Raw genomic sequence first — 230686 nt, forward strand, 5'->3', positions numbered from 1 at the left:
ATTACCTGCCCTCGGTACAGGGCAGCAACTTTTTGCAGGCCAATGCTACCGTATCGGGGGTAGAGGGTTTGCCGGTATACTCCATTTTCTCCTACCGCTGGGCGGGCCTTGATGGGGCCAAGGGCGAACCGATGGGCTTTTTAAACGGCCAGCCCAGCAAGGCCTACAGCAGTATCATCAGTGGTACCAAACTTACCGATCTGGTATTTCACGGCCCGGCGCTGCCCCGTTATTTCGGCAACATGGTAAACGATTTTGGATGTAAAGGTTTTACCCTTTCGGTAGCGCTCAGCTTTAAGTTCGGTTATTATTTCAGGCGCAAGGGGATTGATTATACCAATCTTTTTGCCAACGGCAGCGGCCATGCCGATTTTGGCAACCGCTGGAAAAACCCGGGCGATGAACAATTTACCCAGGTACCTTCCATACCCTATCCCTTATCAAGCAGCAGGGAATCTTTTTACAGCTTTTCAGAAGAACTGATTGATAAGGGCGACCATATCCGCATACAGTACATCAACCTTGATTATGCGGTCGGGAAAAAACTCGCAAAAAAGACCGGCTTAAAAACATTGAATGTATTTGCCAACCTGGCCAATGTGGGCATTATTTACCGGGCAAACAAACACCACCTTGACCCTGAGTATGTAACCAGTAGCTTTAACTTACCTCCAGGCCAAACCCTGGCTTTCGGCTTAAGGGCGGGCCTTTAAAATTGATGAACATGAAAAAGACAAACCACTTTGGATATTGGCTTCTGCTGGCTCTTTTTGCTGCAGGAATTTTAGGTTGCCAAAAACTGTTGGATGAAAAACCAGATCAGCGGCTGGTGATCCCCTCCACACTGGCCGATTTTCAGGCCCTGATGGATAATTTCGGGGTGCTTACCGCTAAAGATCTGGTGTCGGCAGAAATCTCGGCCGATGATTATTACCTTACCGATGCCGACCTTGCGGCCCTACCGGGAGAATATGAGCGGAGGATGTACAGCTGGCAAAAGGATAACCTTTTTGAGCCGGGCAGCAATGATTGGGCATACCTGTACAAAGCCGTTTATTCCTGCAATGCCGTACTGGAAGGGCTGGAAGCTTCAACCATTGAGCGTGATACCAGGTTTAATAATGTAAAAGGGCAGGCACTGGTATACCGGGCCAAATGCTTTTTGCAGGGGCTGGGCCTTTGGGCAAAGGCTTATCAGGTTTCTTCAGCAACAGACCTCGGTATCCCGCTGCGCCCAAATGCCGATTTTAATATGCCTTCTAACCGCGCTACCGTACAGGAAGGTTACCAAAAGGTGCTGGCCGATCTTAAAGCTGCGGTACCACTTTTGCCCGTAAAAGCCCTGAGTGCCACCAGGCCATCAAAGGCAGCGGCCTACGGGCTTTTGGCACGTACCTTTTTATACATGGGCAATTACCAGGCGGCCGAAAATTATGCCGATTCCTGCCTGCGCATCAATGCTGCGCTTTTGGATTATAATCAACTCAATGCAACAGCCTCTTATCCGGTGGCACTTTTTAACCCTGAAGTGCTTTTCAGCACGTTTTCGCCACCGCCAACCATATTAACCAATACCAGGGCGAAGATGGTGCCTGAGCTTTTACAGGCCTACCAGGCTAATGATTTAAGAAAGCAGGTATTTTATTTGCAGAGCGGTGGCGCTTCTTATTTTAAAGGCACCTATTTCCAGCCTGCACTTTTCTTTGGCCTGGCTACTGATGAAATGTACCTTACCCTTGCCGAGTGCCAGGTGAGGAACGGAAAAACAGACCTGGGTATGCAAACGCTGAACAAACTTTTGGTGGCCAGGTTTAAAACCGGAACATTTGTGCCATTGGTGGCCAGCGACAAAGCTACCGCACTGAACATGGTGCTAAGCGAAAGGAGAAAGGAGCTGGTAATGCGGGGGATGAGGTGGATGGATGTTAAACGTTTAAATGCCGAAGGTGGTAATATTGTGCTGAAGCGAACCATAGGTGGGATTGATTATACCTTAACACCAAATGATAAACGATATGCGCTGCCGTTGCCTGAAGATATTATTGCCCTAACTGGTATGCCCCAGAACGAGCGGTAAAACAAAGGGCCCGGTTAATTTAACCAGGCCCCTATTTACTTAAAGTGCGCGTTGGGCAGGAGCATTATCCCTTACATCGGCCGCATTGCTGCCGTAGGTATCTTCGATGTACTGGGTCAGCTTGTCCTGTGTATCAACCGATTCCGGCGTAATCAGGTAACAAGGTGCTGCAGTACCAGAGTTACAGCTGGTAGGCGGGCTCATGGTGGTAGAGTATTTATGGCCATCTGTGGCGTCAGATAGCTGTGTGCCAACAAAATTCCACTGGATATCTGCTTTGGCTGATTTAAATGCACTGGTGGTGATGGTTAGGCCGAACCCCAATACGAGGGCTACAAGGCCAAGGTTTAATTTGTTTAACATGGTATTTAGTTTTTAAATGATCTCCGTTTAGGAGGATAAATGAAATTGATCTGTTTCGGTGGTCTGGCGATCGGTTGATTGTTGCTGTATTGGATATGACCGGTATCCGGTTGTGCTGCTTACTCTTTGTCACGAACCTCCCGCTTTAGGTGAATAATTAGGGTAATGAGCGTTATTGCGGTAAACACCAGGTTAAATACCAGGTGTGCTTTCCAGCCGAGCCATTTTAAAACACCGCCGCAACTACAGGGCACCTTGTTGAAATAGCCTGCCAGCACCATGGCGATGTATAGGGTAAAAGCCGTAATTAGCAGGAGTGAAGCAATAAGGCCGTATAACCTGGTTTTGCTAAAGGCCAAAAGGGTGGCCGCAATCATTTCTGAAGCGGGTACGGCAATAAGTAACCAGGCAGTAAAGCGTTCAGAAAAAACCTGTTTGGCCAGTTCGGTTTTGAATTGGTTTAGATTACCAAGTTTGCTGGCCGCAGTAGTAGCCCATAAAATAATGAGTAAGAGGCAGCCGAGCTGATAAACACTTTTACTTAGATTTAATTGCATGGCCTAATCATTTTAATCGGTTTACCTTATACAGTTTAAATTACTGGTATAAAGTTCGGTGCAGAACAGGCCAGGTGGAGGCTATTTAAGTTGCCAAAAGGCTTACAAACAATGAAATGCAGGTAGCGGATGTTACTTTTTTACCGCTTTTGACCTCAGCCGGCTTAAAACTTTGGGATGGATGCCCAGATAACTGGCAATGGTTTTGAGGTCGCAGAGGTTAAACAGTTCCGGCCTGGTGTGCATCAATTGGTTGAAACGGGCATTGGCATTTAGCCGGGAAAGCGCTGTGGTATGCAGCAGTAATGCTGCAAGCTGGTGCTGGTAAAGTTTGTTCATCAGTACGCGGTATTCGGGAAATAGTTTATAAAGGTTGGCGGTGTGTTTATCACTGTAACCGGTCAGGGTAGCATCGTCAAGGAATTCGATAAACAGCTTGCCTTCGGTGTAATTGCCCAAAGTGGCCATGGGGACAATAAACTGGTGCTGATGCCAGAACAGGAGGGTTGTTTCTTCTTCTGCATCAATGGTATATAACCTTAACGTACCGCTGCTGATAAAAAGTAATACCGCACAATATTCATCAGCAAGCTTTAGGGTTTCTTTCTTTTTGAATGTACGTTCTTTGAGCAGGAGGTTTAAATAACAGCTTAACCCAAAAGATGGGCTAATGTAATTCCGGATGGTTTTTAAATAGCTGTTTTCTTCCATGATCTTTTTTTTACCTAAAGAAAAAAGCTTTTTGGTCTCCTGTCAAGTTGCCGGGCTGGCAACCCCGGGCAACCCGGCCGATGTTTGGGTACATATCTATATCTTATCCCATGGCCCGGTATTTTAACCGATCGTTTTTAAGTTTTGGGTATATCATCAACCGTAGGTACCTACGTGAAGAGTATCTTTCAAATTGATAAGAGTGATTTCTTACCACGGAGGGGTAGATCAGGAACTTGAGTGGCGTAATATCTGCGAAAAAAATGCCTGTTTTGCCTGCCGGGTGAGCCTGATTTGAAAATTTTTTTACGTATTTAGCATGCCATGAGAGGTCATTTTGAAGCACATACATAGGGTTCAGCTAAATTGTTTTATCTGCCTGAACAGGCGGTTTTGTTGGCGGTGCGAAAGTTTTTTACCTTGCTTTGCTGAAGCGATTTGCCGCTTCTGGTTACGGTAGCACATCCTGATTGATATACGATTTGAGATAAGTTGTCGTTATACAGGGTATAATATGTAACCATAATACTAATTTATTTACTGATTAAGTTTACAGAAAATGGAAAAACCTTACCTGTTTGCTTTTTCATCCCTAATCATTTTTGTATTTGACCCGCTGCATGGAACGCTCGCACATGCACGGAAAAGCCACCCTAAAAGGCTGGCCTGTAGCCTGTTTAACCCAAGGCTGGTGTGCCCCAGCCGTGGCGACCCATTGCTTTGGCCATTGTGTGCCCTGTACATTCATGATCATCTACATACCGATTAATTAACCTCCATATTATTGGGAATGTTGAACAGCTTTTGGCGCTGTTTGACGCTAAAATTTTAAGATATACCCAAATTTTCTAACCAATTTTAGTCGCTCCGGCACCATCGGTTAGCCGCCCTGATAACGGCACAGGAACATTTTCCAGATATGGTTGCAGCATGCCCCATCAGCATGCTGCAATATGTTTTTGTTTTTAAACTCTACGCCCTATGAATAACCTTGATGCACTGGTACAGACCTTGTACAACATATACCTCGTACTGAACAAAGAACAGTTAAAATTTACCTTTATCGATCTCTTCGGCGACCCTGAAACGCAGCTCACCCGGCAGCAGGTAAAAGATTACCTCAACATCAGCGAAAGTACCTACAAACGTAAAGTGAAAGATGGTACCTTAAAGCCCATCAAACTGCCCGGCGGCGATCGTTTTTACCTGAAAGACCTGCTGGCTGCCTACCTGGAGAGCCAGCGCAAAGGCCGTATCTGATTTTTATTGTATCAGTAAGAAAACATTACATGGTAAACCCAATACAGTAAAAACAAATTCGATAGTAAACACAAATCAGTAATAAGACTTTTTACTGTAAATTAATTCCAGTATCGGACAATTACCCCTTTATTACCTGTTGTTTACCCTTTGCTGGTACCAGGCTTACCCCTGGCTTACCCTTTGCTTACCTGTTGGTTACCTTTTGCTTACCTATTGGTTACCTTTTGCTTACCTATTGGTTACCTTTTGCTTACCTAAAAGGTAAACAATGGGTTTTTCCGGGGTAAACATTTACGGGGGTTATAGCCATGCTGCCCGGGGGCAGGCCGGTTGTTTACGGTTGTTCCTTTGCCTGGATGGCCGGCATTAGCATGGCTCATTTTAGCTCATTATGGCCCATAATCAGCTCAATTTAGCTCATTTGAGTCCAAAATGAGGTGCCATTACTTCAAAGCGGCTAGGTTTGATCATGGATTTGAACATACCGGTAGAGCAGAAATCCGATGAATTAAACATTTTTTTCACTTAAAAAACAAAAATTATGGCAACGTATTCAAAAGGCGCCAATGGCGCATTCTCGGGCAAGGTAGGCAGTGTAATCGGCAGCAGCTGGCGCAGTGTAGATTACCTGAGGGGACTCCCTAAAAAAAGCAGTAAAGCCAGTACCGAACCTCAATTGGCGCAGCGAACCAGGTTTGCCCTTGCGGCCCAGTACCTGAGCCCCATCAAGGATATTTTAAATATCGGCTTTAAGGATAAACAGCTGAACAAGATTACCGGTTACAATGCCGCGGTAAAAATTTTCTTAAACCAGGCCGTTACAGGCGACTACCCTGATTTTGAGATCGATTTTTCGAAGGTGGTGCTGAGCAAGGGTTCGCTTTCGGTAATGCACGGCCTGAACGGAAGCCTGCAGGGGTCAGATCTGCTGTTGAACTGGCAGAGCATTATAAACCGCTATAATGCCTTTGCGGATGATGTGCTGACGGTTGTGCTGTTTAATGCCACCAAAAACATGTATATGGTGTACGAGGAAGCCCAGCGCGCTGCGCTGACCTACACGGCGGTAATCGGTACAAACTTTAGCGGCGATGTTTTTCACGCCTGGGCCTTTGCGGTAAACCGCGATGCCACTGCGGTTGCAAACAGCCAATACCTGGGTACCTATACCATTCCCTAACTAATATGAACCAGCCCAAACCCAGCCATGCCAGGTTTGGGCTATTAAACCAAAAAGATATGAAAACATTAAAACCGGCTTTAACGGCGCTGTTGCCGAAAAAGCAGATCCTCGAAAAACTGATGCTGGCCGTAATACTGGTGCTGGGCTGGCATACCCTCCCAAAAGTGTTAAGAACCATTGAGCCCACCGCGGCCCTGCTTGATGCAGGCATATGGCAGCTGATCTTGCTGGCCCTGCTATGTTATGCTGCCCTGTTGCAGCTATCGTGGTGGCTGTTGCAACGCTTTTGGCAAAGCCTGGGCCTGTATAAATTAACAGATATGGTTTCACTATTTAAACAGTTAACCTCATGGCAACAGTTAAGTTTCTTATGGGCATCGTTTGCCTTGCTCTTGCTGGCAGCGATAGCCTGCCTGGCGGCGATAGTGTAAACCTGCGGCACGACCCCTCGCTTGCCGATAGGAAAAGGCTGTTGCAGGTGGCCGAAAAGGAACTGGGCGTGCGCGAACGTTCGGGCAAAAACGATGGCCCGCGGGTTGCCGGATACCTCAGTTATGTAAAGGTACCGGAGGGCAATGCCTGGTGTGCAGCTTTTGTGAGCTGGGTTTTTGGCCAGGCCGGTTACCCGGTACCGCGCACCGCCTGGAGCCCCGCCTTATTCCCGCTATGCAAGCGCACCAAAGAGATCAGGCCGGCCGTAGTATTTGGCATTTACTTTAGCCACTTAAAACGCATTGCCCATTGTGGCCTGGTTGAACGGCAGGCCGGTGACTGGATGGTTACCATTGAGGGCAATACCAACCCGGCAGGAAACAGGGAGGGAGATGGGGTGTACCGTAAACGCAGGCATTTAAAAGCCGTTAAATACTTTGCCGACTGGGCGAAAAGGAAAGGAGCGGATAATGAAAACTGAATTGATCAAATGCCTGGCGGCCTGTACGCTCTTGCTTTCGGCATGTGCAACACCAAAAAGCAAAAAAATGTTGCATGAACAGGACCTTGAGGTAAAACATGACAGCCGGGAAAGCAACAGTGAGCAAAGCTGGGCAAAAAGCAATACCCTTTTGCTTGATACCAGCAACAGCGAATATGTGGTGCAAATTACCCCATTGGGGAAATTTTTCTACAGTGCGGAAAAAGGTTTTGAAGGGATGGCCGAGAAGGTGGTGTTTAGAGGAAAGGCCAACCACAGGCGCATATTGCAGGGGCAACAGCAAAAAGGACGTCAGCTGGCACAACAAAAAACCAGGGTGAAAAGTACGGCATTAAAAACGAAGGTACAGTATACCGAAAAAACAAGAAAAAGCCTGTCACTATTTTTTTGGACCGGACTGGGAGTGGTATTTTGCCTGGCATTAGGCTGCCGGCTAATGAAAAAACGATGATTGACCTGAATATTAAAATGCTCCCTTTAAGCTATAAGGGAGCATTTACTGTATACTATTGCTGATATAAAAATTGAACTGTGTAAGGTAATTTAGTCGACAACAATCAATTTTGAAAAATATAGGCCAAACCAACCTTCAAATTTAAGTTTCCCCGATCCTGTTGATCCCAATTCCAGAATTGCTCACTCAAAGGAGAAACTCCTTTAATAGTATATTGATAATTATGAGAACGGATATAACTCAATTGAGTGTTTACAATAAAACTTTTGTAAGTCCAATCAAATTTACCTGAAAAAGACAGGTCTATCCATTTTCTTCTATTATCAGTAGCGATTGCGAAATAATATAAATCGTTATTATTTACAAGTCTTTCTAACTGAAGGCCTATCCTTTTTAATCCTTTCACCCAGCTTAGCTCTAACGATTGCAGGTTACTGCCCGGACCGATTCCGGCACCAAGAACCTGCCCCATATTGGTATAGCCGTCTTTTACCTGATGATGTACATACCAGGTTGGTTGTGCCCTGGCTTCTCCTGTTCTGGCCCCTTCCAACTGGGTAAATTCTACACCTACCTGAATAAATGCATCATCTGCTTTCAGCGGAATCAGTTTCCGGAAACCGGCAATATAGGCCCGGGAATGTTCCGGCTCTTGTAAGGCATCGCGTAGGTTATAAGGATGATCATTTCTCCCGTATTGCAAATAAACTTCTGCATGGCTCTCGGGCATTACCCATCTGGCAAAAACTGATGCATACTGATCACGTTTTCTATTGTCTTCATTATTTTCGCCATTGATCACACTTGCTTTTTCTACAGGTGAAAAAAGCGGAAAATAATCACCAAAAGAGCTGCCCATATCTTTTCTATACACAATAAAGCTGCGATCGAAGCCCAGAAATAAATTGGGAACCCATTTGGGCTGATACGTAAAGGCTATTCCGGAAAGGTATCGCCAGTCATCGGGTTTGGCAACAAAAAGCGCATTATCCGGAATTATTTTTGAACTTTCTAATCTACCGGCAATAATTTGTGTTTCAAATGAACCGATGGGGGTATTTACAGGCCGTGTGGTATTCAAACTGATATGTTTAAATCCACTTGCATTATTGCTCATCAAAAGTGAATTTCTTACGCCCGGCCCCCACCATAAATTTTCGTTTGACAAACCTATTGAAACCGGATCAAAGGTTAACCGGACATTACTCTGCCCCCATGAAACTTTGGAATAAGATCCTGTGCCAAAACGGTCTGGATTATCAATCATATTCGCCATCTGGGCGTATTTTTTTAAAAATGCCGGCTCATTATCTGCCTGATAGAGTTCGGTAAAGGCTTTATTCTGCGCATAAACATACTCGGGTTTAAGCTGAACACTTAAGGGACCAAGCTTTGCAAAAAAACCCGCAGAGATTTGGGTCTGGTAACCCCTGGCTGGAATCATTGATCCATCATTCCAACCATATGGATGATCGGTATTGACCTGTTGCTGCCAGGTGATGGGTAAAACATATAAAGAGAAAATGTTATTTGGAGTGGAAAGTACTTTTTTCCTGAATTTATCCAATTCAATACCATCGGTCGCATCAAGCAGAACGTTATTCCTTGCTGAAATGGTCAGCGGCCTGATCATGAATGAACTTCCGGAAGTATCGTTGCCCAATAGCTGCTGTCTCCGAAGATTATCTTCCAGGTGGTCTAACAAACCAACAGGTACAGTTTGGGCAACAGTTTGTGTGCCAACAGCCATTACTGCAGCACATAAAAAGAGGAAAAATTTATTCATATATGTATACGACTTTGCCAGCAAATATACATAGCGAACAGGTAGTTAAGGTGTTTTTTAGTCAATTTAATCAAAAACTATGGAATATAGTCAACAATGGCCCATAAAAATCAACCTATTTTGGTTTTTGACTTTAAAAATAGCCGTTAATTTTTTACCTGCATTAATTTTGCTTTTCCTTCAAAAGAAAAGCGTAGCAATAAAAAGGCAATTCCCAATGCAAGTACAAAAATCAAACTAAGTAATACTGATTGTCCAATCCAGAATATTACACAGCAATTAATCAGAAACTGGGAGATAAAATATGCAGTTGATACACCGATGTGTGACCATTGCCTGTCATTCGCCAGGTATTGATAGAAATGGGATCTGTGCGCTTCGAAAATATTTTCTTTTCTAATCTTTCTGAAGAATATGGTAAACACCGCATCTAAACCATATACCAGTAATAACAATATATAAACTGCATTACCTGTTTTTAAAATCAATTGTCCTATTAAGAAAACGATAATAAAGGCAATGCTTACACTACCTACATCTCCGGCAAAACATTTAGCTTTTTTACGAAAATTGAAAAAATTAAATACTAAAAGCGATAAGCCTACAATAATCAGGAAGCCGGGTTCGGTAAATGAAACGACGTACTGATTAATATAAAATAAAGTTAAAATCGCTAATAAACTATAGCTTCCTGTAATACCGTTTATGCCATCCATAAAGTTGTAGGCGTTAATGGTTCCTATGATAAAAATAACAGCAATTACAACCCAATACCAGGATAGTGCAAACAAATCCCATTGATATAACAGTAGCGAAACTGAAATTAACTGAACGAATAACCTCATCTTGTTGTTAAGCGTAAAAATATCATCTAAAAAGCTGATTGTAGCAATGGCCGTTAAACCCAGCATAAAGAATGGATATTGCTGACCATAAAAAAAGAAAAACAACAAACAGGCAAGGCAGAAAATAATACCACCGCCTCTTAACGTTATGGTTTGATGAGAGCTTCTTGCGTTTGGCTTATCAATGATATTGAAGTGATCGGCTATTTTAAAATAGAATAGCTCAATCAGAAAAAGTGCAAGAAATATAAGTAGTGCAGACAAAAATGACATCATGGTTTAATTAACAACAAAGATAGAAAATTGGAGGCGAGAGAACAGCAAAGCGATAAAACTTATTGCGAAAGCTTCATGAGTTCAAAACATCAAGTAAAATACTTTTCTGCACAATCGAAGTAGCTGAATCTAATCGTTATTTATTTAAGCCTGAACCCTTCTAATACGCTTTTTGGGTTCCAATTTAACTGTTCTCTGGCATAACGGTCGTCAAAAGTTAAATCTGCACGAATTTTAACCAGCTTCCTGGTATTAATTGGTGATTTGTTACCTAAAATATCACCTAAGCCAGCCAAAACTTTTGCCAGCCATAAAGGAAGGTTAACCGGGTGTCCTTTGCTTAGTTGTTTAGCAATACTCATTGATAGTTCCTCGAAAGATGGGTGATACCCGTCAGTAAGGTTATAAATCCCACCTATTTTAGCAGCAACAGGTATAATCTTTGCAACATCAGCGGCCATCACCATGCTCTTTCTGGCTTTGCCTCCGGCAATATTAAAGTAATAGCCCTTTTTAAGCCCTTTGATCATTGCACCCAGGTTTCCGGGAGGATTTTCTCCCACTAAAAGCGGCAATCGTAATATGGTGCAAACTACATTTTTTTCGGCGCACCACTTTGATATTAATCTTTCTGCCTGAATTTTACTTTCACCGTATGGGTCCTTCGCTTCCAGAGAGGTGTTTTCATTGATCAGTATTCCGGATTCTTTTCCATAAACCGCTACAGTACTGATAAATACGAAAAACCTTGGAATAGCTGCAGACTGCTCCAGACCTTTTAAGAGATTAAGCGTGCCAACTTTATTTACATCAAAAAAGGCTTGCTTTTCTGCTGCTGTTTTGGGAACCGAGTGTGCTTTACCAGCAACATGTATGACCAGATCTGCCGGTTCCAAAACAGGAATCACTTTTGCCAAATCCAAATTATGGCTGGCACCGGATCTCGAAATGGTAATGACATCATGCGCTTTGCATAATTCATTGTAGATGTATTTACCCAAAAAACCAGATGCCCCAGTTAAAATTACCCGCATCATATTTACCTTAATTTTTGTAGTGTATCACGGTTAATTGCTGTTCTTTTTTTATCAAAAAGCCAACCCCATTTATTGAAATAATAAATAGCAGACTGCATTCCAATCTTTGTTAAGCGCCAGGATTTATGTGAGCCTTTTTCAAAATGATGATAGATGTGAACCTTCGGATAGAAAATGGTTTTATACCCCCCATCAATCAATCTCCTGCACAGGTCTGTTTCCTCTCCATACATAAAAATGCCCTCATCAAACAAACCAATCTTTTTTAGTGCACTTAACCTTAAAAACATAAAACATCCGGATAGGTAAGGCACCTCCATGATCTCGTTGTAGCCGGTAAACCTTAGCTCAAAAATATGGTTTTGTTTTTCCACCATTTTTTTGAGCGGATTAAAACGGCGGCCGATCCAATCATATGGTTTGGGCAATAACTTACAGAGGTATTGAATATCGCCATTTGGATAAAGTACTTTAGGCATGATATTGCCTACGCCTGGATTCTTCTCCATATAATCAACCAACTCTTCCAAAACCCCCTTCCCGTAGTACACGTCGGGGTTTAAAACCAAGTGGTAAACAGATCCTTCTTTTATAGCCAAATTTATAGCGATATTATGGGCTGCACCAAAACCAGGATTGGAAGGATTGTGCATATAGGTGATCCTGGGATCATTTTTAATGTCTGCCAGATCACTTGTTGGTGAATTATCAATCAGATATAACTTAATCGGAGACTGGTCAAAGTTAAGTAAGCTGTCAATAGCGTTTAACAGTACGTCTCTATCATTCCTGAATAAAACAATACTTGCAGTTATGAGTATCAAAATTTAAGAATTAATTACTTATTGGAGGTAAAATTATGACTTTTTATCGCATTTATTGCATTGGGATTTTTCACATGGGCACGGTTATCCCCCATCGGGATAGTCCATCTGCACCGGCCGTTGTCGCTTAGAACACTCGAATCATATTTAAAAACAGATCCGTCTTCCTGTACCAGGGCAATTTCATATCCCAGTTTAAGAACAATGCCTGATAGCTTAATTTCTGCATTTCTGATCAGGAGTCTTTTATCAGTAATGCCCTTGCCGGGAAAGCTTCCGTTAATGTCAACGATCTCCTGTAAAATAGCCCTGGTTGTTAACAAAAAGAAACTTTGTGCATGAGGCTTAAAATTATTACGAATAATACTCTGGTACATTTTGGTGGCATATGATATACCCAAAACACCAACTGTATCGTTAGCTTCCATATAATCGATATAGGAATCTAAAAATTCAGTTTGCATTTGATGAACCGAGGTATTTGTCAAGATGACATAATGATTCGGTTTCTCCCTGATCGTTTCAAAAAATTCCGCGTAGCCCGAAAAATCCATGCCCTCATTTCCCACTTCCAAAACATTACAGGTTACAAGCGCTTCCTTTTTTCGCCAGGCTTCGGATAAGGTTAGACAGATATCCACCTGCCTGTTGCCAGCATAATTTTTAAATCTTTCCAGTTGAAATTTAAGCCCGCAGGTAAATTCTTCAGCTACCTTTAATTTCTTTTGCCTAACAGCATGATATCCTCCCCATTCATGAATACAGACCGAAATTTTGTTATCATCGGCACTAAGCCGCTGCCTCAATGCAGGGCTTTTAGGGCACTTGCCAAAATTCCATTTCCAGTAGTTATTTAAATATAGAAACGGGCTTAAAACTAGTTCCCCTAATAAAATCAAATAAAACCTAACCTTATGCATCTAGTTAATCCGTTTGATATCAATACCCGTTTTAGACAGATTTTGTCCAACAGAAAAATTTCTGATGTTTTTGCTCAGTCCAAAATTTGTGATATTGGTTTTGCCAATACTTAATTTTTCTGTACCTGTACCTGCATCATCAATGTAAAAGTTAACTTCTTCATTTTTGTAAGTACCATTTACTGCTGCTATCTCAACCTTGTTTATACCATGAAAATTAGCCTTATTACCCACTAAATTAAGATGCGCTATGTTAATAGAGGATTTGTTGCCCGTATCCAGGATGCCAAAAGCAATGCCAGCGTTCTTATAATTACCCTGAACAGTGACGTTTCCAAGTTTAATATTATTTTCCCCTGCCAATGAACCTCGAATGCCTTTATTGAGTACGGTTTTCTTTCCTCCCTTTATCGTTAAAGTATCAATGATAACGGATGAATTGTTGCCGAAGATATGAAGAGCAGAACTGTCAAAATCAAGATCTCTAGGTCCACGGTCATCAATGGACAAACTGGCCGATATCACACGTACTTTTTTACAGGCTTCAAACCAAAGCGCAGCAGATGAATTATTAGAGTAGGTTTGATTGGATGAATTATTGATATTGACAAGATCGGCTTCAAAATACTCATTCCTGTCAGCCGTTAAGCCTGTAGAACCATAATTGTTCACCTTGATATGGTATGCATAATAAGTACCAAAACTAACGATAAAATTAAAACTCTCCTGGGGCATGTATAAACCAGCAGAGGTGAGGTATGATTTCCCGTTGACCAGGATTACTTTTGGCAATATTCCAACATCTACAGCTGTTGCATTTTTAAGATGTGTTGATCCTCCCACCGTTTTTCCGTCATCCAGCGTATGATATACATGAATAGTCTTATTACTGATGTTTCTGAAGGAAACATTTGACAGTTCTACATCACCAAGCGTAATGACGGTGATGCATGAACGCGCATGGATATTAATGGCCTCCACATGAGCGATATTGATTTTAGCATCTTTTCTTGTTGCATTAATGAGGATAACATCTGCATTTGAGGGCATGATGCTGTTGATATGATGCTCTTTCCCAAACACTTTCCAGTTTTCTACTGATTGCCCACGGGAACCAATTATTTTTAGCTGATCTATTGAAACGTTATTGCAATTTATATTTAAGGCCAGTTGAGCATTACTGCCGAAAATCTTTACCGTCAAACCTTTAAGCACCATCTTTTTGAGTGCTAAGTTTTGTTGCCCTGTAATTACATAGGTTAAGTTTTCGCCGGATAATACCACATCCATATCCTGTGCTGCTTTTAAAGCTTTTAAAAATGCTTTGGTATCATTGGTTTTTCCATCCCCTTTTGCACCAAAATACCGTAAAGTAAGTACCTTATTGCTTGCTCCACAATTACAATTGCAAAGAAGCACCAAAATCAATGGTACAATTAAATGGAAGACTCCCTTCTTCGCAGAAGTTGGATTGATTACGCTCACATTTTTCTTATTAAAGTATATAAAATTTTATAATAGTAATAGCTAAAGGGCCCAATCCCTTTTATCGCTTTCAGGAACTGGATTTGTTTGTTTTGGTTCTCAAGGGTAGTTTTTAACCCTAAAACCTTATTGATAAAATATTGAAGATTTACATTTCTAGCCCCAACTACATTTGACAAATGCTGTCTGTAATAAATCAATGGGTCGTCAATTCCAAAAACAATACCCTTGTTTTGTAAAACTTTAATCGTGATCCACCAATCGTGCATTGGTGCCATGGAATGATAGGGCAGGCTACAATTTCTGGCAGCTTTATTAAATACCATGGTACAACCCGTTACACAATTAAATACCTGAATAATGTTTTTTTCAGCCAGAAATTTTGGCTTTATACCAGATGATTTCCAAAAAGACTGATTCACCACATTCAGTTCATGATCTACGACGTATAAGTCAGAATGAACGATAATCGGGACCTGCTGATGTTGACGCTCTAATTTTTTCATCTCAAGCATAGATCTTTCCACTTTTTCAGGCAGCCAAAAATCATCGTGATCGCAAAAAAAGAAATAATCAGCTTCGATGTTCTCCAGCAAAAGCATAAAACTCCGGGCAGCACCCATATTTGATTGACGATCGTTGATCAGCGTAATTCTTTCATCTTTATTTACAAAATCCTGTATAATTTCAAGCGTGTTGTCCTGAGATCCATCGTCCCGAATATAAAGCTTCCAATCACGAAAAGACTGTTCAACAATCGATTGAAGCTGTGGCCTTAGAAATTGCTGGCTATTGTAGGTCGCCATCAATATCACAATATTATCCTTAGACATTAGATTGGAATAAATTTTTAAAAAAAATGCGCATTATTTCCAGCTTTCTTGTTTGTAAAGTTAATTTCAAAGTGCGGATACAAATAATTCTATAGAAATAGAAACGATCCAACCAATGATGTGTTTCAAAATTGTTCACATCTTTCAAAAATAATTTATATCTGGTTATTATTTTATCCGGGTCCTCTTCGAACATTGAAAAATCCTGATGCAAGGTGAGGTCAAGTATATAAAATTGTTGATGCTTTTTCTGAAACCTGCTGATAAACTGGAAGTCGGCACCATCAATTTTAACTTTTTCATTATAGCCCCCCACATCAAAATAGCTTTCCAGATGGATACATAGTCCGCTGTTTACCGGAACATGGACCGCTAGGTTGTCAACTCTCGGAACGATGTGATCTATTAATTTACCCCACTTATAGATGTATCTGCAGGGTGACATAATCTGTCCGTTCTGAATCCTCATGATGGGGGCAAACAGCTTAATATCAGGATGTGAATTAATTCCTTCTAAATAAACCGCTAAAGAATTTTCAGGAAACAGCGTGTCCTGATCTAATAGCATTAAATATTTTTTGTTATTATTTTTAGCGTACTGCGCAGCTGTGTTATAAGCGATACTTAAGCCTCCATTTGCTAAATCACTTTGATAGCAGATATCCCAAACGTTACTTTCGGGTGTGGGTTGCTGTATATAGGGGCTGTTATCATACACGTATAAGCTGTGTTTGGCAACTTGCGAATCCGGTTGTTTCGCTAATGCAGCACTGAGCGAGACAAAGCTTATGGACTCTTCGAGCTTACACTTGTATAAGACGATAACAAACTGTATGTCAAAAGATAAAATCATTCAAATATAAGTAAGGTTTTAGACCGGAAGTGAAAGAACAATAAAACAGCGGCAAATACGACAATGATAATCCTGGGTATAAGCCTCAATTTTGGAGGGAATGTATAAATGATAAGCGGTAAAGTGAACATTTCTACCACCACAAAAAATTCATTAAATCTTAAAGCTACCGCAGCTGTACGTGACATGACGATAAGCACTGCTAAAGAGATAATATAGATTTTGGTAAGAACGATAGCATATTTATTTTCTACCTGGATTTTATCTATGTATTTTAACAGATAAAAGATCACCACAAGTCTTAACAGCACCAATGTACTGATTACATTAACCTTCTCATCGCCGGATTCTTGTAGCAGAATATAGGTATTTATTTTTGCCTGTATAGACTCAATTGGTATTAATTTATATAAATCAATAGGAGATAAGCCTATAAAAAGCGCGATATAACTTAGCGGAATAATGATAAACCAAACTTTCTTATTGATTTTATCTGTATCCAAAAACCATATAAGAAACAGTACCAATGAGGTAAGATGAAAAAGTACGGCTGTAAAAGCAATTAAAAAAAACTTGTAATTCTTTTTCGCCTGCAACGGGACAATGCTTAAAAGCAATAACCCGGAGGCTACTCCGGCCCTGATCTGTGTGAGTTCATTAAGGATATAAATATTGCTGAAGTAGATTAGCAAACTAACAAACAGAAAATCGGATAGTTTGGAAATAGCATATGATTTAATCGTAACCGCAAGTATAGCAAACAGGAGGAACAGCAACACAGCTGTGCCCGAAAAAAAATTGACCACCTTTGTGATGATAATAAAACCGGGCTCTACGTAATAGGTGCTGTTTTCAGTTAAGTTTAAGAAAATCTCTTTATAATTTGCGTAATCCCTATCCATGCCTTCACCTCTAAACCCAGCAAACAAGATCAGCAGTAAACTACAAAACATGAAAACCAGAATTTCTGTATTCTTGTCTTTGATTTCAAACAATGCCAGAAAAGACAGAAAAAGAAATAAAGTAAATATTAATAATACCATCTTATGCTCTCACTATTTATTATGCAACCTCTCATCAAACTTATATGATGATCAGCTTGTTGCCGGACATATAATACCAAGGCTTTCCATACCATTTTTTAGATCAGAAGAGATAATATCTATTGTTAGTTTAGATTTGTATTTTCTTATATTCTCTACCATTAAAACATACTTTTCTTCATGATAACGCTGCTGTGTGAGCAATTGATTGATCAGTATAGCCATTTCCTCTAAATTTTCGCACAAATAGCCTATTTCTCCCTCGCGTTTAAATACATCTTCAAAAAAGGTATTTTTTAACACAATAAGCGGTTTTTCATAAAAAATAGCATCAAAAAAAGCAGCACTACTCCTCAATATAAAATCGTCTTTACCATAGAAAAAGATGGCATAATGTAAATCGGAGATTTTTTCGTTATACTTTTCCCTGGATAAAGGTTTATCGATAGTTTGATTCACAAAATCGATAATAAGTGGGCTTAAAAATGGCTCAATACTAGTCTCTAACACACCAACATTACTGAGCTGGAGCGTCCCACCCTCAATTTCTACTTTCAGCTTTACGGCCAGTTCATAAAATAGATGAACATTTTTTCTCACACCAGCCGAGCCAACATGCCCTATCTTTAAAACATCGCGCGGTAAAGTAAGGCTATCCTTAAACGAATGATCATTCGGAAACGGAGGAAGTTCAATAGCAAGTGTTTCTGCGTGAGTGGTTTTTTTTGTTTCCAGTAGAATCTGTTTTGAAATTGGAGTTAAAAAGATATAATAGAACTGCTTTGCCTTAATTTTAAACATTAGCTTATGGAAAAACCCAACTATTTTTTGTTGTTTGGTTTTTGGATAATAAACGTACTCCACATCTCCATGAATAACGGACAGTGTTGTTACTAAGGGGTATTTTTTTTTGATCAGCTTAAGCAATACCAAACAAGGGAAGTAGATATGCGTAACTACCACAATGTCGCCCGGCTTACACTTTTTAAAAACCTTGTTAAGTAACGAAATATCTCTTTGTATCCGCAACAAAATAAGATAAACCCGATTAAATATATTAGTGGTGGCTACATTCAGATTAGGAACACTTTCAAAGGAGATTAAAGGGTCTGCTGATTTGAAACATTCCTTAACCTGCTCATTATGCTTTTTAGGCGAGGTAAAAACAATGGGTTTATCTGTATAAATATTTCTAAATATTTTTATAATATTAACATTGGCCAATACATGCAAATAATCCTCTACAAATGCTTCTATTATATATATCATTTTATGTATAAAATGGGGGTTGATAATTTATGGTATAACTTAAATTCGATTTCCTGTCGCCAATTTGTTTTGCAGGAATCCCGCCGGCGATTGCAAGTGATTTAACATCTTTTGTTACGATTGCGCCACAGGCTATTACACAGCCTCTTCCCAATGTAACATTGGGCAGTATGGTTACCCTGGAAGCTACCCAAACATGATCTTCAATAATCACATTGCCTGTTTTTACCTCATGGTTATCAGAATGCGGATCATGTTGTGCGGTATAAATATAAACGTCTCTTGAGATATCCACATTGTTGCCAATAATAATTTTATCAATTCGCCCGTCCAGCAAAACCCCAGGATTTATGATACAATTGTCGCCGATGCAAATCTGGCTTTTGCTTAACTGCAAATTAAGCAATTTCACATTCATGGATACAAATGAATTTTTACCGACCGTAATATATCTTCTAACGAAGAACATTCTTAAAAAATTAAAAGGGATTTTCGTAAAAAAAGCATTAAACAGGTATAATCGAAAATGGACCAGAAATGTCATTAAATGTTTCATTATTATTAAATACTAATATGGCTAAGCCTTAAAAATAGCCACCATTTGTTTAAGATAATTTTTATTTCCCTTCATTAAAAAAAGAAGAAAACTTTGGAACATAAATATCAATGTCACAAAAGTTGCAGACCATGCCCCGCTGGTTTTTTTAAAATATAACTTTCTGCTTTTTGCAAAAACACTTGTTTTGAAAAAATTGAAGGTTTCCATTCCTTGCGAGCCACCTTCCAGATGAACTATTTCAGCTTGGGGAACAAGCACCGACTTAAATCCCGCCTGCTTTATTCTGTAAGAAAGCTCCGTTTCTTCAAAATATAAAAAGAAATCCTCGTCAAAAGCGCCGATCTGATCTAGCAATGTTCTTCGGATAAACATATCAGCCCCACATATAAAGTCTACTTCCTTAATGGTTTGGTCTGGATTAATGGCCCCCGCTGAAATATGCTTATTATAATAATTCTTATAGAAACGGTAAAATCCTATTTGGGAAATTGCATCTAAAACAGACGGAAAATTCCCAAATGAAGCTTGCTTTCCCCCCCGGGCATCAAACAGGTCTCCACCACAGCATCCTACCCTATTATGCTGAGGATTTTCCATATAATCAAATAAGATCTTAATTGCATTATTCAGCAGATAGGTATCTGTATTTAAAAGAAACAGATATTTACCTTTCGCCACTGAAATTGCTTTATTATTTGCTTTACCGAAACCCAAGTTTGCGTTATTTTGAAGTGCTATTACATTTGGAAACTCTTCATGAAGCATTTCCAATGAACCATCCTTTGAGTCATTATCACTCACAATTACTTCAAAAGTAACCATTAAAGTCTTTTCAAAAATAGAAAGAAGACATTGTCTTAATAAATCTTTTGTATTATAGTTGACAAGAATAACTGAAACATCCATATTATTTGGCTAATTTATTGAAAACGATACCCCTTAATTTCTCTTCTATTTGCAGAAACAACACGTTTTTTATAAAATATTTCTGTATCAGGACAAAATAAATACAAGAAACTATCCAAACTGAAATTACAATAACAAAGCTGCTAATAAATACTGCCTGTGCAAGCAAACAAAATGCAATGTAAGGTACAGCAAACAATAAATTGGTGATAAAACTTTTGTAGGGGATGGTAAAATTAATTTCTTTTTTTACAAAGTAGTCTGCCGAAATCACAACCGCAAGTTCTGATACAAGCAATACAATTGCCGAACCAACACTATGTAATTTACCAATTAATAGAAGATTTAGTATCACCCCTATAGCCGCTCCAATTAAAGAGTTTATAAATACAGATCTGTCGCTATTAAATGGCATTAAAATTTGAACCACCAAAATTTGAGCTACACCGATGATTAACAAAAGTGGCATGATAATCTGCATGGGCAGAACGGCCCCTTCAAAGCCCTTTCCGGCAATTAATTCAATAATTTGTGGTGCTAAGAAACCACAAACAACAAGCAAGGGTATACTAATGCAAAAAAGTATTTCGTATGACTTATTGATCAGTACCCGTGTTTCTTCAAACTTTTTCTCCTCAACCAAAAGGCTGATACGAGGAAGCATTACACTGGTAAAAGCGGTAAAAACGGAGAGCAGAATGGTATATATTTTAGTTGCGGTAGTGTAGTAGCCAACTTCCTTATCTCCTGATATAAATCCTAAATAAATTACGTTAAAACTGGTATACATGTAGGTTAACAACCCATACATTCCCATAATTAACATGGGCCGTATATATTTCTGAACTGCTAAACCTTTGAAACTAAATTTGACAAATTTTCTGGCATGGAAAATATTAAATAGGGCATTAATGATTGTCGAAACAGCGGTTAACAGAAAGTAAAGTTTATAATCCTGGCTGTCTGAAATAAGTAAAAACACCAGTGCAATATAGATCAGCTTAATAAGGATACTTCTTGTGGTAATAAATTTAAAATTTTCAATACCAATAAAAAACCATTCTATGAGAAATAGCGTAGAAATAATTTTTGCCAGCCCAATATAAAGTAACTCCTTATAGGCGGCCAATTTGGATACGTAAACCATGCCGATGACATAAACAATGCAGACAATAACTGTTGAGATTAAGTTAAAGATCAGCAAACTTGAAAAGACCCTGCTTTTAGCTTTCGAATCATCATTTGTCTTCGCAATTTCCCTTACTCCAATGGTGCCTATACCTAGAGAGGCGAATAAAAGGAAATAATTAACTATTCCATCTACAAAACTACATTTACCCAAATTCTCCACGCCCAGGGTCCTTGAAACATAGGTAAAGGTTAAGAATGGAAAGATATAATTTGACGCAGACAAAATACCATTATACAGGAAATTCTTCTTTATGCTCATTATTTTTATCGTCTTTCTAAAACGGAGTTTAGATCATTTTAATTTAAATATTCATGACATCAGGGGAACTAAATATGAAATGTCTGAAAATGGGGATTTGTACAGCCGAATCTCTCAAAATCAAGGATCGGGTATTTTATTGCCCTATAAGTCAACTAGCCATTACTTTTTTGAGGATCAATTTTCCTAGCAGAAAGAAAACAGTTAAAAACCCGAATAATATCCCACCTATCAATGCACCTTTAATCTTACCTAACTTATCAACGGTTAACGGGTAGATGGGTTCATCCACAACTTGAATTAGAGGCGTTTCCTTTAATAGAGACACTTTAGCCATCTCCAGATTTTTCACCATTTCAGCCAGGATAGCTTTATTGGTCTCTGCAGAAAACTGGGCTTTTTGCGCCGGGGCCACCCGCTGTACCTGTTTAGTAGGATTGAGGTTTGGAGTGGCGTCAGCTACAATGGCTGCGCTGTAAATTGCACCATTCATCACTTTCCTAACCGAATCGCTTTTATGTTGTAGAATCTTTACATTCTGCAAGGTTTTTTTAGTTTTGGTGTTAATGTAAAATTGATTAACATTCCTAACCAACTCGTTATTGAAAGATTTAGCAAAAAATTCATCTTTTGATTTGACATCAACCTGTATCGTACTTAATTTCTTGTCAGGTTTAGCCACCGTTAAATAGTTTTTATTAATATCCGTTACAATTACACCTAAAATACTGTCGCGTAACCGATTTGGATTTAATGCGAAACGACCATCCCGCAAACTGTCAGCATTAAATTTCAGTTTTAAAAGTTCTGGTTTTTTCTCCCATTTTTTCCGAAGTTTATTAAAATCAATATACCGTTCTACCAATAATTGCTTTTTACCCGAAATATTGACAGGGGTGAGCAGCGTTTGCTCAAGCATTGTTCGAGACTTATATAATCCAAGAATGTTATCTCCCTGAAAAATACTACCCCCACTTCCTGTTAAATCTACTCCAGCCATCATCGCAATGCCAGATAGGCTACCCAAGCCGCCACCGTCTTTTTCTTCCTCCAATACAAAGGTAGTGGTTGCAATATAAACGGGCTTTTTAATATACGCATAGGTAAAACCTAAAATGCCTCCTATTACACTAAAAAGTAAGATGATTAACCATTTAGACAAAAGATACTTCCACCATTCATATAGCTTAAATATAATCCCTTTTAATGAAACTTCATTTTCTTGTATAGGTTGACTTTTGTCCATGGATTTCAGAATCTTGTTGCTGTTTTAGATTTGCATAATCATAACTTACCTCAATACACTAACGATAATTGCCCCCAAAGAAGCAATTGCTGTTCCAATTCCAATCCAGCTTTGTGCACTTAAGCGTTCCCTTTCTGCTCTTTTTGGCACCAGGATCTCTGCACCTGGTTTAACAACAGGATAATTATTGAAAAACAAAAATTTGCTTACTGCCGCTGCAGAACCGTTGGCATATTTGATATAGGTTCCACTTTTTCTTGCGTTTGAAGTAAAACCACCCGCACCATTAATGTACTGCCTTAGACTTTTTCCCGGAAGATAAACGATACTATTGGGATTGAGCACTTCTCCTGTAATCTTAACGGTTTGTAAAGTACGCGGAACACGGATCACATCCCCGTCTTCAACAATCAAATCATATTTGCCTAGTGGTTTTTCAATGATGCGTTCCAGATTAATACCAACCAAATCACTTTGAATGAGTCTCTGCTCGATCTCAGCCGATATAGTATCTTTTGTGCCCGCTTCCTGAGCACGTTTTAAGTTAAGGTATTTTTTGTCTTCCTCTTCTTTGTTGTTGATTGCATTCTTATCGGTTGGATTTACCTTTTCTGCTCCAGGACGCTTTAAACTGGCCCCTTCAGCGTAGGCATAAGAAGTGAGTCCGCCGGCTCTTTTGATCACATCAGAAATACGCTCATTTTTATTGGTAATGGTATATACTCCCGGATACAGAACCTCTCCTTCAAGTTTGACCTGTTTCTGCACGGAATAACCTTCAGCATTTCTTACCGATACAATATCAAAAGGCTGTAAAACAAAAGTCGGTCCCTCAATTTTCAGATTCCGGTCAACGGAAAGGGTAAATATTTCTGCTGTACGGGAAGTTTTACCTACAGTATCAGCACTTTTAACCCTTCTGGAGATTTCAATCCGGCTGGGCGTAGCACCTTCTTTAAATCCGCCCGCCATTTGGATTAAATCCTGAACACTGGTATTATCTGCATAATTGAATGTGCCAGGCTGCCTTACCTCTCCCTGGATACTGAGCTTATATTCGTCTCTCAGGTCAAACAAAGACGATATTGTTACCTTATCCTCTCGCTGAAGCGGGATGTCGGCTTGTGCACCAGACATAATCTTCGCCACATCAAAAGAAATCAAACTGGCGGTATTGTCGAAATTTAAACGGTTAATATAACCTCTGTTTAAAAAGGCATCTTCTTTCAAACCTTCGGCTTTCGTAATCAGGCTTTTTAAAGTAGCACCATCTTCCAGAGCATACATCCCGGGACGAAAAACAGCCCCGTTGATTTCCACCTTATTGGCAAAACGGTCTAAAATGGCATCTACAATAAATTTATCTCCATTTTGAGGCGTATAGCTACTAAATTGTGTGTTCGGAACATCAACAATTTTGCGTTCTCTGCTGGTAGTTTGCAATACTTTGATATTGGCGCTATAAGCTTCGGTTGAAAAGCCCCCGGCAAAACGCAGCACATCAGCCAGGCTTTCACCTGATACGACCTCAAACAAGGCTGGTCTTTTCACTTCACCAGACATTTCAACGCGTTTTTCGTAAACAGGGATATTAATTACATCCTGATCCTGCAAACGGATATTCCCTTTCTGGACACCATTGAGCAAGAAGTCGTACACATCAATAGTGGTTACCACTTTATTACCCCTGATGACCTGAATTTTACGAAAGGATCCGTTTTCATTTGGCCCACCTGAAGCATTTAAAGCGTTAAATACGGTTGACAGGGAAGAAAGGGAATACGAGCCAGGCTTTACCACTTCACCAACCAGGGTAATTCTGATTGTCCGGATATTGCCCAGATTTACCGCCACACTTGTCCTGCCCGTTTTTAATGCGGGGTAGGTCGGGCCGAGACTGCTTCGTATTTTGCTGATCGCCTGTTCAATAGTAAGGCCACCAACAGAAATATTTCCGACATACTGTACACGTATAATTCCATCAGGACTAACCTTCAGTTTATAACTGGCTTCGTTATCGCCACTTAAATCGATCAAAAGTTCATCATCCGGACCAATGACATAACCTTTAGGAGTGGCTATTCTAAGATTGGGCTCGAATGTAAGACCACTGCTGGAGAAAAGTTCTTTTCCGAAAATTTTAGGTTTTAAACCCTCGAAGATATTGAGGTCAGTTGTGTTTTTATTATTTGTGTTGTTCGCCTTTGTAATATTCGCTGAATCACGATTGATCCTGACCGCTGTTCTTGACCGGTCATCGCCCTCCTCTGTACCGCTATTCGAAGTGTTATTACCCTTTGTAGTACCACTGGTTGTTCCATCCTGCTTTCGGATTTTCTCTACCCTTATCCGCAGTTTTTGGATTTCCTCACCTTTCATCCCTTGTGCAGCGGCCATCTGCTCCAACTGTGCATCATTATAACCGATAGATTCGGCACGCTGGATCAATTGTCTGATCTGCGTATCATTCAGGTCGTCGACTTTTACATTTGCATAATTGGTCTGAGCCATTGACTGCTGGAAAACAGTCAGCATGATCAGAAATAGTAAGGTTGTAAATATGTTTTTCAACTTTATCAGGTATAGGAAGTACTATTAATTATTGATTATTCGAAATAGTTCAGCGTGTTGAACCCGCCCTCTTTTAAATACTGGTCTTTTTTCATGACCTGCAAATCTGAATGCACCATTTCTTTCACCAGTGCAGGCAGATCGTATTTAGGCTCCCAACCTAACTGGGTTTTTGATTTTGTAGGATCGCCAAGCAGCAAATCAACTTCCGTTGGCCTGAAGTATTTGGCATCAACCTGGATCACCGTTTGGCCTGGTTTTAAAGTATCTGCATTTAATCCCAAACCGGCCATCTTTTCTTCATCAACACCGATTACAACTCCTTTTTCATACTCATCTTTTCCACTGAATTCTACCTCTATTCCCAGTTCGGCAAAACTCATTCGTACAAAATCCCTAACCGTTGTGGTCACCCCGGTTGCAATTACATAATCTTCAGGTTTTTCCTGCTGTAAGATCAGCCACATGGCTTCAATATAATCTTTTGCGTGTCCCCAATCCCGCTGGGCAGAGAGGTTACCCAAAAATAAACATTGCTGTAAACCAAGGGCAATTTTAGCCGTAGCCCGGGTGATTTTACGGGTTACAAAAGTTTCTCCCCTTAAGGGGCTTTCGTGGTTAAAGAGAATGCCGTTGCAGGCGTACATGCCATAAGCTTCACGGTAATTTACCGTAATCCAATAAGCATACATTTTCGCCACAGCATAGGGTGATCGCGGATAAAAAGGCGTGGTTTCGCTTTGCGGCACCGCCTGTACCAGTCCATATAATTCTGAAGTAGAGGCCTGATAGATCCTGGTTTTGGTTAGTCCGAGTATCCTGATGGCTTCCAAAAGCCTAAGCGTACCTATTCCATCTGCATTAGCGGTATATTCAGGCATCTCAAAGCTCACGTGCACATGGCTCATCGCTGCCAGATTATAAATTTCGTCCGGCTGTGTCTCCTGGATAATTCTGATCAGGTTTGTGGAATCCGTAAGGTCGCCAAAATGAAGTTTGAAATTAACATTGCTTTCATGCTGATCTTGATACAGGTGATCGATCCGATCGGTATTAAATAACGACGACCGCCTCTTCAAACCATGAACCTTGTATCCTTTTTTGAGCAGAAATTCTGCAAGATAAGCCCCATCCTGGCCTGTAACACCTGTTATTAGCGCAACTTTCATATACTTTATTTGATAACCTTTTAAGCGAGCAAACATACGTATTTTTTTTAGCTAAATGACAGACAAGCTCAGTTCAATTAATAAGAATGTAAAAAAATGATTTTCTATTCCCGCGCCTCTAAGCTGTTGGCATTTAAAATATAAATGCTTATCAATAATCTACTTCTGATAAATATCTTTACTTTTGATGTTGATATCCCTAACTTAAATGAAAAAAATTGTACTCCTTTTAATCCTTCTTGCACAATCATCACTCATTTTTTCTCAAACCAGTGCAGACTATAATTACTCCATCGGTTTAAGAGCCTACAGCATCATGCAACTGCCCAAAATACTCAACCAGACCAACTACCAGGATTTTAACCATACCTATGCCAATGCACTATTGATGAAGTTCAATGATAACCAGATCAGCTACCGGGTTGGGGGGAATTTTTACAGAAAAGACATCACCTTTAACAATACCTGCGCAAACTGTGAAACTGCTGTTGGTACAGTGACCGATTTTGCCTTCAAAGTGGGCTTTGAAAAGAACTTTACCTATTCCCGGATTCAACCCTATTTTGGAATAGACCTGGGCTACCGCTCCAATCGGTTTAGCGGAAATACTTATCCAGGCACTACCATGTTTGCGGCGACGGCAAGGTATGCGGAGTCATCAAAAAACGGACTGGTTGTGTCGCCTGTAATTGGTGTGAAGCTCAATTTACTCCCTTACATGAATTTATTTGCAGAAAGTAGTCTTGATTATTTTTATTCGTATGAACGCCAGGATTTAACAGATGCAAACGGAACTTCGAGGACGGTAAATACCTATCAAAAATCAGAGTTTCTGCTCAACCTTTTCTCTGCCGGGATCCAGTTTAACATCAGCAGACGAAATTAGCTTTAAATGGAAGAAGGATTAGACAATGTTTGAGTATTAAATGTTTTTTTCGAAATAAATGCCTTTTAGGAGCTGGAAAGATGCTGACCACGAAGTAGCTTCAAGGCCATAGAACAAACTACTTTCCTCTTGTAAAATAAATTCAGCATGACGACCACGACCGCCTTAATGTGTGAAAAACAAATATAGAATTAACAAAAGATTTGTCTATACGATGGCTTTGGTGCCGGAACATACACTTAGGCTTTAAATTTAAATATTGTCTAATATCACTGGATTTATTTCCTGATTGCCTTTTCCCATACCGCTGATTGCTTTCCTTTAAAAAACCGTAAAGTACCTGCCACTACCGCATAATTCATCATACAGAAATAATAGGGAATGAATAAAATCTTAAGTCTGATTTTCCGCTTTTCCAGCCAGAAACCGCAAAGTGCCATCAGGTAAAACAGCGTTTGCAATAAAAACAGGGTATAATATATATTGCCGCCGTACTGTGCTATAATAAGCACATTAGTGAGGTAGGCAGCAATGAGCGCCAGCGGCGTCAGTGTCCACCTCAGCACACGGTGGCTGATGTACTGAAAGGTAAGTATGGGATCCCTGAAAGGGTTCATCAGCGATTTTAACCAGATAACCGACTGGATGCCTCCGGCTCCAATCCTGACCTTACGTTTGAGTTCCTCACTGATATTTGCAGAGGAAGTTTCCTGAGCGAAAGCATCCGGCTCATATTTGATGCGGTAACCCTTTTCTGCAATCCGCATCGAGATCATAAAGTCATCAAGGATACTATTTTTCGGCACGGGCTGATAAAGTGACCTCCTGATGCTATATAATTCGCCTGCCGCACCTACAACAGTATGCAGTTCTGAATCCCATTCCTTCAGTTTCGATTCATACTTCCAGTAGATCCCTTCTCCGGCAGTTGCATCGGCGTGCTTGTCAGCATATACTTTTTTCTCGCCTGCAACCCCGCCCACGCGTTCATCTGCATAATGTTTACAAAGATGGAACAGGGCATCTGCATTAAGAAAGGTGTTTGCATCAGTAAAAACAACAAGATCGGTATCAACACTTTCCATGGCGCGGTGCACCGCTGCGATTTTCCCTTTACGATCTGCAGAATGCATGAGGTGAATCTGCTGATAACGCGAAACAATTTCCGGCGTACGGTCTGTTGAGCCATCTGTAACAAAAATGAGCTGAAGCTTCCCCGCAGGATAATTAAGGGCCAGCGTATTATTAATCTTCTCTTCAATAAAATCCTGCTCATTGAAAGCTGCAACAATAAGTGTACAGGTTGGCAGCTCCTGATCACCAAAAACTTTAGGAACGGCCGGAGCAAATACACGTTTAACCAAAATCAAGATATATAGTAAAATCCCATAGCCGATATAGGTATAAAACACCAGCAGAATAGCGATAATGAAGAAAACTTGCATAAAATAATATATTGGTATATGTTTTTGGGGTTAAAATGAGTGGGTATTGTGGCTAAGATTCCAATAGACCGCTTTGAACAAGGCATTAATATGTTTAAGCTTACCTCTGATCAGGAATTTCAGGAAGTTTCTCGGAAATACAATCAGGCCAAAATAAAGGCAGAACAGCGCCCGTTTATAAAAAGCGTAATGCTTTCTCACCAGCAATATCCGGTTCCTGTTCATGTAATAAACTTTAAGCGGACTATCTGCCCCGACCGAAACGGATTCTTTATGGTAAATCTGGGCAAACGTATTCACCCGGATCTTAAACCCTGCTTTTCGGATGTTCAGGCTCCAATCCATCTCTTCATAATAGAGGAAGAAATTCTCTGCCATTAATCCTGCCTGCCCGCAAACTTCGCGCGAAATCATCATTGCTGCACCATGCGCGAAAGCGGTAATAAAGACTTTGTTGTCGTACTGCCCCTGATCATCTTCAAACTGACCCAAACAGTGGTTTCTGGCTGTAATCGAGGTAAGTTCTGTAAAACCAACGTACTGGATCTTCCCCGGATGCTCAAAATACCTGATTTTTGGGCAGACTACCCCGGTATCAGGAAAATCCTGAAAAGTTGCACTAAGCGTTTCCAACAGGCCGGGAGTAAATTCGGTATCATTATTTACCAGAAAAAGGTAATCGCCATCTGCTGCTGCGATCCCCAGGTTATTTCCTCCTGCAAACCCGAGGTTCAGCTCCGATTGAATAAATTTAACCTGAGGATACCGCTCCTTCCAAACAGGAATAAAATGCTCCTTGCTGCCGTTATCCACAATAATGATCTCGATGTTGGGATAAGTGTTTGTTGTAAAAATGGAGTCGAGTAATTGTTGGGTTACCGCTGGCTGATTATAATTTACACTGATAACTGAAATTTTTTTGCCCTGCAGATTTTCAGTCAGATTCATCATCGGTTGCTTACGGATTTAAAAAATTGTGGGTCCATTTTAATGCTTTTCATCTGCAGCTTTTGGGTAGCAGCTAACCGTTTACCCAGTTTCGGCCCGGTTCCAGCTACTGCTATGCGTGATCAAATTTATAATAATAACACTAAATAAGGCTTAAAATTTAAGGAAAAGCTGATCAGATTAAGCAAATGCATCTGATCTATATTCCTTTTATCTATAAAATCGGATTTATGAACACCGCTTTACAACTGAGTATTCTAAAGAAAAGGAATGATTATTTAATAAAAAATTGCATTTATGAGGGTTCTATTTATATCTTAGATGTTTCGAAATTCAGACCTGCATGCTCTTTAATTCCCTCAGTTTCTTTCTGTTTTTTTCTACGGTTCTCTTACTTTATTATTTTTTGCCAAAAAAATATGTGTGGATGATGTTGCTGGCTGCCAGCCTGTTCTTTTACATGTGCTGGAAGTGGGAATACATCTTTCTGCTCTTCTTCCCTGCAACCATAGATTTTTTCGTAGCCAGGCGGATAGAGAAAACGGCAGCGCAACGGCGAAAAAAAATGCTCCTTTGCATCAGTATCATCACCAACCTCGGGCTTCTCTTCTACTTTAAGTATTTTAACTTTTTTCTCGACAGTATCAATACCACATCTGCATGGCTTGGATCACCACTCTTATTGCATAGTGCAAAAATTCTTCTTCCTGTCGGGATTTCTTTCTATACCTTTCAGAGCATAAGCTATACCGTAGAGGTTTACCGTGGAAATATGATTGCTGAAAAGAATTTTGGCAGATTTGCGCTTTTTGTGTCGTTTTTCCCACAACTGGTAGCAGGCCCCATCAACCGCCCGCAGGTACTTCTTCCACAGGTTAATAACTTAAAGCCGCTTGAGGCTGACAACCTGATTATCGGCGCCAGGCGAATATTATGGGGGCTGTTTAAAAAAGTAGTGGTGGCAGACCGGCTGGCATTTTTTGTGAACCTGGTTTACAACAATCCCGAATCATACCATGGCTTATCTGTTCTTTGTGCCACCATATTTTTTGCATTTCAGATTTACTGCGATTTTTCAGGCTATTCTGATATCGCCATAGGCGTAGCTAAAATGATGGGAGTTGACCTGATGAGAAATTTCAACAAGCCTTACTTCTCATCATCAATACGCGAATTCTGGAGCAAATGGCACATTTCCCTGTCTACCTGGTTCAGAGATTATCTTTATATTCCGCTTGGAGGAAACAAGGTGGGAATGGGCCGCTGGATATTTAACTTATTCATTACTTTCCTGGTATCAGGGGTATGGCACGGCGCAAGCGTAAATTTTATTATCTGGGGAGCGCTTCACGGTTTGTTGATCTCACTTGAATCGTTAAATCAGCGAAAAAAGTTTTTCAATTTTAAACTCCCGCGATGGCTGGGTACATTCTGGACATTCTCAGCGGTATGTTTTGCATGGATTTTTTTCAGGGCTAATAACCTCCATGATTCTTTTACGATTATCAAAAACCTTTTTGATTATGGTCATTCCTTTATTGCTGAGATCAGGCAATCTACAGGGGCTGATCTTTACAACTTCGCCGTAGGCTTTCCACTGATTTTGTTATTGCTCATCTTTGAAGGTTTTTGGGGGAATCAAAGGGTGCAATATTATTTCTATGCCTATCAATCGGTACGTTTTTTAAGCTACCTCACCTTAATCCTACTTATTGCCTTATTCGGAGTACTGGTATCACAAAGCAGTTTCATTTATTTTCAATTCTAGCCATGAAGAATTTTTTTATTCAGCTATTTAAACTACTTCTGATCTGTTATCTCCTGTTCTGGTTGCTGGATGAAGGTTTTACCTATGTATTTCAGAAAGGAAATTATACCAAAATCCAGTGGCTGGACAAGGTAAATAACCAGAAGTTTGATTTTGCCGTTCATGGAAATTCAAGGGCATATACATCGCTGGACCTAAAAATGATCGAGCAGCAGACAAAAAAGAAAGGGATCAACATCTCTGTAGATGGAAGTTCGATTACCGATCAGTACCTGATGCTGAAGCTGTTTATATTGAAAAACAATAAAATCAAAAAATTATACCTGCAGATTGATCCCTTCTCCTCTAATACAGAAGAAATTTTTGATTTTGCCGTGCCTAAATTTTTTCCATACCTTAAAGAGCCTGTCGTATTTGATCACTTCAAACAATTTGGATATGAGTGGTATGCATACAGGTATATACCTTTTTACCGGTATGCCAAATACAACACCCTATGGGGAATACACGAGGTAATTAATGATGGATTTAATATACTGCCCCAGGATTTCGACAGTTATGGTGATTTCTTTTATCCTGATGTGGCCTATAAAGGGCCTGCAAAACTGAGAGACCTGACTTTTGATTTGAAAGGCAAATATAAATTCCTGAATGACATCATTTCGCTTTGTAAAGCCAATAAAATCGAACTTATTTTATTTACCGCACCAGTGGCCGACATTAAAATTGATGAGCAGTATAAACAGAATATAGCTGAATTTACCCTGCAGATGAAAAGGGATAAAGGGGTTGAATATTTAAATTTTGGCGATATTTATCAGCACGACCCAACCTTTTTTTATAACGAAATCCATATCAACCAAAAGGGTGCAGAAGATTTCACCAGGCGTATGATGCCGGTTTTTGCAAGGTAATCATCCTTGTTAGCTTTCGGCTCCATCCATTAACCTTTTAATTTGAGTTCAATAAATAATGTGGCTTTTAAAGCTATTCGCCAGATATAGGCGGGGAGAAATCTTTTAAACCAGATCTCAAGAACTCAGTTTAAAGATCTCTCCATTTCGCTTCGCTACAGTCGAGATGACGATTTTTTTTGAGGAGTCTGTCGATGTTAGCTTGTTTCAGCATTTTTTTTCATGATGATCAAACTCAGATTTCAGGGAAATTATCCCCCAAGTACCCGCTTTATCCTTTTTACAGAGCCCTTTATTAATCCGCCGTCAAGCTGTATTCTTCTGTCGGTGGTCCAGGTCAGCGCGCTGATGGCGGTAACCAGGTGGAGTTTTCCAAAGCCCTTATTGCGCAATTTTAGCGCGAGCCAGCCATCTTCATTGGTTCCCGGTGGATGGTTAAAACCATCTACGGCGATTCCCTGCTCGCGCCTGAAGCCTGAATTGAATCCATATACATTTACCGCCTCCTCCTTAAAAACCTTATTCATCCACCGCGAAAGCCTTGCCAGATGTTCGTAAAAAAAATAGGTTGCGCGACCTGTTTCTGCAATAGGCAAAAAAGCGAATCTACCATAAGTAAGGGCAATGCCGGGGTTCTCCAGCGGCACAGTCATCTGTTCGATCCAGTCTGCAGGATAAATGGTATCAGCATCCGCATTTAATATGTATTTACCGCGGGCAACCGCAAGGCCGGCGTTACGGGCAAAAGTAATTCCCTGCCTGCTTTCCAGGATACATGGTACACCAGTACTTTTAACAAGGGCTTCAGTATGATCGGTAGAATTGTTGTTTACCACAATAATTTCTACCACCCTTTTTGTTTTATTGGCAGCCAAAGAGGCGAGGGTAGGTATGATATTATCCTGCTCGTTGAATGCCGGCATCACTACAGATACTTCCGGAACACCATTAGAGATCGTTTTATAGGAGGCCCTGGCCTTAGCGCCCAACTCTTCGGAGGTGAACCGTTTATCGATAAACTGTTTAATATGTTCAGGAACTTTGATTGGCCACATGACTGATGTTTTAAAACACAATATTAAATAAATACTTCAATAATTTTAAGGTTTGCAATATATTTGAATGGGTAAGCGGGTCAAAACTTCAAATTTAGATCGATAAGGTTTAAAAAGATGAATAATAATTTTAATTCCCTAAATTTGTATGTTCTACCGAAACAAAAAGCCTCTATTTCAAACGAATGTCCAAACAAAGAGAAACTATCCATATTGTTATCGCAACGGATAACCACTATGCCATTTTACTGGCCCCCCTGATCAAATCGGTACAGGCCAATCATAAAACCGGTGAGCAGATTGCCTTCGCGATTATTGATAATGGAATTTCCAAACTGAACATTCAGAAGTTACGATCAATGGTTGATGGTAATGATTATACCCTCAGCTTTCATGAGATGGAATCGGTTCTGCCCAGGGATATGCACCTCCCCATTGACGGTACCGGGATGCCACAGATTACCTATATGCGAATGTTCGCGCCTTATATTGTAGGTAATACCGCAAAACGGGTCATTTATCTGGATGTAGATATGATTGTGAACAGGGATATATCGGAGTTATGGTCGGTGGAACTGGACGGTAGAACCGTGGGTTGCGTACAGGACCATTCGGCAACGGTAAGTTGCGAATGGGCAGGCATACCTAATTACCGTGAACTTGGGCTTGATCCGGAGACAAAATATTTCAATGCGGGTTTACTGGTAATTGATATTGAAAAATGGAAAAACGAAAATATACCTCAAAAAATACTGACCTGCGTAGAGGAGAATAAAGATTCGCTGCTTTTAGCAGATCAATATGCCCTTAACGTAGTTTTTGCCAATAGCTGGAAAGAACTCGACCACCGTTGGAACTGCAAGGCCGGGGTAGACGTAAAGGATCCCTTTATTATGCATTTTATTGATATTAAACCGATCTATTCATCGTATAATGGCAGCCAGTTTTACAAAAACGAGTTTTTCCGGTATCTGAAAATGACCCCCTGGGCAGACTTCAAAATTGTACCCAATTATGTAAGGGTTTTCAGAAAAGGGTTTTACAAAGTAAAAAAAACAGTCAAAAAAATTTTTGCTTTGAAATAAAATAATAAATTTATACATGTTCAGATCCGCTTCTGTAAGCTGTAGCCCCAAAAGGTTAAGACCAGCAGTGGAAATCTTTTCCAGCTAACAATTTATCAATACATGCAGTCAAAAGCGTTCAATTTTCCAGAGGTAACCTTGCTGGTTACCCATTTTAACAGGCCTGCCTCCCTTGCCAGATTACTTTCCTCTTTCGCGTCGCTGGGTTGCAAATTTGGTGAAATTGTTGTGTCTGATGATTGCAGTACAGCCGAAAACCTGGTGCTGGTTAAAAAACTCCAGCCTGAATTTGGTTTTAAGCTTATTACTACGCCAAAAAATGCCGGACTAGGAAATAATATTAATAAAGGACAGCGGAACGCAACACTTCCCCTTACGCTTTATGTACAGGAAGATTTTGTTCCACTCGAACTGTTTCCGGAGAAACTCTCTGCATCAATCGGTTTTATGCAGAATGACCCCGCCCTGGATATCGTTCGGTTTTATGCCTATCAGCGTTTTCCTTTTCTGAAACCATTTGCTGAAGGTTTCTCTGAAATGCATTTTAATCCTAAAGATATTCTGAGTACCTATAATAAATTCTACCTGTACAGTGACCATCCACACCTGAGGAGAAGTGACTTTTTAACCAAGTTTGGCGATTATAAGGAAGGTGTTAATGTAGAAAAGGCAGAATACAGCATGATGATGTCGTTTCTTAAACGTAAGGGTAAAGGATTGTTCTATGAAGACTTTCAGGGTCTTTTTGAGCAAAAAAACTCGAGTGAAGAACCCAGTACTTTTAAACGGAACTGGAAGCGGCATCCCACCAATATGATGATCAGGGTGGCCAGGCACCTTTACAGGCACATAAAATTTAACCTGAACTATTATTTTTAAAGTTGCGCAGCGCTTATCTTTTACTTAACGCAACTTTACGACTAAATTACCACAAAACCCCTGGCTGGCATCAGCATAAAAAATGAAAATAGCTACAAAATAACCTGTGACATGCTAAGGAAATTAATTGTTAAAATTTTAGGCTTATATACAAAAATCAGGCATTATAACGTTCCTGCGAATTACCGCTATTTTTTCAGGGACACCTATCTATGCCAGGTCATCCAGTGGAAATACCTGATCAGCGATTATGTAATTAAAAAACCCTATAAAAAAATATCATTTAGCGGGGAGTTTACACCTGATCTGGCCTTTGCACTGCCATTTGCCTACTGGCATTTCAAAAACGGTACCCTATTGCAAACCGAAGGAGCAAAATATACCTCCGAGCTGTATTTTTTTTCGCCTGAACACCTTGAAACATTTGATTCGAGAACTACGCCGGGAAACTATAATTTTGAAACACCCCGGATTCTTTACAGCCAAAACTACAACATGCGCAAGTGGGCACAAGTTCCATTAAAAGAGGTGTATGGCAATGACATTTATCGTTATAACAAACCTATCCTGATTATTGCCAACCGCTATAATATGGAATGGGACGGTCCGCCGATCAGTTTTTTAAGCATTGCACTTTTAGATGAACTGATCAACAGCTATAAAGCTGAATACCAGATTATTTACAACAGACCCAGACCTGAAAATATTACGAATGACAACAGCGATATTTACGATTTAAATGAATACGACTGGATTGAGCAGCAGCACCCTGAAGTGCTGTTAATGGAAAACATGTTTAAACAGAATCTGGGCAAAGCGAGAAACTTTAACCATTTCCAGCTGATGGTATATGCCAATGCGGAACATTTTATATCCACACACGGCGGAACAGGTGCATTGGCCAGCTATTTTGGCGGCGTAAATATCCTTTTATCTAAAAAAGGCCCGGAACATTATTTTGGTTGTTTTACAAAACTCTACCCTAAATTCTCAAATGCAGCGGTATACCATGCCAAAAGTGATCAGGACGTACTGGAACTGGCAGCAACACATCTGAAAAGAAAACCATTATCCCCAAATCAGGCTTAAATGAGCGGAACAAAAAATAACTATTGGATTAAATCCGGGATTATCAATATCCTGCAGAACTTTTCCGGCACACTGATCAACCTTGCGATATTCTTCGTACTGGTAAGACTTCTTACAAAAAATGATTATGGTGTGTGGGGAATATTTTTGCAAACGGTAACGATCCTTGAAATTATCCGTAACGGACTTATTCAGAGCGCATTGATCAAATTTATGTCGGGATCTGAAAAAAAAGAACATTCAGATATCTTTTCTGCAACCCTTACCATTAGTGGAAGCCTTACGGTTCTTTGCATTTTATTGAACCTGATTTTCGCAGGTTATCTTTCCAGATTGCTCAAAGCACCGGAACTTGAACCCATGTTTCACCTGTATAATATTGTATTTATTTTTTCCGGAATCCTAACCCAGTTTAATTGCATTGAGCAGGCCAACTTCAAGTATACAGGCGTGCTTTTCAGCGGTTTGGCAAGACAGTCTGTGTTATGCTTATTCTTGTTCGTATGCCTTTTTTTTGGCATCAAGACCAACCTAATGACACTGGTATATGTACAGATTTTAGCTGTACTGGTCAGCATCGCCATCTCCTGGGCCTATGTAAAAAACTTTATCAGCTTCTCTTACCGGTTTAGTAAAAACTGGATCAGCCGGATATTCCATTATGGCAAATATGCATTTGCTACCTCGGTTAGTTCCATTCTTTCTGGTACGATAGATCAGTGGATGCTTGCAGGCATCATATCACCGGCTGCCTCCGGCTCATTTAATATTGCAGTGAGAATTGGCAATCTGATCGATATCCCTACCAATGCTGTAGCCACTATTGTGTTTCCGCAAAGTTCTAAACGCATAGAAACAGAAGGAAAGGAAGCCATTAAATACCTGTATGAGAAGTCGGTTGGCACCATCCTGGCCATGGTAATCCCCGCAATCATTTTCATCTATCTGTTTGACGGGCTGATTATTAAGCTTTTGGCGGGAGATAAGTATGCCGATACTGTTCCTATACTCAACATCACTTTACTTTATTGCATATTCGGTCCGTTTGGGCGACAATTTGGGGTAATTATCGATTCCATCGGAAAAACAAGGGTTACTTTTATCATTGTAATTGTTAATACCTGCGTAATTCTGACGCTGAATTATTTCCTCATCCACCGGTACGGGGTAATCGGTGCGGCATATGCTACCCTTATTGCCAACATTTTCGGTTTTAGCATATCACAGGTTATTTTGTGGAGAGAACTCAAGGTAAATGCACTCAATGCATTTGTATATGCCTATCGCTTTTACCCTGAATTCATCAATAAATATATTTTAAAAAAGGCAGATTTATGATCGGAGTTAAATTTATCGGGAGGCTTGGAAACCAGATTTTCCAGTACGCTTTCTTTGAGTATTTAAAAGCAAACAACAAGGGAAAATCGTTTTTTTTTGTAAATCCGCATCATGCCTACCTGACCAAATATTTTGACCTGGGGACATTCGATAACCTGACCTTATCTTCAAAGCTCTATTCGGTATATACCCGCATGTTGCCCAAAGTATTGAAATTTAACGAGATTTACATTGAAAGTATCCAGGTTCCGCGGCCGGTAGAAGTGAAAGAACGCACCATCTACAAGGGCTTCTTCCAAACCGATTTTTATGTCAGGAATATTCCAGGAGGATTCAACATCAAGCTTAAAAAGCAATTCACCGATCTTTTTGAAGCGGAATTCGGACCTGTTTTCCGGACAAATAAAACGATTGTTGTCCATATCCGGCGAACGGATTACCTGAACTATGGCAAAAGAGACATCTCCCTGCCGATGTCTTATTTCAAAACCAGACTGGATGCCCTTGGCGATACTAAAGACTGTATCGTTTATTTTGTGAGTGATGATATTGAGTATGTAAAGACCTACTTTGGTGAACAGCCAAACTATATATTCTCATCAAATAATGAGATCACTGATTTTCAGATTATCAAAAATGCTGACATCGCCATTATTTCCAACAGTAGTTTTGCGTGGTGGGCCGCTTATCTCTCAGATAAAAACAATACGGTATACGCACCAAAAAACTGGTTAGGTTTCCGCATTGGGAAGGAGCATCCAAAAAGGGTGATGACAGATAAATTTATATGGTGCGACGTTTTTGATCAGCCATAATTTTAACCATAACGGATGAGGATACTTCATATTACAGCTTATATTACCGGTGGGGCAGGAATTGCTGTTATGCGTCTTCACCAGGCGCTTTTGGAACAGGGCATCGAATCTGAAGTGCTTTGTATGCATGCCCTCAATGAAAATCTTTTAACTGGTGTATACAAGACCGATCAAAAAAGGCCGTTTACCAACCGGGTAACCAGGAAACTGGGCATAGACAAAAACACAAGAATTACGGAAGGACAAACAGGAAAGTATGAAATCTTTAGCTTTCCTTTTTCGCATTACCGATTGGAACAGGATGACAGGGTAAAACGTGCTGACCTTATCCACCTCCACTGGATATCGGACTTTGTAGATGTCCCGACCTTTTTTAAAGCCATAAAAAAACCGATGGTTTGGACCGCTCACGACCTGAACCCGATATTAGGTGGTTTCCATTATGAACAGGACGTGTTGCGTAATCCCAATTTCAAAAATGCAGAAGATTTGCTTCAGCGAACAAAACATGAAAGCATTCGTTCTTCCGGCATCAGGTTTATTGCGAGCAGTACGCTTACACTGCAAAAAATCAAACAATATCTTCCTGGCGTAAAATGCGATCAGATTCCCTGTGTGCTTGATATTGCCGGTTTCAGACGAATTGACAAGACTATTTCCAGGGAAGCCCTTAATATCCCTGCAGACTCGCTGATACTTGGAACGGGTGCTGATGATCTTGAAAATTACAGAAAAGGTTATTGGCTTTTGCTTGAGGCCATTGGGGGTTTAGAAGCCGATGAGAAAAAGTTTATTACCATTTTAACTTTTGGGGCAATCAGGGCAAAAGTTACCACGAACAATGAGCGCGCCATCAATATCATCCGCTTTGAACCTGTGCACGATAAAAGATTTCACTCACTGATTTACAGTGCAATGGATTTTTTCATTAATCCCTCGCTGGAGGAAACGTTTGGGCTTACCGGCACCGAAGCTATACTATGTGGCACACCGCTGATTGCATCAGCAACAGGGGGAATGATTGATTATATTGAGCCTGGCGTAAGTGGCTATTTATTTGATCCGGGTGATGTAGCTGAACTGCGGAAACTGATCAGACAGGCAATTATTTCAAAAAAAGAAAAAGCGGCAACTTTAAACAGCTGCAGAGCGCGCCTTCTTGAGTGGTACAAGCGCAATGATCCCATCAGTAAACATATCAATCTATACAAGGAAATGTTGTCTTAAAAAAACGTCAATTACGGATCTAAGAGATTACTTGTGGTACTAAAAACTGTATTTTTATATTACTTGAGCATTCTTTCTGTCCTGGCCGGACGGGCTTCTTTCTTTTTGACGTCAAAAAGAAACAAAAAACGCCGGCTGAAAATTTTTCTATTAAAGGCAGGGAGTGGGCTTTGACTTTGCTTCCCGAAAAATTTGTTAGGCTGGTGATGCCGAGAACGAAGATTTTGTACTTTGGCTTAGCCAAACGTCCACGCCTATCGGCAAAATTAAGCCCCATAATTCACGTTAAAAAAGTTAATTTTTACCTTTTTTTTCGGGATAAAACTCAGCGATCAGACTGCCCAGTTCTGACATACGCCTTGCCCATGTATTATCAGCAGCAATTGACAACCTGAATGCTTTAGCTTCCTCGTTATCATTTTCAAGATAAAAAGAAATGGCTGAAGAAAACTCATCAGCATTGTGGCAATAGCGCACAGAATCAAAGGTAAACTCCAGAAGATCCATATTAAAATCTGTAGACACCACTGGTTTACCGGTTCCCAGGTACTCAAATAATTTAAGCGGAAAGATGGTTGCACTCACTTCATCCTTTTTAAACGGAACCATTGCAATATCGAATCCTTTTACCACTGCCGGCATCTCATCATAGCGTATACTTTCGCGAAAATAAACGTTATGCATTTCTTCAAACTCCTGAGGAACAAATTCCCGGGCGGTAGGCCCAACCAGTACAAAGCTTTTATCCGGGTTCATCGTGGCAACCTTTATCAACAGATCAAAATCGATACGGCGTTCGATTGCACCTAAATAACCGATAACCGGTTTGGGGATATCAGATACGGAAGGGTGGATGAGCAGGTTAGGATCCAGCGCCAGTGAGGAAACCGTCAAATCGGCTGCATTGGGAATAAAAAAGGTCTGCTTTTTCTTTTTAATTTTGTCGCGATAAAGTGCTTTGCTTGTGCAGATCACAAGATCGCTGTTTTCGATGAGCAAATCTTCGGATACAAATCCATGACGCTCATCATAACCCGTAATAATAGGGTCTACACAATGATAAATCTTCAGTATTGCCCCGGAAAGCATTTTAGAAACACCGGGATAGTGGAAATTAAACGAATTGATAAAAATAAATTCACCAACGCCTCTCTCTGCCATAACCCGGTTAATCCTGGCCGAAATCATGCGTTCGTTCCACCGCAATAACCAACGATAAATACGCCCTTCGGGCAAAAAGTTAAGAGAAAGTAACAATGGCAAGATTAAAATCTTTAAACCGGGAAATCCTGTATCAAGAATTCCTTTTGCGCCTTTCTTAAAATGTGGAATTCTTAAAGCAATGTCTGATTGTTGATTTCTTTTGAAGTAATCTTTAAGCGTATAGGGAAAATCAACATAATATACGTCGTTGTTTTCTGCCAGAAATTTGGCGGTATGATAACTGGTGGATTCGAATTTCCAATCAAACCTGGTAGCACCCAATATTACAATTACCTTGTCCTTTAGTTCCATAGTATGTATTCTTCGCAAAAGTTATTGCCTTTTCCAGATAGATGAGACCCGTTGCGCAACCCTGGAAGGCCAGTCTTTATCCATAAAAGGCTTTTCGAAACATAGAAAAAATACCGCACTTAAGGCGAGCACAACCGGAAGAAACAGGGCCAGCTGCAAGAGCAGATTAATGGTATAATCACGCGTGAAGGTTACATATTTGCTCAACCGGATAAAAAACTCGGCAAAGGGAAGATGAATAAGGTATATGGTATAACACATTCCACCAATGGCCATCACCCACCTGTTGGTAATCAACCGGTTAATCAGGTTTCCTTTAAATGCAGCAATAAAAAAAACAAAAAGACAAATTACTACCGCCAGTCTGTTAATGAACTCAAAACCCCAGCTCCATAAACCAATAAGCCCTGCAAGAGCGAGTACAGCTACAATATCATAAAATTTGCTTTTTTTAATTGAAGCCCAATCACAGATATAAAGATCAGCCAGCATAAAGCCGATTAGAAAATAGTGAAGATGACCTAAAATTGAAAGGCTAAACGGTGGCAGGTACCACTTAAAATACTGCTGGAGCAACATCAGCACCAGGATAAAGCCAATGTTCAGACCACGTCTGATACCTTTTTTAGGTATTTTAAAGAATAAATAGGAAAGAAATGGCGCAAGAATATAAAACTGGATTTCAATTTCGAGGGTCCAGGTTGGAGGATTAAAGGGAGACCAGACACCATAAAAAATAGCATGGGTATAGGTAATATTGGCAAAATAATGCGGAAGATATTCGAAAAAAGAAACATGGCGCTGAAATACATAAACCAGAAAGAAAATACTGATCCAGAAAATATAAGGTGGTTCAAGCCGGGTAAGCCTTCTCCAGAAATATTGCCTGATACCTATTTTCTTTCCGCTGGCCAGGTGGTATGAAGCAAATGGGAGCGCCAGGATAAACCCGCTGATTACAAAAAAAATGTAAACACCTAAGAACCCCCTGTAAGCCAGAAAATAGGCAAATGTATCTGCTTTGGGATGGATAAAATCGATCGTGGTATTCCGCTCAAAACGCTCGTTCAAATGCTGTATAAGCACCGGAAGGATCGCAAAAAATCTAAGTCCATCAATCTCGCTGATGAGCTTCCTTCCAGAGGTGACCCTGGCCAGTTTATCGGGTATGGATTGCAGAAATTTATACATTATTCTTACTTTTCTTATATCCTTTGATAAAACCAAATACAAAAAATACAGCTGCAGGTATGACCAAGAGTCCTAGTGGCATATTGAAATTAGTTATTTTTTGAGATTGCTACATTTTTTACATCCAGGTTATTGGCCATTAGTACAAATGACCACGACATGTATAGAATGATTACTGATGGAAAACCATTCATTACTTCATTGCCATAACTACAAAAAAACAGACCGGCGGTACCGGATGTTAGCGCAATGCATTTTACTTTGAGTCCCTTATCCTGAATGTTCCACACCGTTCCGCAACACTTTCCGAGCATATACATAATCAGTGAAAACCATATCACGAGCCCCACAGGTCCGTACATTACCCAAATCTTAACCCAATAACTATCTGGCGGAATATTTGATAAATATTTTTCTGAATTAAATTTAATCCCGTTCAATCCGATACTTCCCACCCCTGCACCGAAGGGTTTGTTCTTCATCAATTCTTTCAGCGTGGCCTGATTGATCAGCCTGGCATTAAAGGAATCGTTTTCAGGGTCAACAGCGGTACGTAGCCGAACAATCTGGTAATTCCCACTTCCGATAGTGGTGTATTTGAGAAAGCCAAACATGGCAACAACGAAGAAAAGCCCCGCAAAGAGCACCTTAAAATTTTTACTCAGTGACATGGCAAAGATGCTGGCCACCACAAATGCAAAAAATGCTCCCCTGGTGCCGGAAATTAGCATTCCGTAAAAGAGTATTAATCCGGAAATCCATAATAAGATCTTCTTCCATCTTTTAAAAGGGCCTAAGGCCATCACTATTGTGATTGCCGACATTGCGGCCTGAGAAGCACCAAACTGGCCTGCATCGGTATAAAATGAAAATACCCGGAGCCTGCCATCAATAATATGGGTGGTTGCCCCTCCTTCATCAAGCCAGCGTTGCTCGCCGGCAGAAACCCCTATATAATATTGTTTGATTCCATAAAGCGTACCTAAAACCGACAGGGATATGATCATGATAAAAAAAACATCAAGGTCGCGTTTACTCTTAAACAATAAGAAGCCAATAGGGGCGATTAGCAACCAGTTGAAAGCTGTAAAACGTACTTCATTTAGCCAACCCAGCAAACTGGCCCCTTCAGGATTAACCAATTCCAGAATGTTAATTGAAAACCAGATGAGCGCGATGATAATATGATCATTATGGATCTCTTTCCAGTCGATTTTCTTATAATTAACCAGCAGCGAAAGCCAGGTAGCGCCGAGCAGAACTTCCATTAGGGGGCCAAAAGGCAATCCCGTATTTTTCAGCAGGCCCGCAATAAAGAAACAGTATACGAGATAAACGAGAAAACCAACTTTTGGATTGGAAAATAATGCAATCGTAAATACAATGCCTCCTGCAAAAAGCAGTGCCAGGAAAACGGCATAATATTCGAGCTTAACGGTGAGTAAAGCTGAACCGACAGCAAATGATAGCATAGCAATAAGAATTACCAGCTTTTTTTTCATCTCATATGATAGGTTGGACCACATCATCTGCTGTTATTTTTGAGGCTGTGCCTGGTTGCCACATTTGGCTTGCTAGAGAAGACAGATTTGGCTAAGGATACAAATTGATAAAATATAAATTTAGGAATAAAAACCAGCGCCCTGCGAATTTTTTTATCGGTTGTTTTGCTTAAAACCGGAATCAAAAAGCTAATTACATAAATAACCAGGGAAAAGAAAATTACCAGTGCCAATAGCTGGGTGGTAAACAGGCTAATAACCATTAACAAAACAGCCAGTGATAAGAATATAAACAGTGGCGGCCTTAGCAGCACTGTACCAAAGATAAGCTGATTAAGATTAGCGCCTGCCACACCTTGATAAAGAATTCCAAACCCAAATTTGAAGTACTTAAACCAGGTAGCGATCCAACGCGACCGTTGGCTGACCAACTGCTTCGGAGCGGAGGTTTTCTGATCATAAACAATGGCGTCCTGGGCAAAAGCAATTCTTTCGCCACCAGCAATCAAACGGGCCTGAAGCACTTTATCAAATCCGGCGCCCTTGATATCAATATCTTTTAGCATTCGTATATAGAGCTGCGAATCAAACGCCATACCTGAGCCCGCAAGCGTTGCAGATGATCCAAGTTCAAAGATCACTTTCCCGTCATAAAAATGGTAATAAATATCCCTTGCCGCGTCCAGGCAGGCAATTGTAGTCTCCAGGTTTTTAGCTGATCTGAGTCCCTGTACAGCATGGAACCCCAGCCCGAAATACTTGTTCAACTCATTAATCAATTGCGGATGAGCGAGGTTATCGCTATCCATGATCAATATTGTTTGATGTTGACGCCTGAAATGCTCAATGGCATAAAAGTGAGAGGCCGTATTGCTGGCTAAAACATTTTCGGGAAACAAAACGTCAACACGATCATCGGTAAAAATAAGCGCTTCAGATGGTTTACAGTTATCCGCAACCACATAAATATGAAAATTTAAATAGTCCATATCCAGAAGGGATTTGACCGCATCGGCTACAAAATCTACCTGCTCATAAGCCGTTAAAATAATTCCATAATCCCTGTTGGTTGTACCCGTATTTAAAGATCTTACTGGTTTGGCGGAAAACTTCCAGCATAAAAACAGTACCATCGGAAAAAGAAGATGGAAGCAAATAATGATTCCCAGAATGTATAATATCCAATGCCCGATCACAAACGCGTCCATTATCCTTTTGTTTTAAAAAACTCCAGTTCACCCGAACCCGTTTCGGCCATATTAAGTATCCATCCCCTAAAAATCCCGGTTTCTTTAAGCATAGCAAGATATGCCTTTTTATCTTCATTGATTGATTCTCCTGATTTGAACACCGCTACGGCGTTATGGGTAAAGGAAAGCCATTCTCTCACGAGGCTGCTATCATTGATCGCGGCAACATCGATAATAATCAGGTCGTATATTGTTTTTGCCCTATCCAGCTGTTGATTGATCTGCTGAGCACTGGAAAGTTCCAAAAGAGATCCTTCTTTGCCACGGTTGCTTAACACCGAAATCATTTCTATCGGTTCCTGCTGCCCAATTTGTTCTCTTCCCTGTAAAAAATCCTCCACATATTGTCCAGCCCTGGCCTGACCTAGCGAGGGATGTGTAAAATTCCCATCTATCAACAATACCTTTCTATTTGTTTTTTCCCATGACCTTGCAAGGCACCTGGCAAAAAAGCTTTTCCCTTCAGAAGGCCCAAAGCTGGAAATCACGATCACCTTATCCTGCATGGCCGACTCCAGCTCATATCGGATGGAACGTATGCTGGCCCAAAAATCATGCTGGGCCGGATCCTCCCATGAGCTATTCAGCGATTCAAGCGGAGCCGGGAGTTTTGGTATCGTACCGAGTACAGGCACCGAAGTTTTCGCGGCCAGTGTTTTCGCATCAAGTATTCGGTTATCGGTAATGAAAATGATAAATAATGCCAAAAGACAGAAAACAAGACTCACAAAACCACTGAGCACCATCAGCGGAAGTTTTTTCGAAGGCTGTGCCAGTCCGCCAACCCCCATCTGGACAATATTCATCTTAGATTCAACCCCGGATTCGAGGTTACTCTGATTATATTTGTTCAGGATATCCAGATACTCCTTGCTGGCGATATCCACACTCATTTCCAGGGTCTGTACCTCTGCTTCCTGTGGAACTAAATTCTCAAAATCCCTGGTCAGTGAATTAATTTTATTTTCAAGAGAATTTATTCCGTACCGGGATATATCCATCTGTATTTCCAGATTGATTTTTTGACTGACCAGTTCCTGTTTAGCACTCAGGGGATTGTTGATGTACTGATCAGAAGATTTGTTAATCTGTTCAGTCAGCTTATTTCTAAGGGAATCATAACTGTTTTTATACCTTTCGTCAAGGTCGTTTTTAAGGTATAGGTCGTAAAGACTGCTTAGTTCTGCCTTAGTTTCCACCAATCCCTGGTTTACTTTAGAGAGCCTGGATTCGATATAGCTCCGTTCTTTGGGATTGAACTTTGCATCAATCTCATTAAGCGCACCGGCGTATGCAGCAGTCTTCTCAATGGCTTCCTGCTTTTTGGTATCATAATCCAGGATTAAAGAATACAACTGCTTAGACTGTTCGGTGAGATTTAAGACCTTGTTTTTGATTTTATAATTCTTCAGTCTGGCCATTCGTGCGGCAAGGGTATCCGTTTTTTCCCTGAGCATACTTCTCAAAAAATTGTTTGCCTTACCCTGCGAAGCTTTGGTGAGCGAAGTATAACCTTTAATGAATTCTGAAGACAGGGTATTTACAATATACGCCGCCAGCTCCGGGCTTTCAGCTTCAGATTGTACGGTAATGAAATCGCTTTCTCCGGAACGGAATACAGATATTTTGCTTTTAAGGGCATCGGCATCGTAATTCATTGATTTGAGCACCCTTGTAAGTCCCTCCTCATCAGGAACATTGAGATCAAGTTCCTCATTATTTTCGTATTTTTTACGATATACCTCAATGGCATGGGCAACAGCGTCTTTATTCAGCGTTTCAACCAGGTCACTTTTGGGTTTAAAAGGTTTATTGGTGGTTAGATCGTGTATCATTAACAAGTAGGATACCTGATTGAGTACCCTTTTCATACGGATCATCTCAATGAGATTGCTAAACTGCTGACGTACCTGTTCACCCTGGACCGCCTCAATAATTACTGACTGTTGCTGTGTTTCATCCACAATCCCGGTTGAAATCTGGGCCTGGGATATATACGAACTCTTTAGGTTGCGCACTAAAAATGTAGTGATGATAATGGTAATCAAAGGGACCAATATCAATGCCAGACGGTAGCGTTTGACAAGTTTCAAAAATTTATATCCTTCAGCCATTATTTTATTTCTTCCAACTTTTTAACCGTTAATTCTTCGAGTGAAATTTTTGCATTGAGGTAGCTGGCTTCCATCTGCAGTTTGGCCTGCAGGGCATTGCTCAAGGAATTCGACGCACTGTTGTATTCTGCAAAGGTTATCTCGGCCTTTTGATACTTGATTTTCATGTTTTCAAAATTACTCTGTGCCGTGAGATACATATCGTTAACCGGTGCAAGCGATTTTTGAAACTGAAGAAGTGTAACATATCTGGATTTTACCTGTGCCTCCAGCTCAAGAAAATATTCTGCCTGGTTAGACTGGGCAATTCTTAACTGCTCTTTTGCTTTTTTAATCTGGCTCGGCTTGGTTAACAGAGAGCCGGGGTTGATGGAAATACCAAACTGATATCCTGTAAGCAGATCAGCAGTCTGCAGATCTACCACGGTATTGGCTGTTGCCTGGTTTGAGCGGGCAACGTACTGAAAGGACAAAGGCTCCAGCCACGAAAGTCGCGCCCCGGAAAGGTCGCTTTTGGCTATATTGATCTGGTTATTAAGAGCACCCACCCTCGGATAGTTGGCTTTAGCCGCCGCAACAAGTTTCTCCATATATAAATAAGAAGCTTCGCTTAAAATACTTTCTTGAGCGAGAACGCTGTTTAACTTAAGCAGGGTGCAGATAAAAAACACCATTAACGGCTTGAGTTGGTTTCTAATCATAAAACGATTGCAGTAAAGATCAAATATATGGTTATGATTTAAATTATGCTAATATTGTAAAGATAACCATAATTAAGATCTGTAATGAAATCACTCTTAAAAGTAGTAAAGGGTAATGAAAAGCTAAAAAAAATTGTGCACTGGATGATGATTCCTACCGGTGAGGCCCGACCAAGAATATGGGTAAGCCTTTTTTTAAATCCTTTCTTTCATAAAAAAGGCAAAAATAGCCGCATCAGGTCTAGAACAAGGCTGGATGTTTTACCCTTTAACCCTTTTGAAATGGGCGATGACTCCATAATAGAGGATTTTTGTACAATCAACAACGGGGTTGGCGCGGTCTACATTGGAAACAGGACGCTGATTGGAATGAGTAACGTCATTATCGGACCGGTACATGTTGGTGATGATGTCATTATCGCCCAAAATGTAGTGATCAGCGGCCTTAATCATTCCTACCAGGACATTGATCTGCCCATCTCTAAACAACCCGTAGTTACATCGTCAGTTAAAATTGGTAATGGCAGCTGGATTGCAGCCAATGCGGTTATAACAGCCGGAGTGACCATAGGCGCACATGTGGTAATTGCGGCAGGTGCAGTGGTGACCAAAGATGTTCCGGATTTTTGTGTGGCAGCAGGTAATCCGGCAAAAGTGATCAAGAAATACCATCCCGAAACTGGGTTATGGTCCAGAATAAGTTAAGCTATCAGCGCTATTGTGATGGCGCTAAATCCTGGCTGACCGAAATCAGCAGGTTGCCGGTATTATTAATTTGAGAATTATCAATAATTTGAGCTAAATATATAATAGTTTGGAAATTAGCCTTTAACTTTGCAAGTTAGAAATCAACAAACTATTAATCCAAGTTTATGATAAAAATGTTACGTTTTCAGATAATCGTTGTGTTATCTCTATGTATCTTTAAAAATGCCTTTGCCCAGTTCCCTTATGTAGAAAGTTTCCGTAACTCCACCTCAAAAGGAATAATTTTTGGCGGTGCCCCATCTGCTTTTTTAACGGCTGCGGGTAGTGCTTACGATATGGCTACCTTAAGCCATACAGGTACCCCTCTGGATACAAATGGAGATGGATACTTAAGGCTGACAAGCAATGTCCAAAACCAGAAAGGCTATGTCATCAATACCACTAACTTCCCTTCGGGTAATGGTCTTAAAGTCAGCTTTGAATATTATATATATGGTGGCACAGGCGCCGATGGAATCAGTTTCTTTCTTTTCGATGCAAATGCAAATCCCTTTGTTATCGGTGGATTTGGCGGCTCTCTTGGATATGCACAAATTACGACAACCACCCCGATTTCTCCGGGAGTGAGTAATGGATACCTGGCCATCGGCCTTGACGAATATGGAAATTTTTCCAATCCGACGGAAGGCAGGCAGGGTGGCATAGGATTTAGGCCTGGCTCGATAACCCTTAGGGGCAGGGGAAATGGTGCTGCATTGACCTCAGGTAATTACAGCTATCTGACCAGTGCCGAAATGAGTCAATTCGGGTTCCCTCTTGTGGGAGACGGCGGACAACGCCAGCCTGACTCAACCAATGCGGGTTATAGGAGGGTTTATATGGATCTTGCTCCGCAACCTGCAGGAGGCTTTAATATAACGGTAAGGGTTACACGAGGTGGAGCGAAGCCAGTTACCACCACAGTTATTGATAACTTTTATTATGCTGAGGCTGCTCCGGATAACCTGCGTTACGGCTTTGCTTCTTCAACTGGCGACCTCACCAACTTTCACGAGATCAGACAAGTAAGTATCGATGCACATAACCAGACGGGCTTAATAAATCCGGTGGCCAAAAATGATGCCTTAAAGCTATGTCAGGGCAATCAGGCCTTAATAGATGTAACTGCTAATGATACAACCGCTAACCCTAGTGCTATATTAAATAAATCAACAATCGACCTTGATCCTAACCAGAATGGGATACAAAACAGCTATACTGTTTCCGGAAAAGGAACTTTTTCGGTAAATTCTCAGGGTAGTATCCAGTTCATACCTGAACCAAATCTTTTTGGTACGGTATCCGGCTCTTATACGGTGCAGGATTCGTATGGAAAAACATCTAATCCGGCCACCATTTCATTAACCTATGTTGCTGCACCAAGTCAGCCAGATGCCGGAGTTGACCAGCTGCTTAATATTTCTACTCCTACCACAACATATGTACTGCAGGGTAATAGTAGCGGTATCAACAGTGGTTTATGGACGCAGTCTTCAGGACCAGCAGGGGCATCGCTGGTAAATGCACAACAGCCAAATGCAATTATCAACAACTTAACCGGTGGCATTTACACATTCAAATGGACCTTTACTTCACCCGGAGGATGTCAACGTTCAGATGAAGTTCAGCTGATTGTTAACCGTATACCTGTAGCCGTTAATGATACGGTAACCACAAGTAAAGATACGAATATACCGATAAGCATACTTAGCAATGACACTGATGCCGATGGCAATTACACGATCAATGCCTCATCCATCAGCATTAAAAGCCAGCCTTTACATGGAACACTTGTTGTTGATCCGGTGAGCGGCATTGTAAACTACAGGCCTGCGGCAAATTATAGCGGCTATGATTCATTTGTATATACTGTAAAAGATAATTATGGTGCCGAATCCAATACCGCAATCGTAACTATAGCAGTAAATATCAAACCCGTTGGTACGGCAGATATTGCTAATACCACAACTGATTTGCCTGTAGTTATACATGTAATGGATAATGACCCAAGTAAAGCAGGATCAATTGTCATCAAAAAAACTGATCCCCTGAAAGGCACTGTGGTACTCAATACTGATGGAACTTTCACTTATTCACCTAATGCCGGCTTTAGTGGAAAAGACAGCTTTACTTACATCTTACAGAATAAAGACGGGTTACAGTCTGATCCGATCACGGTAACGGTAAATGTGAAACCCATAGGTAATCCTGATGCGGCCTCTACTGTTACAGGAACTCCCATCACTATAGCGGTTAAGGAAAATGATCCCTCTAAAACGGGTACCACAACGCCTATACAGACTCCGCCAACAAATGGCAGTATCAGTTTTGATGCCTCAGGGAACCCGATTTACACCCCAAATCCGGGCTTTTCGGGAAAAGACAACTTCACCTATACGCTTAAAACTGTTGACGGACTCTCGTCAGATCCCATCAGTGTAACGGTTTCTGTAAAACCTTTAGGTTCCGCAGATGCCTATACCACACCTTTTAACCGCTCAGTTGAAATGCCGGTAAAGGATAATGATCCCAGCAAAAGCGGCACCAGCGTGGTATGGGTAACAGCCCCTAAAAATGGCAATGTAAGCGTAAGCACCACCACCGGACTACCTATTTACACGCCTAATGCAGGCTTTAGCGGCCAGGATGTTTTTACTTATATCTTAAGAACTGTTGACGGCATTGATTCAGACCCAATTGCTGTAACTGTAACCGTGAACCCGCCGATTGTGATCAATGCGCCAAATATCAGCGTAGAAACCCCGGTAAATGGACCGAAATTAATCAATGTTCCAATTGCTTCCGGAGGAAAGGTTACGATAACTGATCCGCCTAAACATGGTACAATAACTTTTGATCCCACTACTGGTCAGCCGATTTACACACCCAACCCGGGCTATTCAGGACCTGATGAGTTTACCTATATCATTGTAGATAAAGATGGTACCCCTTCTACTCCGGGTAAGGTTACGATTACGGTACTTATTCCTGGTAAAATCGGATTGGCAAAACGATTAAAATCAACACCGGTTCGAAATCAGGACGGAAGTTATACGGTTAGCTATTCATTTGTACTGACCAACTTTGGCCAAATAGCGATAAGAGATATTACTGTAACTGACGATCTGTTTGCAACTTTTAGAGGAAACACTTTTGAAGTATTAAAAATCAGCGCAACAGGTGGTCTTTCCGCAAATAACGGTTTCAATGGTTTAGCTGACAAAAACATGCTTACAGGGAGCAATACATTAGCTAAATCTGCTTCCGGCACGATTGATATCGAAGTTAAGGTATCTTTAGATAAGTATGACGGTAGTTTTAGCAACTCGGCTACTGCTGAAGGCGTTTCGGTAAGTGACAACAGCAAAACGACAGATGTTTCTACGGATGGGACTAAACCAGACCCGATCACCGCAGGAGACGTCAGTCCATCGCAACCAACCGTAGTTAACCTGATCAAGGAAGATCTTTTCATCCCGGGAGGTTTTTCTCCAAACAATGATGGCATTAACGATTATTTTGTAGTTGGCAATACCAACGGAAAAAAGATCAACTTAAGCATTTTTAACCGCTGGGGAAATCTGATTTACCAATCGAAAAGTTATCAGAACGACTGGAATGGAAAAACGACTGAAGGTGTCCATGTGGGAGAAGAAGTTCCGGCAGGAACCTATTATTATATTTTGACCATTGATGGAACGGACAGACGTGTGGGCTATATTACAATTAACAGATAAGATGAAAAGATATATTATAATTTTAACCATGTGCCTGCTTTTTACTAAAAGCTGGGGCCAGCAGGACGCTATGTATACGCAATACATGTTCAATACGCTTGCCATAAATCCTGCGTATGCCGGAAGCAGGAATCTGGTGTCGGCAACTGCACTTTACCGTAACCAGTGGACAGGAATAGAAGGAGCACCCAGAACAGGAACATTCACTATCGATGCTCCTGTCTTAAATAAAAGATTTGGTGTAGGCCTGCAGGTTTTTAGCGATAAACTAGGTGTTACCCAAACCACAGGTGGTTCTGCAAGCGCAGCCTATCGGATAAGAATGGAAAAAGGAAGCCTGAGCTTTGGTCTGCAAGGTTCGATTAGCCATTACACTGCACGACTTAGCAGTGTTTCATTAAGTTCAAATCCGGGCTATGATCCTGCATTTATGAATGATGCGAGTAAAACGCTGTTTAACTTCGGAACAGGAGTATATTACAATTCGGATAAATTCTACCTTGGCCTGGCTGTGCAAGATTTACTGGGCAATAGCCTTAACAGCAACGCTAACGGAAACAACTTACAAGCCAGGCAGGTGCCGCATCTTTTCGTTACCGCAGGTTATGTCTTTCCTCTCGCTGAAGACTTCAAGCTGAAACCCTCATTTTTGGTTAAAGGCGTAAAAGGTGCCCCTGTGGAAGCTGATTTTAATGCGTCACTATGGATTAAAAATACACTGGCCATCGGGGCCGGTTACCGGACAAATGCAGACATCAGTGCGCTGCTCGAAGTGCAGGTTAGTCCTCAGATACGTATTGGTTATAGCTATGACAGAAGCACCACTGAACTGCAAAACTTTAATTCAGGCAGTCATGAGATTATGTTGAGGTACGAATTTGGGTTTGAAAAAAACAAAATATTATCACCAAGATTTTTCTAAGTTATGAAATTTGATTTTAAAGTAACGTTGTTAATATACCTAGGCCTTACTCTCGCCCTCTGTACCTCCACATATGCGCAAAACAATCCAAACATCCAGAATGATTTAAATGCGGCACGCAAGAGTTTTAATGGGCTTGAATATGTATCTACAATCACTAAGGTTAAAAGGGTACTGGCAAAAGATTCAACCAATTTAGAGGCGCTGGACATGCTGGCCTATAGCTACAAAATGATTAAAAATTACCCCGGAGCGTTGAAAGCATACCGGAAGTTGACCTCACAACCGGCTATGAAGAATGAGTGGGCGTTATATTATGCCGAAAGCTTAGCCAACAACCAACAGTATGAAGAATCAGAACGGTGGTATAGAAAATACCTCTCATTAGTACCTGCAGATAAAAGAGCAGCGGCTTTTGCATCTACAAACCTGGCCAAGATCAATAAAAATTCAAATCACTGGAAGATAGGTTTTTTAAATATAAATACGCAGGCTTCCGAATATGCTCCGACTTTCTACAAAGAAGGTCTTATGTTTACCAGTAACCGGCAATCGGAAAATTTTTCGAAACATATCTTTAAATGGGATAATACGCCTTTTAGCAAGCTCTATTATGTTAATAAACTTTCAGACTTAAAGGTAATTAACCAGGACAGTTTAATTAATTCGCAAAGTTCTGCAGCTAAACAGAAAATCAGGTATAATGATGATGATACACCAGAAACCAGTAATGATAACAACGTTTTGTCTGCCTATACCAGTGCGATAGAAAGAGATACCTTAAACCTGATTTATGGTCAGCATAAAATGGTCAAAAAACTAGGTGGAGTATTTAACAACAAATATCACACTGCGGCAGCAGCTGTGTTTCCTGACGGTTCCATCATTTTTACCGGTAATAACTATTTAAACGGAAAAACCTCCAAGAGCAGTGATGGAACCATCAAACTGAAGCTTTACACAGCTTATGGACCTAATCTTAGTGCAACCAAAGAATTTCCTTATAATAGCAATGAGTATTCTACCGGCCACCCGGCATTAACCCCTGACGGAAATATTCTTGTTTTTGCTTCTGACCGTCCCGGCGGCTTTGGGGGTACAGATTTATATTACTGTGTAAAATCTGGCCGTGGCGAATGGACCAGCCCCATTAACATGGGTAAGCTGATCAATACGGAAGGGAATGAAATGTTCCCAAGTTTTGATCATGACGGGAATTTGATTTTCTCATCAACCGGACTTGCGGGTTTTGGAGGAATGGACCTATTCCAGGTACCGCTTAAAGAAATGAAACCGACAACCGCACCCGTTAACATGGGTGCTCCTATAAACTCATCTAAAGATGACTTTGCGCTTATTTTAACTCCAGACGGCAAGAAAGGCTATTTCAGCTCTAACCGGGAAGGAAACGACAATATTTACGAGTTTAGAAGATCTACTTACAAAATTATTTTGCAAGGAACCCTCACAGATGCAAGAACCCGGATTCCCCTGGCCGGAGGCCGGATCCTTATGCACCACCTTGATGGCACTGATACCATCAAAACAGATAACCAGGGACGGTTTAAAAGAGAGTTACCTGCAGAGACAGACTATGAGGTTACAGCTCAAAAACTTGGCTATATCAACAATATCCAGTTTACCACGTCAGTAGGGATACAAAAGGATTCTGTAATCAATCTCGACATCAGATTGAACAGAGCAGAAAGCGCTCAACAGTATGTGCTAAACCATTGCGATTCATTGAAAAAAGTTTTCTCCGTAAAAAATATATATTATGATTTAGATAGATCAGAAATAAGGCCTGATGCTAAGGGCGCGTTGAACGAACTGGTAGAACTGATGAGAAAATACCCTGAAATTACGATCATAACTTCCAGCCATTGCGATAGCAGGGCATCAGAAGAATACAACAGAAACCTGTCATTGAGACGTGGTGAAGCGGCCAAACAATACCTGGTTGCGCGTGGTATCCAATCGGATCGGATCAAGGTGGAATACTATGGAAAAACCCGGTTAGTTAATCGCTGTTACGATGGCGTTAACTGTTCTGAGGAAGACCAGCAACTTAACAGACGGACAGAATTTGATGTGATTCTAAATGGCGTTAATATCACCAGGGAGAACTGTTCGGACAGATAGAAATGAGGCAGGTTGCTTACCTGTAAATATTAAATTAGTTAAAAAAGCATATCAGAAATGGTATGCTTTTTTAGTTTAAAAACAATTGCGAACGGCTTGGAAGGCCTACACATTTTCCTTTTGCTTCATCGCAGCGAATGTTGCAATAAGGATAGCCAGATCTAGTCTTAAAGAATATTTTCTGGCATAAAAATTATCTAGTTTTTTACGCTCCCGTTCAGACATTTCTCCTTTTCCCCTTCTGCTCACCTGCCATAAACCCGTAAGCCCTGCCGGCGCCAGGAAACGTAAAGCCCATTCATCGGATGTCAGCGACTTTGCTTCGTAAAGCGGCAAAGGCCTGTTTCCTACAAGAGACATATCTCCTTTGATTACATTGAAAAGCTGGGGTAACTCATCTAAACTGTATCTGCGTAAGAAGGCCCCAACCTTTGTAACCCTCGGATCATTCTTTATCTTAATAAAAGTAGGCGAAGTACCCTCAGCAGGTACGTACTGGTTAAGTGCTGAAAGGTTGGCCAAATCGTTACTACTTTCGTGACGCATAGAGCGGAATTTAAAAAAATCGAATATTTTATAACCCGCCCCCACGCGTTTACTCCTGTATATGATCGGTCCTTTGGATTCTATGCGGATTAGAAGCGCGATTAAGCTAAATACAGGAATCAGCAATAGAAAAACAAAGCATGATATACACAGGTCGAAAATCCGTTTTTTTACTGGGAATTGCGCTGTTACTCTGATTGCAGCTGAATCGCTTACCCGGGGCTGAAAAGCACGCAACCTGATCAGGAATTTAATCCTGTTGCAAAGATCATTAACCGGAATTGGCGCAATATAGAGATCACCAACATTAAGCCTCAAAGCAATCTGCGATAACTTTGGACTGGCTGAGGCCGATAAAAATATAATCACGATCTCCCTAAGCAAGGTATTTAGCTTTAGTTTCTCTACAAACCTAAAACATTCACCGTCCTCATCCACTTCTATCAATATCGCATCCGGAAGACTCAGCAGGGTCTGCTTTGAAATATACTCTCCAAGAGTCGCAATATCTTTATGCGTTTCCACTTTAAAATGGCGTTGCAATTCTGGAAGGAGTTGGGTGAGAAATTCCTTCCCAGCATAAATAATGCGCGTGTAATCATTAACAACTATCCCATTTCCTTTATCATCAGTTGACTGCATGGCTTGCTAGTATATTACTCATAGCCATTTCCAGATCGAGCGGATTGAAGGGCTTGGAAAAGTATGCATCAACTTTAAAAGGTATGGCGCTTATTTGCGTCGAAAGATCTTTGATTCCGGAAAGAACGATAATCGGTATATGCCTGTAGAGCCCACTGATCTTAAGATTACTGATGAGTTCGGACCCGCTCATATACGGCATATTGATTTCTGAGATAATGATATCTGGCATATTTCCCTTATGCAACCATTGCATGGCTTCAACAGGTCCCGACTGCATCGAAAGATCATAACGACCTTTTAAAATCACCCCTAAAAGGTTTAGCATGTGAATTTCTGTATCAATCACCAAAATTTTCTTTAGTTCCATGTTGTTAGTCTAGATTAAAACAAATCTAACCAGAACCTGTAGAAGAAAAAATACATTTTTCGTGATTTTTCACATTTTTTGACATAGATCAAAAAGAATATCCGATTCCTGAATGAAAATTTGAAATGGACGTTAATTTATTAATTCGTTAACATATTCAGTCATCAAATTAATCGAAAAATATGGGGATACTTCTGCTTTGATAAGTAAATTTGATTACCTTTTGACGAGAATATTGCTATTTTATACGGCAATAATCCAATCAAATACAAATTATAATCTGCCATCAACCAAATCGCGACTGATAAACGATTTGGTATCGAAAATAATTGATCCTTTTGCCTTTAAAGCAGCATAATCAATCTGCAGGAATTGTTGGTGCGCCACAGCTAAAATAATTGCATCATAGTGACTGAAATCATCAGATTGAATCAGCTGGATATTATACTCAGTCTTCACTTCAGCTACATTGGCCCATGGATCATATACATCTACCTCCATACTAAAAGATCTGAGTTCTTTATAAATGTCAATTACCCTTGTATTTCTGGTATCCGGGCAATTCTCTTTAAAAGCGAAACCTAATATGAGGGCTTTGGCTGCGTTAATTACTTTATTTCTTGCCACTAACATTTTAATCACTTTGTTGGCAACAAACATGCCCATATTGTCGTTTACTCTGCGTCCGGACAGAATTACTTCTGGTTTATACCCCAACGCTTCTGACTTATGCACCAGATAATAGGGATCAACACCAATACAATGACCGCCTACTAAACCTGGTTTATAGTTAAGAAAATTCCATTTGGTAGCAGCAGCAGCCAATACATCAGCCGTATCAATCTCCATGCGGTCGAAAATCAAGGCCAGTTCATTGACAAATGAAATATTGACATCACGTTGTGCATTTTCTATGGCTTTTGAAGCTTCTGCAACCTTAATGCTAGGCGCAAGATGCGTACCGGCAGTAATGATAGAAGTGTAAAGCTGATCAATTTCAGCAGCAATTGCCGGGGTAGAACCTGAGGTAACTTTTTTTATCTTCGTAAGGGTATTGACTTTATCACCGGGATTTATCCGCTCTGGCGAATAACCACAGAAAAAATTAATATTAAATTTTAATCCTGATTGCTCTTCTAAAACCGGTACGCAGTCTTCTTCGGTGCAGCCTGGGTAAACGGTAGACTCATAAATTACAATATCACCTTCTTTGAGAATTTTACCCAACATTTTACTGGCCCCAAGTAATGGCTGTAGATCCGGCCGTTTGAGGTGATCTATAGGTGTTGGTACAGTGACGATAAAAACAGTACAAGCTGTCAAATCTTCCAGGCATGCACTTAATGTTAAGCCAAATTCTGATGAGGAAAGTACAGCTTTCAGATCATCTAAATTTGCTTCGTGAGTGTGGTCTTTCAGTTGCTTTAGATCTTCAACACGACTTTCATTAATATCAAAACCAACTACTTTATATTTCTTTGCAAATTCGATAGCCAGCGGGAGCCCAACATAACCTAAACCTATAATCGCAATTCGCTTTTTTATATTCATTTTTTCTTTGGTGACCGGGACAAAGATAAGATAAATCGCGAAAGCTTTAATTGCGGCTTAATTAATGCTGAAAATCGGGCACCAATAAAAACATCGGGAAGAAAGCGCCATTTATAGTAGCTCGGGATACATTATTTCTGATCTGATAAAAATTCAGGATAATATGGGAGTAAAAATAAAATCGCTGATGAATGCTTTCCAATTCATCAGCGATCAATTATAATAATAAGATAATAAACTACTTAATCTGTTTAAGCAAATAGCTTCCGTAACCGCTTTTTACCAGTGGGGTAGCAATGGTTCTAAGCTGTTCTGCATCGATGAAACCCATACGATAAGCAATTTCTTCGATACACCCGATTTTTAAGCCCTGGCGTTCTTCGATAATTTGTACAAATTGCCCTGCCTGCATTAATGAAGTAAAGGTTCCGGTATCTAACCAGGCCGTTCCGCGGCTCAATACGCCAACTTTTAATTTGCCTCGCTCCAGGTAAACTTTGTTCACATCGGTAATTTCATATTCACCACGCGGAGAAGGCTTAACATTCTTTGCAATTTGCACTACCTCATTATCATAAAAATACAAGCCAGGTACGGCATAATCAGATTTAGGTTGAGTAGGTTTTTCTTCAATAGATATGGCCTTTTTATTTGCATCAAACTCTACTACGCCATAGCGTTCGGGGTCTGATACCTGATAAGCAAACACCACTCCTCCATCCGGATCAGAACTGGCCTGTAATAATTTGGCCATCCCATCACCATGGAAAATATTGTCACCTAAAACCAAAGCTACTTTATCTGTACCAATAAATTCTTCGCCAATTACAAAAGCCTGAGCTAAACCATTTGGTTCTGCCTGCACAGCATAACTAAATTTACAGCCTAAATTTGCGCCATCACCTAATAATTTCTCAAAATTTGGGAGATCATGCGGTGTAGAAATGATTAAGATTTCTTTTATCCCTGCTAACATCAGTGTAGATAAAGGATAATAAATCATCGGTTTATCATAAACCGGCATCATTTGTTTACTACAAGCCAAAGTTAAGGGATGCAAACGCGTTCCGCTACCACCAGCTAAGATTATACCTTTCATTAGTATTCGATTTGAGATTTAAGAATTTAGATTGAGATGAAAGCACCGATCTCAATATCCGTATTACTTTATTTATTAATTTGTTTTATACACGCTACCAAACTATCTCTCCAATAAGGAATCTCTATATTAAAAGTTTCTTTAATTTTAGTTTTATCCATAACTGAAAATGCCGGTCGCAAAGCTTTGGTCGGATAAGCGGAACCAGAAATAGGATTTACTTTGACCTGGGTTTGGCTAACATCAAAAATAGCCTTTGCAAAGTCGAACCATGAAGTTACACCTTCATTACTGTAATGGTAAATGCCATAGCTGGTTTCTCCGGATTCGATGATATCATATATTGCATTGGCCAGATCGATAGCATAGGTCGGCGTACCCACCTGATCGGCAATGATATTCAGTTCATCACGTTCTGCACCAAGTTTAAGCATGGTTTTCACAAAGTTATTTGCATATTCAGAATATAACCAGCTGGTACGAATGATGAAATGGGCCGGTAATATTGAGGCCACCGCTTTTTCACCATCTAATTTAGTTACACCATAAACATTGATCGGTTTCGCCTCATCGTCTTCCTTTAGCAACTTAACATCATTACCTTCAAAAACAAAATCTGTAGAAACATGGATTAATGTGGCACCATTTGCTAAGCAGCTTGAAGCTAAATAAGCAGCACCCGTTTCATTGATTGATTTGGAAAGATCAGCTTCATCTTCTGCTTTATCAACAGCAGTATAAGCTGCACAATTAACTACAAAGCCTGGTTTTTCCTTAGCTAAAAGGTCATTTAAACCACTTTCATTTAAGATATTTGCATCTTGCTCTGCCGGAAAAACAATTTCTGTAATCCCTCTGCGCTCCGCAACTACCTTTAAACACTGGCCCAACTGTCCACCCGCGCCAATTACTAATATCTTGCTCATATATGTTGAAGTTCAGCAAATGGTTTTAAAAGTAAGTCTTTATCAGAAACAGCCTGATGTTCCTCAGGAATTAACCAATCGATATTCAGGACAGAATCGTTATAAATAACGCCGGTTTCTGAAGCCTTATTAAAAAAGTTATCGCATTTATATAAAAATTCAGCGGTTTCGCTCAACACTGAAAAACCATGTACAAATCCTCTCGGAATGTACAACTGTAATTTGTTTTCTGCGCTTAAACGCACAGCAACATGCTTACCGTAGGTTGGCGAACCTGGACGCACATCTACAGCAACATCCAATACTTCACCCTTGGTTACACGCACTAATTTAGCTTGCGCAAATTCACCGGTTTGTGCATGTAAACCACGTATAACGCCATAAGAAGAATAGGATTGATTATCCTGAACAAATCTTCCTGACAAACCAGTTTTTTCTTCAAAGGTATTTTGATTAAAGCTTTCGAAGAAATAACCTCTGGCATCTTCAAATACCCTTGGTTTTATTATCAGACAGTCTTTTAAGCCTGTTTGTTCAATTTCCATTATTTACCGCTGTACTGTTGTTCGTAATAAGATTGATAGTTACCAGACGTAACATTGTTTAACCACTCTTCATTTTGAAGATACCAGTCTACTGTTTTTGCCAGGCCTTCTTCAAATTGTAAACTCGGCACCCAATCCAATTCCTTTTGCAGTTTGGTAGAATCAATAGCATAACGTAAATCGTGGCCAGCGCGATCAGTTACATAAGTAATCAATTTAGCTGATTCACCGGCTTCGCGACCTAATTTTTGATCCATAATTGTACAAAGCAAGTTGATCAGATCAATATTTTTCCACTCGTTATGTCCACCAATATTATACGTATCGCCCGTTTTAGCGTTGTGGAAAATTACATCGATTGCCCGTGCATGATCTTCTACCCATAACCAATCGCGCACATTTTCACCCTTACCATAAACCGGCACAGGTTTGTTATTTTTAATATTATTAATGGCTAATGGAATTAGCTTTTCAGGAAAATGATGAGATCCATAGTTGTTTGAGCAGTTAGAAATTACACAATCGATGCCATAAGTATCGTGATAAGCCCTTACAAAATGATCGGAGCTAGCCTTTGATGCCGAATATGGACTATGCGGATCGTAAGCTGTAGTTTCAGTAAACATGCCTTCTTCGCCTAAAGCACCATAAACTTCATCCGTACTTACATGGTAAAAACGTTTTTTATCGTAATCACCTTTCCAATATTCGCGGGCAGCATTTAATAAATTTACCGTACCGATTACATTGGTAATTACAAAGGCCGTTGGATCTGAAATAGAACGGTCTACGTGACTTTCAGCTGCAAGATGAATTACTGCATCAAAGTTTTCCGCTTTAAATAGATCAAACATTGCATTGGCATCAGCAATATCTTCCTTTACAAATCTATAATTCGGTTTATTTTCAATATCAGTTAAATTAGCCAGATTACCTGCGTAAGTAAGCTTATCTAAATTGACAATTTCGTATTGAGGATAGTTATTAACAAAACGACGAACTACATGGGAACCAATGAAGCCCGCACCACCAGTAATTAAGATTTTCTTCACGTTATAAATTGATTTTCGGTCGTGCTAAATTAAATGTTTTTTAAACAACAAACAACTTAATTTGACATTATTAGCACCTGAATTGCTAAAAATCAACTTCTATTTAACGAATTGCCAAAGAAAACACTAATTAGCTCACTTAAAACACAATTCGAAGCTAATTTTATTAAATATTTACTATATTAGCACTTTTTCACCACATTATTCCACACCAATTATTGATAAAATTAATTTTCAGCTCATAAGAATATTAATTTTTTAACAATTACTTAATACCAAAAGGTGGAATTTTAGCTGAATATTCAACTTGCTGACTAGAAAAAGGTTTCAAATCTTTATAAAAAGCAACCTTAACCCAATATTACTAAGATACAGCTATAGTTGACCACTATAAGGCTGCCACAGAACTCTCCAATTCTTTGTACCACTGCTCTCCATACTTTCGGATTAGCGGTCCCTTTAGAAAACTGTATACCGGCACTTTGAGTTCGCGGCCAAAAGTACAGGCATCATGGCAGATATGCCAACGATCATAGTTTAACACTTCAAATTCCGGATATTTGGTAATCCGGATAGGATACAAGTGGCAGGAAATCGGCTTCTGCCACTCAACGATACCTTGCTCATAGGCTTTTTCTATCGCACATTTGGTAATACCGCCTTCAAACAAGACATAGGCGCATTCTTTATTTTTATCGACACAAGGGGTAGTTAAATCGCCATCTTCATCCACTACATAAACGCCTTGTTCTTCAATCGCTTTAATACCCTTTTCGTTTAACAGGTGTTTTATTTTCGGGTAAATTTCTTCCAAAACGGCTTTTTCGTCATGATCTAGAGGCGCTCCGGAATCGCCTTCAACACAGCAGATTCCTTTGCATTTGCTTAAATTACAAACAAAGTTTTCTTTCAATACATCTTCGTGCACCAGCACCTGTTCAACTTCTATCATCATTATTCTTTTGCTAAAGCATATTTCAGCCCATCGGCTGATTTTAATTCCATTGTAACTGCACCAACCAATATCTCAACCTGCGCCTTTACCGGCACCCGGTTCCCATCATCGGTTACCCAAAGGTATAACCGGCTATCTTTTTTAAATATACGACCAGGCTTAATAGAAGGACTGAATTTCAAACAGCGGATATTGCCTAACTTACTCTTTACCGTTTCTTTACCGATATACTCTACCTCCAATGCTGAAATTTCATCGCCCAAGAAATAGTTCAACTTAAACTTATCTCCAACTTTGATTTTGCTCATATCCAGGCTTCGTGCAAAATAATATGCTGAAACGAGATCAAATGTTTGATTGGTTGGTGTGGTAAAAGTACCCCTGTTGGAAACAACTTTCTTTCCATCCTGATTGAAACGTGCCTTATCCTGTCGTCTATAACTGGCCTCACGGATATTCTCCTGATAGAAATAAGGTAAAAGATCAGTTTTATCAATATATGAATCGTAATGATCCCTGATCTTATAAAAGATATCAAATGTACCTGAAGTCTGTGCATCAACCGTGAGTTTGTATGTAGGTTTGTTATCAAACTTCAAATCAGAATTGGTTACTTTAATCGTGGCTTCCGCCGCAGTAATAAATCCATACCTCAGTTTATATTGTAATACTTCGCCCTCCTGAAATACAGCCTCTTTCTTTAAAGGGAGTTGTTGTGCTACCGAGAGTAAACTACACAGGCCGGCTGTAACTGTTATCAATATTTTTTTCATTGCTTTTGTACTCATTTGTGTGTGTTACGAGAAAAAAACCATGTTAAATAGTATGGTGAAATTTTCCCTCTATGAAGATATACAAAAAGCCAACCAAAACTTAATCTTTCTTATATTCATGCTTAACTACGGAGCACAGATCGATTAATACTATCCCTTTCGAACCGTAATTCAGGTATTTAATTCAAGGTAACCCAACCACGAAAATCAGGATCAGGGTCTATTTTCAAAATATGCTGACTAGGTATTAGCTACAAGCCAATTGAAAATACAATTTCTACTTGTAAAATAAATCAGATAGCTATCGGATTCAGCATGACGATTGCTTAAGGCAAGGAGGCTTAAATTTAATCTTTCCTTTTATAAACAGGTACGGTAGAGCAAGGCTCGCCAAACATAATGCTTTTCACTACCGGAGTAAGCAAATTGGTAACTTCTACATACGCTGCAACCGGCACCTCGATATCGCCACACCCCTTTACCACCACACGTTCATTTGCATAATCACCAGGATTGATTTTAGCCAATGCTTTGGTAAATAAAACGGCTTCTAAAGTATTTAAATCGCCGAATACCACTTCGTTTGCATAGGGCTTTAGCTTATTGGCCAGCAGCATATAGGCCCAGGTTGGCACAATGGCATCTGCAGAACAGGTAATGGCTACATTTTTATCCTGATATTGCGCCCAATCGTGATCCTTTATAAATGCCCGAAAATCCTTTTCCCTAAGCATTAAGCCGTGAAACAGATTATCTGCAATATCATACACAACCCTTTCGCCCTTATGATAAAAATCTTCAAGGTTTAAAGTAATTAAACCACTATTGGCAACTTTATTTATAATGTTTTCCTGAATTTCCATGGCCTTAAATAAAAAAACCGTTCCGACTAATCATCGGAACGGTTACAAAATTACATATTTTCTAATTAATAGAATTTCACGCGATTGTCTTTTATCTTGGCATTATCCTGCAAGGCCTGGAAAGCTGATCCTAATGAACGCTGACCTAAACTTAACAACATGCTTTCTTTTTGTTTAAACATATTTGCAATTGGAGCAGGATTTGTAAATCCATCAACGGTAAATACATACACACCACGCTCACCCTGAACAGGAGCAGACAATTTGCCCGGCTGTGAACCAAATACACTTCCCACCAATGCATTTTCCTGGGCAACACCTGGAACTACCGGATTGGCAAATACTACATTCTGTACTGGATTAACCGGACGGGCAACTTTAGCAGCTACCTGATCGATACTTCCCTTACCTGCATTAGCTAATTTCTCTTTCAATTGTTTTGCTTTAACTGCATTGAGTACCATCGGCTCGATTTCTTTTTTCACATCAGCTAATGATAAAATGCCTTTAGGACTAATGTTGGTTAAGTGTGCTACTACATAAGCATTGCTCATGGTATAAATTTCTGGTAAAACATCACCTTTATCTGCAGCGTAAGCATCCTGGATCAGTTTACGTGGATTATCTAAACCTGCCGCAAACCCTTGTGTTGCTGTAACTCTATCTGCCACACCTACTTTTAGGCCCTTTTGAGCTGCAAATTTACTGAAATCGTTACCTTTTACATCAGTTAAGAAACTGCTCGCGGCTTTATAAGCGGCAGCCTGGGTTTTGCTGCTCGCGGCCAGTGCTTTTTCTACATACGCTAATTTAGCTACTTTAGAAGAACCGATTTGCTTTTCAATTTTAATCACATGGTAACCAAACTGCGATTTTACCACTTTAATATCACCGGTTTTGCCATCAAAAGCAGCGTTTTCAAATTCAGGAACCATTGCACCACGTGCGAAAGTACCCAATTCGCCACCTTTATCTTTAGAACCATCTACACTGTAGTTTTTGGCCAGTTCAGCAAAATTGCCGCCTTTCAAAACTAATCCTTTTAATGAATCAGCTAATTTAAGTGCTTTATCTTCGCCGCCAACTTTAGCCGGGTCGATTAAGATATGGCTTGCTTTTACCGAATCAGGAGATATACGGGTAGCCACTACTTTTACAATTTTGTAGGAGTTGCCGCTTAATTTCGGGCCGTAGAAACTGCCCGCAGGTAAAGCAAATACTGCTGAATCAACTGCAGGATCCAATTTACCTTTTGTAATATAGGTAAAAGGAACTTTTACGTCAGAATTGATCGCTGCAAAAAGTGAATCATTTTTAGCCACCTGGAAATCAGCAGCAATTTTATCTACCTGAGCTTTGATGGCCATTGAATCGGCTTTATTAGGACTGATACTGAAAGTAACATACTCAAAAGCACGTGTTTCCTGCGGATTGTTGAAACGCGCTTTATTCTGATCATAGTATTCCGAATAATCAGCATCCGTTAATTTAACCGATTTATCAGGAACTGAAGCATAATCTAAACTTACATATTTGAAATTAGCCAGTTTGTTACGGTTGTTATATTCATCTGTAGCTTCTAATGAAGTTACATAAACCGAATTACGGATTAAGTTGGAATATTTGGTTTGTAATGCCTGGTTTTTAATTTCCTCCTGTAACACATTAGATTGTTGCAAAGCCTGAGGATCTTTTGATTTCAAAAAGTTCATCAAGGTAGCACGGTCCAACTGTCCGGTTTGTGGATTGGAAAAATATTGTTTGATCAACGGACTAGGGTTTTGACCTTGTAACAGATCCAACAACTCGTCTTCTGATATGGTTAAACCTAAGCGATCATACTCTTTAGTTAACAAAACTTTAGCTAACTCTGCATTCCAGGCCTGATCAACAGCCATAGCCGTCATCTGAGCATTGGCACTACCACCGTATTGCTGTTTCATCTGGTTTACCCCCTGATCAACCTTTGGCCCGAACTCATCGATATTGATGTCGTTACCATCAATAGTTCCTACCACTTTTTGATTTGCGGACCAAAAAGGTTTACCCACGTTAATTGCATCACCTACTAAAAATGCAACAATTGCAAAACCGATTGCAAAGACCAGAATATAGCCTGCACGGTTGCGCAAAAATGTCATTAATCCCATATTGTATTTATAATTTATTTAGTTCTTTTTTAAGAGGGCGCAAGATACAAATTTGCCTTAAAAAAGAAAATACAAAATTTTATTTATCAAGCACCTAATTATTAGGGGGATGGAAGAGGTAAGAATGGAGGACGGGAGATGTAAAAATGGAGGATGGAAGAAAAGAAATTTGGCTTTGAATCTATAAATATTTTGAAGGTTTCCGATTACCTCACCCATCTCAAATCTCATATCTCATATCTCATATCTTACATCTCACATTTTACATTGCTTAGGGTGCTACGCCTTCTTTCATATTCAATTCGCCATTTCCGCTATCCATTTCGTAGGTACTAAAATCCTGTGGTGCCTTGAAATTTATTCCTTCACCCACGCTTCCATCAATTCCCTTTACGTATACCCGCTGGTTGGAGTAGAAAATTTTCTTCGATTCATCCCAGATTAATTCCTGAGAGGAGAAGGTATCACCCTTACTGCTTTTCACTACTACATTTTTCCTGAATTCCGTTTTGAGCTCATTATCTCTTCTAATGGCATAATCGCACACCAGGTTTCCATCAATGGTGCCGTTCGGGTTATAAAAGTCGATATTGACTCCTTTAATCATCTCCTGATAAGTGCTCCCATTAGCAGGCGTAACCTTATCAAGGATGGGGGCAACACCTTTTGCCTTGATCCTGGCAGAATCGCTGTAAATAATATCTACACCTAAAGTTCGGTCGCGGGAGAGGATGGTCTTATTTATCGAAACAGCATCTGCTTTTTTTAGATCGTCGTCTCCACAGGAAGCCAGAAAAAAAGGCAATACCAGAAACAGACCATATAAAAATGCTTTTAATTTCATTAATCTACGCGGTACTTACGAAACCAGGTATCGTTCAGGGTAAAACCCAGATGGAAATTAATATACTGCTCTTTAACCAGATTATTGTTCAATGTTCCTCTTTGTCCGAGTTCTGTTGTAAAATTGATTTTATAAAATGCAGTACCACCATTTGCAGTAGGTAACGGGAACCCAAAACCTAAAGATGCACCCATTTGCTTAATATCCTGATTACCGATTTTAATATAAGTCTTATTGTAATTAAAACCGATACGATAATCTATACGCTTCAGGTAGCTATTGTAAGAAAATGCATCTGGTGTCCATTGTCCACCTAAAGAAGCTCCCCAGCTATCCTGCAACCCCTGGTTTACATCATTGATACTGGTTTTAGACCATTTACCCATTCTAAAATCGGCGCCAATTAACCATTTATCATTCTGTTGGATGGCGATCCCAAAATTATGGGTTAAGGGTAAAGTAAGATTTGATTTTCCGTTATTTACCGTATTTAAAGTATCTGCAGCAGTACTCTCATTCCCATCCTGATCTCTTGTATACAAAGTAGCATATGAAGTAAGGGTAGAGTTAACCTTTCCGGAAGTGCTTCCCGAGTAACCCAGGGTAACGATTGTTTTTTTACCTAATGTAAAATCGTACTGAATACCATAAGAATAGCTTAAGCCGGCAACACTATTTTTGGTCTGAAGTTTCGCATTGTAAGAACCTGCACTATTAAACTCCGTAGCACGGGTGTTCTGAAGGTTACCGAAAATGTATTCCAGGTTACCGCCAATTCTTAAATGGTCGCCAAAACGGTAACCATAGCCTAAATAAGCTTTTGATAAACCGCCTTCTCCTTCATAAAGCTGATTTAAGGTTGTAGTATCAACTTTCACGGTATTCCTGTAGTTATAACCCAGATCGGAATAAGGTAAAATGCCAAAACTCAATGCAGATCTTCTGGTAACAGGAGCGGCAAAGGCCAGGTGACTGAAAGTAGAGTTAAAACTTGATTCGCTTAAATTGTTGCGCGTAAGGTTGGTTACACTTGCACTCATACCAATATCAATAGTGGTTAGCGAAATACCAGCATATGATGCGGGATTCTGCATATTAATATTATTGAAGCCGGTGACTTTGCTTACAGCAGTAGAAATTCCACCCATTGCCCTAAACTGAGGCAATAAAGATCCTTTTATATTTCCGAGCCCATATCTTGAATATGGTGATGAAGTGGTAACCTGTGCCTGAGCATTTAAACCACAAACAAGAACGAGTATGGTTGCAATATAATTTATTCTTTTGTACATTTTAATCTGCAATAGCTTCATTTAATCCTTTTAATACTAAGTAAGGATCTTTTATAATTTGAGGCGCAAAGATGCTGTTTTGTAATTGTTTATACAAAAAATTAGCATCTCCCCCTGTTATAATTACCTTCAGAGCACTTTCTTTTTTATTATTTATGGCAATAAAGCCTTCAATTTCATTTATTATCCCTTGTAAAACACCGTTTTTAATGGCCGATAAAGTGTCGGTTCCTTCCGGTACCTCATCATGTTCGTTCCAGTCTACCAATGGCAAGCGCCCCGTAAATTCGTGCACTGCCTTAAAGCGCATTCTTATACCCGGACTTATACTGCCTCCGAAATATTCTCTGGAGCTGCTTAAAACATCATAGGTGATGCAGGTACCCGCATCAACCACTAAACTGGCATTTGCCGGATGTAAACCGTTGGCACCCAGAATAGCAGCCCACCTATCTAAACCCAGTGTAACCGGCGTTTTATATCTGTTCTGCACACCGTTTGTTAACAGGGCTGAAAAACGGATATACGCTGTATGCTTTTTCAAAAATACCTCTAACGGCCCGATTTCCTGGTTAACACTGCTAATGATAGATTTTGTTGGCGAAAACTTCTCAATCAATTGAGCCAGATCGAGTATCCCGATCTTATTAAAACGCTGATGGTGAACAATTTCTTTATTTGCAAAAACACCAACTTTAACAGCAGAATTTCCAATATCGATGCTTAAACTACGCATTTAAAATCTCCCGTTGCAAATAATATGTTCTTAGAAATTCCAATGTCCCCATTTTTTTATCCATCTTAATTAAAACTAAAAAGCTTCAATTATAAAATCGTTCACAAAGCTATCAATCTTTGTTAAGTTTCATTCTAGTTATTTGTTAAAAAAGGTTAAACAAAAAGAAAATACTGTATGGAAAGCACAAATAAAACGAATAATGTCTCGTAAAACCAACGCTTTTTGGCATTGCTGAAATAGTAGGCCAGCAGTACCGATCCGGGTGGCACGCAAAGCAAAAAATGCCAGGTCCTGAAATTAGGTTTAAGGTAAAAACTGGCTGCAGAAATAATAAACATGAAAAACAACAGCTGAAAACTTTTCCTTGTACTGATGAAACTTCTGAAAAAATTTTCGCGTAGCTGTAGCGATGCCAGTATCATAATTACCGTTACCGGAATCAGCACCAGATAATCGTTATAGTTGATTTTAAAAACAGAAGGAAACTTATTCCCCAAGGGCCTCCAGATCTGATAAAACGAGCTTAAATTATCATTCCAGTAATAAAACACTGCCAGAAAAAAGAAAACAGTAATAAAGCCGATTAAGCCAGCCACCCATTCACGCCAGTTAAAAGATCTAAAAAGCAACAACGCTAAAAAGATCATCAGCAACATGGCCATAAACGGAAAATAGATTAAGGTTCCAACTCCAATAATCATCCCGATATCGAAAATGGTAGTGATGGAATTTGCACTTTTGCCCAGTTTTAAAAATTTATCAATAATCCAGATCAACAGAAAGTTACATAATAATGCCGGACTCAGGATCATAAAAGGCATAAACAGGCTTGTTCCCGTAATAAACATCAGCCCTGGCAGAAAATTGGGTTTGGCTAATAAATTATGATTATTCACCACACGGTTGAAAATCAATGCCTGTACATACACTAGAAGTGCCGCAATAAAAATATTGGTATAAGGAGTAAAAGCATGATCTAAGTCAATATTGATCAGTAAACGTGCAAAAGGCTCCAAAAAATCAAAGTTCAGTTGATCATGCGTTTCCTGAAAAATGGCAATACGCAAAAAGAACGTGTACGCCAGCAAGAATACGAGGTTAACTGGATTTAGTTTTCTAAACTGATTAATCATGCCTTTAAAAGAGTAGGCAAAGTAAAGAAAATAATTTTAGAGTAGGGGAAGAAAGATTAAAGCGGAAAGAAGATGAGAGCGGAAAGAACAAAGCTTAAAACCAGGAATTATAGAATGGTTAGTCTGAGCGGAGTCGGAGACAGTGGAGTAAGAAAAAAAGTATATACTGAAGAGCGAATGTGTTATTTTTTTTGGAAAGTAGGTTTCTGTTCTTTTAAGTTAAGGTAGCCCTGCCATACGCTTTATACCGATGAAAAATCGGGATGCCCGCTCCTGTCCTTTAGGTTTAGATTACTTCATACATTGCGACTGAACCTAAGCAGAAAAGCCAAAACATAGAGATGCACATAATTTTCCATTGGAATTAAACATTGTAATAAGAGATTGCTTCGTCAGCTGAAAAAGCCTCCTTATAATGACATTTTAATTTGACCTGCTGGCTATCTACTTTGGACTACAGACTCAGGACTCCAGACTAAGGACTTAGGTCTATAACCTAAACCCTCGCGTATTTCTTCACCATATCATCAATAATCCGGGCGGTTTCATCCGGAAAATCGAACTTATGTTGCTGAGGATTTTCTACCCAGTTTTTAATAATTGGCAGCCAGTTACGGGTACTTCCCCAGATAACAGGCAAACCAAACTGTTTTAAGGCATAGGCATTACATTGCTGTTCAAACTGGAAACGCATGGGTGCAACCAGTAGCTTTTTCTTTAAATAAAGTGCTTCTGCAGGGCCCTCAAAACCTCCGCCCGTAAATAAACCTTCGCAGGTAGCCAGGCTTTTGTTAAATTTTTCGTTGTTAACCGGCTCTACAAAAACATTCCCTTCGCGATAAGCAATTTTGCTGTGTTTGGAGAAAACCTGCCAGGTGACTTCAGGGAGTTGTTTAAAAAGCTTAACCAGGCGTTTATCGTCAATGGCCGGGAGATAGACCGTATAATGCCCTAAATTTTCATTTTTCAGGTTTCGGATCTCTGCCCTGATTACAGGAGTATGGATAAAGCTATCGTAACGGTCGAAGTGGAAGCCAATGTGGTGTTTGGTAGGTGCATAGCGGCTCAAAATAAGCTTACCCCAATCTAGAGTTCTGGGGCGGGGTACTTTTTTCGATTTAAATGCTGCCTGATGACTTAATGATACACATTCTATACCCTGCAATTTACAGGCCCATGCACTTACGGGTTCGAAATCGTTAACGATTAAATTGTATTCTTTGAGCGGTAGCTGTTTCATATCTTTCCTAAAACGGAAAAGATTCATATTCAACCACGTTTTATAATGATCTACCCCGCCTTTTTTACCAAAGATGAAACTGAAACCATGTAATTGGTACTTTACAGGCTGACTCAGTTTTACATCGGCCTGCGTACCACTTACCAAAATATCCAGTTCGCCATATTTTTGAAGCAAAGGAATAATCTCCCGTGCCCTGCTGATATGACCGTTACCTGTTCCCTGTATTGCGTAAAGTATCTTCATTTATGCCCGAATATCTAAAATTATTGGGCAATTTCATATTTTATATTCTGCAAAAGAATATTGATGTCCAGTTTACTTTTTAAATCTTCTGCATCTGAGAGCATCCCTTCCTCCAGTTGATCTTTCGTAAAATGCTGGTGTTCATACTTAAACACCGTCCATTTTTTATCCTCGTATTCTAAAGCCGTTAAACTTTCTACCCAATCACCGCTGTTCAGATACGTTACTTTTCCGGCAGCAGTTGATATTTCGCGTTGCTCAGCCTGGTGAATATGGCCACACACCACATACTCGTAACCCTTTTCAATAGCCAGTTCTGCTGCCGTTTGTTCAAAACTGTTGATGAACTTAACGGCATCTTTAAACTTGGCTTTGATTTTTTTTGAAAAGCTCATTTTTTCCTTTCCAAAGGCCGTTAATACCCAATTTACAAAACTGTTGATCAGGATCAGCGTATCGTAACCAACAGCTCCCAATTTAGCCAGCCACTTGGAATGCTGCATAGTCACATCAAAAACATCACCATGGAAAAACCAGGCCTTCTTCCCGTCCAGTTCTAAAATCAACTTATTCTGTAAATGAAAAGTACCCATTTCCATGCCGTCGAATTTGCGAAGCATCTCATCATGGTTTCCGGTAAGATAGTGAACCTGCACCCCTTCTGAAACGAATTTCATCAGCTTACGGATGACCTTCATATGCGATTCGGGCCAGTAACTTTTGCTAAACTGCCAGATATCGATAATATCTCCATTTAAGATTAATGTTTTGGGTTTAATACTTTTAAGATACTTTAAAAGTTCTTTAGCATGGCAGCCATAAGTACCCAGGTGTACATCAGAGATTACGACTACATCGAGATTTCTTTTATCCATAAAAAGGAAAGTTCAGGGGAAAGGATATTAATACCGCCCGGTTTAAGCAGTTTAGAGTTAAATTAAACGTGTTACCACTCTTCTTCCTCATCGAGTTTTACCTCAAACGGGCTAAAGAAATAAATTACAACAATTAATAAGCATACGGCAAAGAATGACTCTAACATATTACCTGATTTTCATTACAAAGATAAGACGCTGGATATCAAACAAATGTTACGACACTGTTAAATTATTATGCCATTTGATAAAGATTGTTAAAATGAGTAAGGGTGCTTAATTGATTAAACGCTTTCGGTTTATCATTTACCTAGGAAATATTGGAATTCGGATTGTTAGAAATAAGTGGTTTGTAGGTCAAACTAAAGGTAATTGCAGGTTAGATTTCGAAAATGAGCGGTTCATCGTTCTTTGCAATTACAGTCCCGCTATCGCTTATAGTCCTCGCTGCGCTCCGGGCTATTCCGCTCTATCGGGTTTAGAAACAAAGGTTTGGTGCATCTGCAACCCTGAAGATGGAATGCTTTTCTTGCTCAATCGCCCCTGCAAGTTGCAGGTGGCGAGCCAATGCAAGAATTTAGCCAAAGATAAAACCTCATTCATTGATTTTCATGCTATAAATTATCAGGCAGGATGACAAAACGAGGAAATACTCCGTACTTCTGCGTTTTCGTGGCTGGATATCATTGAAAAAAGTTGCGAAAGAAAAAACCCCGTAAGATCAAATCCTACGGGGTTATAAATTATCTAAAAAGAATTTAAGCTTTAGCCGCTTTCTTTTTCTTCTTTTCTTCTGAATAAAAGCCAAAACCTAACCCGGCCAATAACAAGATTGATCCTGCCAAAGAGATTTTCTCTCCCGTGTAATATGATGTTGGATGGAAAATAAACTCAAGCTTATGGTTACCGGCCTCTAATTGTGCTGCACGTAAAACGTAATCGGCCCTGAAGTATGGCTTTTCTACTCCATCTACATACATTTTCCAGCCCTTATCGTAATAGATCTCTGAAAACACTGCAATTGCATCTTTAGCCGTTGAGTATTCGTAAGTTAAATGATCAGGATTGTAACTGGTCAATTTGATAAACCCTTCCTGACCAGTGCCTAAACGCTTGGTATCAATCAGGTTTTTATATCTTTCATCAACAATAGCCTCTTTTTTTGCATCGAAACTGCTAATTGCCTTCATTTCTTCGTCGGCGTTTTTAGCAAACTGTACACTTTGTACAAACCAGGCATTACCCGCAGCTGTTGGGTTACGCTGCATTTTATACGATCCGTTTTGCTGATCTTGTGTAATGATGTACTTGGCATTTAACATATCCAGCACATCCTGATTAATGCTTTTGGTCATTTGGTTATCTACCAGTTCCTGGAAACGTTTTAACCTTGCCGAGTGAAAACCACCAACTGTTTTATGGAAATATGAGGTTTCTGCGCTTTTGAAAGGATCACCCAAAGACATGTCGAAAACCCTGAAGTTTGGATCTTTATCGGCGGAGATAAAATTATCTACATCTCTGGGCTGATAGTGATTCTCCAGTTCAGATTTGCTTACAAAGTTCTGGTTATTTAAATATCTACGGTCTACCTGCCATAAATCGATCAGCACAAATAAAGCCAATAAACCAAAGGCCAATTGCATATTCATCTTTTTGGTGATGAAAGCCCAGGTAATACCAAAACCAACGGCGATAAACAATAAAGAACGTAAAGCATCGGTACGTGCCAAAGATACACGATCAGCAACAACGCCATTTAAAATCTCCATAGCCGCAGCACGGTTATTTTGTAAGGTTTGTGTTAAAGCTTCCAAAACCTGTGGTTGGTTAGTCTGTGTGAAGCTGAAAAATGCAGTCGGGATTACGGCAATAATTAAGGCGAAACCACCGGTTATACCTGCAGACCATGTTAAACGCTGTACTAAATATTTTTGATCGTATTTACCGTCCTGTGCTTCCTTAATTGCCAGTATTGCCAATAAAGGAACCAGCAAGCCAACAACAGCCAAAATAGATTCAACTGCCCTGAATTTGTTGTAACCTGGCAGGTAATCAAAAAAGAGATCAGAGATAAATGGAAGGTTTTGTCCGAATGACAGGAACAATAGCAAAACACTGGTTCCCAGGATCCACCATTTCCAGCGGTGTTTTACAATAAACAAGCCAAAAACGAACAAGAAACAGATAATTGCTCCAAAATAATATGGACCAGACGTACCTGGCTTATTGCCCCAATACTGGTTAGTGCCCAAATTTTGTGCAACATAGCCAATGGCCTGACGTGGATCTACGCCCTGAAGGCTTTTCTCTACCGCTTTATAGGTATTACTTTCAGGTTTGATCATTTCATCAATACTGCTGGCACCACCATAAATATTCGGAATCAGGAATGAGAAACTCTCGCCAACACCCTGGCTCCATTGGTAGGCATATGCTTTATCCAGACCATTTGCAGGTTCGGCTTTATCGGTTGTTAAGTTAGATTTACCACGGATAGTTTCTTTACCATACTCGTAGGTGGTCCATAAAGTACCTGCATTTACTAACACTGACAGGAAAATACCAGCAACAATATAAGCGATTGATTTACCAAAAGTTTGAAGCTGCTTTGCTTTGATGGCATGATAGAGCTCGATACAACCTAAAATAAACAAGGCTATAAATAAATAATAGGTCATTTGGATGTGGTTCGAACGAATCTCCAAAGCCATAAACAATGCCAATAAACTTGCACCAACCAGGTATCTTCCCCTTAGGGTGAGAATGATGGCCGCTAAAATAGGGGCAAAGAAACCAATAGCCAAAGCTTTATTACTATGCCCTGCAGCTATAATGATAAAATTATAAGAGGTAAAAGCAAAAGCGATTGCGCCTGCAGCTGCAAGCCATGGATTTATCTTCAATACACAGAACAATAAATACGCGCCTAAAAGGTACAATAAAACCGTTCCAACCGGGTCAGGAAATATCCCTTTAATTACATCGATACCATAGGTAGTAATGTTAAGCGGATACTGTACCCAGATCTGATAAGCGGGCATACCACCAAACATCTGGTTGGTCCAAAGTGGTCCTTTACCATCTTTTGCCTTAATATCCATAATTTCTTTCTGCATGGCTTTAGCCTGCAAAACATCGCCTTGCTGTGGCGCCTTGCCTTGTAAAACAGGACTGAAGTAGGCAAAAGTAATGACTACAAAAAATGCAATAATGGCCAAGTGAATGCCATTTTTATTAAACCAGTTATTCATTAAGGTTTGTTTAAGTTTTAAACGAACGTCAAAAATAAAAAATTGGCCGGTATAAAAAAGCAATAAATGAAATGCATGCTGAATAAAAAATTAGATTTGTGATCAAGAATAAAAATTCAACCTATTTATTATGAGAAAGTTTGTTGTTACGATTGCGCTCGCCGCCTTAACTTTTTCTTCGTTTGCTCAGCTAGTAAGTTTAAATAACGACGAAATCAAAAAGCTAAAAGCGCAGATCAAAAATGACGGGCAAACTAAAAAATTATACCAGGGCTTTGAAAAAGCGGTATTAAACTATCTCAATGAAACACCGAACCCAATTGATACCGTCCGAACGGAAGGATTATTAAAGGGCAATCCAAAAAAAGAGAAAACCAGATCAGCCCTGGCAGATATGAACAAAATGTTTGCACTGGCCTTGCAATACCGGATTACTGATGACCGGAAATATTTAAACAAATGTGCAGAATTTCTTGTTGCATGGGCGAAAACCAATAAACCAGGTGGCGATCCTATTGACGATACCAATCTGGATAAAGCCATTGACGCTTTCGATCTGATCAGAAAAGACCTAGCCGGTAAAGATAAACAACAGATTGAACAATGGCTAATGGAAACAGCATGGGCAGAAATAAACAGCAAACGAATGAAAGCGGGAAGAGCCACCGCCATTAACAACTGGAACGCGCACCGGTTAAAGGAAGTTGGTGAAATTGGTTATGTTTTAAATAATCAGGAGTTTATTAAATGGACAATCGAAAATTTAAAAAGCCACATTAACATCAATTTATTTCCCGATGGAACAAGTTTGGATTTTAAAGAACGTGATGCCATGCATTACCACATTTATGACCTGGAACCGATGCTAAAATTAGCCATTATGATCGACAGGGCAAAGGGGCCAGACTTCTACACTTATCAGTCGCCAAAAGGATCTTCCATCAAAAAATCTGTAGAGTGGCTGATTCCATATATCAATGGCGAAAAACAACATGAAGAATATGTACACACGACTGTGAAATTTGATCGAGACCGGGCCAAAAACAATGAGCCCGGATTTGCGCCTGGTACAATGTTCAAACCGGATTTAGCTTTACCGGTACTAAAACTAGCCGTGTATTTTGATGGGAGCCAGGCTGATCTGTTAAAAAAGCTCATTAACAATCGTAACGACTGGCAAACCATACCGGACGAAATTAAGCGCGAAAGCAAACTTACAAAATAAATAAACTTTCAATAATTTTTGAAAGTTAAAAAACAATATTTATATTTGTTTATGGAATTGGTAGCAGCGAAATTAAAATTTATAGAAGCCTGGGGAAAACTGGGCTCCGAATGGGGAATTAACCGCACCATGGCCCAGGTACATGCCTTATTGTTAATTTCTCCTGAAGCACTTACGACGGAAGAAATTATGGATGCACTCAGCATTTCAAGGGGAAATGCAAACATGACCCTCCGCGATTTAATTGGATGGGGCTTAATTGAAAAACAACATAAAGCGGGAGAACGTAAGGAATATTTTTTTGCGGATAAGGATGTTTGGAACATTGCACGCCAGGTAGCCAAGGAACGCAAAAAAAGAGAACTGGAACCTGTTTTAAAAGTTTTAAATGAACTATCAACTGTGGTGGGCGACGAAAAAGATCCGGAGTATAAAACGTTTAAAAAATCAGTAAACGATATTAACAAACTTGCGGTAAACGTTGACAAAACTTTAGAAACGATGCTTAAAGCCGAAGAAAGTTGGTTTTGGGGCTCGATATTGAAAGTGTTTAAATAAATTGGGGGGGGGATGTAGGAATTTGGTATCAAGATTAAAGTATCAAGTATCAAGATGAGAGCAGCAAGACAAGTTTACTTGAAACCTTAACCTTACGCCTTAAACCATCCACCCTAAACCTTACACCCTAAACCTCACCCAAAAGGCCTGACCAATTGTTCGGCTTTATTTTTTAATTCAAACTTTCATTTTTTACTGAAAATACCAAAATTTAAATAAATGAAAACGCTTAAAAACCATGTGATATTATTTGACAATGAGTGCCCAATGTGTTATGCTTATACTAAGGCTTTTGTCAAAACAGGAATGTTAGCGCAAGATGGCAGGGAGGCTTACCAGGAAATGCCATCAGATATTTGCCCACTGGTAGACCATCAAAGGGCGGCTAATGAAATTGCCCTGGTGAATACCGAAACCGGCGAAGTTACTTACGGCATCCAAAGTTTATTCAAAATTATTGCCTATGCTATGCCCTTCTTTAGTCCTTTATTTGCATTTGGTCCATTTGTTCATCTAATGCGTAAGCTCTATGCATTTATTTCTTACAACCGCAAAGTGATTATTCCGGTAGCAGTTAAAGAAAATACCTTACAACCCAGTTTTAACCGGCGCTATCGTATTGCATATTTATTTTTAACCTGGGCCATTACCGCCTATATTTTGACAGACTATGCACATCTTTTGACAGATTTTGTCCCATTAGGCAGTAAATACCGCGAATATTTAATCTGCGGTGGACAGCTATTTTTTCAGGGTATTATTATCAGCTTTTATAGAAAGGAAAAACTTTGGGATTACTTAGGGAACATGATGACCATTTCTTTCGCGGGTTCTCTTCTGCTTTTACCCATTATCATACTAGCAGAATATTTCGACTTTCAGCCATCGTTTTTCCTATTTTACTTTTTAATGGTTGCTGGATTAATGTTTTTAGAGCATATCCGTAGAAGTAAATTATTAAAGCTGGGCTGGGTGATGAGCATTACCTGGGCATTGTATCGTTTAATTGTTTTGGGTTTAATCTTCATTTTATAAAGATCATGAAATACGGAAAAATTATACTGGCTGGCGGAAATGGTTATCTGGGTGGCGTATTGACGAAATATTTTAGCGGCATGGCCGATGAAGTAATCATTCTGGCGAGAAAGCCACAAGCTGAACAAGGCAACATTAAAACACTGGTTTGGAATGGCAAAACCATGGGTGATTGGGTATACAGTTTGCAAGGGGCAGATCTCATGGTTAACCTTTGTGGTAAAAATGTAAACTGCAGGTACACGGAGAAAAACAAAAAAGAAATTTTTGATTCCCGGTTGATCCCCACTCATTTACTCGGTAAAGCCATTGAAGAAATAAAAAATCCACCAAAACTTTGGATCAACATTACTTCTGCAACCATTTACCGCCATGCAGAAGACCGACCACAGGATGAACTTACAGGCGAAATTGGCAAAGGCTTCTCTGTTGAGGTATGTAAAGCCTGGGAAAAATGCTTTTTTGAAACCAACACCCCCAACACCCGAAAAATAGCACTTAGAATGGGCATTGTTTTAGGTCTGAAAGATGGGGCATTCCCACGCTTACTTAACCTGGTGAAATTGGGAATGGGCGGCAAACAGGGCAATGGCGAACAATACATGAGCTGGGTCCACGAAGAGGACGCTGTACGCAGTATCAAATGGTTACTAAATCGTCCCGAAATCGAAGGAGTTGTAAATTGCACGGCACCAGATGTGATTAAAAATCATGTTTTCATGCGCAGCATCAGAAAGGCTTTTGGTCGCAGTTTCGGTTTACCAGCCCCGGCCTGGCTGCTGACCATTGGGGCAAAAATTATCGGTACGGAAACGGAACTGATTTTGAAAAGCAGGTGGGTTAAACCAACAATATTGCTTAATGATGGATTTGATTTCAGATACAGAAAGATTGATGATGCAATGGCCGAGCTAAGCAGGCAGCACCAAAAGTAGAGGTAATTAAAAACGGAAAGTATGCCAACCATTATCTTAAAAACAGTGATTAATGCACCCATCGCGCGCTGTTTCGACCTGGCCAGAAGTATTGACCTTCATGTACAGTCGATGCAAAGTTCTGGTGAGAAAGCCATTGCTGGAAAGAAAAGTGGATTGATCAGTATAAATGAATCTGTAACCTGGCAAGCAAAACACTTTGGCATTTTGTTTAAAATGACCAACAGGATTAGCACTTTGGAGTACCCAACGTTCTTTATAGACGAGATGATTATGGGGCCTTTTAAAAAACTCCATCACCAACACCTGTTTAAAACAATAGATTCTCAAACAGAGATGACTGATATTTTTGAATTTGAAGCCCCTTTTGGAATAGCAGGATGGTTGGCAGAAAAAGTATTTCTTAAAAAATATTTGCTGAAACTAATTGAGAAGAGAAACGAGGTAATCAAATTTCAAGCTGAATTGTGATATGCGATGATAAACTTTTGATAAGACCCTGAAATAAATCTGATGGCTCCGGATCAGGGTGACGATGACGCAGGGAGAACTAACAATGGAACGACATTAACAAAAAACCCCGAAACAGGTTCGGGGTTTAGTTTATTTTACTTCTTCGTAGTCTACGAAATCGCCAAGTTTATCTGTTTTACTTTGATCGGGTTTTGGCGGCATATAGTCGATAGAAATAGAACCTTCAGGTTTCTGTCGCCGCTGTTGCTGCTGTCCTGTAGCCTGACTTTGCATTTTGCTGGCCAGGTTATTAAACAGCATAGGTAAAATTAGCCTGATCAACATTCTGATCAGCCAAAGTACCAATATTGTAATAAAAATGAATTTTACTAATGCCATGCTTTAAATTACTGTTGTTACAAATATAGACGACCTAACTTTTATTTTGTTACTTTTTAGGCCTTTAATTGCAATTTGATTACATATATAATACGCAAACAAAGCTATAAAGGTTTTATAGAGACCTGTAAAAACCGCTCTTTCCCCGAGGCATTAATCTTTTTAATTACTTCTACATTTTCTACAAGATTACTGGAGAGGTAAATATCATTATTGCTGGAGAGTTTTTTATCTTCAATAAAAATAGGCAGACTCCAGTATTTCTTTTTGATTTTATAGATTTTAAACAGATCCATAAAACATAATATTTTAATGTCATTTTTTAAGCCAACTTCGATCACACCATTTTTTGCGCTTTCTCCATATATCTTTGCCCCTCTTCGGCCTTTAAGATTTTAAAAGAAGTGATGCTTGAAGGGCTTAAAAACTCAATCACATAACCATTCTCAATTACAATTTTATTAATAACGTATAATGGTGCATTTGCAATTATCCCACCCTTTGGTGGTGAAATGTGCCAAGGTATTAGCCCCGTCTTTCTTTTGCCATCAATAGGCTTTCTTTTGAACAATTCAGATAATTTTACCGATGTGCAACCAGCAAGTAGAATACATAATAAGATAAAGTAAAGCTTTTTCATCAATCTTCAACAATTTCAGCTACACGGCCAACCTGACCATCTTCGAGCCTAACCTTTATTCCTCTGGAGTGAAATGCTGAGGAAGTAAGCAGATCTTTCACCACGCCATAGGTGATGTTTCCTGATCGCTGATCTTTCTTCAATATAATGCCAACTTCCAAACCCGGATAAATGTCTTTTCTATTTTGCCCGTCCATATGTGCTGTAATAAAATGATGATGAAGATTTCAAAATTCCATAATTATTTTGAATGTTAAGGTAATTTACTAAAATCTATTTCTGGTTTTTTGCCTTTTGATACTCTGGTGAATATTTTTCCTGCTGTGGTATAATCGTTAAAAAAGCCACCGTTCTTTAAATAAAGTGCACCTTTCTCAACTCCACCCTGATAGTCCATCCGATAGCCTTTTGCTCCGGTATTATCGGTAGTGAAGCGCGCAACCTTTAATTCAGTCCATGTTCCTTTATCATCGCAGATCCATTGGTTATCAAACAAAACTTTTCGTGATAAATCTCCCTGCACTGGTGAGAAGTTTTCTAAAAAGGAATGGAAGTGTTTTAAATAAGTATTAGTCTTCGGCCTGGAAAAGCTGGCTATCAATTGCCATTTATTGGTTTCAGGAATAAAGAAATAAGCAGTGTATGTGGTTAAGCTATCTTTTCCGGGCGCCCCATGCAGCAAAAACTTATAGGTGTTTCCTGCTTTCCATATATAATTCAGGTAGCTCTGGCCCCCGGCGCCTTCGTTCCCAAATTCTCCTGTGTATACACCTTCGCCTTTCTTTAGCATTTTGATCTTATGCGCTTCGGGAATGCTTTTAGGATCATCTGTATGGAAAGGACTCCATACCGAAAATAAGATATGTCTTTCCGTCGGGCTGTTCACCTGCATACCAAAATAACCTTCACCAAAACCACAAGCCATAAAATAGGAACCTAACTTATCTTCTCCTTTTGGCACAGTTACTTCGTTATAGTACCATTCTGCATTTATATTTTCAGGCTGTTGATAATTTAAATGAACCGATGGTCCGCGCCGGCCCCAGTAAAAGAAATTGCCTTCATTGTTTTTTACGTAAGCAGTTTTTCCCTCTACTGCCGTTCCGCTAATGCTTAACGTTTGGATGAAAGGAAATTGAGTGCCGCTTTTGTTTATCCCTTTTATGGTGATGGCAACGTAACCGGTATCTTTGATTATCCAGTCGCCAATTTTACCATCAAAAGTTTTGGCTTCATCAAAACTTACTTTTTTGGATTGATTGTTAATAGAAAATTCTAATGTAGATTGCCCTTCAACCACAAGTTTATCTTTAATAGAAATGAACAGCGTACCTGGCTTTGAAACCCTTAGATAGGCTGTAAAATATTCACCTGGGTTAGACCAGTTAACAATTCCACGGTCAGACAAGCTTTTTTCAGCATCTTCATGTAAAGAACTGTAAGCATTGCCTCCAAGAGGAAGATAAATTGCCGCAGCATTTTGGGCGTGACTTTTAAGCCCCGGAACGCCCATTAAGATTAGCAACACCCACTTTAGAAATCTCATTTGATGATTTTTAGATAATTTTATTGAAAGCAATTCTAACTCAAATTATCTAAAAATCAATCTTTAAAACCAAATCGTTACTTGCTGAATTTTTCGTTAAACATCTTTTCCAGCGCAAACATTTCATCGCGTAGCTTCGCAGCTTGTAAAAAGTCCATATCTTTTGCTGCCTTCTGCATATCCTTACGGGTGTTATCAATTGCCCTCTGGAGTTCGGCCTTACCCATATACTGTACAATTGGATCTGCCGCAATACTGATTTCAGCATTTTCCACATAGGCTTTTGCTTTATTATCGCTTGCTTTTTGCGAGAAATCGAGTACAGAGGTCTGTTCTAAAATTGCTTCTCTCGATTTGCCGACCGTTTTGGGTACAATGCCATTTTCAAGATTATAGGCAATCTGTATGTCCCTGCGCCTGTTCGTTTCTGAAATGGTTTTTTCCATACTTTCCGTAATGCCATCTGCATACATTATTACCCGGCCACGATCATTACGGGCAGCACGGCCAATGGTTTGAATAAGCGATTTTTCTGATCTTAAAAACCCTTCTTTATCCGCATCTAAAATCGCTACCAGGGTAACTTCTGGTAAATCTAAACCTTCCCTTAACAGGTTAATACCCACCAAAACATCAAATTCGCCCAGGCGTAAACCACGCAGAATCTCTACCCTTTCCAAAGTTTTAATTTCGGAATGGATATACCTGGTTTTGATATTTAAGCGATCAAGATATTTCGTTAACTCTTCAGCCATACGTTTGGTTAGCGTAGTAACCAGCACACGGCCGCCATCTTTTATCGTAAGGTCTATTTCATCCAAAAGATCATCAACCTGGTTAATGGCAGGCCTGACCTCTATAACAGGATCTAGTAATCCGGTAGGTCTGATGACCTGCTCTACTACCACCCCTTCTGATTTTTCCAGCTCGTATTCGGCAGGGGTAGCACTCACATAAATGGTTTGTGGCGCAAGGGCTTCGAATTCGTTGAAATTTAAAGGCCGGTTATCCAATGCGGCCGGCAAACGGAACCCATATTCAACCAAAGATAATTTTCTTGAGCGGTCTCCGCCGTACATGGCCCTGATCTGCGGAACAGTTACGTGGCTTTCATCAATGACCATTAAATAATCATCAGGAAAATAATCCAGCAAACAGAAAGGGCGCATCCCCGGCTGTCTTCCATCAAAGAACCGGGAATAATTTTCAATACCAGAGCAATAACCCAGTTCTTTCATCATTTCGATATCGAAATTGGTCCGTTCCTCTAATCTCTTTGCTTCCAGTAGATGCCGATCGGCAATCAATTGGTTTTTTCGGATCTCCAATTCTTCCTGTATGCCCCAAATGGATTGATTGAACCGGTCTTTTGGCGTAACGAAAAGGTTGGCCGGATAGATGGCCATATCTTCCAGTTTTTCGAGGGTTTTACCTGAAACGGGATCAATTGCTGAAAGTTCTTCGATATCATCGCCGAAAAAAGAAATGCGGTAAGCATGATCCAGATATGCCGGATAAACATCAACAGTATCCCCTTTAACCCTAAATGTTCCGCGTTTAAAGTCTGTAGTTGTCCTGGAATATAAAATTTCTACCAAACTATGCAAAAATGCATTTCGCGAAATCCGAAGCCCTACACCAAAGCGAAAAACCATCCGGGAAAAATCTTCGGGATTCCCCATACCATAAATACAGGATATGGATGATACTACGATAATATCGCGGCGGCCACTCATTAATGATGAGGTGGTACGTAAGCGCAGTTTCTCAATCTCCTCATTAATGCTCAGGTCTTTTTCGATATAGGTATTGCTTGAAGCGATAAAGGCTTCCGGCTGATAATAATCATAATAGGAAACAAAGTAATTCACCGAATTTTCCGGAAAGAAATTCTTGAACTCCCCATATAGTTGTGCAGCCAGGGTTTTATTATGACTTAAAATTAAAGTAGGCTTTTGAGTCTGTTCAATTACATTGGCTATCGTAAACGTTTTTCCTGATCCGGTTACACCCAATAGGGTTTGGTAGTGTTCATTTGCATTTACACCATCTACCAGCTGTTTTATCGCATTTGGCTGATCTCCGGTAGGTTTATATTCTGAAGTGATTTTAAATTTCATGAGTATATCAAACTTAATAAAAATTGATGTTAAAATCATTATTGTGTTCTTTCCTCCGTTTATTTAAAAAAAAATCGCGGGAATTATAAGACTTAACATTAAAGGATAACAGACGAAAGTCAGGAAAGTTGAAAATTGATATTTGAGGGAACCTCAAAATTCAATATGCCATTCATAGTATCTAAACTTATTCCAACCTAGTAAATCAAAAGTTTAATTTTCGATTTACTAGGTTGAAAATAAAAACTCCCCGTTGAATTTTGTTCAACGAGGAGTTTCAAAAGAGTTTCTTCATCCTAAAGCTTTAAGATTCCCAATCAAGTTGGGAATGACGATCGGAGAAATAATGATACATTATTTCCCAGCAGCAGCCTGCATTGGATTTTTGCCAACTGACTGGCCTCTTACAGCTCCACCAGCTTTTGCTTTATATACTTTAAACTTACTTTCTTTTGCTTTACCGCCCCACGTATTGTTAGATGTATCAATATCAGCGGTTTCGCGTAAAGGATCAATTAAAATTGAAGCCACTTCTTTGTTTTTCACATAGAATTTAGAAGTTTTAAGTTCATTGTGTCTCCAGATCTGCGCAGGGATACGGTCTATTTCTTTTGTTCCATCTTTATAGGTAAACTCTACAATAATAGGCATTACCAAACCACCTTTATTGCTAAAACTCAGTTCGTATAAAAACTGGTTGGCATATTTACTTTGATCAGCTTCTGCAACCGCTTCTATAGGCGGTGTCATATCCATTTTCATGGCAACAGTTGTATCAACAGTAACCAATCCTCTATCGTATTTATAATAAAAATCCTGAGCCGCTGTGTTTTTATCTACGTAGAAGCTGATTTTTTTGTCTTCGCGGTTTCTGATTTTAGAAATATCCTCAAAAGCATTTACGGCAGGCCTGTCAATTTTAACCATTCTCGATCTGGCAGCAGGAACTTCTTTAGGAAAATCGGCTTTTGCAAATTTCACGCTGTCTAAAGATATATCACATGGATCGGTTCCGTAAAACCATCCCCTCCAAAACCAATCTAAATCTTCGCCACTGGCATCTTCCATGGTACGGAAAAGATCAGCAGGCTGAGGATGTTTAAATGCCCATCTTCTCGAGTATTCCTTAAATGCATAATCAAAAAGTTCTCTGCCCATAATGGTTTCGCGCAGAATATTTAATCCTGTAGCTGGTTTTGAATAGGCATTTGGACCAAAACGTGCAATATTTTCGGAATTGGTCATAATGGGCTCCAGCTCATCCTTAGGCAGTTTCATATAATCAACAATGGTATAGGCCGGTCCTTTTTTACTTGGAAATTTATTATCCCAAAGTTCTTCGGTTAAATACTCCACAAAAGAATTCAAACCTTCATCCATCCAGGTCCATTGGCGCTCGTCGCTATTTACAATCATTGGGAAAAAGTTATGCCCAACTTCATGAATAATAACCCCTAACATGCCATTTTTAGTGCTTTCGCTATATGTTCCGTCTGCATCGGTGCGGCCATAATTAAAACAGATCATCGGATATTCCATTCCATTTGCAGCTTCGATACTTTGGGCCACCGGATAAGGGTATGGAATGGTGAAATCTGAATAGGTTTTAATGGTGTGCGCTACTGCACGTGTAGAAAATTTACTGTATAGGTTATAAGCTTCTTTTCCATAAAAACTCATGCACATTACGGTATTGTTGTTGGCCTGAATTTTTTGAGGCATGGCATCCCAGATAAATTTGCGGGAAGATGTCCATGCAAAATCACGGACATTATTAGCGTTAAAAACCCAGGTTTTTTTTGCCGTAGATTTTTTGGTTTCTGCCAGTTTAGCTTCGGCCAGGGTCTGGATTTCAACAGGCGCGGCAGCCGTTTTTGCTGCATTATATCGGCTCAACTGTGTTGGGCTTAAAACGGCACTGTAATTAATACACTCTCCTGTTGAACCCACCAGGTGATCTGCCGGAACAGTCATTTGTACTTTAAAATCGCCAAAGGTTAAAGCAAACTCGCCCCTACCAGTAAACTGGTGGTTTTGCCATCCCTGAAAATCGCTGTACACACATAAACGTGGGTACCACTGGGTCATGGTAAACAGGTAGTTTCCATCTCCCGGAAAAAATTCATAACCACCACGTCCACCAACACTCATCCGGTCGGAAATTTTATAATTCCAGTTGATGTTGAAGATAAATTTCTGCCCGGTTCTCAATGCTACCGGCAAATCAACCCTCATCATCGTTTTGTTAACGGTGTAAGGTAAGTTTTTACCGGCCACATCGGTTAATTTCGTAATATTGATACCATAGCCATTGTTACCGGTTGTACTTAACTGGTCTAACATTTTAGTGGTGCCTATTGCAGGCATCTTTGTCGCATCCTGATAGTTTGCATTTCTATCTGTGCTATGCTCATTTTCATCAAGCTGCAGCCAGATATAAGTTAAAGGGTCAGGAGAATTGTTGGTGTAGGTGATGGTTTCAGTTCCTGTTAACAGCAGGTTTTTCTCGTCCAGCTCACATTTGATATTATAATCGGCACGCTGCTGCCAATATTTAACACCGGGTGCCCCGCTGGCTGTACGCTGTTCGTTAGGGGTAGGTAAAATAGTACCCAACTGCTCAAACTTATTCCCATGGTTGCTGCCAGGATTATTCTGAATATTTTGCGCCATAGCCAAACCTCCGGAGAAGATAAGCAGGCCGGTTAAAGTAAATAGTTTATTCATTGTTATAGTTCATTAAAAAGGAATTCGCTCTAAAGCCATTTTTAAAGCCAGGCTAAATACGGCTGCTGATATAAATAAAACCCAACTCATTCGTTTTATGCGGGTATAATTAAAAATTAAAAAGGTAATTAAAAGAATAATAATCACCATAAAAACCTGACCGGACTCCAAACCTAAGTTAAAACCAAACAGGCCCCAGCCAATTTGCTGATCTTTGGCCAGCATGATTCGGATGGAATTTGCAAAACCCATTCCATGGATAAGCCCGAAACCCAATGCCAAAAAGTAATTGATCTTGATTGATTTCAAAGAGAAATTTTTCCTGAACAGGTTGCTGATGGCCGTAATGACGATGGTACAGGGAATCAGGAATTCTACCCATTTACTATCAAACCTGATGACATCCAAAACGCTTAAAAGTAAGGTGAATGAATGGCCGATGGTAAAGGCCGTAACCAATATCAGCACCTGTTTTAAATTAACATAACTATAAATAGCCGCCAGGGCTAAAATAAATAGCTGGTGATCTAAAGCATCGGCACTGATAATGTGCGCCCAACCCAATTTAAAATAAAAAATAAAATCTTGTAAGGGCATGAATAATAAGCTAACTATTGGAACTAAAATAGTTTACAACAGTTAAAATTAGATTTTTTAATGATAAAACCCCAAATATCCGTCAAACAAAAGCATAAATACTAAATTTGTTACTGTCTTAGCTATTTAAATCTATTATCTTCCTTAATTTTAAGTCCTAACTTTGTACTTCTTAAAAAAAACCGATGCATAAATTAAAATATATCCTGCTGTTTTTGTGCTGTGCTTTTTTTTCTGTTAAAGCGGGAACGAAACATCCCTTGCACGTAAGCACAACTGAAGTTAACTTTAATGCAAAGGATAAGACCTTAGAAGTAAGCTGCAGAATCTTTTCTGACGATTTCGAGGCCATTCTAGCCAGATTATACAAACAAAAAACCGATCTGAGTAATCCGAATATGAAAAGTGCCATGGACGTGCTGGTAAAAAAATACCTGCTTGCTCATTTACAGCTCAAGGCCAATGGCAAGGCCGTTGCCATGAATTATATCGGATTTGAGATCGATCATGAAGCCACCAATATTTACCTGGAAGTTGAAAAAGTGCCTACGTTAAAATCTGTTGAAGTTAATGACAGTATTTTATACGATATGTTCGATGATCAGATGAGTATAGTTCATATAGTAAAGGGTAATAACCGTAAAAGCACCAAAATCCTTTATCCTGAAAAGAAATTCACGGCAAACTTTTAACTGTAATTTTTGTATTAGATAGTGTTCCGGTGTTAAATTACCGTTAATTTTTAATGGTCAATATTTTTAGGTTAATATTAGGCTAAGATATATTTCTTGTAATCTTTTTTTAAATACCGCGTTGTTAAAATAAAGTTATGCATCTGATCATCTTTTCCGACATATTAACGCCCAGAATTAAATATATCTTCAATTTCATTTTTAAAGATGTTCTTAAAGCAGAAATAGAATTTACAGGCAACAGCCAATATTTTTTGCAAAGTACTCACATCAAAATCAGTTATGGCGATGAGCCTTTGGGTGAAGAACTTTTCTTTAAAAGCACACCTTTGCTTTTCTCCAACAAATTAGAGGATATTAAACCTAAAACCTTATCATTTGGTGAATATCAGGTACCGTTTCCTGTCGATCAGTCTGCCTTACCATTCGATGTTTTTGCTGCTTCCTTTTTCATAATCAGCCGGTACGAAGAATACCTTCATCATCGAAATACGGAAGATGCCTTTAAGGCATCAAAAAGTTACCAGCACAAATGGCGGGTGTTGGATAAGCCGATTATCGATGAGTGGGCATTAATGATTAAAAGTATCATCAGGAAAAAGCATCCGGACTTTAAATTTCAGGAAAAGAAATTTGAACACTGGCCCACCATCCATTTTAGTATGTTAACCCATTTGCCTGAAGGCTTCTTGAACAGGACCAAATTTATTTTCAGTGCGCTTTTTAAAAAAGAAAATAATTACCTGAATGCTAAATTTGACAGGTTAACAGGAATCGGAATCAACAACGAACAAGTACTTGAGCAGGTAAACGAAATGTTTGCTTCAAAAAAAAGTAGTCCCCTTTATTTCGTCGATTTCCCTGATGTTCCAATCGATTACATCAGAACAAATGATATTTCTAAAACCTTGAATAACCAATCGCTTGGTTTGTTGAGGCCCTGCGCCAGCAACAAGCAGAAAATGACTGAAATTAAAGAAGGTTTGGTGAAGCTAAAAAAGATAAATCCAAACCTCATCAAGCTAACCAGCCAGCAGCTGGATGCGTTAAAATTCCCAATATGCTATTTAAATCTCCTTAACTCCGGCATCACTTCTGATTATTCCATGGGTTACGGTCATGTGATGGGGTTTAGGGCAGGAACATGTACACCATTTAACTGGTATGACCTTCAGTTGGAGAAAGTAACTCCACTGGTAGTCAATTCATACTGCTTAACTGATCATATCCTGCAATTTCTAACCCAACCGGCAGCAGTAAAAGAAATGCACCAATATATTGATGCGGTTAAGGTGGTAAATGGAACTTTTTACAGTAGCTGGAACTTGAAAAGCTTGTCGGATCATCCCAAATACAGGAAGTTGAAGTCGCTTTTCGAAGAAATGCTTCATTATGCGGGGAATTGACTTTAATGAAACATTATTTAGCCGGGAATTGCTACATTTAGTGATTAAACAATTTGCCGCAAATCTATAATATTTACGTAACACCATGATTTTCGATATCAGCAAGACAAAATCTATTGCCAATACTTTCATTGCAGAACTTCGTGACGAGCACATCCAGAAAGATTCGATGCGTTTTCGCAAAAACATGGAGCGGCTTGGCGAATTTTTCGCCTATGAGATTAGCAAATCATTGAAATATACCGACCAGGATATCGTAACTCCCTTAGGTGTATCAACTTGTGGTGTTTTGGCCGAACAGCCCGTCCTGGCTACTATACTCAGGGCCGGACTTCCGCTTCAGCAGGGACTGCTCAACATCTTCGACAAAGCCGAATGCTGTTTTATCTCTGCTTATCGTAAAATGGATCAAGGAGAAGATTTTATCATTCAAATGGATTATATTTCTACTCCGGATCTGGATGGAAAAGTATTGATTATGGCTGATCCGATGCTGGCAACGGGACAAAGCATGGTGATGTGCTGTAAAGAGCTGATTAACCGCTATAAAATTGCCGAGCTTCATATTGTTGCTGCAATAGCGAGCGCCGAAGGTGTTGCCCACGTACGTGCCAACCTGCCTAAAGCAAAACTTTGGCTTGGAGCAATAGACCAGGAGATGACCAGTAAATCTTACATTGTGCCAGGCCTTGGCGACGCGGGCGATTTAGCTTATGGAGAGAAGGTTTAGGTTAGTCCTCAGTCTAGAGTCTTTAGTCCGGAGTCTGTAACGTTCAATATAAATGAATATCCTCTTTGTTTGCAGCAGAAACAAATGGCGTAGTGCAACTGCCGAAACCATGTATAAAAATCACCCCGAGCATCAGGTAAGATCAGCCGGAACGGAACCATCAGCCAGAATTAAAATCAATGCAAAACTGATTATCTGGGCTGATCTGATTTTTGTGATGGAGAAAAAACACAAACAAAGAATTACGGAACGTTTCCCTGAGGAAGTTTATGAAAAAGAAATAATCACTTTGGATATTCCAGATGATTATCAGTACATGGATGAGGCGCTTATAGAAGAAATTGATTCAAAAGTTGCCCATTATTTAGCCGAACGTGGATGATCATACCATCGGTTGGTGTCGAACCGGTCGAAATAGGTTTGGAAATGAGCATGCAGTAATCCTTGGCGGTGGATAGCCCCGCTTTTTGCTTTACTCCGTTTCACTTCGTGTTCGCTTCAATCCGGGTTTAGCAACAAAGGCTGCTGCACCCAAAACCCCGAAAATGAAATGCAGATGTAGCCATCTAGCCCCGGTTGCAGCGGGCCCCTGCAGCAACGAGGCACGAGGCAGCGAAACGTACAAGCGGAAGACGGGAGGAAATTTAATGTGAAATACTGGCTCTGCGCTCCTTTCAATAAGAATATTTTACTATGAGCTGGTGCCGCACCGACCGAAATAGGCTTTGGAAATGAGCATGCAGTAATCCTTGGCGGTGGATAGCCCCGCTTTTCGCTTTACTCCGTTTCACTTCGTGTTCGCTGCAATCGGGTTTAGCCACAAAGGCTGCTGCACCCAAAACCCCGAAAATGAAATGCAGGTGTAGCCATCTAGCCCCGGTTGCAGCGGTACCCTGCAGCAACGAGGTACGAGGCAGCGAAGCGTACAAGCGGAAGACGGGAGGAAACTCAGTGTTTTGTACTAAACCTGCGCTCCTTTCAGTAAGAATATTATACTATGAGCTGGTCTCTCACCGAACCGAAATAGGATTTGGAAATAAGCATGCAGTAATCCCTGGCGGTGGATAGCCCCGCTTTTCGCTTTACTACATTGCACTTCGTGTTCGCTTCAATCGGGTTTGGCAACAAAGGCTGCTGCATCCCAGTAATAAAAAAATGAAAAACGGCAATAAATAATCAAACTTAGGTTTATCTGTAAATCAGAGATCATTAAGTTACCTTTGTAAAAACATCATAAATGAAAAAACACATCTTCTTCGACCTCGACCATACCATTTGGGACTTTGACCGCAATGCAGAAGAAACACTAAATGAACTTTATCATACTTATCAGTTAGACACACTTGGACTTAAATCCTGTGCCGATTTCATCAGTACTTACACCCAAAACAACCATCAGTTGTGGGCTGATTATCATCTCGGTAAAATCACCAAGGATTTTTTAAGGTCAGAACGCTTTAGCAAAACTTTTATTCAACTGGGTATCCATCCTGACGCAGTGCCGCATCAGTTTGAAGATGATTACGTCAGTATTTCACCTACCAAAACCAATTTATTTGAAGGTGCAGAAAATGTTTTAAGTTATCTACAGCAAAAATATACCCTTCATATTATTTCAAATGGTTTTAAGGAAACAACCTTAACCAAAATGAACCTTTCAAACCTTAATCCATATTTCGAAAATGTGATTATTTCGGAAGATGTAGGTGTAAACAAACCGAATCCCATCATTTTTGAATATGCCTTAGATAAAGCGCAAGCGATCAAGGCAGAAAGCATCATGATAGGTGATAGCCTTGAAGCCGATATTTACGGTGCGCTCAACTTTGGTATGGAAGCCATCTTTTTTAATCCTTTGCAAAAAGAAAAACCTGAAGATGTAAAACAGCAAATTGTTCATTTGGAAGAGTTATTAACACTTTTTTGAATCCCGCTCTTTTTTGTTTTGGTTTTGGCATTTTTTTCGCATTAATTCAAAACACACACAAATGAAACCTCAATTAAAATGAAAAAAACCATCTTTTTAGGAGTGGCAATGCTTTTTGCTACCCTAAGTTTCGCTCAAAACAACCGCAGATCAGCCGAAGTTTTCCTGGAAATCGTTAATCCGGGCAGGTACACCGTATATCTGGACGAAGAAATCGTTTCGTCTGCTACCGGCAGGTTCCGTTTTTACGATGTCTATAATTCTGCACCCATACTATCTATTATTCAGGGCGATACGGTAATCTTAAAACAGCAGATCAGCGTGACCCCGGAACAAAGACTTGTTTTAAGCTTGGATAATAGAAGTTTAATTACGCTGAAACAGCTGAATATCTTTCGAAACAGGCAATACGCACTTGATGATTTTGATGGTTACACCGGAGCTTTTAATACAGGCATTGTTCCGGCAATGCCGCCACAACCTGATCCATACTACCGTTTATTATCTCCGGAGGCTTTTCAGGAATTTTATACCAGTTATAAAAAATCCAATTTTGACAGCGAAAGGGTAAGATTGATCAATGCGATAAGTAAAAATGCTTCGTTTTCCAGCAGTCAGAGCAAACTTATTCTTAAAACATTCACATTTGATGAAGAACGGTTAAAAATTGCTAAAAGCCTCTATCAAACCGTTGTAGATCCGCAAAATTATTTTACGATTGCCGAGATATTTGAATTTCCTTATTATAAAGATGAATTTTTAAAGTATTTGGAGAAACCGTAATTCGGCTTACCTTTATTAAATGACGGCTGCAAAAGTTAAGGTATCGATCCATCGGGTGGTTGATGCCTATAAATCGAAATTATCGCATTACCCTGAAAATATTTTCCAGACTATTCCACCAATTTCCGGCTGGAGTTATAGCGAAGTATATTCACATATCTTTGATTCAAGCCTGCTTTCGCTAATCGCCCTGGAAAATGCGGCAAACGGCAAAGGAGAAAGCAAACCCACTCATTTTATAGTAAAGCTGATATTATTATTGGGTGCATTACCTCCGGCACAAAAGTATAAAGTGCCTAAACGGCTGGAAGAGCGCGTAAAAAAAATCAGTAAAACAGAAGCACTCGATTTTATTTTAGAATTTGAAAAAGCTTTGGACGATAATTACCATTTGCTTGCACATTCAAAATCCACCAGCAAAACAAAACACCCAAGATTAGGGTATTTAAACGCTAAACAATGGCTTAGGTTTATAGAAATACATTTAAAGCATCATTTAAAACAGTTAGAAAGAATAGAAAAGAGCTTTCAGACTTAAATTAATACCTGGTTAATCCTAAAATCTGTGACCATAAATACGCTTTTTACCCTCCAATGCCTGCTATACTTTTTGCCTGTAATGGTAGCAACAAAAAGAAGTGGTTAGGTTGTTATTCCTACGACTGATACCAAAAACTACTGAGACCAAGGCGCTGGAAGCAAAAGAGGCGATAGTTCTACAGACCATAAAATATTTTGAATTTTCAGCACCTTACTTAACTCACATTTTTTTACATCTTTGCGTTAATGAAATTACCCATCATAAAAGGTTTTGACGAAGAAGCATTTAACAAGTATTTAAAGAATACCGGGTGGGTGATGTTTGGCAAAATACTAAGCATGATTGTCGGCTTTGTTGTTGCCAGGTTCCTGGGGCCAATTTCTTTTGGCGATTTAAGCTTCGCTGATGCATTTACTGCAATTGCTGCAGCTATTGGTGCCTTAGGTCTCGATACATTTATCATTCGAGAAATTTTAAACGACCCGGCTAAAAAAGACGAAATATTAGGAACTTCTTTATTGCTGAGATTAGGCGTTAACCTATTATTGATTCCCGTTTCAATCGGCTTATATCTTGTTTTTCATAAATTATCAGATAATCCAGGCGAACCCTTAACCTATGTTGTGGCTCTGCTATCATTCGCCGCATTTTTTAAATCATTTAATGTAATTGATTCCTACTTTCAATCACAGGTACAATCTAAGTATGTAGTACATATTCAAAATATCTGTGTAATTATTTCAGCTCTGGTAAAAATTTTACTAGTCTTTTTACATCTGCCAGTAATCTGGTTTGCCTGGGCACTGGTTTTTGATGGTTTTATCTTAGCCCTGGGTCTCGTTTTACTTTATCAAAACAAAGGATTAAATCTATTTAACTGGCATTTTAAGAAAACTCGGGCAAAATCACTTTTAAAGCAATCGGCTCCTTTAATACTATCGGCTGTTATGGTATCTATTTACATGAAAATAGACCAGGTAATGTTAAAAACAGAAGGAAGTAGTGCTGTTGGAATTTATAGTGCCGTAGCAAGGATTAGTGAGGCTTGGTATTTTATTCCTGTTGCTATTGTTACTTCTGTTTTTCCTGCACTGATAAATGCCCGCAAAACCGATTATGCCCGCTACATTAAACGCCTGCAAAACCTGTATAATTTATTAGTCGCAATAAGTTTGCCTGTTGCAATAGTTATTACCTTTGCCTCAACCTTTATTATTCGTATTATTTACGATAAACGTTTTGAAGGTGCAGAAAACATGTTACCCATTCACATCTGGTCTGGTGTATTTGTCTTTTTGGGAAGTGCCAGTTCTCAGTATCTATTGGCCGAAGGATATACAAAGATTTCCTTTTACCGTACCGCTTTTGGAGCGGTCATAAACATTTTGTTAAATTTTTGGCTAATACCTCGTTATGCCGGCATTGGTGCATCAATTGCAACCTTAATAGCCTGTGCCTGTTCGACATTTTATATCTTATTAATTCCAAAAACTCGGCAACAAGGTATAATGATGTTAAAATCACTATTTTTGGTCACCGCATTTCAAAAAATATTTAAACGTTGAGTACTCTTAAAGCATTAAGCACATTAATTGCAAAGCCAAGCAGGCTTAAGGCACTATTATCATACGGACACAAGGGCTACCTGAACAGCATTGGCTGGTTTACGGCCTTTGATAAAAAACAAGCTGTAGACGGAAAAGGGAAGGCTTTGCCTTGGGTAACCTATTCTTTTATCGATTTTATTAAAGAACGGATAAACAAATCACAGCATATTTTCGAATATGGCTCTGGCAGTTCAACCATTTTTTATGCTGAAAGAGCAGGCTCTGTAACTTCGGTTGAGCACGATAAAGGTTGGTTTGATAAAGTTAAAAACACAAGTCCGGGAAATGCTGAAATGATATTCTGCCAGCTGGAGAAAGATGGAGAATACGCGAAAAAAGCAACGCTGATTGGCAAAAAATTCGATATTATTATTGTTGATGGACGCGACCGTGTAAACTGTTGCAAATATAGCGTTGATGCCCTCTCAGCAAATGGTGTACTCGTTCTGGATGATAGTGAGCGTGAGGTTTATCAGCCAGCCCGCACCTTATTAAAAGCCAAAGGTTTTAAAGAGATCAGCTTTAGCGGCATTTCGCCAGGACTTTTCTATGAAAAAGCGACCTCTGTTTTTTATAAACAGGATAATTGCCTAGGTATTTAACCCATCAGGACCATGTTAAGCGAAGAAGTAAAAACAGCCTACGATAATTTTTATACCAATAGCGATGTAGCATGGAGAATGCTCGGCGCAAAATATAAAGCCCAAAACATTGTCGACGTATGCAAAGGACTAAAACCTAAAAAAGTACTGGAGGTTGGTGCCGGAGACGGCAGCATTTTACATTTTTTAAATGAATGGCATTTCGCGCCAGAACTTTATGCCTTAGAAATTGCCCAAAGCGGTGTTGACATTATAAAAAGCCGTAAACTTTCCAGTTTAAAAGAAGCCCAAACTTTTGACGGTTACGAAATTCCTTATCAAGACAATACATTTGACCTGGTTATTCTTGCGCACGTTCTGGAGCATGTAGAACACGAAAGGCTACTCATCAGGGAATTAAAACGCGTAGCGAAATACATTGTAGTAGAAGTACCCAAAGACTACCGTTTTGACGTAGACAAACGCATGAAACACTTTCTGGATTATGGGCACATTAACATGTACACTCCAACTTCGCTCAGGTTTTTACTGCGAAGCGAAGGGCTGGAAATTTTAGCAGATAAGGTATCGATGACAGCTACTGAAACCGTAAAGTTCAATGAATTTGTGAATAGAAAAGCACCTAAAACGTTTACTAAAACGCTAAAAATAGAACTCGAATACCGGATAAAGAAAACCTTAGGTAATTTGTTAGGGAGGAAAAAGCAGGAACAGTTTGCCAATGCTTATACCGTTTTAACTCAAAAATCAGATCAAGATCTGCATATATTTTAGTAGTTAAAGTGCATAATAGAGTAAGATTGTTCAAACTTATATTACCTTAAACTTATATAGTAAAAGCCTTAACTGAATATAGCGTTTATCTAATCGGTCTTTTATCCTAGCCATATAAGAAATAGAAGAAAATAAAGTTTAATCGCTGCAACCAAACTTTAATTTGATATATTGCAATAGCAATTAAAATCTTTTAAAACGTCCCTAGTTAATTATTTAATAAATTATTAATAAAGGAATGTCATTAACCAGAAGTTATTTAAAGGACTTAGTTTACAAGGTAAACGGAGCAGCCATTGAGGTCCATAGAGCATTAGGCCCAGGCCTTTTAGAAAGCACTTATCATAAATGTATGATTCACGAGCTTGAACTCAGAAATATTAATTTCAGATCAGAGTTAACTATTCCAATAGATTATAAAGGGTTAATAATTCATTCAGAACTAAGATGTGATTTATTAATTGCGGACTCCCTGGTTGTCGAACTTAAAGCTGTTGAAAACATTGCACCAATCCATGTTGCTCAACTGTTAACTTATATGAAATTATTAAAATTACCCCTTGGATTAATGATAAACTTCAATTGTTTGCATATTTTTTCTAAAGGCCAAAAAACATATGTAAACGAAATATATGAATCAATTTATTAGTATATTTTTGTCTAAACTTATATGGGCCTTAAATTTCTCATATGGTTAAAGATGTGGTCAACTTATCATTATAGTTAACCCTATAAATCTTATCTTGTAAAACAACATGCAAAACCTTGCTCCGATCGCACTTTTCGTATACAACCGTCCGCAACATACTGAGCGAACGTTACAATTTCTGCAGCAAAATGAGCTGGCAGCAGAAAGCCATTTGTATATTTTCTCTGATGGTGCCAAAACCGATAACGATAAAGAAAAAGTTGCCGAAGTAAGAAAAATCATTAAAAAAGCTGATGGCTTTAAATCTGTTAAAGTAATTGAGAGTAAGACTAATGCAGGCTTAGCCAATGCCGTAATTACAGGAGTTACCCAATTAATTGAAGAGTACGATCAGATAATCGTATTTGAAGATGATCTCATTACTTCTGCACATACCCTGGCCTATTTTAATAATGCCTTAAACCATTACCGGGAAGAGGAAAAAGTGATGCATATTGGCGCTTATATGTACCCTTTAAATGCAGATGATCTTCCTCAGTCCTTTTTCTACAGGGCTGCAACAAGTTGGGGTTGGGCAACCTGGGGAAGGGCATGGAAAAATTTTGAACCGAATATTGATGTTCTTCTTAAACAGTTTGATAAAAAGAAGAGCGCTGCATTTTCTATTGATCATAAAATGAATTTCTGGAAACAGATGCAGGAATTTAAAAAGGGAAAAAACAATAGCTGGGCCATAAGATGGTATGCCTCGATCTTTTTAAAAGGCGGTATAACACTTAACCCGTCGCAATCACTCGTGAACAACATTGGCCACGATGGCACGGGCGTGCATTCCGGAATCAATGATATTTATAACGTCATTATCAATCCTAAACAAATTGTTGAATTCCCAACCACAATAGCTGAAGACCCAATTGCATATCAAGCCATCAAACGCTTCTTAACTAAGCGAAAAGGCAATATGGTTACACGGGTGAGACGCTTTGTTAAGGAAAAGCTTACACAATATTTCTCCAAAAAATAATAACAGTTCAACTGTTACTCTTTTAGTTAAAATCGTTCACTGTTGTAAGCAATTAAAAAAATGACAAACCTTTTTTAATTGCTCATGTTGATTTTATAACATCGAAACTATAAAAAATAAAGACATGAAAACGACAACAGAAACAGCGGAGGTATTGAACGATCTGATCCAGATTAATAACGATCGTATTGAAGGTTATGAAAAAGCACGTCAGGAATTAAAAGATGAAGATGCCGATTTGAAGACATTATTTTTAAATATGATAGGCGAAAGCCAAAAATATAAAATGGCGCTGGCAACAGAAGTATCGGCTCTGGGTGAAGATATTGAAACAGGAACCACCAATTCCGGTAAAATTTACAGGGCCTGGATGGACGTTAAAGCACTATTTACCGGCCATGACCGCAAAACAGTTTTAAACAATTGCGAGTTTGGTGAGGATGCAGCACAAAATGCATATAAAATGGCTTTAGAGGCAGACGATATCCCATCAAATATCAGAGAATTAATTTCAGACCAGAAAGCAGCTTTAAGAGTGTCGCACGATGAAATCAAAAGATTACGTGATGCTCAGGCTTAAGTAATTTAAATATGAAAAACTCCTTCGAACATATCGAAGGAGTTTTTTTATTACAGCGTCATTCCCGCGCAGGTAGGAATCTATAAGCTTTGAGTTGGGAATGACGATCACTGACAGAATAAATCAGTCAATAAACTACGATTCCAATTCCCGGTCTAAATGCTCTGTAACACGCTGAATCGTATTATCAATCGTATTACTTAAAATGGTTAGATAAGAACCTTTTTTAGCCGCATCAATGGCCATCTGTAAACATGCGGTACTTTTATGGTTTATAATAATTTCCTTATCAGGATCAACTTCTTTGATGCCTTTGATTAACAAATCAACCAGTTCCTGCTGCTGTCTGCCGCGGAGATATTTTTCCTGGCAAATATAAATCTTATCAAACATCTGTGCGGAAATACGGGCGGTTTCCATAATATCCTCATCTCTTCTATCTCCTGTTGCCGAAATAATCCCAACCTGCTCCGTCGCCTCAACACCTTGAAGGAAAGCTTTTACACCATTAAATCCATCAGGATTATGCGCAAAATCAACCAGTACATTGAAATCTTTGAATCTGAAAATATTCATCCTGCCTGGCGTATGTGCTGCCGAAGGGATAAAGGTTTCTAAAGACAAACGGATATCCTCTGGTTTATAACCCCATAAATAGGTTGCTAAGGTGGCAGCAAGTACATTTTGGATCATAAAATTTACGGCACCACCGAAAGTTAAAGGAATGTGTGTCACTTTATCTACCCTTAATTTCCAATCACCGGTTCTAATGGTGATGTACCCATTTTCATAGATGGCAGCAATTCCACCTTTTTTACAATGTTCTTTCACAATAGGATTATTTTCATCCATACTAAAATAAGCAACATTGCAACGGGCATCTTTAGCAATACGGACACAATAACCGTTATCGGCATTTAATACGGCCCAGCCTTTGCGGCGTACTGCCCCAATCACAACGGCCTTTACCCTTGTTAAATCGTCAAGATTGTGGATATCAGAAAGCCCCAGGTGATCTTCCTGTATGTTGGTAACCACACCGATATCGCAGGCATTGAATCCTAAACCTGCCCGTAAAATTCCGCCACGAGCAGTTTCTAATACGGCAAATTCTACTGTCGGATCTTTTAAAATAAACTCCGCGCTCACTGGTCCTGTGGTATCACCTTTCATCAGCATGGTATTGTGTACATAGACCCCATCACTGGTGGTAAACCCTACACGTTTGCCATTACTGCGGATAATATGCGCGATTAAACGGGTGGTGGTGGTTTTTCCATTGGTTCCGGTTACGGCAATGATCGGAATCTGCGACAATTTACCCTGCGGATAAAGCATATCAATTACCGGTGCCGCAACGTTACGCGGCAAGCCTTCGCTTGGCGCCAGGTGCATTCTAAAACCAGGAGCTGCATTAACTTCCAATACCACACCGCCATTTTCGGTTAATGGTTGAGTAAGGTTCTGTGCCATGATATCAATACCGCAGATATCCAATCCGATTACCCTCGAAATCCGCTCACAGATAAAAATATTCTGTGGGTGAACAATGTCTGTAACATCAATAGATGTTCCTCCTGTACTTAAATTAGCGGTCGATTTTAAATAAACCACCTCTCCTTTTTCCGGAACGGTTTCTAAAGTATATTCTTTTTTAGCCAATAAATCCAACGTATCACGATCAACAGCTATTTCGGTTAACACATTCTCATGGCCATAACCACGGCGCGGATCTTCATTTTCCTTGTCAATTAATTCCTGAATGGTATGGATCCCGTTTCCTTTTACATGTGCCGGATCACGTTGAGCCGCAGCAACCACTTTATGATCGATAACCAGCACACGGAAGTCAAATCCGGTAATGTATTTTTCAATAATAACTCTTCTGGAATACGTTTTGGCATATTCAAAAGCCGCCACCGCATCTTCCATTGTTTTAACATTAATGGTTGCACCTTTACCATGGTTACCATCAAGTGGTTTGAAAACAAGAGGAAAGCCAACTTTTTTTACAGAAGCTTCCAGATCGTCAGGATTCGAAATCGTTACTCCTGAGGCTACCGGGATGGCAGCTTCTGTAAGCAACCGTTTCGTTTCTTCCTTATTACTGGCAATATCCACGGCAATACTGCTGGTTTTCTCTGTCATGGTAGCCCTAAAGCGCACCTGATTTTTACCATAGCCCAACTGTACCAGAGAACTTTTGTTCAATCGTATCCATGGAATGCTTCTTTTTACTGCTTCTTCTACAATCGAACCTGTACTTGGGCCTAAAGCTTCAAGTTCACGTATTTCCTTCATCCTTCGGATATCGTGTTCCAGATCATACTCTTCATCGTTGATCAAAGCTTCGGCAATCCTTACTGCTGCTTCGGCCGAGTAAACCCCTACCTTTTCTTCCAGATAACTAAAAACCACATTATAAATGCCTTCAGTTTTGGTCATACGTGTTCTGCCAAAGCCAGTTTCCATACCGGCAAGTGTCTGAATTTCGAGCGCAATGTGTTCTATCACATGTCCCATCCAGGTTCCTTCCTTTACACGGGTAAAAAAGCCGCCTTCAACACCTTTTGAACAACGGTGGGTAAACATGCTTGGCAGCAGTTTCTCCATCCTTTCGCTAAACCCTTCAATTACGTTGGTTGGTTTTTGCTCTAAATCTTCCAGGTCCAGTCGCATCTGGATCAATTTCTTCCTGTTAATGGACCATATGTTTGGTCCTCTTAATACTTGTATATTTAATATCTTCATGTAATGTTTTGTTCGTTTTTTTTGGCAAAGAGGAATTTTAAGAATCGCTCTTTATACTCCATATCAAGAATGAAATTGATGACTGTAAATTATGCATTTATTTTGAAAACAGACGTTTCATTTAGCTAAATCAATTTTAAGGCGTATTTGTTTTATTTTCAAGGGCAATCCTGTTAATTTTAGATTAAAATATTTCAACTTTTGTTAATAAATTGAATATTCTTTACAAAAAAAGTCGTGTTTTTTATCTTAAGCCTATATATTTGGGTTTTTCGACACAATTATAATACACAAAGAATGGTTCCGAAAGGTAAACTCATCATCATTGGTGGCGCAATAAATACAGGTAGTTTTGCAGAGACTCAGTTTGGGTTACCTGAAAATATGAATTTCTTCGAGCGTGGAATTTTAAAACGGATTACTACAGAATCATTAAGAGATATTCAATCCCGTTTCGAGATTATTACCACAGCATCATTAATGCCAGAAAAAGTTGGTGAGGAATATATAAAAGCTTACGCACAACTAGAGGTTCATAATGTTGGCGTTCTTAATATTACCAACCGCGAAGAAGCCAATTCTGATGAAAATTACGAGCGTATCAAAGCTGCAGACGTAATTATTTTTACCGGTGGCGATCAGCTCCGTCTTTCTTCCATCTTTGGCGGAACCAAAACCCATCAGATTCTATTGGAAAAATATAGAAACGAACCTGTAGTTATTGCAGGAACTTCGGCCGGAGCTGCTGCAAGCTCCAAAAATATGATTTATCAGGGCAGCAGTAAAGACGCCTTACTAAAAGGAGAGGTTAAAATTACCGGAGGATTAGGCTTTATTGACGATGTAATTGTAGACACACATTTTGTTCAACGCGGCAGAATTGGCCGTTTGTTGTATGCTGCCGCTAGTAATCCTGGCATTTTAGGGATCGGACTCGGTGAAGACACCGGGCTTTTCATTTCTGATGGCCATAAAATGGAAGCCATTGGATCTGGAATGGTAATTTTAGTAGATGGCCGCACCATGGCCGATACCAATTTAACCGATGTAGAAATGGGGCAACCTGTTTCCATTAAAAACATGGTAGTCCATGTCATGTGTGATGGAGATGTATACGATTTAACAGACCATAGCCTGTTGATCCATCATCCAAAGGTTGTGCCTGTAGCCTAGAGAGGTTAAGGTGGAGGGCTTAGGGTGTATGGTTTAGCGTTCAAGATCTTACTTACCCTGCAAAATTCATTGAGGTTAGCTTAAGGTCTCATCTCTATTCTCTCATATCTTTATCACACATCGCAATACTCAAATCTAACTCATGAAACTAATTATACATGGCGGTTTCTTCAGCGAATCGTCTACCAATCAGGAAACGAAAAAAGCTAAACAAGATGCTTTAGCATCAATTGTTACGCTCGGACATGAATATCTAAAAACACATACAGCTTTAGAAACCGTTGTTTATACGGTTGCGCTGTTAGAAGATAACGAACTGTTTAACGCAGGTATAGGTTCACAGATCCAAAGTGATGGAAAAGTAAGGCTAAGTGCGGCACTGATGGATGGTAAAACGGAGAAATTTAGTGGTGTAATTAATGTTGAAGAGATTAAAAACCCTATACAGGTTGCACAAAAATTACTCGCGTATGATGACCGGGTATTGAGTGGCGACGGTGGCCGGCAGTTTGCCAGAACAAATGGATTTGAATACTTCAATCCAATTACCCCGCAGCGCCAGTTAGAATACGAAGCTAAATTAAACCAAAAGAACAACAAAGGAACAGTGGGTTGCGTAGCACTTGATGCAGACGGAAACTTAGCCGCAGCAACCTCAACCGGGGGAAAAGGATTTGAAATTCCTTGCCGGGTGAGCGATTCAGCAACCGTAGCTGGCAACTATGCCAATCAGCACGCGGGTATTTCCTGTACCGGAGTAGGAGAAGATATTGTAAGTGGCGCTTTGGCTGCAAAAATTGTAACCCGCATTACCGATGGTTTTTCTTTAAAAGAAGCATCTGATAAATCTTTTGCAGAGCTTAAGGCTTTTGATGGCTTTGCGGGTATTGTAGGTATCTCTGCAGCAGGAGAAGTTTACCACTGCGACTCACACCCTTACATGGTTTGGGCATCTTTTGATGTTAATTTACAGGTATTTAGCTAAAATTAGATTTAAAGTATTATTTTTGTTGCATGACCAAAATTGTATTGGCTTTATTTGGCCTTTTTGCATCATTACAACTACAAGCTCAAAATCTAGATAAATCTGAGATCCAGGAACCTAATGGTAGTGCGATCAGAATAGCAGTTTCTAAATTTGAGCTGGAGGATGGGAATTCCTTTTTCGAGGAAGCCGAAGATTTTGAGCGAAAAGGCGACTACAATGAAGCGCTCACCTTATTTGGCAAAGCAGCTTTTGAATATAATTCCGTAAAAAACTTCAACAGGTATGGGCTGGCCGTTATCAAGATGAGCAATATGCACTATCAACTTGGCCGTTTTGCCGATGCAGAGCAAATTCTCTTGAACGTGGCGCTAAAAAATTATTCCAAAACCGGGAACAGGGCAGGAATAATGAACACCTATAACCTTTTAGGCAAAGTTTACCTGGCCAATACAAAATATACACAATCGATGTGGTTCTATACCCAGCAAGGTATCCTGGCAAAACAGTTAAAAAGCAACAATGCCTATATCGAATCTATTTTAGGCATTGTTCAGGTAAAAATTAAAAAGAAAGACTTTACACTCGCGCTGAGAGATCTAAAATCGGCCGAATGGCTGGCTAATTCCATCAAAACCACCCAATATAAAGCACAGATTAAAGATGCAAGGGAAATGATTGCCAATAAAACCGGCAAAAAGGTAAATCCAAGCTAATAAGCAACATATTCCGTTAATTCTCCTCCATTTGTTTTAAGATAGCTATAAGCGGCTGTAATCAAATAAATTTTGTATTCGGGTTAAAACAAAAAATAATAGTCAACGTTCTACATAAGAAATTGTTAAATAAAGAGCTTTTAGTTAGATTTGATAAAATTTTAACAAGAGACGGTAATAATGCTGTCTCTTTTTTGTTTTTTTGCTAAAATGGTATCATATTGGCTATATAGAATTGGAAATGGATTTTAAATCATTTAAAGAAATGTTAAAGAGGATATTTTTTGTAATTTTTACTGCGGCAGTACTTGCTTGTCATGCTGCCCCTAAATCTCAGCCAATGGTTGAGGGGGTTACCAACGTGAAACCTGATGAGCAGCAGCAACTTGTTATTAAAGAGGTTGTAAATTTGATTGAAAGCTACAATTATAAAAAAGTTAAGATCAACGATTCTATTTCCTCGATTGTTTTAGATAAGTATATCAAATCTTTAGATCCGGGTAAAAATTATTTCCTGGCCTCGGATATCAAGGATTTTGAGAAATACAGATATACCTTAGATGATGATTTTAAAAACGGCGACTTAAGTGGTCCATTTTTTATTTATAACGTTTACGCTAAGCGGCTTAATGAATATTTTAATTATTCACTGGCACAGATTAAAACCAAATTTGATTTTAACCAAAACGACACTTATGTTTACGACAGGGAGAAACAGCCATGGGCAACTTCCTCCACAGCATTAAATGATAACTGGAAAAAACGGGTAAAATACGAATTGATTAATTTGAATCTGGCCGGTACTGCTGAAGCAAAGAATGTAGAGACATTAACCAAACGTTATAAAAATTTACAATCACAAACTTCAAAAACCAATAATCAGGACGTTTTTCAAATTTTGATGGATGCTTTTACCGAATCCATTGATCCACATACCAATTATTTTAACCCAACCAATGCCGCAGCATTTAACGAAGACATGTCACGCTCTTTTGAAGGTATTGGCGCCCGCTTACAATTGGAAAATGAGGTAGTTAAAATTTCTGAAATTATTGCTGGCGGACCTGCATTTAAAGGCAAACAGCTAAGTGCAGGCGACCGTATTATTGCGGTGGCGCAGGGCGATGGTGAGTTTGTGGATGTTGTGGGATGGAGATTAGATAATACTGTTTCGAAAATCAAAGGTCCGAAAGGCACAAAAGTGCGGTTAAAAGTGATACCGGTAGGTAAAGAAATGTCATCCAAACCGGTAATTATTGAATTGGTTCGTGATCGAATCGTGTTGGAAGAAACATCTGCCAAAAAGAAAGTCAAAACCATCAACAGTAACGGTAAAGAATATAAAATCGGGATTATTACCTTACCTGCATTTTACGCAGATTTTAAAGCTGCAAATGCAGGCGATAAAAATTACAAAAGCACTACCCGTGATGTTAAAAAATTAATCGACTCATTAAAGACCTTCGATAAGGTAAATGCAATCGTAATGGACTTACGTGGAAACGGTGGGGGTTCATTGGTTGAAGCTATTTCGTTAACGGGATTATTTATCGATCGGGGTCCTGTTGTACAGGTAAAAGATTTACGTGGCAAAATCGAGGTAGATGAAGATGAAAATAGTGGTGTGGCCTGGGATGGTCCCTTTGGCGTAATGGTTGACCGTTTAAGTGCATCGGCATCAGAAATTTTTGCAGGGGCTATACAAGATTATGGGCGTGGAATTATTATGGGCAGCCAAACCTATGGTAAAGGTACCGTGCAATCTTCAATCGATTTAAATAAACTGGTTAACCCTGGCATGCTGCAGAGATTAGCAGGATTAATTGCCAAAGATAAAACCATTGGAACTTCTCCTAACAGTACCAACCCTGCAGATATTAATTTAGGTCAGATTAATTTAACCATGGCGAAATTTTATCGTGTGGCCGGTAGCAGTACACAGCACAAGGGTGTAACTCCTGATGTTGTTTTCCCTTCTGTTTATCCAATGGATAAAATCGGAGAGGATACTGAATCATCCGCTTTGCCATGGGATGTTATTCCTAGTTCGAACTTCAAAGCAGTTGCCAATTTGAGTGCTGTTAAAGCGCAATTGATCAAAAACAGCGAGCAGCGTATTGCAAACTCATTGGATTTTAAATACCTGAAACAAGATGTTGCAGACCTTAAAAAACGCGATAGCGAAGTTTCTGTGACGTTGAACGAGGCCAAACTTAAAGCAGAGCGCGATGCACAGGAAGCTAAAACCCTTGCCAGACAAAATGAATTAAGGGCATTAAGAGGATTGCCAGCGCTTAAAAAGGGCGCTAAAGTCACCAAGCAGGATGCATTCGATTTCATTGAAGATGAATCGCTAAAAGTAATGGGCGATTTCATGCAGCAATCAGGGAATTATGTGATGAATCTGGGTATAACACCGTCGAAACTTTAATAAACAGGATTTATACAGAGCGAGCTATCTCATTGAGGTAGCTCGCTTTTTTTTATCATTTCAATTAAATGATTGTCTGAATGCTGAAGGGGTAAGGTTTGTTTTCGATCTGAACAGTTTTGTAAAAGATTGTAAATGTTCGAAACCGAGTGCATAAGCAATTTCACTAACCGAAAGATCTGTTGTAGAAAGCTTTTCTTTTGCTAAATCAATCACTTTCTGATGTAAATATTGTTGGGTATTTTGTCCAACAAGCGTTTTCAACATTCCAGATAGATATCCCGGCGAAACATTGAGCCTTTGGGCAATGTAAGTTACTGTTGGTAATCCCCTGTTACCATAATGATCGTCTGCAAAATAGCCTTTAACAACATGTTCCAGTCGATCAAGCAGCTGGTGATTAACCGCTTTACGCGTTATAAACTGTCGGCCATAAAAGCGTTGTGCGTAGTTAAGAAGAAGCTCTATTTGTGCTATTATAACATTTTGAGTAAAATGATCGATATTGTTATTGGTTTCATTTTCCACCAATTTGGCGATCGAATTAAGTAATGCTTCTTCATTTTCAGAAACATGTAAAGCCTCAGACAGCGAGTAGCTAAAGAAATCATAATTCTTAATTGCTTTGGCTAAATGAGTGTGCCAAAGTAAATCCGAATGAAAAAGTATCATCCAGCCCGTCGGGCGATGGGTTTTATTCTGATCAGTTTCGACCGTAAACACCTGCCCCGGAGCCATGAAAAATAAAACACCGTTGTCAAAATCACTGATTTTTTGTCCATATTTAATTTTCGCATTAGGAACTCGTTTAAGCGCTATGGAGTAGAAATCAAAAATTATCGTTTTTAATCGGCCAGCAGATGGCATATTAACCTCTTCCATATTAACAACACTAACTAACGGATGACCAGGTTGAGGCAACCCTGCAAGTTTATGATAAGCTGATATTGTTTTAAAATGGTAACGGTTCGAAATTTCCATGATACAATTTACTTAAAATAAATGCCACGTTCCAAATCTTCAAGCAAACCGGAACATTGAGGTTCCCAATTTAAAAGTTCGCTGGTTAAACGCCCGGAAGCCGGCCCATCTACCGCTGCAAAATGCTCAAACCAACCAAAATGTGCGGCTGCCTCGTTTTTAGGTATAGAAACAACCGGTAAACCTAGCTGTTCACCAATGGCCTCTGCTATTGCTTTAAGGGGGATTGATTCTTCAGCTACCCCGTGAAAACGTGTTCCTGGCGTAGCTTGTTCTAACGCCAACCTATAAAGTTTCGCGGCATCAAGCCGGTGGATACCTGTCCACCTATTTTCTCCGTCACCAATATAAGCTGATAAACCCGTTTTTCGGGCGATATCGATCAGCATGGGTAGGAAGCCATGATGATCACCTTCACCATGCACAGATGGCGATAAACGAACAACCGATACACGAATATCTTTCGCCGCAAGTGTATCAACAGCCTTCTCAGAAGCTAGCCTGGGATTTCGACCATTATAATCAGGTATCATATCTTCCGTGGCCAATATGCCGGGATTAACCAAAAGCGTTCCGGAAGTTACAATAAAGGGTTTATTGGTTCCTGCAAGCGAGCTTCCAATAGCTTCTATGGCAAGTCTATCGATTTCGCAAACCGCTTCGAATCGTGAAAAATCATGTATAAAGCCAGTGTGAATAACACCGTCAGCCAATTTTGCACCCTCCTGTAAACGCTGTAAATCTTCCAAATCCCCTTTGTGTACTTCGGCTCCGGCAAGTACAAGCGCCTTTTCAGCTACCTCATTCCTCGCTAAACCTAAAACCTCATAACCTGCACTAATTAACTCTTTTACTACTGCAGAACCGACAAATCCGGTTGCACCTGTGACAAAAACTTTCATCGTGATTAATTTAATTTTTAAATAGTGTACAATAATTACGTTCCGATTGATATCAATCGCATTTCATGATCACTCAAAATTCAATTAATTTAATGGTAACAATTTAGGCTAATCAATTCTTCATTTAGCCAAAACGAATAATTAAGGCAAAAAAAAAGACTGTTACGCTTTGCAACAGTCTTTCTGTAAAAAAAAATACGCTAACCCTTCGTCGGAGGATTCTGCCCCAGCTGCATGGCCATCATTTCTTTCATGGTTTTATTCATGCCCTCGGTACTGCCATCTAAGAAAATGATATTACCATCGCCATATTCTGCAAATTGTTTAATGGCCTCTGTCCACATCGTAAATAAGATTACCGAAGTATCCAGATTTGCCTGTTGCATTTCGTGCGCAGCATTTGTCATACCTTTTGCCACTTCTTCCCTAAACAATGCGATACCCTGACCGCGTAATTGTGCAGCTTCGCGCTCTGCCGTGGCAGCAATTTTAATAGCGTTACCATCAGCCTCTGCAGCTTTGGTTTTGGTAATCAATAAAGCCTGTCCTTCGTTTTCGGCAGCAGCCTTTAAGTTGTTTGATGCTACCACCCGGCTCATGGAGCGCATAATCTCCTCATCAAAAGTGATATCGTTCAACTGAAGATCCTGAAGGTGGTAACCCCACCCATCTAAAACCTGATCAATCTGCTCTTTAACATGCAGCACAATTTCATTTCGCTGGGCCAACACATTTGCCTGCTTTTGCGTAGCTACATATGCCCTTATCGAACCTTCAATCGTTCTGATCAATGCCTGCATCAGATTAGTGGCGTCGACAAATTTAAAGGCCACATTTTTGATGGTTTCTTCATCCTGGTTAATTACTGAGTAAAGCAGCATGGCTTTAAAGTAAACATTGGCCTGGTCTTGCGTAACCGCCTGGAAAGAAAGTTCAACCGAGCGGTTTTGGATCGATATCCGTGAATAAATCTGTTCTATTAAAGGAATTTTAAAATTTAAACCTGGTCTTAAAAGCCTTTGGTACTTACCAAAAACGGTAACAACCGCAATAGTGCCTTGTTTAACGGTGACGAATGAACTTAGCAGTATTATGACTCCTATTACTACTAAAATATAAACGGTGTATTGCATAATTAGATTTTTTCATGAAGGTATAAAAATTCATACAAACTACACCAGGCATTTCGTAGCTTTAAGTTTTTTCAAACTAACTTATATCAATCGAAAACATCAGGATTTTTCAAACCCTGCAGTGGTATGAATAAATATGATAACTTAAAGAACAAAATTTATACAGATGAAAATTAAATTATTTCTTCCAGCGGCAGGCATTTTGCTATGTGCGGCATGTCAGAATAAAAGCCATCAGGAAACAGATATGGCAAATATACGTACCGTTTTTTTTGATAAGGCTGGCATGGACACCACTGTAAAACCAGGTGATAACTTTTTCCTTTATGCCAATGGAAAATGGATGAAAAACACGGAAATACCTAAAACCGAAACAGGGTGGGGTTCTTTTTACACCTTATATAATGATAACCTGAAGAACCTGAAAAACATTCTTGAAAATGCGTCCAAAGCGGAGGCAGCCAAAGGAAGTACCGAACAGAAAGTTGGCGATTTTTACACCAGCGGCATGGACACGCTTACTATTGAAAAATTGGGTATCGAACCTATAAAGCCGCTTTTAAGTAAAATAGATAGAATTAAAAATGATCAGGATTTAATTAATTTCATTGCCGAAGGCTATAAAAATGGTGAAGGTGATTTATTAGGCTTTGGTGTTGAACCAGATGACAAATTAAGCATTAAAAATGCACTGTCATTTACCCAGGCTGGCATTACCTTACCAGATCGCAGTTATTATCTCGAACAGGATGATAAGGCAAAAAAAATCAGATCAGAGTACATCAAATACATCACAAAAATCTTTACCCTTTCAGGCGATTCGGCAAACGCAGCTAAATATGCTGCTGATATCTTAAAACTGGAAACAGCTATTGCCCAGTCTCATTCAACACCTGTTGAACTGCGCGATCCACAGAAAAACTATCACAAAATGACGGTTGCTGATTTTCAAAAACTGACCCCAAATATGGAGTGGAAATCTGTTCTAAACAAACTAGGTGCAAGTACGGATACCGTTATTGTCAGGCAGCCGAAATATTATCAGACACTATCGGCTCTTTTGAAAAGTCAGCCTATAGAAATCTGGAAAGAAAAGTTAAAATTTGATGCACTGAACGAATCGGCAAATGCTTTTACCAAAAAATTCAGAGATGCCAGGTTTGACTTTTTCTCTAAAACACTGTTTGGTCAGCAAGCACCTACAGAAAGATGGAAAGCAATTGTGAATGCTACCGATCGCAATTTAGGCGAACTTTTAGGCCAGTTATATGCCGAGAAGTATTTCAAGCCAGAAGCTAAAGAGCGTATGCTAACCCTGGTGAATAATTTACAGAAAGTATATGCAGAAAGAATCCAGAAGGTAGACTGGATGACACCAGATACCAAAAAGAAAGCTTTGGAAAAACTAAATGCTTTCATTAAAAAAATCGGTTATCCTGATAAATGGAAAAAATACGATGACGTAGAGATTTCTAAAAACACCTATTATGCCAATCTTCAGTCGGCAAGCAAACATGCTTATAAAGAAATGATGGATAAACTGGGTAAAAATGTAGATAAAACAGAATGGGGCATGACGCCACCTACTGTTAATGCCTATTACAATCCATCCTTCAACGAAATTGTTTTCCCCGCCGGAATTTTACAGTTTCCTTTCTTTGATTTCAGCGCAGATGATGCCATTAATTATGGTGCAATCGGTGCAGTAATTGGTCACGAAATGACACATGGTTTCGACGATCAGGGCCGCCAGTATGATGCAATGGGTAATTTAAAAGAATGGTGGACAAAAGCCGATGCTGATCAATTTAAAGCGAAGGCCGGTAAAGTAGAAAAATTTTACGACAACTTCTCGCTATTAGACAATCAGCACGTAAACGGTTCATTAACATTGGGCGAAAACCTGGCCGATATTGGTGGGTTGAACATTGCATATGATGCTTTTAAATTAACAGAACAAGGAAAAGGTGATAAAAAGATTGATGGTTTTACGCCTGATCAGCGTTTCTTTTTAAGTTTTGCCCAGGTATGGCGAATCAAAACCCGCGATGAAAGTATGCGCGTAAGGTTGAAAACAGATCCGCATAGCCCGGAAATGTTCCGTGTGAATGGCCCCGTATATAACATGGAAGCTTTTTATAAAGCATTTAACATTCCTGCTACCGCAAAAATGTATATCGCGCCCACAGACAGGTTAGGTGTTTGGTAAATGAAATGATTAGAACACTTATTAAAGAAGCCCATTTCGTCATTCGGAATGGGCTTCTTTATTGGTTTAAAACAAAAGGGAAAATATTTTGTCTTACTCTTATTAAAATTATAACCGTATGAACGTAAAACGCACTTTTGGGACTGTATTAACCATTCTTGGAATAATCGGTTTAATTTACGCAGGCTATGGATTTGTAAACCACAGTGAAAATACAAGGGGGTTGATGGTATACGGTATCATCGGCCTGATATTTTTTGTATCTGGAATTGGTCTGGTAAAAAACACAAAGGATGAAAGCTAACCAGGCTTTCATCCTGAATGATGGCCTATCAAAATTTTTAATTTCAGCTGTTCAGCATCCAATCTCAGTAACATTACTGCTTCTTTTTCTGTTTGATGATCTGGTACTGGCTAAAAGCAACCAAGCAACCGGCCAGGATAATAATCCCTGCAGATAACAGATTTTTCGGATTTTGGTTGATGTAGTAAGCGGCTGCCAATACTAAAATTGCAGCTGCAATACCTATAATATAATGAAGTATTAACCCTGTTTTCATACGACAAATATTCTGAAATAATTTGAAATTGATGTCGCAGAAGATTAATCTTTTAAACTGATCCTGTTATCAGCAAATTTCAGTTGATGACCAATAAAATCAACATCCGTCAGTTCTTTAATGCGTTTAAATGCCTTATGGTCATCATCCAGGGTTAAACGGTTAATTTTATCCTGTTTAACCGATACCACATCGGCATAGAGAAATTCGCCTTTCGCATTTATTTTTAGCTGAAGCAGGGGTGCAATGCCGTTATTGCCTTTTAAGCTGAACATCCCGTAGGTACAAAAATTTCCTAAACTGTAGGCTATGAATTTATTTTTATACACTTCAACAGCCCGGGTTACATGCGGACCGTGTCCCAGCACCACATCTGCACCAGCATCGATCACTGCATGTGCAAAGGCATAAACATTTCCCCTGTTCTCTTTATAAAATATTTCATTCTTACGGGGAACGTGTTCAAACCTAGCACCTTCACCTCCTCCGTGAAAAGAAACGATTACGATATCAGCCATTTGCTTTAATCGGGCCACAAGTGCTTTCGCGCTATCAATTTTATTGATCGATACTGTATTTTCATTGGGGGCAAAGGCACAGAATGCATACTTTACGCTATCCTTTTCAAAAACTTCAAAAGGTTTGTTTAGCTGTCCGGCGTAATGGATCTGAAGGGAATCTAAAATCCTGGCGGTGTTTTTCCTTCCCTTCGTATCAAAATCACCAACATGGTTATTGGCAATACTTAACACATTAAATCCTGCACTCTTATATATCCCGGCATAGCGCTCCGGCATTCTAAAGGCGTAACAGTTATTTGGATTAATGCCATTACATTTGTTCGAATGGCCTGAGTTCAGAAAGCAGCCTTCTAAGTTGCCAAAAACAATATCTCCTTTCAATAAACCATCAACTGCCTGGAAACTATTTACCGCATCATCAGGAGGGAGGTTAGTTTTATTGGGAAAAGCAGAGCCCAGCATGATGTCGCCAACAGCGGTAATGGATATGGTATCTTTAATTTTCCTGATTAAGGTATCCTGCCTGGTTACCGGTATTGTAACCTGTGCATTATTGTTCGTGCAACTGATCAGGATTATAACAACGAATGGTAAGGTTAAGAGGGTGTTGATGAGCTTCATAAGGTATGTCTTGGAGGCTATTTTATTGATCGCTTTTATCGCAAGAAGATCCTGAAATAAATTCAGGATGACGATACTTAAAGGAAATGAATGGTTTTTAAAACGAAGATTAAACAAAAAATCCTCCAAAATTTCTTTAGGAGGATTGTATTCTTTATTTAGGCAACCGTGAACTGTTAACTGCCAACTGAACTATTCTACTGTAAATTCTTTCTTAAAAGATTCTAAAACGCGGCCGCCCTTGTAAAAGTAACGGCTGTAATAAGGCTCGTTAAGGTTGCTGATGACTACACCGCGAGAACTTGACGCATGTGCAAAGCGGTTATCGCCCAGGTAAATACCTACATGTGAAATACTTCTGCTTTTAATTTTGAAGAAAACCAGATCGCCTTCTTTTAAATCTTCTTTTGATAATGGATCTACCATGCTGAAAATATCGCGAGAATTTCTTCTAATTGTCGTGTTGAAAACTTTATCGTAAATGGCTTTAGTGAATGCCGAACAATCGATGCCTCTTTTTGTGTTTCCACCGTAACTATATGGCGTTCCGATCCATTCGTAAATAAACTTGTACAGTTTTAAATTTGATGTTGCATCTACCGCCACACCCATTACCTGCGAAAAATATTGCGACGCGAGGTTGTCGGGATCATTTAATTCTTTACCAGATTCTTTTGTTTTTGTCTGCGCAAATGCGGCTGAGAGCGAACAGATAGCAATTAGAGTAGAAAACAAAAATTTTTTAATCATGTTATACAGTTATGTTTGGGTATTCACTTACACATTAACGTACACCACATGGGCTTATTGTCGGTTGCCAAAAGTATTAATTATACAAATGTTATCCAAATGTAATCTTAGAAAAAGTGAAAGTTATCAACATTTCTGCTTTTTATCCACCTTTTTTGATCCAGATTCCCATAAAAAAACGGCCGTCTTCCAAAAAAAGTTTTCTCTTAATTACGCACTAGTCAATGAAAATACTTTATTTTTAAATTATGGATATAAGCAGATTCACAGAATTAAATTTCAGAATAAATTGATTCCATATTACGATAAAGGGAATTGATTTACTTATAAAAAATCAATGTCAACGCAATATTGAAAATAGAGGTTTACATTTAATTGTAAAACAACTGTTAAATCTGATTATAACCCTAATACTATGATGTTTTTACACTAAAAAGTGTCAAAAATTACAATAAAAAAATTAGATTTGCTGTCGCAAAAAAACAAATACCCTAAAATGAGTGCAGTAGAAATAAATAAAGATACCTGGTTAAAGTGGTTCGAGTCGATGTTGCTTATGCGCAAATTCGAAGAAAAAACTGGCCAGTTATACGGACAACAAAAAATACGTGGCTTTTGTCATTTATACATTGGACAAGAAGCTGTAGTTGCAGGTGCAATATCTGCGATGCAAAAAGGTGATTCAATGATTACAACATATCGTGATCATGCTCACGCCTTAGCTTTAGGAGTTAGTGCTGATAGTATTATGGCAGAAATGTACGGTAAAGCTACAGGTTGCTCTAAAGGTAAAGGTGGTTCAATGCACATGTTCAGTAAAGAGCATAACTTCTACGGTGGCCATGCAATTGTTGGTGGTCAGATTCCACTAGGCGCCGGTGTTGCTTTTGCAGAAAAATACAAAGGAACTGACAACGTAAACATTTGTTATATGGGCGATGGTGCAGTGCGCCAGGGTGCATTAAACGAAACTTTTAACATGGCTATGCTTTGGAAATTGCCTGTTGTTTTTGTTTGCGAAAATAATGGTTATGCAATGGGTACTTCAGTACAACGTACCACTAACATGACTGATATCTATAAAATAGGTTTAGGTTTCGACATGCCATGTGCACCAGTTGATGGTATGGATCCTGTTGCGGTACATAATGCTATGGACGAGGCCATCCAGCGCGCACGTAAAGGAGAAGGACCTACTTTCTTAGAAATGAGAACATACCGCTACCGTGGTCACTCGATGTCAGATCCGGCAAAATACCGTACTAAAGAAGAATTAGAAGATTATAAAGCAAAAGATCCTGTTGAATTGGCCAGAGAAACTATTTTGAAAGAAAAATATGCAGATCAGGCCTGGATTGAAGAAGTAGAAGCTAAAGTAAAAGGAATTGTAGATCAGGCAGTAAAATTTGCTGAAGAATCTCCTTGGCCTGATGCATCTGAGTTATACAAAGATGTATATATGCAAGAGGACTATCCTTACGTAATGGACTAATATTAATAAGATTTCAATTAATTAGATATAATGGCTGATGTAATTAAAATGCCCAAAATGAGCGACACCATGACCGAAGGGGTTTTGGCGAAGTGGCATAAAAAGGTGGGCGATAAAGTGAAAAGCGGCGATGTTTTGGCAGAAGTAGAAACTGACAAGGCAACAATGGATATGGAATCTTATTGGGATGGTACCCTTTTATACGTTGGCGTAGAAGAAGGTCAGGCTGTTCCTGTTGATGCCATCATGGCCGTGATTGGTAAAGAAGGCGAAGATTATAAAGCGGCTTTAGAAGCAGAAAAGTCAGGAAGCCAGGATTCGGCAAGTCCGAAAGCTGAAAGCAAAGACGATGCTCCGAAAGCAGAAGATAAAAAAGAAGAAGCTGCCGCTACCCAAGGCGGAGGCTTAAGTGAAGAAGAATTGGCTGCTAAAGGTGTTACGGTAATCCGCATGCCTTTATTGAGCGATACCATGACCGAAGGCGTAATTGCCGAGTGGCATAAAAAAGTGGGTGATAAAGTTAAGGATGACGATGTACTTGCTGATGTAGAAACCGATAAGGCTACAATGGAAGTAATGGGTTATGCAACCGGAACTTTATTGCACATCGGTGTAGAAAAAGGCCAGGCTGCCAAAGTAAATGGAATTATCGCTATCGTTGGTCCTGAAGGTACTGATGTAAGCGGAATTTTGGCAGGTGGTTCAGCTCCAGCGCCCAAAGCTGAAAGCGAAGCACCAAAAGAAGAAAAACAAGCTGCAACTGCTGATTCAAGTTCATCTGCTCCTGTTGCCGAAAGTTCTTCAGATAGCCGCGTTAAAGCATCTCCTTTAGCTAAGAAAATTGCTAAAGATAAAGGAATCGATTTAGCTCAGGTTGCAGGGAGTGCAGAAGGTGGCCGTATCATTAAAAAAGATATCGAAAACTTTAAACCAGCTGCAGCGCCAGCAAAAACAGAATCTGCATCAGCTCCGGCTGCTGAGAAATCTGCTGCACCAGCACCAGTTATTCCACAATTTGTAGGTGAAGTCAAATTTACTGAACAACCAGTTTCGCAAATGCGTAAAGTAATTGCAAAACGTTTGGCAGAAAGTTTATTTACAGCACCACATTTCTATTTAACCATCAGTATTGATATGGACAACGCAATGGCTGCACGTACAGCTATTAACGCAGTTGCTCCCGTTAAAGTTTCTTTCAATGATATCGTAATTAAAGCCGTTGCGGTTGCATTGAAAAAACATCCGGCTGTTAACTCATCATGGGGTGGCGATAAAATCAGATTTAACGAACATACTAACATTGGTGTAGCCATGGCCGTTGAAGATGGTTTATTGGTACCTGTTGTGCGGTTCGCAGATGGAAAATCTTTATCACACATTTCTGCGGAGGTAAAAGATTTTGGTGCTAAAGCAAAAGCTAAAAAATTACAGCCAGCAGATTGGGAAGGTTCTACCTTTACTGTTTCTAACTTAGGTATGTTTGGTATAGATGAGTTTACTTCCATTATCAACTCGCCTGATGGTGCAATTTTATCAGTAGGTGCGATTCAACAAGTACCTGTGGTTAAAAATGGCGCTGTTGTTCCTGGCAATGTAATGAAACTAACTTTAGGCTGCGATCACCGTGTAGTGGATGGTGCAACCGGAGCAGCTTTCTTGCAAACCTTAAAAGGTTTATTGGAAGAACCGATCAGGTTATTAGCGTAAGCAATTTACAGTTTTCAGTTTATACTGACTACATATTAAAAGCCATCCTTTGGGATGGCTTTTTTGCGTTTAAGTTTTGAATAAAAAATTCCCGCAGATTTCGCAAATAACGCAGATATTTAATTATTTCATTTCTAAGCAATCAGCGAGAAACATTTATCAAAGTCCATTCACTTTTCGCCATTCTTTATAGTCCCCGTTTGTAACCTATCGTATGGACACATTTCCATTAGCTGCATTTGTTTTTTATAGCACATATTCCTAAGGCGATCTTCATGCTGAATTTATTTCAGCATCTTTCCCGCCATTAACTGGTACCCATTCCTAAAGAAGCAATAGTTTTGAGGATAAATGTTGATTTTTTCCGCTCTTTGCCGCGGGGCATGGTACTTTGGAGCGCCAAAGTACCCAAAGCGCCTTGTCAATCCAGCAATGTGGCTACACACCGCCCACGCTCATCAAAAAACAGTGGCACTTTGTTTTGTGTTCAATTTATGTTAAATTTTAAATTCAATCTAATAATGAACACAAAACCACTGCGTTTCAGGTTTGGCAATGCAATTTGAGCCATTGTGCACCCGTTTTTTGATTCTCCCGCCACTTGGGATTGACGGCGTCCTTCGGTAAAGACTGAGGGTTATTAAAGCCAGCTAACAGGATGCCCAACCATTCTTAATAAAGATGTGTCCACATGATAGGTATTAACGGGGATGAACGAGATCAGCGATTGTATCGCCCATCAACTCCTGTGCGAGCTTTTGGAGAAGCAGTCTTTATAGTAAAACTCACTGGCACGGCAGATCTCTCCATTTCGCATTGCTTCAGTAGAGACGACGACTGTATGCATATAACCTGCAGGGTAATTAAAAGCTATTCATCAAATCCCGAAACCCTTTTCCAATTACATTGTTAACTATTGAAACATCCTAAAATTATGGACAAAGAAAAACTGATACAAGAAGCTTATCTGGTTGCACATAAAATTGAAGAAAATGGCAATTTCCCCAACAATCCCAATTTGCCATTGATGATATACAAAGGTACATTCAGGTTGCATCCTGATGATACTGCAGAGGTAATAAAAAGGGTTTTTGCGCAAAACGGTTATACCAACTCCTGGGTAGATGGCATCTTCGATTATCATCACTACCATAGCAATACACACGAAGTAATGGGGGTATTTTGCGGTAAAGCAGATGTACAATTTGGCGGCGAACACGGTGTTTGCATCGAATTGGATAAAGGTGATGTCGTGATTATTCCAGCAGGTGTAGCCCATAAAAAGCTGAACTCAAGTGATGACTTTACGGTTGTTGGCGCATATCCGAATGGCTCAGATTATGATATTAAATATGGGCAGGCAGAGGAGCGTCCTGAAGCTGATAAAACCATTTCTATGGTAAAAAATCCAGATAGCGACCCGGTTTACGGAAGCAAAGGACATTTATTTGAGTGCTGGTATGGCAAAAATTGCGAAAATGTGTAAAACTCTTTTGTTGCAACCGTCTAAAATTCTTTAATTTTCGGGTTTTAAATACACTATCCCCAGTATAAATGAATTTTCGATATATATGTTCAGCATTAGCCCTCTCTGCAACTTTACTAACTGCCTGCTCAGGTAAAAAATCTGAAGAAAAAAAGGAAGCTGATAAAAAAATCCGTACCAAAGAAGATGATAAGGCAGATAGCCTCTTGCTGGTTTACAACCCGCAAAAAGGCGACAAGTGGATCGCTGACTTTGTAGATAACCTGCATAAAAAATATGGCTTCAACGGAAATATGCTGGTGGCAAAAGATGGAAAAATTCTTTATGAAAAAGCGATCGGCTGGGCCGATTATCTGCATCGTGATAGCTTAAACATCAATTCGGAGTTCGAACTGGCCTCTATTACCAAAACATTTACTGGCACAGCCATTATGCAGCTGGTAGAAGCCGGAAAACTTTCGTTAAATGATGATGTAAAAAAATTCTACCCTAATTTCCCTTATGATGGCATTACGGTAAAGCTGTTACTTTCGCACCGCAGTGGCATGATGAACTACGTTTATTTTATTGATGATATCTGGCGTAAAGAAAAACGCAACATGAAAAAAGGCGTTACCAACCAGGAAGTAATGAACGTTATTGCCGAGCGCAAACCTAATCCATATACCAAACCAGATAACCGATTCCATTATAACAATTCAAATTTTATGGTATTGGGGGCCATTATAGAGAAGGTAACCGGCCAGCGTTATTCGCAATATATGATGGAACATGTATTTAAACCAGCCGGATTAAAACATACGCACGTATATAGTACAACCGAATATGAAAAAATCCCGGTTGATGTAGTAGGTCACGACCGTACCTGGCGCTATTCCGTAGCACAGAACTTTTTGGACGGCCCAGTTGGAGATAAGGGCATTTATAGTACCGTACATGATTTGGTATTATTTGATAAATATTTAAAGAATGGTAGATTACTAACTAAAAAGAGCCTCGATTCTGCTTATTTGGGTCGTAACAAGCCTGTAAATGGCCACTTTAATTATGGTTATGGCTGGAGAATGTTTGACGGCGAGAATATGGACAAAGTAGTATACCACACGGGATGGTGGCACGGTTTCCGCCATATTTATGTAAGAGATTTAAGCAAAAATATTCTGGTTATATTTTTAGGTAACTTAACAAACGGTAGTTTAATGCATTTGGATGACCTTTACAAACATTTAGATATGCCCATTATACGTAAAGGAGCATACCACGGCAACGGCAGTTTACCTGGATCAGACGAAGACTAAAATTATGGCGAAAACAAAATGGATAATCGGACCGGATACATTAACCATCTATCCTAAAAGAAATTTAAGGATTATTGGCATTATTTTTTTTGTACTTTTTGCGGCGTTCATTTTCTTTTTGTTCAGATCAATGCCGGGTTATTCTACGGGTTTTACCTTGGGATATTATGCCATCTTTTTGTTGATTCCTCTGATGTTGATTTTTGCTGCCGAAACAAAAGTAATTTTTGACGGAAGCAGCAGGGTTTTATATAAAAAGATTGCTTTTTTGCCCATCGGATCAATCCCTTTCGATGATATTGCTTCTGTTGAACCATACGAAATATTAGGAAGTGGCTTTAATTACAAACTATTCAGAAAAAGTAACCGGCACGGCAGGGGCTTACTGGTTTCTGCCGGATATAGCAAAACCTCAGATCTCAATCTGATCGCGTTTCAGCAGGAGGTATTGCCGAAAATTGACGAGCTTGTGTTCGCTAACGCACCAGTAATCCCTAAACAGACTATTTACGACTTTAGGTTTTTTAAAGAAGAGGGTGGTGTTTATCTCCTGCGCGATAATAAGACAGGAAGTTTTATTTTTGGATTGATTTTCATCGGTGCTACCGTTGCCATATTGTTTAGTCCTGATTTTCTTTCAGGAGAAGGATCCTTTCAAAAAATACTGTTGACATATTTCCCAGCGATAATTGGCTTTGCTTTACTTTTCGCGGCAACCTCCAATATCCGCTTTGATAAAAACCAGAAGAAGATTATCCGCTCAACCTTTGCCGGTCGTTTTAATAAAGAATATTCCTTTGATGAACTAATCCGCTTTCAGGTGATCCGTAAAAATACTAATTTTATTTATTCTGGCACCGAAGTTAGGGCAGAGATTTTTTTGCCTGCTAAAAACAAAACAACCGTCTTAAACCTTAAAAGCTTTATAGGCACTAAAAAGATTGAGCGCTTCCTCGATGAGGCCAATACCATTTTAGGCCGGATTTAGTTTTATTATAAAAGAAAACGATTATGTTCGATAAATTATTTGCGGCACAACAAAAAGCCGAAGAAATTAAAAAACGCCTGGATACCATATCCGTGTACGGCGAAGTTGAAAATGGTGCCATCAGAATTACTGCAACGGCAAACAAGGCCATCACTGCGGTTGCCATTGATGAAGAATTTTTAAAAGGTGCTGATAAAGAAGAATTGGAAGAACTGTTGCTAACCGCTATTAACAAAGCAATGGCAAGTGCAGAACAAGTAAGCGCAGCCGAAATGCAGGCATCAGCACAAGATATGCTGGGTGGCTTAGGTGGCATGTTTGGCCAATAATATATCATCAAATTAATCTTGATACTCAAATCAACCTACTTGATACGAAACTATGAAATATACTTATTACGGCCAATCTTGTTTCCTGTTGGAAACAGCTGGTAAAAAATTATTATTCGATCCGTTTATATCGCACAACCCGTTAGCGAAAAACGTAGATACTAAGGCGATTGAGGCTGATTATATTTTGGTAAGCCATGGTCATGCCGACCACGTAGCAGACTTGGTTGAGCTGGCTAAACAAACTCAGGCTACGGTTATTGCAATGCCGGAGATTATCGATTGGGTTTCTAAACAGGGCATAGAGAAAGTACACGGAATGAATTTTGGCAAATTCACCTTCGATTGGGGAACCGTACGCATGGTACCTGCCACACATTCATCTAGCCTACCTGACGGAAGTTATGGCGGAAATCCTGCTGGTTTTGTGCTTGAGGTTGACGGTAAACAAATTTATTTTGCAGGCGATACCGGTTTAACCATCGAGATGAAAGTTTTAGCGGATATTTATAACCTGGATTATGCCATCTTACCGATTGGTGGAAATTATACCATGGATGTTGATGATGCTTTGATTGCAACAAAATATTTCGATTGCGATAAAGTAATTGGCGTTCACTATAATACTTTTCCGGTGATCGAAATTGATACCCAGACCGCGTTAGATAAATTTGCACGCGAGCAGAAAACCTTATTACTACCAGAAATTGGTGAAACCATAAGTTTATAGTTTCGCCGAACCGTCATTTCGACTGAAGTGCAATCCCGAATGTTCGGGAGAGAAATCTATCTCAAGGTAGATTTCTCCGCTACACTGCGTTCCGGTCGGGATGACGATTTTTTTCAGGGTGACGCCACTAAGATTAAATTATCTTAAACAAAAAAAGGCCTCCAGTTTTCATTGGAGACCTTTCAAATTATAAACCTGAACCTAATTTTTTTTAGCGGCAGCTTTATTTGCTTTGTAACGCATATCTGCTGTACCGTCTTTTTTAGTTGGGCCGGCAACTTTGGTTACTGCTTTGGCTTTATTTTCTTTAAAACGCATATCTGGTGTACCGTCTGCTTTTACTTTAGCAGCCGTAGTAGTCGTTTTAGTCTCTACTTTTTTAGCTTCCTGTTTTGCTCCTGCTTTAACTGGTGCTGTTGTTGTTTTAACTTCTTTTTTTACAACGGTTTTAGCTTTAGCTGGAGTGGCTGTTGCTGGTGTTTGAGCAAATGCTGTTGTTAAACCAAATGCTGCGATTGCGATTAAACTCAATAACTTTTTCATAATTTTTAGATTTTTTTTAATTGTTATGAAGCTTCTTCGTTTCACTCCGAGGTTTCATAATTTCTGATTTTTTATTTTACTCGTTTATTTTGTTGATATAAAATTCTAAAATCGATATGAAGTTTTAATGAAGATAATAAACATTTTGATTTAAGGTAGGTCTACACCAATTCCATTATGAATTTAATGCGCCTCAAGCCAATTATTGCCCTCACCAATTTCTACCACAATGGGTACGGTTAATTTAATGGCATTGGCCATCTTATCCTGGATAATTGCCTTCATTGCCTCTTTTTCCGATCTAAGCACATCAAAAACCAACTCGTCATGTACCTGCATGGTCATGGTTGATTGCAGATTCTGTGCTTTCATCTCTTTATGGATATTAATCATGGCAATCTTGATCATATCGGCCGCGGAGCCCTGTATAGGTGCATTGATGGCATTTCGTTCAGCAAAACCCCTTACGGTCTGGTTAGCCGAATTAATATCTCTCAAATAACGTCTTCTACCCATTATGGTTTCTACATAGCCATTCTCCCGTGCAAAATTCATGGTATCGCTCATGTAACGTTTAATACCAGGATACTGGGCAAAATACTGCTCAATAATCTCAGCCGCTTCTTTACGCGGAATACCTAAGTTCTGCGATAAACCAAAGGCAGATTGGCCATAAATGATCCCAAAATTAACCGCCTTGGCATTTCTGCGTTGCGTTCCATCCACTTCTTCAATACTAACGCCATATACTTTGGCTGCTGTTGCCGTGTGGATATCAATCCCTTTGCTAAAAGCATCAAGCATGTTTTCTTCCTTGCTTATCTCTGCAATAATGCGCAACTCTATCTGCGAATAATCGGCTGATAACAAAATGTGGTTTTCATCTCTTGCAATAAAAGCTTTACGCACTTCTCTTCCCCGCTCGGTACGGATCGGGATATTCTGTAAATTGGGATTATTGGAACTCAATCTTCCGGTTGCAGCAACCGCTTGATTATAAGAAGTATGCACCCTCCCGGTTTTAGGATTAACCATAAGTGGCAATGCATCCACGTAGGTTGATTTAAGTTTTTGTAACTGACGGAAATCTAAAATATCCTGTACAATATCACTTTTACTGGCTAAGGCCATTAAAATATCTTCTCCGGTTTGGTACTGACCGGTTTTTGTTTTTTTGGCCTTCGGATCGAGCTGAAGTTTATCAAATAAAACCTCTCCCAATTGCTTTGGTGATGCGAGGTTAAATTTAATTCCGGCTTTGTCGTACACATTCTGTTCGAATTTGATAATTTCAGTCTCCAGCTCTTTGGAATAAGCCTGTAAGGTTTCAATATCAATCCGAACACCTTCTTTCTCTATATCTGCCAATACATAAACCAAAGGGTTTTCAATTTCTTCGGCAAGTTTGGCTGCATTTAGTTCTTTTAATTTGGGTTCGAAGATGTGTGCCAGCCGCAAAGTTACATCGGCATCTTCAGCGGCATAATCTACTACATCTGCCACAGGAACATCACGCATCGTAAGCTGGTTTTTACCTTTTGCCCCGATCAGTTTGGTAATCGAGATTGGTGAGTAACCAAGATAGTTTTCCGATAGAACGTCCATTCCATGGCGTGTATCTGGATCAATCAGGTAATGCGCCAGCATGGTATCAAAAACTTTTCCTTTTACTTCTACGCCATACCATTTTAATACCAGGATATCGTATTTGGTATTCTGACCGATTTTCTCGATAGCTTCATTTTCCAATACGGCTCTAAATTCATCAATAATTGACTGTGCCGCTGCTCTTTCGGCAGGAACCGGAATATAATAACCTGTTCCAGGTTTAATGGAAAACGATAGCCCCACCAAATCGGCCATGTTTGCATCGGTACCTGTAGTCTCAGTATCGAATGATATACGCTTTTCGGCAAGCAACAATTTAATCAGGTCAGCACGCTGTTCGGCAGAATCAACCAATTGGTAATCATGTTCCGTGTTTTCAATGGTTTTAGCTGGTAATTTTTCTGCTGGTTCTTCCTCCAGCGTATTGGTATATTGGATGGTTTCTCCAGATTGATTGCCAAACAAATCGGTTTGAGTACCTTCCTGGAAGCGGGCTGTGGTTACCGAGAATTCATCACCAAATACCCTGCGCCCTAAAGTCCTGAATTCCAATTCGGTGAATAATGGCTCCAACAAATCGCGGCTTGGATCGCAAAGTTCTAAACTGGCTTCGTCAAGTTCAACCGGAACATCTAACAGAATGGTGGCTAGTTTTTTAGATATTAATCCCTGTTCTGCAAAATTTTCTACGTTCTCACGTTGTTTTCCTTTTAGTTCATGTGAATGGGCAATAATGTTCTCCATAGAACCGTATTGCTTGATCAGGGCTTTTGCGGTTTTCTCCCCAATCCCCGGAATACCCGGAATATTATCTACAGCATCGCCCCATAATCCCAGGATATCAATAACCTGTAATACATTTTCGACTTCCCACTTAGCCAATACTTCTTTTACACCCAATATTTCCATATCGTTGCCCATGCGGGCTGGTTTATAAATAAAGATATTTTCAGAAACCAACTGGGCAAAATCCTTGTCAGGTGTCATACAATAAACCTGATAACCTTTTTGTTCCGCTTTTTTAGCCATTGTACCTATAATATCATCAGCTTCGTAGCCATCAGAAGTAATTACCGGAATATTAAAACCTGTAATTAATTTAAGTACATAAGGCATTGCTGCAGCCAGGTCTTCAGGCATGGCCTGGCGGTGTGCTTTATAGGCTTCGAAAGAAGTATGTCTTTCGGTTGGTGCGTCCGTATCGAAAACTACGGCAATATGTGTCGGTTTTTCTTTCTTCAAAACATCCAGCAAGGTATTGGTAAAGCCCATTACTGCAGATGTATTGATGCCTGTTGAGGTAAAACGCGGATTTTTACTGAGCGCAAAATGCGCCCTGTACATAAGCGCCATACCATCGAGGAGAAAGAGTTTTTTATTCATGTGATTACACTGATTTAATGATTACACCGATAAATGAATTTACCGGATGATAAAAGTAACCAAAGTTAAAGGTTTAGAAAAGATATAGTTTCAATTTAACTGAAAAAGAACTCTAGTAATATCATTATAAAATTAAAGATGCTGTGTAGTAAGATGGAGTAGATTAAACCATATTTAATGCGCATATAGCCCATAGATAGTCCGGAAAAGAATTGCGAAATTATAAATATAATGAAGACCGGATCGCTAAGCGTTAAGTCTTTAATGTTGGTTAAATGGATTAAACCAAATATGATGGCTGAATAATAAAAGAGGTATCCAAACGATTGCCGCTGAAAAACCACCTTTTTACGGATATCCATTCTTTTAAAATATCCGCGTATAATGAGGGATATGAAAAAGAAAAAAGTATAAATTGGCCATTTTAGAAAGGGGCTGTTTATAAAATAATCGGCTATTAAGGCTAAAGTAAAACAAACAAAATATATAGATAGGTATTTACTTCTTAAATGCCACCTAAACAATGATTCTTCTAATAAAGGAGCTAAAATACAGGCAATAAGTAGCGCTACCGTTAAACCGAGTTTTTTCAGAATATCGAATTTTTCAACATATTCATCTATAATTTCGAAATGTAGCAGCGTATAATAAATGCCCATTATTATGCCGGCAAATAATAAATCGAGTATAATCAACCATACTAGATCTCTCCAAAGAGATTTATTATCTTTACTGAGTTTTAGAAGTTTGGCTTTTTTAAGAAATCCCAAAATGCTGAGAGCGTTTCAATCATTACTGTTTTTGGATATTATTTTTAAATAATCTACGTTGTATCCGATATTGCTAACTTATGAAGATTTTTAACCTTTTTATTTTATTTTTTTCAATAACGTTTACCACTTATGCACAAGATTTTATTGTTAAAAACAATGATGAAGTCATCCGTGGAACGATAAAAGGCACGGATTATTTTTCTGTTTTCATCAGCGCCAACGATGAAGCGGATATGATTTTGCCGGCAAAGGATGTAAAAAACTTCTTCTGGAATGGGGATAGCTTTGTAAGCAAAGGATTTGCCAATGGCCGCAATTTCGAATATCGTTTTGTAAAGGTCATTGAAATGGGAACGGTTAATCTTTACTCTTTTGGCGGAGGTACACTCGTGCCACAGGTGAAAGAGAAAAAGGTAAAATTCAGGCCATCAATTGGGATTGGAACAGGAACCGGTGGTTTTGGAGGCATGGGTATGGGTGGCGGTATCAGTATTGGCGGCGGACGAAACTCAGCTCCCGAAAGACCTGCAGGAGCACCTGCTGTTCGCTATTTTATCGAGAAACCCGGCGCGGGGCCTTTAAAGGAAGTACCGATGAAAGCAATAACTGAGGAGGCTAAAAAGTTAGAGGTTAAAAATATCCTGCTGCAGAAAATAGGGGATCAGCCGGAATTAAAAGCCAAAGTTGAAGCGGGAATAGATTTTAATAGCAGGGATGTTATTGAATGGGTTAAGGAATATAATGCGGCAAAAAAATAAAGCCAGAATTAATAATAGATTTTTAGGATTATAGGATCGTTTTGCATAAAAATCATCTTGCACAACAATTTAATAAATGATCGTTCACCATTCCGGTTGCCTGCATAAATGCATAACAGATGGTGGTGCCGAAAAACTTGAAGCCACGTTTTTTCATGTCTTTACTGATTTGGTCGGACAGTTCCGTTCTAGGCGGAACATCGCTCATCTTCTCAATATGGTTTATGATGGGCTTGCTTTCCGGAACAAAACTCCATATATATTTAGAAAAGCTACCAAATTCTTTCTGGATTTCCATAAACAATTTGGCATTGGTAATGGCACCAGTCACTTTTAAACGGTTACGGATAATGCCTTCATCGTTCATCAGTCTCTCTACATCTTTTTCGGTAAAAGCAGCTACCTTCTTTACATCAAAATCTGCAAAGGCCTTACGGTAGTTTTCGCGTCTTCTGAGGATGGTAATCCAGTTCAAACCAGCTTGTGCGCCTTCGAGTATCAAAAATTCGAATAAAATCTGATCATCGTAAACAGGTTTTCCCCACTCTTCATCATGGTACTTAATATAAAGCGGATCGGAACCGGCCCAGGAGCAGCATGTTACTGAGTCCTTAGTCTTGAGTCCGGAGTCGTGAGTCATACTAAGCGAATTTTGAAGGATGGCTGATCATGAAATTTAATAATTTGCTTATCTCTTCACATTGAGCGTCCAAATAATTGAATTTTTCTTCAGTGATATAATTACAGGCTAGCGCTACATCTAACCAAACTTGCGTTTCACCATTTTCCATATCTGCATCTGAAAGTTTACTTACAAAGTGATTTGGGTATCTTCTCTTTTTGTATGCTTCACCGATACTGCTACAAACAGACCTTGAAGATCTACGGATCTGATCTACTAAACTGTATTGCTCTGACTTTGGGAAATCTTTCGTCAAATTAAAGATGTCCATCAAAAGAGCGAATCCTTTTTTATAAGCGATTAATTCTCTAAACTTTCCCATATTTTTTTAACCAATATAATCATTTGGGAAGAGAAAAAGACTATAGACTTAGGACTTAAGACTCCGGACTAGAACTCAACTCATCCCAATACTCTACAGCTCTCCGGTAATGCGGTATTACAATGCTACCACCTACCAGATTGGCGATCATGAAAATTTCGTTCATTTCATCATGGTTTACACCGGCATCGAAACATTTGCCCAGGTGGTATTTAATACAATCATCGCAACGCAAAACCATTGAGGCCACCAGACCCAACATCTCTTTCGTTTTAACGTCTAAAGCTCCATCGGCATAAGTGGTTGTATCAAGTGCAAAAAAACGTTTGATATTTGTATTTGCCGTTTCCATAATCCTATCGTTCATTTTTTCACGATAGCCGTTAAACTCTTCTACAAGCTTTCCCATAAATAATTAATTATTGAATGAATGATTTTTTGAGTGAGCGCATGACGTTAATTTTATTCAATCAAAGTTGATTTCTTCCAGCGGATTCCAGAATACTTTTTTAAAGTTTACCACCTTATCGTTCTTCACTTCAATGCCTTCTTGTTTCAACAATTCTTCCATTAGTTCCGGTGGCTTAAAATGGAACTTTCCGGTAAGCAATCCACTGCTGTTTACTACCCGATGTGCAGGCACCTGGGGATGGACGGCACCGGCATAAAGCATGGCATGCCCTACCATTCTTGATGATTTTGCCGCACCTAAACTTTTCGCGATGGCTCCATAAGAAGTTACCCTTCCTTTCGGAATTAACCGGGCAATCTCATAAACCTGTTCATAAAAATTGGTATTCATTATTCAAAAGAAAACTGAATATAATTAATATTTTTATCGTGTAGTAAGTATTTCTTCTCATAATAGGTTTTGATAGACAGTACCTCATCAACCAGATCTGAAGTATACAAATGATCGGTATTTTTATGTACAGGCAGGTTTAATTCTGCAACCTTTTCGCAAGTGTAAGCATATAACTGATCATTATCTGTTTTCAGATTAACATATCCACCTGGTTTTAACACCAATTTATAACGGTCCAAAAATGCCGGAAAAGTTAAACGTTTTTTCTCACGGCTATCCTGAGGCTGTGGATCCGGAAAGGTGATCCAGATTTCGTCGATTTCTCCTTCATTAAAATAATCCAGTATGTTTTCAATCTGTATCCTTAAAAAAGCAACATTATCTATTCCATCTTCAATAGCCGTTTTGGCTCCGCGCCAGATGCGGTTGCCCTTGTAATCCACCCCAATAAAGTTCTTCTCCGGAAAAAGCCTCGCCAGATTTACCGAGTATTCACCCTTTCCACAGGCCAGTTCCAGTACAATAGGGTTTGCATTTTTAAAATGCGCTGAAGCCCAATTGCCCTTTAAAGCTTTTCCTTGTTCTAATTGATATACGTTTGCAAATGTTTCTATTTCTGCAAAACGCCTAAGTTTATCTTTACCCAAAAGTTTTTTTTCTGCAAAAATACAATTAAATCAATAATCGGGGTTTCTTTTGCCGCAAAGATTGGTGCCAATTTTATTTAGGAATCGTATTTTTGTGCCTTATAAAAATTACCGTGGAAAAAAACGCAAAAATATATGTTGCAGGCCATCGTGGTATGGTAGGCTCGGCCATTTACCGCAAACTGCAAAAAGAGGGTTACGAAAACATCATTACCAGAACTTCATCAGAGCTTGATCTGCGCAGCCAACAGGCGGTTACTGATTTCTTTACTGAAGAAAAACCGGATTATGTCTTTCTTGCAGCAGCAAAAGTTGGTGGTATCGTAGCCAACAACACTTACAGAGCCGATTTTCTTTATGAAAATTTAGCCATCCAGAATAATGTTATCCATAACGCGTACTTAAATAACGTTAAGAAACTGATGTTTTTGGGTTCGAGCTGTATTTACCCAAAAATGGCTCCGCAACCTCTCAAAGAAGATTACCTTTTAACAGGCACTTTAGAACACACCAACGAGCCTTATGCCATTGCCAAAATTGCAGGGATTAAAATGTGCGATGCCTATCGCGATCAGTACGGCTGTAATTTCATATCCGTAATGCCCACAAATTTATATGGCTTTAATGATAACTATCATCCTCAAAACTCACATGTTTTGCCCGCTTTGATCCGTAAGGTGCATGAGGCAAAAGTTAACAATGAAAAAGAAGTTGTGGTTTGGGGTTCGGGTTCACCCATGCGCGAATTTTTATTTGCAGATGATTTAGCTGATGCCTGCTATTTCTTAATGCAAAACTATAACGAGCCACACTTGATCAACATTGGTACCGGACAGGATCTAACCATCAAAGACCTGGCTTTGCTAATCAAAGATGTTCTGGGATTTGATGGGGAACTGGTATTCGATGCCACAAAACCAGATGGCACCCCACGCAAATTAATGGATGTTAGTAAACTTCATCGTTTAGGCTGGAAACATACAACCGAGCTTAAAGAAGGTATTGCCCTGGCTTATCAGGATTTCGAAAGCCGATATTAAATAAATTTACAAGGGCGTTTAACATACCGTTGCGCCCTTGTGATTTGCACTTTATTTTGGGGAAGCAGGATTATAAATGGCTACTGCTACCCGGCTATCTGCACAGCCATAATATAAAAACCACTTCTTTTTGAAATAGACCAACCCCTCCATAAAAACCGTACCGGAAGGGTATTGCCCACTTTTTTCGAAAGGGGCTGTAGGCACAAAAAAAGGTTGATCGAGCCGCGCAATCAATTTTGAAGGATTTTTAAGATCGAATAACACCTGCCCGGCCGAATAGGTATTGGCTACATAATTGGTATCCCTTCTGGCATCGCCCCTATTTTTGCCATTATAAAGTACCAATATGCCCTGGTCGGTAACAATCGCCGGCGGACCACATTCTGTTAAATCGCTATCGAAATAGTGTTCCCTGGGCTTCACAATCATATCCAGTTCATTCTTTGCGTTTAATGCAGGCTCCCAGTTAACAAGGTCAGTTGAGGTTGCAATATTCATAAAACGTTCGCCCCAGTACATCATGTATTTGCCGTTTATTTTGGCAATTACCTGTTTACCGTTTCCTAACTTCGTAACAATTGAACCAGATTTACATTTAAGGTCTTTAAATTTACCATTATAGGCTTTACCAAACGCCGGACCGTGTTTGGTCCAGTGTTTTAAATCTTTGGAAGTGGCCACGGCGAGGCGGAATATATTGCGGTTCCATTGTGTATATAACATTACATATATACCCTCTGCAGTAACCGCAATACGTGGATCTTCGCAACCACCCGGCCATTCGTTTGCTTTCTGCTCATCTTCACCGGGATAGAACACCGGCTCCGGACTACGTTTCATTTTAATGCCGTCACTGCTTTCTGCCATTCCTATCCTGGAAGTACGCATACCTATTCCATTGCCAGAACGATCTTCACTACGGTATAATACATAGATCTTATTTTTATGTACAGCGGCAGCGGGATTAAAGACATCGCCGGCCTCCCAGGCTATTTTTTGCCTGAGTATGGGATCCATAAAAAAACTTTCTGCACTTGGCCAAATAATGGGATTTACGTTTTCTGGCCTTAGAAACGGCCCTAGTGCCCAATCTGGGAGTTTATCCTGGGCATTTACCGCGAAGGCTAGCGGAAGAAAAACAACAAAAAGGAATAAACGCAAAATGGTCCTGTTCATCATACTAAAATACTAATTAATCTGCTAAGCTGATAATAGTATAATTACCTGAAATTAATCAGATCAAAATCGCTCTTCAACTTTTGTTTACAGAATCATATAATTCGATTATTTTGGTTGAAATCATGCTACAAAATGCCAATCATTTTTAATTATAGTTAAAATTGATATATTTGAAATGATCAATCAATTTTGCCTATATGACTTTAGTTCAGCTCGAATATATTGTTGCCGTAGATACTTATAGAAGTTTCGTAACTGCAGCCGAAAAGTGTTTTGTAACCCAGCCTACCTTAAGTATGCAGGTACAAAAATTGGAGGAATTAATCAGTGTTAAAATTTTCGACAGGAGCAAACAGCCTGTAAGTCCGACAGAAATTGGTGCGCAGATTATTGCCCAGGCAAGAATTATCTTACAGGAAAGCGGAAAAATTAAAGAGTTGATCAGCAGTCAGCAGCAAGATGTAATGGGCGAGCTGAAAATCGGAGTGATCCCAACTATTGCCCCATATTTATTGCCAGAGGTGATTTCGGCCATGCTGGATAAATACCCTGAATTAAAGCTTTTAATCTGGGAATATACCACCGAAGACATCATTCATCACTTAAAAACCGGTGTGCTGGATTGCGGTATTTTAGCTACGCCGCTCACCGATCCAAACATTACAGAAACTCCCCTGTACTATGAAAATTTTGTAAGTTACATCAGTAAAAACAGCAAGCTGTACAAAAAGAAATCACTTGATGCCGAAGACCTGAACGACGAAAATATCTGGCTCTTAAATGAAGGTCATTGTATGCGAAACCAGGTATTGAACATTTGCCGTTCTACAAAAAACAACAGGCTACAGGGACTCGAATACAATACAGGTAGTGTAGAAACCCTCGTGCGTATGGTTGATTTAAATGGGGGTGCAACACTATTACCCGAATTGGCCATCGCACAACTGGATGCGAAGCAAACCAACAAGGTACGCCATTTTAAATCACCAGAGCCTGTACGAGAGATTAGTTTGGTGACCCATAAAAACTTTATTAAGAAACGGATGCTTAACGCGTTAAAAGATGAGATTTTAGTCATTATCCCAAAAGCGATGAAGCAAAAAAAGAAAAAAGATATTGTTGGGATTTAATTCCTTGCTTGCTTCGCTACCGTCATGCTGAATTTATTTCAGCGTCTTTCTTGATGTAAAGACCCTGAAATAAATCCGATAGCAATCGGATCAGGGTGACGACACTCCAGTAAGTGCCTACATCAAATAAAACAGATCTTTTAAATTTAGTGAATTAACTTTTGATCCTTATCTAAATGCCACGCCAGTTTACAACCTGTTGCCGCAGGATTTTTATCTTCTAAAAAGCTCAGATAATTAAAAAAATTACTGATTTTGTTTTTCTACCGGAGGAGCAGATAGCAATCCTTTGATATCACTCTCCACTTCTTCCTCTTCGCCTTTTTTCTTTTTCTTGTTTTTTGATTTTAAACCTTTACCACTTAAACGCTCCTCAATAATTTTATCATATTCAGTTTGTTGCTCTGGCCTTAAAACGTTGCGGATATTTTTCGAGGTTTCGTTCTGAAGCTTATAAAATTTATCTACATCCTCCTCGCGTGAGTTACCGGCCTGTTGTCTTTTAATTAAATCAGCTTGTTCTTTTGCCTGGTTATAAGTATAACTATAAATGACACTTTTTTGCGTACCATTTAGTTTTAATCGTTTTTCCAGATCATCTACATTCTTTTGAGCAATTTCTGCCGGGGTAGGCATTTTATTCTGTTGTGCACGTACCAGCACATTTACGCCAACAATAATTAAAAATAAAACTACAAGCCTTTTCATTTTGAATATTTTATATGCGAAGTTACTTAAATATCTCAAAACAAGAAAGTCCCGATCTACACCGGGACTTCTCTTCAATTTTATAAAACGTTTCGCTTACAAAGCTTTTTTGTAAAGTTCAGCAACTGCATCCCAGTTGATTACATTCCAGATTGCTGCTAAATAATCAGGGCGTTTGTTTTGATATTTTAAATAATAAGCGTGCTCCCAAACATCAATACCCAAAATTGGCGTTCCTTTTACTTCGGCAATATCCATTAAAGGATTATCCTGGTTAGGTGTAGAAGAAACCTGAAGTTTTTTATCTGCACTTACTGATAACCAGGCCCAGCCTGAACCAAAACGTGTAGCACCAGCCTCCTGTAATTTAGTTTTAAGCTCAGCAAACGAGCCAAAAGTTTCATTAATCGCTTTAGCTAAATCGCCGGTTGGCTCACCGCCTTTGTTCGGACCTAAAATGTTCCAGAATAAAGAGTGGTTATAGTGTCCACCGCCATTGTTTCTAACAGCTGCAGGGTATTTTGAAATGTTTTTAACAATTTCCTCGATGCTTGAATTTGCCTCTGGCTTACCTTCTAACGCTTTGTTTAGGTTGGTAACATATGCCTGGTGGTGTTTATCATGGTGGATTTCCATGGTAGTTTTATCAATATGCGGTTCTAATGCATCGGTTGCGTAATGTAACGCAGGTAATTCAAAAGCCATAGTTTTATGTTTAAAGATTAAAAAAATATTTCTGTAGCAAATATAACATTACAACGTTAAGATTTGTTCATGTTATTATCATCAAATCACTTTCTGGGTTAATGTTGTAATGTTGAAGGCTTTAATGCTGGAAGGTTTTTTGTAAAATCAGCATCGTCCTCCTTTACAACGAAGGATGCTCACTATCGGCGATTGAATTGCTATACCAGCGCTTAACGCATTACAAATACGCACCTCAATAATCCCCATTAAAAACGAGGACAATTAGACTAACTACCTCTTCTTCGCAAAGAAATCCTTCATCAGCATACCGCATTCTTCAGCCATTACGCCGCCTTTTAAAAGCGTTTTAGGATGCAGCAGTTGAGCATTCCTGGAGATAAAGCCTCTTTTTTCTTCCCTTGCGCCATAAACAATGCGACCGATCTGTGTCCAATAACTTGCTCCGGCACACATCACACAGGGCTCAACGGTTACATATAAAGTGCAATCCCTTAAATATTTACCTCCAATGGTTTGTGCGGCAGAGGTAAAAGCCTGCATTTCAGCATGTGCGGTCACATCGTTAAAACGTTCGGTTAAATTGTAGCCACGGCCTATAACCCTGTTTTTACTGACTACGATTGCCCCGATCGGAATTTCATCTTCGGCAAGAGCCTTTTTTGCCTCTTCCAAAGCCAGTTTCATATAGTGAATATCTTCTTCTTCGGGATCGGTATTTTCGAAATTGTAAAAACTCATGAGGCAAATATAGGGTAATAATGACCAAAAAGGCTTCCGGAGGCTCCAAAGGCAAAGGGCCGGCAAAACTGCTGAAGTCTGAGTTGAAAATTGGTTAGGTTTTGGAGCGCAGTATCAGCGCTTATCGGCTGCTTCAGTCCTGCTTTACGCTCCAAGTCCTCTCCCGGTGAAAAGCCGGGATTGCGGGCTTTCCGCTGCAATCAGGGCTAATTGGCCGCAGCAATTACGTGTAAACTCCGGAAGCTAACTATTAAACCAATTTACTTCCGTTCGGCACTTTACGTTCCACCGTAGTTAATACAATATCTCCGTTTTCATCAGCGAAACCGGTTACTAAAAATTCTGACATAAATTTCCCGATTTGTTTTTTAGGGAAATTGATCACCCCGACAATCTGTTTTCCAGGTAATTCTTCCAATGTATAATGTTTGGTAATCTGCGCGCTGCTCATTTTGATACCATATTCGCCGAAATCTACCTTTAATTTATATGCTGGTCTTCGGGCTTCAGGAAATTCGAAAGCCTCAAGAATAGTACCTACCCGTAATTCAACCTTTTCGAAGTCGCCCCATGTAATTTGTTCCATATGATTAATGTATATGACGCAAAAATATAAAATATTAAAGCATTAGACACAGCTTCAAATGATTCGAAGTATTTAACCGTTTGGCATTAAACACAACAGGAATTTACAAAAAATTTGCGTTTTATATTTTTACCACTATCTTTATGCAACCGTTTGCATAACCAAATATTAAATTAAGATGAAAGCATGTATTTATTAGGAATTGATTTAGGTACCTCATCCATTAAAGTTGCAGTTGTTGATGCAGCTACACAAAAAAATATAGCCACCGCTCAATATCCGGAACAAGAAACAGCCATCAAATCTTTACAATCAGGCTGGGCAGAACAGTCGCCTGATGAGTGGTGGGAAAATGTTCAGCAGGCCATCCTCAAATTAAATTCAACCGGTCTTTTTGATCCGAAAGAGATCAAGGCCATTGGCATTGCCTATCAAATGCACGGACTTGTTGTGGTAGATCAAAATCAGCAGGTACTCCGTGATAGTATTATCTGGTGCGACAGCAGGGCTGTTGAACTGGGCAATAGCGCTTTTGACGCTATCGGTCACGAAAAATCGTTAAAACACCTATTAAACTCACCTGGAAATTTTACGGCATCGAAACTGGCCTGGGTAAAAGCAAACGAACCCGATATCTATAACTGCATCGATAAAATCATGCTTCCCGGCGATTTTATTGCGATGAAATTAACCGGAGAAATCACTACAAGTATTTCGGCCCTATCCGAAGGTATTTTCTGGGATTTTGAAAACCACGAAATCTCTAAAGATGTAATGGATTATTACGGCATCTCCAGCAACCTGATCCCAACCGTAAAACCTTTATTTTCGGAACATGGTTATTTAAAAACGGATATTGCACATGCATTAAATTTAACTGCCGGCATCCCGGTAGCTTATAAATCTGGCGACCAACCGAATAATGCACTTTCCTTAAACGTGTTAAAACCTGGAGAGGTTGCCGCTACAGCCGGAACATCGGGGGTAATTTATGGTGTAAGCGATGAACTTACTTATGATAAGCAATCAAGAGTCAATACCTTTGCGCACGTAACCTATTCAGGAGAAAAAAAGCACACTGGAGTTTTGCTATGTATTAATGGTACCGGAAGCATGTACCGTTGGGCAAAACATAATTTCGCGCCACTGTCTAGCTATGCTGAACTCAATATACAGGCCTCGAAAGCACCAATAGGCAGCAATGGTTTAAAAGTACTTCCTTTCGGCAACGGTGCAGAACGGATGTTAAATAATCAATATACAGGTGCAGAGTTATTGGGCATCGACCTAAACCTCCACAATCAATCAGACATCTTCCGGGCTATACAAGAGGGGATTGCTTTTGCTTTCCGTTATGGATTGGATATTATGCGGGAAAATGGCATGCAGCCTAAAGTTATCCGTGCCGGAAAGGCCAATCTGTTTTTAAGTGAGGTATTTGCACAAACGTTTGTAGATGTTACGGGCATTCCGGTTGAACTTTATGAAAACGATGGCAGTGTGGGCGCAGCCTTGGGTGCTGGTATAGGTGCCAGCATTTTCAAAAGCGCAGAAGAGGCTTTTAGCAATCACAAAGTCATCAAAACTTTAATGCCTCAACATTCAGCTGAGTATGAGCCGGTCTATCAGGATTGGAAAGAAATATTAGAAAAACAATTAGCAACTGGTTAACGGTTGATCGCTTTATCGTGAGTTTTTATCACGAACTATTGACCAACAAACCATCAATCAAAAAACAAAAAAACATGACAAAAGTAGTAACCGGAGCAACGGAATTTTTCAAAGGCATTGAGCAGATCAAATTTGAAGGCCTGGAAAGTGATAATCCATTAGCATTTAGATGGTATGACGCCAACAAAGTAGTCGCTGGCAAAACCATGAGTGAGCATTTTAAATTTGCTTGTGCTTACTGGCATTCATTTAATGGTAATGGAGCAGATCCGTTTGGAGGTGCAACACACGTTTTCCCTTGGGATGAAAAAAAAGATGCAGTAGAAAGGGCTAAAGATAAAATGGATGCAGCCTTTGAATTTATCACGAAAATGCAGATTCCTTATTATTGTTTCCATGATGTGGATGTGGTAGATTATAGCGATGACGTTGCCGAAAACGAGCGCAGATTACAGGCCCTTGTTGAATATGCAAAACAAAAACAAGCAGATAGCGGCGTAAAACTGCTATGGGGAACAGCGAATTTATTTAGCCACAAGCGTTATATGAATGGTGCATCTACCAATCCTGATTTTCATGTACTGGCCCATGGCGCTGCCCAGGTTAAAGCTGCTTTAGACGCCACCATTGCCCTTGGTGGTGAAAATTATGTTTTCTGGGGTGGAAGAGAAGGCTATATGAGCTTATTAAACACCAATATGAAACGTGAGCAGGAGCATCTGGCAAAATTCTTACATACGGCTAAAGATTATGCACGCAAACAAGGTTTTAAAGGAACATTTTTTATTGAACCGAAACCATGTGAGCCTTCTAAACACCAATACGATTACGACGCGGCAACAGTAAAAGGCTTTTTACAGGAATACGATCTGTTGTCAGACTTTAAACTAAACCTGGAGGTAAACCATGCTACACTTGCCGGCCATACTTTCCAGCATGAGCTACAAGTTGCGGTAGATAATGGCTTGTTAGGCTCTATCGATGCAAACCGTGGCGATTATCAAAATGGATGGGACACCGATCAGTTCCCAAATGATATTAATGAATTAACCGAAGCCATGTTAATCATTTTAGAAGGTGGTGGTTTGCAAGGTGGTGGTGTAAACTTCGATGCGAAAATCCGCCGTAACTCTACTGATCAGAAAGACTTGTTTTATGCACATGTAGGCGGAATGGATATCTTTGCAAGGGCATTGGTTACTGCAGATGCCATTCTTCAGAAATCTGAATACAAAAAGGTAAGGGCCGACCGCTATGCCTCATTTGATAGCGGAAAGGGAGCCGAATTTGAACAAGGAAAATTAAGTTTAGAAGACTTAAGGAATTACGCTGCAGAAAACGGCGAACCAGAGGTACGCAGCGGAAAGCAGGAATATCTTGAGAACCTTATTAACCGGTATATTTAATTATCCCAATAAATATATTATCCGCGGTCTGTGTATGCACAGACTGCGGTAGTACCCAAACCAAGCAAACTTAAATTTCTCTTCCACTGAAGGGTGCATTCTATTGCGAATGACAATCAAATAACCCATCTTAGCCGAATAATCTTTAATTGGAGGAAGACCAAAATTAATAAACGTCATTTTAACATTTTTTAATTCAAAAAAAGCGGAGATTAATTTATGATTTTGCTACATTTAGATTTCTAAACCAAATAACTTAAATGAAAGTCACAGATTACATTATTTTTTTAGCCTACTTTGCCATTGTGGCAGTTTATGGCTTTTGGATTTACCATCGTAAAAAGCAGAAGCAGATGAGCAGCAAGGATTATTTTCTTGCAGAAGGTTCACTCACCTGGTGGGCCATTGGTACCTCTTTAATTGCCTCGAATATTAGTGCCGAGCAATTCGTAGCCATGAGCGGCGATGGATTTAAAATGGGATTAGCCATTTCTACTTACGAATGGATGGCAGCTGCAACATTAGTAATTGTAGCCACATTTTTTATTCCCGTATATCTTAAAAATAAGATCTACACCATGCCACAATTCTTGAGTCAGCGTTATAATGGCACGGTAGCCATGATTATGGCTGTGTTTTGGTTGTTATTGTATGTTGTGGTAAACTTAACCTCTATCTTGTACCTTGGTGCACTCGCCGTAAGCAGTATTTCGGGTATTGGCTTTTGGTATTGTATGATCGGCCTCGCCATTTTTTCTGTAATCATAGCGTTGGGTGGCATGAAAGTAATTGGTTACACGGATGTAATTCAGGTGGCGTTTTTAATTTTTGGCGGTTTAGCAACTACTTATCTGGCACTTAACTTGGTGAGCGACCATTTTGGTGGCCATGGCGTGTTAGATGGTCTATCGTTCTTAAGGGAAAAAGCACCCGATCATTTCCACATGATTTTCAAAAAAGATAGTGCCAATTATGCCTCATTACCAGGTATGACGGTATTGCTTGGCGGTATGTGGATCGTGAACCTAAACTATTGGGGCTGTAACCAGTACATCACTCAACGTGCTTTAGGTGCTGATCTGAAAACGGCTAGGGCAGGTATCTTATTTGCCGCATTTTTAAAGCTTTTAATGCCATTAATTGTGGTATTACCAGGTATTGCAGTATATATGTTATATACAGAAAAAACAGGTATTGATGTAAATTCAATGATGCCGGGTGGAGAACTTCGTCCGGACAGGGCTTACCCTACTTTATTGAATATTCTGCCTACAGGCCTTAAAGGTTTATCTTTCGCGGCGTTAACCGCAGCAATTGTTGCTTCACTGGCGGGTAAAATCAATAGTATCTCTACTATTTTTACCCTTGATATTTTTAAGAAACACATTAATACGGCAGCCTCTGAAAAGAAACTGGTAGGTACCGGACGCGTAGTTGTTATTGTTGCAATGGCTATCGCAATTGCCATTTCTCCTTTCTTAGGTATTGATAAAAAAGGTGGTTTCGAATTTATTCAGGAATATACAGGTTTTGTAAGTCCTGGTATTTTTGCGATGTTTATCTTAGGCTTCTTCTGGAAAAAAACTACTTCTAATGCAGCTTTATTTGCCACTATAGGTGGTTTTGGTTTATCGGTATTACTAAAATTCTTACCAGGAATGATGGATTTATCTTTCCTTCACAATTTTGGATTTTCGGTAGCCAATGCAGATGGAGTTTATGAAATACCTTTCCTGGATAGAATGGGAATTGTATTTGTAGTTTGTATAATCGTGATGTTTGCCATCAGTATGTTCGAGAACAGCAAAGGCGATAAATCTAATGGTTTAGAAGTAGATTCAAGCATGTTCAAAGTTCATCCTTCGTTTGCCGTTGGATCACTGATTGTATTTGGAATTTTAGTAGCGCTTTACTCTACTTTCTGGTAAAATTAAAATCAATAGTATACAAAAGGCTCGCGATGAAAATTGCGGGCCTTTTTTGTTTTTCTAAATAATATTATAATAACGCTCAATTTTTCACCTACCCGTAGAGACGCTGCGCTTAACTCTACGGACAGGCAGGAAAGGCGATTAATAGCAGCCCAGACGCCAGCCAAAATAGCGCTGATCCGATAACCATAGGATGAAATGGAAGCCCGCAAGCTAAGCATGAGCGCGGACTTATAACGGAAAGCAGGACTGCAATTACCAGTCAGTATTGCAATTGTGCTTTAAAAAACAGAATAAGACTATTTAATTAACCAAACCCGGCTTACCCGGACTTAATCGAAAAATTGAACTCTGTTTAACTGAAATATTGAGTTTGAAAACCCAACTCTGTTTATTAATCCGTAGAGAGCTGCGCTTAACTCTATGGATAGAAAATTATTGTGCGCAAGGTCCGTCTGGAATTTCTTTGCTTATTTTGATCACTTTAGTAACCACCAGGGTAGAATCGAAATCGGCCGCAACGGTAGCGGTGTCGGTTTTGGTAAAATAACCTTCTAGTTCTACATATACAGGCTCATAAGGCTTTTCGAAGCCTAAATTACTGTACGATAACTCTAATTTTTTCACGCTGTCTGTAACCCAAAATTCGCGGGTATCCTCACATAGCGTAATTGATTTCATTTCAGGGCCAAATGTATACAAACCCTTTACAATTTTAAGATTGTTCTTTTCTCCCTCGGCTTTATCATTCCTGTTACAAGCTGTAGCGGCTACGCCAAGGAGCACAACAAGTACAATTGCTTGCTTAAATAACTTCATTTTATATCGTTTGATTAATTTGATCTATCTTTTTAACGCTTAAATTGGATGACAAAGCGGATGCCAAAAATGAGAAGATACCTACCGTAATAAAAACTAATACAAAATCTTTCCATTTTAATGCAATCGGATAAGAACTTACCAATGTTTTATTTACTTCATCGCCCATTTTAATCAATCCATAGGTATGTTGAAAATAATAAAATATAATTCCTATGATTAGCCCCAATACACAGCCAGACATGGTAATCATCATGCCCTCAAATAAAAATATACGTTTGATTAATTTCTTTCCTGCGCCTAAACTGCTTAGAATGGCAACATCCTTTACCTTATCGATTACTAACATGGTTAACGACCCTATGATATTAAATATAGCAATAATCAGGATAAAAGTAAGGATAATATACACGGCCCATTTCTCGGTATTTAAAATATGGTAGAGTGACTTATTTTGTTCGGCCTGATTTCTGACTTCATAATCTTTACCGGCCTTTTCGATTATTTCATCTTTAAAATCATCTACATCAACACCTGGTTGCAGATTAATTTCGATAGCAGATACATTTTTATCTTCCCCAAGCAGCTCACGTGCAAAATCGAGTGGAACAATAATCCCATTGTCGAAATCTTGTTGCACTTCGAAAACACCGCTAACCCGGATATTTTTGACCACAAAATCATCAGCTGGATTGATCGTATTTACAGCGATATCCTTTTTTGGCGAATAAATTTCCAGCTCGGTAAAAGGATCAACTGTATTAACAGCCAAATAACTTTGTAATGCAGAACCGATTACCGCATTATCACCGCTTTTGTTATGCAATATAAAACGGCCTTCCTTAATGGTACTGTCTAGTTTTGTGTTCTTTAAGTAATCTAAACTTACCCCTTTTACCATTCCCACAGCCTGCTTATTGTTGTATTTCAACAATGCATTTTCCTGCAGCACTTCGGTAAAAGCCGCCACATCTTTATTTTTTCTAAGCTGATTAAAATAACCTGTATTCGGATCAAAAGTCTTCCCCTTAGCTGGTGTAATCGCAATTTGCGGCGTAATGGTATCAAACATATTCAGCACCACGGTTTCTAACCCGTTAAAAACCGACAAGATAATAATCAAAGCTGCGCTGCCAACCATTACGCCTACCATTGATATGCCCGAAATCAGATTAATGGCATTGGTTGACTTTTTGGCAAAAAGATACCTTTTGGCAATGTAAAACGATGTATTCACAGCAGTAAATATAGTTAAAATGTAAGATGCAATGATGTAAGATGGAATATACGAGCGGGTTATTACATCATCCCCCATCCATTACACATTTCACCTTAAAAAAACGGGTTATGTTGTTTTTCAAAACCAATGCTCGTTGCTGGTCCGTGGCCAGGATAAACTTTGGTTTCATCAGGTAAGACAAAAAGTTTATCAGAAATGTTTTGAATTAATTGCTGATGGTTGCCGCCTGGCAAATCAGTACGCCCGATACTGCCATAAAAAAGCACATCGCCGCCTATTAACATATGATCAGCCGCACTGTAAAAACAAAGGTGTGCCGGCGAATGTCCTGGAGCAAAAATCAGTTCCAGTTTGCTATTACCAAAAGAAATCGTCCCTGTTTCAGGCAAAAAGGTATCTGGCAAAGGAGACACTTCATAACGGGTAAAGCCCATTGATGGTGCATAGCCCGGAACGGCATTTAAAACCGGCAATTCACCTTCATGAAACTGTGGTTTTAAACCATAGGTTTCAGCCACAAATTTATTGCCGAAAACATGATCAAGATGGCAATGTGTATTAAGCAACAAAACAGGATTCAATTCTTCCTGTTTAATGAAAGCGGCCAATTCATTTTGCTCAAAACCTTCGTACATACCTGGATCAATAATGGCGCATTCCTTTGTTTCATCATAAAGCACATAGGTATTTTCGCTGTAAGCGTTAAAAGTGAAGGTTTTTACTGTAATCATAAGTATTTAGAAAAAATCTGTTCAAAGGAACAGAAATAATAAACTAATTTTTCCACCTGAAAGTAGAAATCAAGGTATCGATATCTTTTTTAATAAATTTAACAACGGGTTCAATAGAATCGTATTGTGGGCGTTCATTAAAGTATAAAGCTCCTCTAAAGTAATGTTTAGCACTATCTGTTAAAAAAAACTGAACGGAAGATGCCGTATTCCCTTCAATGGCATAGTAAATGCCATAAACGTTATGGTCAGGGTAATTAATCATTTTTTGATCTATCGCACTTGCTTTTATGGTGTGTTTAAAGGCAAGCTTCCTGGCATCTTCCACCATTTCATCATACTCACTTTTACCTGAAACATCATAATAAGTTAAATGCAGAAAGCCGTTAAATTGTTTAAAGTGCAAATTGTACCAGTTTTTTTGAGCATCGCGGCTTTGATCTTGCTCTACCGTAGCATAACTCGGGTATTTAAACGTAAAGGGAACTGCTTTGGTAAATGTGGTATAATCTTTCTTAGGGAATACAATCCTGAAATAGGCTTTTGGTTTCGGGCTGTAATCGCGGTTTTGACAAGCTGTTACGCATAAAAGCAGTGCAAAGAGTAAAAAAATCAACTGGTTTACTTTCATTCCTCAAAAAATCTGCTTACTGGTTAACAGGATAAAGATAAGCTAAATTATTTATTCCAGATGGCCCAGGCTTTTTCAGCTTGCTGATGCAACATTTCAAGTCCGTTTTTTGTTCTTGCACCGCCAGCAGCAGCCTTAACCAGAAATGCAGTTTCGAGTGGGTTATAAACCAGGTCGTAAGCCAGGTGTTCAGGCCCGATTAAACTGTAATCAATATCCGGAAAGGTATCTACATTTGGCGACATGCCCAACGGCGTGGTATTGATTAATAATTTATGCGAATCCAAAATTTCTGGTGTAATCTCCGAATATAATATGTTTCCTGCAGTTGCCTTACGCACCACTGTCTGGTATTCGATATTCAACTTTTCCAAAACATACTTTACCGCTTTTGCTGCGCCACCATCGCCAAAAACAAGCGCTTTGTTATGTTGCGGTCCTAACAGTGGTTTTAGCGATTCTTCAAAGCCATAAGCATCGGTATTATAACCTTTTAAATAGCTTTCACCTTCAAAGCTTCTGATTGAAATACAATTTACAGCACCAATTTTTTCTGCAGCTTCATCTACTTCATTTAAATAACACAGCACATTAACCTTATGCGGAATGGTTACATTAAGGCCAAAAAGTGATGGATTTTCACTCAGCAGGTCAGGCAACGATTTTATATCTGCGATCGGGAAAAGCTCATATTGATGATCGGTAATGCCTTCATTTTGAAATTTTTCCGTGAAATATTTTTTTGAGAACGAGTGAGAAAGTGGGTAACCGATTAAACCGTATGTTTTCATATTGATATAACAAGCAAACCTTACAGGCTTTTGAAACCTGTAAGATTTATTTAACTATGCGCCTCGCAATGACGAATTTTGTCTTTATTTTACCTTATTCAGGAAATAATCGAAAGTATCACCACGTAATCCTAAACGAATGGTTTCCAGCGGAATTACTTCTGCCGGGGCAATATTACCCAGGTTTACATTACTGCCAATCAACTTAATGAACCAAACCTGTTGTTCTTTTTGAGGAGCTTCCCAGATAATGGTTTCTTCCGGAATCTGCGTTAAAATTTCATCAACCAATCCTTCGCGTACTTCACCGCTTCCACGGTAAATACCAACGTTACCACCTTCGCGGGCCTCTGCAATTACTTTCCATGAGCCTGCCTCAATTTCGGCCTGCATTAATTTGATCCACTTGTAAGGGGCAAATATTTTAGCGGCATCTTTACTGCCTACTTCAGAAATAACGGTAACCTGTTTAGCCAGTTCGCTAATGAATCCACATTTTTTGTCGTGCTCAATTTCGATAGACCCATCAGATACTTCTGCATATTCCATTCCGTATTGATCTAAAACACGCTGGTAATCTGAAAACTGGTTACGGATAATAAAAGCTTCAAATAATGTTCCACCAAAATAGGTAGGAATGCCTGCGCTTTTATATAAAGCCAGTTTTTCTTTAAGGTTTGGCGTAACATGCGATGTTGCCCAACCTAATTTTACAATATCTGTATGTATGCCGGCAACTTCAATAAAATCTTCAACCTGGCGTAGGCTCAATCCCTTATCCATAACCATTGTTAAGCCCTTTTGGCGCGGTTTAGTCGGACGTTCGGGAACGTTTAATAAAGGATAATTCATATGCGTACAAAAGTGAAAAAAATTTTCAGATTTATTTGTTAAATTTTTCTCACAAGGTCGTTACCTTATATATCTGTTTATAACACTCAAAATGGCACTATTATCCTGTAATTGCGGTAGGTATTCAAACAAAATATAATGTTTATCTGGGTCGGTTGTTAAAGCGGTTTCCAAGTAACCCAATGCATCAGCATAGTTTCCTATGGCGAAAAGATAGGCTACCATCCTATAATACAGTTCTGCAGCTTCAGGGTTATTTTTAATTGCCTCCGCCATTGTTTCCGCTGCTTCACGCAATTTTCCCTGTTCATAGAGCACAGTACTAAAATCCAGCCAGGCTTCAACATCCAAAGGATTAAACTCCAGTACTTTTTCATATGCTTCGATCGACTCATCAATCTGGCCCAGCTTATAATAAGCATCGGCCATGGCGAACCAGAAATCTGCATTCTCCGCTTCCAGGTCTATCGCTTTTTTATAAAAGTGTAATGATTCGAAATAACGTTCCTCAAAATTAAGTGTAACCCCGATCCCAAACCAGGCATCAGCCATTTTAGGATCCATTTTTACCGATTTTTTATAGTAAGAACGGGCCTCATCCATTTTCTCCAGTTTCTCGTAACATTCGCCAATGGCACAATAAGTATCGGCATTGGGCTGTTCGTACTCAAAAGTCTGTTTATAAACTTCTATCGCCTCATCATATTTATCAAGCTGCACCAGCGCATTTCCTTTGTTAAAATAGGCTGAACTGAAATCTTCTTTAATCAAGATGGCATAGTCATAAGCATCAATCGCTTTTTCGAAAAGATTTAACTTATGGAAACTATTGCCCAGATTGTACCAGGCCGCATAAGAATATGGATCAGTATCAATATATTGCTGATAAAATTTGATACTTTCTTCTTGTTTGTCTAACACATCATAACAGAAAGCAAGCTCATACAAACCATCCTGGTTTTCCATATTCTGCTCTAAGCTAAGCTTGATATAGGTAATGGCACTTTCATAATCGCCCATACTCTGGTAAACATAAGCCATCTGCAATAATATCTCATCCGTACTTTCGGCCAGTCCCAAAGCTTTTTCATAATTTTCCAAAGCCTCGTCAAAACGTTCGGTATTCTGAAAAATATTACCGCGGAGCAGATAAATATCTGGTTCTGATGGTTCTAAAAGCTCAGCTTTTTGCAAAGCGATAAAAGCCTTTTCGCTATTGTTCGTTAAGATGTAAAGGTGAGCCTGTTTAATTAAAAAAATTGTGGCATAAGGGTGTTGACTGATTGCAAAATCAACTACCTGCAAAGCTTTGACCGGATCATTTTTCTCAATGTAAAAATCTACAATGTATTCGAATGCCCCTGCATCGAAAAAATACTGATCCTGGTTCCGCAGCATTTCTTCGTAACGTTCTACTGAACGTTGTGCATCTTCGTTGGATTCAAAAAAGAATTCTTCTTCCATATATTATACTATTAAAGAACCGTGCCAATAAGCAGAAAAACACATTATAATTTTAGCAATTTTAATTATCCGTTTTTAAAATAATTATTAACATCAATAGCCGCAAAAGCGCTAAACAGCTGAATATAAAGCCTGTTAACTATAGTTAAGATGTGTGGATAATCGATAGATTTGTTGCAACATCGCGGTTCCTTTTCCCTTCTTCCACAAAAATACTATAAATTTATGGCATATACTAATGAAGAGGGATGAAAGGATTAACCGTGTTTGCCCTGTTTTTGTCTGCTTTATTATAAGGGGATTTGCTCAAAGCGATGAAGAAACCAGGACTGGCAAACCGTTTACGTTATTGATACGGGGGAAAAATAGGCTGTAAATAGATCTTGTATAATCCTAGGAGTTACTGCATATCAATAAAAAAAGTCGTCATCTCGACTGAAACGCAGTGGAATGGAGAGATCTATCAAACACAGATTTCTCCACTTCGTTGCACTCCGGTCGAAATGACGACCTGCTGGAGGAATAAGAATTACTCCCTTCCTAAATCGGCAGCTCCTTTTTTAAATAACTCCGCCTGCTTATTCAATTTGACTTTTTCTTCTCCGCTTGCAGCATTTGCCTGTTTAGTTTTGCCTTGGGCAGTAGCATTATAAGCACCAGCAAGTTGTTTGTTTAAATAAGGCTGCAATTTTAATCTTTCAATAGCATTACCAATATTCGTTATACCTTGCTCGGTAACTGCAGGGTTGGTATTTGCTCTTAAATACTGAAAATACTGACCAATTACACCAAATATCTTATCCCTATCACCTGTAAGCATAATATTATCATAAAATGCCTGATAGTCATCTTTTGGATCGCTGACGTATAAGGTAGCGATTGACGGTGCGATATGCGCCCTCGTCTCTTCATCTAACGCTGCTATGGCCGACGTCGTTTCCTTCGGTGCCAGTTTAGCCAAACCATCAACGCCCGCAGCAATTACCCTGTAAGATCTGTCTTTTAAACTTTCTGACATTAAAGCTTTATAGGCCTGGTCTCCGGTTTCTGCTAACTTCACAATTGCAGCTGCTCTGGCATCTGTATTTTTATCTGTTTTGGCAATCTGAAGCAAAACAGGTAACGCTGCTGCTTTAATCTGGGCATCTTCTAAATTAATGCCGGCAATACTTAATGCGCGTAAATCTGCCGATTTATCTTTCAAACCCTCTAATAGCACCATTTGACCGCTGTTGGCTTTGCTCTGCATAATAAACTGTATAGCCTCAATCCTATTGGCATAACTTGGCGCATTTTTGTATTGAAAATAATAGTTTTCGGCCGTTTTATTGTCATTGGTTTCGCCAACTAAAATTTTATCTACATCAAAATCGATTAAATCTGGTTTGGCACTTACCTCAAAACTAAAATCCTGCTCACGGCTATTGATCAGAATTTCTTTCCTGATTTTTTTACCTCCTGCATAAATATCAAGTTTAACCGGCAACGTAAAGGTTTGTACGCTGGTATCTTGTGTTTGTTTAACTTTAATGGTTGCTTTTCCATTTTCATAACCATAATCGATACTTAAAATCGGGTGACCACCATTGTAATACCATTGATTGAAATAAGGGCTCCAGTCTTTTCCGGTAACATCTTCCATTGCCAGACGCAACTGGTGCGTTTCGCCATTTTTAAAGGCATTGGTAGTGAGGTAGCGGTTAAGCGATTTGTAGAAAGCTTCATCGCCCATTTGGTTTTTTAGGGCATACAGAATGACCGAGCCTTTGGCATAACTAATATTATCGAACATGTCTTCCTTATCATTGTAATAGAAGCGGGCCAAAACCGGGCTTTCGCCTTTTTTAGTTGAACCGAGATAAGACTGTAATTTTTCGTAACGCGATTTATCTTCCGCATCCTTGCCGGCATCACGCCCATGCCAGATGATCTCGCCAAAAGTGGCGAAAGATTCATTCATGGTTAAATTAGACCACGATTCAGCGGTGACATAATCTCCAAACCATTGGTGAAAAAGCTCATGTGCAATGGTACCTTCTTCGTTTCCATCCAACAGCTCGCGGTCTGTTTTTTGTACCTGTTCGCCATGTAAAGTGGCTGTAGTATTTTCCATCGCCCCTGAAACATAATCTCTGGCTACCACCTGCGCATATTTATTCCATGGATAATCTACGCCCAATAAATTGCTATAAAACTGGATCATATCAGGCGTCTTACCAAAAATCTGTTTCGCGTATGGTGCGTACTTCGGCTCCAGGTAATAACTAACTTCTTTGCCTTTATAATTGTCTTTGGTGATTTTAAAATCGCCTATAGCCATCATAAATAAGTATGGCGAGTGGGGTAAATCCATTTTCCAGGTATCGGTTCTTGTACCATCGGCATTATTTTTTTGGCTTACCAGTTTCCCGTTCGACAGGGTAGTGTATTTCGATTTTACCGTCATCGAAATTTCCTGGGTTGTTTTCTGATCGGGTTTGTCAATTGTTGGAAACCAGGCCGATGAAGATTCTGTTTCGCCCTGCGTCCAGATCTGGGTAGGCTTGTTTTTATCGGTACCATCAGGGTTGATAAAATATAAACCTTTGGCATCGGTTATGGCCGCACTTCCCTTTACTTTTAATTCGTCAGGTTTAGCTGTATAAGCGATGTATATTGTATATTTTTCGTTATTGGCATACTTTTTATTTAAATTGATATACAACTTATTATCGTTATACGTGTACTTAAGGGGGGTATTTGCTTTGGCTCCAACCAGCGCAACGGTTTTAATGTCCATCCCCTGCGCATCTAGTGTGAGTGAATCGGTGGTGTAAAAATGAGGCTTTAAAGTTATCCAGGCTTTACCATACAGGTAGCGCTTGGCGTAATCAAATGAAACATCGAGTTTGGTATGCACCAGATCATTGATTTTGGTTGGGGTTACCCGATAAACGCCCAGGTTTGATTTTTCTATGGCTTTTTCCTGCGCCAAAAGCGGATTACTTGCAAAAACCGCTGCCAATAGTATGCCACAGGCAATAATTTTTTTATTCATTTTTATGATTTTAATAAGTCAGGATCTTGAAGGCAAGATATTAAGAATTGTGGTAATTACCATTTACTTTTATTTGGTTGCTATCGGTTTTAAGGTATAACCTTTAGCCTGCAGTCCCTTTATCAAGCCCTCGTCACCCACTAAGTGACCGGCGCCAACGGCAATAAACAACGATTCCTTTTCCATCAGGGCAGGGAGCTGGTCCAGCCAGCGTTGATTTCGGTTTTTAAGCATCTCGGTCATAAACTCTTTAGTTTCTTCATCCTGTGCTTTAAAGAACTGGGTTAATTTATCGATATCCTGCGCCAGGTAATAACCCGTTAGTTCCTGCAATTTAATCTTATTCTTATCCGATTCCCTGACTGATTTAAGCAGGGCTTTTTTCTGTTTTTGCAGATCGTCATCAAATAACAATGCGCCCTGATATTCGGCCGTTTCTAAGCCGTGTATAGATTTAGCGTTGGCTTTTGCATATTTTTGAAAGCTTTCGTCTATGCCATTCATTAGACTTCTCATTTCAGGGTTGTCAAGAAGCATAATCAGCACACCAACCATTGCTGGCTTAAATCGGTTTAATTGCTTTAAGTTTACAGCGGGATTTCTGGCTTTAATATAATCGTCTACCTCTTTGTATTCGGCTGGGGTAAATACACTGTCAAGTGTATTGTTTTTCATTACTAAAAATGGGGCCATCCGGCCCTGTAAGGTTCCATCCATTACAATTTCGCCCACCACACCATTAACCGATTTTAATTTCTCCTGTAAAACCTGCATCGTATCTGCAAACTCTTTGTTTGTAAAATGATGTGTTCCAAATAAGTAAGAAGGTTTCTTTAATCCATTTCCTGATACTTCCCAAAGCAGGGTATTGGTATCCTTTTTAGGCTGCGCATTAAGGTTGAGTCCGAAGCATAAAAGCGCAACCAATAATAGTTTAATGTTTTTCATTTAATACTGATGATGAGTAAAACTAGGGTAAGATATAAGAATTGTGATAAAGTTAAGGGCAAAATGTAGACTGCATTCCCTTATTTTTTTGTTTTTTTGTATAAACCGTTAGAAATATGGCTACAGATATTCAATCTATTTTAAACAGATTAGGCATAAAAGCAGAAAATGCAGCCTACAGCACAGGAAGTAACTGGGGCGGGGCTGCAAACGCGAAAACATTGGAGAGTTATTCTCCTGTGGATGGCAAACTGATTGCTTCGGCTAAAGTTGCCAGCGCAGCCGATTATGATACTGTTGTAACCAAAGCACAGGAGGCATTTACGGCCTGGCGTTCGGTTCCAGCCCCTAAAAGGGGAGAAATGGTACGCCAGTTTGGCGATGCACTTCGTGAAAATAAAGATGCCCTGGGTACATTAGTTTCTTACGAAATGGGAAAGAGTTTACAGGAAGGCTTAGGCGAAGTGCAGGAAATGATCGATATCTGTGATTTCGCCGTAGGTTTATCCAGGCAGCTGTATGGTTTAACCATGCACAGCGAACGCCCCAACCACCGGATGTACGAACAATGGCATCCACTGGGAATTGTTGGCATTATCTCGGCCTTTAATTTCCCGGTAGCGGTTTGGAGCTGGAACGCAGCCCTGGCTTTGGTTTGCGGCAATGTATGCATCTGGAAACCATCAGAAAAAACACCCTTAACCGCTATAGCCTGCCAACATATTATAGCAAAAGTTTTTAATGATAATGATATAGCTGAAGGCGTATGCAGCCTGGTTTTAGGCGATCGGGAAATTGGCGAACTCATGACCAATGATGGAAGGATTCCTTTAATTTCTGCTACCGGATCAACACGCATGGGCAAGGCGGTAGGAGCTGCTGTGGGTGCAAGACTAGGGAAAAGCCTGTTGGAACTCGGCGGTAATAATGCCATTATTATTTCAGAACATGCCGATTTGGATATGAGTTTAATCGGTGCGGTATTTGGCGCGGTTGGTACTGCAGGCCAGCGGTGTACTTCAACCAGAAGGTTAATTATCCACGAAAGTGTATATGATGCTTTTACCGCAAAGCTGGTTAAAGCTTACGCACAGTTACGCATTGGCAACCCATTAGATCAACACAACCATGTAGGTCCGCTGATTGATACCGATGCGGTTGCAGCCTACTTAGATTCGATAGCTAAATGTAAGGCTGAAGGCGGCCATTTTGTGGTAGAAGGTGGTGTTTTAGTGGGCGATGGATATGCGAGCGGATGCTACGTGAAGCCATGCATTGCCGAGGTTCAGAATGATTATAAAATTGTTCAGCACGAAACCTTTGCACCCATTTTATATCTGATTAAATACAAAACGTTAGAGGAGGCTATTGCCTTACAAAACGCTGTCCCGCAAGGGTTATCATCAGCCATTATGACGCTAAATTTAAGAGAAGCAGAACAGTTCTTATCAGCTAAGGGATCTGACTGTGGTATAGCCAACGTAAATATCGGTACTTCGGGCGCTGAAATAGGCGGGGCTTTTGGTGGGGAGAAAGAAACTGGCGGTGGCCGTGAAAGTGGATCGGATGCCTGGAGGGCTTATATGCGCCGGCAAACCAACACCATCAATTATTCGAATACCTTGCCATTGGCGCAGGGCATTAAATTTGATCTCTAATCAGAAATATCCGGGATTTGAAATTTTAAATCGTCTTCGTTTGTAACGGGGATGAATGAGAAACGCGCTTCCGGCGCAAACCTTTTTTCTATTGGTCAGGATTTGAATCCTGGCCAACTAGATATCTTATCTGCATTAAAAATGCAGCACTCACCGATCCTCGTTTTAAAAGAGGACCACATACAAGTATGAAATTCAATCTGTAATTAAATGTTGTCGGGATTTAAATTATAAAAATCGTCCTTGTTTGTAACGAGGACCATACAAGTATAAAATTCGATCTGTAATTATATGCTGGCAGGGATTTGAAATGGTAAAATCGCCCTCGTTTGTAACGAGGATGAATAAGAAACGCGCTTCCAACGCAAAATTTTTCTATTGATCATGATTTGAAATCCTAACAAACTAGATTTCTTATCCGCATTAAAAATGCAGCACTCAACGATCCTCGTTTTAAACGAGGACCATACAAGTCTGAAATTCAGTCTGTAATTAAATGTTGTCGGGATTTAAATTATAAAAATCGCCCTTGTTTGTAACGAGGACCATACAAGTATAAAATTCGATCTGTAATTATATGCTGGCAGGATTTGAAATGGTAAAATCGTCCTCGTTTATAACGAGGATGAATGAGAAACGCGCTTCCAGCGCAAACTTTTTCTATTGATCAGGATTTGAAATCCTAACAAACCAGATTTCTTATCCGCATTAAAAATGCAGCACTCAACGATCCTCGTTTTAAACGAGGACCATACAAGTAATTTTATCCAGGTTTTTAAAGAAGATAGCTCTTTAAACACTGCCATGAAGCATATTTTTTTGTTAAAAAAAGTTAAACTATTACAAATAACTAATGCATTAGTTTATATTCGGTAAACAAAACCAAATCCTATCTATGAAACGTCTACTGCTCTCGCTATGCTTTTTTATTTTTATCACCATTTATTCCAAAGCGCAGGGTCTTCACAGCATTAAAGGCCGAACAATTGACACCGCATCTACAGCGCTTTTGTCAGGAGCATCAATAGCCATTTTAAATGCAAAAGATTCTACTTTGGTAAAATTTACCCGGGCAGCAGAGAATGGCACATTCGAACTTACCGGAATTAAAAACGGAAAATTTATTTTACTGGTTTCCTATCCGAAGTATGCCGATTTTGTAGACCATTTCACACTCGATTCTACCACCCATGTAAAAGATTTTGGTAACATTAACCTTACGGGAATGGCGAAAATACTTGCTGATGTAATTATAAAGGGAGAAAAAGCAGCCATTAAAATTAAGGGCGACACTACAGAATTCAATGCTTCAAGCTATAATATCCAGCCGAATGATAAGGTAGAAGATTTACTAAAAAAGCTGCCCGGTATACAGGTAGATAAAGATGGAAAGATAACCGCACAGGGTAAAACCGTACCGAAAGTATTGGTTGATGGCGAAGAGTTTTTTGGCGATGATCCAACACTGGTCACTAAAAACTTACGGGCGGATATGGTAGATAAGGTACAACTCTACGAAAAATCAAGCGACCAGGCGGCATTTACCGGGGTTGATGACGGGCAGAAAACACAGACAATCAATATTAAACTAAAAGAAGATAAAAAAAGCGGTTATTTCGGAAAAGTTGATGCGGGTTACGGTACGCATGATTTTTATAAGGGCCAGGTATTGTTCAATCGCTTTAAAGCAAAACAGAAGTTTTCTGTTTATGGCACAGCTGGCAATAATGGTACAACGGGACTAAGCTGGCAGGACAACAACAAACTGGGTGCAGGAAACGATAATATGCAAATGGGTGATGATGGAAGTATCTGGTTTAGCTATGGTGGCGGAGATGAACTAGAAAGTGGTAATTATTATGGAGAGGGTATACCAAGGGCAATAACCGGGGGTGCACATTATGATAATAAATGGAACAATGATAAGGAAACGATTAATACCAATTATAAACTGGGTGCTTTAGGGATTAAAACCACTAAAAATACCATAAGCCAAAATAATTTACCAGATGGGATCATCAATACCAATACCAACGAAACTTCTGACCGGAATGTATTTAGGCAAAAACTGGATGCCACTTATACCGTGAAGTTGGATACTACAAGTAATTTAAAGGTATCCGTTGATGGGATGCTTAAAAACAGCGACAATACCTCTAATTCAAAAAGTGAGGGTTTAAGAGGCGACAACTCTAAGTTAAATAGTAATGACCAGAATAACAGCAATGATGGTAAAGAGCAAAATTTTAACATCTCTGCACTTTATACCAAGAAGCTTAAAAAACCGGGCCGTAATTATTCGGTTAATATCAGTCAAAAGGTTAGCCAGATCACCAGTGAAGGTTTTTTATATTCGGATGTAAAATATTTTGACGAGGCTGGTGTAAAAAAGGGCGGTGCAGTAACCGATCAGTTTAAAACGAACACCACCCGTAATGCTGTCCTTAGTACCAATTTAACCTATAACGAGCCACTGAGCAAGTCGCTAGCTTTAGTTTTGAATTATGGATTTGGCCTTAATGACAGCCGTTCTGACCGCAAATCCTTTAATCAATCGACACCAGGAAATTATAATGTATTGGATAAAGAGTTTAGTAACGATTTTAAAGCCACACAATATATCAATCAGGGTGGAGCAGTTTTTAATTATAAAACCACCAAAACAACCATTAGTTTAGGAAGTAAGTTAAGTGCTGTAAATTTCGATCAGCTGGAGCAGCTTTCCGGCCAGCGTTATAAAAGGAGTTTTGTTAACTGGTTGCCACAAGCCAGCTATCAGTATAAATTCTCTGCACAAAAATCTTTCCGCATCGGCTATAACGGAAACACCAACCAACCAACCAACGGTAGACCAGTTGCAGCCTGTAAAAGTAAATGATAACCCACTGTATCAACCTTTAGGCAATCCTAACCTGGCCCCATCATTTAACAGCCGCTTTAATGCAAGTTATAATTCTTATAAAGTTTTAAGCCAACAATCAATATACATAAGCGGCGGTTTCGGGTTTGTAAATAAAGCCATTGTTAGCAATACGCAAACTGATAGCACTGGAAAAACAATTGCCCAGTCAGTTAATCTCTACGGAAAAACACCCATCAATTACAATATCTACAGCAGCATCAACAGAAAGCTGAAATTTTTATTTGATTCCGAGATAGGCTTAAGTTTAAACGCAGGTGGTAGTACCAGTTACAGTTATGTAAAAAGTCAGTTCAGCGATGAGGTAGAATTAAACCAGATAGTGAACACCAATTTTAGTCCTTCATTAAATATTAACCGATACAAAGATAAAAGTGAAATTTATTTAAGTTTTGGCCCAAGCTATAATGCACAGGTTGCTTCGTTACAAAAAGAACGGTCTAATAAAGGATGGGGCTTACAGGGTTGGGGAGGCATGAGCTTTACTTTACCAAAGAAAATCAAACTCCAGGCCGATGGCGAATATACCTATACCCCAAAATCGCCGGCATTTAACACTAGTTTTGAGCAAATCATCATTAATGCTTCGATTACAAAATCCTTCTTCAAAAAGGAAGATTTGAAATTCACCATCCGTGGAAATGACTTATTCAACCAAAACCGTGGATTTAGACGGTATGCCTATTCGAACATGATTACACAAACCAATTACAATAATATCAGCCGATATTTTATGTTCTCTTTAGTTTGGGATTTTAATAAAATGGGTGGAGGAACACCTCAAAAATAATTGCATCAGCTATAACGAAACCGTATAAACAGACATTTTAAAGCATTATAAATGAAACTAAAACACGCTATACTCACGCTAATCTGCACGATAAATTATGCAATGGCGCAAAATGCCAGATTTGTACACCAGGGTATTATTGAGTTTGAAAAGAAAATAAACATATATGCATTGCTAAAGGATCAGGCAAAACGTTACCCGGATAATTTTTGGAGTGCCCAGGCCCTGGAACAGTACCAAAAAAATAACCCGCAGTTTAAAACTTTAAAAAGTGAGCTTATTTTTAAAAACGACCTGACGCTGTTTAATCCAATGGCTGATGAAAGCACTAATAACAGTTGGGCTAACAATTTCGCTTCTGCTAAACAGAACAATATTATATTAACAAATTTAAAGTCAGGTACGGGCATCAATCAAAAATCAGTTTACGAAGAAACCTACCTCGTTAAAGATTCTATCCGCAAGATTAACTGGAAAATAACAGACGAATTCAGAACCATTGCTGGTTACGATTGTCGTAGGGCAAACGCCCTGATAATGGATTCAATCTATGTGGTCGCTTTTTATGCAGAAAGCATTCCGATATCAGGAGGACCGGAAACCTTTAGCGGTTTGCCGGGCATGATATTAGGTGTGGCATTGCCGCGTGAACATATTACCTGGTTCGCCACCGGAGTAAAGGATGTAGAAATAGCTGACGACAAGCTTAAGGCACCCACTAAAGGAAAGCCTGTTAGTAAAAAACAGCTGAGCGATATTTTAAAAGGCGCATTAAAAGACTGGGGCAATTATGCAAGCGACATTTTAAAAGCCGCAGATATGTAAGCGGTGAAGATTTACAGTATTCTGCTCTGATTTAAATTATCCTCAATCTAGTGAAGCCGAATCCTGATAGTTATCGTTATTTTCGCACAGTTAATGATCAATCATGGGTAGCGCGCTTCATCAGCATATTAATAAATTTGTAAACCTGAATAAAGATGAGCAGAAAATTCTGGCGTCTTTTCTTCAATTTATTTCTGTTAAAAAGAAAGGTTTTTTACTAGAGCAAGGGCAAACCTGCAGGGCAAAATATTTTGTAGTAAAAGGCTGCCTAAGGCTATATTTTATAGATCTGAAAGGTACTGAACAGACTACTCAATTTGCGATAGAAAACTGGTGGATTACCGATCTAACCAGCTTTCTTTTTCAGGAACAATCTGAGTTTTATATACAGGCAGCAGAACCAACTGAAGTAATCGCCATTGAAAACCACCATTATGATGAAATGTTCCATAAATTGCCCAAGCTGGAACGGTATTTCAGATTAATCCTTCAAAAAAACCATCAGGCTTCTCAACGCAGGATAAAATTCCTCTATAGCCAAACAGCGGAAGAAAGATACCGCAATTTCAATCGTTTATTTCCTGAATTTGTACAACGTGTGCCACAATATATGCTGGCTTCTTACCTGGGTTTTACCCCTGAATTTTTAAGTAAAATCAGGGCAAAGAAATAATCGTTGTAAACCGCAAAGTTCGCAGAGAAAGAAACGCGAAGCACGCAGGGCTGGGCTTACTGATTTTAATCATTTCGACCGGAGCAAAGCGGAATAGAGAAACCTGCAAGTTCTATATCAATAAATTACCTATAGATTTGTGCACTGAGATCGAAAGGAATCGCATCAATTTTCCCAGTAACATTTAAATGGCGAACTAAGAAGACTTTTAGCCCTACTTTGCGCACTTTGCGAAAGCCTTATTGCCCTTTGCGGTTAAATAATTCATTTCTTAAACTACATTAAGTTTTTTCGATAACGGAATCAGGAACTTTACAATGTAATCAAAAAACAAATAAAATGGAAAGTAGAATTGATATCGCAAAAGCAGAACCCGCAGCTTACCAGGCCATGTATGGTTTGGAGAAATATTTATCAACCAGCAAACTGGATCCCATTCTTCTGGAATTGATTAAAATGCGTGCATCTCAAATTAACGGCTGCGCATTTTGCTTAAATATGCACGCAACAGATGCCCGTAAAATAGGCGAGATTGAACAACGCTTGTATTTATTAAATGCCTGGCGGGAAACGACCTTGTTTACCCCGAAAGAGGAGGCTGTTTTAGCTTTAACAGAAGAAGTGACCTTAATCAGTCATCATGTTTCCGATGCGACTTATCAAAAAGCGTCCGGCTTTTTTAACGAACAGGAATTGGCGCAGATTATTATGGCTATAGTGACCATTAATGCCTGGAACAGGTTGGCCATTACCGCTAAAGTGATGGTTGGATAATCTGTTATTGATTTCAATTTACTACTAAGACACCTAATGCCCGTTATATTCAAAGTAACTTCAGGCTACTTGTCTTAGTAGTTAAAATAGTTTGCATGACTTAAAGCACCCTTAACAACAATCCTTTCAAATATTCTCCTTCAGGAAAGGAAATCCGTACGGGATGATCTTCTGGTTGGCAGAATTGTTTGATAATCTGCACTTCTTTGCCTGCATCAAGCGCTGCCCAGGCAATAATCTGTTTAAAGGTTTCGATATCAACGGCACCAGAGCAGGAGAAAGTTGCCAAAAGACCACCTTTTTCCAGCATTAGCATGCCTAAACGGTTTAAATCTTTATAAGCCCTCGCTGCACGATCTAACGCTGAACGCGATGGCGCATATTTAGGGGGATCAAGCACAACCACATCAAACAACTTACCCGCTTCTTTAAAAGCCCGGAGTTGTTTATTCACATCCGATTGGATAGCCGTTACTGTTTTGCCATCAAATTGGTTGAGGGCAACGTTTTGCTTTAGCGTTTCAATGGCTAGGCCCGAGCTATCAACACTGGTAACACCTGCAGCGCCATTTGCCAGGCTGTTCAGGCTGAAACCACCACTATAGCTAAAACAGTCTAAAACTTTCTTCCCTTTTGTATAACTTGCTAAAATGTGTCTGTTATCACGTTGATCGCAGTAAAAACCTGATTTTTGCCCTTCGGCTATATTAATATGGTAAATAATCCCGTTTTCTTTTACCGCCAAAAACTCTGGTGGATTTTCTCCCCAAAGTAATCCATTCTCAACAGGCAAGCCCTCATGGTTACGGGCAGTTGCATCACTTTTATCGAATATTCCTTTTGGATTTAATTCAGTTTTTAAAATTTCTACGATTTCTGCTTTTACTTTCTCTATTCCGGAACTTAAAATCTGCAACGAGAGGAAATCGGCATACTGATCAACGATTAAACCCGGCAGAAAATCAGCCTCACTAAAAACCAAACGGCAAGTATCGGTTTGTTCGTTTAAAATGAATTGACGTGAGGCAATGGCCTGTTTTAAGCGGTTTTGATACCAGCTGTGATCAATCGTTTGCGTTTCATCCCATTCTAACAAACGAACGGCAACACGCGAATTGCTGTTGAAGTATCCATAGGCGAGAAATTCATGATCGAAAGCAAAAACTTTTACCACATCACCGTCTTCGGGTTTTCCCTTAACTTTTTCTAATGCTCCGGAAAATACCCATGGATGCCTTTGTAGTGCTGCTTTTTCTTTACCCTTTTTTAATATGATTTCTACCATACTGCAAAGGTAATAATTAGTTTGGAGTTGAGGGTTGGGAGTTTAGAGCAAAGCATTTGGGGGCTTAGCGATAAGCGTTCATAAGCGCTATACGCCCAGCGCCACCTGCTTAACACCAGTTGCTCAATGCTTCGTCATATGTACCAGCTCCGTATCCAAAACCTTTGTTTCGAACTCGGTAACAGGCCTTTTCGCTTCAATCATTGAAATTAATAATTCGGTTGCTACCCGTCCCATTTCAAATGCGGGCTGCTTTACAGAAGTGAGAGATGGCGAAAACAAATCGACAAGATTAGAATTGGTAAAACCTGCAATGGCAAGTTTATGTGCCACCTCAGGATTGGTTTTCTTTAGCGCCATAATACAGCCTGTGGTTAAGCGGTCGCTCGAAATGAAAATCCCATCGGGCTTAAGCGGCAACAATTCTTTCACTGCTTGTTCCAGTTCTGCGCTATGCATGCCGCCATGCTGGCAATATTTCACCAATTCGGACCTGAATTCGATATGATATTTGGCTAAAGCTGCTTTATAGCCCGCTAATCTTTCTTTCGTTATAGAGAGGTTTTCGGAATTGGTTAAATGCGCAATGGTTCTTTTTCCTGATAAAATAAGGTGTTCTGTAGCATCAAAAGAACCTTTAAAGTTATTGGCAATTACCTTATGGGTTTCAAAATCCCCCGGCACACGATCAAAGAACACAATGGGTAAGCCTTTGGCATATAATTCTCTTAAATAATCAATATCCTGCGTTTCAGACGAAAGTGCAATCAGCAAGCCATCAATAGAGCGTGATGCCAGATGCTCTACGTTTAGCTTTTCCTGCTTGTATGATTCATGGCTTTGTGAAATAATCACATGATAATCCTTATCATAGGCTATCGATTCGATACCGTTAATCACCTGAGAAAAAAAGTTGTTTGCAATTTCGCTCACAATAATGCCGATAGAATAACTTCTGCGTTCTTTTAAACTTCGTGCAATGGGATTGGCTCGGTAATTAACCTTTTCGGCATAGGCCAAAACCAGCTTTTTAGTCTCTTCACTTATTTCGTAACGGTCTCTTAAAGCACGGGACACTGTTGAAGTTGACAGCCCAAGTGCTTTAGCAATATCCTTAATGGTAGATGTTTCAAATCTCATGTTCGTATTGCGTACAAGTTACAAAAAATATCTTTTTAAGGCGATTTGTACCGCAATATTATAAACGTTAAGTCAACGTTTTTGGGAACGTTTGCACACTTTTTTAGTTAAATCTGGTTTCAATTGCTTTTTAGTTTGTAAAATTGTTAATCTAATGTGACCAAATATAAACCAACTATAACATCTCAAAATAGAATTATATTCTACATGCAAGCGATTGCAACAGCTTAAATAACCAAATCACTTTCAAATAAATAAATTATGAGCAGAGTTCTACTCTTTTTAGCATTTTTCTCTTTTTTTGGATTATCTGTAACTCATGCACAAACCAGGCAGGTTACCGGTACCGTAAAAGATAAAAAAGACGGCCAGCCGCTGGTTGGCGTGAGTGTTACCGTTGCTGGCACAAAAAATGGAGCCAGTACCGATACGAATGGTACTTTCAAGATCAGCATGCCTACAAATGCTGCAGTTTTAACTTTTACCTACATTGGTTATAAAACCAAAAATGTTTCGGTTACAAATGAAACCAAACTATCAGTAACTTTAGATGAAGACGCCAACAATCTTCAAGAGGTAACTGTTAATGTTGGTTACGGCATTGTGCGTAAAAAAGACTTAACAGGTGCCGTTGGTTCTGTAGGTGCTGATGTAATCGCCGCCGCGCCGGTATCTTCTGCGCTCGAGGCCATACAGGGCCGGGTAGCTGGTATTAATATTTCCTCATCGGAAGGATCGCCGGATGCACAGATCAACGTAAGGGTAAGAGGAGGTGGATCTATTACGGGAGATAACTCCCCGCTTTATATCGTTGATGGCTTTCCGGTAACTTCAATAGCCGACATCGCCCCACAGGACATCGAATCAATTGATGTGTTAAAAGATGCATCATCAACAGCCATTTACGGCTCAAGAGGGGCTAACGGTGTAATACTGGTTACCACCAAAAACAGTAAAGACGGAAAAACCAATATTACCTATAATGTTTTCGGGGGAATAAGAAAATTAGCCAAAAAACTAGACGTACTGTCCGCTTCAGATTATGTACACTGGCAATACGAACGCGCATTATTGGATGGTACCCCAACAGATTACACTCAATATTTCGGGAATTACCAGGATATAGATTTATATGATAATATTGCTGAAAACAATTGGCAAGACCTGGTATTCGGACGTACAGGAACCACTTTTAACCAGAACTTAAGCATCACAGGTGGAAGCGACAAAACCAAATACAGCCTAAGCCATAGCTTTGTTACCGATAAGGCCATTATGCAAATGTCTGATTTTAAAAGACAGAACATTAATTTTAAATTAAACCACAGATTATATGACGCCTTAACGTTAGATTTTGGTTTTCGCTATGCCGACACCAAGACCAATGGTGGTGGAGCAAATGAGCAAAATGAAAAATCTTCAGCCGACTCCCGTTTAAAATATGCCATTCTATACCCATCCTTTCCAGTACCGGGCTTAACGGCATCGACAGATACCAATGATGAATTTAATTTATACAATCCACTGGTAGCCATTTCTGATAACGACCAGTATGTGCACCGTAAAACCTATAATATCAACGGAGCAGCAACTTATGAAATTATCGATAATTTAAAACTTCGGTCTGAAGTAGGTTACGATGGATTTAGGAATGATCAGGACCGCTTTTACGGCATTACAACCTACTATGTAAAAAACCTTGCCGATTATCCTAATCTGCCGACGCTGAACTCCATGAACACCACTAGAAATAGTTTTAGAAATACGAATACGCTTAATTATAACTTCAGTAAGATTCTTGGCAAAAGCCATAACCTTAATATTTTATTAGGTCAGGAATTTATTAAAACGGAGCAGAATACTTTAACTACTGAAGTGCATGGCTTTCCTAAAACTTTTGGATTCGAGCAAACCAGGGTATTAACCACTCAAGGTAAAGCTTCGATAATCGATAACAACTTTCTGCCTGATGATAAATTGTTTTCGTTTTTCGGCAGGGCCAATTACGATTATAAAGGCAAGTACCTGTTAAGCGCAACATTCAGGGCGGATGGTTCTTCTAAATTTTCTGCCGAAAACCACTGGGGCTACTTTCCATCGGTTTCTGCCGGCTGGAGAATCTCTCAGGAAAACTTCATGAACGGTACAACATCGTGGTTAACAGATCTAAAATTAAGGGGAAGTTATGGTGCTGCAGGTAACAACAATATCCCTCCAGGGCAAATTACCCAATCGTTCCAAAACTCCACTACAACCTGGATAAATGGTTTCAACAACTATTGGGCGGCATCTAAAATTATGGCAAACCCCGATCTAAAGTGGGAGACAACCATCACCAGAAACATCGGACTTGATTTTGCCTTATTTAATTCAAAAGTTACGGGAACAATTGATGCCTACTTAAATAAAACAAAAGACCTTCTCATCTTATTCCCTGTTGGAGGTACGGGCTACGATGCACAATACCGTAACCTGGGCCAAACACAGAATAAAGGTTTAGAATTTTCTGTAAACTGGAATGCCATAAAAGAAAAAAATTTCGACCTAACGGTTAATGCGAACATCAGTTTTAACCGCAATAAGGTTATTTCTCTAGGTTCGGTTAAAAACATTAATGGTACCTCGGGATGGGCATCAACAGAAATTGGTGTAGATTATCTGGTAGAGGAAGGCGCGTCAATTGGCCGTATTTACGGATATAAAAGTGCCGGAAGATATGAAGTCTCTGACTTTACAGGTTACAATGCCACCAGCGGCAAATGGATATTAAAACCAGGCGTAGTTGATGCTACTGCATTTGTAGGCACCGTACGCCCAGGTACAATGAAAATTGAAGATATCTCCGGGGATGGAAAAATTGATTTATCTGACCGATCTATCATCGGTAACACCAATCCGTTAAATACTGGCGGTTTCTCGCTTAACTCGAGAATTTACAATTTTGATCTTGGTGCGTATTTTAACTGGAGTTATGGAAACGATGTGTATAATGCCAATAAGATCGAATATACCTCTACCAGTAAATACGCTTCCAGAAACCTGATTTCGATTATGGAAAGCGGACAGCGCTGGACAAATTTAAGGGCAGACGGAACAATAAGTAACGATCCTGCTGAATTATCTGCCATGAATGCAAACACCACCCTATGGTCGCCATATACCAGAACTTTTGTTTTAAGCGATTGGGCTGTGGAAGATGGTTCATTTTTAAGGTTATCGACACTTACCCTTGGGTATACTTTACCTGAAAAAATATCGCGCAAGTTAAAGATGAAAAAATTAAGGTTTTATGCTTCTGCTTATAACGTTTGGTTATGGACTAATTATACCGGTTTCGACCCAGAGGTTTCAACGAGACGAAATACACCACTTACACCCGGAGTTGATTATTCTGCTTACCCAAGAAGTAAGTCTTACTTATTCGGACTAAACGTTAATTTTTAGAAGACCATTCAATTTCAAGAAAATGAAAAAAGTTATATATACGTTATTTGTAATTGCAGGAATAGCATTTGTTAGTAGCTGTAAAAAAACGTTAGATGCACCAACAAAATCTTCATTAGATGAGTCTGTTATTTTCTCTACCCCAAGTTTAGCTGAAGGCTCTATAGCTGGCGTACTTCAATCATTTGGGGAAACCAATTCGTACAGGGGCCGTTTTTTAGTGTTCTACGGACTTAACAATGATACAGAAGTATACAATACATTAAAATCAGTTGATGATGACAAAGCTAAACTCTCTAATTACAACTGTAATGTGAACAATAGCCAAATGAATACTACCGATAATGCATGGGCTAAATTTTACGAAGGTATTGAAAGAGCTAACCTGGCCATAAGAGGCATTAGAACCTATGGTAATATAGAAAGCAACCCTGCAATGGCGCAGATCCTCGGTGAGATTTTAACCTTGAGGGCTGTGATATACAACGACCTTATAAAAGGCTGGGGCGATGTGCCGGCACGTTTTGAACCCATTACTACTGCAACCGCTTATCTGCCCAGAAGCGACCGTGATGTCATCTATAAACAATTATTAGCTGATTTAAATGAAGCTTCAGGTTACCTGCCATGGCCAGGCGAGAACACCACAACAGCGAGAGTTGAGCGGGTAAACAAGGCTTTTGCAAAAGGTTTAAGGGCGCGTTTGGCATTAGCCGCAGGAGGCTATGCGCAGCGCCTTGATGGAACAGTTAAATTAAGTTCTGATCCTGAATTATCGCACGATAAAATGTATGCCATTGCCAAAAAAGAGTGCCTTGATATTATCAACAGTGGCAAATTAAGGCTTCTTGGATTTGAAGATGTTTTTAGAAAACTGAATGAGGAAACCGGTGCGGCAGGTTTGGAGTCGATGTGGGAAATTCCATTTAGCGATGGCCGGGGACGCGTAATTTTTGATCTGGGTGTAAGACACATTAAAACAGACCAGTACACAGGCCAGAATAAAGGCGGAACTGACGGACCGAACCCTATTATGCTGTACGAATATGACAATGATGATGTACGCAGGGATGTAACTGTTGTGCCTTATGAGTGGGACGGTGGCGATGGAACAAAAGGTGCGATACAGGTACCTTCGTCGCTTGGCCGTTTGTATTTTGGCAAATACCGTTACGAGTGGATGAAAAGAAGGGTAACGGCAACCAATGATGATGGGTTAAACTGGATGTACATGCGTTATGCCGATGTGGTGCTCATGGCTGCTGAAGCCATTAACGATCTTGATGGGCCGGCAGCTGCTGCGCCATATCTAAAAATGATCAGAGACAGGGCCTTCCCTACAGCGCCTAATAAAGTTACCGCTTTTATGGCCACGGCAACTGCATCTAAATCGGCCTTTTTTGAGGCAATCGTGAATGAAAGAGCCCTGGAATTTACAGGTGAAATGTTGAGAAAAAGTGACCTGATCCGATGGAATTTGCTGGGCACAAAACTGGCTGAAGCCAAAACTAAATTGCAGCAGTTAGAAAACAGGCAGGGTAAATATGCTGCCCTACCCGCCAAAATCTATTACCGGACAGCTGCTAATGGCGAAACGGTGGAAATTTATGGGTTGAAATTGGGAGATACCGACGCGCAGGGAGTTGCTTTAGGGTACACTTCAAATAAAGCCTGGACGATGGTTACAACCGGAGAAACGGTTTCATACTGGAACGCCCTCTATACAAAAGACCCCAACCTTCAGCAATATTGGCCAATATGGCAGGTATTTTTAGATTCATCTAACGGAATGTTAAATAATAAGCCTTTAAACTTATAAACCAGAGGTTATGAAAAAGATTAATAGACATATATACCACTTCTTACTCATGGCGACAGTTTGTTTATCGGCATGTAAAAAAAATAACTTAGAAGAAATTACCAAACTTGAGGTCGACCGGGTTTTTTCTACTCCTGGTTTAACAGCGACCATTGTAAATAAAACTGGTGTTAAATTAACATGGAACGCTGTACCGAATGCCACATCTTATACCGTTGAGGTATACGATAATGCTGATTTTACAGGTACTCCGGTAAAATCTATAACCAGCATTACCACTGCACAATTACCCTACACCATTACCGGATTAATAGGCGATACGCAATATGCAATCAGGGTAAAAGGTGTTGCACAGGGTATTGCAGATTCCAAATGGGTAAGCACATCTGCAAAAACAGATACTGAACAGATTTTTCAAACGGTAAACCAAACCAAACTAACCGCTAGTTCAGTTGTGCTGAACTGGCCCCCTGGCGAAACAGCAACAACAATTACCATATTACCGGGAAATATTACGCATACGGTTACCGCAGCAGAGATTGCTGCTGGGGAAGCAACCATAACAGGCTTAACCGGAGAAACAGATTACTCGGCAAAATTGCTTGCGGGAACCAAAGTTAGGGGAACAGCAACTTTTACCACACTTTATAATTTTACAGGTGCAACACTGGTAAGCCCGTCAGATAACCTGGCCACCCTGATTGCAAATGCCACTGCCGGGACTGTTTTTGGGCTTGCACCGGGAACTTATACCGTAAACGCAGATGTTATTGCATCAAAATCAATTACCATCAGAGGAACAAAACCAAATGACAGACCGATTATTAACGGCATGGTTCTGAGATTAAAGGCCAATGCAGGTTTAACGGTGAAAGATGTAATATTGGATGGCACCGGATCGTTAAATGGGAATCAAACTTTTATCTACGATGAAGCATCTGATAACGCTTACGGGAATTTTGTACTAGAGAATTCAGTTGTAAGAAACTATACCAAAGGGCTTTTCTATGTAAATTTAAAGGTACTTATCGAGTCGGTAACTTTTAAGGGAAATATCATTAACAATATCGAATGTAATGGCGGAGATTTTATCGATTTTAGATCGGGTTTAACCAAAACATTAAATTTTACCAACAATACAGTTTATGCTGCTGTTCTGGCCAGAGATTTTATCAGGATGGACCCTGCAGGCTCAACCAATTTCCCTAGCATAATATCCGTTATAAATGTTTTTACAAATACCTTAAATGGAATTAGCAATGGCGCTTCAAACAGGTTGTTTTACGTTCGACTAGCGAAACATGAGATCTACTTTTCGAAAAATATAGTAGCCAGCTCTGGTGGCATTTTAACCAATCAGCTTTCTACGAACATTGTAGCGGGCAATTTTACAGCGAACAACTATTTTGCTGCCCCAACTTTTATTTCGGGTAGTGCAACTGCCGGTGCTAAATATGATGCCGGAACATATACGACGCTTAATCCTGGTTTTACATCACCTGCTACAGGTAATTTTACCATCAGTCAGCAAGATTTAAAAACAAATGGAATTGGCGACCCGAGATGGAGAAATTAATAGACTTATCTTAGTAGCTGTATCATAAGCATAATGTCATCCTGAGCTTGTCGAAAGGCGTTCTTAAATTCTCACAGGGCGTTTCGACAGGCTCAACATGACAAATTAGAGTTAAAATACAAGTGATGGTACAGTCTTTTTTTAATAGATTTAGCCTGAAGAATTTTTCCACCTAAATGATCAAATCAGTACTAATCCATATCGGCGCTACCTCGCTGCTTTACATCAGCGTTTGTTTAGGGGTTTATGCTCAGGATCCCAAATATCCATCAACCATAACCGTTGCTCAGGATGGAAGTGCAAATTATAAAACCATACAGGAAGCCGTTAACTCAGTTCGCGATTTAGGGGAGAAAGAAATTAAGATTTACGTGAAAAAGGGAATTTATAAAGAAAAGCTGATTATCCCATCATGGAAAACCAAAATTGCTTTAATTGGCGAAAGTGCTGAAAATACCATTATTACTAACAATGATTATTCGGGGAAGCCAAATCCGACAGGCAAAGACCAATTTGGCAATGTTAACTTTAGCACATATACTTCTTTTACCATATTGGTTCAGGGGAATGATATCCACCTTGAAAATTTAACCATTATCAATTCATCCGGAAGCGTTGGACAGGCTGTTGCTCTGCATGTAGAAGGCGATCGTTTTGTAGCAATAAACTGCAGATTTCTGGGCAATCAGGATACGCTTTATGCAGCAATTGAAAATAGCCGCCAGTATTACCAAAACTGTTATGTAGAAGGCACTACCGATTTCATATTTGGCAAGGCAACCGTTGTTTTTAATGACTGTACAATCAAAAGTTTAAGCAACTCTTATGTAACTGCGGCTTCAACTTCTGCAAAGCAAAAATTCGGATTTGTTTTTTTAAATTGTAGGCTCATTGCAGATTCAATGGTAACAAAAGCCTATCTCGGCAGACCATGGCGGCCTTATGCAAAAACAGTATTCATTAAATGTGATTTGGGTAAACATATTTTGCCCGAAGGCTGGAACCCGTGGAAAGGCGATAAGATGTTTCCAAACAAAGAATTAACGGTGTTTTATGCGGAATATAAAAGTAAAGGCGCTGGAGCATCACCTAATACGAGATTGCCTTGGACAAGACAGCTCGCCGATCAAGAGGCAGGAAACTATACATTAAAAAATATACTGGGTGGAGCAGATCAATGGAATCCAATCAAAAATTAATAAAATGAGAACAAATTGCCTTAAGTTTTTTGCAGTTGGAGCCTTATTCATTTTATGCTCCTTTGCTTTCATACAAAAGAAAACAAAGCTATACATCATTGGTGATTCTACCGCAGCCAATAAAGAAGAAAAGGCCTATCCTGAAACGGGCTGGGGAATGGCACTACAATCTTATTTTAAAACCGATGTTACTGTTGATAACCGGGCATTAAACGGCAGGAGTACCAAATCGTTCAGGGCCGAAAAATATTGGGATCCGGTATTGGCACAGTTAAATCCAGGTGATTATGTGTTCATCGAGTTTGGACATAACGATGAGAAAGTGGATAAGCCGGCGGTTGGTGTTTCGCTGGCCGATTTTAAAACAAATCTGATTAATTATATTAAAGAAACGAGAAACAAAAATGCCTTTCCGGTTTTACTCACGCCAATCTCCCGCAGAAGCTTCAAAAACGGTGTGCTGGTGGATTCACATGGCGATTATCCGCGCATAACCCGTCAGGTGGCCGATTCACTTCAGGTACCCATAATTGATATGCTGGCAAAAACGGAAAGTTTATTAATTCGACTGGGAGATAAACCATCCATCAAATTATTCAACTATGTTGATTCGGGAAACGTAAATTATCCAAAAGGCAAAAAAGATGATACGCATCTAAGTCCGGAGGGCGCCAAACAAGTTGCTGGCTTGGTAGTGAAAGGGATTAAGGAGTTGAAGTTGGATCTGGCGAAGAGTTTAAAGTAAAAAAATTATTTGTCATCCTGAGGGATAATTTATTTTATAAAAATCAATATGTTTGACAGATAAATTTTAAGTAGGTATATCTCTTGAGAGATCGTCATCCCCAACTTGATCCGATAGCTATCGGATGGGAATCTTAATACAAGGGCTTTAAGATTAGCTTCGCTGAGCACTCCGTGGTTCCCGCATGCGCGAGAATGACGATTCTTCTATAAGATTCTGTCAATGGTAGTGCAGTGAAGGATCTTTTTTTACCACCGAGTACACCGAGAAATTCACTGAGTACACAGCGTTAGGCGTATAACTTCATTAATTGTCATCCTGAGGGATAATTTATGATATAAAAATTAATATGATTGACGTTTTTTCCTTCGCACAATTCTTGCCTCGGCTCACCGCCGCCGAAGGGCTCTTACTTTTTGGCATCAAAAAGTAACAAAAAATGCCGGCTGAAAATTTTTCTTTCAAAGCCAGTGTTATGGCTAGAACAGTGCAGTCCGAAAAATTTATTAGGCCGGTTTAAGTAGAACGGTGATACGGTGCTATGGCCTAGCTATACGGAAATGCATGATTCCGCATTCTGCTCATTAATAGGTAATTACAAAAACGTCAATGGTAACGGCAGTGAAGGATCTTTTTTTAAACGATCGAGTATGAGAATAACATCTTCTTAAAAATAAGTTGATCTGGATTCTGCCTTTCATCTTTTGGGGATTCTTCAGAATGACAGCTGAGAATACGAAATTGAAAAATCGTCATTGCGAGAAGGCTTTTTCAGCCGATGAAGCAATCTTACAACGATCGCTATTGGCTTACGCATTAAGATTGCTTCGTTTTTCCTCCTCGCAATGACGATCTATGTTAGTTAACTAACCACTAGAAAATATACTTTGTGCTTAAAAAGTTTGAATCATCTCCTTTAACAATCTCGTTCAATAACTTTTTATTATCATCTGTAAATTTGGTTGCCACCAAAGAACGGATCGAGAATGAACGCAATGCATCCACTACGGAAAGTGTACCTTCAGCACTGTCTTTACGGCCTGTAAAAGGAAAAACATCCGGTCCGCGCTGGCACTGGCAATTGATATTCACACGGCTTACCTGATTAACCAAAGGATCAATCAACGAAGAAATCACCGCAGCATTATTGCTGAAAATACTTACCTGCTGACCATGTGGCGAATCAATTAAATACTCGATAGGCTCTTCCAGGTCATCAAATGGTACCACCGGAACAATCGGGCCAAACTGTTCTTCTCGATAAAGTTTCATATTACCATTTACAGGATAAACAATTGCCGGATAAACAAATGTTTCCAAGGTTTGTCCCCCATTTGTATTGATCACTTTAGCACCATGTGAAACAGCATCATCAATACATTCCTTTAAATATTCGGGCTTGTTCAGCTCGGGCAATGGCGTAAGGTTTACGCCTTTTTCCCAAGGCATGCCAAATTTTAGTTTTTCTACTTCGGCAGATAAGCGCTTTAAGAATTCCTGCGCCAAACTGCGGTGCACATAAACGATTTTAATGGCGGTACACCGTTGTCCGTTAAAAGAAAGCGAACCCAGTACCGTTTCGGAAACTGCCAGATCAAGATCGGCGTCTTTAGTGATGATGGCCGCATTTTTGGCATCCAAACCTAAAATCGCCCTCAAACGGTTTACCTTAGGATGTAATTTTTTCAGTTCATTAGCAACCTTACTTGAACCAATTAAGGTAAGCACATTGATTTTACCAGATTTCATCAAACCTGGAACGATGGTATTGCCGCGGCCATAAATGGTATTCACCACACCTTTAGGAAAACTAGAACGGAAAGCCTCTAACAAAGGATAGTGTAACAGGGTACCGTGCTTAGGTGGTTTGAATAAAAGGGTATTGCCCATAATCAAAGCCGGGATAAGGGTGGTAAAAGTCTCGTTTAAAGGATAGTTGAAAGGCCCCATACAAAGTACAACACCGAGGGGAGAACGGCGCACCTGGGCCACAATGCCCTGCTCTATTTCAAAACGTGACGACTGCCTGTCGATATCTTTTAACGCATCAATAGTGGCGTAGATATACTCCACCGTACGGTCAAATTCTTTAACCGAATCGGCATAAGATTTTCCAATCTCCCACATAATCAGTTTGGCAACAATTTCCTTTTGCTCAATCATCTTCTGTGTAAAGTTTTCTACACAGCTAATGCGATCGGCAACACTCATGGTAGGCCACTGTCCGCGACCATTATCATAGGCTGCTACGGCTGCATCTAATGCTTCTGCCGACTCTTTCTCCGTACAAACAGGAAAACTACCAATGCGTTTTCGTTTTAAACCCTCAGGGGTTTTTACGCATACAGGAGAAAACACTTCATTACATGGTCCATTCCATGGCTTCATTTCTCCATTAGAAAGAAACTCCTTTTGATTGATTTCTTCCTTGAGCCTAAATTCATCTGGAATCTGGCTCTCTTCAACGAAAATACTTTCGAGGTTTAGCAATGTACTCAATTTGGGTTTGTGATTAGGTTAAATTAATGTTAATTCTATAGTTTAAGTATAGATTAGCACTTTAAAAAAGATATCAAAGATTTAAGCACAATTATATTGCCTAAATCTTTTAGGGTTGAATTATTTAACTTCTATTACCTTATATTTTGGAACAAGGGCTTTCATTACCGTCCAGCCGATGAGATAAGCAACCGCACAGAAAGAGAAAACGATAAAATAACCAGCTTCTTTACCTTGAAACCCCATAAAAGCCATCTGTGTATCGCCGGCGTAGGTAAACAGTACACCAGAACCTTTGTTAATGAAAAAAGATCCTACACCTCCGGCCATACCACCAATTCCGGTTACGGTTGCAATGGCCTGTCGAGGAAACATATCACTCACCGTGGTAAATATATTAGCCGACCATGCCTGGTGTGCAGCACCTGCAATACCGATGATAATTACCGGCAGCCAGTAGCTGTAAAGACCTAAAGGCTGGGCCAACAATGCCAATAATGGAAAAAAAGCGAAAATTAGCATTGATTTCATCCTGCCATCGTAAGGGTTCATGTTTTTCTTATCGATAAAATAGGATGGCAGCCAGCCTCCAATAATGGATAACAAGGTAATTACGTAGAGTATAAATAGGGGAAAAGCACTTTCGGTACCGCTCATTTTATAAATATCTTTAAGGTATGCGGGCGACCAAAACAGATAAAACCACCAAACTCCATCGGTCATAAATTTACCAAAAGCAAAGGCCCAGGTTTGTTTAAATTTAAGGCAATCAACAAAAGATAGTTTTTTTACAGGTGATGCTGCGGTAACCGTTTCGCTAACCTGATCGTGTGCTACAATATCCTGTTGAATATAAGCCAGCTCTGCCTTACTTACCCTTGAGTGGTTTTCAGGTTTGCCATAAAGTAAAATCCAGAAAAGCATCCAGATAAAACCTAAGGCACCGATGATAATAAACGACATTTCCCAGCCATAAGCATCGGCAATGTAGGGAATCGTAACCGGGGCAGCCAAGGCGCCAACTGTTGCGCCTGCATTAAAAATACTGGTGGCAAATGCGCGGTCTTTTTTAGGAAAATATTCGGCTGTAGCTTTAATGGCTGCCGGAAAGTTTCCGGCCTCACCAAGGGCCAGTACAAAACGGGCAAAAATAAATAGCGAAAGACTGGTTGATAGAATTAATGTAGTATTGCCAACAGTAGATAATGCCTCTTTTGCACCTGCAAAGCTCATCACCCACGAACCGGTAATGATTCCCGAAGTAGCAATACCGCAAAAAGCATGAATACAGGCACCCACAGACCAAATTCCAATTGCCCAAAGAAAACCTTTTTTGGTATCCATCCAATCAACAAACCGTCCTGCTACCAACATCGATCCGGCATAAAAAAGGGAAAATAATGCCGTAATGGTTCCGTAGTCACTATCTGTCCAATGAAATTCGGGAACAAAATAGTCTTTCCATGTAAGTGAGAGTACCTGTCGATCTAAATAGTTAATGGTAGTGGCAACAAATAACAGCGCACATATAGTCCATCTGTAATTGCTGATTTTTGGTTGGCTCATTTCGTTTGTGTGTGGTTAGGGGTTGGGGTTATTTACTTTGCTTGATAAGTTCAAGTGCCAGCTGGGTATTGTCGAAAAGCTCATCGTAAAGCCCTTTGCTCATTACATCCTTACTGATTAGTTTGCTTCCCATTCCAACGGCACAAACACCAGCTTTAAACCAGGTTTTTAGGTTATCAGCATTTATTTCTACCCCACCTGTTGGCATAAACAGTTGTCCGGCAAAAAGATCTTTAATTGAAGAAATAAATTCAGGACCCAAAATATTTGCCGGGAAAATTTTAATCAGCATAGCTTTGTGTTCCTGTGCAACACTGATTTCTGTCGGTGTCATACACCCCGGTACCCAAAGCATTCCGATTTTGTTTGCAATTTCGGCAACCGCCGGATTTACAATCGGTGCCACAATAAAATCAGTTCCAGCTTCGATAAAAGCATTGGCATCAGCAGGCGTTTTAATGGTTCCGATACCCAGATAAAGATCAGGCATTTCTGCATCACGGATTTCTTTTAACTTTTTAAAGTTTGACAATGCCGATTTACCACGATTGGTGTATTCGAAAACACGAACACCGGCTTTATACAAGGTGCGTAATATTTCTATGCTACCTGATTCGCTATCCTGATAAAAAAGCGGTAACATGCCCTGCTCTAAAATGGCATCTAAAATTTTGTGCTTGTTGCTAATCATCTTATTATTCTTTTTTCTATATCAGCTACAGTACTGGTTGTAGCATCGCTTGGAATGTACAATTTATCGTATGCCGCTGCTGTGGCAAAACTTATGGTTTCTTGGGCCGGTAACTGGTTGTAAAAGCCATAAATCAGGCCAGCCATAAAACAATCTCCACTGCCCACCTTATCCAAAATTTCATCAGAAACGTATTCTTCCGAAACCGTTAATTCGTTGTCTGTATAAATGGCGGTATAATAACGTATGCCCTTTCCATGATCGAACCTGAAAGTATTGGCAACCGCTTTACACGCCGGAAACAAACTTAATATTTCTTTAGAAGTATCAGTCGCCTGTTGCAGTAACGTTTCCTTTGCATAACCCTCTGCCACTGTTAAATCTTCGTGAAGCGCAGTGCCCAGCATTTTATTGGCTGCCCAAACATTCCCCATAATCAGTGTGCAATATTGAGCCAGCTCAGGCAAAACATCAATCGGTTCCTTTCCATATTTCCAAAGCTTTGCCCGATAGTTTAAATCAAGTGAAATGGTAATATTTTTAGCACTTGCTACTTTTAAGGCTTCCAAACAAACGTCAGCAATATTTTGGTTAATGGCAGGGCAAATGGCACTGAAATGGAACCAGGCAACATCTTCAAAAACTTCGTCCCAGTTAATCTGTCCAACTTTTAAACCCGCATAGGCCGAATTGGCCCTGTCGTAAATTACCCCGGCATTTTTAAGGTCTTTCCCTTTAGGCAAATAGTACAAACCTAAACGTTCGCCATGGTAAACCATAGGTGTAGTATCAATATTGCGTACATTAAGGTATTCCACAATTTCGCGGGTAACCGAATTATCAGGCACCGCCGAAAGGTAGGCCGAAGGTACGTTCCATAAGGCTAAGGCAGTGGCCACATTGAGTTCGGCGCCACCCACGTAAAACGGTAATTTATTTTCTTTTAACCATGCCCCATCCATATCCGGACAGATGCGTAAAAGTATTTCACCAAAGCTTAAAACTTTTTTTCCTTTTTCTGATGAAGCGAATATCTGGGTACTCATTTTTATATCTGATCGGCGTATTTCATCCTGTTTTCGGCAACCGAATGAAAATGAAAGGAAAACGATTGAAATGATTTGATTCCAATAAAATACCCTTCTAAAGCCTGATTTTGGTTAAAATTTAAAGTAATTTTTTGCGTTAAAATACGAAATATCCTGCACAATCTTGCCCACCCATTCCAAATCATTAGGCAATTCGCCATTCTCCATATCTTCTCCAAACAGGTTACAAACAATCCTCCTGAAATATTCGTGACGGGGAAAGGAAAGGAAACTGCGCGAATCGGTAAGCATTCCTACCAGGCGGCTTAAAAGCCCCATGTTTGATAAGGCATTTAACTGTTTGATCATCCCATCTTTTTGGTCTAAAAACCACCATGCTGAACCAAACTGCACTTTACCGGCTACAGAACCATCGTTAAAGTTACCAATCATGGTGGCAATCAACTCATTATCAGCCGGGTTAAGGTTATAGATAATGGTTTTAGCCAGTTTATCCTGGTTATCCAGGCGATTTAGAAATTTCGATAGCATACGGGCCTGGCTAAAATCGCCGATTGAGTCCCAACCGGTATCAGGTCCCAATTGTCTTAACATACGGGCATTGTTGTTACGCAGAGCACCAAGGTGATATTGTTGTACCCAGCCCTTTTCATGATCCCATTCTGCAAAATAAACCAGCATAGCCGATTTGAATTTCAGGTTTTCCTGATAGGAAATAGTTTGTTTACTGCGGATTTTATCAAAGATTGATGCAATTTCAGCTTCGGTATAGTCTTCAGCATAAATCTGCTCTAAACCATGATCGGAAACCGAGCAGCCGTTTGCTGCAAAGTAATCATGGCGGCCTTTTAAAGCATCAATATAATCCTGTAAACTGCTAATGCTTTTATCGGCAACCGTTTCCAGTTTGTCGATATATTCATTTAAGCCTTCAATATCATCACTGTTCATGGCCTTATCCGGACGGAAAGCCGGTAACATTTTAAGGTTAGCGCCTTCTCTTGCCAGTTGTTGATGAAAGTTCAGGCTATCTAAAGGATCGTCGGTAGTACAAACGACCTCTACATTCATTTTGGCTAACAAACCACGTACTGAATATTCAGGCGTTTGCAGTTTAGCAGCGCATTCATCATAAATTTTCCGGGCCGTTTTGCCCGAAAGCAGGTCGTTTATACCAAAATAACGTTGAAGTTCCAAATGTGTCCAGTGGTATAACGGATTGCGTAAGGTATAAGGAACGGTTTCGGCCCATTTTTCAAATTTTTCGTAATCAGATCCTACACCAGTAATGTATTTTTCATCCACTCCATTAGCACGCATGGCCCTCCATTTGTAATGATCGCCTGCAAGCCAAACCTGGCTGATGTTGGCAAATTGCGTATTATTGGCAATCTGCTCCGGTATCAGGTGGTTATGGTAATCGATAATGGGTAGTGATTTTGCAAAATGGTGATAAAGCTTTTCAGCAGTTTTGCTTTGCAAAAGAAAATTTTCGTCTAAAAAAGGTTTCATTCTATGTTATTTGAGACAGTAGATTTGAGATGATCAAAACACTTATCTATTCATGTTTTATTTATGCTCCGACTATGTCCTCACAGACCGGAACTCAATTTGTATTTTATCTATTGGTGGTCTGAGGGAACACAGACCACGGTAAATAGTATATTGTATTCATTTTATCATCGTTTTATCACCGGTCTGTGTCCCCACAGACCGGAACCCTATTCATTTTGTGGTCTGTGGGGACACAGACCACGGCAATGGGACACAAACACGGCAACTGCAAGCTAAAGGCGGCTACAAGGATAGCCACGCAAACCTCCGACCTCGGTCTTCCGACTTCGGACTACAAACTCACCCCCCTTTTCCATGGGATAAAATCATCCTGATTAAGCAACACCGCTTTAGGAATTACTTCACCGCTAGCCGCTTTAATGCAATATTCCAAGATATCTTCGCCCATTTGTTCGATTGTTTTTTCGCCTTCAATTACAGGACCACAGTTGATATCAATGATATCGCTCATTCGCTTCGTTAAAGCATGATTAGTTGATACCTTGATGGTTGGACAAACCGGATTGCCTGTTGGCGTTCCTAAACCGGTGGTGAACAAAATTAAGGTTGCACCTGATGCAGCCTTTCCTGTAGTGGCTTCCACGTCGTTTCCAGGTGTGCAAACTAAATTTAATCCGGGCTTAGTTGCAGGCTCGGTATAATCCAACACATCTTCTACCGGTGATGTCCCGCCCTTTTTGGCTGCTCCGGTACTTTTAATGGCATCAGTGATTAAACCATCTTTAATATTGCCCGGTGATGGATTCATAAAAAATCCGGAACCTACATTTTCTGCAGCCTGGTTATAAGCCGTCATTAGCTGAATAAACTTACGTGCTGCTGTTTCATCTTTAGTGCGATCAATCAACTGTTGTTCAGCGCCACAAAGCTCAGGGAACTCAGCAAGGAGCACGGTACCTCCTAAAGCCACCAATAAATCGGAAGTATAGCCCACGGCAGGGTTGGCACTGATCCCGCTAAAACCATCACTACCGCCGCATTTTACACCCAGCACCAGTTTACTTAAGGGCGCCGGCTGACGCTCGATTTTATTGATCTCGGTTAAACCGATAAAGGTTTTACGGATGGCTTCTTTAATCAGCTGTTCCTCGCTCTGCGATTGTTGTTGTTCAAAAACAAACAAAGGTTTATCGAAATTAGGGTTACGATGCTTCAAATCTTCCATAAAATCGTGCACCTGAAGGTTCTGGCAGCCTAAACTCAATACCGTTACACCAGCCACATTAGGATGATCGGCATATGCAGCCAACAACTTACTTAGCACAGCAGCATCCTGACGCGTACCACCACAACCGCCCTGGTGATTCAAGAATTTAATGCCATCAACGTTTTTAAACACCCTGTTGGCAGATGGATTAGCCATACCCATAGATTCCGGATCGGCTTCACCTAAAACTTCACCATTTTTATAGGCTTCAACCAGTTGATGCGCGTATGATTTGTATTTATCTGTTACTGCATAGCCCAGTTCGTTGTGTAAGGCTTCGCGGATGACATCCAGATTGCGGTTTTCGCAGAAAACGGTCGGTATGAACAGCCAATAATTTGCAGTACCTACCCTGCCATCGCTACGGATGTAACCATTAAAGGTTCTGCCTTCAAACTTAGCCACGTCAGGTGCCTGCCATTCGTAATGGTACGGACGGAATTCAAAAGGATCAGACGCATGTTTGGTATTTTCGGTATCCATTAAACCACCTTTAAGGATAAAGTGCTGTGCTTTTCCCACCAATACGCCATACATCATGATGTGATCGCCTGGATTCATATCCTGCATAAAAAATTTATGCTTGGCCGGAATGTCATCCTGTAAAATATATTCCTGTCCCTCGTGAATAATGGTTTCGCCTTTTGCCAGGTTTTGTAAAGCAACCAATACATTATCGTTAGGATGGATTTTTAAAATTCTAGTAACCATTTTAAATTTCTGTTTCTGAATGCAAGTTACTTAAAGTTTCTTTTGCTCCTTTGTTCTGTAATAAATCAACGTACGATTTTACGGCTGCGTTAAAGCCTGGATAATTATTAAGGTTTTTATCCCACAGACGCCTGTCGCCTAGGGTATTATCTATAACGGTTTCTGGGTTTTTCCAGTATTCATATAAAATTTCTGCAAATTCGTCCTGTATGGGGTAGGTTTTTCCGTTTACACTTGCTGTGTAAGTATCACCCTGTTTATCCACATTCATGAAAAGGATGTAGGCAGCTACACCCAAAGCAGTAAGCTGAGGCACTTCATTTTTTAAAGCATAATATCTCCTGATGAGCGGCATATTACGCATTTGCATTTTTGAGGTAAAATTTAGCGTAATGGCCTGCCACTGGTGTGCTAAAGATGGATTGCTAAAACGGTCGATTACACTTTCTGCAAAGGCAATTGCTTCACTGTAGGTAATATCCTCATTCACCACCACAGGCGCAATTTCATCTTTCATCAGTTTTAATACATTGGCCGAGAAATCTTTATTTGCCATGGCCTCTTTCACGGTATCGAAGCCTGCTAAAATAGCCAGCCCGCAGCTAATGGTATGTGTACCATTAAGCAAACGGAGTTTAAGTTCTTTAAATTTATCAATGGAAGGAACAATAAAGATACCTTTATCTGCTTTTGCAAAAGATAATACTTCTTTCACTTTTTTGCTTGATGATTCGATCGCCCAAAGCCGGAAAGGCTCGGCCATGATCATCAGTTCATCTTCATAACCCAGTTCATTTTCAACGGCTTTTTGCGCTGCTTCCGGAAGTTTTCCTGGCACAATTCTGTCAACTAAGGTTTTGCAAAAATGATTGGCTGTTTTTAACCAGTTTTCAAAATCCCAGCCTAATTTATTGTGGATAGCCAGATCAAGCAAAATTTCTTTCAGTTTGTCGGCATTATCACTAATGAGTTCTGTTGGCACGATCACCATTCCGCTTTCTACTGACCCGTTAAAGGCTTTATAGCGTTCGTGCAAAAAGGCAAGCAGTTTGCCAGGGTAAGATTGTGGAGGATAATCAGTGATTTTATCTTCGCTTTTTACAATGCCTACTTCTGTGGTATTAGAAATTACGACCTGCATTTCGGGCTGGTGAGCAGCTTTTAAAATTTCTGTCCAATCCTGCGAAGCTGCTAAAACCCGGCTTATCGAAGCATTAATCGAATTTTCTTCAACATTAACCCCATCCTCAATGCCTTTTACACAAAGTGTATATAAATTATCCTGTTTCGAAAAGGCATCAGCACCACCTTTTGCTGTAGATTTAACAACAAGTACACGACCGTTGAAAATTCCTTTCTGATTGGCTTTATCAATAAAATAATCAGGTAAACCACGCAGTAAAACCCCGGTACCAAACTGGATTACCCGCTCTGGTAATGCTAAAATTTCGGGTGTAGGTTTTGTAACCTTTTCGCCGTTAATGTTCTTTAAATTTTCTTTGTTTAAAATCATTGCTAATGTTATTTGGCCACCAGGGCAACGAGGCACAAGGTGAATTATATTTCTTTTTGAAGAGTATACTTCTGTTTATTTGCCATTTGTGGTTAACCACTTCGGGTACTCTTTTTCAATTAATTTCTGCGCCCAGTTGCCATACCAGGCATACCCATTGCGCCTTTCAAGGCTTAATTCTTCTAATTTTGCTTTAATCGTATTGTCGCGATCACCAAAAATCGGGGTATTTTGATCAAGGTCGTAAAAGCGCGCCCAGGCAATTGCCGTTGAATCTTGGATCAAGGCCGCAGCTTTGACATTGGCTTTAGGATTTTTCGGCCTATCAAAACGGAAGCCTACAATTTTATAGGTATCGAACCATTTTACTGCAGCGGTAATGGCATTTTTTTCTGCAACAGAAGGATTTTTGATCCGCATTAAAAAGCGTACAATCCCTACAGATTCGCTGGTACTCAATGAGGCTGGCTCAAAAGCCCTGGCCTTTGCGGGCAACATCGAATCTTTATCATACTGTGCAGCCCAAATGCTTAATACGCCATTTTGTTTCACCTGCGTTTTTAAAATACAATCAATTCCCTTCGCAACTGCTTTTCCTGCTTTTTTCATGTAGACTGGGTTTACCACATCGAAATCATTTGTTTGCGTGGCAATATCCTGTAATATGTTCAGCACATTGATCATTGCATCATCGTTGTAAGTAATCTCCGATCGGTAAGAAGATTGATCAGGATAATATTGTGGCCAGCCACCATTGGCATACTGTGCCGATAAAATATAATCGAGGCCTTTTTCAGCAGCAGCTAAATAAGCTTTGTTCTGCGTTTTTTTATATGCCTTTACCAGGTAAACAACTTCTCTACTGGTAGCTTTATTATCGAAAGTGGCATGTAAATCTTTAGTTGCCTTTATTTTATCCAACAAGGCTGGTGTTAAATCCGCGTCGTAGTTAACTACACTTTTATCTTCCAGTTGCTTTGGCCAGCCGCCATTGCCTAATTGATAAACCAGCATTTTATCTGCTGTAGAATCAACAGATTGTTGTGCATAACACGACAATAATAAAGTGCTGCAGATTAGGCTTAACAATATTCTCATTTTCATCATTCTGTTTGTTCCGTGGTCTGCGTCATCACAGACCATTAATTTTATTTTACGCCATGGTTAGTTTTTACCACCGAGACACAGATTAGCACGGAGTACTTTTCCTTCTCTTATACCGCGGTTCTTGTCTCTACAAACCACTATTTATCTGTGTTCATCCACTTCATCTGTGGTTAATAAATCTATTTCTTCCCCGGCACTTGCTTGATCAACCAATTCACCAGATCATTCGTGGCTTTAAAATTTTCAAACTCTGCAGGTAGTTTTCTACCATCGATATATTCATTATAAAACCATGGATCACCGACGGCGAAAACTGTCCCTTTGCCATATTTTGCGGTGGCAACAATCACGTCTCCCTTATCGGCTAAAGCAGAAACAGCGGGACTCTTAGCCACAAGAGTCGATATTTCTTTGATGTATACTTTCTTAGCTGTTTTGAAAATAACGTTTCCTTCCGGGATTTTTATTGCTCCTTGTTCAAAATTCATACCCTGAACTTTGTTTCGGCTATCCTCATTAAAATGGATTCCGAAGGTTTCGGGCAAAACATTGAATTTTGAAATTTCGCAATTGCCTGCATCGTTTAGGAGCAGTACCAAAACCCCACCAGCTTTCACCCAGTCTGCAATTTGTTTCGCATGCTCAGCATTCATGTAGTTGGGCTTCGCAGTTTCTTTTTCAGTATCCGGATCTACAATAATATAAATATTGCTGCCTTTTAAGTTTACAGTTGTTGGTGCAACTTTAAGCGTATTGGTTTTTACACCAGCATCGTTAAACATTTTTCCGAATAGAGAAAATCCATTGTTATCATCTTCTTCCCATAAGTAATGGAAAGGGATTTTATCTCCGGTTGGGCCAACCATATACTCATTATTGAAAAAATTATCAATGGTAACGGTTAATCCTTTTCCCGGTTTTGGCAACTGGTTTATTTCCATTTCAGCAGCAGCGCAAATAAATGCGCCTACGCCTTTCGGATCATTGGTAATTACTTTTTCACTAATGTAGTAGTCGAAGCTTCCATCCCGGTATTTTGGTTTTCCACCCAAACCGGATACGGAAACTGTTTTAGTCAAATTTATCCTTTCAGTTCCTGCTTGTTCCACAAACTCTTTCTTTAAACCCGCATAACCTTTATTAGCCGCAGCCATAAAAGATGATGCTAACCAGCCTTTACGAATGCCTTTAGCCAAACCATACACAAACATGCTCGATGCCGAACTTTCCAGGTAATTTCCTCTTCGGGTTGGCATATCTAGAATATCAAACCAAACACCTGATTTTGGATCCTGGTATTTCACTACTGCAGTTGCCGTACGATTTAAAATAGCCAGTAGTTCTTTCCTTTGCGGATGATCTGCAGGAAAATTATCCAGCACATCCACCAAAGCCATAATGTACCAGCCCATTGCCCTGGCCCAAAAATTTGGCGAACGCCCGGTTATCTTGTCTGCCCACTGTTCGGTTTTGCTTTCATCATAGCCATGGTAAAGCAACCCTGTTTTTGCATCACGCGAGTTTTTTTCCATCAGGATAAACTGTTTAGCAATGTCATCAAAAGCAGCATCCTTTTTCATCAGTTTAGCATATTCAGCGTAGAATGGCTCACCCATGTATAAACCATCCAGCCACATCTGGTTTGGATAAATTTTCTTGTGCCAGAAACCACCCTCTCTGGTACGCGGTTGTTTTTGCAGCTGATCGTATAATTTAGTTGCGGCTAACAGGTATTTCTGCTGCCCGGTAACTTTATACAACAGCAATAATGAGCGGCCATTTTTGATGTTATCAATATTAAAATCTTCCGGTTTATATGTAGCAATGTTACCTTCCTTATCCAGATAGGCATCCATCGAACTTTGGATATATTTAAAATACCTCCCGTCGCCGGTATTTCGCCAAACGGCAGCTGCACCTTCCAGAACAACCCCCATGTCGTAAGTCCATTTGGGGCCTTTGGCACCTTTTAGCAGCGTCGTATCCTGAAACAGTTTTTCCATCGCAGTTAAGGTTAACTGTTCAGATAACTTTTTTTGGGCAAACCCACGTTGTGTTAAAACAGAAAAACCAATAAATGCAACTATTGTATATAAGATCGATTGTTTCATCATGTTGTTATTTTGAAATTTCCAGTGCTTTTTTTGCTACACCTGTACCTAAAACGACAGCTGTTTTAGCTTTAGAAACATCCGTTGCAACAATTTTTACACCTTTTGTTTTTTCGCCGGAAACATCAAAAAGCAATTTGCTGTTATCAGGGTACTTTAAGCTGCTGATATTGATATTTGATCCATTCTGGATCATCACCAAGGGACTGGTATTTTCTGCAATGATGTTGATGTTCTTCAGAAAAATTCCGGTAGCTTCAATGATTTCGATTCCTTTTTTCGCTTTGATGGTTACGTTTTCCAGGTAGATATCCTTAATGTTCATTTCAGGTAAACCTCTAAAAAATATCGCTTTTTCGGCACCACTAGCCACTACATCCTTGATATAAAAGTTCCGGAACTGTGGGGTAGCTTCGGTAACAGGAACGGTAACGGTTTTAATGGCTTCCCGCTTTTCGCCAGCCAGGGGAACCGGATCAACAGCTGCATAATACATATCGAATAAAATGGCCTCGCCGGGAATATCAATCATGTTGATGTTATTGATATAAATATTCTCGACCACACCGCCACGGCCACGAGTAGTTTTAAAGCGTAAACCAATATCAGTACCGATAAAAGAACAGTTGTACACCCAGATGTTTTTTGCCCCGCCACTCATTTCGCTACCGATTACAAAACCGCCATGTGCATGGTAAACCACATTGTTTCTAACGATCACGTTTTCAGTTGGTATACCCCGTTTGCGGCCCGCTTCATCTCTTCCTGATTTAATGCAGATTCCGTCGTCTCCAACGTCAAAAGTGTTGCCTTCAATCAATACGTTTTTACATGATTCTACATCAACACCATCGCCATTTTGTGCAAACCAAGGGTTTTTTACCTGCAAATTTCTTAAGGTTAGATCTTCACAAAGCAAAGGGTGTAAATTCCACGCCGGCGAATTCTGAAAGGTAACCCCTTCTAAAAGTATTTTTTTACAGCCTGTTAACACCAATAAATTCGGACGAAGAAAATCTTTGATATCATCATAGTCTGCGGCAGTTTTGCCAGCTTCAATTACACCGGCGTTTTTGGTATTCGAGCCTTTAAGGGTTTTTTCAGATGGGTACCACATCTTTCCGTCGGCTTTAACGATGCCTCCGGATGCTACGAGATTCTTCCACTGTGTTTCAGTAAGTTTATCTTTTTTAACCATACGCCAGGCACCACCATTCCCGTCGATAATTCCTGTTCCGGTAATGGCAATGTTTTCAAGGTTCATCCCTGAAATCGGGCTTTGGTTCCGCCATGCGGGTTGACCTTCCCAGTTTCCCTCTACCAATTTGTATTGATTAAAATCTGCCGTAAATTGTAGGATGGCATCGCGTTTAAGGTGCAGGTTTACGTTGCTTTTTAGTTCGATAGGACCAGTTAACCATAAACCCGACGGGATTAACACCACTCCTCCGCCTTTTTCACTCACGCTGCTAATGGTTTTATTAATGCTTTCGGTATTTAAGGTAATACCATCGCCTTTTGCGCCAAAAGCAACAATACTCGTGGTATCTTCTTTAAATTTAACCTGCCGGATAATGGGTAAGCCTGGCTTTTGTTGCGCCATGGCAGAACCAGCTGCTGTTAAAACTAAGCAAGCGAGAGCTACTTTAATATGGCATAAACGGCCAGAAATATGTTTCATTATTTGCGCTGTTAAATTATACTTGGTTATTGTAATAACAAGTGTACGTTGTTTGAAGTTAAAACAGAAGAGAAATCTATGCAATCGTTGCCGGAAAATGCAGCAAAACACTCATTACAGACAGAACTTTAAACACAGTAAATCAGTCGTTTACAACATTATTTTGCTTCAGGATTCCATCCACGGAAAACGTTTTCTAAAATATAGCCTTTATATTCTTCATCTGTCAGTTGGTGTGACCATTTTACCCTGTTTTTAGGATCGGATCCTTTTCCAGTACTCTTATATTCAGCAAAATAAGCCGTTTTTTCATTGCTTTCTTTATCCCAGTTGTTCCAGCCTTCCGGTCGGATAAAATCAGGTAATTCGCAGTTGAGATAGGCCACTTTTGCGTATGGCCTCCATGGACGGCCCAAATAAAAGCTATTGGCTGGTGCATCGCCTTTGATTGTACATCTGTTGAGAACGTAGCCAAATTTTGTGGTATCAGCCGTTGAGGCAGCCGTAATATAACCTGCTTTTTTGCAAAAAATGGTACAGCTTTCGAACCAGGCCGTCGATGCCCCGAAGATAAAGTCAACCGTACCTTCAATATAGCAGTTTTTATAATACTGACGGTTATTGCCTCCATAAGTATAAAGCGTATCCTGAAAGCCCAAAAACCTGCAATTGGTAAAAATTAATTTATCTCCACCTGCCCAAACCGCTACAGCCTGTCCTACAGGGCCTGATGAATTCTGGAAAGTGATATTCTCAGCTGAAAAGCCTTCGGCATAAATGTAAAAGCTTGATGAGCCGGATGTCCCTTTTTCTTCACCAAAAATATTCTTTTTCCGGGCGTAGTCATCATAAGTTAAAATGGTTTCATTTAAACTTTCGCCAATAAATTTCACATTCCTTTTAGAGCCAGGTAATATCAATTTCTCTTTATAAACACCCTTTTTGATAAAGATTACGGTTATTTTATTCCTAAAATCGGGCACCGCATGAATGGCCTCCTGTATGGTTTTAAAATTTCCACTTCCATCTGCAGCCACAATAAAATCAGGTTTTACATCAGCGGCATTTGCGGCAAATGATAATACAAGCAGAAAGAACAGGCTGATTACTTTCATATCCATTTGGTTAGGCTAAAATTAAAACCGGCCACGTAAAAGGTTAAACTTCATTACGCAGCCGTATTTTAAAAATATATGATGAACAATTTTAAACATTAAAACTCAGCAGAAAGAAGTTTTTTATAAATTAAACATTGCAAACGATGTCGGGAACGATTGCATAGTATTGACTTAAATTTATAGATCTCTCCGTTCTGCATTACTCCAGTTTAAGATAACGGCCACATTAAAGAATTCTGCAATGGTGGCGGAGTATAGCGAGGTCAAGGATACCAAGGCCCGGAAGCTAAATCTTTGAGGAGCTTAGCTAAAAAAACTACAATTCTTCGGAACTTTCTGGCAGGTGATCGTACTCACCTTTCCAGGCATAAAAGCCAAATATCATCAAACCCAGGCTAATGGGGAGGAAAATAAACAGAATAATTGCCCACTGCAATATGGTATTGGTACGTTCGATATCGGTATGCGTTAAGCCTACCTTATCTATCGCCTGGATAAACAAAAAAGTCATCGTTAATGGTCCTAAAACCATCCAAACAAGGCCTAAAAATTTCTTTAACGTATTCATCTTATTTAATCGTTAATTTTTTCGTCTCTTTTATTTGATAAATAGATTGCGCCAATAACCAAACTTAGCGCTGCTACCCCAATTGGATACCAAAGACCGGACAATGGTGTGGCGCCTGAAAAACTTGCAATTAGTGTGGCAATAAATGGCACAAGCCCCCCGAAAACACCATTACCGATGTGATAGGGCAGCGACATAGAGGTGTACCTGATTTTGGTCGGAAATAATTCGACCAGGAAAGCCGCAATTGGACCATAAACCATGGTAACCAGCAAAATCTGGAAGAAAATCAAGCCAACAAATTTCCAGAATACCGGTGTTGGCAAAACTTTATCTTTTATAATTTCTTTGCCCAAAAGAATCCCCCTTGTTGCAGAAACGGTATCTGTTTGCACCCTGTTAAAGGAAGCTCCGTTTTTAAGGCTTACTTTGGTAGAAACGGTTCGTAAGCTATCGGTTAAATTTTCCATTAAAACAGCAGTTGCGCGAGCTGGGGTGACAGCTAAAATATCAGCTTGTTCAATTTTGGTATAATCGGTATCATCTAAAAAGACCTGATATATTGGCCGGTAAAACAGAATGCCTAAAAGCATTCCACTTAACATGATCCACTTTCGTCCCACCCGATCACTCCAGGCACCAAAAACCACAAAAAACGGTGTAGCAAAAGCAATTCCCCAGAGTAAAATATACCGCGAATCGTTAAAATCCAGCTTACAGGTATTTTCTAAAAAGGATTGTGCATAAAACTGTCCGGTGTACCAGACTACGCCTTGACCCATTGTGGCGCCAAACAATGCCAGGAGCACCATTTTAAAATTAGCCTTATTGTTAAAACTTTCTTTTAATGGATTCTTCGAAATATTTCCTTCAGCTTTCAGTTTAGAGAACAGGGGCGACTCGTGCATTTTCATGCGGATGTAAATCGATACCACAACCAGTACAATCGATAACAGAAAAGGGATTCTCCAACCCCAATTTCCAAACGTTTCGGCACCCAGGATATTTTTTGTGATCACAATAATCCCTAACGAGAGGAATAAACCCAATGTAGCGGTGGTCTGGATCCAGCTGGTAAAAAAGCCACGTTTGTTTTTTGGGGCATGTTCTGCCACATAAGTAGCCGCACCCCCATATTCGCCACCTAAAGCCAAACCCTGGATTAACCTCAAAACTAAAACCAGAATTGGGGCAGCATAACCAATGCTTTTATAAGAAGGGATCAACCCGATAAAAAAAGTCGATCCGCCCATAAGCACCAAAGTGAGCAAAAAAGTATACTTGCGGCCAATTAAATCACCAAGTCTGCCAAAAACCAATGCACCAAACGGACGAACAATAAAACCCGCCGCAAAGATAGCCAGCGTGTTGATTAAGGCTGATGCACCTGCATCCTCCGGAAATAGCTGATGACCAATGATAACCGCAAGGCTGCCGAAGATGTAAAAATCATACCATTCGATCAATGTACCCAAAGAGGATGCACCGATTACTTTAAAAATATTGTTCTTGGGTAAATGGTCGCTCATAAATGGTCAGGAATATTTGGTTTCCCAAGATAAACATTTACGCCATAAACGGCAACCTGTAATCTTCGTCGCTTAATTTGTTACATGATCAAACATTTTGGCTTTAGTTTTGTAATTTCATCCGGAGCTCATTCATTTTCCGTCATATTATATGTTGTTAATACAGAATATCAGATTAAGTAGAATTTTAAGAAATACGTGGCAAGTTGACCTGATTATGATTGCCTCCTGCACCGTAGCTTATCTCGTACGCGAATATTTAATCTCCCATCATTTCTCCGTTCCATCTATCATCCCAACACTTTTAGGTACAGCCATTGCTTTTTTTATCGGTTTTAATAATAACCAGGCTTACGATAGATGGTGGGAGGCAAGAAAAGTTTGGGGCGCTTTGGTAAATGATTCACGCTCTTTTGCAAGGGCGTTGCTCAATTATGTTGATCAAGACGAAGAAAGCGTAAAACGTATGATTTACAGGCATATTGGTTTTTTATATGCCTTAAAGGCCAATTTGAGAGGAACGATAGATGAGATTTATACCAAATATTTAACCGAGGCCGATCTGAAAGAAATAGAAAAACATACCAACAAGCATAATGCCCTTTTAAATATCCAATCGAGAGATTTACAAAGATTATCAAAATCAAATGCTATTGATGGCTTCCGTTTTATTGAAATCAATGAAATGCTGACCAGATTTTCGGATTCAATGGGCATGAGTGAGCGTATTAAAAACACCATTTTCCCTACTACCTATTCTTATCTGACTAAAGTATTTATCTGGCTGTTTGTCGTAACATTTACCCTGGTAATCAGTGAGGATGCAGGTCCGGCATCTATATTTTTGGGTTGGTTGATCGGTTTCGTATTTGTTTCTACGCAGATTAATGGAATGAGCCTGGTTAACCCTTTCGAAAACAATTCGGCTGGTGTTCCGCTTAACCAAATTACAAGAACGATAGAAATCAATCTCCTGCAAATGCTTGAAGAAGAAGAAATTCCAGAGCCCGTTAAACCTATAAATGACGAATACGTTCTCTAAAACTTTAGGTTTCTTACATCAATCCAGCTCTTTGAGTAATAACGATTTTAATTTTTCTTCAAAAAGAGCCGATTTAGCTTTAAATTGCGGATCGCAAAAAGAAATGTTGGCTGTGGCATAAACAATCTTACCATCCTTTCCAACCAACACATTCGACGGAAAACCATGATTGATATTTAGGTTTCTAATCTCATCTTTGCTTAATGATACAATTTCATATTGGTAACCGTTGCGCTTTTGAAATCGTTTGGCACTGGCGGGGCCATCATGTGTAATGCCAATAAACCGAACGGACTTTTTACCATATTTATCCACAAAATTATTCAATTCTGGCATTTCGGCTATACAGGGTGGGCATTTCTCAAACCAGAAGTTAATCACTACCACCTGGTTTTTAAGGTCGATATTGGAGAACGGCTTGTTATTGACCGTTACCCCATTAAAAGTGGGTAAGCTTTTCCCAATCAGATCTTCGAAAAAAGTTTCCTGCGTAGCCCATTTAACCGGGGCATCTTGAGCCAGCGCGGTAAAAGAAAAGATATTCAACAGCATGATCAGATAAATTTTCATCGGCAATAAATATAAAAAAGTCTCACCTAATAAGATGAGACTTAATCATTTATTTGGTGTTGACTATTTTATCTTCTTATTGAGGTAATCAAGTGCTGTGTTTAAGGTTACGTCTTTATTGGCAATAAAATCCTTTAGCGTTGGAATTACTTCTATATCTGGTTTTACACCATTACCTACAAACTCACGACCATCTGGGTAGGTATCCTTTTTTGTGCAGACTCTCGCACTTCCACCGCCGGGTAAATCGAAGAGGTATGGCTGTCCGGTACTTCCGAAAGAATTTCTGCCAATTTTGGTCATGTGCTTTTGATTGTCTGCGTAAATCAAAAAGTCTTCAGCGGCCGAAGCAGTATTATGTCCAATTAATAAAACTGTGGGTACTACGATCCGCTTTGCCGAGAGTGTATTTTTAAGCGGATAATAATCAAAATTATAGAAATAATTATCCTGATAGGTCAGAAATGCCTTTTTATTCCATTCGCTATTTACCGTATCTTTTGCAGAAGTGTATTTACCCCAGGCCTTGAATGCAGAAGTGAGTTGTCTGGTAGAATAGCGTGAGCCATAAAGTAAGCTGTCATTGGTTAAATATTTTAATATATAACTTCCAATTCCTGTACTTCCGCCTCCATTGTTCCTTAAATCAATAACTATTGCTTTGGCTTGGTATAAATCCGGCAACTTAGTCAGAAAAAGAGAATCAATTTTCTCCTCTCCAAAGGAGTTTAGCGCAACATAAGCTACCTGATTAGGATACCATTTAAAATCAAGAAGCGACGATACTGCAGGAAAGGCCGGATAAATTTCTTTTTCCGCTGTTTGCCCATGTGTTAATTTTAAACTTAAAACCTGTCCTCCTGGTTTTTTAATTTTAATTTCAAACTGGCTACCCTCAATCCCCTGAAGTAATTTACTGATACACCAATCCTGTAAAACATAGTCAGTAGAGGAAGAAATATATGGAGAAACGTTTTCAGCTATATATTTGTCCGTGGCCTCTCCATTTACCGCTATTATCTCGCTTCCAACCGGGATCTCATCTTTCTTGCTCAGGTTAACATGTGTAATGATTGCTTTATTTTCTACATTCTCAATAAACAAACGATAATCGCCGAACATGGTATTCAGCGGTTCGAAATCTTTACCGCCCGGCATATAAATATTGGTATGCCCATCTTTAAGCATCGCGCAAAATCTTTGCATTTCCCGATAGTACTCATAGTCATTAGGCGTTTCAGGTATCGTATTAATTAATGCTTTATAAGTACTATCCCATTTCACCCGGTCTATTTTGTTTAAATAAACGAAGTTATAATTTACCTCCTGCCAAAATTTCGATAGTCCATAAATTTTATCTGCTTTGGTTAATTTATTAGGTTGAGCTAAAGCAGCCAATGGCAAAAGCATCAATAAAATAATTTTTTTCATTATTTGTTTTATTTGTCTGTTGTATTTAGGGCTTCAATTCTTTTGCCAATCGTCTGTACAAAATTTAGGCATTATATTAAAAAAGCCCTGCCAATGCGGCAAGGCTCCTTGTTTGTTTGGTTTATGAGGTCTTATTTAAAGGTAATGGAACCATATTCAGATCTGATGGATACGTTTGCAGCGCCACCGCTACCGATTTTGCCCGTATACCGTTTGGTTTCATCATCTTTGCTAACCAAACTTGATGTTACGTTTGAACCATATTTAAAGCCGGCATAAGAAGTAGAAACATTGAAATTACCATTATAACGATCTGCAAAGCCCAATCCAACATTTGCATATTCACCCCCGAAAGTAAAGTTTTTACAGGCCGGAGTAATTTCATTCACATTTAAGCGGTTATAATCCATTTTGATAGTCGCATCACCGTTCAACGTACCTAAATTAACGTTAGAATATTCTGCGTTAACAGCAATTTTACCTGCTGATGCAATGTTTAAATCGCCATAAGCCTGTTTAACTACCGCATTTCCTTTAACCGTATTGATGTTTACTTTGGCATATTCGGCACTCAAGAGCAAGTTGCCACCTATGGTGCCAACGGTTAAGCCTTTACCATATTCCACTTTAATATCTGCAGATCTTCTGATGGTATTGATGTTTACGGCTACGTATTCAGCAACGAGTTCCAAAGTCCCTACAGCACCAATAGTTACAGGTCCGTTATATTCGTGCTTAATCACAGCTGCATTTAAATCCTGAATATCACATTTCCCGTACTGAACATTGATATAGTTGTTGGTATTGCTGAGGTTTCCTGCTACAAGATTGCCGTATTCCACTTTTAGTGAGGTTGGGCCTGCAAAATTACCCATTTCAACATTACCATATTGTTGTAGCACAGTTAAAGGGTTTACTGCCGGCATAAACACCGTGTAATTCACCTTTAATTCCCTTCGCCAGGTAGTTACTCCATTTTTTACCCCGCGTCCATAACGTCCGTTTCTGTCGCCCATGTTAGTTTTGAATGAAACCACGTCGCCATTTTTAGTAGCATCAATACTTACCCCATCGATCAATTTCTGTACATCACCATCTGAGTTGGCATAGGCTTTAATATCTATATCCACACGCACCTCTTTTTTATCCCAGGTTTTAATTACAATAGATCCGAACTGATTATTTAAATTCACTTTATCATTTCTATCTATATTAAAACTTTTGCTAAATGATTTTGAACGTTCCGCATCGCTGCCCGTTTGCTTATATTTTGAGTTACTTACCATCGCTATCAGCGATGATTTCTCCACATTTTCTACAAGCACTTTCTCCGATGGACTATTCACCATCGCTTCTTGCGCACTGGTTTTTACGGCAATTAAAGCCAAAAGGGCCAAAAATATTTTTATTGTTTTCATGTTGTTAAATATTAAACACCTGTATGCTTAAAACCTGCCGGCTGGCCTTAAACTTTCGATGTGGTGAGCGTTCTCCTCTTAGCATCAAGTGTGTTGAATCAAGCATCAAGACCGATTTCAGTATCAGAGCTGTTTTATTGCCCTGTATTAAATCTGGTTAACTCTTTTGTAATCATCAACTTGGTTAATAATTAATAATTGTTGTTTTAATAACTGTAATTGTATTTCACGGTTTTTAACCATAGCCTTTACCACAAAAGTCTGGTTGGGCGAAGTTGGCAACTCTGCTTTTAATTTTTCGTAATCTTCATCGAGTTTTCTTAAATCAGCCGTAAATTTTTTATAAAGTTCCGGATTTGCAGAGGCAAAAATGGCTAAGCTATCCCTCTTTTCGGTAATTAGACCAGTAAAATGAACTTCCTTTTTGGCATATGAAGCACTAACGTCGGCTATTTCTAAATCTTTGTTTTGCAATTTCCCTACGTATAACCAGACCAAACCAAAAACGACTACTACAGCTGCCGCTGCGCTCATCCATAAATACAGTTTTACCGGTTTTTTTTTCTTTTTGTGATCTAAATCCTGTTCAATTTTTGCCCAAAGATCTGCCGAAGGCTCCATGATATCGAAAGCTTTTCGGTTTTCTTTTACAAAGGTTTCTAATCTATTATTCATCTCTCATCCCTTTCATTTCTAAAATACTCTTTAACTTTTTTTTAGCCCTCATGTACTGTGTACGGCTGGTATTTTCGCTTATTTTTAAAATGTGCGCAATTTCTTCATGGTCATAACCCTCTAACAGGTACAAACTCAGCACCACCCTGTAGCCGTCTGGCAATTGGATAATGGCCTGCCTTATCTCTTCGGCCTGTAACTGCATTTCACTGTAATCAAAACTATCTTCATCAGGCACTTCCGATATTTCGTCTGTACTTACAAACTCCATCCTGCGCTTACGCAGGTAATTGATGGATTTGTTGATCACTATCTGCTTTAACCAAAGGCCGAAGGTAGTTTCCTGTCTAAAATCGACAATTCTGGTAAATGCATCTAAAAATGCTTCCTGTAAAACATCTTCTGCCTCTTCCTCATAATTTAAAATGCGCAGCGCCACATTATACATTGCCTTGGCATACAGCTTGTATAATTCAAACTGTGCTGCGCGACTGCCCTGCATGCATTTTTTTACGAGTTCGAGGTTTTTATCGATGTATACGGCTTCCAAAATTTCGAATATTCTGATGATAAGACATCAGTGATTTTAAAACGTTGCATCAAGGTAAAAAAAATTTTAAAATATCTTAATTTCTGGTTAACACTGCGGAAATATCTGAAACATAGTATATTTAAATTATCTCAGGTAAGATATTTTCACTTCTGAATCGTCAATAAATTCAGCATGACGAATACATATAAATCAGGCTCTTTTAAAGCACTACTTTAACAGATGACTATTGATATTCAGGTTTTTGGAAATGAGGGGTTCTGTGCCTTTGGCATGTTCAGCCCTGCTCTCCCTCCAGCCAATTTGAAGGAAATTGGCGTCCGTCCGATCAGGTTTATTTAAGCTAAGCATGTGCCAGAAACCCAAATCTTTAATTAACCCCTTAAAATAGCTATTGTAAACAAACCTTGTTAATAAATCTGACAGCAGCGAGTAGCACTGAATGGAGGGAAACGAAATAAGGACTACAAGCGAATGGCGGGTCTGCAGCACCTATGAAATGCTGCCTTTCATTTCCAAAAAAATAGAAATACTTTTTAAGTGTTTGGGAAATGCAGGGTTCTGCACTTTTCGCAATTTCAGTCCCGCTTTGGGTACGAGTTACGATGAAGGATCGGAAGCGCTCCCCCGACAATCAGGTTTATCTTATCTGAGCCTCCGCGAGGGACCTGCTATTTTGAACAAACCCTTGTTAATAAACCCGACAGCAGCGAGTAGCCCGGAATGGAGGGAAACGAAATGAGGACTACAAGCGAATGGCGGGACGAAAGCACCTATAAAATGCTACCTTTCATTTCCAAAAAAATAGAAATACTTTTTAAGTATGGGGAAATGAGGGGTTCTCCACTTTTCGCAATTTCAGTCCCGCTTTTGGTACCACTTAAACAACCCCCTTGTTAAATAAACCGATGAAATGCTGCCGCTTATTTCCAGAAAACAGAAATGATTGATAAGTATCGGCAATTAAATGCCTTTGCTTTTTAACATTTATGGAAATTCAGCTGCGAGTTCATCATAAATTTGAAATCCCTGATCCAAACCGCTAACTTCATGGCATGGAAACCGACTTAATCATTTCAGCAATAAACGAAATACATAAAAAAGCAAACCTGGCGCTGGAGAGTAAAGATGTCGTAGCGTATACGGATATGTTTGCCGACGATTTGAGTTTCACACCCTTTGAAAAAACTGCGATAAACAAACGTGATTTTACCATCGACCTAAAAAAATATTTCAGCGGAGCCAAAACCATACAAACTAGTCATTATAGAATCAGATCTTCTGCAGAGAATGATATTTTTACTGAGAAAATTGCACGTAAATCGGTTCTTATAAAACCAAACCTGCTTATTTTTTCAAAAAAACAGACCGTACAGACTGAAGAAATTTATCATTGGAAAAATATTAAAGGAGAGTGGAAGGTAGTTGCGCTTGAAATTGTGCTGGAAGAAAAATATTAAACTTTCATTATGAATATCTTCAAAAAAAACCATGAATCGAATTCAGGCTAGGGATATTGCTTTTAAAAAATGTGCAAAAATTAATTAGCCACAGAAATCACGGAGTAGATTAAATTTTTTCGTGTTTTTCGTGCTTCCGTGGCAAACATAACGCTTAAGCATGCGCAGAAAGAGCTGGAAACTAACAGAGAAAAGTTAAAAGCGATTTCCCTAGAATTCCGGTTTCTAAATGCTATTCATAAGAAATATTTTTATCAGGTTTGTCATGTTACTTAAATTTAGCTTGCTTCATTTTTTGACTTACATCAAAGGTTAAGTTTTTTAATACGCTCAACTTTGGTGTATTAAAAAAATCAATATGAAAAAAGAACATTTCAAACACATCAACACACTTTTTGTGGTGATCCCAATGACCTTAATTATGGCATTTGTGGGTTTAATGCGAAACTATGGTTTCGGCGAGGATTGGTTCCTCAAATTCCTGAAGGCCTGGAGCGTAATGTTACCCGTAGCTTATCTGGCAGCTTTCATTATTATTCCCAACGCACGTAAACTGGCTGAGAAGGTTACCTCCAAAACCTAAACATTGTTACATTTGGTAAAAGTCATATCATGCAAGAACAGCTTTCCAGTTATATCAGCGCAAAAATTATCATTAGCGATGCGGAGCTTGAACAGGTATTGTCTTTTTTCAAGATGATGCAGGTAAAGAAAAACGAAATCCTGATCAGTCCTGGGGAAACATGTCAGCGTCTTTACTTTATTGATAAAGGTTGCTTACGAATTTTCTTCCTAACGGCCGGTGGTACGGAAGCCACCCGGCATTTTGCTTTTGAAAATCAGTTTGCCTCAGCCCTGGTAAGTTTCATTACCAACGATATCTCCAAGGAATATGTCCAAGCTGTAGAAGATACCAGTCTATACTACATTTCTCAAAACGATTTTCAACAGTTGCTTCAAATGATCCCGCAGTGGGAGAAATTTTACCGTCATTATCTGGAATATGCTTACGTAACCAATACCAACCGCTTAATGTCGTTTATTACACTTGATGCGACCGAGCGTTACCGCCAGTTGCTGGCGCAGAATCCAACTGTGGTAATGCGCCTGCCTAATAGGATGGTGGCTTCTTACCTGAACATATCACAAGAAACGCTGAGCAGATTAAAATCAAAAGCATAAATTTAGTTTGTGATGCTAAATTAAATTATCATTAAATATGACTGCCCAACAACGTAAGGACCAAACTGAAATAATCCTAAAAGAAAATAACATCCCGATAAATCAATATTTACCCCTGATAGAGGAAGAAAGCGAAGCGGTAATCAGACCTGCCGCAGATATTGCTAAACGGATTTTGATTCTTGCATATTTAAATACCACAATTGATAATCGTGATGATAGAGAAGATATTATCGCTTATCTCAAAACAGAAAAGTTATGGGGCCACGTTTCTCAAGAGAGCAAAAACTTTTCACTAAAGATATATTAAGTGAAAAAGAGACTATTAGCATTTCTTGGACAATTGAATGTCTTTATGTAATGCTCTGGGCCATAAATAAGATCGATGATTTAGGTTTACCTAGGGAAGAGGCATCTGGAACAGTCAATTTGATCCCAGGATATATGGAGTCAAGTGAAGAGTTTATAAATGGGGCGGTGATCAGGGATACTACTGAAATCCTTGATGCCTCTGATTTAATTTATAGAATACATTGGGCAGTAAGACAGTCTGGCATAGATGATATAGTTCAAAATATCAATCAGGATGTAGTTCCGGAATGGCATCGGGCAATTAATTGGATCACGTTTTATGAAGATAACTGGGATCATATTACAACAGATACCTAATTGTTGAAATTGCCAACTATTTTTCTTTGTGATCTTTGTGCCTTTGTGGTCAAAGCAATAATAATCATTAGCAAAATTTTCCTTAAATCTTCTATCTTAAACTTTAAAACAAAATCGGTATTTTTGCCGCTCAATTTAGATTATATATATGTTAAGAACAGTAACTTGTGGTGCATTAAACCTAAATAACTTAGGCGAAAGTGTTACGCTATGTGGTTGGGTACAAAAATCAAGAGATTTAGGCGGTATGACTTTTATCGACATCCGTGATCGTTATGGTATTACCCAGTTGGTTTTTAACATGGACGATAATCGCGGGCTTTGTGAAACCGCACGTACTTTAGGCCGTGAATTTGTGATCAAAGCGGTAGGTACGGTTGTAGAAAGAAGCAATAAAAACCCAAAAATGCCGACCGGTGAAGTAGAGATCAAAGTTTCTGCTTTGGAGATTTTAAATGCGGCGAAATTACCTCCATTCATGATCGATGATGAAACAGATGGTGGTGATGAGTTGCGTATGAAATACCGTTATTTGGATCTACGCCGTAACCCGTTGCGCAATAACCTGGTTTTACGTCATAAAATGGCCCAATCGGTTCGCCGTTATTTAGATGCCTTAGATTTTATTGAGGTAGAAACGCCTGTATTAATTAAATCGACGCCAGAGGGAGCGAGAGATTTTGTGGTACCTAGCCGCATGAACGAAGGTGAGTTTTATGCTTTACCTCAATCGCCACAAACCTTTAAACAATTATTGATGGTTTCAGGTTTCGACCGTTATTTTCAAATTGTAAAATGTTTCAGGGATGAAGATTTAAGGGCCGACCGTCAGCCGGAATTTACGCAAATTGACTGCGAAATGTCGTTCATTGAGCAGGAAGATATTTTAAATACTTTTGAAGGCCTGATCCGTACTTTATTTAAAGAAGTACGTAACTATGATTTACCAGAGGTACCTCGTATGCAATATGCAGATGCGATGCGTTTGTATGGTTCTGATAAACCGGATACCCGTTTTGCCATGCAGTTTGTAGAACTTAACCACCTGGTAAAAGGCAAAGGCTTTCCTGTATTTGACAACGCAGAGTTAGTTGTTGGTATCAATGCTAAAGGCGCTGCAAGTTATACACGCAAGCAACTGGATGAACTAACAGATTTTATCAAACGCCCGCAAATTGGCGCCACAGGCTTGATTTATGCCCGTCATAATGACGATGGAACCATAAAATCTTCCGTAGATAAATTTTTTAATGAGGAAGACCTCAAACAATGGAGTGAGGCTTTCGCAACAGAAAAAGGCGATTTGTTACTGATATTAGCTGGTTCTACAGATAAAGTACGTAAACAACTGAATGAGCTTCGCTTAGAAATGGGTAATCGTTTAGGTTTACGCGATAAAAATACCTTCTCTGCCCTTTGGGTATTGGATTTTCCGCTTTTGGAATGGGATGAAGAAACCGAACGTTACCATGCCATGCACCATCCGTTCACCTCGCCAAAACCAGAAGATATCGCTCTATTGGATACCAATCCTGGAGAAGTACGCGCCAATGCCTATGATTTGGTCATTAACGGGACAGAAGTAGGTGGCGGATCTATCCGTATCCATGACCGTGCGTTGCAGGCTTTAATGTTCAAACATTTAGGCTTTAGCGCGGAAGAAGCACAAAAGCAATTCGGTTTCTTAATGGATGCATTCGAATTCGGTGCACCTCCGCATGGCGGTATTGCCTTTGGTTTCGATCGTTTAACCTCAATTTTTGCTGGTTTAGATTCTATCCGCGATGTAATTGCCTTCCCTAAAAACAATTCGGGCAGAGATGTGATGATTGATAGTCCAAGTACGATTGACGAAAAACAATTAAAAGAATTAAAGATAAAGACGGATTTGTAAAACCCATTTTAATCTGAGTAAATACCATTATCCTCTGGCGAATCTGGCAAAAAAGTCAAATTCACCAGAGGATTTTTGCTTATGGCTAAATAATTATAGCCATATTGATCTCATGGCCGAGAATCATTATGAGCTGAACGCTTACCATTATGCACTGAATAATCCTATACTCTATCAGGATTACATGGGGCTGGATACTACCTATCATGTTGGGGATTTGGACAACGGTAATTTTGGCAAATATGATCCGAATCATGATGATATAGATCTTGGAACGGTGACTGCTTCTGGCTCAAAATCAAGTGGAGGCTTTGGTTCTTTTGGCAGTTTTGGTTCTTTTGGTTCATTTGATGTAGTTCTACCACCATTAAGGCCAGGTAATAGTAAAAGTCCTTATCTTAAAGCTGAAAATAAAGAAGCCAATCAGGGGGGCGTTGGTGGAAATGCGTGGAACACCACTTCAAATACGGTTTCAGCTTTAGGATTTACGGTCGGAGCTGCAGAATACCAGTTAGGAAAAGTACTTGAAAAGCGGCTGGCCTATCAGTTTACCAAAGCAGCTTATGAGGGGTGGAAGAGTCCTGTTGGATCAACCTCGTTTAAGACAATCATAGGAACCATCAACGCTGACACTAAACTTGTACAACGGGCTGCTGCCTCATTGAAAGTAGGGGGCGCTATTATTGGAGGAGTTGGTTTTATTCCAGGTTGGGGCTGGGCTGCTTCGGGACTTTATTTTGGAGGAAAGTATATATTACAGGAAATGACTTTTGGAATAAATAAAATGATGATGTGGTATTATTATTTGAATTTTAAGGTTTATAAATTCTATCAGAAGAAAAAAGACAGCATCCCTGTATTTTATGCTTTTTTAGTTACTTCAACTCTTTTATGCTTAAATGTCTTCATTTTTTTTGGAGGACTGGGTGTTTTTATGCCATTGTTTCGACAACTAATCAACTTAAAAGTGATGTTAACTACTTATGCATTAATAGGCTTTTTGAACTACATGATTTTGTATAGGGCTCATTTATATGAAGGAGTATTTGGAGAGTTTGAGCGCGATGCAGGGAGATATAATATGAGAAGTTGGGATATATCGGTTAAGTTATATATATTTATTTCTATCATTCTATTTTTGTTGTTGCTGTTTATTGCTGATCTTAAAAATCAGGGACATCTATGATGGTATAAAGGAATAAATAAGCTGTTGCCAGTCAGGGGGGAGATAACGCGCTAAATTATTTCGATAAGAATACTGGTGATATTGGCAACGGCCTTGCAGGTGTTGGATATGTGTCAGGTGCCGTAGGTAATCGGGCTGGAAATATTATCAAGAGTAGATCACTTTATGGGGAACCGGGTGCGACTACTATTTTAAGTCCCCCTTGCAAATATTCATGTTCCTACTGGTGCACTAAGGACAACTGGTACGGTACTTAGAGGATTAGGTACAGCCGCTGGCTTAGCTGGCGTTGGAATTACCGGTTATCAATGTATAAATGGTCAGATTACCGGAAAAGAGGTATTAGTGGATGCCACATTTGGTGCAATAGGCTTCATGGCCCCTGTTGGTGCAGGGGTGAGTATTCTGTATTTTGGAGGTAAAGCTATATACGAATATTCTACTGGAGATACTTGTTTGATAAACCAAGACGTGAATGATGAGAGCGTATTATTATTTTTTATTTAGGGTTTATAAATTCTATACAGATAGAATGAAAAAGAATGACATTCCTTTAATCTATGTGGCGTCTATAAGTACCTTATTGATCTTTTTTAACGTATTCACCGTTTATTCATGGCTAATTTATAGTGATTATTTTAACGATATAATCCCGAGCAAATATTACGTATTAATTCCCATAGCAATTATCTGACTATTAAACTTGTATTTTTTAGACGAGAACTTTTCTTAGAATGCAACTTTACCAAAGATATGAAGGGAGGGCTATTGATCATTCTTTATATGGTGATTACAGCTGGATCGTTTATTATAGTTGCTAATTACAATCGTGAAAAGCTACTTAAACACCAGCAAGAACATCCGGTAAAAGAGCAAGTTAAGCAAAGGTCATCATTGGAGGGAAAAATAAAAAAATGGAGGAAAGACACTTTTTAGTGTTCATGCTTAAATGTTCCCACCAACGAGCCCTGCCACACCAGCCGGGCTTTTTGTGGTGCGCCCGGCAGGGCGCATTTACTTGCTGCTTACCGGCTAATTGCTTTATCTGCGCTTAGTGTCTATGTCTTTAGTTGTCTATGTGCATATATAAATCTGGGCATAGATGTTTAGGTGATCTTCTGTTAAGCAAAAAAAGCGGGAGAAGACGGGGCTGTCAAGGGAACGTGGAATAAATGGGTTGTACGTAAAAGGCTGCGTGGGGTTATGCCGCGAAAGTCCCTTTACTGCCCTAGCTTCGGGCTACCTTTGCGTAACAGATGATCGGCTTTATCAGGTGCGCAGGCCAGCTGGATATGCGCAGCATTGCTGCTTAACATAATGGCATTATCGGACGGCAGTACAACAATAAGTTGTTCTGTTAAAACGTCCGGCGATGCGAACGGCCAACTCTTTTTTCTTTCAACTGAAGAAGCTCGATTGAAAAAATAAAAATCAGTTGTGTACATTAGTACCTTATCATGCAAGACAGTAAGCCGATGGCCGGAGCAGAGCGGAAATAAAAGGTGGTGAAATTGGACTAGCCTATAAGAAAGCTAGTCAGAGAGAGGTGCTTCAAAGGACCTTAGGAAATGTAAATTCAAGTGTAGGAGCTTTTCTGTCGGAATAAGTGCCCAAAACGAGCTAATGGATTTTGCTGTAAGAACAAATTTCAAATCTGCACGAAGCTGGAGTGAATTTAATGCATTGCGAGAGACACAAAAAGCATGGAGAATGACGAATGCTTTGGGTAAGGCAGGGACTAAAGTTCTGAGCGCAACAAAGGTTTTGGGTGTAACAGCATCGGTTGTTACCACTGGAATTACAGCAACAAGGGCGGGAATGTATTATTATAATGGTGGTACTGATGCTTCCGTTGGAATAAAGGCCGGCATAGACATAGTGATGACCGGAGTTGGTTTTCTAAGTCCAATTGGGTTCGGTATTAGCGCAACCTATTTTATTCTTGATTCAGCAACCGGAGGTTTCGGTGGCTATGGAGCAATTAAATAAAAATGAGAAAAAAAATCAATTACATTTATTATCGATTTTACAGATTTCAGGTCTCCGTGGGAAATGGAGATGTTGCATTATCATTATCGCTTATATTTTTAAGCTTCTTGATTATGTTGAATTTTCTTACCGCTGGGTTTGTTTTATACGCTTTTTTCGGTGTCAAACTTCAATTCGGCAATCCCTTTATTGAAGGACCTCTACTTATTGGTATAATAACTATGGTTAATTATTTTCTCTTTGTTCATAAAAAAAAATATAAGGCAATCATTAAAACTTATAAGAATGAGACAAAAAACGAAATTAAAAAAGGAAACATCATGGTATTAATATATATATTGTTTTCATTTATTATGATAGGGGTTGGTTTCTGGTTAATGATTATGCGTAATAGGATGCTTTTATAATTAAAAGATAGTGCCAATCAGGAGATGGAAGCCAAGCTGCATTTTAAGCGTAATATTGCTATCAAGTAGCTGAAGCTCGAATAATTGTATTTTGAAAAAACTCAAAAACTCTTGCTGTGATGTCGAATCGGCAGGTGGACTGGCGTAGATGCGCTGGGGGAAGTCGCTGTGCACTAGTCGCCATATACTTACGGAAAAAATAACCCGGTAAGGTTTATAGACCCAAGTGGGATGGCCGATAAAGACTCCAAAGGAGGACACAACTCGGATATGACATGGATGAGGGTTTATTTGGCTCCGGCAAGGACATATTCGGGAGAGATAAATATGACAACAAATCTGGACAGTATATACCATCGTTTGAAAGAGGTGATATTGACTGGTCTCAATTAGCCAGAGCTTATGCGACACAATTCCGTCCACAAATGGCTGGGGATGAAAATTCCAATCAGGGGGGCTAAAATCAGATCCATCGTCATGGGTATTTACTACATCAAAAACTAATAGAAATGTTCAGACTGCAGGAGTAAGTGGAATTGATAAATGGTTTTTTGATGCGCGTTTTGTTAACTGGAATGATATTAAATTTAATTATGGCCATGTTACACTTCCCACGCTTTATTTTGAATATCCGAAAATAACAAATATGTTTTTTAAAAAAAACGAAGTATTATCCGCAAAATTTGCCGCACTTATAATGGCTAAAGCTACAGATAGAGCAATAAAGCAAACAAGTGACTGGTTTTATGAACAAGAAAACCCTGGTGTATGGGACACGAAGATACAATTTTTGAAATATCTAACGGAACAGGTATTAAGAGACGGTGGGCGCGTCACAAGTATGCCAAATTATACACCAGTTATTGTTACACCTTATCGAAGATTATAATGTAAAATATGAAACAAATACCTTATTTCCTATCTCTATTAAAGAGCAATGTGCTTCTTTGGACAATAATTACAACTAATAGCTTAACTAGCATCAATTTAGAGGGTACAAACCATGGGTACTGGTCAACACAATGTTTAGAGTTTAGAGATTATCCTTTGAACAAAAATGAGAAATTTAAAAGTGTCAGAATAACAGATAATGAATCTTTCATGATGTTTGATTTCTATACAGATAGTGATCAATACCTACAGCATTCAAATTATTATTTTGGACCAGCTTTAAAGGATCAAGAGACTTCAGCTGTTAAACGTTTCGAAAAATTTGATATAGGGTTAGATAAACCTATTGATATGGAGATTATAAATTATGGGAAAGGATATGGGACGGTTATTAGCATAACTGTTTATAAAGAAAAATAAAGAAATCTCTAATTGGCTCAAAACAAATGTGATATATACATCAAGGTAGTGTGGTCGATAAGAATCGATGTTAAGTTATTCTAACGATGAAATGAACTTCTAAACAATCCAGAATTAAGACTAACAGAATCTTTTTCAATTAAATTGCCAAAAAAGCGCTTAACAAAATTTGTTTGGCGCTTTTTAATATTAAGTTTTGTATAACGAACTAATAAGTTTCGCTATCTGGTGGAATCCCATAGTCTATAAATTTCTTTTGTTTTTTCTCTTTCCTTTTACCAAACCAGCCTTTAACGGAATTAAAAATTGCCGATAAATGTTCCGCATCAAGCGATTTACCAACCTTACCAGATACGAATCCCACAGCTGCCTTAGTTAAAAAACCAGCACCTCTGAATAGGGTTTTATTCATCACCATAGGTAAAAGCAATGACATTGCTGTACCGCTTATATTTAATTTTTCATCGGCTTTGAACAGGTTATTAGGCGTTGCATATTTCTTTATCAATGCACTAAGTGTAAATTGTTTAAAGAAAGTTTTGGTATCTGTTTTAAGCATATTTTGCTTAAGCGTATACTCCACCTTAAGTTCTAATTTTCTGGCCTGCAAGTCTTCCAGGTTACGGATGTCTTTATAACTTCTCATCTTCCTCCTTATCTGCAAGTTTATCAAAATATTTCCTGATCGCTATATTGATAATGGCTTTTTCAATGTATTTATCTTTCGTTAAATAAACAATAACGGCCAGTAAAATATAGAATAGGGAAACACAGCCAAAACCTCCTGCATAACTGCCCAAAAGGTCGGATACGTATAGTGCCAATGTTACAGAGCCAAATAAAAAGGCCAAAATAAAGCAAACGATAACAGTAGTACTGGTTACCAGATCAGCAAAAATTTTCGACGCTTTTTCTACAATATAAAGTCTGGTATACTCAACCCTGGCATCTAAAAAGCCTTTGGCGTCATCTATCAGATCTTCAATACTTTTATCTTTATTCTCTTGCATAGTTCAGATGAGATTTAGCCGGGTAAAAACCCGGCTATGCAATATTTATTTATTATGCGTGCTCTACGTCGTCGCTATATTCTTCTTCTACGCTTCTCAATTTAGTTTTAATCGAGTCTACTACTTTATCTTTCAGGCTAGCCAGATTATTAATCTCATCTGCAGCTTTATCTTTGATAGAATCGCCAAGATCTTTCAATGACTGGCTAAGTTTATCACGGGTTTCATCACCTTTATCTGGTGCGAACAAAATTCCTAGAGCTGCACCGGCAGCTAAGCCAGCTAAAAGCGCAACTACAACTTTTGAGTTATCATTCATAATTAATTATTTTAAGGGTTTAACAATGATGTACGATATAAAACTACTACATTATTTATTGTTAAGCTATATTATAACTCGCTATGCTCATTATTTGTTTTAATTCTTTCCAATCTTTCTGAAGCAAGCGTGCTGGTTTCATAAATCTTAACCAGCAGTATAAAATAAGATAATAGTAGCGGACCAAAAACAAGGCCCAGTATTCCGAATAAAGGTATACCAATAATTACGCCAATTACTGTTATTATAGGATGAATATTGCCAACTTTTTTTGCAATCATAAACCGCAGCACATTATCGATATTGATAATGACTACAAAACCGAAAACAAGCATCGCCCAACCTGCAAAATTATTTCCATTTGCGATCTGTAAGATCGCAGCGGGCACAAAAACAACAGGAGGTCCTAAAACAGGTACAAAGGAAATAAAAGTTGTAATTACACCCCAAAACATCGGGTCTTTATAACCCAAAACATAAAAAGACAGGCTTACCAGTGAGCCTTGAACAAGACAGATTAATCCCTGGCCCAATACATTCGCATAGGTGGTATTTCTCATTTCATCGCCAAAACGAAGCGCGTTTTGTTCCCTAAATGGGGCATATTTTATCAGGGAAAACTCGAATCTTTCCCGCTCAATCAGCATAAAGTAGAGTAAGAAGTAAACGACCAACAAGCTTAACACAATATTTACTGCACTTGACAGTAAAGAAGGAAAAAGGTCGGTAGCCCAATTGCCTAAGCGGTTTAAACCTTCCTGAATAAGACCCTGGTTAATTTTAAACGGAATGAGGTGCTGTAGTTTAATCAGTAAATTCCTGAAAAAAACCTCATTATTCTTCAATTCTGAAATTTTACTGATCACCATGCTGCTTAACGCATAAAAAGGCATCACAATAAGTATAATGGAAATGACAATGAGGAAAATAGCCGTTACTCTTTTGTTCCACCCCCTGTGTTCAGCCAAATGGATATAGGCTGGCCTCATGATCGTATATAACACCAAAGTACTTAAAATTGCACCAAAGATACTCTGCAGCGAATACGCAATTAACACCCCAAGCGCAATAATAATAACCAGGTTGATGTTATTTCGTTGCTTATAAGAAAATACTGACATTTTTAGACAATAAGGTTATTCTTTAAATCCTAAAATAGCCGGTTTTGTTTTCCCGATTTAAGATTTATATTCCTTTTTCAGGATCAATAAATTTGATTTTATTATAAAGTGTTTTTCTGTCGATATTCAAGATTTTTGCAGCCTTGGTTTTGTTAAAATTAACCGTCCTCAATACTTCTAAAATAGTATGATATTCAGCTTCTTTAGCCGCATGGCGTAAATTGACAGACGAATCGTGATTTGACCTATGCGGAAAAAGTGCGGCTTTTTTTTCACCCGGTTTCTTCGGGTAATCAGCCATCCCAAATTCCAATGGCAAAACATGCGGCTCAATCCAGTCGCCATCAGTTAATAAGGCAACGCGCCTGATCACGTTCTTCAGCTCGCGTACGTTACCAGGCCAGTTGTATGCCAATAAACACTGCTTCACTTCATCAGAAAAGCCTTTGATTTCTTTATTCAGTTCCTGGTTTGCTGTCGCCAAAAAGTGTTCGGCAAAAATCAGGATATCCTGGTCACGATCTTTCAATGCCGGCACGTGTATCGAAAATTCATCAAATCGGTGATATAAATCTTCCCTAAATGCACCCTTCTCGATCGCTTCCTTTAAATTTTCATTGGTAGCTACAATAAGCCGTACATCCACATCAATCTCCTTTGTACTGCCAATCCGCTTTATTTTCCGTTCCTGCACCGCCCTGAGCAAGGTTGCCTGAATTTCGTACGACAAATTACCGACCTCATCAAGAAATAATGTACCACCATTAGCTTGTTCAAAATGACCAATTTTAGTAAAGGCAGCACCAGTAAATGCTCCTTTTTCATGTCCAAAAAATTCACTGGCCGCTAAATCTTTGGTTAACGAACCACAATCCATGGCAATGAAAGGCTGTTCACGACGAGAACTATTTAAATGAATGGTTTTGGCCACACATTCTTTTCCCGTTCCACTTTTCCCCGTTAAAATAACGGTATAACCTGTTGGTGCAATGAGCTGGATCTGTTTCAGCAAGAACGCTGAAGCTGCACTCTCGCCATTAATGTACTCCTGACAATTAAACCGATCAGAAACAACCTTGCATCCGGCATGGTCGAAATGTTTAATAGATCTTAATTCGCCCTGCGCTTCCAGGGCCTTATTAATGGTATTTAAAATTTCATCCGTGTAAAGCGGTTTCTCAATATAATCGAAAGCCCCAAGTTTGATCAATTCTACAGCAAGCTTAATATCTGAATAGCCCGTAATAATAATCACACTGGTATGTGGATAGTGCTCTTTAATGTAGATTAAAATTTCCTTCCCATCTGTATCATCTAAACGATAATCACACAATACCAGATCGAACCGCTCTTTTCCAAGCACCTGCATCACCTTTTTACCGCTTGTTACATTCGAAACTTCAAATCCTTTTTTGGTTAAAAATCTGGAGAGCAATAAGCCGATGCTAATTTCATCGTCAACAATGAGTATCTTCTTTTTCATGAGCAGCGTTGTTATCCTAAAAACCCATATACATCGACAACATATAGAGTTAATAATTAAATAACATAGTTACTCAAAAAAATTTGCATTGAAAAGGATTTGCAACATTTTTGTTATACAAACATCAGATTAATACTACACTAATCTTATTTTCCGGAAAAGTTTGGTTTTCTCTTTTCAACAAATGCAGATACCCCTTCTTTAAAATCGGCCGTTTCGAAACATTTCCCAAACGCCTCAATTTCGGTAGCATAGCCATTATTATTATTCACCGCTGCGATGACAGCTTTTATGGCAGCCGAAACAGCCAATGGCGCACGTTGCTTGATCAAATTCAATATTTCTTCGGCCTTGCTTATCAGATCAGGCTGCGGAACCACATAATTTACCAGGCCTATTTTTTCTGCCGCCGGAGCCGTAATCATGCTTGCAGTTGTAATCATTTCTATCGCTTTACCTTTTCCAACCAATTGGGTAAGACGCTGCGTACCTCCATAACCCGGAATCAATCCTAAAGTAACTTCCGGCAAACCCAACTTTGCATGGTCTGCCACAATACGCATGTGGCAGGCCATAGCCAACTCCAATCCGCCACCTAAAGCAAAGCCATTAATTGCGGCAATAAATGGCTTTGGAGAGTTTTCAATAGCATTAAAAACCTGATTTTGACCAATTTTGGCTAAATCTTCTCCCTGCTTACCGTTATAATCAGAAAACTCTTTAATATCGGCTCCTGCAACGAAGGCCTTTTCACCCGCGCCTGTTAAAATAACCCCTCTTACCTCATCCGTTTTATCTGCATAGGCAATTACATCTGCAAGTTCTGCCAACGTATCTTTATTTAAAGCATTTAGTGCCTTTTCCCTATTTATCGTAACGTATAAAATGTTTTCCTTTAGTTCTGAAATTAAATTCTGATATGCCATAGCTTAAAAATTTCTATTTTCTGTTACCCAATTCTGGATATATTCTACAATACTGGCCATTGTTGTACCCGGAGGAAACAGCTCTCCGACACCCATAGCAGCTAGTTTCAACCGATCTGCCTCGGGGATAATCCCACCACCGGTTAATAACACATCATCCAACTGTTTTTCTTTCATAAAATGAATAATCTTTGGAAAAACCGTCATATGTGCACCAGATAGAATAGAGATCCCGATGGCATCTACATCCTCCTGAAGTGCGGTGTTTACCACCATTTCAGGGGTCTGGCGCAAGCCGGTATAAATTACCTCCATGCCGGCGTCTCTTAGAGAAGTTGCAATTACTTTAGCGCCTCTGTCATGGCCATCTAATCCAACTTTAGCTACTAAAACACGGATAGGCCGATTTAATACTTTGCTCATCATTCATATTAAGTTGATGTAAATGTATCGATTTTGGCTTTCAAATTAATCATTAACTAAAACAAGTAGAATTGCACTAATCTTTTTACATTTGCATTCCTAATTTACAGGTTTTTATGAGTGAAGAAAAGTCATTGAACTTTATTGAAGAAATTGTTGAGAACGACTTAAATAGTGGTAAGTATGAAACTTTGGTTACGCGTTTCCCGCCTGAACCTAATGGTTATCTACACATTGGCCACGCTAAAGCGATATGCTTAAATTTCGGACTAACACAAAAATACGGCGGTTATACCAACCTACGTTTTGACGATACCAATCCGGTTACGGAAAAAACAGAATATGTAAACAGTCAGCAAGAAGATATCAGGTGGCTGGGCTTTAACTGGAAAAATGAATTATATGCTTCAGATTATTTTGACGAGCTGTATGGCTTTGCCGTTAAGCTGATTGAAAAAGGTCTGGCTTATGTTGATGAAAGCGCTGCAGACGAAATTGCAGCTTTAAAAGGCACACCAACTGAACCAGGACAGGATAGCCCATACCGAAACCGCAGCATTGAAGAAAATTTAGACATTTTCACGAAAATGAAAAATGGAGAATTTCCTGATGGTGCGTATATTTTGAGAGCTAAAATCGATATGGCCAGTCCGAACATGTTAATGCGCGATCCGATTATCTATCGCATTAAACATGCCGAACATCACCGAACAGGCAATAAATGGTGCATTTATCCAATGTACGATTTTGCTCACGGACAAAGCGATAGTATTGAGCATATTACCCACTCCATCTGTACCTTAGAATATGTTTCGCACCGCGAATTATACGATTGGTTTATCGAAAAGTTAGAAATTTTCCCATCCAAACAATATGAATTTGCCCGTTTAAATCTCACCAGTACAGTAATGAGTAAGCGTAAGCTGCTTCAACTGGTTAACGAAAACCTGGTAAACGGATGGGACGATCCGCGTATGCCTACCATCAGCGGTTTGCGCAGGAGAGGTTTTACGCCAAAAAGTATCCGCGAGTTTTGCGAACGTATCGGCATTGCCAAGCGCGAAAACTTAATTGAACTCAGCTTATTGGAATTCTGCATCCGTGAGGATTTAAATAAAACGGCTAATCGCGTAATGGCAGTTTTAGACCCGATTAAACTGGTCATTACGAATTACGAAAAAGGAACAGAAGATTTAATCGGTGAAAACAATCCTGAAGCTGAAGACGGCGGTGGCACACGAGTGATCCCTTTTAGCAATGAGCTTTGGATAGAACGTGAAGATTTTATGGAAGTGCCGGCAAAAAAATGGTTCCGCCTGGCTCCTGGTGCAATGGTACGCTTAAAATTCGCCTATATTGTTAAATGCGAAGATTTTGTGAAGGACGAAAACGGAAACGTGACCGAAATTCATTGTACTTACATTCCGGAATCGAAAAGCGGAAGCGACACGAGCGGGATCAATGTTAAAGGAACCATCCATTGGGTGAGTGCACCACATGCTAAGACAGCGGAAATCCGCCTTTACGATCGTTTATTTGTTTCAGAGACCCCAGATGCTGAAGAAGGTGATTTTAAAGATTATTTAAACCCTGAAAGCTTAACGGTATTGCCAAACGCTTATATTGAACCTGCTTTGGCAGATGCAGATCTGGATGGCCGCTATCAGTTTATCCGTAAAGGTTATTTCTGTTTAGATAAAGATTCAACAGCCGATAAATTGGTTTTCAATAGAACAGTAACGCTAAAAGATACATTTAAGAAGCCAAATTAATAGCATTGCCATAATATAGAACACGGATAGATAAAATTTGTCCGTGTTTTTTTTTGCCAAAATTCGGCTGCAAATGCATGCAGAGCAGAATGTGATAGCAAATATTAGCATTCTTTTTTACGCCATAAACTTTGGACATTACACTTTTAAAGATCCTGGAACAAACTTCCTTTGACAAATTTCTTAATAAAGAGTCGTCATTGCGAGGTACGAAGCAATCTTAAAGCGCATGCTAGTAGCGATTGTTGTAAGATTGCTTCTTCGGCTGAAAAAGCCTTCTCGCAATGACGATTCCTCAATGCCTATCACTGCAAAAAAACTCCTCTGTAATCTATATGATTTTTATAAAATCTATCCCTCATGATGATGGCATGAGTGCAATCTACAACAAAAGGTCACTCCGCTTAATATTTTGTATAAAGGTTATACAACACCAAAATATCAACCGGTGTTAAAGTTTTTGTGATGTCTGTTTGTATAAAGTGTATTTTGAAAGCTTCAATGGCAGCCGGCAGGTTAGCCGTATTATAACCAATGTATTTAAGGGCTTTTTCTGTATCAAAGTCTGCAGGTGGATTTTTCAGCACATCATCATACCAAAACCCGAAACCCTTGTCTGCCAATTTCTTCCACGGGAAATTCCTGGGATCATTTTTACGGCCTGGTGCAATATCTGCATGGCCGATAAAATTTGCGGTAGGGATGCCGTAAGCTTTTTTCAAAGTAGCCAATAACTTTAGCAAGCTGTTTATTTGCGCATCAGGCCATGGATCGGTTAAACCATTATTATCCAGTTCAATTCCTATAGATGAAGAGTTGAGGTCGGTATCTTTACCCCATTTGCTCACACCAGCATGGTTTGCCCGTAAATAATCATTAACCATATGCACCACTTTACCATCCCGGCCAATTACGTAATGCGCGCTGGTACCTGCTTTGGTTGAGAAAAATGTTTTGATGGTTTGTGCTAAACTGTCCTGAGCCGTATGATGGATCACCACAAAATTTGGTTTGCGTATCCCAAAATTTACAGAACCAATCCACTGCTGATTTGTTGGATTTAACGAATCGTATAATTGCCCGGCTGGAGGTACCGTTCCGATAATTTCTGCAAAGCCTTTTGCCTTATCCTTATAAATTTTTTCTGTTGCCGCGTACCTGTTGGTTGTGCATGAGGCCAAAATCATGGCCAGAGAAAAAGCAGTTAATAAAGATGTTTTGTATAAATTGGAAAACGGCATGGGCATGTTGATTTTAAAAAAAATGAAGGTACAAAGTTATGCTAAACTTCGCCCAATGCATCAAACTTTATACAAAGCTTTTAAAATTTACTAATTTAGCGGCCATATACTTTACTATGAAGAATTTATACAGATCAACCCTGTTTGTATCAGCGATAGCCATTTCAGCAGGTGCATTATCATCTTGTACCGGCAATAATAAATCTAATCATGAAAATACTGCAGTAGTACAAAAAGATAGTCTTACCGATTATGTTGCACAGAGGTTACCGATTTATGAAAGGGTAAAATTAACGACCAATATTAACGGGCTTAGTGTTAACGACCGCAAAATTTTGCCTCTGTTAATCCAGGCGGCAGAAATTATGGATCAGCTTTATTGGAAACAAGCTTACCCGCAAAGAGATAGCCTGCTGGCTACTATTAAAGATGAAAAAACCCGCGATTTTGTTAATATCAACTATGGCCCCTGGGATAGATTAAATAACGATAAACCTTTTGTTGAAGGTGTAGGCCCCAAACCAGAAGGAGCATTCTTTTATCCAAAGGGAATTACAAAGGAAGCGATAGAAAAATCAGACCTCAAAGATAAATTTGGTGCCTATTCTGTTGTTCAAAAAGACAGTACAGGCAAATTATCAACCGTCCCTTATCACGTACTGTTTGCTGCTGAATTACAAAAAGCAAGCTCCTTGTTAAAACAGGCTGCTTTAATTGCAGAAGATGCCGGTTTAAAAAAATATTTAAACTTAAGAGCGGACGCCTTGGTAACCGATAATTTTACGGCGAGTGATTATGCCTGGCTGGATATGAAAACCAATGGCCTGGATATTATTATCGGCCCGATCGAAAATTATGAAGACAAACTTTTTAACGCCCGTACCAGTTACGAAGCTTATGTATTAATTAAAGATAAGGAATGGAGCAAACGTTTGGCAAAGTATGTAAAAATGCTTCCCGAATTACAGAAAAACCTACCGGTTGCAGCAAAATATAAAACAGAAACCCCTGGAACCGACTCGGAGTTAAACGCGTATGATGTAGTTTATTATGCCGGAGATTGTAATGCGGGATCTAAAACCATAGCTGTTAACCTACCAAACGATGAAAAAATTCAACAGGAAAAAGGCACACGCCGTTCGCAGCTAAAAAATGCCATGCAGGCAAAATTCGACAAGATCCTGGTACCGATATCAAAAGAATTAATTGAAGCCGACCAACAGCAGTACATTAAATTTGATGCTTTTTTTGCAAACGTAATGTTTCATGAAGTAGCACATGGCTTAGGGATTAAAAAAACCATTACCGGAAAAGGCTTTGTTCGTGCCGCATTAAAAGAACAATACAGCTGGCTGGAAGAAGGCAAAGCCGACATATTAGGTTTATATATGGTAACCGGACTGCTTAAAAAGGGCGAATTGCAAGGTGATATTAAAGATTACTATACCACATTTATGGCCGGTATCTTGCGCTCAGTCCGCTTTGGTGTTTCTGAAGCACATGGAAAGGCAAACATGCAATGCTTTAATTATTTTCAGGAAAAAGGTGCTTTCGAGCGTACACCAAAAGGCACCTATAAAGTAAACTTCGAAAAATTTGCATCAGCAATGAACGATTTGAGTGCGTTCATCCTCACCCTTCAAGGTAACGGCGATAAAGCTGCAGTAGAAAAGGCACAAAAAGAGAAAGCAGTTATTCATCCAACGCTTCAAACAGACCTTGACCGTTTGACCAAAAAGAATATTCCGGTTGATGTAGTTTTTGAACAAGGGGTTGATGTACTGGGCGTAAAATAATATTTGCCAGCTCAAATAATTTAAGGTACAGGCCAACAGATATTTTATTTGCTGGCCTGTGCCTTTTTATTCACTTCTTTCTGCAAATCGTTGTCCTGAACTTGTTTCAGGATCTATCTGGCAAACGCATTATGCTGTGGAGATATCTATTTCTCTCTCCCTAAGGATTCTGAAACAAGTTCAGAATGACGCAACGAAATAAAGATTTGCATATACATGTCGCTGTAAATTTAGTTGAGGCATTGCGCAAACTTAATTTAAACAGCGCTATTCTTCATTTTTTCAATCTCTAAACCCGGCCATAGATTTCCACCTCAGTACGCTGAACTTCGAAATCCCGACTTCGGACTTTTTCAAAATCCCTGTAACCTTTTCAAAAAACGGTCGTCTTACTGATAACAAATTACGGAAACCCTTCGTTTCCCGGACTAAACTTTAAATAAGCTGGTAATTAAACTGAAAGCGCATGAAAATGCGGTATAGGGATTTTTTTGCCCATTTTTTAAAGAATAAATACACCAAACATGAAAACAATATACAAAATAACATTTTTCCTTACGCTTCTTTTTACTATTAAAACAGGTTTTGCACAAACCAATCCTAAACCGAACATCAGCGGGATAATTTTAGATGAAAATAAAAAACCTGCAGATTACGTTACCGTCGTACTCTTTAAAGCATCCGATTCCAGTGTGGTTAAAACGGCATTTACCGACCCAAGCGGAACATTTAATTTCAACATTTCGGGCAAGGGGAGTTATTACTATAAAGCCAGCAACATGGGGTACAAAACCCTTAAAAGTAAAACCATTGTTCTAACAGAAGATCATCAGAAAGTAGATTTTGGAACGGCACAGCTTATTGCAAGCACTCAAAACCTAAAAGATGTAAATGTAGCGGTTACCAAACCATTAATCGAAAGAAAAATGGATAAGATTGTAATGAACGTTTCCAATAGTGCGGTTATGACCGGCTCCACTGCGCTTGAAGTTTTACAAAAAGCACCCGGCGTAACCGTTGATCAAAACGATAAGATCTCGATGATGGGCAAGCAGGGCGTATTAATTCAACTGGATGGCAAGCAAACCTACATGAGCAGTGCCGATGTAGCCAACCTGCTACGGAATATGCAGAGTTCGGACATTGAGAGCATTGAATTGATTACCAATCCATCTTCCAAATATGATGCCTCAGGTAATTCAGGAATCATCAATATCAAAACCAAAAAGAATAAAAACGGCGGCACAAACGGTAGCATAAACGGATCATTAGGTTATGGCAAAAACCTGAGGGCAAATACGGGTTTAAACCTAAACTACCGCGCACAGAAAGTTAATCTTTTTGGCAATTATAGTTATGGCAAATTTGAGCGCGATAACCTGATTGCTATCGACCGCATATCAAATGGCACAACCGATACTTATTTTATGCAGGTAGGTGAGAGCAACAGAAAACAATATAACAATAACCTGAAGGCCGGACTGGATTATTTCATTGACAAGAAAAACACCATTGGGATATTGGTTAACGGTTATTTTAACCACGGCAATGAAACTTCAACTAATAACACCTTAATTGGTCCGTCTTTTCAAAAGATAGATTCAACTTTGATAACCAATTCATTGCAGACAAACAAATACAATAATGTTTCTTATAATCTAAATTACAAATCTGTTTTAGATACCGCCGGCTCAGAAATATCTGCCGATCTAGATTATTCGAGATACAAAGGGAACGATGGTTCTAACTATGAAAACGATTACCGTTTTCAAAATGGAGACAGAATCCGTCCGATAATTTATACCCGGAACAACACCCCTTCCATTATTGATATCAAAGCATTTAAAATCGATTATAATGTTTCGCTAACCAAAACGGTTAAACTTGAAGCCGGGCTCAAAAGCAGTTGGGTGAAGACGGATAATGATCTTCAGGCAGAAGCGTATGTCAATAGTGCCTGGGAGAATGATACCAGAAGAAGCAATCAATTTGTATACGACGAAAATGTAAATGCAGCTTATACCAATGTAAACAAACAGTTTAAAAATACCAGCGTGCAAATTGGATTGAGGGTTGAGCAAACCAATTCGAAAGGAAACCTGATCACTAAAAATACGGTTGTTGAGCGAAATTACTGGGATTTTTTCCCTACATTATTCGTGCAGCAAAAGCTTTCAAAAAACAATCAATTAGGGTTTTCTTACAGCAGAAGGATAGACCGCCCGAGTTATGATGCTTTAAATCCATTTATTTATTATTTGGATGAGTTTACCTATAGCAAAGGAAATCCTTTTTTAAATCCGCAGTATACACACAATTTTGAACTGAGTTATACCCTTTTGCAAAAATATATGCTCTCAATAGGTTATAGCAGAATTAATGATGTAATTGCAGAAGTGATTTTGCCTGACGCAGCAAGCCAATCGCTATACCAAACCAATGCAAATATTGCCACCAATATCAGCTACAATGCTAATCTAAATGTACCTCTTCAACTTACAAAATGGTGGCAGACCAATAACAACTTAAATATTTTTTACCTTAGTTTTGAAGCGCCAGATCTGGCCGGAAGTGCTTTAAAAACCGGAAAAACATCTTTTCAGTTTAAATCTCAGCAAACCTTTACCATTATGGACGGATTTACGGCGGAGATAAACGGCAGCTACGAATCGCCACTGGACTATGGAACACTAAGTTTAAAAGCCCGTTATTACATTGATGCAGGCTTAAGTAAATCAATGTTCAACAAAAAAGCAAGTTTGAAGCTGGCTTTGTCGGATGTATTCAATATGTCTGAAAGTAATTTATCAAGTGCTTATCCTGGTTTAACCTACTCATTACATCAAAAAAATGAAACACAGGTCGGCCGGATCAGCTTTACCTATCGTTTCGGTAAAAATGAGATTAAACCGGCCCGTCGCCGCTCAACAGGTACCGAAGCAGAGCAGGGAAGGATGAAGAATTAGGAATAATTTTACCCGTCCTTTCGACTATGTGTCACCTGAATTTATTTCAGCATCTATTCATAAGATCCTGAATCAAGTTCAGGATGACGATTGGTAGGGTTTAAAACTTATATTCCATTACATAATCATCCATAAAGTAACCCTCACCAATATCAAGTTTTACCGATTCTTTAACCGTAAAACCGCATTTTAAGTAAAAATCCTTTGCTTTATTATGCTTGTTCACATTTAATTGCAAAGCACTTCCTCCGGCATTTTTCACCTGGTTAAAAACCTCATTAATTAAGATTTTTCCGATGCCTTTACCATGTGCAGATGGAAGCACATAAAGTTTGTGTAGTTTGTAAATGCGTTCATCATGACCAATGATGGAATATCCTGCAAAGCCAAACTGGTTTTCGCCTTCCTCTGCAATCAGGAAAATATAGCCTTCCATCAATTGTTTTAGCAGTTCCCCTTTGCTATACATTTTATCCAACATATAATCAATCTGGGTTTGCCCGATAATTTCAAGATAGGTTGAAGGCCAGGTTGCAGCAGCAATATCCCTGATCACTTCTATATCTTCTTCTTTTGCTCTTCTAAGGGTGATCATATAGGTTCGCTAATAAAAATCGGTTGTCCTGAAAAAGTAAACTCTACAAAACCATCTTTAACTACAATAAAAATTTCATCTTCATTCTGTGCGAGGTTTGTTACTTCGAGGTATCGGTTGCCATGGATCAGGAATTCGCTTCCGGCAGGCTTCCAAACGGAAAATCCCGATTTTATAGGATAATGTTTTGCCCTTTCGGTGAATACCACCAGGTTAATTTTATCTTCAAATCCGGCAAATTTCTCTAGGTCGAATTTTCTTGTAATCACATTTACCGCAGGATATTTCTCTTCGTACAGATAATTAACAGCTACCATTAAGGCATCAGCAGGCCCCTGAACAACTTTTGTATCTTCCTGCGCATCCTGTCCGCTCCCGTTTACCAGCACATCTACCTTTAAACCCAGAGAGAAAATCTTGTCGTAATTTTCTCCGTTAACCAAAAGTGTAGGGCTCCATTCAAGCAACTGTCCTAAAAGTTCTTCGTTAAAATCGCCAAGCTCATCAATGTACAAAGCTGGTTCCTGTTTTTCTTTTACAATATGGTGTGAAGACATAATGCGAATATAGAAATTTCGCTTAAAGTAAGGTACAGGAAGAATCAGCCAGACGTAAAATGATTAACGATTATATGGATATTCACTTATCCAATGGAATCCCCTGTTAATGAGTTTAAAATCTTTAAGGTCTTTTCGTTTAAAACTAACCGATATCGAATCTTTTTCTGTCAGGCCTGATAAGGTCAGTTTATCTTTTCCCGTAATGGTATAGTTTAAAACATATTTTGCAGAGTCTTTATCAGTTGATTTGAGTACCACTATCTTTTTCCCCTGATCAAAAACCGCAGTGAAATTAACAGTGCTGTCGTTCATCTTTTTTATTCGTGCGTAGCCGGGGTAGTTAATAATCAGCTGTTTCCACCTTGTACTATCTGTTGTGAGTGGCTCCAGAATTTTACCTTTATAGCGCATGTGCTCGACATTATAAATGCCATACATAAATGGCTTTGGCGCAGCACTGCCATACGTTTTTCTTTGATCAATTAATGATGATATTAAAAATAGTAGTGAAGCTGCGATATATAGATATTTTACACCATAAGCCGTATAATAAAGCCATTTCTTTTTAAATTCAGGTCGGTACATTTGCTCAAGTTGCTGGCTTTCATACTTAATAAAAAAGCGATATAGCTTTAAGAAATGCGGAGCTAAAATAAAAAGACACATCACTACCAGTGCGGTAGAAAGTAGTTTTACAGGAACATCGAAAAAATAATTCATCGTCATTACATGCACTGTTGCAGCCAGTGATAGAAAGGCACCTATAACAACTGTTCTACGGAATAATAACAGGACGGCTGAAACTTCGATAATACCCATGAAAATATTATAACCTTTAGAAAAACCCAGAAATGTCCAGGCTAGGCCCATTGGCGAGGCATCTCCGAATGGCTGGAGCAATCTCATCAATGAAGGATCGGGAAACTGTAGTTTGATTACTTTAATCGCGCCATATAGTATCAAAGTAAAGGCTAAATAAAATCTCACCAGTACCACTAACCAGTAATAAGCTGCGTGGTAACTTTTGCGTTTGCGATCTAAAACCGACCAGATGATGCTGCCAATTACGGATACCAAAAATATAAAGAGCAGCAATATCCAATCATAGGAGGTATCGCCGCTGCCATTGGTGTAAATGGTAAAATCGTAATGATAGTGGATAATGTGTTTAGAAAACCAGGGAATAAAATCATGCAATACCAGGTTTGGCAACTGCAGTATACTTGACAATAAAGTAAAAGCCCCGTTATTATTCAGGATGATAAAAAGAGACAGGAGCAGAAAAAAGAACCTGAACGAGATTTTTTTATAAATATTCCAGGGTGCAGCATTTTGAAGAGCGTTTTCAGACATATTTTGTTTGGTTTTATCCAAAGCTAAAAATTATCCTACACCGTTCAAATCATAAAATGTTAATTAACAATGCTTTCTTTAACTAATGTGTAAAAATCCTGATAGGCTTCAATAAAATCATCAGCAAAGTTAATCGCCCCTGAAACAGCTATCCCATAGATGCCAGTTTGCATTAATGCTTCTACATCATAGGTCCTAATGCCGCCTACAGCCAATACCGGAATGTTGATGGCCTGAGCTTTTAATGCTTTTACCACTTGCTGATAACCTTCAAAACCCAGGTGTTGGTAATTGTTGGGTTTAGTTTCAGTTGCTCCAAGTGGACCATAACCGGCATAATCGGCACCCTCTTTGGCTAGCCTGATTAGATTTTCTAACGTGTTTGCAGATCCCCCAAGCGTAATATCATTGCCAACCAGTTTGCGCAGGGCAATAAAATCAGCATTCATATCTTCTATATGAAAACCTTGGATATCGGCCTTTCCATTTAAATGAACATGATCGGTAACAATTAAAGTGGTTCCCCAATCATCACATATTTCAGCTATCGCATTAATATCCTGTAACAGTGCTTCATCACTTTTGCTCAGGCAGCGGTACTGGATCCATTTTGCACCGGCCTCACAGGCCAGTTGTGCCTGTTCAATGTGACTTAGATGTGGGATATCGTGTGTGATGTAATGAAGCTTTTCTATGTATTTCATTCTGAATCAGGACAATTAAAATTAAAGGATTTTAAAATCAGTAGGGCAAGATAAACAAAATCGCCATTGAACGTTTATCTTGCAATGGCGATCTTAATGATTTTCTGCTTTAGTCTTTCAGCTTTTTGCTTTAGTCTTTCTTAAAATTTTACATTCAAACTTAGCAAAAAGTTGGTTCCCGCCTGCGGATAAAAGAAGTTTTCAGTTATTCTGCTTCCGCCTGACTGATAGCCATATGTATAACCGTTGCTTTCATACTTTTTATCGAAAATATTGTTTACCAGTAAACCAAGGTTCATGTTTTTAACACCTGCAAATTTAAAATCATAACCCAAACGTGCATTGCTTACCCAATAACCATTAAGCGTCCTATCGTTATTCTGTGTATTATCCAGGTATTGCTTGCTTACATATTTACTTTGCAAAGCTACTGCAAAACCACTTACCGGTTTATAAACCAGCTCGCCAAAAAGCACGGTATTTGGAGAATAAGAGATATCAGTTAATTCATAGTTTTTAACGACTTGTCCGCCGTTATCATAATCATCATAATATTCGGTAAAGTTTTTGATTTTATTCCTGCTCAGTGCTGCATTTGCATTTAACACAAACTGACGACTAAGGACGTATGAACCATCTAATTCGATCCCTAAACGGTAACTCCTGTCTACATTTTGACGAAAGTTTCCGCCCACATCATTTATTTTTCCCGTAACCACCAACTGGTTTTTATAAAACATGCCATAAGCATTGGCGCCTATATTAAATTGTTCGTTTTTAAAACGGTAGCCCAGTTCTAAATCATTTAAACGCTCTGGTTTAGGAATAACGCCCACGGCAGCATCTGTAAAGTCATCACGGTTGGGTTCTTTATTGGCCACACTATACGAAGCATATATATTGCTTTGCGGATCAATAAAATAAGTTGCCCCAAATTTCGGGTTAAAGAAATTCAAGGTTTGGTTAATGGCCAAAGTATTCAGTTTATTTTCTGTTCCGGCAATATCATAATATACACGACGGTATTGCAGATCGGCAAATAAACTCAAATCATCAACAGGGCTATAATTTACCTTGCCATAAACGTTAAAATCGGTTTTGAAACCCTCATTATCATAATAATGGCGATCAATATTGCCGTTTGAAGCATATTGCGCCCAAATTACCTGGCCAAAATGCGCACCCTTATATTCATTGTATGCGCCACCCAAAGTAAAGTTTAAATTCTTTTCAGGTACGTAGTTAAAAGCATAGGTAACGCCGTAGAAATCATTATCTAACCAACGTCTGCGAATTAAATCAGTTTCGGTAATAGGTGTACCACCAGCAACAGCAACTGGATTCAAGCCATAATGTTTCAGGCTATCCTGTACCCGGTATTCTTCATAATAACCTTCACCCTTGGTATAATGTAAGGCACCATTAAAAGAAAACTGTTCAGAAAACTGTCTGGCATAGATTAATTGGTAGTGGTTCTGTGTATAGTTATCAGTTTGATTATTATAAAGAAAACTGTTGTATCGCCTGCCCGAGTTTAACAGGTTTTCCGCATCTTCTGCACTTAATCCATTTCTGTCAATATAAGCCTGCATGCCGGCTAAATCATTTTCTAAACGCGATTGCGGGATTCCGTTCCACGATTGGTAGGTTTTTTCATTTCCAGAGAAAACATTTACACGCAATAAATCCTTATCGCCATGGTAAGCACCAGATAAAAAGTACGATTTCAATAATGAAGAGCCACGATCTACATAACCATCAGAGCTGATTCTTGATAAACGTCCATCAAAGCTAAATCGGTTGTTAATCAAACCTGTTCCTACCTTTACGGTATTTTTCCAGGTATTGAAACTGCCATAAGTATTATTCAGCTCAGCATAGGGTTCTGTTTCACTGGCGGTAGTCTGAATGTTTAAACTTGCGCCAAATGCACCTGCACCATTGGTTGAGGTACCAACGCCACGCTGAATCTGCACGTTATCAACCGACGAGGCAAAATCAGGCATATTCACATAAAATGTTCCTTGGCTTTCGCTATCATTGATGGGAATGCCGTTAACCGTTACGTTAATCCTGCTGTTATCGCTCCCACGTATTCTGATACCTGTATAACCTACACCAGCACCAGCATCAGAAGTAACCACTACACCCGGTGTATTCTGTAAAATAAAAGGCAAATCCTGCCCGAAATTATTCTGCTGAATTTCTTCCTTACTAATATTCTTGTAAGTAGTTGCCGATTTATCTGTGGCACGGGTTGCACGTACAATGACTTCATCAGCCAGGAAATTTTGTGGCGCCAGGCTAAAATCAGCGGTAGTATTTTGGTTAATGTCAATAGTCTTTTCAACTGTTTTATAACCTACGTAACTGACAACAATGGTATATTTTCCGCCTGATAGGTTGGTAATACTATAAGTTCCCGTGGCATTGCTTACCACCGCTGTTTTTTGATTCCGCAATTTAACTGTGGCACCTGGCAGCGGCTGCTGATTCTGATCTGTTACTTTGCCCGTAACCGAAATTTGTGCCGATACAAAGAAGGGCAACATTGCAACAAGTGCTGCAAAAAGTAAATTTTTCAATGTTTTGTTTTTAGTTAAACCCATCGGAAAAAGGGGCTTCCCCGATTTCAGTTAAACTTCCATAACTCCAATCCCTACGCCGGCATTACCCGGATCAGGTGCATTTGAGGTTGATGGCTGGAGGGTTTTAAGGCTGACGGGATTTAACCCTCTACCTTTTTACCTTCTACCTTTTGCCTCAAAATGGGTATGATCTCAGCCTGTTTTTGTGTTTATTTAAACAAGGCACCCCTAATGATGGGACAAATGTAGAAAATTTTAAGCAATCCGAATATTTTTTAATGTATTGGGTTTAATAGGGTAAAAATTAATGGCATAATACCTGCCCGTACAGACGTGGAACTATTTGTTATTATGGATTTGAAAATGAACGGTTCTGTGCGCATGGCATTTTCAGTCCCGCTTTGCCTCCTGCCAATTTAAAGGAAATTGGCATCCGTTCCAATCGGGTTCAGGTGGCCAGGCAGGTAGAGATATCAACGTTAAAACACCAAACGTTCCTATGGAACGAAACCCCGCCAATTAAACAATTGGCTACCAATGAGGCGTCCCGACGGGGCGAACATTTTTTAACAAACCAGGATGGTTGGTTGTTAATTTATAACACCGTTTCGTCCCATCGGGACGGATCATCAGTAAAAAAAATGTTTATTTTTTTTACGTTCCATAGGAACGTTTCATGTTTAGGCACCATGTTAACAAGCCTTTGTTCAATAACCCCGACAGGAGCGAACACGAACTCCGTTTTTTCATCGGGTGATTAAAGCGAATGAGCGGGACTGCCGGCTGCCGAAAACGACCAACAATCATTTCCCAAAAAAAGATAACCTTTTTACCTGCTTAAAAAATCATCAATGGCTCTAACGGCATTTGCGACCCGTTCTTCACCTAAACCACCAATAACTTGATAATTGGCTTGAAGCGCCTGTAATTCCTGATGCCAAACTTCCATAAAATATTCCCGTTTCTCCGGAAAATCGCGAAGAGGATCATCTTGCCATGGCAAATCGATATCCATTAACAAATACAAATCGTAAGGCTTTTTCGGTAGAGCATCCAATACAACCTGGGGCGTTTCTCCAAGTACTTCATCGCTCCATATCTTTACCGTAATAAAAGTGGTATCGCAAATAATGAAATCACTTTCGGTGGTAACCAAAATTGCATCCTCTAACGCTACCTGCCCGTAATACATATTCACTTCATCTTGCAGGGTATAATCGGCAACCAGATTTTCGCAGTAATAACGGGCATACTCCGGCACCCACGAAACTTTGTAGTATTTGGCCAGTAACTGAGATATCGTAGATTTCCCTGTACTTTCCGGACCAACAACAGCGATTTTTTTAATGTTTTTATTCACGATACATTTTCTGAATATAGTCAAATGTAAAAGAAAAAGCCCTAAAAGAAAAAATCCGGTTGAGGAGGGCTCCTCTAACCGGATAATAAACCAAACAAACTATTTATGAAGAAATCCTCATGGCGGGTAACTAATCCGCGGAGGAGGCTTTAGATCATTGTCTAAAGTATATACAAAACGCATATACGTTTCAGTTATTACAACATTATTGCCAATAATCCGATCATCACAACTTCGTGACTTAATTCTGACCAACAGCACTACATTAACGAACGTATTAACACATTATTTAAGAACTTATCACAAATATACACATTTAGATTTTACATTTATGTATAATTTATAGTACAAATGAAAAAATAGTGTTCAGTATTTAAAACTATTTGTACTAAATGCTGTTATTTATTTAAGACATTACGCAACTAAAACGTTATACCATGAAAAAATTGTGTGTTGCATTATCGCTGCTCATTATATCGGCATTGGGCTCTATCGCTTTTACCAACATTAAAACGGGTGGCATAATCGGAAAAATTACGCCAGTTGATGCCGCGTCAACGGTATCACTTGTAGCAGCGAAAGACACGCTAAGTGCACAGATCAATCAGGGTGTTTTTACTTTTACAAACCTTAAAGAAGGTGTTTATACTGTGGTAATCAAGGCCAATGCACCGTATAAAGATACAACAGTAGAAAGGGTTGCCGTTAAAGATAGCGCCACTACCGATTTAGGCGAAATTAAATTACAGCAGTAGCTTATTTTACAAAAGAAAAAACCTTAAAAGAGTACTAAAATAGTACTCTTTTTTATTTTAAAAAAAACGGCTCAAATCACATCCAAAGATGTATCTTTGCATCCCGACAGAACAGTTGGGATTTTCTTCTTGCAAGCATAAGACCTTTTGCTTCTTCACCTTCGGGTTCAAACACTTTAGAATTTTAATTATTTTAAGCTTTATCATGCCTAAAGACACTTCCATACGCTCAGTACTGATTATCGGATCTGGACCAATTATTATTGGCCAAGCCTGTGAGTTTGATTACTCAGGTTCGCAAGCGGCACTTTCTTTAAAAGAAGAGGGAATTACCGTTTCTATTATCAACTCCAATCCGGCTACGATTATGACGGATAAGGTTATTGGCGACCATGTTTACCTGCGCCCGCTGACTGTTGATTCAATAGAAGTTATTTTACAAGAGCATATCGCCTCTGAAGATTTACCTAGAATTGATGCGGTACTTCCTACAATGGGCGGTCAGACGGCGTTAAACCTTTGTAAAGAAGCCGAAGAACGTGGTGTTTGGGAAAAATACGGGGTTAAGGTTATAGGGGTTGATGTAGATGCAATTGAGAAAACTGAAAACCGTGAGGCTTTCCGCCAGTTAATGGTTGATATCGGTGTGGGTGTTGCCCAATCTAAAATAGCCAACTCATTTTTAGAAGGTAAAGAAGCCGCTCAGGAAATCGGATTTCCGCTGGTAATCCGCCCTTCGTATACTTTGGGTGGCTCTGGTGGTGGTTTCGTACACAGAAAAGAAGAATTCGATGCAGCTTTAAAACGCGGCCTGGAAGCTTCGCCAACACATGAAGTACTGGTAGAAAAAGCGGTTTTAGGATGGAAAGAATATGAGTTAGAGTTACTAAGAGATAGCAATGATAACGTAATTATCATCTGTTCGATTGAGAACTTCGATCCGATGGGCATCCACACAGGAGATTCAATTACAGTTGCTCCTGCAATGACCCTGTCTGACCGTTGTTACCAGGATATGCGTAACCAGGCAATCAAAATGATGCGTGCCATTGGTAACTTCGCCGGCGGCTGTAACGTTCAGTTTTCGGTTAATCCGGCAAACGATGAAATTATCGCCATCGAAATCAACCCGCGTGTATCGCGGTCATCAGCGTTGGCCAGCAAGGCAACTGGTTACCCAATTGCAAAAATCGCAGCTAAACTGGCTATCGGCTATAACCTTGATGAAATTGAAAACCAGATTACCAAAACCACTTCAGCATATTTCGAACCTACTTTAGATTACGTAATTGTTAAAGTACCGCGTTGGAACTTCGATAAATTCAAAGGCGCCAACAAAGAGCTTGGCTTGCAAATGAAATCGGTAGGTGAGGTAATGGCCATTGGCCGTACATTTATCGAAGCATTACAAAAAGCTTGTCAGAGTTTAGAAATCAACCGTGCGGGTTTAGGTGCAGATGGAAGACAGGTACGTAATATTGAAGAGATTATGGACGGTTTGGAGCACGCTTCATGGAACCGTTTATTCCTGATAAAAGATGCCATGGCCATGGGTGTACCGCTGGAATCTATCCGTAAGGTAACCAAAATTGATAAATGGTTCTTAAACCAGATTCAGGAATTGGTATTGCTTGAAAATGAATTAAAAAGATACTCACTAAATAATATCCCTCAGGATTTCTTTGTAACGCTTAAACAAAAAGGTTTCTCTGACGTTCAGATTGCCTGGTTGTTAGGCAATGTTACAGAGGATGAGGTTTACGAGCGCCGTAAAGCTTTAGGCATAAAAAGGGTATACAAGATGGTTGATACCTGTGCTGCAGAGTTTCCGGCCAAAACGCCATACTATTACTCAACTTTTGAAGAAGAGAATGAATCAAAACCTTCTGACAGGAAAAAAATAATTGTTTTAGGTTCAGGCCCTAACCGTATCGGTCAGGGTATTGAGTTCGATTACTCATGTGTACATGGTTTATTGGCTGCAAAAGAATCGGGTTTCGAAGCGGTTATGGTTAACTGTAACCCTGAAACGGTTTCAACTGATTTTAACATGGCCGATAAATTGTACTTCGAACCTGTTTTCTGGGAACACGTTCGCGAAATTATCGACTTAGAAAAACCTGAAGGCGTAATTGTTCAGCTAGGTGGTCAAACTGCCTTGAAAATGGCTGAAAAACTGACCCAAAACGGCATCAAAATTATTGGAACTTCTTTCGAGAATATGGACATTGCTGAAGACCGCGGCCGTTTCTCTGACCTGTTAAAAGAATTGGATATTCCTTATCCAAAATATGGTGTTGCAGAAAATGCTGAAGAGGCCATCGTTGTAGCAAACGAGGTAGGTTATCCGGTATTGGTGCGCCCGAGTTATGTACTGGGCGGACAAGGCATGAGTATTGTAATCAACGATGAAGACCTTGAAAAAGCTGTTGTAAAACTGCTAGGCGATTTACCCGGCAACCGTGTATTAATTGATCACTTTTTAGATAGGGCAGAGGAGGCAGAATCTGATTCGATCTCTGACGGTGAAGATGTGCATATTGTGGGTATGATGGAGCACATTGAGCCTGCTGGTATACACTCAGGAGATTCATTTGCGGTATTGCCAACATTCAGCTTATCAGAAAAGGTAACTCAGGCCATGGAAGAATACTCCGTTAAAATTGCAAAAGCGTTAGATGTACGTGGTTTGTTAAACATTCAGTTTGCCATTAAAGATGAGAAAGTTTAT

The 230686-nt window shown here is 39.4% G+C and carries 201 protein-coding genes and 2 pseudogenes (1 of these 203 cut by a window edge); 84 read left to right on the forward strand and 119 right to left on the reverse strand.

Annotation, left to right across the window (positions count from 1 at the left end):
• Positions 1 to 713 (forward strand): annotated as a pseudogene (locus BM107_RS24610) (SusC/RagA family TonB-linked outer membrane protein); the annotation flags it as partial.
• 11 nt (positions 714 to 724) lie between these two features.
• Positions 725 to 2077 carry a RagB/SusD family nutrient uptake outer membrane protein gene (locus BM107_RS04445; RefSeq protein ID WP_159435198.1) on the forward strand — a complete coding sequence of 451 codons (1353 nt, stop codon included), beginning with the start codon at positions 725 to 727 and terminating at the stop codon, positions 2075 to 2077.
• 39 nt (positions 2078 to 2116) lie between these two features.
• Here the strand turns inward: BM107_RS04445 and BM107_RS04450 are convergent, their stop codons facing one another.
• From BM107_RS04450 to BM107_RS24915, 4 genes are all read right to left on the reverse strand, one after another.
• The gene (locus BM107_RS04450; protein ID WP_090980733.1) at positions 2117 to 2440 is read right to left on the reverse strand and encodes a hypothetical protein; all 324 of its coding nucleotides are present in this window, start codon (positions 2438 to 2440) and stop codon (positions 2117 to 2119) included.
• Positions 2441 to 2559: 119 nt separating this feature from the next.
• The gene (locus BM107_RS04455; RefSeq protein WP_090980735.1) at positions 2560 to 2997 is read right to left on the reverse strand and encodes a MauE/DoxX family redox-associated membrane protein; all 438 of its coding nucleotides are present in this window, start codon (positions 2995 to 2997) and stop codon (positions 2560 to 2562) included.
• A gap of 132 nt (positions 2998 to 3129) precedes the next feature.
• Complete coding sequence (locus BM107_RS04460; protein WP_090980737.1) at positions 3130 to 3708, reverse strand: Crp/Fnr family transcriptional regulator; 579 nt, start codon at positions 3706 to 3708, stop codon at positions 3130 to 3132.
• Between the two features lie 592 nt (positions 3709 to 4300).
• Positions 4301 to 4462 carry a hypothetical protein gene (locus tag BM107_RS24915; RefSeq protein ID WP_159435311.1) on the reverse strand — a complete coding sequence of 54 codons (162 nt, stop codon included), beginning with the start codon at positions 4460 to 4462 and terminating at the stop codon, positions 4301 to 4303.
• Positions 4463 to 4689: 227 nt separating this feature from the next.
• Between BM107_RS24915 and BM107_RS04470 the strand changes: the two genes are divergently transcribed.
• The 5 genes from BM107_RS04470 (at position 4690) to BM107_RS04490 (ending at position 7539) form a co-directional block, all read left to right on the forward strand.
• A complete protein-coding gene (locus tag BM107_RS04470; protein WP_090980741.1) occupies positions 4690 to 4968 on the forward strand; it encodes a helix-turn-helix domain-containing protein in 279 nt (92 codons plus the stop codon).
• Between the two features lie 544 nt (positions 4969 to 5512).
• Positions 5513 to 6151, forward strand: a complete 639-nt coding sequence (locus BM107_RS04475; protein ID WP_090980743.1) for a DUF6266 family protein — start codon at positions 5513 to 5515, stop codon at positions 6149 to 6151.
• A 59-nt stretch (positions 6152 to 6210) separates the two neighbouring features.
• The gene (locus BM107_RS04480; RefSeq protein ID WP_139222274.1) at positions 6211 to 6585 is read left to right on the forward strand and encodes a hypothetical protein; all 375 of its coding nucleotides are present in this window, start codon (positions 6211 to 6213) and stop codon (positions 6583 to 6585) included.
• Complete coding sequence (locus BM107_RS04485; RefSeq protein ID WP_244278726.1) at positions 6504 to 7067, forward strand: C40 family peptidase; 564 nt, start codon at positions 6504 to 6506, stop codon at positions 7065 to 7067. Before BM107_RS04480 ends, BM107_RS04485 begins: the two co-directional genes overlap by 82 nt.
• Positions 7057 to 7539, forward strand: coding sequence for a hypothetical protein (locus BM107_RS04490; RefSeq protein ID WP_090980749.1), 483 nt, complete (start codon positions 7057 to 7059; stop codon positions 7537 to 7539). Before BM107_RS04485 ends, BM107_RS04490 begins: the two co-directional genes overlap by 11 nt.
• A 106-nt stretch (positions 7540 to 7645) precedes the next feature.
• On the opposite strand, the gene BM107_RS04495 is transcribed toward BM107_RS04490, so the two are convergent.
• The 16 genes from BM107_RS04495 to gmd form a co-directional block, all read right to left on the reverse strand.
• Positions 7646 to 9328 (reverse strand): capsule assembly Wzi family protein, encoded by a 1683-nt coding sequence (locus BM107_RS04495; RefSeq protein WP_090980751.1) that lies wholly within the window; start codon positions 9326 to 9328, stop codon positions 7646 to 7648.
• A gap of 146 nt (positions 9329 to 9474) precedes the next feature.
• Positions 9475 to 10449, reverse strand: a complete 975-nt coding sequence (locus tag BM107_RS04500; protein ID WP_244278727.1) for an MraY family glycosyltransferase — start codon at positions 10447 to 10449, stop codon at positions 9475 to 9477.
• 140 nt (positions 10450 to 10589) lie between these two features.
• Positions 10590 to 11486, reverse strand: a complete 897-nt coding sequence (locus tag BM107_RS04505; protein ID WP_244278728.1) for an NAD-dependent epimerase/dehydratase family protein — start codon at positions 11484 to 11486, stop codon at positions 10590 to 10592.
• Between the two features lie 2 nt (positions 11487 to 11488).
• Complete coding sequence (locus BM107_RS04510) at positions 11489 to 12310, reverse strand: glycosyltransferase family 2 protein (protein ID WP_208864332.1); 822 nt, start codon at positions 12308 to 12310, stop codon at positions 11489 to 11491.
• Between the two features lie 14 nt (positions 12311 to 12324).
• Positions 12325 to 13116 (reverse strand): hypothetical protein, encoded by a 792-nt coding sequence (locus BM107_RS04515; RefSeq protein ID WP_139222275.1) that lies wholly within the window; start codon positions 13114 to 13116, stop codon positions 12325 to 12327.
• A 114-nt stretch (positions 13117 to 13230) separates the two neighbouring features.
• On the reverse strand, positions 13231 to 14715 hold the full coding sequence (locus tag BM107_RS04520) for a hypothetical protein (protein WP_090980760.1): 1485 nt from the start codon (positions 14713 to 14715) through the stop codon (positions 13231 to 13233).
• The gene (locus BM107_RS04525) at positions 14712 to 15548 is read right to left on the reverse strand and encodes a glycosyltransferase family 2 protein (protein WP_090980762.1); all 837 of its coding nucleotides are present in this window, start codon (positions 15546 to 15548) and stop codon (positions 14712 to 14714) included. Before BM107_RS04525 ends, BM107_RS04520 begins: the two co-directional genes overlap by 4 nt.
• Positions 15541 to 16266, reverse strand: a complete 726-nt coding sequence (locus BM107_RS04530; protein WP_208864333.1) for a glycosyltransferase family protein — start codon at positions 16264 to 16266, stop codon at positions 15541 to 15543. The genes BM107_RS04525 and BM107_RS04530 overlap by 8 nt, the downstream gene beginning before the upstream one ends.
• Positions 16267 to 16397: 131 nt before the next feature.
• Positions 16398 to 17444, reverse strand: coding sequence for an EpsG family protein (locus tag BM107_RS04535; protein ID WP_090980766.1), 1047 nt, complete (start codon positions 17442 to 17444; stop codon positions 16398 to 16400).
• Positions 17445 to 17495: 51 nt separating this feature from the next.
• Positions 17496 to 18713, reverse strand: coding sequence for a hypothetical protein (locus BM107_RS04540; RefSeq protein WP_090980768.1), 1218 nt, complete (start codon positions 18711 to 18713; stop codon positions 17496 to 17498).
• A gap of 1 nt (position 18714) precedes the next feature.
• Positions 18715 to 19182, reverse strand: coding sequence for an acyltransferase (locus BM107_RS04545; RefSeq protein WP_208864334.1), 468 nt, complete (start codon positions 19180 to 19182; stop codon positions 18715 to 18717).
• 108 nt (positions 19183 to 19290) lie between these two features.
• Entirely contained in the window at positions 19291 to 20178 is an 888-nt protein-coding gene (locus tag BM107_RS04550; RefSeq protein ID WP_090980773.1) for a glycosyltransferase family 2 protein, read from the reverse strand.
• A gap of 1 nt (position 20179) precedes the next feature.
• On the reverse strand, positions 20180 to 21628 hold the full coding sequence (locus tag BM107_RS04555) for a flippase (protein WP_090980776.1): 1449 nt from the start codon (positions 21626 to 21628) through the stop codon (positions 20180 to 20182).
• 151 nt (positions 21629 to 21779) lie between these two features.
• Positions 21780 to 22874 (reverse strand): Wzz/FepE/Etk N-terminal domain-containing protein, encoded by a 1095-nt coding sequence (locus tag BM107_RS04560; RefSeq protein WP_090980778.1) that lies wholly within the window; start codon positions 22872 to 22874, stop codon positions 21780 to 21782.
• 45 nt (positions 22875 to 22919) lie between these two features.
• The gene (locus BM107_RS04565) at positions 22920 to 25451 is read right to left on the reverse strand and encodes an SLBB domain-containing protein (protein WP_455430252.1); all 2532 of its coding nucleotides are present in this window, start codon (positions 25449 to 25451) and stop codon (positions 22920 to 22922) included.
• 29 nt (positions 25452 to 25480) lie between these two features.
• Positions 25481 to 26614 carry a GDP-mannose 4,6-dehydratase gene (gene gmd, locus BM107_RS04570; RefSeq protein WP_090980783.1) on the reverse strand — a complete coding sequence of 378 codons (1134 nt, stop codon included), beginning with the start codon at positions 26612 to 26614 and terminating at the stop codon, positions 25481 to 25483.
• A gap of 208 nt (positions 26615 to 26822) precedes the next feature.
• Here gmd and BM107_RS04575 point away from each other — a divergent pair, with 208 nt between their 5' ends.
• A complete protein-coding gene (locus BM107_RS04575) occupies positions 26823 to 27500 on the forward strand; it encodes a hypothetical protein (RefSeq protein WP_090980785.1) in 678 nt (225 codons plus the stop codon).
• A 278-nt stretch (positions 27501 to 27778) separates the two neighbouring features.
• On the opposite strand, the gene BM107_RS04580 is transcribed toward BM107_RS04575, so the two are convergent.
• Together BM107_RS04580 and BM107_RS04585 are read right to left on the reverse strand one after the other, a co-directional pair.
• Positions 27779 to 28945, reverse strand: a complete 1167-nt coding sequence (locus BM107_RS04580) for a glycosyltransferase family 2 protein (protein ID WP_090980787.1) — start codon at positions 28943 to 28945, stop codon at positions 27779 to 27781.
• Between the two features lie 30 nt (positions 28946 to 28975).
• Positions 28976 to 29896, reverse strand: a complete 921-nt coding sequence (locus BM107_RS04585; protein WP_244278730.1) for a glycosyltransferase family 2 protein — start codon at positions 29894 to 29896, stop codon at positions 28976 to 28978.
• A gap of 403 nt (positions 29897 to 30299) precedes the next feature.
• Between BM107_RS04585 and BM107_RS04590 the strand changes: the two genes are divergently transcribed.
• Both BM107_RS04590 and BM107_RS04595 read left to right on the forward strand, forming a co-directional pair.
• On the forward strand, positions 30300 to 31661 hold the full coding sequence (locus BM107_RS04590; protein ID WP_244278731.1) for an MBOAT family O-acyltransferase: 1362 nt from the start codon (positions 30300 to 30302) through the stop codon (positions 31659 to 31661).
• Positions 31662 to 31663: 2 nt separating this feature from the next.
• Complete coding sequence (locus BM107_RS04595; RefSeq protein WP_090980794.1) at positions 31664 to 32575, forward strand: hypothetical protein; 912 nt, start codon at positions 31664 to 31666, stop codon at positions 32573 to 32575.
• A 251-nt stretch (positions 32576 to 32826) separates the two neighbouring features.
• Here the strand turns inward: BM107_RS04595 and BM107_RS04600 are convergent, their stop codons facing one another.
• A complete protein-coding gene (locus BM107_RS04600) occupies positions 32827 to 33630 on the reverse strand; it encodes a glycosyltransferase family 2 protein (RefSeq protein ID WP_090980796.1) in 804 nt (267 codons plus the stop codon).
• A gap of 185 nt (positions 33631 to 33815) precedes the next feature.
• Between BM107_RS04600 and BM107_RS04605 the strand changes: the two genes are divergently transcribed.
• From BM107_RS04605 to BM107_RS04630, 6 genes are all read left to right on the forward strand, one after another.
• Positions 33816 to 34715 carry a glycosyltransferase family 8 protein gene (locus BM107_RS04605; RefSeq protein WP_090980798.1) on the forward strand — a complete coding sequence of 300 codons (900 nt, stop codon included), beginning with the start codon at positions 33816 to 33818 and terminating at the stop codon, positions 34713 to 34715.
• A 102-nt stretch (positions 34716 to 34817) separates the two neighbouring features.
• Complete coding sequence (locus tag BM107_RS04610; protein ID WP_090980800.1) at positions 34818 to 35594, forward strand: glycosyltransferase; 777 nt, start codon at positions 34818 to 34820, stop codon at positions 35592 to 35594.
• 111 nt (positions 35595 to 35705) lie between these two features.
• On the forward strand, positions 35706 to 36683 hold the full coding sequence (locus BM107_RS04615) for a hypothetical protein (protein ID WP_090980802.1): 978 nt from the start codon (positions 35706 to 35708) through the stop codon (positions 36681 to 36683).
• Complete coding sequence (locus BM107_RS04620) at positions 36684 to 38021, forward strand: flippase (RefSeq protein ID WP_090980803.1); 1338 nt, start codon at positions 36684 to 36686, stop codon at positions 38019 to 38021.
• Positions 38018 to 38836 (forward strand): alpha-1,2-fucosyltransferase, encoded by an 819-nt coding sequence (locus BM107_RS04625; protein WP_090980806.1) that lies wholly within the window; start codon positions 38018 to 38020, stop codon positions 38834 to 38836. The genes BM107_RS04620 and BM107_RS04625 overlap by 4 nt, the downstream gene beginning before the upstream one ends.
• A gap of 15 nt (positions 38837 to 38851) precedes the next feature.
• A complete protein-coding gene (locus BM107_RS04630) occupies positions 38852 to 40063 on the forward strand; it encodes a glycosyltransferase (protein WP_090980808.1) in 1212 nt (403 codons plus the stop codon).
• 294 nt (positions 40064 to 40357) lie between these two features.
• Here BM107_RS04630 and BM107_RS04635 read toward each other — a convergent pair whose 3' ends face one another.
• From BM107_RS04635 to BM107_RS04660, 6 genes are all read right to left on the reverse strand, one after another.
• Positions 40358 to 41578 (reverse strand): glycosyltransferase family protein, encoded by a 1221-nt coding sequence (locus tag BM107_RS04635; protein ID WP_090980810.1) that lies wholly within the window; start codon positions 41576 to 41578, stop codon positions 40358 to 40360.
• A 21-nt stretch (positions 41579 to 41599) separates the two neighbouring features.
• Positions 41600 to 42769, reverse strand: a complete 1170-nt coding sequence (locus BM107_RS04640) for an acyltransferase family protein (RefSeq protein WP_090980812.1) — start codon at positions 42767 to 42769, stop codon at positions 41600 to 41602.
• A gap of 89 nt (positions 42770 to 42858) precedes the next feature.
• Entirely contained in the window at positions 42859 to 44271 is a 1413-nt protein-coding gene (locus BM107_RS04645) for an O-antigen ligase family protein (RefSeq protein ID WP_159435199.1), read from the reverse strand.
• Positions 44272 to 44294: 23 nt separating this feature from the next.
• On the reverse strand, positions 44295 to 45479 hold the full coding sequence (locus tag BM107_RS04650; protein WP_090980816.1) for a glycosyltransferase: 1185 nt from the start codon (positions 45477 to 45479) through the stop codon (positions 44295 to 44297).
• Entirely contained in the window at positions 45479 to 47635 is a 2157-nt protein-coding gene (locus tag BM107_RS04655) for a GumC family protein (RefSeq protein WP_090980818.1), read from the reverse strand. The genes BM107_RS04650 and BM107_RS04655 overlap by 1 nt, the downstream gene beginning before the upstream one ends.
• On the reverse strand, positions 47635 to 48336 hold the full coding sequence (locus tag BM107_RS04660; RefSeq protein WP_090980820.1) for a TolC family protein: 702 nt from the start codon (positions 48334 to 48336) through the stop codon (positions 47635 to 47637). The genes BM107_RS04655 and BM107_RS04660 overlap by 1 nt, the downstream gene beginning before the upstream one ends.
• Before the next feature lie 84 nt (positions 48337 to 48420).
• On the opposite strand from BM107_RS04660, the gene BM107_RS25275 reads away from it, so the two are divergent.
• From BM107_RS25275 to BM107_RS04680, 4 genes are all read left to right on the forward strand, one after another.
• Positions 48421 to 49041 carry an acyltransferase gene (locus BM107_RS25275; protein WP_090980822.1) on the forward strand — a complete coding sequence of 207 codons (621 nt, stop codon included), beginning with the start codon at positions 48421 to 48423 and terminating at the stop codon, positions 49039 to 49041.
• A 167-nt stretch (positions 49042 to 49208) separates the two neighbouring features.
• Positions 49209 to 52820, forward strand: coding sequence for an Ig-like domain-containing protein (locus BM107_RS04670; RefSeq protein WP_090980824.1), 3612 nt, complete (start codon positions 49209 to 49211; stop codon positions 52818 to 52820).
• A gap of 1 nt (position 52821) precedes the next feature.
• Positions 52822 to 53742 carry a PorP/SprF family type IX secretion system membrane protein gene (locus BM107_RS04675; RefSeq protein ID WP_090980825.1) on the forward strand — a complete coding sequence of 307 codons (921 nt, stop codon included), beginning with the start codon at positions 52822 to 52824 and terminating at the stop codon, positions 53740 to 53742.
• A 3-nt stretch (positions 53743 to 53745) separates the two neighbouring features.
• The gene (locus tag BM107_RS04680; RefSeq protein ID WP_090980827.1) at positions 53746 to 55884 is read left to right on the forward strand and encodes an OmpA family protein; all 2139 of its coding nucleotides are present in this window, start codon (positions 53746 to 53748) and stop codon (positions 55882 to 55884) included.
• A gap of 105 nt (positions 55885 to 55989) precedes the next feature.
• Here BM107_RS04680 and BM107_RS04685 read toward each other — a convergent pair whose 3' ends face one another.
• From BM107_RS04685 to BM107_RS04775, 18 genes are all read right to left on the reverse strand, one after another.
• Complete coding sequence (locus BM107_RS04685) at positions 55990 to 57072, reverse strand: sugar transferase (protein WP_090980829.1); 1083 nt, start codon at positions 57070 to 57072, stop codon at positions 55990 to 55992.
• Positions 57059 to 57442 (reverse strand): response regulator, encoded by a 384-nt coding sequence (locus BM107_RS04690; protein ID WP_090980831.1) that lies wholly within the window; start codon positions 57440 to 57442, stop codon positions 57059 to 57061. Before BM107_RS04690 ends, BM107_RS04685 begins: the two co-directional genes overlap by 14 nt.
• 273 nt (positions 57443 to 57715) lie before the next feature.
• Complete coding sequence (locus BM107_RS04695; protein WP_090980832.1) at positions 57716 to 58993, reverse strand: nucleotide sugar dehydrogenase; 1278 nt, start codon at positions 58991 to 58993, stop codon at positions 57716 to 57718.
• Positions 58994 to 59231: 238 nt separating this feature from the next.
• The gene (gene rfbA / locus BM107_RS04700; RefSeq protein WP_090980834.1) at positions 59232 to 60092 is read right to left on the reverse strand and encodes a glucose-1-phosphate thymidylyltransferase RfbA; all 861 of its coding nucleotides are present in this window, start codon (positions 60090 to 60092) and stop codon (positions 59232 to 59234) included.
• Between the two features lie 68 nt (positions 60093 to 60160).
• Positions 60161 to 61018 (reverse strand): dTDP-4-dehydrorhamnose reductase, encoded by an 858-nt coding sequence (gene rfbD, locus BM107_RS04705; RefSeq protein ID WP_090980836.1) that lies wholly within the window; start codon positions 61016 to 61018, stop codon positions 60161 to 60163.
• Positions 61015 to 61563: a dTDP-4-dehydrorhamnose 3,5-epimerase gene (rfbC, locus tag BM107_RS04710; RefSeq protein ID WP_090980838.1), complete on the reverse strand. Its 549-nt coding sequence runs from the start codon at positions 61561 to 61563 to the stop codon at positions 61015 to 61017. Before rfbC ends, rfbD begins: the two co-directional genes overlap by 4 nt.
• Positions 61563 to 62615, reverse strand: a complete 1053-nt coding sequence (rfbB, locus tag BM107_RS04715) for a dTDP-glucose 4,6-dehydratase (RefSeq protein WP_090980840.1) — start codon at positions 62613 to 62615, stop codon at positions 61563 to 61565. The genes rfbC and rfbB overlap by 1 nt, the downstream gene beginning before the upstream one ends.
• Positions 62616 to 63003: 388 nt before the next feature.
• Positions 63004 to 63567 carry a DUF3109 family protein gene (locus BM107_RS04720; protein WP_090981404.1) on the reverse strand — a complete coding sequence of 188 codons (564 nt, stop codon included), beginning with the start codon at positions 63565 to 63567 and terminating at the stop codon, positions 63004 to 63006.
• A gap of 2 nt (positions 63568 to 63569) precedes the next feature.
• Positions 63570 to 64343 carry a DUF3108 domain-containing protein gene (locus tag BM107_RS04725; RefSeq protein ID WP_090981406.1) on the reverse strand — a complete coding sequence of 258 codons (774 nt, stop codon included), beginning with the start codon at positions 64341 to 64343 and terminating at the stop codon, positions 63570 to 63572.
• A 347-nt stretch (positions 64344 to 64690) separates the two neighbouring features.
• A complete protein-coding gene (locus BM107_RS04730; RefSeq protein WP_090980841.1) occupies positions 64691 to 65206 on the reverse strand; it encodes a DUF2480 family protein in 516 nt (171 codons plus the stop codon).
• Between the two features lie 65 nt (positions 65207 to 65271).
• Positions 65272 to 67347 carry a peptidylprolyl isomerase gene (locus BM107_RS04735; RefSeq protein ID WP_317614794.1) on the reverse strand — a complete coding sequence of 692 codons (2076 nt, stop codon included), beginning with the start codon at positions 67345 to 67347 and terminating at the stop codon, positions 65272 to 65274.
• A gap of 280 nt (positions 67348 to 67627) precedes the next feature.
• Complete coding sequence (locus BM107_RS04740; RefSeq protein WP_090980845.1) at positions 67628 to 68200, reverse strand: hypothetical protein; 573 nt, start codon at positions 68198 to 68200, stop codon at positions 67628 to 67630.
• Positions 68200 to 69492, reverse strand: coding sequence for a BamG family beta-barrel-assembly machinery protein (locus tag BM107_RS04745; RefSeq protein ID WP_244278732.1), 1293 nt, complete (start codon positions 69490 to 69492; stop codon positions 68200 to 68202). Before BM107_RS04745 ends, BM107_RS04740 begins: the two co-directional genes overlap by 1 nt.
• A 1-nt stretch (position 69493) precedes the next feature.
• On the reverse strand, positions 69494 to 70228 hold the full coding sequence (locus BM107_RS04750; protein ID WP_090980849.1) for a type III pantothenate kinase: 735 nt from the start codon (positions 70226 to 70228) through the stop codon (positions 69494 to 69496).
• A gap of 155 nt (positions 70229 to 70383) precedes the next feature.
• A complete protein-coding gene (locus tag BM107_RS04755) occupies positions 70384 to 71364 on the reverse strand; it encodes a DUF6427 family protein (protein ID WP_090980851.1) in 981 nt (326 codons plus the stop codon).
• Between the two features lie 496 nt (positions 71365 to 71860).
• Entirely contained in the window at positions 71861 to 72850 is a 990-nt protein-coding gene (locus BM107_RS04760) for a glycosyltransferase family protein (RefSeq protein WP_090980853.1), read from the reverse strand.
• Positions 72851 to 72870: 20 nt separating this feature from the next.
• A complete protein-coding gene (locus BM107_RS04765; RefSeq protein ID WP_090980854.1) occupies positions 72871 to 73725 on the reverse strand; it encodes a UDP-2,3-diacylglucosamine diphosphatase in 855 nt (284 codons plus the stop codon).
• A gap of 758 nt (positions 73726 to 74483) precedes the next feature.
• The gene (locus BM107_RS04775) at positions 74484 to 76979 is read right to left on the reverse strand and encodes a YfhO family protein (RefSeq protein WP_090981408.1); all 2496 of its coding nucleotides are present in this window, start codon (positions 76977 to 76979) and stop codon (positions 74484 to 74486) included.
• A 130-nt stretch (positions 76980 to 77109) separates the two neighbouring features.
• On the opposite strand from BM107_RS04775, the gene BM107_RS04780 reads away from it, so the two are divergent.
• The 5 genes from BM107_RS04780 (at position 77110) to BM107_RS04800 (ending at position 81203) form a co-directional block, all read left to right on the forward strand.
• A complete protein-coding gene (locus BM107_RS04780; RefSeq protein ID WP_090980858.1) occupies positions 77110 to 78204 on the forward strand; it encodes an alginate lyase family protein in 1095 nt (364 codons plus the stop codon).
• Positions 78205 to 78222: 18 nt separating this feature from the next.
• Positions 78223 to 78762, forward strand: a complete 540-nt coding sequence (locus BM107_RS04785) for a GbsR/MarR family transcriptional regulator (protein ID WP_244278733.1) — start codon at positions 78223 to 78225, stop codon at positions 78760 to 78762.
• Positions 78763 to 78981: 219 nt separating this feature from the next.
• On the forward strand, positions 78982 to 79797 hold the full coding sequence (locus BM107_RS04790; protein WP_090980861.1) for a DUF393 domain-containing protein: 816 nt from the start codon (positions 78982 to 78984) through the stop codon (positions 79795 to 79797).
• Between the two features lie 5 nt (positions 79798 to 79802).
• A complete protein-coding gene (locus BM107_RS04795) occupies positions 79803 to 80732 on the forward strand; it encodes a TIGR01777 family oxidoreductase (RefSeq protein ID WP_090980863.1) in 930 nt (309 codons plus the stop codon).
• A 21-nt stretch (positions 80733 to 80753) separates the two neighbouring features.
• Positions 80754 to 81203 carry an SRPBCC family protein gene (locus BM107_RS04800; RefSeq protein WP_090980866.1) on the forward strand — a complete coding sequence of 150 codons (450 nt, stop codon included), beginning with the start codon at positions 80754 to 80756 and terminating at the stop codon, positions 81201 to 81203.
• A 132-nt stretch (positions 81204 to 81335) separates the two neighbouring features.
• Here BM107_RS04800 and BM107_RS04805 read toward each other — a convergent pair whose 3' ends face one another.
• From BM107_RS04805 to BM107_RS04840, 8 genes are all read right to left on the reverse strand, one after another.
• Entirely contained in the window at positions 81336 to 81584 is a 249-nt protein-coding gene (locus tag BM107_RS04805) for a DUF4834 family protein (RefSeq protein ID WP_090980868.1), read from the reverse strand.
• A 104-nt stretch (positions 81585 to 81688) separates the two neighbouring features.
• Positions 81689 to 81880, reverse strand: a complete 192-nt coding sequence (locus BM107_RS04810) for a hypothetical protein (protein ID WP_090980870.1) — start codon at positions 81878 to 81880, stop codon at positions 81689 to 81691.
• 41 nt (positions 81881 to 81921) lie between these two features.
• On the reverse strand, positions 81922 to 82224 hold the full coding sequence (locus tag BM107_RS04815; protein WP_090980873.1) for a hypothetical protein: 303 nt from the start codon (positions 82222 to 82224) through the stop codon (positions 81922 to 81924).
• On the reverse strand, positions 82224 to 82421 hold the full coding sequence (locus BM107_RS04820; RefSeq protein ID WP_090497912.1) for a YwbE family protein: 198 nt from the start codon (positions 82419 to 82421) through the stop codon (positions 82224 to 82226). The genes BM107_RS04815 and BM107_RS04820 overlap by 1 nt, the downstream gene beginning before the upstream one ends.
• 56 nt (positions 82422 to 82477) lie before the next feature.
• A complete protein-coding gene (locus BM107_RS04825) occupies positions 82478 to 83770 on the reverse strand; it encodes a DUF3472 domain-containing protein (RefSeq protein WP_090980875.1) in 1293 nt (430 codons plus the stop codon).
• Between the two features lie 77 nt (positions 83771 to 83847).
• Positions 83848 to 85890 carry an excinuclease ABC subunit UvrB gene (gene uvrB / locus BM107_RS04830; RefSeq protein WP_090981410.1) on the reverse strand — a complete coding sequence of 681 codons (2043 nt, stop codon included), beginning with the start codon at positions 85888 to 85890 and terminating at the stop codon, positions 83848 to 83850.
• 354 nt (positions 85891 to 86244) lie between these two features.
• Entirely contained in the window at positions 86245 to 88617 is a 2373-nt protein-coding gene (locus BM107_RS04835) for a M1 family metallopeptidase (RefSeq protein WP_090980877.1), read from the reverse strand.
• A 12-nt stretch (positions 88618 to 88629) separates the two neighbouring features.
• Positions 88630 to 89214: a HupE/UreJ family protein gene (locus BM107_RS04840; protein ID WP_090980879.1), complete on the reverse strand. Its 585-nt coding sequence runs from the start codon at positions 89212 to 89214 to the stop codon at positions 88630 to 88632.
• 185 nt (positions 89215 to 89399) lie between these two features.
• Between BM107_RS04840 and BM107_RS04845 the strand changes: the two genes are divergently transcribed.
• From BM107_RS04845 to BM107_RS04910, 13 genes are all read left to right on the forward strand, one after another.
• Positions 89400 to 89906, forward strand: coding sequence for a DUF6702 family protein (locus BM107_RS04845; RefSeq protein ID WP_090980881.1), 507 nt, complete (start codon positions 89400 to 89402; stop codon positions 89904 to 89906).
• 137 nt (positions 89907 to 90043) lie between these two features.
• Positions 90044 to 91312 (forward strand): DUF7033 domain-containing protein, encoded by a 1269-nt coding sequence (locus BM107_RS04850; RefSeq protein ID WP_090980883.1) that lies wholly within the window; start codon positions 90044 to 90046, stop codon positions 91310 to 91312.
• An 85-nt stretch (positions 91313 to 91397) separates the two neighbouring features.
• Positions 91398 to 92042, forward strand: a complete 645-nt coding sequence (gene upp / locus BM107_RS04855) for a uracil phosphoribosyltransferase (protein ID WP_090980885.1) — start codon at positions 91398 to 91400, stop codon at positions 92040 to 92042.
• Positions 92043 to 92094: 52 nt separating this feature from the next.
• Positions 92095 to 92424, forward strand: a complete 330-nt coding sequence (locus BM107_RS04860) for a low molecular weight protein tyrosine phosphatase family protein (protein WP_090980887.1) — start codon at positions 92095 to 92097, stop codon at positions 92422 to 92424.
• A gap of 855 nt (positions 92425 to 93279) precedes the next feature.
• Positions 93280 to 93969, forward strand: coding sequence for a YjjG family noncanonical pyrimidine nucleotidase (locus BM107_RS04870; protein ID WP_090980891.1), 690 nt, complete (start codon positions 93280 to 93282; stop codon positions 93967 to 93969).
• Between the two features lie 78 nt (positions 93970 to 94047).
• Positions 94048 to 94752, forward strand: coding sequence for a proline and serine-rich protein 1 family protein (locus BM107_RS04875; RefSeq protein ID WP_090980893.1), 705 nt, complete (start codon positions 94048 to 94050; stop codon positions 94750 to 94752).
• A 19-nt stretch (positions 94753 to 94771) separates the two neighbouring features.
• Complete coding sequence (locus tag BM107_RS04880; protein ID WP_090980895.1) at positions 94772 to 95290, forward strand: DUF1569 domain-containing protein; 519 nt, start codon at positions 94772 to 94774, stop codon at positions 95288 to 95290.
• A 248-nt stretch (positions 95291 to 95538) separates the two neighbouring features.
• Positions 95539 to 96858: a flippase gene (locus tag BM107_RS04885; protein ID WP_090980897.1), complete on the forward strand. Its 1320-nt coding sequence runs from the start codon at positions 95539 to 95541 to the stop codon at positions 96856 to 96858.
• Positions 96855 to 97502: an O-methyltransferase gene (locus BM107_RS04890; protein WP_090980899.1), complete on the forward strand. Its 648-nt coding sequence runs from the start codon at positions 96855 to 96857 to the stop codon at positions 97500 to 97502. The genes BM107_RS04885 and BM107_RS04890 overlap by 4 nt, the downstream gene beginning before the upstream one ends.
• A 12-nt stretch (positions 97503 to 97514) precedes the next feature.
• Positions 97515 to 98276, forward strand: coding sequence for a class I SAM-dependent methyltransferase (locus BM107_RS04895; RefSeq protein WP_090980901.1), 762 nt, complete (start codon positions 97515 to 97517; stop codon positions 98274 to 98276).
• Positions 98277 to 98514: 238 nt separating this feature from the next.
• A complete protein-coding gene (locus BM107_RS04900) occupies positions 98515 to 98925 on the forward strand; it encodes a GxxExxY protein (protein WP_090980903.1) in 411 nt (136 codons plus the stop codon).
• 106 nt (positions 98926 to 99031) lie between these two features.
• Positions 99032 to 99949: a glycosyltransferase gene (locus tag BM107_RS04905; RefSeq protein ID WP_090980905.1), complete on the forward strand. Its 918-nt coding sequence runs from the start codon at positions 99032 to 99034 to the stop codon at positions 99947 to 99949.
• A gap of 124 nt (positions 99950 to 100073) precedes the next feature.
• Complete coding sequence (locus tag BM107_RS04910; RefSeq protein ID WP_090980907.1) at positions 100074 to 100529, forward strand: PA2169 family four-helix-bundle protein; 456 nt, start codon at positions 100074 to 100076, stop codon at positions 100527 to 100529.
• 135 nt (positions 100530 to 100664) lie between these two features.
• Here BM107_RS04910 and cphA read toward each other — a convergent pair whose 3' ends face one another.
• Positions 100665 to 103280, reverse strand: coding sequence for a cyanophycin synthetase (gene cphA / locus BM107_RS04915; RefSeq protein ID WP_090980909.1), 2616 nt, complete (start codon positions 103278 to 103280; stop codon positions 100665 to 100667).
• A gap of 297 nt (positions 103281 to 103577) precedes the next feature.
• Here cphA and BM107_RS04920 point away from each other — a divergent pair, with 297 nt between their 5' ends.
• The 4 genes from BM107_RS04920 to BM107_RS04935 all read left to right on the forward strand — a co-directional run bounded on the left by BM107_RS04920 (position 103578) and on the right by BM107_RS04935 (position 108585).
• Complete coding sequence (locus BM107_RS04920; RefSeq protein WP_090980911.1) at positions 103578 to 104453, forward strand: cyanophycinase; 876 nt, start codon at positions 103578 to 103580, stop codon at positions 104451 to 104453.
• Positions 104454 to 104595: 142 nt separating this feature from the next.
• The gene (locus BM107_RS04925; protein ID WP_090980913.1) at positions 104596 to 105438 is read left to right on the forward strand and encodes an isoaspartyl peptidase/L-asparaginase; all 843 of its coding nucleotides are present in this window, start codon (positions 104596 to 104598) and stop codon (positions 105436 to 105438) included.
• A gap of 29 nt (positions 105439 to 105467) precedes the next feature.
• The gene (locus BM107_RS04930) at positions 105468 to 106154 is read left to right on the forward strand and encodes a tetratricopeptide repeat protein (RefSeq protein WP_090980915.1); all 687 of its coding nucleotides are present in this window, start codon (positions 105468 to 105470) and stop codon (positions 106152 to 106154) included.
• Positions 106155 to 106419: 265 nt separating this feature from the next.
• The gene (locus BM107_RS04935; protein WP_244278734.1) at positions 106420 to 108585 is read left to right on the forward strand and encodes a carboxy terminal-processing peptidase; all 2166 of its coding nucleotides are present in this window, start codon (positions 106420 to 106422) and stop codon (positions 108583 to 108585) included.
• A 60-nt stretch (positions 108586 to 108645) separates the two neighbouring features.
• On the opposite strand, the gene BM107_RS04940 is transcribed toward BM107_RS04935, so the two are convergent.
• From BM107_RS04940 to BM107_RS04950, 3 genes are all read right to left on the reverse strand, one after another.
• A complete protein-coding gene (locus BM107_RS04940; protein WP_090980920.1) occupies positions 108646 to 109566 on the reverse strand; it encodes a helix-turn-helix domain-containing protein in 921 nt (306 codons plus the stop codon).
• Between the two features lie 8 nt (positions 109567 to 109574).
• Complete coding sequence (locus tag BM107_RS04945) at positions 109575 to 110468, reverse strand: SDR family oxidoreductase (protein WP_090980922.1); 894 nt, start codon at positions 110466 to 110468, stop codon at positions 109575 to 109577.
• A gap of 200 nt (positions 110469 to 110668) precedes the next feature.
• Positions 110669 to 111601, reverse strand: coding sequence for an SPFH domain-containing protein (locus tag BM107_RS04950; protein WP_090980924.1), 933 nt, complete (start codon positions 111599 to 111601; stop codon positions 110669 to 110671).
• 166 nt (positions 111602 to 111767) lie between these two features.
• Here BM107_RS04950 and BM107_RS04955 point away from each other — a divergent pair, with 166 nt between their 5' ends.
• Positions 111768 to 113810 carry a M13 family metallopeptidase gene (locus BM107_RS04955; protein ID WP_090980926.1) on the forward strand — a complete coding sequence of 681 codons (2043 nt, stop codon included), beginning with the start codon at positions 111768 to 111770 and terminating at the stop codon, positions 113808 to 113810.
• A gap of 118 nt (positions 113811 to 113928) precedes the next feature.
• On the forward strand, positions 113929 to 114114 hold the full coding sequence (locus tag BM107_RS04960) for a hypothetical protein (RefSeq protein WP_090980928.1): 186 nt from the start codon (positions 113929 to 113931) through the stop codon (positions 114112 to 114114).
• A 73-nt stretch (positions 114115 to 114187) separates the two neighbouring features.
• Here BM107_RS04960 and BM107_RS24470 read toward each other — a convergent pair whose 3' ends face one another.
• The 3 genes from BM107_RS24470 to BM107_RS04970 all read right to left on the reverse strand — a co-directional run bounded on the left by BM107_RS24470 (position 114188) and on the right by BM107_RS04970 (position 116262).
• A complete protein-coding gene (locus BM107_RS24470) occupies positions 114188 to 114370 on the reverse strand; it encodes a hypothetical protein (RefSeq protein WP_139222276.1) in 183 nt (60 codons plus the stop codon).
• Between the two features lie 44 nt (positions 114371 to 114414).
• Positions 114415 to 115512: a CapA family protein gene (locus BM107_RS04965; protein WP_090981412.1), complete on the reverse strand. Its 1098-nt coding sequence runs from the start codon at positions 115510 to 115512 to the stop codon at positions 114415 to 114417.
• Positions 115513 to 115704: 192 nt separating this feature from the next.
• Positions 115705 to 116262 carry a C40 family peptidase gene (locus BM107_RS04970; protein ID WP_090980930.1) on the reverse strand — a complete coding sequence of 186 codons (558 nt, stop codon included), beginning with the start codon at positions 116260 to 116262 and terminating at the stop codon, positions 115705 to 115707.
• Positions 116263 to 116758: 496 nt separating this feature from the next.
• On the opposite strand from BM107_RS04970, the gene pdhA reads away from it, so the two are divergent.
• From pdhA to BM107_RS05010, 7 genes are all read left to right on the forward strand, one after another.
• Entirely contained in the window at positions 116759 to 117754 is a 996-nt protein-coding gene (gene pdhA / locus BM107_RS04980) for a pyruvate dehydrogenase (acetyl-transferring) E1 component subunit alpha (RefSeq protein ID WP_090981414.1), read from the forward strand.
• 30 nt (positions 117755 to 117784) lie between these two features.
• Positions 117785 to 119461: a pyruvate dehydrogenase complex dihydrolipoamide acetyltransferase gene (locus tag BM107_RS04985; protein WP_090980934.1), complete on the forward strand. Its 1677-nt coding sequence runs from the start codon at positions 117785 to 117787 to the stop codon at positions 119459 to 119461.
• 934 nt (positions 119462 to 120395) lie between these two features.
• Positions 120396 to 120947, forward strand: a complete 552-nt coding sequence (locus BM107_RS04990; protein WP_090980936.1) for a cupin domain-containing protein — start codon at positions 120396 to 120398, stop codon at positions 120945 to 120947.
• 68 nt (positions 120948 to 121015) lie between these two features.
• The gene (locus BM107_RS04995) at positions 121016 to 122245 is read left to right on the forward strand and encodes a serine hydrolase domain-containing protein (RefSeq protein WP_090980938.1); all 1230 of its coding nucleotides are present in this window, start codon (positions 121016 to 121018) and stop codon (positions 122243 to 122245) included.
• Between the two features lie 4 nt (positions 122246 to 122249).
• Positions 122250 to 123233 carry a hypothetical protein gene (locus tag BM107_RS05000; RefSeq protein WP_090980940.1) on the forward strand — a complete coding sequence of 328 codons (984 nt, stop codon included), beginning with the start codon at positions 122250 to 122252 and terminating at the stop codon, positions 123231 to 123233.
• A gap of 23 nt (positions 123234 to 123256) precedes the next feature.
• Positions 123257 to 123562: a YbaB/EbfC family nucleoid-associated protein gene (locus BM107_RS05005; RefSeq protein WP_090980942.1), complete on the forward strand. Its 306-nt coding sequence runs from the start codon at positions 123257 to 123259 to the stop codon at positions 123560 to 123562.
• Between the two features lie 52 nt (positions 123563 to 123614).
• Positions 123615 to 124292, forward strand: a complete 678-nt coding sequence (locus BM107_RS05010) for a metal-dependent hydrolase (RefSeq protein ID WP_090980944.1) — start codon at positions 123615 to 123617, stop codon at positions 124290 to 124292.
• 201 nt (positions 124293 to 124493) lie between these two features.
• Here BM107_RS05010 and BM107_RS05015 read toward each other — a convergent pair whose 3' ends face one another.
• The 3 genes from BM107_RS05015 to BM107_RS05025 form a co-directional block, all read right to left on the reverse strand.
• Entirely contained in the window at positions 124494 to 124835 is a 342-nt protein-coding gene (locus BM107_RS05015) for a hypothetical protein (RefSeq protein ID WP_090980946.1), read from the reverse strand.
• Between the two features lie 183 nt (positions 124836 to 125018).
• Positions 125019 to 127826, reverse strand: a complete 2808-nt coding sequence (gene polA, locus BM107_RS05020; protein ID WP_090980948.1) for a DNA polymerase I — start codon at positions 127824 to 127826, stop codon at positions 125019 to 125021.
• A 95-nt stretch (positions 127827 to 127921) separates the two neighbouring features.
• The gene (locus BM107_RS05025) at positions 127922 to 128485 is read right to left on the reverse strand and encodes a CPBP family glutamic-type intramembrane protease (RefSeq protein ID WP_090980950.1); all 564 of its coding nucleotides are present in this window, start codon (positions 128483 to 128485) and stop codon (positions 127922 to 127924) included.
• Positions 128486 to 128676: 191 nt separating this feature from the next.
• Here BM107_RS05025 and BM107_RS05030 point away from each other — a divergent pair, with 191 nt between their 5' ends.
• Positions 128677 to 129357: a hypothetical protein gene (locus BM107_RS05030; RefSeq protein ID WP_090980952.1), complete on the forward strand. Its 681-nt coding sequence runs from the start codon at positions 128677 to 128679 to the stop codon at positions 129355 to 129357.
• 52 nt (positions 129358 to 129409) lie between these two features.
• Here the strand turns inward: BM107_RS05030 and BM107_RS05035 are convergent, their stop codons facing one another.
• From BM107_RS05035 to trmB, 5 genes are read right to left on the reverse strand one after another with little or no spacing between them, the layout of a single operon-like run.
• The gene (locus BM107_RS05035) at positions 129410 to 129997 is read right to left on the reverse strand and encodes a DNA-3-methyladenine glycosylase I (protein ID WP_090980953.1); all 588 of its coding nucleotides are present in this window, start codon (positions 129995 to 129997) and stop codon (positions 129410 to 129412) included.
• A gap of 1 nt (position 129998) precedes the next feature.
• Positions 129999 to 130361 (reverse strand): four helix bundle protein, encoded by a 363-nt coding sequence (locus BM107_RS05040; protein ID WP_090980956.1) that lies wholly within the window; start codon positions 130359 to 130361, stop codon positions 129999 to 130001.
• A gap of 55 nt (positions 130362 to 130416) precedes the next feature.
• Positions 130417 to 130770, reverse strand: a complete 354-nt coding sequence (locus tag BM107_RS05045) for a carboxymuconolactone decarboxylase family protein (protein ID WP_090980958.1) — start codon at positions 130768 to 130770, stop codon at positions 130417 to 130419.
• A gap of 57 nt (positions 130771 to 130827) precedes the next feature.
• Positions 130828 to 131163: an MGMT family protein gene (locus BM107_RS05050; RefSeq protein WP_090980960.1), complete on the reverse strand. Its 336-nt coding sequence runs from the start codon at positions 131161 to 131163 to the stop codon at positions 130828 to 130830.
• Positions 131163 to 131813 (reverse strand): tRNA (guanosine(46)-N7)-methyltransferase TrmB, encoded by a 651-nt coding sequence (gene trmB / locus BM107_RS05055; protein ID WP_090980962.1) that lies wholly within the window; start codon positions 131811 to 131813, stop codon positions 131163 to 131165. Before trmB ends, BM107_RS05050 begins: the two co-directional genes overlap by 1 nt.
• 113 nt (positions 131814 to 131926) lie before the next feature.
• On the opposite strand from trmB, the gene fcl reads away from it, so the two are divergent.
• Entirely contained in the window at positions 131927 to 132853 is a 927-nt protein-coding gene (fcl, locus tag BM107_RS05060) for a GDP-L-fucose synthase (protein ID WP_090980964.1), read from the forward strand.
• Positions 132854 to 132904: 51 nt separating this feature from the next.
• On the opposite strand, the gene BM107_RS05065 is transcribed toward fcl, so the two are convergent.
• The gene (locus tag BM107_RS05065) at positions 132905 to 134035 is read right to left on the reverse strand and encodes a glycoside hydrolase family 130 protein (protein ID WP_208864335.1); all 1131 of its coding nucleotides are present in this window, start codon (positions 134033 to 134035) and stop codon (positions 132905 to 132907) included.
• Between the two features lie 197 nt (positions 134036 to 134232).
• Between BM107_RS05065 and BM107_RS05070 the strand changes: the two genes are divergently transcribed.
• A complete protein-coding gene (locus BM107_RS05070) occupies positions 134233 to 135165 on the forward strand; it encodes a hydrogen peroxide-inducible genes activator (protein WP_090980968.1) in 933 nt (310 codons plus the stop codon).
• A gap of 246 nt (positions 135166 to 135411) precedes the next feature.
• Here the strand turns inward: BM107_RS05070 and BM107_RS05075 are convergent, their stop codons facing one another.
• From BM107_RS05075 to BM107_RS05095, 4 genes are all read right to left on the reverse strand, one after another.
• A complete protein-coding gene (locus BM107_RS05075) occupies positions 135412 to 135873 on the reverse strand; it encodes a hypothetical protein (RefSeq protein WP_090980970.1) in 462 nt (153 codons plus the stop codon).
• Between the two features lie 96 nt (positions 135874 to 135969).
• Positions 135970 to 136578, reverse strand: a complete 609-nt coding sequence (locus tag BM107_RS05080; protein WP_090980972.1) for a superoxide dismutase — start codon at positions 136576 to 136578, stop codon at positions 135970 to 135972.
• Positions 136579 to 136851: 273 nt separating this feature from the next.
• The gene (locus tag BM107_RS05085; RefSeq protein ID WP_090980974.1) at positions 136852 to 137319 is read right to left on the reverse strand and encodes a nucleoside deaminase; all 468 of its coding nucleotides are present in this window, start codon (positions 137317 to 137319) and stop codon (positions 136852 to 136854) included.
• A gap of 250 nt (positions 137320 to 137569) precedes the next feature.
• On the reverse strand, positions 137570 to 137905 hold the full coding sequence (locus BM107_RS05095; protein ID WP_090980978.1) for a tRNA-binding protein: 336 nt from the start codon (positions 137903 to 137905) through the stop codon (positions 137570 to 137572).
• Positions 137906 to 138091: 186 nt separating this feature from the next.
• Between BM107_RS05095 and BM107_RS05100 the strand changes: the two genes are divergently transcribed.
• The 3 genes from BM107_RS05100 (at position 138092) to BM107_RS05110 (ending at position 142910) form a co-directional block, all read left to right on the forward strand.
• Positions 138092 to 139576, forward strand: coding sequence for a xylulokinase (locus BM107_RS05100; protein ID WP_090980980.1), 1485 nt, complete (start codon positions 138092 to 138094; stop codon positions 139574 to 139576).
• A 74-nt stretch (positions 139577 to 139650) separates the two neighbouring features.
• Positions 139651 to 140982, forward strand: coding sequence for a xylose isomerase (gene xylA, locus BM107_RS05105; RefSeq protein WP_090981416.1), 1332 nt, complete (start codon positions 139651 to 139653; stop codon positions 140980 to 140982).
• Between the two features lie 260 nt (positions 140983 to 141242).
• Complete coding sequence (locus BM107_RS05110) at positions 141243 to 142910, forward strand: sodium/sugar symporter (RefSeq protein ID WP_090980983.1); 1668 nt, start codon at positions 141243 to 141245, stop codon at positions 142908 to 142910.
• A 438-nt stretch (positions 142911 to 143348) separates the two neighbouring features.
• Here the strand turns inward: BM107_RS05110 and BM107_RS05115 are convergent, their stop codons facing one another.
• The 9 genes from BM107_RS05115 to BM107_RS05155 form a co-directional block, all read right to left on the reverse strand.
• The gene (locus tag BM107_RS05115) at positions 143349 to 143732 is read right to left on the reverse strand and encodes a hypothetical protein (RefSeq protein ID WP_090980986.1); all 384 of its coding nucleotides are present in this window, start codon (positions 143730 to 143732) and stop codon (positions 143349 to 143351) included.
• Between the two features lies 1 nt (position 143733).
• Positions 143734 to 144969: an ABC transporter permease gene (locus tag BM107_RS05120; RefSeq protein WP_166672352.1), complete on the reverse strand. Its 1236-nt coding sequence runs from the start codon at positions 144967 to 144969 to the stop codon at positions 143734 to 143736.
• Positions 144970 to 145064: 95 nt separating this feature from the next.
• Positions 145065 to 145703, reverse strand: coding sequence for an MBL fold metallo-hydrolase (locus BM107_RS05125; RefSeq protein WP_090980990.1), 639 nt, complete (start codon positions 145701 to 145703; stop codon positions 145065 to 145067).
• Between the two features lie 43 nt (positions 145704 to 145746).
• The gene (gene gldD / locus BM107_RS05130) at positions 145747 to 146334 is read right to left on the reverse strand and encodes a gliding motility lipoprotein GldD (protein WP_090980992.1); all 588 of its coding nucleotides are present in this window, start codon (positions 146332 to 146334) and stop codon (positions 145747 to 145749) included.
• Positions 146335 to 146381: 47 nt separating this feature from the next.
• Positions 146382 to 147125 carry a shikimate dehydrogenase family protein gene (locus tag BM107_RS05135; protein ID WP_090980995.1) on the reverse strand — a complete coding sequence of 248 codons (744 nt, stop codon included), beginning with the start codon at positions 147123 to 147125 and terminating at the stop codon, positions 146382 to 146384.
• Positions 147126 to 147209: 84 nt separating this feature from the next.
• On the reverse strand, positions 147210 to 147977 hold the full coding sequence (locus BM107_RS05140) for a phosphosulfolactate synthase (RefSeq protein ID WP_090980997.1): 768 nt from the start codon (positions 147975 to 147977) through the stop codon (positions 147210 to 147212).
• Between the two features lie 60 nt (positions 147978 to 148037).
• The gene (locus tag BM107_RS05145; protein WP_090980999.1) at positions 148038 to 149441 is read right to left on the reverse strand and encodes a tetratricopeptide repeat protein; all 1404 of its coding nucleotides are present in this window, start codon (positions 149439 to 149441) and stop codon (positions 148038 to 148040) included.
• 529 nt (positions 149442 to 149970) lie between these two features.
• Positions 149971 to 152478: a M1 family aminopeptidase gene (locus BM107_RS05150; RefSeq protein WP_090981000.1), complete on the reverse strand. Its 2508-nt coding sequence runs from the start codon at positions 152476 to 152478 to the stop codon at positions 149971 to 149973.
• A gap of 69 nt (positions 152479 to 152547) precedes the next feature.
• A complete protein-coding gene (locus BM107_RS05155) occupies positions 152548 to 153426 on the reverse strand; it encodes a TraB/GumN family protein (RefSeq protein WP_090981001.1) in 879 nt (292 codons plus the stop codon).
• 116 nt (positions 153427 to 153542) lie between these two features.
• Here BM107_RS05155 and amaB point away from each other — a divergent pair, with 116 nt between their 5' ends.
• The 6 genes from amaB (at position 153543) to BM107_RS05180 (ending at position 161066) form a co-directional block, all read left to right on the forward strand.
• On the forward strand, positions 153543 to 155084 hold the full coding sequence (amaB, locus tag BM107_RS05160) for an L-piperidine-6-carboxylate dehydrogenase (protein WP_090981002.1): 1542 nt from the start codon (positions 153543 to 153545) through the stop codon (positions 155082 to 155084).
• A gap of 895 nt (positions 155085 to 155979) precedes the next feature.
• On the forward strand, positions 155980 to 157962 hold the full coding sequence (locus tag BM107_RS25180) for a TonB-dependent receptor (RefSeq protein ID WP_262987377.1): 1983 nt from the start codon (positions 155980 to 155982) through the stop codon (positions 157960 to 157962).
• Entirely contained in the window at positions 157940 to 158794 is an 855-nt protein-coding gene (locus BM107_RS25185; protein ID WP_262987378.1) for an outer membrane beta-barrel protein, read from the forward strand. The genes BM107_RS25180 and BM107_RS25185 overlap by 23 nt, the downstream gene beginning before the upstream one ends.
• Positions 158795 to 158845: 51 nt before the next feature.
• Positions 158846 to 159619: a GLPGLI family protein gene (locus BM107_RS05170; RefSeq protein WP_090981003.1), complete on the forward strand. Its 774-nt coding sequence runs from the start codon at positions 158846 to 158848 to the stop codon at positions 159617 to 159619.
• A 103-nt stretch (positions 159620 to 159722) separates the two neighbouring features.
• Positions 159723 to 160292, forward strand: coding sequence for a Crp/Fnr family transcriptional regulator (locus BM107_RS05175; protein ID WP_090981004.1), 570 nt, complete (start codon positions 159723 to 159725; stop codon positions 160290 to 160292).
• A gap of 339 nt (positions 160293 to 160631) precedes the next feature.
• Positions 160632 to 161066, forward strand: a complete 435-nt coding sequence (locus BM107_RS05180) for a carboxymuconolactone decarboxylase family protein (RefSeq protein WP_090981005.1) — start codon at positions 160632 to 160634, stop codon at positions 161064 to 161066.
• Positions 161067 to 161166: 100 nt separating this feature from the next.
• Here BM107_RS05180 and BM107_RS05185 read toward each other — a convergent pair whose 3' ends face one another.
• Both BM107_RS05185 and BM107_RS05190 read right to left on the reverse strand, forming a co-directional pair.
• Positions 161167 to 162351 (reverse strand): class I SAM-dependent rRNA methyltransferase, encoded by a 1185-nt coding sequence (locus BM107_RS05185; protein ID WP_090981006.1) that lies wholly within the window; start codon positions 162349 to 162351, stop codon positions 161167 to 161169.
• A 123-nt stretch (positions 162352 to 162474) separates the two neighbouring features.
• Positions 162475 to 163491 carry a LacI family DNA-binding transcriptional regulator gene (locus BM107_RS05190; RefSeq protein ID WP_090981007.1) on the reverse strand — a complete coding sequence of 339 codons (1017 nt, stop codon included), beginning with the start codon at positions 163489 to 163491 and terminating at the stop codon, positions 162475 to 162477.
• Positions 163492 to 163752: 261 nt separating this feature from the next.
• On the opposite strand from BM107_RS05190, the gene BM107_RS05195 reads away from it, so the two are divergent.
• The 5 genes from BM107_RS05195 to BM107_RS05215 all read left to right on the forward strand — a co-directional run bounded on the left by BM107_RS05195 (position 163753) and on the right by BM107_RS05215 (position 172274).
• Complete coding sequence (locus BM107_RS05195; RefSeq protein ID WP_090981008.1) at positions 163753 to 166935, forward strand: SusC/RagA family TonB-linked outer membrane protein; 3183 nt, start codon at positions 163753 to 163755, stop codon at positions 166933 to 166935.
• A 22-nt stretch (positions 166936 to 166957) separates the two neighbouring features.
• On the forward strand, positions 166958 to 168754 hold the full coding sequence (locus BM107_RS05200; RefSeq protein WP_090981009.1) for a RagB/SusD family nutrient uptake outer membrane protein: 1797 nt from the start codon (positions 166958 to 166960) through the stop codon (positions 168752 to 168754).
• 10 nt (positions 168755 to 168764) lie between these two features.
• Positions 168765 to 170330 (forward strand): DUF4957 domain-containing protein, encoded by a 1566-nt coding sequence (locus BM107_RS05205; protein ID WP_090981010.1) that lies wholly within the window; start codon positions 168765 to 168767, stop codon positions 170328 to 170330.
• A 176-nt stretch (positions 170331 to 170506) separates the two neighbouring features.
• Positions 170507 to 171529 carry a pectinesterase family protein gene (locus BM107_RS05210; RefSeq protein WP_090981011.1) on the forward strand — a complete coding sequence of 341 codons (1023 nt, stop codon included), beginning with the start codon at positions 170507 to 170509 and terminating at the stop codon, positions 171527 to 171529.
• A gap of 4 nt (positions 171530 to 171533) precedes the next feature.
• Positions 171534 to 172274 (forward strand): rhamnogalacturonan acetylesterase, encoded by a 741-nt coding sequence (locus BM107_RS05215; RefSeq protein WP_090981012.1) that lies wholly within the window; start codon positions 171534 to 171536, stop codon positions 172272 to 172274.
• 873 nt (positions 172275 to 173147) lie between these two features.
• Here BM107_RS05215 and BM107_RS05220 read toward each other — a convergent pair.
• The 13 genes from BM107_RS05220 to BM107_RS05280 form a co-directional block, all read right to left on the reverse strand.
• Positions 173148 to 174773 carry an NADP-dependent glyceraldehyde-3-phosphate dehydrogenase gene (locus BM107_RS05220; protein WP_090981013.1) on the reverse strand — a complete coding sequence of 542 codons (1626 nt, stop codon included), beginning with the start codon at positions 174771 to 174773 and terminating at the stop codon, positions 173148 to 173150.
• Positions 174774 to 174893: 120 nt separating this feature from the next.
• Positions 174894 to 176339 carry an MFS transporter gene (locus BM107_RS05225; RefSeq protein ID WP_090981014.1) on the reverse strand — a complete coding sequence of 482 codons (1446 nt, stop codon included), beginning with the start codon at positions 176337 to 176339 and terminating at the stop codon, positions 174894 to 174896.
• Between the two features lie 28 nt (positions 176340 to 176367).
• Complete coding sequence (locus tag BM107_RS05230; protein WP_208864336.1) at positions 176368 to 177030, reverse strand: bifunctional 4-hydroxy-2-oxoglutarate aldolase/2-dehydro-3-deoxy-phosphogluconate aldolase; 663 nt, start codon at positions 177028 to 177030, stop codon at positions 176368 to 176370.
• Positions 177027 to 178076 (reverse strand): sugar kinase, encoded by a 1050-nt coding sequence (locus BM107_RS05235; protein ID WP_090981015.1) that lies wholly within the window; start codon positions 178074 to 178076, stop codon positions 177027 to 177029. Before BM107_RS05235 ends, BM107_RS05230 begins: the two co-directional genes overlap by 4 nt.
• Before the next feature lie 114 nt (positions 178077 to 178190).
• Positions 178191 to 179591, reverse strand: a complete 1401-nt coding sequence (gene uxaC, locus BM107_RS05240) for a glucuronate isomerase (protein ID WP_090981016.1) — start codon at positions 179589 to 179591, stop codon at positions 178191 to 178193.
• A gap of 334 nt (positions 179592 to 179925) precedes the next feature.
• Entirely contained in the window at positions 179926 to 181572 is a 1647-nt protein-coding gene (locus tag BM107_RS05245; protein WP_090981017.1) for a UxaA family hydrolase, read from the reverse strand.
• A gap of 1 nt (position 181573) precedes the next feature.
• On the reverse strand, positions 181574 to 183085 hold the full coding sequence (locus BM107_RS05250) for a tagaturonate reductase (RefSeq protein ID WP_090981018.1): 1512 nt from the start codon (positions 183083 to 183085) through the stop codon (positions 181574 to 181576).
• Between the two features lie 75 nt (positions 183086 to 183160).
• The gene (gene pelA / locus BM107_RS05255; protein ID WP_244278735.1) at positions 183161 to 184183 is read right to left on the reverse strand and encodes a pectate lyase; all 1023 of its coding nucleotides are present in this window, start codon (positions 184181 to 184183) and stop codon (positions 183161 to 183163) included.
• 188 nt (positions 184184 to 184371) lie between these two features.
• Entirely contained in the window at positions 184372 to 186306 is a 1935-nt protein-coding gene (locus BM107_RS05260; protein WP_317614795.1) for a glycoside hydrolase family 88/105 protein, read from the reverse strand.
• A gap of 4 nt (positions 186307 to 186310) precedes the next feature.
• Complete coding sequence (locus tag BM107_RS05265; RefSeq protein WP_090981021.1) at positions 186311 to 187984, reverse strand: glycoside hydrolase family 28 protein; 1674 nt, start codon at positions 187982 to 187984, stop codon at positions 186311 to 186313.
• Positions 187985 to 188142: 158 nt separating this feature from the next.
• On the reverse strand, positions 188143 to 189099 hold the full coding sequence (locus BM107_RS05270) for a pectinesterase family protein (RefSeq protein ID WP_090981419.1): 957 nt from the start codon (positions 189097 to 189099) through the stop codon (positions 188143 to 188145).
• Between the two features lie 319 nt (positions 189100 to 189418).
• Positions 189419 to 189670 carry a DUF6814 family protein gene (locus BM107_RS05275; RefSeq protein WP_090981022.1) on the reverse strand — a complete coding sequence of 84 codons (252 nt, stop codon included), beginning with the start codon at positions 189668 to 189670 and terminating at the stop codon, positions 189419 to 189421.
• A gap of 5 nt (positions 189671 to 189675) precedes the next feature.
• Positions 189676 to 191199, reverse strand: coding sequence for an MFS transporter (locus BM107_RS05280; RefSeq protein ID WP_090981023.1), 1524 nt, complete (start codon positions 191197 to 191199; stop codon positions 189676 to 189678).
• Between the two features lie 151 nt (positions 191200 to 191350).
• Here BM107_RS05280 and BM107_RS05285 point away from each other — a divergent pair, with 151 nt between their 5' ends.
• Complete coding sequence (locus BM107_RS05285; protein WP_090981024.1) at positions 191351 to 192241, forward strand: bestrophin family protein; 891 nt, start codon at positions 191351 to 191353, stop codon at positions 192239 to 192241.
• 18 nt (positions 192242 to 192259) lie between these two features.
• Here the strand turns inward: BM107_RS05285 and BM107_RS05290 are convergent, their stop codons facing one another.
• From BM107_RS05290 to BM107_RS05310, 5 genes are all read right to left on the reverse strand, one after another.
• On the reverse strand, positions 192260 to 192811 hold the full coding sequence (locus BM107_RS05290; protein WP_090981025.1) for a TlpA family protein disulfide reductase: 552 nt from the start codon (positions 192809 to 192811) through the stop codon (positions 192260 to 192262).
• 63 nt (positions 192812 to 192874) lie between these two features.
• On the reverse strand, positions 192875 to 194242 hold the full coding sequence (locus tag BM107_RS05295) for a S41 family peptidase (protein ID WP_090981026.1): 1368 nt from the start codon (positions 194240 to 194242) through the stop codon (positions 192875 to 192877).
• Between the two features lie 131 nt (positions 194243 to 194373).
• A complete protein-coding gene (locus BM107_RS05300; RefSeq protein ID WP_244278736.1) occupies positions 194374 to 195660 on the reverse strand; it encodes a hypothetical protein in 1287 nt (428 codons plus the stop codon).
• A gap of 147 nt (positions 195661 to 195807) precedes the next feature.
• Positions 195808 to 196335, reverse strand: a complete 528-nt coding sequence (locus BM107_RS05305; protein WP_244278737.1) for a hypothetical protein — start codon at positions 196333 to 196335, stop codon at positions 195808 to 195810.
• Positions 196328 to 196885: an RNA polymerase sigma factor gene (locus BM107_RS05310; protein WP_208864337.1), complete on the reverse strand. Its 558-nt coding sequence runs from the start codon at positions 196883 to 196885 to the stop codon at positions 196328 to 196330. Before BM107_RS05310 ends, BM107_RS05305 begins: the two co-directional genes overlap by 8 nt.
• Positions 196886 to 197940: 1055 nt before the next feature.
• On the opposite strand from BM107_RS05310, the gene BM107_RS05320 reads away from it, so the two are divergent.
• The 6 genes and pseudogenes from BM107_RS05320 to BM107_RS05350 all read left to right on the forward strand — a co-directional run bounded on the left by BM107_RS05320 (position 197941) and on the right by BM107_RS05350 (position 203276).
• Positions 197941 to 198345, forward strand: coding sequence for a hypothetical protein (locus BM107_RS05320; protein WP_090981029.1), 405 nt, complete (start codon positions 197941 to 197943; stop codon positions 198343 to 198345).
• A 358-nt stretch (positions 198346 to 198703) separates the two neighbouring features.
• Positions 198704 to 198928, forward strand: a complete 225-nt coding sequence (locus BM107_RS05325) for a DUF2798 domain-containing protein (RefSeq protein ID WP_090981030.1) — start codon at positions 198704 to 198706, stop codon at positions 198926 to 198928.
• A 29-nt stretch (positions 198929 to 198957) separates the two neighbouring features.
• A complete protein-coding gene (locus BM107_RS05330; protein WP_090981031.1) occupies positions 198958 to 199527 on the forward strand; it encodes a Crp/Fnr family transcriptional regulator in 570 nt (189 codons plus the stop codon).
• Between the two features lie 37 nt (positions 199528 to 199564).
• Positions 199565 to 200196 (forward strand): annotated as a pseudogene (locus tag BM107_RS05340) (DUF4272 domain-containing protein).
• 148 nt (positions 200197 to 200344) lie between these two features.
• A complete protein-coding gene (gene aspS, locus BM107_RS05345; RefSeq protein ID WP_090981033.1) occupies positions 200345 to 202090 on the forward strand; it encodes an aspartate--tRNA ligase in 1746 nt (581 codons plus the stop codon).
• 112 nt (positions 202091 to 202202) lie between these two features.
• Complete coding sequence (locus tag BM107_RS05350) at positions 202203 to 203276, forward strand: hypothetical protein (protein WP_090981034.1); 1074 nt, start codon at positions 202203 to 202205, stop codon at positions 203274 to 203276.
• Between the two features lie 1220 nt (positions 203277 to 204496).
• On the opposite strand, the gene BM107_RS05360 is transcribed toward BM107_RS05350, so the two are convergent.
• Positions 204497 to 204721, reverse strand: coding sequence for a hypothetical protein (locus BM107_RS05360; RefSeq protein ID WP_090981036.1), 225 nt, complete (start codon positions 204719 to 204721; stop codon positions 204497 to 204499).
• Positions 204722 to 204899: 178 nt separating this feature from the next.
• On the opposite strand from BM107_RS05360, the gene BM107_RS05365 reads away from it, so the two are divergent.
• From BM107_RS05365 to BM107_RS05385, 4 genes are all read left to right on the forward strand, one after another.
• Complete coding sequence (locus tag BM107_RS05365; protein WP_090981037.1) at positions 204900 to 205265, forward strand: hypothetical protein; 366 nt, start codon at positions 204900 to 204902, stop codon at positions 205263 to 205265.
• Positions 205266 to 205267: 2 nt separating this feature from the next.
• A complete protein-coding gene (locus BM107_RS05370) occupies positions 205268 to 205672 on the forward strand; it encodes a hypothetical protein (RefSeq protein WP_090981039.1) in 405 nt (134 codons plus the stop codon).
• A 646-nt stretch (positions 205673 to 206318) separates the two neighbouring features.
• Entirely contained in the window at positions 206319 to 206561 is a 243-nt protein-coding gene (locus BM107_RS05380; RefSeq protein WP_090981041.1) for a hypothetical protein, read from the forward strand.
• Positions 206562 to 206569: 8 nt separating this feature from the next.
• Positions 206570 to 206983, forward strand: a complete 414-nt coding sequence (locus BM107_RS05385) for a hypothetical protein (RefSeq protein WP_090981043.1) — start codon at positions 206570 to 206572, stop codon at positions 206981 to 206983.
• A 208-nt stretch (positions 206984 to 207191) separates the two neighbouring features.
• Here BM107_RS05385 and BM107_RS05390 read toward each other — a convergent pair whose 3' ends face one another.
• The 7 genes from BM107_RS05390 to BM107_RS05420 all read right to left on the reverse strand — a co-directional run bounded on the left by BM107_RS05390 (position 207192) and on the right by BM107_RS05420 (position 212268).
• Complete coding sequence (locus BM107_RS05390) at positions 207192 to 207629, reverse strand: hypothetical protein (RefSeq protein WP_090981045.1); 438 nt, start codon at positions 207627 to 207629, stop codon at positions 207192 to 207194.
• Positions 207616 to 207993 carry a hypothetical protein gene (locus tag BM107_RS05395; RefSeq protein ID WP_090981047.1) on the reverse strand — a complete coding sequence of 126 codons (378 nt, stop codon included), beginning with the start codon at positions 207991 to 207993 and terminating at the stop codon, positions 207616 to 207618. The genes BM107_RS05390 and BM107_RS05395 overlap by 14 nt, the downstream gene beginning before the upstream one ends.
• A 52-nt stretch (positions 207994 to 208045) precedes the next feature.
• Positions 208046 to 208312: a YtxH domain-containing protein gene (locus BM107_RS05400; protein ID WP_047800161.1), complete on the reverse strand. Its 267-nt coding sequence runs from the start codon at positions 208310 to 208312 to the stop codon at positions 208046 to 208048.
• 71 nt (positions 208313 to 208383) lie between these two features.
• Positions 208384 to 209433, reverse strand: a complete 1050-nt coding sequence (locus tag BM107_RS05405; RefSeq protein ID WP_090981049.1) for an AI-2E family transporter — start codon at positions 209431 to 209433, stop codon at positions 208384 to 208386.
• 64 nt (positions 209434 to 209497) lie between these two features.
• On the reverse strand, positions 209498 to 210916 hold the full coding sequence (locus BM107_RS05410; RefSeq protein ID WP_090981051.1) for a sigma-54-dependent transcriptional regulator: 1419 nt from the start codon (positions 210914 to 210916) through the stop codon (positions 209498 to 209500).
• A 146-nt stretch (positions 210917 to 211062) separates the two neighbouring features.
• A complete protein-coding gene (locus BM107_RS05415) occupies positions 211063 to 211842 on the reverse strand; it encodes an enoyl-CoA hydratase/isomerase family protein (RefSeq protein WP_090981053.1) in 780 nt (259 codons plus the stop codon).
• Between the two features lie 3 nt (positions 211843 to 211845).
• Complete coding sequence (locus BM107_RS05420) at positions 211846 to 212268, reverse strand: cobalamin B12-binding domain-containing protein (protein ID WP_244278738.1); 423 nt, start codon at positions 212266 to 212268, stop codon at positions 211846 to 211848.
• Positions 212269 to 212381: 113 nt separating this feature from the next.
• On the opposite strand from BM107_RS05420, the gene BM107_RS05425 reads away from it, so the two are divergent.
• The gene (locus tag BM107_RS05425; protein WP_090981057.1) at positions 212382 to 214037 is read left to right on the forward strand and encodes a glutamine--tRNA ligase/YqeY domain fusion protein; all 1656 of its coding nucleotides are present in this window, start codon (positions 212382 to 212384) and stop codon (positions 214035 to 214037) included.
• 404 nt (positions 214038 to 214441) lie between these two features.
• On the opposite strand, the gene BM107_RS05430 is transcribed toward BM107_RS05425, so the two are convergent.
• Positions 214442 to 215278, reverse strand: a complete 837-nt coding sequence (locus tag BM107_RS05430; RefSeq protein WP_090981059.1) for an N-acetylmuramoyl-L-alanine amidase — start codon at positions 215276 to 215278, stop codon at positions 214442 to 214444.
• Between the two features lie 116 nt (positions 215279 to 215394).
• Between BM107_RS05430 and BM107_RS05435 the strand changes: the two genes are divergently transcribed.
• Both BM107_RS05435 and BM107_RS05440 read left to right on the forward strand, forming a co-directional pair.
• A complete protein-coding gene (locus tag BM107_RS05435) occupies positions 215395 to 217074 on the forward strand; it encodes a dipeptidyl-peptidase 3 family protein (protein ID WP_090981062.1) in 1680 nt (559 codons plus the stop codon).
• A gap of 524 nt (positions 217075 to 217598) precedes the next feature.
• Positions 217599 to 220040 carry a TonB-dependent receptor gene (locus BM107_RS05440; RefSeq protein WP_090981064.1) on the forward strand — a complete coding sequence of 814 codons (2442 nt, stop codon included), beginning with the start codon at positions 217599 to 217601 and terminating at the stop codon, positions 220038 to 220040.
• Positions 220041 to 220140: 100 nt separating this feature from the next.
• Here the strand turns inward: BM107_RS05440 and BM107_RS05445 are convergent, their stop codons facing one another.
• The 6 genes from BM107_RS05445 to BM107_RS05470 all read right to left on the reverse strand — a co-directional run bounded on the left by BM107_RS05445 (position 220141) and on the right by BM107_RS05470 (position 227200).
• A complete protein-coding gene (locus tag BM107_RS05445; protein WP_090981067.1) occupies positions 220141 to 220635 on the reverse strand; it encodes a GNAT family N-acetyltransferase in 495 nt (164 codons plus the stop codon).
• A complete protein-coding gene (locus tag BM107_RS05450; RefSeq protein WP_090981069.1) occupies positions 220632 to 221192 on the reverse strand; it encodes a thiamine pyrophosphokinase in 561 nt (186 codons plus the stop codon). The genes BM107_RS05445 and BM107_RS05450 overlap by 4 nt, the downstream gene beginning before the upstream one ends.
• Before the next feature lie 63 nt (positions 221193 to 221255).
• Positions 221256 to 222548, reverse strand: a complete 1293-nt coding sequence (locus tag BM107_RS05455; protein ID WP_134204507.1) for a hypothetical protein — start codon at positions 222546 to 222548, stop codon at positions 221256 to 221258.
• Positions 222549 to 222607: 59 nt separating this feature from the next.
• Positions 222608 to 223252, reverse strand: coding sequence for a thiamine phosphate synthase (locus BM107_RS05460; RefSeq protein WP_090981073.1), 645 nt, complete (start codon positions 223250 to 223252; stop codon positions 222608 to 222610).
• Positions 223253 to 223392: 140 nt separating this feature from the next.
• Positions 223393 to 225837 carry a TonB-dependent receptor gene (locus BM107_RS05465; protein WP_317614796.1) on the reverse strand — a complete coding sequence of 815 codons (2445 nt, stop codon included), beginning with the start codon at positions 225835 to 225837 and terminating at the stop codon, positions 223393 to 223395.
• 832 nt (positions 225838 to 226669) lie between these two features.
• The gene (locus BM107_RS05470; RefSeq protein WP_090981076.1) at positions 226670 to 227200 is read right to left on the reverse strand and encodes an AAA family ATPase; all 531 of its coding nucleotides are present in this window, start codon (positions 227198 to 227200) and stop codon (positions 226670 to 226672) included.
• Between the two features lie 437 nt (positions 227201 to 227637).
• On the opposite strand from BM107_RS05470, the gene BM107_RS05475 reads away from it, so the two are divergent.
• Together BM107_RS05475 and carB are read left to right on the forward strand one after the other, a co-directional pair.
• Positions 227638 to 227955 (forward strand): hypothetical protein, encoded by a 318-nt coding sequence (locus tag BM107_RS05475; RefSeq protein WP_090981079.1) that lies wholly within the window; start codon positions 227638 to 227640, stop codon positions 227953 to 227955.
• 205 nt (positions 227956 to 228160) lie between these two features.
• On the forward strand, positions 228161 to 230686 hold the 5' portion of the coding sequence (gene carB / locus BM107_RS05480; RefSeq protein ID WP_090981080.1) for a carbamoyl-phosphate synthase large subunit. The gene runs 312 nt beyond the window's last position; only the first 2526 of its 2838 coding nucleotides appear in the window; the start codon lies at positions 228161 to 228163; the stop codon falls past the right edge of the window.

Source organism: Pedobacter suwonensis, from assembly GCF_900111825.1.
Taxonomy (GTDB): domain Bacteria; phylum Bacteroidota; class Bacteroidia; order Sphingobacteriales; family Sphingobacteriaceae; genus Pedobacter; species Pedobacter suwonensis.

What these genes read in the sequence shown, in the direction of transcription:
- BM107_RS04445 (WP_159435198.1), top strand. Translation starts at nt 725, where the DNA reads ATGAAAAAGACAAACCACTTTGGATATTGGCTTCTGCTGGCTCTTTTT.
- BM107_RS04450 (WP_090980733.1), bottom strand. Translation starts at nt 2,440, where the DNA reads ATGTTAAACAAATTAAACCTTGGCCTTGTAGCCCTCGTATTGGGGTTC.
- BM107_RS04455 (WP_090980735.1), bottom strand. Translation starts at nt 2,997, where the DNA reads ATGCAATTAAATCTAAGTAAAAGTGTTTATCAGCTCGGCTGCCTCTTA.
- BM107_RS04460 (WP_090980737.1), bottom strand. Translation starts at nt 3,708, where the DNA reads ATGGAAGAAAACAGCTATTTAAAAACCATCCGGAATTACATTAGCCCA.
- BM107_RS24915 (WP_159435311.1), bottom strand. Translation starts at nt 4,462, where the DNA reads ATGATCATGAATGTACAGGGCACACAATGGCCAAAGCAATGGGTCGCC.
- BM107_RS04470 (WP_090980741.1), top strand. Translation starts at nt 4,690, where the DNA reads ATGAATAACCTTGATGCACTGGTACAGACCTTGTACAACATATACCTC.
- BM107_RS04475 (WP_090980743.1), top strand. Translation starts at nt 5,513, where the DNA reads ATGGCAACGTATTCAAAAGGCGCCAATGGCGCATTCTCGGGCAAGGTA.
- BM107_RS04480 (WP_139222274.1), top strand. Translation starts at nt 6,211, where the DNA reads ATGAAAACATTAAAACCGGCTTTAACGGCGCTGTTGCCGAAAAAGCAG.
- BM107_RS04485 (WP_244278726.1), top strand. Translation starts at nt 6,504, where the DNA reads ATGGCAACAGTTAAGTTTCTTATGGGCATCGTTTGCCTTGCTCTTGCT.
- BM107_RS04490 (WP_090980749.1), top strand. Translation starts at nt 7,057, where the DNA reads ATGAAAACTGAATTGATCAAATGCCTGGCGGCCTGTACGCTCTTGCTT.
- BM107_RS04495 (WP_090980751.1), bottom strand. Translation starts at nt 9,328, where the DNA reads ATGAATAAATTTTTCCTCTTTTTATGTGCTGCAGTAATGGCTGTTGGC.
- BM107_RS04500 (WP_244278727.1), bottom strand. Translation starts at nt 10,449, where the DNA reads ATGATGTCATTTTTGTCTGCACTACTTATATTTCTTGCACTTTTTCTG.
- BM107_RS04505 (WP_244278728.1), bottom strand. Translation starts at nt 11,486, where the DNA reads ATGATGCGGGTAATTTTAACTGGGGCATCTGGTTTTTTGGGTAAATAC.
- BM107_RS04525 (WP_090980762.1), bottom strand. Translation starts at nt 15,548, where the DNA reads ATGTCTAAGGATAATATTGTGATATTGATGGCGACCTACAATAGCCAG.
- BM107_RS04535 (WP_090980766.1), bottom strand. Translation starts at nt 17,444, where the DNA reads ATGGTATTATTAATATTTACTTTATTTCTTTTTCTGTCTTTTCTGGCA.
- BM107_RS04540 (WP_090980768.1), bottom strand. Translation starts at nt 18,713, where the DNA reads ATGATATATATAATAGAAGCATTTGTAGAGGATTATTTGCATGTATTG.
- BM107_RS04545 (WP_208864334.1), bottom strand. Translation starts at nt 19,182, where the DNA reads ATGTTCTTCGTTAGAAGATATATTACGGTCGGTAAAAATTCATTTGTA.
- BM107_RS04550 (WP_090980773.1), bottom strand. Translation starts at nt 20,178, where the DNA reads ATGGATGTTTCAGTTATTCTTGTCAACTATAATACAAAAGATTTATTA.
- BM107_RS04555 (WP_090980776.1), bottom strand. Translation starts at nt 21,628, where the DNA reads ATGAGCATAAAGAAGAATTTCCTGTATAATGGTATTTTGTCTGCGTCA.
- BM107_RS04560 (WP_090980778.1), bottom strand. Translation starts at nt 22,874, where the DNA reads ATGGACAAAAGTCAACCTATACAAGAAAATGAAGTTTCATTAAAAGGG.
- gmd (WP_090980783.1), bottom strand. Translation starts at nt 26,614, where the DNA reads ATGAAAGTTGCGCTAATAACAGGTGTTACAGGCCAGGATGGGGCTTAT.
- BM107_RS04575 (WP_090980785.1), top strand. Translation starts at nt 26,823, where the DNA reads ATGAAAAAAATTGTACTCCTTTTAATCCTTCTTGCACAATCATCACTC.
- BM107_RS04580 (WP_090980787.1), bottom strand. Translation starts at nt 28,945, where the DNA reads ATGCAAGTTTTCTTCATTATCGCTATTCTGCTGGTGTTTTATACCTAT.
- BM107_RS04585 (WP_244278730.1), bottom strand. Translation starts at nt 29,896, where the DNA reads ATGATGAATCTGACTGAAAATCTGCAGGGCAAAAAAATTTCAGTTATC.
- BM107_RS04595 (WP_090980794.1), top strand. Translation starts at nt 31,664, where the DNA reads ATGAAGAATTTTTTTATTCAGCTATTTAAACTACTTCTGATCTGTTAT.
- BM107_RS04600 (WP_090980796.1), bottom strand. Translation starts at nt 33,630, where the DNA reads ATGTGGCCAATCAAAGTTCCTGAACATATTAAACAGTTTATCGATAAA.
- BM107_RS04605 (WP_090980798.1), top strand. Translation starts at nt 33,816, where the DNA reads ATGTCCAAACAAAGAGAAACTATCCATATTGTTATCGCAACGGATAAC.
- BM107_RS04610 (WP_090980800.1), top strand. Translation starts at nt 34,818, where the DNA reads ATGCAGTCAAAAGCGTTCAATTTTCCAGAGGTAACCTTGCTGGTTACC.
- BM107_RS04615 (WP_090980802.1), top strand. Translation starts at nt 35,706, where the DNA reads ATGCTAAGGAAATTAATTGTTAAAATTTTAGGCTTATATACAAAAATC.
- BM107_RS04620 (WP_090980803.1), top strand. Translation starts at nt 36,684, where the DNA reads ATGAGCGGAACAAAAAATAACTATTGGATTAAATCCGGGATTATCAAT.
- BM107_RS04625 (WP_090980806.1), top strand. Translation starts at nt 38,018, where the DNA reads ATGATCGGAGTTAAATTTATCGGGAGGCTTGGAAACCAGATTTTCCAG.
- BM107_RS04630 (WP_090980808.1), top strand. Translation starts at nt 38,852, where the DNA reads ATGAGGATACTTCATATTACAGCTTATATTACCGGTGGGGCAGGAATT.
- BM107_RS04635 (WP_090980810.1), bottom strand. Translation starts at nt 41,578, where the DNA reads ATGGAACTAAAGGACAAGGTAATTGTAATATTGGGTGCTACCAGGTTT.
- BM107_RS04640 (WP_090980812.1), bottom strand. Translation starts at nt 42,769, where the DNA reads ATGTATAAATTTCTGCAATCCATACCCGATAAACTGGCCAGGGTCACC.
- BM107_RS04645 (WP_159435199.1), bottom strand. Translation starts at nt 44,271, where the DNA reads ATGAAAAAAAAGCTGGTAATTCTTATTGCTATGCTATCATTTGCTGTC.
- BM107_RS04650 (WP_090980816.1), bottom strand. Translation starts at nt 45,479, where the DNA reads ATGGACGCGTTTGTGATCGGGCATTGGATATTATACATTCTGGGAATC.
- BM107_RS04655 (WP_090980818.1), bottom strand. Translation starts at nt 47,635, where the DNA reads ATGGCTGAAGGATATAAATTTTTGAAACTTGTCAAACGCTACCGTCTG.
- BM107_RS04660 (WP_090980820.1), bottom strand. Translation starts at nt 48,336, where the DNA reads ATGATTAGAAACCAACTCAAGCCGTTAATGGTGTTTTTTATCTGCACC.
- BM107_RS25275 (WP_090980822.1), top strand. Translation starts at nt 48,421, where the DNA reads ATGAAATCACTCTTAAAAGTAGTAAAGGGTAATGAAAAGCTAAAAAAA.
- BM107_RS04670 (WP_090980824.1), top strand. Translation starts at nt 49,209, where the DNA reads ATGATAAAAATGTTACGTTTTCAGATAATCGTTGTGTTATCTCTATGT.
- BM107_RS04675 (WP_090980825.1), top strand. Translation starts at nt 52,822, where the DNA reads ATGAAAAGATATATTATAATTTTAACCATGTGCCTGCTTTTTACTAAA.
- BM107_RS04680 (WP_090980827.1), top strand. Translation starts at nt 53,746, where the DNA reads ATGAAATTTGATTTTAAAGTAACGTTGTTAATATACCTAGGCCTTACT.
- BM107_RS04685 (WP_090980829.1), bottom strand. Translation starts at nt 57,072, where the DNA reads ATGCAGTCAACTGATGATAAAGGAAATGGGATAGTTGTTAATGATTAC.
- BM107_RS04690 (WP_090980831.1), bottom strand. Translation starts at nt 57,442, where the DNA reads ATGGAACTAAAGAAAATTTTGGTGATTGATACAGAAATTCACATGCTA.
- BM107_RS04695 (WP_090980832.1), bottom strand. Translation starts at nt 58,993, where the DNA reads ATGAATATAAAAAAGCGAATTGCGATTATAGGTTTAGGTTATGTTGGG.
- rfbA (WP_090980834.1), bottom strand. Translation starts at nt 60,092, where the DNA reads ATGAAAGGTATAATCTTAGCTGGTGGTAGCGGAACGCGTTTGCATCCC.
- rfbD (WP_090980836.1), bottom strand. Translation starts at nt 61,018, where the DNA reads ATGAGCAAGATATTAGTAATTGGCGCGGGTGGACAGTTGGGCCAGTGT.
- rfbC (WP_090980838.1), bottom strand. Translation starts at nt 61,563, where the DNA reads ATGGAAATTGAACAAACAGGCTTAAAAGACTGTCTGATAATAAAACCA.
- BM107_RS04720 (WP_090981404.1), bottom strand. Translation starts at nt 63,567, where the DNA reads ATGATAGAAGTTGAACAGGTGCTGGTGCACGAAGATGTATTGAAAGAA.
- BM107_RS04725 (WP_090981406.1), bottom strand. Translation starts at nt 64,343, where the DNA reads ATGAAAAAAATATTGATAACAGTTACAGCCGGCCTGTGTAGTTTACTC.
- BM107_RS04730 (WP_090980841.1), bottom strand. Translation starts at nt 65,206, where the DNA reads ATGGAAATTCAGGAAAACATTATAAATAAAGTTGCCAATAGTGGTTTA.
- BM107_RS04735 (WP_317614794.1), bottom strand. Translation starts at nt 67,347, where the DNA reads ATGACATTTTTGCGCAACCGTGCAGGCTATATTCTGGTCTTTGCAATC.
- BM107_RS04740 (WP_090980845.1), bottom strand. Translation starts at nt 68,200, where the DNA reads ATGAAATTAAAAGCATTTTTATATGGTCTGTTTCTGGTATTGCCTTTT.
- BM107_RS04745 (WP_244278732.1), bottom strand. Translation starts at nt 69,492, where the DNA reads ATGTACAAAAGAATAAATTATATTGCAACCATACTCGTTCTTGTTTGT.
- BM107_RS04750 (WP_090980849.1), bottom strand. Translation starts at nt 70,228, where the DNA reads ATGCGTAGTTTAAGCATCGATATTGGAAATTCTGCTGTTAAAGTTGGT.
- BM107_RS04755 (WP_090980851.1), bottom strand. Translation starts at nt 71,364, where the DNA reads ATGATTAATCAGTTTAGAAAACTAAATCCAGTTAACCTCGTATTCTTG.
- BM107_RS04760 (WP_090980853.1), bottom strand. Translation starts at nt 72,850, where the DNA reads ATGAAGATACTTTACGCAATACAGGGAACAGGTAACGGTCATATCAGC.
- BM107_RS04765 (WP_090980854.1), bottom strand. Translation starts at nt 73,725, where the DNA reads ATGGATAAAAGAAATCTCGATGTAGTCGTAATCTCTGATGTACACCTG.
- BM107_RS04775 (WP_090981408.1), bottom strand. Translation starts at nt 76,979, where the DNA reads ATGAATAACTGGTTTAATAAAAATGGCATTCACTTGGCCATTATTGCA.
- BM107_RS04780 (WP_090980858.1), top strand. Translation starts at nt 77,110, where the DNA reads ATGAGAAAGTTTGTTGTTACGATTGCGCTCGCCGCCTTAACTTTTTCT.
- BM107_RS04790 (WP_090980861.1), top strand. Translation starts at nt 78,982, where the DNA reads ATGAAAACGCTTAAAAACCATGTGATATTATTTGACAATGAGTGCCCA.
- BM107_RS04795 (WP_090980863.1), top strand. Translation starts at nt 79,803, where the DNA reads ATGAAATACGGAAAAATTATACTGGCTGGCGGAAATGGTTATCTGGGT.
- BM107_RS04800 (WP_090980866.1), top strand. Translation starts at nt 80,754, where the DNA reads ATGCCAACCATTATCTTAAAAACAGTGATTAATGCACCCATCGCGCGC.
- BM107_RS04805 (WP_090980868.1), bottom strand. Translation starts at nt 81,584, where the DNA reads ATGGCATTAGTAAAATTCATTTTTATTACAATATTGGTACTTTGGCTG.
- BM107_RS04810 (WP_090980870.1), bottom strand. Translation starts at nt 81,880, where the DNA reads ATGGATCTGTTTAAAATCTATAAAATCAAAAAGAAATACTGGAGTCTG.
- BM107_RS04815 (WP_090980873.1), bottom strand. Translation starts at nt 82,224, where the DNA reads ATGAAAAAGCTTTACTTTATCTTATTATGTATTCTACTTGCTGGTTGC.
- BM107_RS04820 (WP_090497912.1), bottom strand. Translation starts at nt 82,421, where the DNA reads ATGGACGGGCAAAATAGAAAAGACATTTATCCGGGTTTGGAAGTTGGC.
- BM107_RS04825 (WP_090980875.1), bottom strand. Translation starts at nt 83,770, where the DNA reads ATGAGATTTCTAAAGTGGGTGTTGCTAATCTTAATGGGCGTTCCGGGG.
- uvrB (WP_090981410.1), bottom strand. Translation starts at nt 85,890, where the DNA reads ATGAAATTTAAAATCACTTCAGAATATAAACCTACCGGAGATCAGCCA.
- BM107_RS04835 (WP_090980877.1), bottom strand. Translation starts at nt 88,617, where the DNA reads ATGAATAAACTATTTACTTTAACCGGCCTGCTTATCTTCTCCGGAGGT.
- BM107_RS04840 (WP_090980879.1), bottom strand. Translation starts at nt 89,214, where the DNA reads ATGCCCTTACAAGATTTTATTTTTTATTTTAAATTGGGTTGGGCGCAC.
- BM107_RS04845 (WP_090980881.1), top strand. Translation starts at nt 89,400, where the DNA reads ATGCATAAATTAAAATATATCCTGCTGTTTTTGTGCTGTGCTTTTTTT.
- BM107_RS04850 (WP_090980883.1), top strand. Translation starts at nt 90,044, where the DNA reads ATGCATCTGATCATCTTTTCCGACATATTAACGCCCAGAATTAAATAT.
- upp (WP_090980885.1), top strand. Translation starts at nt 91,398, where the DNA reads ATGATTTTCGATATCAGCAAGACAAAATCTATTGCCAATACTTTCATT.
- BM107_RS04860 (WP_090980887.1), top strand. Translation starts at nt 92,095, where the DNA reads ATGAATATCCTCTTTGTTTGCAGCAGAAACAAATGGCGTAGTGCAACT.
- BM107_RS04870 (WP_090980891.1), top strand. Translation starts at nt 93,280, where the DNA reads ATGAAAAAACACATCTTCTTCGACCTCGACCATACCATTTGGGACTTT.
- BM107_RS04875 (WP_090980893.1), top strand. Translation starts at nt 94,048, where the DNA reads ATGAAAAAAACCATCTTTTTAGGAGTGGCAATGCTTTTTGCTACCCTA.
- BM107_RS04880 (WP_090980895.1), top strand. Translation starts at nt 94,772, where the DNA reads ATGACGGCTGCAAAAGTTAAGGTATCGATCCATCGGGTGGTTGATGCC.
- BM107_RS04885 (WP_090980897.1), top strand. Translation starts at nt 95,539, where the DNA reads ATGAAATTACCCATCATAAAAGGTTTTGACGAAGAAGCATTTAACAAG.
- BM107_RS04895 (WP_090980901.1), top strand. Translation starts at nt 97,515, where the DNA reads ATGTTAAGCGAAGAAGTAAAAACAGCCTACGATAATTTTTATACCAAT.
- BM107_RS04900 (WP_090980903.1), top strand. Translation starts at nt 98,515, where the DNA reads ATGTCATTAACCAGAAGTTATTTAAAGGACTTAGTTTACAAGGTAAAC.
- BM107_RS04905 (WP_090980905.1), top strand. Translation starts at nt 99,032, where the DNA reads ATGCAAAACCTTGCTCCGATCGCACTTTTCGTATACAACCGTCCGCAA.
- BM107_RS04910 (WP_090980907.1), top strand. Translation starts at nt 100,074, where the DNA reads ATGAAAACGACAACAGAAACAGCGGAGGTATTGAACGATCTGATCCAG.
- cphA (WP_090980909.1), bottom strand. Translation starts at nt 103,280, where the DNA reads ATGAAGATATTAAATATACAAGTATTAAGAGGACCAAACATATGGTCC.
- BM107_RS04920 (WP_090980911.1), top strand. Translation starts at nt 103,578, where the DNA reads ATGGTTCCGAAAGGTAAACTCATCATCATTGGTGGCGCAATAAATACA.
- BM107_RS04925 (WP_090980913.1), top strand. Translation starts at nt 104,596, where the DNA reads ATGAAACTAATTATACATGGCGGTTTCTTCAGCGAATCGTCTACCAAT.
- BM107_RS04930 (WP_090980915.1), top strand. Translation starts at nt 105,468, where the DNA reads ATGACCAAAATTGTATTGGCTTTATTTGGCCTTTTTGCATCATTACAA.
- BM107_RS04935 (WP_244278734.1), top strand. Translation starts at nt 106,420, where the DNA reads ATGTTAAAGAGGATATTTTTTGTAATTTTTACTGCGGCAGTACTTGCT.
- BM107_RS04940 (WP_090980920.1), bottom strand. Translation starts at nt 109,566, where the DNA reads ATGGAAATTTCGAACCGTTACCATTTTAAAACAATATCAGCTTATCAT.
- BM107_RS04945 (WP_090980922.1), bottom strand. Translation starts at nt 110,468, where the DNA reads ATGAAAGTTTTTGTCACAGGTGCAACCGGATTTGTCGGTTCTGCAGTA.
- BM107_RS04950 (WP_090980924.1), bottom strand. Translation starts at nt 111,601, where the DNA reads ATGCAATACACCGTTTATATTTTAGTAGTAATAGGAGTCATAATACTG.
- BM107_RS04955 (WP_090980926.1), top strand. Translation starts at nt 111,768, where the DNA reads ATGAAAATTAAATTATTTCTTCCAGCGGCAGGCATTTTGCTATGTGCG.
- BM107_RS04960 (WP_090980928.1), top strand. Translation starts at nt 113,929, where the DNA reads ATGAACGTAAAACGCACTTTTGGGACTGTATTAACCATTCTTGGAATA.
- BM107_RS24470 (WP_139222276.1), bottom strand. Translation starts at nt 114,370, where the DNA reads ATGAAAACAGGGTTAATACTTCATTATATTATAGGTATTGCAGCTGCA.
- BM107_RS04965 (WP_090981412.1), bottom strand. Translation starts at nt 115,512, where the DNA reads ATGAAGCTCATCAACACCCTCTTAACCTTACCATTCGTTGTTATAATC.
- BM107_RS04970 (WP_090980930.1), bottom strand. Translation starts at nt 116,262, where the DNA reads ATGATTAAAAAATTTTTGTTTTCTACTCTAATTGCTATCTGTTCGCTC.
- pdhA (WP_090981414.1), top strand. Translation starts at nt 116,759, where the DNA reads ATGAGTGCAGTAGAAATAAATAAAGATACCTGGTTAAAGTGGTTCGAG.
- BM107_RS04985 (WP_090980934.1), top strand. Translation starts at nt 117,785, where the DNA reads ATGGCTGATGTAATTAAAATGCCCAAAATGAGCGACACCATGACCGAA.
- BM107_RS04990 (WP_090980936.1), top strand. Translation starts at nt 120,396, where the DNA reads ATGGACAAAGAAAAACTGATACAAGAAGCTTATCTGGTTGCACATAAA.
- BM107_RS04995 (WP_090980938.1), top strand. Translation starts at nt 121,016, where the DNA reads ATGAATTTTCGATATATATGTTCAGCATTAGCCCTCTCTGCAACTTTA.
- BM107_RS05000 (WP_090980940.1), top strand. Translation starts at nt 122,250, where the DNA reads ATGGCGAAAACAAAATGGATAATCGGACCGGATACATTAACCATCTAT.
- BM107_RS05005 (WP_090980942.1), top strand. Translation starts at nt 123,257, where the DNA reads ATGTTCGATAAATTATTTGCGGCACAACAAAAAGCCGAAGAAATTAAA.
- BM107_RS05010 (WP_090980944.1), top strand. Translation starts at nt 123,615, where the DNA reads ATGAAATATACTTATTACGGCCAATCTTGTTTCCTGTTGGAAACAGCT.
- BM107_RS05015 (WP_090980946.1), bottom strand. Translation starts at nt 124,835, where the DNA reads ATGAAAAAGTTATTGAGTTTAATCGCAATCGCAGCATTTGGTTTAACA.
- polA (WP_090980948.1), bottom strand. Translation starts at nt 127,826, where the DNA reads ATGAATAAAAAACTCTTTCTCCTCGATGGTATGGCGCTTATGTACAGG.
- BM107_RS05025 (WP_090980950.1), bottom strand. Translation starts at nt 128,485, where the DNA reads ATGGGCATTTATTATACGCTGCTACATTTCGAAATTATAGATGAATAT.
- BM107_RS05030 (WP_090980952.1), top strand. Translation starts at nt 128,677, where the DNA reads ATGAAGATTTTTAACCTTTTTATTTTATTTTTTTCAATAACGTTTACC.
- BM107_RS05035 (WP_090980953.1), bottom strand. Translation starts at nt 129,997, where the DNA reads ATGACTCACGACTCCGGACTCAAGACTAAGGACTCAGTAACATGCTGC.
- BM107_RS05040 (WP_090980956.1), bottom strand. Translation starts at nt 130,361, where the DNA reads ATGGGAAAGTTTAGAGAATTAATCGCTTATAAAAAAGGATTCGCTCTT.
- BM107_RS05045 (WP_090980958.1), bottom strand. Translation starts at nt 130,770, where the DNA reads ATGGGAAAGCTTGTAGAAGAGTTTAACGGCTATCGTGAAAAAATGAAC.
- BM107_RS05050 (WP_090980960.1), bottom strand. Translation starts at nt 131,163, where the DNA reads ATGAATACCAATTTTTATGAACAGGTTTATGAGATTGCCCGGTTAATT.
- BM107_RS05065 (WP_208864335.1), bottom strand. Translation starts at nt 134,035, where the DNA reads ATGATGAACAGGACCATTTTGCGTTTATTCCTTTTTGTTGTTTTTCTT.
- BM107_RS05070 (WP_090980968.1), top strand. Translation starts at nt 134,233, where the DNA reads ATGACTTTAGTTCAGCTCGAATATATTGTTGCCGTAGATACTTATAGA.
- BM107_RS05075 (WP_090980970.1), bottom strand. Translation starts at nt 135,873, where the DNA reads ATGAAAAGGCTTGTAGTTTTATTTTTAATTATTGTTGGCGTAAATGTG.
- BM107_RS05080 (WP_090980972.1), bottom strand. Translation starts at nt 136,578, where the DNA reads ATGGCTTTTGAATTACCTGCGTTACATTACGCAACCGATGCATTAGAA.
- BM107_RS05085 (WP_090980974.1), bottom strand. Translation starts at nt 137,319, where the DNA reads ATGAGTTTTTACAATTTCGAAAATACCGATCCCGAAGAAGAAGATATT.
- BM107_RS05095 (WP_090980978.1), bottom strand. Translation starts at nt 137,905, where the DNA reads ATGGAACAAATTACATGGGGCGACTTCGAAAAGGTTGAATTACGGGTA.
- BM107_RS05100 (WP_090980980.1), top strand. Translation starts at nt 138,092, where the DNA reads ATGTATTTATTAGGAATTGATTTAGGTACCTCATCCATTAAAGTTGCA.
- xylA (WP_090981416.1), top strand. Translation starts at nt 139,651, where the DNA reads ATGACAAAAGTAGTAACCGGAGCAACGGAATTTTTCAAAGGCATTGAG.
- BM107_RS05110 (WP_090980983.1), top strand. Translation starts at nt 141,243, where the DNA reads ATGAAAGTCACAGATTACATTATTTTTTTAGCCTACTTTGCCATTGTG.
- BM107_RS05115 (WP_090980986.1), bottom strand. Translation starts at nt 143,732, where the DNA reads ATGAAGTTATTTAAGCAAGCAATTGTACTTGTTGTGCTCCTTGGCGTA.
- BM107_RS05125 (WP_090980990.1), bottom strand. Translation starts at nt 145,703, where the DNA reads ATGATTACAGTAAAAACCTTCACTTTTAACGCTTACAGCGAAAATACC.
- gldD (WP_090980992.1), bottom strand. Translation starts at nt 146,334, where the DNA reads ATGAAAGTAAACCAGTTGATTTTTTTACTCTTTGCACTGCTTTTATGC.
- BM107_RS05135 (WP_090980995.1), bottom strand. Translation starts at nt 147,125, where the DNA reads ATGAAAACATACGGTTTAATCGGTTACCCACTTTCTCACTCGTTCTCA.
- BM107_RS05140 (WP_090980997.1), bottom strand. Translation starts at nt 147,977, where the DNA reads ATGAATTATCCTTTATTAAACGTTCCCGAACGTCCGACTAAACCGCGC.
- BM107_RS05145 (WP_090980999.1), bottom strand. Translation starts at nt 149,441, where the DNA reads ATGGAAGAAGAATTCTTTTTTGAATCCAACGAAGATGCACAACGTTCA.
- BM107_RS05150 (WP_090981000.1), bottom strand. Translation starts at nt 152,478, where the DNA reads ATGAATAAAAAAATTATTGCCTGTGGCATACTATTGGCAGCGGTTTTT.
- BM107_RS05155 (WP_090981001.1), bottom strand. Translation starts at nt 153,426, where the DNA reads ATGAAAAACATTAAACTATTATTGGTTGCGCTTTTATGCTTCGGACTC.
- amaB (WP_090981002.1), top strand. Translation starts at nt 153,543, where the DNA reads ATGGCTACAGATATTCAATCTATTTTAAACAGATTAGGCATAAAAGCA.
- BM107_RS25180 (WP_262987377.1), top strand. Translation starts at nt 155,980, where the DNA reads ATGAAACGTCTACTGCTCTCGCTATGCTTTTTTATTTTTATCACCATT.
- BM107_RS05170 (WP_090981003.1), top strand. Translation starts at nt 158,846, where the DNA reads ATGAAACTAAAACACGCTATACTCACGCTAATCTGCACGATAAATTAT.
- BM107_RS05175 (WP_090981004.1), top strand. Translation starts at nt 159,723, where the DNA reads ATGGGTAGCGCGCTTCATCAGCATATTAATAAATTTGTAAACCTGAAT.
- BM107_RS05180 (WP_090981005.1), top strand. Translation starts at nt 160,632, where the DNA reads ATGGAAAGTAGAATTGATATCGCAAAAGCAGAACCCGCAGCTTACCAG.
- BM107_RS05185 (WP_090981006.1), bottom strand. Translation starts at nt 162,351, where the DNA reads ATGGTAGAAATCATATTAAAAAAGGGTAAAGAAAAAGCAGCACTACAA.
- BM107_RS05190 (WP_090981007.1), bottom strand. Translation starts at nt 163,491, where the DNA reads ATGAGATTTGAAACATCTACCATTAAGGATATTGCTAAAGCACTTGGG.
- BM107_RS05195 (WP_090981008.1), top strand. Translation starts at nt 163,753, where the DNA reads ATGAGCAGAGTTCTACTCTTTTTAGCATTTTTCTCTTTTTTTGGATTA.
- BM107_RS05200 (WP_090981009.1), top strand. Translation starts at nt 166,958, where the DNA reads ATGAAAAAAGTTATATATACGTTATTTGTAATTGCAGGAATAGCATTT.
- BM107_RS05205 (WP_090981010.1), top strand. Translation starts at nt 168,765, where the DNA reads ATGAAAAAGATTAATAGACATATATACCACTTCTTACTCATGGCGACA.
- BM107_RS05210 (WP_090981011.1), top strand. Translation starts at nt 170,507, where the DNA reads ATGATCAAATCAGTACTAATCCATATCGGCGCTACCTCGCTGCTTTAC.
- BM107_RS05215 (WP_090981012.1), top strand. Translation starts at nt 171,534, where the DNA reads ATGAGAACAAATTGCCTTAAGTTTTTTGCAGTTGGAGCCTTATTCATT.
- BM107_RS05225 (WP_090981014.1), bottom strand. Translation starts at nt 176,339, where the DNA reads ATGAGCCAACCAAAAATCAGCAATTACAGATGGACTATATGTGCGCTG.
- BM107_RS05230 (WP_208864336.1), bottom strand. Translation starts at nt 177,030, where the DNA reads ATGATTAGCAACAAGCACAAAATTTTAGATGCCATTTTAGAGCAGGGC.
- BM107_RS05235 (WP_090981015.1), bottom strand. Translation starts at nt 178,076, where the DNA reads ATGAGTACCCAGATATTCGCTTCATCAGAAAAAGGAAAAAAAGTTTTA.
- uxaC (WP_090981016.1), bottom strand. Translation starts at nt 179,591, where the DNA reads ATGAAACCTTTTTTAGACGAAAATTTTCTTTTGCAAAGCAAAACTGCT.
- BM107_RS05245 (WP_090981017.1), bottom strand. Translation starts at nt 181,572, where the DNA reads ATGGTTACTAGAATTTTAAAAATCCATCCTAACGATAATGTATTGGTT.
- BM107_RS05250 (WP_090981018.1), bottom strand. Translation starts at nt 183,085, where the DNA reads ATGATTTTAAACAAAGAAAATTTAAAGAACATTAACGGCGAAAAGGTT.
- pelA (WP_244278735.1), bottom strand. Translation starts at nt 184,183, where the DNA reads ATGAGAATATTGTTAAGCCTAATCTGCAGCACTTTATTATTGTCGTGT.
- BM107_RS05260 (WP_317614795.1), bottom strand. Translation starts at nt 186,306, where the DNA reads ATGATGAAACAATCGATCTTATATACAATAGTTGCATTTATTGGTTTT.
- BM107_RS05265 (WP_090981021.1), bottom strand. Translation starts at nt 187,984, where the DNA reads ATGAAACATATTTCTGGCCGTTTATGCCATATTAAAGTAGCTCTCGCT.
- BM107_RS05270 (WP_090981419.1), bottom strand. Translation starts at nt 189,099, where the DNA reads ATGAAAGTAATCAGCCTGTTCTTTCTGCTTGTATTATCATTTGCCGCA.
- BM107_RS05275 (WP_090981022.1), bottom strand. Translation starts at nt 189,670, where the DNA reads ATGAATACGTTAAAGAAATTTTTAGGCCTTGTTTGGATGGTTTTAGGA.
- BM107_RS05280 (WP_090981023.1), bottom strand. Translation starts at nt 191,199, where the DNA reads ATGAGCGACCATTTACCCAAGAACAATATTTTTAAAGTAATCGGTGCA.
- BM107_RS05285 (WP_090981024.1), top strand. Translation starts at nt 191,351, where the DNA reads ATGTTGTTAATACAGAATATCAGATTAAGTAGAATTTTAAGAAATACG.
- BM107_RS05290 (WP_090981025.1), bottom strand. Translation starts at nt 192,811, where the DNA reads ATGAAAATTTATCTGATCATGCTGTTGAATATCTTTTCTTTTACCGCG.
- BM107_RS05295 (WP_090981026.1), bottom strand. Translation starts at nt 194,242, where the DNA reads ATGAAAAAAATTATTTTATTGATGCTTTTGCCATTGGCTGCTTTAGCT.
- BM107_RS05300 (WP_244278736.1), bottom strand. Translation starts at nt 195,660, where the DNA reads ATGAAAACAATAAAAATATTTTTGGCCCTTTTGGCTTTAATTGCCGTA.
- BM107_RS05305 (WP_244278737.1), bottom strand. Translation starts at nt 196,335, where the DNA reads ATGAATAATAGATTAGAAACCTTTGTAAAAGAAAACCGAAAAGCTTTC.
- BM107_RS05320 (WP_090981029.1), top strand. Translation starts at nt 197,941, where the DNA reads ATGGAAACCGACTTAATCATTTCAGCAATAAACGAAATACATAAAAAA.
- BM107_RS05325 (WP_090981030.1), top strand. Translation starts at nt 198,704, where the DNA reads ATGAAAAAAGAACATTTCAAACACATCAACACACTTTTTGTGGTGATC.
- BM107_RS05330 (WP_090981031.1), top strand. Translation starts at nt 198,958, where the DNA reads ATGCAAGAACAGCTTTCCAGTTATATCAGCGCAAAAATTATCATTAGC.
- aspS (WP_090981033.1), top strand. Translation starts at nt 200,345, where the DNA reads ATGTTAAGAACAGTAACTTGTGGTGCATTAAACCTAAATAACTTAGGC.
- BM107_RS05350 (WP_090981034.1), top strand. Translation starts at nt 202,203, where the DNA reads ATGGCCGAGAATCATTATGAGCTGAACGCTTACCATTATGCACTGAAT.
- BM107_RS05360 (WP_090981036.1), bottom strand. Translation starts at nt 204,721, where the DNA reads ATGTACACAACTGATTTTTATTTTTTCAATCGAGCTTCTTCAGTTGAA.
- BM107_RS05365 (WP_090981037.1), top strand. Translation starts at nt 204,900, where the DNA reads ATGGATTTTGCTGTAAGAACAAATTTCAAATCTGCACGAAGCTGGAGT.
- BM107_RS05370 (WP_090981039.1), top strand. Translation starts at nt 205,268, where the DNA reads ATGAGAAAAAAAATCAATTACATTTATTATCGATTTTACAGATTTCAG.
- BM107_RS05380 (WP_090981041.1), top strand. Translation starts at nt 206,319, where the DNA reads ATGTTTTTTAAAAAAAACGAAGTATTATCCGCAAAATTTGCCGCACTT.
- BM107_RS05385 (WP_090981043.1), top strand. Translation starts at nt 206,570, where the DNA reads ATGAAACAAATACCTTATTTCCTATCTCTATTAAAGAGCAATGTGCTT.
- BM107_RS05390 (WP_090981045.1), bottom strand. Translation starts at nt 207,629, where the DNA reads ATGAGAAGTTATAAAGACATCCGTAACCTGGAAGACTTGCAGGCCAGA.
- BM107_RS05395 (WP_090981047.1), bottom strand. Translation starts at nt 207,993, where the DNA reads ATGCAAGAGAATAAAGATAAAAGTATTGAAGATCTGATAGATGACGCC.
- BM107_RS05400 (WP_047800161.1), bottom strand. Translation starts at nt 208,312, where the DNA reads ATGAATGATAACTCAAAAGTTGTAGTTGCGCTTTTAGCTGGCTTAGCT.
- BM107_RS05405 (WP_090981049.1), bottom strand. Translation starts at nt 209,433, where the DNA reads ATGTCAGTATTTTCTTATAAGCAACGAAATAACATCAACCTGGTTATT.
- BM107_RS05410 (WP_090981051.1), bottom strand. Translation starts at nt 210,916, where the DNA reads ATGAAAAAGAAGATACTCATTGTTGACGATGAAATTAGCATCGGCTTA.
- BM107_RS05415 (WP_090981053.1), bottom strand. Translation starts at nt 211,842, where the DNA reads ATGGCATATCAGAATTTAATTTCAGAACTAAAGGAAAACATTTTATAC.
- BM107_RS05420 (WP_244278738.1), bottom strand. Translation starts at nt 212,268, where the DNA reads ATGATGAGCAAAGTATTAAATCGGCCTATCCGTGTTTTAGTAGCTAAA.
- BM107_RS05425 (WP_090981057.1), top strand. Translation starts at nt 212,382, where the DNA reads ATGAGTGAAGAAAAGTCATTGAACTTTATTGAAGAAATTGTTGAGAAC.
- BM107_RS05430 (WP_090981059.1), bottom strand. Translation starts at nt 215,278, where the DNA reads ATGCCGTTTTCCAATTTATACAAAACATCTTTATTAACTGCTTTTTCT.
- BM107_RS05435 (WP_090981062.1), top strand. Translation starts at nt 215,395, where the DNA reads ATGAAGAATTTATACAGATCAACCCTGTTTGTATCAGCGATAGCCATT.
- BM107_RS05440 (WP_090981064.1), top strand. Translation starts at nt 217,599, where the DNA reads ATGAAAACAATATACAAAATAACATTTTTCCTTACGCTTCTTTTTACT.
- BM107_RS05445 (WP_090981067.1), bottom strand. Translation starts at nt 220,635, where the DNA reads ATGATCACCCTTAGAAGAGCAAAAGAAGAAGATATAGAAGTGATCAGG.
- BM107_RS05450 (WP_090981069.1), bottom strand. Translation starts at nt 221,192, where the DNA reads ATGTCTTCACACCATATTGTAAAAGAAAAACAGGAACCAGCTTTGTAC.
- BM107_RS05455 (WP_134204507.1), bottom strand. Translation starts at nt 222,548, where the DNA reads ATGTCTGAAAACGCTCTTCAAAATGCTGCACCCTGGAATATTTATAAA.
- BM107_RS05460 (WP_090981073.1), bottom strand. Translation starts at nt 223,252, where the DNA reads ATGAAATACATAGAAAAGCTTCATTACATCACACACGATATCCCACAT.
- BM107_RS05475 (WP_090981079.1), top strand. Translation starts at nt 227,638, where the DNA reads ATGAAAAAATTGTGTGTTGCATTATCGCTGCTCATTATATCGGCATTG.